The sequence below is a fragment of the Paenibacillus sp. HW567 genome (genome assembly GCF_000374185.1).
Taxonomy (GTDB): domain Bacteria; phylum Bacillota; class Bacilli; order Paenibacillales; family Paenibacillaceae; genus Paenibacillus_AQ.
In genome coordinates this window covers 3641645-3872330 of the sequence record NZ_KB910518.1, presented here as the reverse complement: position 1 = coordinate 3872330, position 230686 = coordinate 3641645, and the positions used below count along the sequence as shown (strand labels likewise).

General features: G+C 49.9%; 182 protein-coding genes and 1 pseudogene (2 of these 183 cut by a window edge). 145 read left to right on the top strand and 38 right to left on the bottom strand.

All coding sequences use genetic code 11. From position 1 onward, the window contains the following. The 8 genes from B212_RS0117640 to glnA form a co-directional block, all read left to right on the top strand. Nucleotides 1-764, top strand: the 3' portion of a protein-coding gene (locus tag B212_RS0117640; protein ID WP_051128179.1) for a HAMP domain-containing sensor histidine kinase. 292 nt of this gene lie to the left of the window's left edge; 764 of the gene's 1056 nt are visible here — the last part of the coding sequence; its start codon lies off the left edge, out of view; its stop codon occupies nucleotides 762-764. A 44-nt stretch (nucleotides 765-808) separates the two neighbouring features. Further along, nucleotides 809-1462 (top strand): response regulator, encoded by a 654-nt coding sequence (locus tag B212_RS0117635; RefSeq protein ID WP_028530902.1) that lies wholly within the window; start codon nucleotides 809-811, stop codon nucleotides 1460-1462. 696 nt (nucleotides 1463-2158) lie between these two features. Continuing rightward, complete coding sequence (locus B212_RS0117630; RefSeq protein WP_019912275.1) at nucleotides 2159-3832, top strand: S1C family serine protease; 1674 nt, start codon at nucleotides 2159-2161, stop codon at nucleotides 3830-3832. Nucleotides 3833-4053: 221 nt separating this feature from the next. Then, nucleotides 4054-4740, top strand: a complete 687-nt coding sequence (locus B212_RS0117625; RefSeq protein ID WP_019912274.1) for a response regulator transcription factor — start codon at nucleotides 4054-4056, stop codon at nucleotides 4738-4740. A gap of 2 nt (nucleotides 4741-4742) precedes the next feature. Beyond that, nucleotides 4743-6191: a sensor histidine kinase gene (locus B212_RS0117620; RefSeq protein WP_019912273.1), complete on the top strand. Its 1449-nt coding sequence runs from the start codon at nucleotides 4743-4745 to the stop codon at nucleotides 6189-6191. 59 nt (nucleotides 6192-6250) lie between these two features. Beyond that, entirely contained in the window at nucleotides 6251-7207 is a 957-nt protein-coding gene (locus B212_RS0117615; protein ID WP_019912272.1) for a 4-hydroxy-3-methylbut-2-enyl diphosphate reductase, read from the top strand. A gap of 221 nt (nucleotides 7208-7428) precedes the next feature. After that, nucleotides 7429-8475, top strand: a complete 1047-nt coding sequence (aroF, locus tag B212_RS0117610) for a 3-deoxy-7-phosphoheptulonate synthase (RefSeq protein WP_019912271.1) — start codon at nucleotides 7429-7431, stop codon at nucleotides 8473-8475. A 282-nt stretch (nucleotides 8476-8757) separates the two neighbouring features. Continuing rightward, nucleotides 8758-10182: a type I glutamate--ammonia ligase gene (gene glnA, locus B212_RS0117605; protein ID WP_019912270.1), complete on the top strand. Its 1425-nt coding sequence runs from the start codon at nucleotides 8758-8760 to the stop codon at nucleotides 10180-10182. Nucleotides 10183-10360: 178 nt separating this feature from the next. Here glnA and B212_RS0117600 read toward each other — a convergent pair whose 3' ends face one another. Further along, nucleotides 10361-11404 (bottom strand): LacI family DNA-binding transcriptional regulator, encoded by a 1044-nt coding sequence (locus B212_RS0117600; RefSeq protein ID WP_019912269.1) that lies wholly within the window; start codon nucleotides 11402-11404, stop codon nucleotides 10361-10363. Between the two features lie 345 nt (nucleotides 11405-11749). Between B212_RS0117600 and B212_RS0117595 the strand changes: the two genes are divergently transcribed. From B212_RS0117595 to B212_RS0117560, 8 genes are all read left to right on the top strand, one after another. After that, the gene (locus B212_RS0117595; RefSeq protein ID WP_019912268.1) at nucleotides 11750-13111 is read left to right on the top strand and encodes an ABC transporter substrate-binding protein; all 1362 of its coding nucleotides are present in this window, start codon (nucleotides 11750-11752) and stop codon (nucleotides 13109-13111) included. A 101-nt stretch (nucleotides 13112-13212) separates the two neighbouring features. Next, the gene (locus B212_RS0117590; RefSeq protein ID WP_019912267.1) at nucleotides 13213-14106 is read left to right on the top strand and encodes a carbohydrate ABC transporter permease; all 894 of its coding nucleotides are present in this window, start codon (nucleotides 13213-13215) and stop codon (nucleotides 14104-14106) included. After that, complete coding sequence (locus B212_RS0117585) at nucleotides 14106-14942, top strand: carbohydrate ABC transporter permease (protein WP_019912265.1); 837 nt, start codon at nucleotides 14106-14108, stop codon at nucleotides 14940-14942. Before B212_RS0117590 ends, B212_RS0117585 begins: the two co-directional genes overlap by 1 nt. 27 nt (nucleotides 14943-14969) lie before the next feature. Beyond that, nucleotides 14970-17708, top strand: coding sequence for a GH36-type glycosyl hydrolase domain-containing protein (locus B212_RS0117580; protein WP_019912263.1), 2739 nt, complete (start codon nucleotides 14970-14972; stop codon nucleotides 17706-17708). A gap of 89 nt (nucleotides 17709-17797) precedes the next feature. Further along, nucleotides 17798-18685 carry a hypothetical protein gene (locus tag B212_RS0117575; protein WP_019912262.1) on the top strand — a complete coding sequence of 296 codons (888 nt, stop codon included), beginning with the start codon at nucleotides 17798-17800 and terminating at the stop codon, nucleotides 18683-18685. A gap of 105 nt (nucleotides 18686-18790) precedes the next feature. Then, entirely contained in the window at nucleotides 18791-19879 is a 1089-nt protein-coding gene (serC, locus tag B212_RS0117570) for a 3-phosphoserine/phosphohydroxythreonine transaminase (protein ID WP_028530900.1), read from the top strand. A gap of 90 nt (nucleotides 19880-19969) precedes the next feature. After that, the gene (trmL, locus tag B212_RS0117565; RefSeq protein WP_019912260.1) at nucleotides 19970-20434 is read left to right on the top strand and encodes a tRNA (uridine(34)/cytosine(34)/5-carboxymethylaminomethyluridine(34)-2'-O)-methyltransferase TrmL; all 465 of its coding nucleotides are present in this window, start codon (nucleotides 19970-19972) and stop codon (nucleotides 20432-20434) included. 123 nt (nucleotides 20435-20557) lie between these two features. Next, nucleotides 20558-20812: an AbrB/MazE/SpoVT family DNA-binding domain-containing protein gene (locus tag B212_RS0117560; protein WP_019912259.1), complete on the top strand. Its 255-nt coding sequence runs from the start codon at nucleotides 20558-20560 to the stop codon at nucleotides 20810-20812. A 244-nt stretch (nucleotides 20813-21056) separates the two neighbouring features. On the opposite strand, the gene B212_RS0117555 is transcribed toward B212_RS0117560, so the two are convergent. Both B212_RS0117555 and B212_RS0117550 read right to left on the bottom strand, forming a co-directional pair. Beyond that, nucleotides 21057-22124 carry a phosphodiester glycosidase family protein gene (locus B212_RS0117555; protein ID WP_019912258.1) on the bottom strand — a complete coding sequence of 356 codons (1068 nt, stop codon included), beginning with the start codon at nucleotides 22122-22124 and terminating at the stop codon, nucleotides 21057-21059. Then, on the bottom strand, nucleotides 22121-22528 hold the full coding sequence (locus B212_RS0117550; protein WP_019912257.1) for a hypothetical protein: 408 nt from the start codon (nucleotides 22526-22528) through the stop codon (nucleotides 22121-22123). The genes B212_RS0117555 and B212_RS0117550 overlap by 4 nt, the downstream gene beginning before the upstream one ends. Nucleotides 22529-22807: 279 nt before the next feature. Between B212_RS0117550 and B212_RS0117545 the strand changes: the two genes are divergently transcribed. From B212_RS0117545 to B212_RS34580, 7 genes are all read left to right on the top strand, one after another. Next, nucleotides 22808-23464: a response regulator transcription factor gene (locus B212_RS0117545; RefSeq protein ID WP_019912256.1), complete on the top strand. Its 657-nt coding sequence runs from the start codon at nucleotides 22808-22810 to the stop codon at nucleotides 23462-23464. Nucleotides 23465-23531: 67 nt separating this feature from the next. Further along, nucleotides 23532-24749 carry an aminotransferase-like domain-containing protein gene (locus B212_RS0117540; protein ID WP_019912254.1) on the top strand — a complete coding sequence of 406 codons (1218 nt, stop codon included), beginning with the start codon at nucleotides 23532-23534 and terminating at the stop codon, nucleotides 24747-24749. A 232-nt stretch (nucleotides 24750-24981) separates the two neighbouring features. Beyond that, nucleotides 24982-26439 carry a glycoside hydrolase family 1 protein gene (locus B212_RS0117535; protein ID WP_019912252.1) on the top strand — a complete coding sequence of 486 codons (1458 nt, stop codon included), beginning with the start codon at nucleotides 24982-24984 and terminating at the stop codon, nucleotides 26437-26439. Between the two features lie 31 nt (nucleotides 26440-26470). Beyond that, nucleotides 26471-27883, top strand: coding sequence for a glycoside hydrolase family 1 protein (locus B212_RS0117530; protein ID WP_028530899.1), 1413 nt, complete (start codon nucleotides 26471-26473; stop codon nucleotides 27881-27883). A gap of 251 nt (nucleotides 27884-28134) precedes the next feature. Beyond that, nucleotides 28135-28986: a BglG family transcription antiterminator LicT gene (gene licT, locus B212_RS0117525; protein ID WP_019912250.1), complete on the top strand. Its 852-nt coding sequence runs from the start codon at nucleotides 28135-28137 to the stop codon at nucleotides 28984-28986. 133 nt (nucleotides 28987-29119) lie between these two features. Further along, on the top strand, nucleotides 29120-31015 hold the full coding sequence (locus B212_RS0117520) for a beta-glucoside-specific PTS transporter subunit IIABC (protein WP_019912249.1): 1896 nt from the start codon (nucleotides 29120-29122) through the stop codon (nucleotides 31013-31015). Between the two features lie 404 nt (nucleotides 31016-31419). Next, nucleotides 31420-31668 (top strand): hypothetical protein, encoded by a 249-nt coding sequence (locus B212_RS34580; protein ID WP_156830159.1) that lies wholly within the window; start codon nucleotides 31420-31422, stop codon nucleotides 31666-31668. Here B212_RS34580 and B212_RS0117510 read toward each other — a convergent pair. Continuing rightward, nucleotides 31590-32384 (bottom strand): DUF2161 family putative PD-(D/E)XK-type phosphodiesterase, encoded by a 795-nt coding sequence (locus B212_RS0117510; protein WP_019912247.1) that lies wholly within the window; start codon nucleotides 32382-32384, stop codon nucleotides 31590-31592. The two genes, B212_RS34580 and B212_RS0117510, sit on opposite strands and share 79 nt — an antisense overlap. 229 nt (nucleotides 32385-32613) lie before the next feature. Between B212_RS0117510 and B212_RS0117505 the strand changes: the two genes are divergently transcribed. Beyond that, nucleotides 32614-34509, top strand: coding sequence for a PrkA family serine protein kinase (locus B212_RS0117505; protein ID WP_019912246.1), 1896 nt, complete (start codon nucleotides 32614-32616; stop codon nucleotides 34507-34509). Between the two features lie 416 nt (nucleotides 34510-34925). Here the strand turns inward: B212_RS0117505 and B212_RS0117495 are convergent, their stop codons facing one another. Beyond that, nucleotides 34926-35765 (bottom strand): helix-turn-helix transcriptional regulator, encoded by an 840-nt coding sequence (locus tag B212_RS0117495; RefSeq protein WP_019912244.1) that lies wholly within the window; start codon nucleotides 35763-35765, stop codon nucleotides 34926-34928. 161 nt (nucleotides 35766-35926) lie between these two features. On the opposite strand from B212_RS0117495, the gene B212_RS0117490 reads away from it, so the two are divergent. Together B212_RS0117490 and B212_RS0117485 are read left to right on the top strand one after the other, a co-directional pair. Next, nucleotides 35927-36955, top strand: coding sequence for a dienelactone hydrolase family protein (locus B212_RS0117490; protein WP_019912243.1), 1029 nt, complete (start codon nucleotides 35927-35929; stop codon nucleotides 36953-36955). 42 nt (nucleotides 36956-36997) lie between these two features. Continuing rightward, on the top strand, nucleotides 36998-38122 hold the full coding sequence (locus B212_RS0117485) for a glycoside hydrolase family 88/105 protein (RefSeq protein WP_019912242.1): 1125 nt from the start codon (nucleotides 36998-37000) through the stop codon (nucleotides 38120-38122). A 137-nt stretch (nucleotides 38123-38259) separates the two neighbouring features. On the opposite strand, the gene B212_RS0117480 is transcribed toward B212_RS0117485, so the two are convergent. Beyond that, complete coding sequence (locus B212_RS0117480; RefSeq protein WP_019912241.1) at nucleotides 38260-38745, bottom strand: DinB family protein; 486 nt, start codon at nucleotides 38743-38745, stop codon at nucleotides 38260-38262. A 173-nt stretch (nucleotides 38746-38918) separates the two neighbouring features. Between B212_RS0117480 and B212_RS35735 the strand changes: the two genes are divergently transcribed. Next, nucleotides 38919-39620, top strand: coding sequence for a helix-turn-helix domain-containing protein (locus B212_RS35735; protein WP_198015869.1), 702 nt, complete (start codon nucleotides 38919-38921; stop codon nucleotides 39618-39620). A gap of 16 nt (nucleotides 39621-39636) precedes the next feature. Next, nucleotides 39637-39810 (top strand): GyrI-like domain-containing protein, encoded by a 174-nt coding sequence (locus B212_RS35730; RefSeq protein ID WP_198015868.1) that lies wholly within the window; start codon nucleotides 39637-39639, stop codon nucleotides 39808-39810. Nucleotides 39811-40117: 307 nt separating this feature from the next. On the opposite strand, the gene B212_RS0117470 is transcribed toward B212_RS35730, so the two are convergent. Both B212_RS0117470 and B212_RS0117460 read right to left on the bottom strand, forming a co-directional pair. After that, nucleotides 40118-41512, bottom strand: coding sequence for a SpoVR family protein (locus tag B212_RS0117470; protein WP_019912240.1), 1395 nt, complete (start codon nucleotides 41510-41512; stop codon nucleotides 40118-40120). Between the two features lie 756 nt (nucleotides 41513-42268). Continuing rightward, the gene (locus B212_RS0117460) at nucleotides 42269-44413 is read right to left on the bottom strand and encodes an alpha-amylase family glycosyl hydrolase (protein WP_019912238.1); all 2145 of its coding nucleotides are present in this window, start codon (nucleotides 44411-44413) and stop codon (nucleotides 42269-42271) included. Between the two features lie 338 nt (nucleotides 44414-44751). Here B212_RS0117460 and B212_RS35725 point away from each other — a divergent pair, with 338 nt between their 5' ends. The 11 genes from B212_RS35725 (at nucleotide 44752) to B212_RS0117410 (ending at nucleotide 55368) form a co-directional block, all read left to right on the top strand. Next, complete coding sequence (locus B212_RS35725; protein WP_269636942.1) at nucleotides 44752-44880, top strand: hypothetical protein; 129 nt, start codon at nucleotides 44752-44754, stop codon at nucleotides 44878-44880. A 177-nt stretch (nucleotides 44881-45057) separates the two neighbouring features. Beyond that, nucleotides 45058-45753 carry a response regulator transcription factor gene (locus tag B212_RS0117455; RefSeq protein WP_019912237.1) on the top strand — a complete coding sequence of 232 codons (696 nt, stop codon included), beginning with the start codon at nucleotides 45058-45060 and terminating at the stop codon, nucleotides 45751-45753. 1 nt (nucleotide 45754) lies between these two features. Then, nucleotides 45755-46810 carry a HAMP domain-containing sensor histidine kinase gene (locus B212_RS0117450; RefSeq protein ID WP_019912236.1) on the top strand — a complete coding sequence of 352 codons (1056 nt, stop codon included), beginning with the start codon at nucleotides 45755-45757 and terminating at the stop codon, nucleotides 46808-46810. A 133-nt stretch (nucleotides 46811-46943) separates the two neighbouring features. After that, nucleotides 46944-48101, top strand: a complete 1158-nt coding sequence (locus B212_RS0117445) for an alpha/beta hydrolase (protein WP_019912235.1) — start codon at nucleotides 46944-46946, stop codon at nucleotides 48099-48101. A 267-nt stretch (nucleotides 48102-48368) separates the two neighbouring features. Then, nucleotides 48369-49097: a response regulator transcription factor gene (locus tag B212_RS0117440; RefSeq protein WP_019912234.1), complete on the top strand. Its 729-nt coding sequence runs from the start codon at nucleotides 48369-48371 to the stop codon at nucleotides 49095-49097. Beyond that, nucleotides 49094-50029, top strand: a complete 936-nt coding sequence (locus B212_RS0117435) for a sensor histidine kinase (protein ID WP_019912233.1) — start codon at nucleotides 49094-49096, stop codon at nucleotides 50027-50029. The genes B212_RS0117440 and B212_RS0117435 overlap by 4 nt, the downstream gene beginning before the upstream one ends. Before the next feature lie 108 nt (nucleotides 50030-50137). Continuing rightward, complete coding sequence (locus tag B212_RS0117430) at nucleotides 50138-51055, top strand: ABC transporter ATP-binding protein (RefSeq protein ID WP_019912232.1); 918 nt, start codon at nucleotides 50138-50140, stop codon at nucleotides 51053-51055. Further along, nucleotides 51048-51740 (top strand): ABC transporter permease, encoded by a 693-nt coding sequence (locus B212_RS0117425; protein WP_019912231.1) that lies wholly within the window; start codon nucleotides 51048-51050, stop codon nucleotides 51738-51740. Before B212_RS0117430 ends, B212_RS0117425 begins: the two co-directional genes overlap by 8 nt. Before the next feature lie 15 nt (nucleotides 51741-51755). Beyond that, nucleotides 51756-52448 (top strand): ABC transporter permease, encoded by a 693-nt coding sequence (locus B212_RS0117420; RefSeq protein ID WP_019912230.1) that lies wholly within the window; start codon nucleotides 51756-51758, stop codon nucleotides 52446-52448. Between the two features lie 262 nt (nucleotides 52449-52710). Next, nucleotides 52711-54408, top strand: coding sequence for an ATP-binding protein (locus tag B212_RS31735; RefSeq protein WP_019912229.1), 1698 nt, complete (start codon nucleotides 52711-52713; stop codon nucleotides 54406-54408). A gap of 162 nt (nucleotides 54409-54570) precedes the next feature. Beyond that, nucleotides 54571-55368: a lipid II flippase Amj family protein gene (locus B212_RS0117410; RefSeq protein WP_019912228.1), complete on the top strand. Its 798-nt coding sequence runs from the start codon at nucleotides 54571-54573 to the stop codon at nucleotides 55366-55368. A 57-nt stretch (nucleotides 55369-55425) separates the two neighbouring features. Here B212_RS0117410 and B212_RS0117405 read toward each other — a convergent pair whose 3' ends face one another. The 6 genes from B212_RS0117405 to B212_RS0117380 all read right to left on the bottom strand — a co-directional run bounded on the left by B212_RS0117405 (nucleotide 55426) and on the right by B212_RS0117380 (nucleotide 63981). Continuing rightward, nucleotides 55426-56271 (bottom strand): DegV family protein, encoded by an 846-nt coding sequence (locus tag B212_RS0117405; RefSeq protein WP_019912227.1) that lies wholly within the window; start codon nucleotides 56269-56271, stop codon nucleotides 55426-55428. A 165-nt stretch (nucleotides 56272-56436) separates the two neighbouring features. After that, on the bottom strand, nucleotides 56437-57297 hold the full coding sequence (locus B212_RS0117400) for an effector binding domain-containing protein (RefSeq protein ID WP_019912226.1): 861 nt from the start codon (nucleotides 57295-57297) through the stop codon (nucleotides 56437-56439). Nucleotides 57298-57426: 129 nt separating this feature from the next. Further along, a complete protein-coding gene (locus B212_RS0117395) occupies nucleotides 57427-59115 on the bottom strand; it encodes a glycoside hydrolase family 13 protein (protein WP_019912225.1) in 1689 nt (562 codons plus the stop codon). 301 nt (nucleotides 59116-59416) lie between these two features. Beyond that, nucleotides 59417-61735, bottom strand: a complete 2319-nt coding sequence (locus tag B212_RS0117390) for a glycoside hydrolase family 65 protein (RefSeq protein WP_019912224.1) — start codon at nucleotides 61733-61735, stop codon at nucleotides 59417-59419. 309 nt (nucleotides 61736-62044) lie between these two features. Next, entirely contained in the window at nucleotides 62045-62707 is a 663-nt protein-coding gene (gene pgmB / locus B212_RS0117385) for a beta-phosphoglucomutase (RefSeq protein WP_019912223.1), read from the bottom strand. A 236-nt stretch (nucleotides 62708-62943) separates the two neighbouring features. Next, complete coding sequence (locus B212_RS0117380; protein WP_019912222.1) at nucleotides 62944-63981, bottom strand: LacI family DNA-binding transcriptional regulator; 1038 nt, start codon at nucleotides 63979-63981, stop codon at nucleotides 62944-62946. A 602-nt stretch (nucleotides 63982-64583) separates the two neighbouring features. Between B212_RS0117380 and B212_RS0117375 the strand changes: the two genes are divergently transcribed. Continuing rightward, on the top strand, nucleotides 64584-72254 hold the full coding sequence (locus B212_RS0117375) for a pullulanase (RefSeq protein ID WP_019912221.1): 7671 nt from the start codon (nucleotides 64584-64586) through the stop codon (nucleotides 72252-72254). Between the two features lie 116 nt (nucleotides 72255-72370). Here the strand turns inward: B212_RS0117375 and B212_RS0117370 are convergent, their stop codons facing one another. Next, nucleotides 72371-74116 carry an alpha-glycosidase gene (locus B212_RS0117370; protein WP_019912220.1) on the bottom strand — a complete coding sequence of 582 codons (1746 nt, stop codon included), beginning with the start codon at nucleotides 74114-74116 and terminating at the stop codon, nucleotides 72371-72373. Between the two features lie 763 nt (nucleotides 74117-74879). Between B212_RS0117370 and B212_RS0117365 the strand changes: the two genes are divergently transcribed. The 7 genes from B212_RS0117365 (at nucleotide 74880) to B212_RS0117335 (ending at nucleotide 84346) form a co-directional block, all read left to right on the top strand. Beyond that, nucleotides 74880-76223: a sugar ABC transporter substrate-binding protein gene (locus B212_RS0117365; protein ID WP_019912219.1), complete on the top strand. Its 1344-nt coding sequence runs from the start codon at nucleotides 74880-74882 to the stop codon at nucleotides 76221-76223. A gap of 110 nt (nucleotides 76224-76333) precedes the next feature. Continuing rightward, nucleotides 76334-77647 (top strand): sugar ABC transporter permease, encoded by a 1314-nt coding sequence (locus B212_RS0117360; protein ID WP_019912218.1) that lies wholly within the window; start codon nucleotides 76334-76336, stop codon nucleotides 77645-77647. Further along, nucleotides 77644-78492, top strand: a complete 849-nt coding sequence (locus B212_RS0117355; RefSeq protein ID WP_019912217.1) for a sugar ABC transporter permease — start codon at nucleotides 77644-77646, stop codon at nucleotides 78490-78492. Before B212_RS0117360 ends, B212_RS0117355 begins: the two co-directional genes overlap by 4 nt. 142 nt (nucleotides 78493-78634) lie before the next feature. Then, nucleotides 78635-80692, top strand: coding sequence for a methyl-accepting chemotaxis protein (locus B212_RS0117350; protein ID WP_019912216.1), 2058 nt, complete (start codon nucleotides 78635-78637; stop codon nucleotides 80690-80692). A gap of 94 nt (nucleotides 80693-80786) precedes the next feature. After that, nucleotides 80787-81728 carry a helix-turn-helix transcriptional regulator gene (locus B212_RS0117345; protein ID WP_028530898.1) on the top strand — a complete coding sequence of 314 codons (942 nt, stop codon included), beginning with the start codon at nucleotides 80787-80789 and terminating at the stop codon, nucleotides 81726-81728. Between the two features lie 107 nt (nucleotides 81729-81835). Next, nucleotides 81836-83341: an alpha-glucosidase/alpha-galactosidase gene (locus B212_RS0117340; RefSeq protein WP_019912214.1), complete on the top strand. Its 1506-nt coding sequence runs from the start codon at nucleotides 81836-81838 to the stop codon at nucleotides 83339-83341. A 78-nt stretch (nucleotides 83342-83419) separates the two neighbouring features. Then, nucleotides 83420-84346, top strand: coding sequence for a stalk domain-containing protein (locus tag B212_RS0117335; protein WP_019912213.1), 927 nt, complete (start codon nucleotides 83420-83422; stop codon nucleotides 84344-84346). 82 nt (nucleotides 84347-84428) lie between these two features. On the opposite strand, the gene yhbH is transcribed toward B212_RS0117335, so the two are convergent. Next, nucleotides 84429-85589 carry a sporulation protein YhbH gene (gene yhbH / locus B212_RS0117330; protein ID WP_028530897.1) on the bottom strand — a complete coding sequence of 387 codons (1161 nt, stop codon included), beginning with the start codon at nucleotides 85587-85589 and terminating at the stop codon, nucleotides 84429-84431. 347 nt (nucleotides 85590-85936) lie between these two features. Continuing rightward, a complete protein-coding gene (locus tag B212_RS0117325) occupies nucleotides 85937-86302 on the bottom strand; it encodes a hypothetical protein (RefSeq protein WP_019912211.1) in 366 nt (121 codons plus the stop codon). A gap of 172 nt (nucleotides 86303-86474) precedes the next feature. Between B212_RS0117325 and B212_RS0117320 the strand changes: the two genes are divergently transcribed. Beyond that, entirely contained in the window at nucleotides 86475-86852 is a 378-nt protein-coding gene (locus tag B212_RS0117320) for a DUF423 domain-containing protein (protein ID WP_019912210.1), read from the top strand. 90 nt (nucleotides 86853-86942) lie between these two features. Here B212_RS0117320 and B212_RS0117315 read toward each other — a convergent pair whose 3' ends face one another. Next, entirely contained in the window at nucleotides 86943-87467 is a 525-nt protein-coding gene (locus B212_RS0117315) for a hypothetical protein (protein WP_019912209.1), read from the bottom strand. 221 nt (nucleotides 87468-87688) lie between these two features. Here B212_RS0117315 and B212_RS0117310 point away from each other — a divergent pair, with 221 nt between their 5' ends. The 11 genes from B212_RS0117310 to B212_RS0117260 all read left to right on the top strand — a co-directional run bounded on the left by B212_RS0117310 (nucleotide 87689) and on the right by B212_RS0117260 (nucleotide 98766). Further along, on the top strand, nucleotides 87689-87991 hold the full coding sequence (locus tag B212_RS0117310) for a YunC family protein (RefSeq protein WP_019912208.1): 303 nt from the start codon (nucleotides 87689-87691) through the stop codon (nucleotides 87989-87991). Nucleotides 87992-88240: 249 nt separating this feature from the next. Next, nucleotides 88241-88702 carry a Dps family protein gene (locus B212_RS0117305; protein ID WP_019912207.1) on the top strand — a complete coding sequence of 154 codons (462 nt, stop codon included), beginning with the start codon at nucleotides 88241-88243 and terminating at the stop codon, nucleotides 88700-88702. Nucleotides 88703-88980: 278 nt separating this feature from the next. Then, on the top strand, nucleotides 88981-89763 hold the full coding sequence (gene sufC, locus B212_RS0117295; protein WP_019912205.1) for a Fe-S cluster assembly ATPase SufC: 783 nt from the start codon (nucleotides 88981-88983) through the stop codon (nucleotides 89761-89763). Nucleotides 89764-89790: 27 nt separating this feature from the next. Continuing rightward, nucleotides 89791-91092, top strand: coding sequence for a Fe-S cluster assembly protein SufD (gene sufD / locus B212_RS0117290; RefSeq protein WP_019912204.1), 1302 nt, complete (start codon nucleotides 89791-89793; stop codon nucleotides 91090-91092). Further along, nucleotides 91089-92315 carry a cysteine desulfurase gene (locus B212_RS0117285; RefSeq protein WP_019912203.1) on the top strand — a complete coding sequence of 409 codons (1227 nt, stop codon included), beginning with the start codon at nucleotides 91089-91091 and terminating at the stop codon, nucleotides 92313-92315. Before sufD ends, B212_RS0117285 begins: the two co-directional genes overlap by 4 nt. Beyond that, nucleotides 92302-92742, top strand: a complete 441-nt coding sequence (gene sufU, locus B212_RS0117280) for a Fe-S cluster assembly sulfur transfer protein SufU (RefSeq protein ID WP_019912202.1) — start codon at nucleotides 92302-92304, stop codon at nucleotides 92740-92742. The genes B212_RS0117285 and sufU overlap by 14 nt, the downstream gene beginning before the upstream one ends. A gap of 18 nt (nucleotides 92743-92760) precedes the next feature. Next, nucleotides 92761-94158 (top strand): Fe-S cluster assembly protein SufB, encoded by a 1398-nt coding sequence (gene sufB / locus B212_RS0117275; protein ID WP_019912201.1) that lies wholly within the window; start codon nucleotides 92761-92763, stop codon nucleotides 94156-94158. Nucleotides 94159-94382: 224 nt separating this feature from the next. Further along, nucleotides 94383-94757, top strand: a complete 375-nt coding sequence (locus B212_RS0117270) for a VOC family protein (protein WP_019912200.1) — start codon at nucleotides 94383-94385, stop codon at nucleotides 94755-94757. Between the two features lie 172 nt (nucleotides 94758-94929). Further along, nucleotides 94930-95268, top strand: coding sequence for a hypothetical protein (locus tag B212_RS35415; protein WP_019912199.1), 339 nt, complete (start codon nucleotides 94930-94932; stop codon nucleotides 95266-95268). Further along, entirely contained in the window at nucleotides 95189-96907 is a 1719-nt protein-coding gene (locus B212_RS0117265; protein ID WP_332258149.1) for an ABC transporter ATP-binding protein, read from the top strand. The genes B212_RS35415 and B212_RS0117265 overlap by 80 nt, the downstream gene beginning before the upstream one ends. 32 nt (nucleotides 96908-96939) lie before the next feature. Then, a complete protein-coding gene (locus tag B212_RS0117260) occupies nucleotides 96940-98766 on the top strand; it encodes an ABC transporter ATP-binding protein (RefSeq protein ID WP_028530895.1) in 1827 nt (608 codons plus the stop codon). A 343-nt stretch (nucleotides 98767-99109) separates the two neighbouring features. On the opposite strand, the gene B212_RS0117255 is transcribed toward B212_RS0117260, so the two are convergent. Continuing rightward, a complete protein-coding gene (locus B212_RS0117255) occupies nucleotides 99110-99358 on the bottom strand; it encodes a DUF7667 family protein (protein WP_019912196.1) in 249 nt (82 codons plus the stop codon). A gap of 554 nt (nucleotides 99359-99912) precedes the next feature. Between B212_RS0117255 and licT (B212_RS0117250) the strand changes: the two genes are divergently transcribed. From licT (B212_RS0117250) to B212_RS0117240, 3 genes are all read left to right on the top strand, one after another. Then, nucleotides 99913-100758, top strand: coding sequence for a BglG family transcription antiterminator LicT (licT, locus tag B212_RS0117250; RefSeq protein WP_019912195.1), 846 nt, complete (start codon nucleotides 99913-99915; stop codon nucleotides 100756-100758). Between the two features lie 210 nt (nucleotides 100759-100968). Then, nucleotides 100969-102825 carry a beta-glucoside-specific PTS transporter subunit IIABC gene (locus B212_RS0117245; protein WP_019912194.1) on the top strand — a complete coding sequence of 619 codons (1857 nt, stop codon included), beginning with the start codon at nucleotides 100969-100971 and terminating at the stop codon, nucleotides 102823-102825. Nucleotides 102826-102871: 46 nt separating this feature from the next. Next, entirely contained in the window at nucleotides 102872-104329 is a 1458-nt protein-coding gene (locus tag B212_RS0117240; protein WP_019912193.1) for a glycoside hydrolase family 1 protein, read from the top strand. A gap of 833 nt (nucleotides 104330-105162) precedes the next feature. On the opposite strand, the gene B212_RS0117230 is transcribed toward B212_RS0117240, so the two are convergent. Then, a complete protein-coding gene (locus B212_RS0117230; RefSeq protein ID WP_019912191.1) occupies nucleotides 105163-106203 on the bottom strand; it encodes an HD-GYP domain-containing protein in 1041 nt (346 codons plus the stop codon). 88 nt (nucleotides 106204-106291) lie between these two features. Next, nucleotides 106292-107005: a molybdenum cofactor biosynthesis protein gene (locus B212_RS0117225; protein ID WP_019912190.1), complete on the bottom strand. Its 714-nt coding sequence runs from the start codon at nucleotides 107003-107005 to the stop codon at nucleotides 106292-106294. 149 nt (nucleotides 107006-107154) lie between these two features. Here B212_RS0117225 and B212_RS0117220 point away from each other — a divergent pair, with 149 nt between their 5' ends. The 12 genes from B212_RS0117220 (at nucleotide 107155) to B212_RS31730 (ending at nucleotide 123418) form a co-directional block, all read left to right on the top strand. Beyond that, complete coding sequence (locus B212_RS0117220; protein ID WP_019912189.1) at nucleotides 107155-108594, top strand: bifunctional metallophosphatase/5'-nucleotidase; 1440 nt, start codon at nucleotides 107155-107157, stop codon at nucleotides 108592-108594. 78 nt (nucleotides 108595-108672) lie between these two features. Further along, nucleotides 108673-109500, top strand: coding sequence for an undecaprenyl-diphosphate phosphatase (locus B212_RS0117215; RefSeq protein WP_019912188.1), 828 nt, complete (start codon nucleotides 108673-108675; stop codon nucleotides 109498-109500). Between the two features lie 117 nt (nucleotides 109501-109617). Then, nucleotides 109618-110721 (top strand): HD-GYP domain-containing protein, encoded by a 1104-nt coding sequence (locus B212_RS0117210; protein WP_019912187.1) that lies wholly within the window; start codon nucleotides 109618-109620, stop codon nucleotides 110719-110721. Nucleotides 110722-110925: 204 nt separating this feature from the next. After that, the gene (gene yfkAB / locus B212_RS0117205; protein WP_028530894.1) at nucleotides 110926-112062 is read left to right on the top strand and encodes a radical SAM/CxCxxxxC motif protein YfkAB; all 1137 of its coding nucleotides are present in this window, start codon (nucleotides 110926-110928) and stop codon (nucleotides 112060-112062) included. A gap of 18 nt (nucleotides 112063-112080) precedes the next feature. Further along, nucleotides 112081-113439, top strand: coding sequence for a hemolysin family protein (locus tag B212_RS0117200; protein WP_019912185.1), 1359 nt, complete (start codon nucleotides 112081-112083; stop codon nucleotides 113437-113439). A 290-nt stretch (nucleotides 113440-113729) separates the two neighbouring features. Then, complete coding sequence (locus B212_RS0117195; protein WP_019912184.1) at nucleotides 113730-114614, top strand: carbohydrate ABC transporter permease; 885 nt, start codon at nucleotides 113730-113732, stop codon at nucleotides 114612-114614. Between the two features lie 19 nt (nucleotides 114615-114633). Then, a complete protein-coding gene (locus tag B212_RS0117190; RefSeq protein ID WP_019912183.1) occupies nucleotides 114634-115467 on the top strand; it encodes a carbohydrate ABC transporter permease in 834 nt (277 codons plus the stop codon). Nucleotides 115468-115473: 6 nt separating this feature from the next. Next, complete coding sequence (locus B212_RS0117185) at nucleotides 115474-117249, top strand: sensor histidine kinase (RefSeq protein ID WP_019912182.1); 1776 nt, start codon at nucleotides 115474-115476, stop codon at nucleotides 117247-117249. Next, complete coding sequence (locus B212_RS0117180) at nucleotides 117246-118874, top strand: response regulator (protein WP_019912181.1); 1629 nt, start codon at nucleotides 117246-117248, stop codon at nucleotides 118872-118874. Before B212_RS0117185 ends, B212_RS0117180 begins: the two co-directional genes overlap by 4 nt. Before the next feature lie 115 nt (nucleotides 118875-118989). Continuing rightward, entirely contained in the window at nucleotides 118990-120390 is a 1401-nt protein-coding gene (locus B212_RS0117175; RefSeq protein WP_019912180.1) for an ABC transporter substrate-binding protein, read from the top strand. Further along, complete coding sequence (locus B212_RS0117170; protein ID WP_019912179.1) at nucleotides 120390-122330, top strand: alginate lyase family protein; 1941 nt, start codon at nucleotides 120390-120392, stop codon at nucleotides 122328-122330. The genes B212_RS0117175 and B212_RS0117170 overlap by 1 nt, the downstream gene beginning before the upstream one ends. Nucleotides 122331-122581: 251 nt before the next feature. Further along, nucleotides 122582-123418 carry a class I SAM-dependent methyltransferase gene (locus B212_RS31730; protein WP_019912178.1) on the top strand — a complete coding sequence of 279 codons (837 nt, stop codon included), beginning with the start codon at nucleotides 122582-122584 and terminating at the stop codon, nucleotides 123416-123418. Nucleotides 123419-123420: 2 nt separating this feature from the next. On the opposite strand, the gene B212_RS0117160 is transcribed toward B212_RS31730, so the two are convergent. Then, nucleotides 123421-129279 carry a DUF7507 domain-containing protein gene (locus tag B212_RS0117160; RefSeq protein ID WP_019912177.1) on the bottom strand — a complete coding sequence of 1953 codons (5859 nt, stop codon included), beginning with the start codon at nucleotides 129277-129279 and terminating at the stop codon, nucleotides 123421-123423. A gap of 374 nt (nucleotides 129280-129653) precedes the next feature. Between B212_RS0117160 and B212_RS0117155 the strand changes: the two genes are divergently transcribed. Genes B212_RS0117155 through B212_RS0117145 form a run of 3 tightly spaced genes read left to right on the top strand, consistent with a single transcriptional unit; the run spans nucleotide 129654 to nucleotide 130764 of the window. After that, entirely contained in the window at nucleotides 129654-129869 is a 216-nt protein-coding gene (locus tag B212_RS0117155) for a spore coat associated protein CotJA (protein ID WP_019912176.1), read from the top strand. Between the two features lies 1 nt (nucleotide 129870). Further along, the gene (locus tag B212_RS0117150) at nucleotides 129871-130137 is read left to right on the top strand and encodes a spore coat protein CotJB (RefSeq protein ID WP_019912175.1); all 267 of its coding nucleotides are present in this window, start codon (nucleotides 129871-129873) and stop codon (nucleotides 130135-130137) included. 57 nt (nucleotides 130138-130194) lie between these two features. Beyond that, nucleotides 130195-130764 (top strand): manganese catalase family protein, encoded by a 570-nt coding sequence (locus B212_RS0117145; protein WP_019912174.1) that lies wholly within the window; start codon nucleotides 130195-130197, stop codon nucleotides 130762-130764. Nucleotides 130765-130835: 71 nt separating this feature from the next. Here the strand turns inward: B212_RS0117145 and B212_RS0117140 are convergent, their stop codons facing one another. Beyond that, nucleotides 130836-131864 (bottom strand): amidohydrolase family protein, encoded by a 1029-nt coding sequence (locus B212_RS0117140; RefSeq protein ID WP_019912173.1) that lies wholly within the window; start codon nucleotides 131862-131864, stop codon nucleotides 130836-130838. A gap of 139 nt (nucleotides 131865-132003) precedes the next feature. Further along, nucleotides 132004-132594: a TetR/AcrR family transcriptional regulator gene (locus B212_RS0117135; protein ID WP_019912172.1), complete on the bottom strand. Its 591-nt coding sequence runs from the start codon at nucleotides 132592-132594 to the stop codon at nucleotides 132004-132006. Nucleotides 132595-132808: 214 nt separating this feature from the next. On the opposite strand from B212_RS0117135, the gene B212_RS0117130 reads away from it, so the two are divergent. The 5 genes from B212_RS0117130 to B212_RS33890 all read left to right on the top strand — a co-directional run bounded on the left by B212_RS0117130 (nucleotide 132809) and on the right by B212_RS33890 (nucleotide 135948). After that, complete coding sequence (locus tag B212_RS0117130) at nucleotides 132809-133486, top strand: hypothetical protein (protein ID WP_019912171.1); 678 nt, start codon at nucleotides 132809-132811, stop codon at nucleotides 133484-133486. 69 nt (nucleotides 133487-133555) lie between these two features. Further along, nucleotides 133556-134374 (top strand): patatin-like phospholipase family protein, encoded by an 819-nt coding sequence (locus tag B212_RS0117125; protein ID WP_019912170.1) that lies wholly within the window; start codon nucleotides 133556-133558, stop codon nucleotides 134372-134374. Then, the gene (locus B212_RS0117120; protein ID WP_019912169.1) at nucleotides 134371-134673 is read left to right on the top strand and encodes a phasin family protein; all 303 of its coding nucleotides are present in this window, start codon (nucleotides 134371-134373) and stop codon (nucleotides 134671-134673) included. The genes B212_RS0117125 and B212_RS0117120 overlap by 4 nt, the downstream gene beginning before the upstream one ends. Before the next feature lie 13 nt (nucleotides 134674-134686). Further along, entirely contained in the window at nucleotides 134687-134896 is a 210-nt protein-coding gene (locus B212_RS0117115) for a hypothetical protein (protein ID WP_019912168.1), read from the top strand. Then, entirely contained in the window at nucleotides 134893-135948 is a 1056-nt protein-coding gene (locus B212_RS33890) for a putative ABC transporter permease (protein ID WP_019912166.1), read from the top strand. Before B212_RS0117115 ends, B212_RS33890 begins: the two co-directional genes overlap by 4 nt. A gap of 103 nt (nucleotides 135949-136051) precedes the next feature. Here B212_RS33890 and B212_RS0117100 read toward each other — a convergent pair whose 3' ends face one another. Next, nucleotides 136052-137392 (bottom strand): DUF6271 family protein, encoded by a 1341-nt coding sequence (locus B212_RS0117100; protein WP_019912165.1) that lies wholly within the window; start codon nucleotides 137390-137392, stop codon nucleotides 136052-136054. 156 nt (nucleotides 137393-137548) lie between these two features. On the opposite strand from B212_RS0117100, the gene B212_RS35410 reads away from it, so the two are divergent. From B212_RS35410 to B212_RS0116945, 30 genes are all read left to right on the top strand, one after another. Further along, nucleotides 137549-138004 carry a hypothetical protein gene (locus tag B212_RS35410; protein WP_019912163.1) on the top strand — a complete coding sequence of 152 codons (456 nt, stop codon included), beginning with the start codon at nucleotides 137549-137551 and terminating at the stop codon, nucleotides 138002-138004. 6 nt (nucleotides 138005-138010) lie between these two features. Next, a complete protein-coding gene (locus tag B212_RS35720; protein ID WP_019912161.1) occupies nucleotides 138011-138139 on the top strand; it encodes a hypothetical protein in 129 nt (42 codons plus the stop codon). Between the two features lie 74 nt (nucleotides 138140-138213). Next, the gene (locus tag B212_RS35040; protein ID WP_198015951.1) at nucleotides 138214-138393 is read left to right on the top strand and encodes a hypothetical protein; all 180 of its coding nucleotides are present in this window, start codon (nucleotides 138214-138216) and stop codon (nucleotides 138391-138393) included. Beyond that, nucleotides 138368-140443, top strand: coding sequence for an HNH endonuclease (locus B212_RS33240; protein ID WP_019912159.1), 2076 nt, complete (start codon nucleotides 138368-138370; stop codon nucleotides 140441-140443). Before B212_RS35040 ends, B212_RS33240 begins: the two co-directional genes overlap by 26 nt. 7 nt (nucleotides 140444-140450) lie before the next feature. Next, nucleotides 140451-140882 carry an SMI1/KNR4 family protein gene (locus B212_RS0117075; RefSeq protein ID WP_332258148.1) on the top strand — a complete coding sequence of 144 codons (432 nt, stop codon included), beginning with the start codon at nucleotides 140451-140453 and terminating at the stop codon, nucleotides 140880-140882. A gap of 890 nt (nucleotides 140883-141772) precedes the next feature. Continuing rightward, the gene (gene essC, locus B212_RS31715; RefSeq protein ID WP_084673305.1) at nucleotides 141773-145774 is read left to right on the top strand and encodes a type VII secretion protein EssC; all 4002 of its coding nucleotides are present in this window, start codon (nucleotides 141773-141775) and stop codon (nucleotides 145772-145774) included. A gap of 19 nt (nucleotides 145775-145793) precedes the next feature. After that, a complete protein-coding gene (locus B212_RS0117065; protein ID WP_019912155.1) occupies nucleotides 145794-146504 on the top strand; it encodes a hypothetical protein in 711 nt (236 codons plus the stop codon). A gap of 20 nt (nucleotides 146505-146524) precedes the next feature. Further along, the gene (locus B212_RS0117060) at nucleotides 146525-146776 is read left to right on the top strand and encodes a hypothetical protein (RefSeq protein WP_019912154.1); all 252 of its coding nucleotides are present in this window, start codon (nucleotides 146525-146527) and stop codon (nucleotides 146774-146776) included. A 27-nt stretch (nucleotides 146777-146803) separates the two neighbouring features. Then, entirely contained in the window at nucleotides 146804-148258 is a 1455-nt protein-coding gene (locus tag B212_RS0117055; RefSeq protein ID WP_019912153.1) for a hypothetical protein, read from the top strand. Nucleotides 148259-148279: 21 nt separating this feature from the next. Continuing rightward, nucleotides 148280-148618 carry a hypothetical protein gene (locus tag B212_RS0117050; RefSeq protein ID WP_019912152.1) on the top strand — a complete coding sequence of 113 codons (339 nt, stop codon included), beginning with the start codon at nucleotides 148280-148282 and terminating at the stop codon, nucleotides 148616-148618. Between the two features lie 21 nt (nucleotides 148619-148639). Next, complete coding sequence (locus tag B212_RS0117045; protein ID WP_019912150.1) at nucleotides 148640-149683, top strand: SAF domain-containing protein; 1044 nt, start codon at nucleotides 148640-148642, stop codon at nucleotides 149681-149683. Nucleotides 149684-149688: 5 nt separating this feature from the next. Further along, a complete protein-coding gene (locus B212_RS0117040) occupies nucleotides 149689-150258 on the top strand; it encodes a hypothetical protein (protein ID WP_019912149.1) in 570 nt (189 codons plus the stop codon). 6 nt (nucleotides 150259-150264) lie between these two features. Beyond that, complete coding sequence (locus B212_RS0117035; RefSeq protein ID WP_019912148.1) at nucleotides 150265-151098, top strand: hypothetical protein; 834 nt, start codon at nucleotides 150265-150267, stop codon at nucleotides 151096-151098. Further along, a complete protein-coding gene (locus B212_RS0117030; protein WP_019912147.1) occupies nucleotides 151091-152938 on the top strand; it encodes an ATPase, T2SS/T4P/T4SS family in 1848 nt (615 codons plus the stop codon). Before B212_RS0117035 ends, B212_RS0117030 begins: the two co-directional genes overlap by 8 nt. Next, nucleotides 152935-155016, top strand: coding sequence for a hypothetical protein (locus B212_RS0117025; RefSeq protein WP_019912146.1), 2082 nt, complete (start codon nucleotides 152935-152937; stop codon nucleotides 155014-155016). The genes B212_RS0117030 and B212_RS0117025 overlap by 4 nt, the downstream gene beginning before the upstream one ends. 13 nt (nucleotides 155017-155029) lie before the next feature. Further along, nucleotides 155030-155542, top strand: a complete 513-nt coding sequence (locus B212_RS0117020; RefSeq protein ID WP_019912145.1) for a hypothetical protein — start codon at nucleotides 155030-155032, stop codon at nucleotides 155540-155542. A 58-nt stretch (nucleotides 155543-155600) separates the two neighbouring features. After that, nucleotides 155601-156125, top strand: a complete 525-nt coding sequence (locus B212_RS0117015; RefSeq protein WP_019912144.1) for a hypothetical protein — start codon at nucleotides 155601-155603, stop codon at nucleotides 156123-156125. A 27-nt stretch (nucleotides 156126-156152) separates the two neighbouring features. Continuing rightward, entirely contained in the window at nucleotides 156153-156692 is a 540-nt protein-coding gene (locus tag B212_RS0117010) for a hypothetical protein (protein ID WP_019912143.1), read from the top strand. Further along, nucleotides 156689-157051: a hypothetical protein gene (locus B212_RS0117005; RefSeq protein WP_019912142.1), complete on the top strand. Its 363-nt coding sequence runs from the start codon at nucleotides 156689-156691 to the stop codon at nucleotides 157049-157051. The genes B212_RS0117010 and B212_RS0117005 overlap by 4 nt, the downstream gene beginning before the upstream one ends. A 15-nt stretch (nucleotides 157052-157066) precedes the next feature. Further along, nucleotides 157067-157618 carry a hypothetical protein gene (locus B212_RS0117000; RefSeq protein ID WP_019912140.1) on the top strand — a complete coding sequence of 184 codons (552 nt, stop codon included), beginning with the start codon at nucleotides 157067-157069 and terminating at the stop codon, nucleotides 157616-157618. Further along, nucleotides 157605-158585 (top strand): hypothetical protein, encoded by a 981-nt coding sequence (locus tag B212_RS0116995; protein ID WP_019912138.1) that lies wholly within the window; start codon nucleotides 157605-157607, stop codon nucleotides 158583-158585. Before B212_RS0117000 ends, B212_RS0116995 begins: the two co-directional genes overlap by 14 nt. 69 nt (nucleotides 158586-158654) lie before the next feature. After that, the gene (locus B212_RS33230; RefSeq protein WP_019912136.1) at nucleotides 158655-159869 is read left to right on the top strand and encodes an S-layer homology domain-containing protein; all 1215 of its coding nucleotides are present in this window, start codon (nucleotides 158655-158657) and stop codon (nucleotides 159867-159869) included. Between the two features lie 15 nt (nucleotides 159870-159884). After that, on the top strand, nucleotides 159885-163265 hold the full coding sequence (locus tag B212_RS31705; RefSeq protein ID WP_156830155.1) for a DUF5704 domain-containing protein: 3381 nt from the start codon (nucleotides 159885-159887) through the stop codon (nucleotides 163263-163265). Nucleotides 163266-163465: 200 nt separating this feature from the next. Then, on the top strand, nucleotides 163466-163765 hold the full coding sequence (locus tag B212_RS0116975; RefSeq protein WP_019912134.1) for a WXG100 family type VII secretion target: 300 nt from the start codon (nucleotides 163466-163468) through the stop codon (nucleotides 163763-163765). A 109-nt stretch (nucleotides 163766-163874) separates the two neighbouring features. Next, nucleotides 163875-165860, top strand: a complete 1986-nt coding sequence (locus B212_RS35405; RefSeq protein ID WP_019912133.1) for a hypothetical protein — start codon at nucleotides 163875-163877, stop codon at nucleotides 165858-165860. A 16-nt stretch (nucleotides 165861-165876) separates the two neighbouring features. Further along, nucleotides 165877-166494 (top strand): hypothetical protein, encoded by a 618-nt coding sequence (locus B212_RS0116965; protein ID WP_019912132.1) that lies wholly within the window; start codon nucleotides 165877-165879, stop codon nucleotides 166492-166494. Nucleotides 166495-166984: 490 nt separating this feature from the next. Then, nucleotides 166985-168463, top strand: a complete 1479-nt coding sequence (locus tag B212_RS35400; protein WP_232231486.1) for a hypothetical protein — start codon at nucleotides 166985-166987, stop codon at nucleotides 168461-168463. Between the two features lie 13 nt (nucleotides 168464-168476). Next, nucleotides 168477-168854 (top strand): hypothetical protein, encoded by a 378-nt coding sequence (locus B212_RS0116955; protein WP_019912130.1) that lies wholly within the window; start codon nucleotides 168477-168479, stop codon nucleotides 168852-168854. A gap of 50 nt (nucleotides 168855-168904) precedes the next feature. Then, on the top strand, nucleotides 168905-170581 hold the full coding sequence (locus B212_RS35395; protein ID WP_019912129.1) for a hypothetical protein: 1677 nt from the start codon (nucleotides 168905-168907) through the stop codon (nucleotides 170579-170581). Between the two features lie 14 nt (nucleotides 170582-170595). Further along, nucleotides 170596-170964 carry a DUF7674 family protein gene (locus tag B212_RS0116945; RefSeq protein ID WP_019912128.1) on the top strand — a complete coding sequence of 123 codons (369 nt, stop codon included), beginning with the start codon at nucleotides 170596-170598 and terminating at the stop codon, nucleotides 170962-170964. A 691-nt stretch (nucleotides 170965-171655) separates the two neighbouring features. Here B212_RS0116945 and B212_RS33870 read toward each other — a convergent pair. Beyond that, nucleotides 171656-171844: pseudogene (locus B212_RS33870) on the bottom strand (endonuclease V); the annotation flags it as partial. A 284-nt stretch (nucleotides 171845-172128) separates the two neighbouring features. Here B212_RS33870 and B212_RS0116940 point away from each other — a divergent pair. Beyond that, nucleotides 172129-172404 (top strand): HPr family phosphocarrier protein, encoded by a 276-nt coding sequence (locus tag B212_RS0116940; RefSeq protein ID WP_019912127.1) that lies wholly within the window; start codon nucleotides 172129-172131, stop codon nucleotides 172402-172404. Beyond that, entirely contained in the window at nucleotides 172397-174106 is a 1710-nt protein-coding gene (gene ptsP / locus B212_RS0116935; protein WP_019912126.1) for a phosphoenolpyruvate--protein phosphotransferase, read from the top strand. The genes B212_RS0116940 and ptsP overlap by 8 nt, the downstream gene beginning before the upstream one ends. A 349-nt stretch (nucleotides 174107-174455) precedes the next feature. On the opposite strand, the gene B212_RS0116930 is transcribed toward ptsP, so the two are convergent. Next, the gene (locus B212_RS0116930; RefSeq protein ID WP_019912125.1) at nucleotides 174456-176195 is read right to left on the bottom strand and encodes an SGNH/GDSL hydrolase family protein; all 1740 of its coding nucleotides are present in this window, start codon (nucleotides 176193-176195) and stop codon (nucleotides 174456-174458) included. A 222-nt stretch (nucleotides 176196-176417) separates the two neighbouring features. Between B212_RS0116930 and B212_RS0116925 the strand changes: the two genes are divergently transcribed. Further along, nucleotides 176418-179360: a glycosyl hydrolase 115 family protein gene (locus B212_RS0116925; protein ID WP_019912124.1), complete on the top strand. Its 2943-nt coding sequence runs from the start codon at nucleotides 176418-176420 to the stop codon at nucleotides 179358-179360. Between the two features lie 226 nt (nucleotides 179361-179586). Here B212_RS0116925 and B212_RS0116920 read toward each other — a convergent pair whose 3' ends face one another. Continuing rightward, nucleotides 179587-180366: an AraC family transcriptional regulator gene (locus B212_RS0116920; protein ID WP_019912123.1), complete on the bottom strand. Its 780-nt coding sequence runs from the start codon at nucleotides 180364-180366 to the stop codon at nucleotides 179587-179589. A gap of 134 nt (nucleotides 180367-180500) precedes the next feature. Here B212_RS0116920 and B212_RS0116915 point away from each other — a divergent pair, with 134 nt between their 5' ends. The 4 genes from B212_RS0116915 to B212_RS0116900 all read left to right on the top strand — a co-directional run bounded on the left by B212_RS0116915 (nucleotide 180501) and on the right by B212_RS0116900 (nucleotide 186628). Next, nucleotides 180501-183617 (top strand): hybrid sensor histidine kinase/response regulator, encoded by a 3117-nt coding sequence (locus B212_RS0116915; RefSeq protein WP_019912122.1) that lies wholly within the window; start codon nucleotides 180501-180503, stop codon nucleotides 183615-183617. 6 nt (nucleotides 183618-183623) lie between these two features. Further along, nucleotides 183624-184757, top strand: coding sequence for a response regulator (locus B212_RS0116910; protein ID WP_232231560.1), 1134 nt, complete (start codon nucleotides 183624-183626; stop codon nucleotides 184755-184757). Nucleotides 184758-184851: 94 nt separating this feature from the next. Next, a complete protein-coding gene (locus B212_RS0116905) occupies nucleotides 184852-185511 on the top strand; it encodes a class I SAM-dependent methyltransferase (RefSeq protein WP_019912120.1) in 660 nt (219 codons plus the stop codon). A gap of 88 nt (nucleotides 185512-185599) precedes the next feature. Further along, nucleotides 185600-186628 carry a CapA family protein gene (locus B212_RS0116900; protein WP_442950116.1) on the top strand — a complete coding sequence of 343 codons (1029 nt, stop codon included), beginning with the start codon at nucleotides 185600-185602 and terminating at the stop codon, nucleotides 186626-186628. Nucleotides 186629-186672: 44 nt separating this feature from the next. On the opposite strand, the gene B212_RS31690 is transcribed toward B212_RS0116900, so the two are convergent. Beyond that, nucleotides 186673-187569, bottom strand: a complete 897-nt coding sequence (locus tag B212_RS31690; RefSeq protein ID WP_019912117.1) for an AraC family transcriptional regulator — start codon at nucleotides 187567-187569, stop codon at nucleotides 186673-186675. A gap of 112 nt (nucleotides 187570-187681) precedes the next feature. Between B212_RS31690 and galA the strand changes: the two genes are divergently transcribed. The 7 genes from galA (at nucleotide 187682) to B212_RS0116860 (ending at nucleotide 199712) form a co-directional block, all read left to right on the top strand. Beyond that, complete coding sequence (gene galA, locus B212_RS0116890) at nucleotides 187682-190063, top strand: beta-galactosidase GalA (protein ID WP_019912116.1); 2382 nt, start codon at nucleotides 187682-187684, stop codon at nucleotides 190061-190063. Nucleotides 190064-190203: 140 nt separating this feature from the next. After that, complete coding sequence (locus B212_RS0116885) at nucleotides 190204-191928, top strand: sensor histidine kinase (RefSeq protein ID WP_019912115.1); 1725 nt, start codon at nucleotides 190204-190206, stop codon at nucleotides 191926-191928. 57 nt (nucleotides 191929-191985) lie between these two features. Beyond that, entirely contained in the window at nucleotides 191986-193554 is a 1569-nt protein-coding gene (locus tag B212_RS0116880; RefSeq protein ID WP_019912114.1) for a response regulator, read from the top strand. Between the two features lie 184 nt (nucleotides 193555-193738). Then, a complete protein-coding gene (locus tag B212_RS0116875; protein ID WP_019912113.1) occupies nucleotides 193739-194665 on the top strand; it encodes an ABC transporter permease in 927 nt (308 codons plus the stop codon). Between the two features lie 17 nt (nucleotides 194666-194682). Continuing rightward, nucleotides 194683-195603, top strand: coding sequence for a carbohydrate ABC transporter permease (locus tag B212_RS0116870; protein ID WP_019912112.1), 921 nt, complete (start codon nucleotides 194683-194685; stop codon nucleotides 195601-195603). A gap of 64 nt (nucleotides 195604-195667) precedes the next feature. Beyond that, nucleotides 195668-197251 carry a DUF3502 domain-containing protein gene (locus B212_RS0116865; protein WP_019912111.1) on the top strand — a complete coding sequence of 528 codons (1584 nt, stop codon included), beginning with the start codon at nucleotides 195668-195670 and terminating at the stop codon, nucleotides 197249-197251. 100 nt (nucleotides 197252-197351) lie between these two features. Then, nucleotides 197352-199712: a beta-galactosidase gene (locus B212_RS0116860; protein ID WP_019912110.1), complete on the top strand. Its 2361-nt coding sequence runs from the start codon at nucleotides 197352-197354 to the stop codon at nucleotides 199710-199712. A 95-nt stretch (nucleotides 199713-199807) separates the two neighbouring features. On the opposite strand, the gene B212_RS0116855 is transcribed toward B212_RS0116860, so the two are convergent. Both B212_RS0116855 and B212_RS0116850 read right to left on the bottom strand, forming a co-directional pair. Then, the gene (locus B212_RS0116855) at nucleotides 199808-200644 is read right to left on the bottom strand and encodes a carbohydrate ABC transporter permease (protein ID WP_019912107.1); all 837 of its coding nucleotides are present in this window, start codon (nucleotides 200642-200644) and stop codon (nucleotides 199808-199810) included. Beyond that, a complete protein-coding gene (locus tag B212_RS0116850) occupies nucleotides 200644-201534 on the bottom strand; it encodes a carbohydrate ABC transporter permease (RefSeq protein WP_019912106.1) in 891 nt (296 codons plus the stop codon). The genes B212_RS0116855 and B212_RS0116850 overlap by 1 nt, the downstream gene beginning before the upstream one ends. Before the next feature lie 158 nt (nucleotides 201535-201692). On the opposite strand from B212_RS0116850, the gene B212_RS0116845 reads away from it, so the two are divergent. The 12 genes from B212_RS0116845 to gtfA all read left to right on the top strand — a co-directional run bounded on the left by B212_RS0116845 (nucleotide 201693) and on the right by gtfA (nucleotide 218197). Next, nucleotides 201693-203603, top strand: a complete 1911-nt coding sequence (locus tag B212_RS0116845; protein ID WP_019912105.1) for a histidine kinase — start codon at nucleotides 201693-201695, stop codon at nucleotides 203601-203603. Then, nucleotides 203581-205227, top strand: coding sequence for a response regulator (locus tag B212_RS0116840; RefSeq protein ID WP_019912103.1), 1647 nt, complete (start codon nucleotides 203581-203583; stop codon nucleotides 205225-205227). The genes B212_RS0116845 and B212_RS0116840 overlap by 23 nt, the downstream gene beginning before the upstream one ends. Nucleotides 205228-205349: 122 nt before the next feature. After that, complete coding sequence (locus tag B212_RS0116835; RefSeq protein ID WP_019912102.1) at nucleotides 205350-206681, top strand: ABC transporter substrate-binding protein; 1332 nt, start codon at nucleotides 205350-205352, stop codon at nucleotides 206679-206681. A 344-nt stretch (nucleotides 206682-207025) separates the two neighbouring features. Continuing rightward, complete coding sequence (locus tag B212_RS0116830) at nucleotides 207026-209125, top strand: glycoside hydrolase family 36 protein (RefSeq protein ID WP_019912101.1); 2100 nt, start codon at nucleotides 207026-207028, stop codon at nucleotides 209123-209125. A 201-nt stretch (nucleotides 209126-209326) separates the two neighbouring features. Beyond that, nucleotides 209327-210682: an ABC transporter substrate-binding protein gene (locus tag B212_RS0116825; RefSeq protein WP_019912100.1), complete on the top strand. Its 1356-nt coding sequence runs from the start codon at nucleotides 209327-209329 to the stop codon at nucleotides 210680-210682. A gap of 89 nt (nucleotides 210683-210771) precedes the next feature. Further along, a complete protein-coding gene (locus B212_RS0116820) occupies nucleotides 210772-211653 on the top strand; it encodes a carbohydrate ABC transporter permease (RefSeq protein ID WP_019912098.1) in 882 nt (293 codons plus the stop codon). Beyond that, complete coding sequence (locus B212_RS0116815) at nucleotides 211653-212477, top strand: carbohydrate ABC transporter permease (protein WP_019912097.1); 825 nt, start codon at nucleotides 211653-211655, stop codon at nucleotides 212475-212477. Before B212_RS0116820 ends, B212_RS0116815 begins: the two co-directional genes overlap by 1 nt. Nucleotides 212478-212559: 82 nt before the next feature. After that, on the top strand, nucleotides 212560-213549 hold the full coding sequence (locus B212_RS0116810) for a LacI family DNA-binding transcriptional regulator (RefSeq protein WP_019912096.1): 990 nt from the start codon (nucleotides 212560-212562) through the stop codon (nucleotides 213547-213549). A gap of 151 nt (nucleotides 213550-213700) precedes the next feature. Further along, complete coding sequence (locus tag B212_RS0116805) at nucleotides 213701-214675, top strand: LacI family DNA-binding transcriptional regulator (RefSeq protein ID WP_019912095.1); 975 nt, start codon at nucleotides 213701-213703, stop codon at nucleotides 214673-214675. A 68-nt stretch (nucleotides 214676-214743) separates the two neighbouring features. Next, the gene (locus B212_RS0116800) at nucleotides 214744-215682 is read left to right on the top strand and encodes an alpha/beta hydrolase (protein WP_019912094.1); all 939 of its coding nucleotides are present in this window, start codon (nucleotides 214744-214746) and stop codon (nucleotides 215680-215682) included. 77 nt (nucleotides 215683-215759) lie between these two features. Beyond that, nucleotides 215760-216716 carry a carbohydrate kinase family protein gene (locus B212_RS0116795; RefSeq protein ID WP_019912093.1) on the top strand — a complete coding sequence of 319 codons (957 nt, stop codon included), beginning with the start codon at nucleotides 215760-215762 and terminating at the stop codon, nucleotides 216714-216716. Between the two features lie 11 nt (nucleotides 216717-216727). Beyond that, a complete protein-coding gene (gene gtfA / locus B212_RS0116790) occupies nucleotides 216728-218197 on the top strand; it encodes a sucrose phosphorylase (RefSeq protein WP_019912092.1) in 1470 nt (489 codons plus the stop codon). A gap of 376 nt (nucleotides 218198-218573) precedes the next feature. On the opposite strand, the gene B212_RS0116780 is transcribed toward gtfA, so the two are convergent. After that, on the bottom strand, nucleotides 218574-219212 hold the full coding sequence (locus B212_RS0116780) for a hypothetical protein (RefSeq protein WP_019912089.1): 639 nt from the start codon (nucleotides 219210-219212) through the stop codon (nucleotides 218574-218576). A gap of 139 nt (nucleotides 219213-219351) precedes the next feature. Beyond that, nucleotides 219352-219771, bottom strand: coding sequence for a MarR family winged helix-turn-helix transcriptional regulator (locus tag B212_RS0116775; protein ID WP_019912088.1), 420 nt, complete (start codon nucleotides 219769-219771; stop codon nucleotides 219352-219354). A gap of 300 nt (nucleotides 219772-220071) precedes the next feature. Between B212_RS0116775 and B212_RS0116770 the strand changes: the two genes are divergently transcribed. Continuing rightward, on the top strand, nucleotides 220072-220326 hold the full coding sequence (locus B212_RS0116770; RefSeq protein WP_019912087.1) for an AbrB/MazE/SpoVT family DNA-binding domain-containing protein: 255 nt from the start codon (nucleotides 220072-220074) through the stop codon (nucleotides 220324-220326). 128 nt (nucleotides 220327-220454) lie between these two features. Next, complete coding sequence (locus B212_RS0116765; protein ID WP_019912085.1) at nucleotides 220455-221129, top strand: HAD family hydrolase; 675 nt, start codon at nucleotides 220455-220457, stop codon at nucleotides 221127-221129. A gap of 15 nt (nucleotides 221130-221144) precedes the next feature. Here B212_RS0116765 and B212_RS31685 read toward each other — a convergent pair whose 3' ends face one another. From B212_RS31685 to B212_RS0116745, 4 genes are all read right to left on the bottom strand, one after another. Beyond that, nucleotides 221145-222626, bottom strand: coding sequence for an oligosaccharide flippase family protein (locus B212_RS31685; RefSeq protein ID WP_019912084.1), 1482 nt, complete (start codon nucleotides 222624-222626; stop codon nucleotides 221145-221147). Between the two features lie 81 nt (nucleotides 222627-222707). Further along, nucleotides 222708-223838 carry an amidase domain-containing protein gene (locus tag B212_RS0116755; protein WP_019912082.1) on the bottom strand — a complete coding sequence of 377 codons (1131 nt, stop codon included), beginning with the start codon at nucleotides 223836-223838 and terminating at the stop codon, nucleotides 222708-222710. Further along, nucleotides 223835-224320: a class F sortase gene (locus tag B212_RS0116750; RefSeq protein ID WP_198015866.1), complete on the bottom strand. Its 486-nt coding sequence runs from the start codon at nucleotides 224318-224320 to the stop codon at nucleotides 223835-223837. Before B212_RS0116750 ends, B212_RS0116755 begins: the two co-directional genes overlap by 4 nt. Before the next feature lie 207 nt (nucleotides 224321-224527). Then, complete coding sequence (locus tag B212_RS0116745) at nucleotides 224528-224866, bottom strand: hypothetical protein (RefSeq protein ID WP_019912080.1); 339 nt, start codon at nucleotides 224864-224866, stop codon at nucleotides 224528-224530. A gap of 188 nt (nucleotides 224867-225054) precedes the next feature. Here B212_RS0116745 and B212_RS0116740 point away from each other — a divergent pair, with 188 nt between their 5' ends. The 3 genes from B212_RS0116740 (at nucleotide 225055) to B212_RS0116730 (ending at nucleotide 228243) form a co-directional block, all read left to right on the top strand. Beyond that, nucleotides 225055-226083, top strand: coding sequence for a glycosyltransferase (locus B212_RS0116740; protein WP_019912079.1), 1029 nt, complete (start codon nucleotides 225055-225057; stop codon nucleotides 226081-226083). A gap of 97 nt (nucleotides 226084-226180) precedes the next feature. Then, entirely contained in the window at nucleotides 226181-226879 is a 699-nt protein-coding gene (locus B212_RS0116735; protein ID WP_028530887.1) for a response regulator transcription factor, read from the top strand. After that, complete coding sequence (locus tag B212_RS0116730) at nucleotides 226876-228243, top strand: sensor histidine kinase (protein WP_019912077.1); 1368 nt, start codon at nucleotides 226876-226878, stop codon at nucleotides 228241-228243. Before B212_RS0116735 ends, B212_RS0116730 begins: the two co-directional genes overlap by 4 nt. Nucleotides 228244-228311: 68 nt before the next feature. Here the strand turns inward: B212_RS0116730 and B212_RS0116725 are convergent, their stop codons facing one another. Further along, nucleotides 228312-228830, bottom strand: a complete 519-nt coding sequence (locus tag B212_RS0116725; RefSeq protein WP_019912075.1) for a C40 family peptidase — start codon at nucleotides 228828-228830, stop codon at nucleotides 228312-228314. 326 nt (nucleotides 228831-229156) lie between these two features. On the opposite strand from B212_RS0116725, the gene B212_RS0116720 reads away from it, so the two are divergent. Together B212_RS0116720 and B212_RS0116715 are read left to right on the top strand one after the other, a co-directional pair. Further along, entirely contained in the window at nucleotides 229157-230623 is a 1467-nt protein-coding gene (locus B212_RS0116720) for a sensor histidine kinase (RefSeq protein WP_019912073.1), read from the top strand. Beyond that, a protein-coding gene (locus B212_RS0116715) for a response regulator transcription factor (protein ID WP_019912071.1) crosses the window boundary here: on the top strand, nucleotides 230620-230686 show its 5' end (the start). 623 nt of this gene lie beyond the right edge of the window; 67 of the gene's 690 nt are visible here — the first part of the coding sequence; it begins with the start codon at nucleotides 230620-230622; its stop codon lies off the right edge, out of view. The genes B212_RS0116720 and B212_RS0116715 overlap by 4 nt, the downstream gene beginning before the upstream one ends.

Genomic DNA, 230686 nt, shown 5'->3' with positions numbered 1-230686 from the left:
CAAGAGTGTATCATGAGTTCAATATGATGATGGATACAGTCGAGAATAAGATGCAGCTTCTGCAGCGGTTGGGTGAGCAGGAAGTGATTGAGAAGGAAAAGGCAGCGGAGAGCGCGGTGCTTGAAGAGCGGAGGCGAATGGCCCGGGATTTGCATGATACGGTGAGCCAGCAGCTTTTTGCGATTCATATGTCCGCTTCTTCGCTGCCTAAAGTGCTGGAGCGGAATGCGGAGCATGGGCAGACGGTCATGAATCAACTGATCACCATGTCGCAAATGGCACAAAAGCAGATGAGGGCACTGATTGCCCAATTGCGTCCGGTGGAGCTGGAAGGCCGCAATCTATTCGAGGCGCTCGAAAAATGGTTCCCGGATTATTGCCGTCAGAACGGACTTAAAGGCGTCAAGGAGCTGGAGCTGCAAGGCGAGCTGTCCGAAGCGATTGAGCACCAGTTGTTCCTGATTATTCAAGAATCTATGGCGAATATTGTTAAGCATGCGGGCGCGCGTGTGGTCAGCTTGTCGCTGCGTGAAGTGCCGAGGCAGGTTGTACTGAGCATCAGCGATGACGGGCAGGGCTTCGAGCATGTGCAGCACAAGCAGGGCTCCTATGGACTGACTACCATGCGGGAGCGTGCAGAAAAGCTCGGCGGTCAAGTGGAGATTATCAGCCGCAAGGGAGCAGGAACTACAATCCGCGTACATATACCGAAATTTGTGCAGGGGAACCCGGAGCCGGACGATGCCGCTTCTGCGGAGGCCTGAGCATGGACAGAACCAGTGTATGATAAGAGTTGAGGGGAGAGAACATGAGTATGATAAAAGTGCTGCTTGTGGATGATCATGATATGGTTCGGATGGGCCTCAAAACATATTTGATGCTGGACCCGATGTTTGAGGTGATTGGCGAGGCGGCGGACGGGCAGACCGCACTAAGCATGCTGCGCGATTGGGGCCAGGATGCCCTGCCTGATCTGGTGCTGATGGATCTGATGATGCCGATGATGAACGGTGCAGAGACTACGCGGGCTGTGCTGGCAGAATTTCCGGGCCTCAAAATTGTCATTCTCACCAGCTTTCTGGAGGATGATCTCGTTGTGGATGCCATCGAAGCCGGGGCGGTCAGCTATGTGCTCAAAACCGTCTCTGCCGAGGAGCTGATCTACGCGCTGCAAGGGGCATTCCGCGGCATGCCGGTAATGACCGGCGATGTCTCCCAGGCCCTGACCCGTGGCATCCGCCAGCGTACCGTGCAGGGGGATTCCTCCGGCCTGACCGAGCGTGAGAAGGAAGTGCTGCTGCTTATTGCCGAAGGCAAAACCAACAAGGACATCGGCGAGGAGCTGCACATCAGCATCAAGACTGTGAAGACGCATGTCAGCAACCTGCTGATGAAATGCGAGCTGGATGACCGCACCCAACTGGCGATATACGCCCACCGCAAGGGCTGGGCTCAGGGTTAAGGAGCCGCTTGTGGTGAAATCAAGAAGTTTGCCAGAGGATTTATCCGAGCCTATAAACATCCAATTGTATTCCGTGCAGCTATTTCGCGTGAATCCAGCTATTATTTTGTTCTAACTGTATTCAGTACAATTAAATCTTGAGCATAAGCTCTTTACTGAACAATTTGGGGAAAATAAATGTACGGAGTACAATTATCCCGCCGGATGCGGCAAAATTCGCTGATTTAAATGTACGAAGTGCAATTAAGTTATGGAGGAAGCTTTCTATAGCTTTACTTTCGGTAGCGTAACTCTCATTTCTAAAATGTAATCGAGTATAATTTATAGTTTTTGTTTTCAGCCCGGCGCGTTTTGTGCGCTCGGGCTTTTTTTAGGGGGGAGCGGAGCGTTCCCCCTCTATCCATTCGCGATTACAATAGCGAATGTTCCATCCCTGCTTCCCTGCCCAGGGCCCTAGTGTCAGAGTGGAAAGTTTACGGCCGCCTTTGAACTCTTGTTCCACCCGCAAGGGTAAGTTCAGGGAACAAGAGTTCAACAGCGGTGGAACCTGACACTAGGGCCCCCCCACCCACTTTCATCTTTTATCTCCGTTTAAATTGTTTTTAATGTGACCTTAAGGTTCAAAGTACACAATAAGACCATGAAAACAAATTACTTCCTTGCCAGAGACGGCAGGGTGCGGGAGGAAAGAAAAACATGGACGACAACAAAAACAGCTTTGACCGTGAGAACAACTTTAATCGTGATAATGAACCGTCACCGGATCGGAATCGGGAATGGGATAACAATACAAACAGCAATAATAATGAAACGCCTGAAGCAGGATCCTCCTACTATTATTCCTATGGACCTTTTAAATCCTTGAACAATGATGACACGAATACAGACGATGCGCAGCACTACAACCGCCGGGAACCGGAGCGCGTAGAAGTTAATCCGCCGCAGCCGGTCAGACCGGTTCCTTACAGCACTTCACTCCGCACAACGGGCTTTGGCGGCAACGGCAGCGATGGAAGCGGAGGTAGCGGCGGCAACGGCTCAGAGGGTGGCAACGGCTGGCAATACAACCACAAGCCCAAGAAGCCTGTAAAAGCGGTTTTGATTTCTTTTCTGGCCGGGATGATCGTGCTTTCGGGTTCGATGTTCATGGCGGATCGCGGCAACTGGTTCACAGGAGATCCGGTGGCTGCACCGGCATTGTCAAATACAGCGGCAAAGACGGCTAACGGCAGCGCGAACGTTACACCTGCGGCATCAACGACAACGCTGCTCACCGGAACAACCGATGCTTCGAAAGTAGTAGATGCTGTTGGACCGGCGGTTGTCAAAATTGAGACACTGGTGAAAACGAATTCCAGCAGAAGCTCGAATAATCCGAATCTGAGCGATCCTTTCTCGCAGTTCTTCTTCGGTGATCAATTCGGCAGCGGCTCTTCCGGGTCCAACAATTCGGATTCACAATCCAATTCCGGCAACAGTTCTTCTCAGCTTACTCCTTACGGGATTGGAACAGGCTTCATCTATGATTCAGCCGGATATATTTTGACCAACCAGCACGTCATTGATAATGCCGATGTAATCCAAGTCACGGTGGACGGCAACACCAAGCCTTACGAAGCTAAACTGCTCGGCTCCAGCAAAGACCTGGATTTGGCCGTACTGAAGATCGAAGGCAGCAACTTCCCTACAGTGGCGCTTGGTGATTCGGACAGTATCAAGGTAGGCTCCGAAGTGGTGGCTATCGGTAATCCGCAGGGCTTCGACCATACGGTTACAGCCGGTGTGCTCAGCGCGAAAGACCGCAGCATTGATATCAATGAAGAAGACGGCAGCGGCACACGCAATTACAAAAATCTGCTGCAGACCGATGCGTCCATCAACCCCGGAAATTCCGGTGGTCCGCTGCTGAACCTGAACGGTCAGGTCATCGGAATGAACGTAGCTGTTAGCACGGATTCACAAGGTATTGGTTTTGCCATCGCTGTGAACACCATTAAACAAGTGGTTGACAAGCTGGAAGCCAATCAGGCAATTCCAAAACAACCCGTACCATTCATCGGCGCATCGCTTATGACCATTACGGATGAGGTAGCCAAACAAATGGGAACGAATATCAAAGAAGGTTCCGTGGTTGCCGAGGTTATCTTCAAATCGCCAGCTTACACCGCCGATCTCCGTCCTTACGATATCATCACAGGGGCGAACGGCAAGAAATATGCAACGAGCCAGGAATTGATCAACTATATTCAAACGCTGAAGGTAGGCGACAAAATAACCCTTAACGTTGTTCGCAACGGCAAAAATCTTGATCTTCCCGTTACCGTCGGCAACAAAAATGATTTCAACACAACGCAAACTCAGCGGCAGTAAACACACCGGACGGTGAAGTGAAGAGCGGAAGGGGAGACCCTTCCGCTTTTGCTGCAAATATAAGAATTTATATGTTTCACCCTATAAATTATCCTTCTATTTCTCGCTGAAACGGATACCGTCCTTTCAAGGACGGCGTAGCCGTTTCCACTTGACAGGCTGCTAATTCTTGTAATCATGATACAATAGAGATATACGATTAGAACAATGGGGGCTGCTGGATGCGACCGAATATTTTGATAATTGATGATGATGAAAAGATTATTTCCATGCTGCGCCGCGGTCTTGCCTTTGAGGGCTATGACGTAAAGACTGCGTCCAATGGAGCTGACGGCTTGCGCGCTGTATTAAACAGTGATCCGGATGTGGTTGTGCTGGATGTTATGATGCCGCAGGTGGACGGCTTCGAGGTATGCCGGCGTCTGCGCGAAGGCGGGAGCACAGTGCCTGTACTCATGCTAACGGCCAAGGATGAAATTGAGCACCGAGTAAAAGGGCTTGATCTAGGTGCAGACGATTATTTGGTGAAGCCGTTTGCACTGGAGGAGCTGCTGGCCCGGGTGCGCGCGCTGCTGCGCCGCAAAAGCGAGCAGGGAGGCGGCTCGGAGCAGGCAGTCGCCTACGAGGATATTACGCTTGATGTTGATTCGCGTGAGGTTGCCCGCGGCGGCAAACGTCTGGAGCTGACTGCGAAGGAGTTCGAGCTATTGCATCTGTTCATGCAGAATCCGAAGCGGGTGCTGTCCCGCGATTTGATCATGGATAAGATTTGGGGCTATGACTATAGCGGGGAATCCAACGTGCTTGAGGTGTACATTGCCATGCTCCGCCAGAAAACCGAGGAGCACGGCGGCAAAAGACTGATTCAGACGATCCGGGGAGCCGGTTACATCCTAAGAGGTGACTAAATATGTCAATACGATTGCGGCTGACTGCTTGGTATTCAGGGATTTTGGCCGTTATGCTGCTGGCCTTATCAGCCGCAATTTACGGATTTGTATATTTTAATACTTATGGTGATATAAAAGAGCGATTGAAAGATCAGTCGAATCAAGTTCAGCTCAAACCGTCATGGAACATTGATGGTACACTGAAACTCAATCTTGTGGGGATTCAGGCACAGAATCTGTATGCGCAGATATACGTTTACGATGCCAAGGCGCTGATTCCAAGCATTAATATGGAGAGCCTGGGTCTTAAGTTCAAAATTCCTGACCAGGATGTCGTCAAGCATCAGCAGGGATTTATACGGACGAGTTACGATGGCAATCCATTTCTGATGTACCAGATTGCTGTGGATGTACCTAACGGACAAGACACGTTGCCCGGAGTACTTCAGGTAGCAGCCTACGTGGGCGAGCAGGATCGGCTGATGGTGAATCTGAAGAACATCCTGATGGTCGGTTCCTTCGCTACCCTTATCGCGGCCTTTACCTTCGGTCTGTTCCTGGCCCGTAAAGCAATGAGCCCCATCGGCAAAGTCATTGAAGCGGCGAACGGGATTCAGACCGGAACCGATCTTAGCTCACGCATCGTATATGACGGACCGCAGGATGAGATCGGACGGCTGATTCAGACGGTCAACAGCATGCTTGGGCGGATGGAAGGCTTTTATTCAGAGCTTGAGGATTCCTATGCTACACAGCGCCGCTTTGTATCCGATGCTTCGCATGAGCTGCGGACACCGCTTACAACAATACGCGGGAATATTGATCTGCTGCAAAAGGTCTGGGAAATGGAACCGACCGAAAGCCGGATGACAGAAGCGGAGATCCGCCAACTGTCGATTGAATCGGTGAAGGATATCGCCGACGAATCCAAGCGCATGAGCCGCCTGGTTGCCGACATGCTGTCGCTTGCCCGGGCTGATACCGGCCGGACGTTTGACATTGAACCGGTGGCGCTGGAGCCGATGATGACCGAAGTAGCCCGCAGAGCGGCCTTCCTGCCGCGGCAGGCGGAATGGTCCGTAGGAGACCTCAGCCATTTGAACGGCAAATATATTGTCGGCAACAAGGATTATCTGCAGCAGATGATGTTTATTTTTATTGACAATGCCTTCAAATACACCCCATCCGGCGAGGTTACACTGGACGCTGTGTTTTACCAGAACCAGGTGGGCATCCGCATCTCGGACACTGGCATTGGAATGGATAAGGACGAGGTTCCGCATATTTTTGACCGTTTTTACCGCGCTGATGAATCGAGAGGAATTACGGAAGGAATCGGTCTGGGGCTGTCGATTGCCAAGTGGATTATTGATGAGCACGGCGGTTCCGTAGAGGTGGTTACACGCCAGGGCGAGGGGACTACCTTTGTGATCTGGCTCCCGCTTCTCTTTGCTCCGCCTCTGGAATAGGGTATAATTAGAAACGGTCCTATTACAGCAGTCAACGACAGCAGAAAGCCGGTGAATTCATGGAAGTCATAAAAATTTCTCCCCGGGGCTATTGCTATGGCGTCGTCGATGCCATGGTAATGGCAAGGCAGGCCGCGCAAAATCTTGATTTGCCCCGGCCGATTTATATACTGGGCATGATTGTGCATAACAGCCATGTCACCAATTCGTTCGAGGACGATGGAATTATTACGCTTGACGGACATAACCGTCTTGATATTCTGGATAAAGTGGACAGCGGCACAGTGATCTTTACCGCTCATGGCGTATCGCCGGAGGTGCGCCGGCTGGCCCGGGCGAAAGGGCTGACCACAGTGGATGCCACCTGCCCGGATGTGACCAAGACACACGATCTCATTAAGGAGAAGGCAGAAGAGGGTTACGAGATTATCTATATCGGCAAGAAAGGCCACCCGGAACCCGAAGGGGCTGTCGGCATTGCGCCGGGTCATGTTCATCTGATTGAAAAGGAAGAAGAAATTTCCGAATTGTCTGTATCCTCCTCGCGAATTGTGATCACGAACCAGACTACGATGAGCCAGTGGGACATTAAGCACATTATGAAGAAGCTGCTGGAGAAATTCCCCGGAGCGGAAGTGCACAATGAGATTTGCATGGCTACCCAGGTGCGTCAGGAGGCTGTAGCGGAGCAGGCCGGACAATGCGATCTTGTTATCGTTGTCGGCGATCCGCGCAGCAATAACTCCAACCGTCTGGCCCAGGTGTCTGAGGAAATTGCCGGTGTGCCTGCGCACCGTATTTCCGATGTGTCTGAGCTGAATACCGGTTGGCTGCAGGGAATCTCCACAGTGGGAGTTACCTCAGGCGCTTCTACGCCTACACCAATTACGAAAGAAGTAATCAACTACCTGGAGCAGTACGATCCTGCCCTCCCTGAGACTTGGGAAATCAAGCGTACCGTGAACATGTCCAAGCTGCTGCCGCCGGTGAAGAACAAGAGCGCAAGCGCTACCTGATTATGATGTAGCTGCAGAATTAATAGAAGAGCACATAATTCCCATTCAGGGAATGTGTGCTTTTTTTTCGTACAACTAGAGCTGGGAATACAGATTGACTAATACAGCTTAATGAGTTAAAATTGCTTTAGTGCTTAAAAGCGTACACGCGTCGTAGCGAAATAGTATTTGTGATTTTCAGTGCCATTTTAACAATTTTTGTCCAGAAGGGGAGCTAGAATATGATCGTAATAACATCTAATCAGACACCGCAGGAGCAGGTTAATGAGATAATTGCTGTAATTGAAAAAGAAGGGCTGCAGGTTCATCTCTCACGGGGTGCGGATCATACCGTAATCGGTCTTGTCGGCGGAGTTACTCCTAAGCTGGCCGAGCATCTCCGGCAGATGAAGGGTGTGGAGAACGTGGTAAAGATCTCCAAGTCCTACAAGCTGGCGAGCCGGGACTTCCATCCTGAGGATACCATTATTGATATCCGCGGCGTGAAGATCGGCGGCGAGCATCTTGTCATTATGGGCGGGCCTTGCGCCGTGGAATCACCGGAGCAGATTGATGAAATCGCGCGTTTGGTCAAAGCCTCCGGCGGTCAGGTGCTGCGCGGCGGAGCCTTCAAGCCGCGGACCGGTCCATACAGCTTCCAAGGGGTAGGTGTGGAAGGTCTTACGATGATGGCGGAAGCCGGAAAACGTCATGGCCTGCTGACCATCACAGAGGTTATGACACCGGAGTATGTTGATATTTGTGCGGAGCATGCGGATATTCTGCAGGTGGGCACACGGAATATGCAGAACTTTGACCTGCTGCGCAAGCTGGGAACCTGCGGACGGCCTGTGCTGCTCAAACGCGGCTTCAGTGCCACTTACGATGAGCTGCTGAATGCGGCGGAATACATTCTCGCCGGCGGCAACCGCGATGTTATGCTGTGCGAGCGCGGTATCCGTACCTTTGAAACCTACACACGCAATACGCTGGATCTGTCTGCCATCCCTGCACTCCAGAGCTTGAGCCATCTTCCGGTTATTTCTGATCCGAGCCATGGTACAGGACGGCGTGAGCTGGTTGAGCCGATGGCCAAGGCATCGGTTGCGGCAGGTGCCAACGGGCTGATTATCGAAATGCATACCGATCCGGATAATTCCATGACAGGCGATGGTGTTCAATCTCTGTTCCCTGAGCAGTTTGACAACCTGCTGAGAGACCTCGAGAAGCTGGCTCCGCTTGTGGGCCGCAAGTTCTCCGCTTCGCTTGAAGCGGCTCCGGTGCTCTAAACTGCGGATCATAAAAGGCGTTCTACCAGTCCTCCATCCCGCTTTCGGGCGGGGAAAGAGGACTGTTTTTGTACATAGCAGGGCAAATATGACACTTGTTTGGCCTAAATAATCATTTTTCACGAAAGCGTTAGAATATCTTACATTGTTGAAAGAAATACCTGACATAAGCATTGACGATGTTAGGTTCGGGATTTATAATGACAACAGCAAAAAATTAAAAACAAGAACATTTGATACTGTGAGCGGCCTAATGTTCGGAATTTGGGGAGGAATTTATTCATGTCGGTTGAAAAAGTGTTGCAGACGATCAAAGAGAACAATATCGAGTGGGTGGATTTTCGTTTTGTAGATTTGGGTGGACGTGCCCACCATATTACGCTTCCTGCATCGGCAGTTGAAGAAGAAACATTTGTGAATGGTGTTGCATTCGACGGTTCTTCCATTAAGGGATTCCGTGGTATTGAAGAATCTGACATGGTAATGATGCCTGATCCGAACGCTTCATACATTGATCCTTTTACAGCTCATCCGACGCTTAACATTATGTGCGATATTTTCACACCTGATGGCGAACGTTACGAGCGCGATCCACGCGGTATCGCCGTAAAAGCTGAAGAATTCCTGCAAGCAAGCGGTGTAGGTACCGCAGCATTCTTCGCACCTGAATCCGAGTTCTTTATCTTTGACGATGTTCGCTATGAGAGCGGCATGAATAGTTCTTCTTTCTTTGTAGATTCCGAAGAAGCGGCTTGGAACACTGGCCGTAAAGACGAAGGCGGCAACCTTGCATTCAAAGTAGCTGTAAAAGGCGGCTATGTGCCGGTAGCACCAGTGGACTCCCAGCAGGATATCCGCAGTGAAATGTGCCGTCTGCTTGGTGAAGCAGGCCTTGAAATCGAACGTCATCACCATGAAGTGGCAACTGCAGGCCAAGCGGAGATCAACTTCCGTTTTGACACCCTGAAGAAAACGGCTGACAACCTCCTTACTTACAAATATATTGTGCAGAACACTGCTCGCCAGTACGGTAAAGTAGCAACGTTCATGCCAAAACCGCTGTTCGGCGACAATGGTAGCGGTATGCACGTTCACCAATCCATTTTCAACGGCGATTCTCCTTTGTTCTACGAAAAGGGCGGATATGCCAACCTGAGTGAGATGGCTCTGAACTACATCGGCGGTATCCTGTATCATGCTCCGGCATTGATCGCGCTGACCAACCCAAGCACCAACTCGTTCAAACGTCTGGTTCCTGGTTACGAGGCACCGGTTAACCTGGTGTTCTCCAAAGGTAACCGTTCCGCTGCAGTCCGTATCCCGGTAGCGGCTGTGACACCTAAGGGCTGTCGTATTGAATTCCGTACTCCTGACTCCACAGCCAACCCTTACCTGGCATTCTCGGCAATGCTGATGGCTGGTCTGGACGGAATCAAGAAGAAGATTAACCCGATCGAATTGGGATATGGTCCTCTGGACAAGAACATCTACGAATTGTCTGACCAAGACAAGGAGAAGATCCGCAGCGTTCCAGGTACACTGGACGAAGCCCTCGATGCTTTGGAAGCTGACTTTGAATTCCTTACAGAAGGCGGCGTATTCACTAAGGACTTCATTGATAACTACATCGCTCTGAAACGTTCCGAAGCTCAAGCGGTTGCCATTCGTGTTCATCCGCATGAATACTCCCTGTACTTCGATGTATAAGATTGCAGCGATATAAGAGATTCACATTGAATGATAAGAAAAGACAGCGAACTTCGCTGTCTTTTTTTTTTGCATATATGCCCCAGTATGGGCGTCATCTCCAGGCTGAGGATAGCAGGGCATGAGAAGGAGGGCCTCAGAGCCCTCTCATGCCTTCACAGCGGCGCAGTGGTGCATTTCAGAAGTGAGAGTCCAGACCCGGCTTAGCAGCCCCGCAGGACTCCCGTACAATCAATTCCGGCTCGACAATGAAGGAGCTTGCGCCGGATTGGCTGTTAATGAGGTCATACAGCATGAGCGCGGCTAGCCGCCCGATTTTCTCTTTGTTTTGCCTGATCGTGCTCAGCGGCGGCGTTGTATAATGGCATGCTTCGATATCATCGCAGCCGATCAGCGCAAGCGTCCCGGGAACCGGAATAGCGGCTTCTTTAAGCGCACGGAGCGCTCCGATGGCAAGCTGATCGGAGGCTGCGAAGATCGCCCGGGGCAATGGCCCGGCGGCAATCATCCGGCGCATCGTTTCATAACCGCTGGCCTCAAAGAAATTTTCCCCGTTCAGGAACCAACTCTCATTGATCTGCAGCCCCAGATCCTCGATGGCTTTGCGGTAACCGCTCTCGCGCATATTGGAGATATCCGATTCCAGGGTGCTGCCGATATAGCCCAGTTCACGATACCCCAGCAAATAGAAATGCTCGACGACCTTGGAGGACATCTTGTAGTTATCCGACATGATATAACCGGAGTTGCGGCCGGACAGCTTCATATCCACACCTATGCAAGGAATTGAACTGTTATCAAGCTGGCTGATTGAGGCTTCCAGCTCCTGCCCGGAGATAAGCACACAGCCGTCTACATTGTAATGCTGGCAGCGGGCCAGGTAATCGTTATTGTCCCCGCTTGGGAACTTTTCGTTAGAGAAGAAGAGGAGGTCGTAGCCAAGCAGCCCCATTTGCTTCTTGAAGGAATTCAGGACTTCGATAAAAAAAGGGTGGGTGAAATCAACATTCAGCATGCCTGCAAAGATGACACCAATTAGGCTTGAGGATTTGGTTGCCAGCGTTTTAGCCGAGTTGGAAGGGTTGTATCCGGTCTCCTTAATGATCTGGAGCACTCTGGTTCGGGTATCTTCCGAAATATCACTGTAGTTATTGATGATTTTGGATACTGTCGATACCGAAACCCCGGCTATTTTCGCTATATCTTTAATATTGTAAGTCATGACAAGTCCCCCTTTGTATAAAAATTGCTCTTAAAAGGTAATGAGAGAGGTATGTAAGCTGGTCAAAAATGATCGGAATGAATAATTACGAAATAGTTTCGTTATTCATTTTATAGATTTAGCAGAAAGTAGTCAATGAGAGATGTCAGAGATTTCAATACTTATAATAGGTGATTGCGTAAAAAAGCCGGAAAATCAAGGAATAAAAAATACTTTACAAAGATAATTAACGATGTAATAATAAAAACAACGAAACCGCTTTCGGTTTAATTGCTGAGAATATGCGTAATTTTACGAAACTGTTTCGTAAAGAAGCTATATCAATTTATTTTGGGGGGTAACAAAATGGTAAAGAAGCTTTCTGCGGTCTTGCTGAGTTCTGTGCTTCTGCTCTCATTATCCGCATGCGGAGGCAAAAATAACGCGAACAGTGAGGCTACTAATGCTCCGAAGAATGCGGCATCCGGTGAGAAGACAGTGATCAAGATTCTGCACTGGAAACAAGAGAACATTAACAAAGCTATCGAAGAAATTAATAAGAAGTTCGAGGAAAAGTATCCGGAATATAAAGTTGAGTACACAACAACAGGACCGGATGATGAGTTCAAACAAGCTCAAAGAGCAAGAATTACGGCAGGCGATGTAGACATTCTCGCCGACTTGTCCGGCATGAGACTGTCACCGAAGGATTGGACGCCGGGAGCGAAGGTGCCGGATTGGCAGCAATGGATTGACTCCGGCCTGATCGCTGATTTGTCCGGCGAAGCTTTCGTGAAGAATTACAACGTAAATGATATCGCCAAGGCAGGCACTTACAAGGACAAAGTGTATGCGATTCCAACCGGTAAAGTGGCTATGTCGGGATTTTTCTACAATAAGGAAATCTTTGAGCAGAACGCTCTGACGGTTCCAACTACGTGGACAGAGTTCACTAAAGTTCTCGACACTCTGAAATCGAAGAGTATTGTGCCAATCGTAGTTGCAGGTAAAGACGTATGGCCGCTGAAGCTGCCGGTGTTCGGTCTGCAAGCGAAGATTCTCGGCGGCGGCGACCAGCAGAAATGGATCGAAGGCGTCTGGAAAGGTCAAACCGCTTACAATGATGCCGAAGCAGTCGAAGTACTGGACAAAATGAAAACGCTTCAGGACAAATATATTATTGATGGATTTATGGGGATCGACTATGCAACAGCCCCGTCCTACTTTGCTACAGGAAAAGCGGCTCTGATCGCTGACGGAACTTGGGATGCTCCAACTATTGCTGCGGCGAATCCGAATCTGAAATTTGGTTACTTCCCTATTCCGGCTACTGAAGATGCTGCAAAAAACAAATCACTTGTCGGCAAATACGATGTGACCTGGTATGCAGCAGAGAAAGGCCCGAACAAAGCGGGCGCTCTGAAATGGCTGGAGTTCTTCTCCGAACCGGAGAACTATACAGCTTATGTTAAAGCTGCGGGTTTCCTGCCAACCCAAGACAATGTTAAGACGGACAGCGAGTTCATAGATAAAGAGCTGTCGCCATACCTGGCCGGCGATTTCGAGCTTGCTTATGAAATCCTGATGATTAACCGCAATAATGTCGGCGAGCACCTTGCTGCTGAAGGCGTTCATACCGAGTATCTGGCTCCGGGCGGAGAATTCAAGACTGCTAAAGAGCTGGCCGATGTGCAGCAAAAAGAATGGGAAGCCGCAGCCCCTAAATAAGCTATAAGCTACCAATATACTGTACATTTTCGGGGTCTGATCTGTTCAGGCCCCGATCATTTATGATCATTTATTGAATGAGGATTGGGTAGGTGAGAGAGATGTATCCATTCGGGAAAGGTTTCAGACGTTATGTGCCCTTCTTGCTGCTCATGGTGCCACTGGCGCTGTATATTATTTTTTACTTCGGCCCCTCGGTGCTGACGGTCATTTATTCTTTTACAGATATAACGAATGTGCCCGGAAGTCATATGAAATTTGTGGGTCTTGAGAATTATCGCAATGTATTTTACTCGGGAAATTCAGGCGAGCGCGTGGACTCCATTATTAGAACGGTTTATTTCATGTTCATTGTAACGGTTGTGCAGAACGGTGTTGCTCTTCTGGTCGCTGTGGTCATCAATCAGAAGCTGAAGGGTGACTACTTCTACCGCGCGGTATTTTTCCTGCCGGTTGTGCTCGGTGTCGCTGTAGTTGCACTGATGTGGAGCATGATGTTCGATCCGCTCAGCGGCCCTGTCAATGAGCTCTATCATTCTTTGTTTGGTTATAAGGACATGTTCTTCGGAAGCTTCACCCATGCGTTCAGCTATATTATATTTGTGCAAATCTGGATGTATATGGGCTATTCCATGCTGATCTTCCTGGCAGGACTCCAATCGGTGCCAAAGGATCTGTATGAAGCGGGATATATCGACGGTACAAGTAAATGGCAATCCTTTAAAAATATTACGTTCCCGCTGATCGCTCCTTCCTTTACGGTCAATATGCTCCTGTCGATCATTGGTGCCATGTCCACCTTTGATATTATTCTGGCGACCACGGACGGACGTTTTAATACAAGAACTATGGCCTATGACGTATACAAAGAAACCTTCCGCGGCAGTCTGGCGATGGGGCTTCCTTCGGCGTTGTCGGTGGTGCAGTTCCTGATGATTCTGGTCTTCGTCGTGGTTGCGGTCAGACAGATGCGTAAGAGAGAGGTGGAATATTAATGAAAGAATCCAAATCCGCCACAATCCTCTCCTACGCTCTGGTCGCTGTACTGGTTGTACTATACGTTGTACCGATGCTGTTCGTCTTCAATGTGTCGTTCAAATCCTTCAACGATTACCTGCTGGACCCGATCGGACTGGTTAAAAATATTCAATGGGGCAACTACAAAGATGCCTGGGTGCAGGGCAATTTCTCGAACTATTTCCTGAACAGTCTGCTTTACACCGGTGTTGCTACGATATTGACTTTAATTGTCTCGCTTTTTGGCGCTTTTCCGGTGGCGAGAGGGTATGTGAAGTGGAGCGGCTTTATTTATCTCTTCTTCCTGATGTCGCAGTTTTTGCCGAATCCGATGGTGGCTCAGTTCAAATTGATGCTGGCGCTGAAACAGGATCTCGGGTTCGTGGGCTATGATACGAAGCTGGGTTATATTTTGCTGAAAACAAGCGGAACCGGCATCGTGTTCATGATGTTCACCGGATATATCAAGTCGATCAGCCGCGAGCTGGACGAAGCGGCAGGCATGGACGGCAGCGGCTACAGCCGTTATTTGTTCCAGATTATCCTTCCGCTGATGAAGCCGGTTATTGCGACAGGTGTTATCCTGACGGCGATTGGCATCTGGAATGACTTTGTCGGTCCGGTGATGTATTTGCCGAGCCCAACCCATTATCCGATAACCTTTGGTCTGAAGGAATTCCGCGGGCAATACGGCAATAACTGGCCGATGCTGGCCTGCGGCATCATGATTGTATCGGCTCCGCTGATCGTGCTGTACACCTTCATTCAAAAGTACATTGTAGACGGTGCGCTTGCAGGCGCAGTTAAAGCGTAAGCTGCAAAAAAAGAGAGGATGAACACAGTGGACCGTAATCAAATCAACGGCTGGTACTTCACCGGCCAAGATGGGGAGTTCAGGCTGCAACAGCCGGATCGCAGCAGCTTTTTATATTTTCCGCTGGTGAATGAAGCTGGCATGATGTCATCGGTGACTCCAAAGCTGCATGGACAGGCGGCTTCCGGCCATAATACGTTTCTGACCCCTCCGTTATCGGTGGAGGATTTGCATAATTCCCGCGCCTCCCGCAATTTCTGGGTATACGCCGAGGGAAAGGGAGCGTGGTCGGCCTCCGGAAATTCAGCCAGGCAGAATGCGGCTGTCTATACCAACCATGCTGACGAGGCGGTTCTGGAGGCAGGATTTCTCTGGCACCGGGTAACCCGCAGCAACAGAGAGATGGGGATCACAGCCGAAATTACCAGCTTCGTGCCATGTGGCAATGATAAGGCAGAACTAATGAAGGTTGTTCTTACGAATACAGGAGATGAGACGCTTGTCCTAACGCCGACAGCCGCAGTTCCGCTTTATGCCCGGTCGGCGGACGATGTGCGGGATCACCGGCATGTTACCTCCCTGCTGAACCGGACCTATACGTCAGCGTATGGTGTGGAGGTTCAGCCGGCTTTGTCGTTTGATGAGCGCGGCCATCGCGTGAACCACGTCTCTTATGGTGTATTCGGGGCGGAAGGTGACGGTAGCAGGCCGGTAGGCTTTTTCCCGGTGCAGGAGGAGTTTATCGGAGAAGGCGGAAGCCTGGACTGGCCTGAAGCTGTCGTGCTGAATGCCGCCCCCGCTGTCCCGGCAGGCGGAGGCGTGCATAGCGAGGGGTATGAGGCGCTGGGCGGAATCCGGTTTGCGCCTGTTTCCCTAGAGCCCGGAACCAGTCATGCTTATGTCCTGGTGATGGCTATCGGGGATGAAAGGTTAGATGTGCCTGCACTGATGGGAGCATACGGATCAGCAGCGGCATTTGACTGCTGTCTGGAGGAGAATAAAGCATTTTGGTCCGCTAAGGTGAACACGGTGCAATTTCATACCGGTGATCTGCAGGCAGATCAATGGATGAAATGGGTGACCCTGCAGCCTGTGCTTAGAAGACTCTACGGCAACTCCTTCCTGCCATATCATGACTATGGCAGAGGCGGGCGAGGCTGGCGGGATCTGTGGCAGGATTGTCTGGCACTGCTTATTATGGAACCGGCGGAAGTGCGGGGGCTGCTCCTGAACAATTACGCCGGTGTGAGAATTGACGGCAGCAATGCAACCATTATCGGCCAGCAGCCGGGCGAGTTCATTGCCGACCGCAACAATATCCCGCGTGTGTGGATGGACCACGGCGCCTGGCCGTTCCTGACGACCCGGTTGTATCTGGACCAGAGCGGCGATCTGGATTTCCTGCTGCAGGAGCAGAGCTATTTCCGCGACACCTTTATGAGCCGTTGCCGGGAACGCGACACTTCCTGGGAGGAGTCTTCAGGCCATTATCTTAGAAACGCTGCCGGAGAGGTCTATAAAGGTACCATACTGGAACATATCCTGCTGCAAAATGTGGTGCCGTTCTTCAATGTCGGAGAGCATAACAATATTTTGCTGGAAGGCGCCGACTGGAATGACGGGCTGGACATGGCGGCAGAGAAGGGCGAAAGTGTAGCTTTCACAGCTTTCTACGCCAGCAATCTGCTGGATATCTCCCGTATGCTGCGCACTCTTAAGGAGCGCAAAAATCAAGTGACCGTGGAGCTGGCGGAGGAAATGACGCTGCTGCTGGATTCACTTGGCGAGCGTGTGGATTACGGGTCCGCGGCCGGTAAGCTGGAGCGGCTGAACAGCTTCTATGCCGCTGCGCCGAACAAGGTAAGCGGAATCCGGGTTGCTCTGGACACGGAGCGGGTGGCAGAGGATCTGGCGCAAAAGGCGGAATGGATATTTAACCATTTGCGCCGCAATGAGTGGGTGCAAAGCGAGCACGGCGACGGGTGGTTTAACGGTTACTACAACAATGACGGGGAGCGGGTAGAGGGAGAATTTGCCGAAGGCATCCGTATGACGCTAACGGGTCAGGTATTCCCGATGATGGGCCATGCCGCAGCGCCGGAGCAGATTCCCCATATCATTGCTGCGGTGGAGCGCAATCTGCTGGACGCCAACATTGGCTACAGGCTGAATTCCCGGTTCGGCGGCATTCAGCAGAATCTGGGCCGAGCTTTCGGCTTCGCCTTTGGCCATAAAGAAAACGGGGCGATGTTCAGCCATATGACCGTTATGTATGGGAATGCGCTGTACAAACGCGGATATGTGAACGAAGGGCGCAAAGTGCTGGAATCCTTGTATACGCTCAGCACCGACTTTGCAAGCAGCCGCATCTACCCCGGGATTCCCGAGTACATCAACGAGCAGGGCAGAGGACTATATACGTATTTAACAGGCTCGGCAAGCTGGCTGCTGTTAACGATGGTGACTGAGGTGTTTGGGGTGAAGGGCCGCCTTGGGGATCTGCTGCTGGAACCGAAGCTGGTCCGGGAGCAGTTTGATCAAGCGGGTAAAGCCGCGATTAAGACGATCTTTGCGGAACGTGAGCTGGAAGTGGTCTATACGTCCACAGGAAGCTCCGATTATGGTAAGTACCAAATACACTTCGCCACCCTGAACGGCAGCGTGGTGACGCTTCAGCGCGTCTCAGGGGGCGTTATTATCCCCCGGCAAGAGCTGGAGGCACTGAAGACAGGAGAATGCCATTTGATTGAAGTAACATTGGCATAACCACGGGAAGACCCAATCAGAGCGCCTGCACCGCTGCATACGGCGGGTGCAGGTGTTTTTTTGAAAGATAGAGAAAGGATGCGGCATTTATGGGCTACAAGCTGTCAAATGGTATTCTGACCGTCGATATTGCCGATGTTGGAGCGTATAACGGCTCCAGGTTCGATTGGACGGGGTTTATTACACAGGTAACACTAGAGCAGGGAAAACATACATTTTGCGTGCCGGAAAGTCAGGTTCCGGGAGAGGGCAGCGGGGGAATAGGCCTATGCAACGAGTTCGGCATTTCCCGGGCAATTGGATATGACGAGGCACCGGTAGGCGGATGGTTTCCGAAGCCCGGTGTAGGACTCCTGCAGAAGCAGACCCGCAGTCTATACTCTTTTACACATGATTACAAGGTGCAGCCATTTACTACCCAAGTAGAGGGAAATACCCATACAGTCACATATACCGTACAGGCCATGAAGTGCGGCGGTTATGGCATGCATTTGACCAAATCGCTTTCCTTGTGCCAAGATCAATTGAAGATCGCCTATAATATGGAAAATACTGGAGATAGGCCTTTCCAAACGGAGGAGTACATTCACAACTTCATCGGAATTGACGGTAATATGACAGGAAAGGAATATGAGCTGCGGGTTCCGGGCGTTCTTGCAGTAGAAGCAGCGGAATCGGATTACACCACTGACTTATTGCAGGTATCCGGGGATAGACTAGGCTGGAGGGAAGAGCCGGATCGGCCATTCTACTGCAAGCTGGGGGGCTGGGAGCCGGCGGAAGCCGGGTTCAATTGGGAGCTGGTTCATAAGCCGAGCGGAACGGGAGTTCGTGAAAGCGGGGATTTCCGTGTAGCCCGAATGGCTCTATGGGGAGAGCGGCATGTAATTTCTCCTGAAGTTTTTGTGAACATCAGCCTTTTACCGCGTCAAAGCGAGTGCTGGTGCCGGATCTATCAATTTTTCACCTCTTCATAAGCCCTGATCTTACCTCCCATGTGAATAATTATACTTGCTGGTGAGTAAGATTATTGCTATCATAGCGATATCCATATTCGTAGGAGAGAAAGGGTGGGGAGCAAGTTGAGCAAGAGAGCATACAATTTTAACGCTGGTCCGGCGGCATTGCCGCTTACAGTACTAGAGCGTGCGCAAGCGGAGTTTGTTGATTTCCGGGAAAATGGAATGTCCATTATGGAGATGTCGCATCGCGGGGCGGTGTACGAATCCGTGCATAATGAAGCTCAGGAACGTCTGCTTAAGCTCCTCGGTAATCCTGAAGGCTACAAGGTTCTGTTCGTTCAAGGCGGAGCAAGCACCCAGTTCGCCATGATCCCCATGAACTTCATCTCGGAAGGCCAAGTAGGCAGCTATGTAATGACAGGAAGCTGGGCAGACAAAGCGCTCAAGGAAGCCAAGCTTCTGGGAGGCGCACATGTTGCCGCATCGTCCGAGGATAAGAAGTTCCTGGCGATTCCTGAGCTAAGCAGCATTAAGCCTGCGGACAATGCAGCTTATCTGCATATTACTTCGAATGAGACTATCGAAGGCACCCAATATGCGGAGTATCCGGATGCCGGTTCCATTCCGCTGATTGCCGACATGTCCAGCGACATTCTAAGCCGTTCCTTTGACGTGAATCAGTTCGGACTGATCTATGCCGGCGCGCAGAAGAATCTCGGTCCTTCCGGTGTAACTGTGGTGATCGCCAAGGAAGAACTGCTGGCAAAGTCGCCTTCGACGATTCCGACCATTTTGCGGTACGACACGCATTACAAGAACAACTCTCTGTATAATACACCGCCATCCTTCTCTGTATATATGGTCAATGAAGTGTTAAAATGGGTTGAGGAGCAGGGCGGACTGGCTGGAATTGAAGCCAAGAACCGTGATAAAGCCGGGCTTCTGTATGATCACATTGATGGCAGCGACGGATTCTACCGCGGGGTTGCAGAACTTGGCAGCCGCTCGATTATGAATGTTACATTCCGTATGCAATCGGAAGAGCTGGAGAAGAAATTCGTCAAAGCAGCCGAGCAGGAAGGTTTTGTTGGGCTGAAGGGTCACCGCAGCGTAGGAGGCTTGAGAGCTTCCATCTACAATGCCGTTCCTTACGAGAGTGTAAAGGCGCTGTCTGATTTCATGAAGCATTTCCGGCAAACTCAAGGTTAATGAATGCAAATTTCTAGACCTTCCGCCTGTTGGCGGAAGGTTTTCTGCTTTGTACGCAGCTCAATCCGAAAGAGAGGAAGTTAACTTACTATGGCACTACACATTGTGCTGGTAGAACCGGAGATTCCGGCGAACACCGGCAATATTGCCCGTACCTGCGCGGCTACAGGCACTCATTTGCATCTGGTGCGTCCGCTTGGCTTCCGTACGGACGATGCCACACTGAAGCGGGCGGGCCTTGATTATTGGCATGCCGTTCATATTGAATATCATGACTCCTTTGGGGAAGTGCTGGAGAAATATGCGGATGGCCGCTTCTTCTATGCAACGACCAAGGCTGAGAAACGTTATACTGATTTTGCGTTCCGGGACGGAGATTTCTTTGTATTTGGCAAAGAGACCAAGGGGTTGTCTGCGGAAATTCTCGAAGCCGGCAAAGAAACGGCCATGCGGATGCCGATGAGCGAGGCGGTTAGATCGCTTAATTTATCCAACTCTGCGGCGATTATTGTCTATGAAGCGCTGCGTCAGATGGATTTCCCACAACTTTTCTAAAAGAAATCACGAATTTTTGATTTTTTCAGCAGGATTCGACATTTTGGTAACGAAATAGTAGAATAGTGCCGAAATAAGTAGTAGATACTAATTTTTAGTTGAACAGGAGAGTGTAAGTTAGATATGAAACCTGCTGGCGTAGTTAGAAAAGTAGATCAGCTAGGTAGAATTGTTCTGCCTAAGTCCTTGCGTAAAAGGTACCAAATGAATGAAGGAGATCCTGTGGAAATTTTGGTACAGGGCGATCACATCATTCTGGAGCGTTACCGTCCGAAATGTGTCTTTTGTGGATCAATGGAGGGCGTAAGCGAATATAAAGACCGTTATATTTGTGCCGAATGCCTGACCGAAATGACTCAATTGCCAAGACACGCCTAAGTAACAGCAGTGCATTCCCCGAGAATGTGCGCAAGAGGCAACATGTACATATGAAAGGCAGCAGTCGGCGTCCTCTTGGGGAATGCCCATAATGGCAGGCTTTTCTGTAAAAAGTGGGCTATAGCCAAAAAAGGGAGCGCCGCACATCAGTGCGGCGCTCCCTTTCATTAGAATTATTTTACTATAGTGATGATTCAAAAAGTCAAAGAGAACGACCTGCTGGCACCTCCAGGAGTAGCTGTGTTCACTTGAAAAAGAGAAAACTGGTAGGAACCCGGCGCAAATTTCCATCTGACGGATCGTTAATGACTCTGCCCTTGAAGATGAGGGAAGAAGAGCCGCCGCCATCCAGATTATAGGCGTCAATGACCCCCATGTTATACAGCTTGTTCTGAAGCTCCTCCAGCGTAGCGCCTGAATTGCCGCTCTCATTATAGCCGTCCGCTACCATAATCAGCAGTTGATCATCCTTGTACTTGCCGATAACTGTGCGCGGTGCACGCTTGGGAGATAGCTGCCATTTGACAGGGATAGCCACTTTATTGCTGTTCTTCAGCAGGACTGGCACAAAGGTTGCACCGAATACCGGCTGGAGCTGATCAAGCTGGGATTGGCTGTAGAATTTGCCGCCGATGAGCTGACCCGATTGGTTCAGGCCGACAAAGCTAAGGTCCTTATAGCTGGATTCAAAACCGTATACATACGCTCCGCCGACTATTGTCGTGGAAAGCGGGTAACGCTTGCTGCCCTTATCGGCAAATCCGCCAGCGTTGATCCCGGCGGTTGCGCCATAGCGGCTTACGGCCTGCAGTGTAGTCTCGGCTCCGCCGGTGCCATCGCCGGCCAGACTCATCTTCATGGCCGCAGGGTCTTTCAGCTTGATCTTTAAGGCGTAGGCTGTATAACTTCCCGGATTAAGCCGGTAGAGTTCGATGGTAATCCGGTCAGAGTTCACAATATCGGCGGGTATTCCCAGTCTCCCGGAAATCCGGCGGTTGTAGATTCGCTCAGGGCGCGAGGCCTCCGTCTTGGCCGCATTGACCAGTGCGTTCATGGTATTTGTGGTTTGCTTGTACAGCTTGGCGCTGGCGCTGATGGAATGAATCGTTGTAGAGGCTGCGGCTTGGGCAGCAGTCAAATCCTGCTTAAGTGCGGCCGTCTCCTTGACTGGGCCGGGAACGGCAGCGAATTGGCCAATATTCATATTCAGTTCAAGCGGCGGCTGATACCACCACAAGCAGAGCAGCAAGCCGAAGAACGGCGCGGTCAGAAGCATGAAGAAACGGTTGACTCTTTTGACCGGCGTCATCATTTCAGTAGATCCATTTCTTTTTGCAGGGCGGCTAGCTGCTTGCGGACTTCGCTCAGTTGTGTATACAGCTTGTTGCTGTTGTCTGTTTTGTTGCTGGCATTATCTTTGGTGAAGGTGAGCAGTTCGTTAAAGGTCTGCACAGTGTTCTGCAGCTCCTTCACCTGGTCGGAGAGAACGGCGATGCGCGATTCATAATCGGTCTTCAAAACGGTAAGCTGCTGCTGGCTTTGAGTGCCAAGCTCGTTTAGCACTTGTTCTTTAAGATGGTTGGTGTAGCTGTACACGGCATAAAAGCCGAGCCCGATCATCAAAATCCAGAACAGTAAAAACCATTTTACGGAAGATCGGCTTCTCGCCGCAGTACGGCGTGAGTGTACCGGTGTCGATTCCGCTAGCGGTTGCATTTGATCACCTCAGGCATATTTTATCAAGCTCCCATTCTATCAGACTTTTACAATTTTCGCAAAAGTGAAAGTACCTATGAAAACATGAAAAAGTGATTGCATACTATCAAACTACTGCGATACAATTTCTATAGATTGGAATATCTGATGGACGTATTCAAGGTAAAAGAAGGAAATACGAACAAGACATCATACATCCTTGCTTGCGTGTTGAACGGAAACGCTATAGCGTTCTCCATTCTGGGTATATTATATAGACAGCAGGAGGTCTGGGCATTAATGAGGAAGGTTTGGCGGGTGGTTATCGTGGGCTGTTACCCCACAAGCATGCTGGGTACGAAATTGATTTTGGAGGAAGGAGGGGAGCTTGAGGTTGTCGGGATGTTATCCACTTGGAACGAAGGGGTTGGCGGTATTCGGGAGACGCAGCCGGATTTGGTGCTGACGGATTATCAGATGCCCGAGGGAAATGTGGAAAGTGTGCTGCAGGAGATGAAAAAAAGCTCGCAAGGCTCCCATTTCATCGTTATGACGGAGGAGGAGGACAGAGACTTATTCCAGCCGCTGATTGAGCTGGGTGCCAGTGGTGTATTATCCAAGGGAGCCTCTTCCGATCAACTGCTGCAAATGATTAACGGTTTGCGTCAAGGGTTCCTCTCAATCCCCCTGGATTGGATAGAAAAAGGCTTTCGTCCGATTGCGTCCTCACGGGGAATGGACGGGCTGCTGCAACTGACCCAGACCGAAATGTTCATAATGGAACGGATTGTTCAGGGAATTACATATGATAAAATCGCTCTTGAGATTGAGGTTAGCCGCCGTTCCATCGACAACTATCTGCGCAAGATTTATGTGAAGCTGGAGGTGTCCACACGGGCGCAGGCGATTGAGAAATTCGCTCTTTTCTCCAGACAAAACAAGCAATTGTACGCATAGCCCCTGTTCAGCGACATATTGCCGGCCGGCAAGGAATATTCTTGGTACCAGGGAAAGGGGGAAGCGTATGAAATATGAGTTTTCTGCCCGCGCACATACATTGAACTCTTCACCGCTTCTGAGCATTCGTAAAGAGACGCGCAGAGGGATGCTGATTTCACTTGCGGAGGAGCTGCCGGCAGAAGAATTGTTTCCGTTGTCGCTGCTTGCAGAGACGGCCTCCACAGTCATCTCGGCAGATGCCGGGGCGCTGCAATACGGTGATCCTGAAGGGTATGGTCCGCTGCGGGAATGGTTAACCGGAGATTGGCTGAAGGCCAAGGGGGTAGCTGTTGCCGAAGGCGGAGTTCTGCTGACAACGGGAAGTCAACAAGCGATTGATTTGCTGTCCAGGGTATATGTCGATCCGGGAGACCGTATATTGGTGGAAAATCCGACCTCTCCGGGTATTCTGCAAGCGCTGCGGATGCAAGGGGCAGTGATTATCCCGGTTCAAGGAGACCGCGACGGGCTGCTGCCGGATCATCTGCGGACGCAGATTCGCCAGCACCGGCCCAAGATGCTGTTTGCCGCGCCGAGCTTTACCAACCCGAGCGGTATTCTCTGGAGCCTTGCAAGACGCAAGGAAGTGCTGGAGCTGTGCACCAGTCATGATGTGCTGATTGTCGAAGACGACTCCTATGGCGATCTGCATTTTCAGCGATATACCGAACGTCCGTCGGTGAAATATCCTTCGCTGTATGCGCTGGAGAATGTCAGCGAGGGCGGACATGTGCTCTACATCGGCTCTTTCAGCAAAACGGTCGCGCCTGCGCTGCGGACGGGCTGGGCAGCGGGCAGCCGCGAGCTGATCGGCATGATGGCTGCTGCGAAGCAGATGGCCGACTGGCAGTCCAGCTCCCTGAACCAGCGGCTGCTGCACCATCTGCTGGATGTGACGGCCTTCGATCTGCGCGAGCACATTGCGCTGCTGAACCGCGAATACAACACCCGGCTGAAGCTTATGGCTGAGCTGCTCAAGCGTCCCGCCTGGAAGAGCAGCAGCTATGATCTGCCGGCAGGCGGCATGTTCCTGTGGGTCTCGCTGCCGGCAGGGCTGGATGCGATGGCGCTGCTGAAAGCCTCGCTGGCTAAGGGCGTAGCCTTCCTGCCCGGACCGCTGTGCAGCGTGAGCGGAGGCTCTGGCCGCATCCGCCTCAACTTCAGCCATCCGGGCAGGGATGAGCTGCTGCTGGGCATGAATCTGATGAGCGAGGCAGTCACAGAGTTCACGGCGCGAAGCTGAGCCGGGCAGATTAATGATTTGAAATTTCTCAAAAGCTGTGTTAGGCTGATGTTAATTAAATCATCCTTAAACACATCGTTTCTGGATTGTTACTGGCCGTGCCAGGCAAAACCTAAACTGATGGTGAACATTTTGAGCCTTTGTAAGAAGGGTCAAATGATTTTGCCATATGTTTAGGTTTTTCTTGTTTTTGGCTATCATTTGAAATGTATAAGGAAGAGAGGGAATTGGAATGGCTAAAGTACAAAATGGATTTCCTGAACACTTTTTGTGGGGCGGCGCAACCGCTGCCAATCAGCTTGAGGGTGCTTATGATCAGGGTGGCAAAGGTCTGTCTACCGCAGATATGATCGCTTATGTGCCGAAGGAGAAGCGGCAGGGAGATCACGCGATGGAAATTTCCACGGAGCGGATCAGCGGGATTCTTGCCGGAGAAGTAAACGACAGATTTCCTAAACGGGAAGGTGTAGATTTCTATCACCGCTACAAGGAGGACATCGCTTTATTCGCCGAAATGGGCTTTAAGGTGTTCCGGATGTCCATCAACTGGTCACGGATTTTTCCGAATGGCGATGATGCGGAGCCGAACGAGCAGGGCCTTCAGTTCTATGATCAGGTTTTCGATGAATTGAATAAATACGGCATCGAGCCTTTGGTGACCTTGTCGCATTATGAAACGCCGCTCGGACTTACACAGAAATACAACGGCTGGGCCAGCCGCGAAGTGATTCAGCACTACGTGAAGTATGCCGAAACCGTATTCAACCGCTATAAGAACAAAGTGAAATACTGGCTGACCTTCAATGAGATCAACGTTATGGTGTTCAGTCCCTATACCGGAGGCGGGATTCTTTCAGACCGTCTGGAAAATAAGCTGCAAACGGTGTATCAGGCGCTGCATCACCAGTTCGTGGCCAGTGCGCTGGTGACAAAGCTTGGTCATGAGATTATTCCCGGCTCGCAAATCGGCTGTATGCTGGCCCGGATGGAGTCCTATCCGCATACCTGCAACCCGGCAGATGTGCGCAAGAGCCAGCAGGAGAACCAGATGAATCTGTTCTTCACCGATGTGCATGCCCGCGGGAAGTATCCGCGTTATATGGACCGGTATTTTGCAGAGAACAACATTGAAATTTCACGCGAGCCTGGGGATGACGAGATTCTTGCCGCCCACACGGTTGATTTTATCTCGTTCAGCTATTATATGACGCTAACTGTGTCGGCTGGTCCGGAAGGAGAAGCTACGGCGGGGAATTTGCTGGGCGGGATCAAGAATCCGTATTTGCAGGCCTCCGATTGGGGCTGGCAGATTGATCCGGTGGGCCTGCGCATTACGCTGAACCACTTGTATGACCGCTATCAAAAGCCTTTGTTCATCGTCGAGAACGGACTTGGTGCGTATGACCAGGTAGAAGCCGACGGCTCCGTCCATGATCAGTATCGGATTGATTATTTGCGGCAGCATATTGCGGAGATGAAAGAGGCCATTAAAGACGGCGTTGAATTGCTCGGTTATACGAGCTGGGGTCCGATTGATTTGGTGAGTATGTCCACCTCGGAAATGTCCAAACGGTATGGTTTCATTTACGTGGATCTGGATGATGAGGGAGCTGGCACACTGAACCGCAGCAAGAAGGATTCTTTTGAATGGTACAAGAAGGTCATTGCGTCGAACGGCGAAATTTTGTAAATAACAAAGTACAAGAAGGGTGGAAAAGATGATGCAGACACCATTTCCCGAAGGATTCTTATGGGGAGGAGCGGTTGCCGCCAATCAATGCGAAGGCGCTTATAACAGCTACGGCAAAGGACTGTCCACACAGGATGTAATGCCGCAGGGGATTGCCGGACCGCTTACGGAGGAGCCGACAGAGAACAATCTGAAGCTGATCGGGATTGATTTTTATCACCGCTATAAAGAGGATGTGAAGCTGTTCGCCGAAATGGGCTTCAAGGTATTCCGCACGTCCATTGCCTGGTCCCGCATTTATCCAAACGGCGACGATCTGACCCCAAATGAGCAAGGCCTGCAGTTCTACGATGATTTGTTCGATGAATGCCTGAAATACGGGATTGAGCCGCTGGTGACGCTGTCCCACTATGAAACGCCGCTGCATCTCGCCAAGGAATATGACGGCTGGGTGAACCGCAAGCTGATCGGGTTCTACGAGCGTTACGTGACTACTGTGTTCAACCGGTATAAGGATAAAGTGAAATACTGGCTGACCTTTAATGAAATCAACTCTATTCTGGAAGCGCCGTTCATGAGCGGAGGCATCTATACGCCAAAAGAAAAGCTGTCCAAGCAGGATTTGTACCAGGCGGTTCATCATGAGCTGGTGGCAAGTGCGCTTGCCGTTAAGCTGGGCCATGAAATCATGCCGGGAGCCCAAATTGGCTGCATGGTGCTCAGTATGCCGACCTATCCGCTGACGCCGAACCCGGACGATGTGATTGCATGTATGGAGTCCGAGCATAAAAATGATTTCTTTGCCGATGTTCATGCCCGCGGCGAGTATCCGAATTATATGAAGCGCTACTTCAGAGATCACGGCATTGAGATTCATTTTGAGCCTGGAGACGCGGAATTGCTTAAGAATACGGTTGATTTTATCTCCTTCAGCTATTATGTGAGCATCTGTGAGACGGGAGATCCCGAGAAGCGAATCGCCGGTAAAGGGAATTTGCTCGGTGGTGTGCCCAATCCGCATCTGGAAGCCAGTGAATGGGGCTGGCAGATTGACCCGCAGGGCCTGCGCTATGTGCTCAATCGTTTCTATGACCGCTACCAGAAGCCGCTGTTTATCGTGGAGAATGGTCTTGGGGCAGTGGATCAACTGACAGATGACGGCAATGGCGGCAAGACGGTGCAAGACGACTACAGAATTAAATATCTTAACGATCATTTGGTGCAGGTGGGAGAAGCCATTCTGGACGGTGTTGAAGTAATGGGCTACACCACCTGGGGCTGTATCGACATTGTCAGCGCATCTACGGCCGAAATGAAGAAACGTTACGGCTTCATCTATGTAGACCGCAACAACGACGGTACAGGCACACTTGCACGATATAAGAAAAAATCTTTTGACTGGTACAAGGAAGTTATTGGAACAAATGGGGCAACATTAGAGTAGGCGCAGCGGCCGGAAGTCCAAACCTTCCCCGCAGCTACGACTAATGCCGACTTGGCAATCTAAAATTCAGCTCCTATAAAAAACCGTTTTCATAAAAACGTTGTCAACCTCAGGTTGATGTGCTAAGATGCTGGTACAGGTAAAATAACTGGATTGTTACTGTTAGTTCAGGCAAAACCAGAAACTGGCGTTCTTATAATGCCCGTTTTGGTTTTGCCTATTTTACTACTCTGACGGTGTAAGGTGATGGAATGAAAATTGCGAAGGTACTCAACAATAATGTCGTCACCGTGCTGGACGCCAGCCAGAAGGAACAGGTCGTTATGGGACGCGGGATTGCCTTCAAGAAACAGGCCGGCGACGAGATTGATGAGGACAAAATTGAGAAGGTATTCTCACTGGACAACAAAGAAGTATCACAAAAGCTTATGGCGCTTCTCTCGGACATTCCGATGGAATATGTGGAGTGCTCCGATGAAGTGATCCGCTACGCCGAGACGGTGCTGGGAGAGAAGCTGCACGACAGCATCTATATCTCGTTGACGGACCATATCCATTTTGCCATCGACCGCCACCGTCAGGGGCTTCAAATCAAGAATGCACTTCTGTGGGAGATTAAACGGATGTACCGCAGGGAGTTCTCGATCGGGCTAAAAGCGCTGCAAATCATCGAGGAGAGGCTTGGTGTTCTGCTGCCGGAGGACGAGTGCGCTTTCATTACCATGCATTTGGTCAATGCCCAGATGAACGGTGAAATGCGGGAAACGGTGAGTATAACCAACATTGTAAAGGACATACTGAACATTGTACGGCGAAGCTTTCTTATCGAGCTGGACGAGGAGTCTCTGGGGTACTTCCGCTTCCTTACGCATCTGAAATTCTTTGCGCAGCGGGTCGTTCAGGGAACACCTATTGAAGACAGGGACAAGGATCATGCGCTGCATGAGCTGGTCAGCAAGCAATACCCGGAGGCCCATGCCTGTGCGATCAAGATTTCGGATTACACACGCAAAATTTACAAGCGGGTCTTGTCCAAGGAAGAAATCCTGTATATGACCATTCATATTGAACGGATTATACGAAACGATGATTCAACTGAATAATGGTGGACGGGATTGTTACTCTAAGCAGGCAAAACCTAAACACGAACGGTGATGAGGGCAAGAGGCATCGCTGGTCGGTGTTTAGGTTTTTATTTTTGTCAAAATACACTCAGAAGCGAAGGTGCACAACATCATGGATAAAAAAGCATTGTCCAAAGAAATACTGAAGCTGGTAGGCGGAGAAGAAAATATTGATCAGGTTACCCATTGTATGACACGTCTGCGTTTCAATCTTAATGACAATGACCGGGCAGACAAGGCGGCTCTGCAGAAAACAGACGGCGTCATGGGCGTTATGATTAACGGAGGGCAATTCCAGGTTATCATCGGCAACGATGTGCCTGTGGTATACAATGAGCTGGTTGGTAATATGAAGGTTTCTCCTGATCAGAAGGTGTCCTCCGGGGCGGTAGAGAAGAAGCAGGGGAACCCGCTCAGCAAGCTGTTTGACTTTATCTCGGGGATCTTCACCCCGATTCTGCCGGCGATCACCGGCGCGGGGATGATTAAAGGGATTGTGGCGCTTCTGGTAGCTATGGGCTGGATGGGAACAAGCAATTCAACCTATGTGATTCTCTCGGCTATCGGCGACGGAGCCTTCTATTTCCTGCCTATCGTCCTGGCGGTCAGCGCCGCCCGCAAGCTGGGAAGCAATATGTATATAGCCGCCGCCATTGGGGCTGCGATTCTTCACCCGACGATTACAACCTTGCTGGCATCCGGTGAAAAGGTTACCTTTGCTTCGCTGCCGGTTGTTGCAGCAACCTATTCGTCTTCCGTAATTCCGATTGTAATTGCCGTATGGCTCGCTTCCTATGTGGAAAAAGCGGTAGATAAAGTAACGCACGCTTCGCTTAAGCTGATCATTGTTCCAACCGTCACACTGCTTGTAATTGTGCCGCTTACACTGGTTGCCGTTGGTCCGCTCGGCGTAATTATCGGGAACGGCCTTACCGGAGGTATTAGCTGGCTGTTCGAAAATACGGGTCTCTTCGCGGGTCTCCTGCTTGGCGGAACCATGTCGCTGCTCATCATTACAGGGATGCACTACGCCTTGATTCCGATTATGATTGCTTCGATTGCGCAGCTCGGCTATGACTACATGATTCCAATCATGATGGTGGCTAACTTTGCACAGGCAGGCAGTGCCCTGGGTGTCTCCCTGAGAACAAAAAATTCCAAGCTGAAGTCTCTTTCGATGTCCACAAGTATTACCGCATTTATGGGGATTACAGAGCCGGCTATGTATGGTGTGAACATGCGCCTGAAGAAGCCGTTCATCGCCGCACTGGTCGGCGGAGCGGTGGGTGGAGCCTTCCTTAGTCTGTTCAAAGTAAAAGCGTATGTAATCGGCGGTCTTGCCGGTCTCTCCGGTATTCCGATGGTTCTGGGTGCGACCTTTGTCTATTCGGTTATCGGCTTTCTGATTGGTTCCGCTGTTGCGGCTATCGTTACTTATATTCTGGGCTTTGAAGATGAAGCTGAGGTAAAAGCTGAGCCGGTGGCGGTATCGGGTTCCGCTGCTGCGGCAAGTGTGTCTGCAGCATCCGCTCCAGCGTCCGAGCTGGTAAGAGTTAGTGAGGAAATTTTCAGTCCAATTACCGGTGAAGTCAAACCGCTGAGCGAAGTGAACGATCCGGCGTTCTCGGAAGAAATTATGGGTAAAGGCTTTGCCATTCAGCCATCTGCAGGCCGTGTGGTGTCACCGATTAACGGGACGGTGTTCTCCTTGTCCAAGAGCGGCCATGCCATTGGCCTCGTCAGTGACAACGGAGCTGAAATGCTGATTCACATCGGGATTGACACTGTGAAGCTGAAGGGCCTGCATTTCTCGCCGAAGGTTGCCGCAGGCACCAAAGTCGCAATCGGCGACCTGCTGATGGAATTCGATCTCGCCGAGATTGAAAAAGCAGGCTTCAGCACCATCACGCCGGTCATCATTACGAATATTCAGGAGTATGACTCCATCGAGTCCGCAGGCCGCTCTTCAGTGAGGGAGAAGGAATTGCTGTATACGGTTCGGGCGTAAACGGATTTAACAGGCGGACAAGCCGTTAAATCTTCAAAAAAGGTGATAACCGGCTAGGGCTGTGCAGCGTCCCTACCGTTGTCACTTGTACGGCAGGAAGAGGAGCTGTCCCCAAGCAGATATTTTGCGGAAGGGACAGCTCCTCTTTGGCGTGCTGCGAAGGATTATTATGCCGTGCAGGAATCCGTAGGGCAGCGCATATTGCGGGATTTAGCGATCCGGGCAAGTATAAAGCTGAGTTGCTTCTGGATAACTGTATTTCCTGCAATTATTCAGGTGGAAAATACCTGATGTGGGCATTTAATTGTAGCTGGTACAGTTAAATGTTGCAGTTAGCGCCTTAATCAGCCAAAAACGTAAATTTATATGTACGGAGTGCAGTTAAACTCCCTTGAGATGCTAAAATGCTTTATTTAACTGTAGAGCGTGCAGCTAAAGTGTCTGAAGGGGCTGGAGCGTCAGCGGGGCGAGATTCCAGACCGGCGGACGATAGGCGGGACCACGCGCGGCGGTCAGCGGACCTTACGGTGACGGTGCCGCAAGGGCGTGCGGTCCGCCGTGCGGAGCGGCAGGCCTACAGCTTGCCCGCGCTGATCTCCGCGATTGCGGCGTATTCGATCAGCGCTGCGGTTCCGGCGGCCGTGAGCGTGTAGCGGCCGCGCTCCACCCGGAAGAACCACCCATAGTAGTTCTTCTGCAGGAACGCGGCGGCGCCCGGCACGCCGCTTCTCTTGCGCAGCTCGGCGGGAGTCACGCCGCGCCGCGCCTCTGCCCCGGGCGCGCCGCGAAGCTGGGCGCGCGAGCCGGCGAGGCCGGCCGCGTGAGCGGCTTCGGCCTCGGCCGCCTGCAGCGCGAGTGCCACGCGCAGCGCCTTCTCGCGGTAGGCCGTCACGAGCTTGACGCGCGTGCTGCCGCCGGTGTTGTAGTCCCCGCTGCGCTCGCGGAACTCATAGAGCAGCCGCTCGCGCCGCCGCGCGCCGCTGCGGACCTGAGGCGGCGTGTCGCCCGGCTCCGCGAGCACCTCGACGAGCGGGGCCTTGGTCTTGTAGAAGACCACGGTGATCAGCCCGAGGCCGAGCCGGCGGCACAGCCCGGTAAGTTCGCCCCAGCGCTGGTTCACCGCGCCTTTTTTGTCCCGCACCCGTTCTACCGCAAGGTAGACGCTCGGACTAAGCTTCAGTCGTTCAACCCCCTGCAGCAGCAGAGCGAGGTTGAACGATTTTTTCATCTCCACGATCAGCGGCAGCTCCTCGTCCGCCCGTATGCCCACCAAATCGCAGGTCCGCACCTCGCCTTTGATCTCATAGCCTTGTCCTTCAAAAAATTTTTTCAAAGGAGCATATAGCTCCGTTTCATGCTTGACGGCCATAGTTGTCACTCCTGCGCCTTAGATTAAAGTTATATGCAAGCTTTCGCTCCCCCCCTTGAAGAACGTGAAAACAGCTTCGCTGCAGGAGAGCTGCGGGATAGAGAAATTAACGATTCTCTATTATAGCACAGCAAAAAAGAGGTCAACTATTCCGGGCTCGCCGCATAGTTATGTAATACACTTTTAAAGCTGGTGGAGCAAGTAGGAGCGCAAGAGGAGGCAGCGAGCAATGGATATATTTGAGCGTATAGCTTCGTATCGGGCTGAGAACGACCGTTTGGCGTGGAGCGGCACCTTCAAGGACTATATAGAACTATTGAAAAAAGACCCCTCTCCCGCCAAAACGGCTCATTCCCGCGTATACGACATGATCAAGTCACACGGCGTTGAAGAGATCAACGGACGCAAAAGGTATAAGTTTTTTGAGCAGGAGATTTTTGGACTCGACCGTGCCGTCGAGAAGCTGGTGGAGGAGTATTTTCATTCCGCGGCCCGGCGGCTTGATGTGCGCAAACGGATATTGCTGCTGATGGGACCGGTCAGCGGGGGCAAATCGACAATCGTTACGCTGCTGAAGCGCGGCCTTGAGCTGTATTCGCGCACCGATGCGGGTGCGGTATATGCGATTGAAGGCTGCCCGATGCATGAGGACCCGCTGCATTTGATCCCCCTGGAGCTGCGTCCTGAGATTGAGCGGGAGCTTGGGGTACGCATTGAGGGCAACCTGTGCCCCTCCTGCCAGATGCGGCTGAGGAATGAATACCGCGGCGACATTGAGCAGGTGAAGGTAGTGCGTGTGCTGCTGTCGGAGGAGGAGCGTGTCGGTATCGGGACCTTCAGTCCTTCCGATCCGAAGTCGCAGGATATTGCCGACCTGACAGGCAGCATCGACTTTTCCACCATTACCGAATTCGGATCAGAATCCGACCCGCGCGCCTACCGGTTCGACGGGGAGCTGAACAAGGCCAACCGCGGGCTGATGGAGTTCCAGGAAATGCTCAAGTGCGATGAGAAATTTCTCTGGAACCTGCTGTCGCTGACCCAGGAGGGGAATTTCAAGGCAGGCCGGTTCGCGCTCATTTCGGCGGATGAAATGATCATTGCCCATACGAATGAAACGGAGTATAAATCCTTCATCTCCAATAAAAAGAACGAAGCGCTCCAGTCGCGTATGATCGTTATGCCGGTTCCATATAACCTCAGAGTGTCTGAGGAGGAGAAAATCTACGCCAAGCTGATCGCCCAGAGCGACATGAAGCATGTGCATATTGCCCCGCATGCGCTGCGGGCAGCGGCGATTTTCTCCATCCTGACCCGCCTTAAGGAGAGCAAGAAGCAGGGCATGGATCTGATCAAAAAGCTGCGCATGTACGACGGTGAAGAGGTCGAGGGCTACAAGGAAGCCGATCTCAAGGAGATGCAGACCGAGTATCTGGACGAAGGGATGTCCGGTATCGACCCGCGTTATGTCATCAACCGGATTTCCAGTGCGCTGATCAAGGGCGATTTGCAGTGCATGAATGCGCTGGATGTGCTGCGGGCAATCAAGGACGGTCTGGACCAGCATCCTTCAATTACGAAGGAGGAGCGGGAGCGTTATCTGAACTTTATTTCCATTGCCCGCAAGGAATACGACATTCTGGCCAAGAGCGAGGTGCAGAAGGCTTTTGTCTACTCTTTTGAGGAATCGGCCAAAACACTGTTCGAGAACTATCTCGACAACATCGAAGCGTTCTGCAACTGGGCCAAAATCCGTGACCCGCTCACGGATGAGGAGATGGAGCCGGATGAGCGCCTGATGCGCTCCATTGAAGAGCAGATCGGCATTTCCGAAAATGCCAAGAAGGCGTTCCGCGAAGAGATTCTGATCCGCATTTCCGCCTATTCCCGCAAAGGCAAAAAGTTCGAATACAATAATCATGACCGGCTCCGCGAAGCCATTGAGAAAAAGCTGTTTGCTGACCTGAAGGATATCGTCAAAATCACCACCTCCTCCAAAACACCGGATGAAAGCCAGCTTAAGCGCATTAACGAGGTGTCCAGACGTCTGATCGACGATCACGGCTACTGCCCGATCTGCGCCAATGAGCTGCTCAAATATGTCGGAAGCCTGCTGAACCGGTAGGTCCCTGCCGGCTGCGGCTGCCGGTTGCCTGAATAATCTCCTCGGCAAGCGGCAGCGCAATGAAGAAGCGTGTCCCCGGAACGGCGGGACACGCTTCTTGTGGCTTATTTTTCGGACATGCAGTGCCTTGTTAGTGCTGCGGCTTGGCGGACCATTCCGAAAATTGCTTCTGGTATTCGGTCAAGGCGGTGTCAGCTATAAAAAAGGGGGTGTATAGCTTCTTTCTCTTTCCGAGGACGCTCTCCCCCTTTAAAAACATCGTATTACACCCATTTTAGAGGGACAAGTGACTCCGTTACAAGCAGTGAAAGGGTATAACTGAACAAGGAAGTGTAAAAATGAAGAAATAAAGCATGGAAAATGCAAGAAAATTACACTTATACGAACTATAATTGGTTGTGCTTACATTCTGCTCGTTAGCTGCCCTTCCGGTATTGGAGAGGCGTCAGACCGGTAGATTTTTTGAATGTCTTGTTGAAATGGGACAGATGCTCGAATCCGACCAGAGAAGCGATCTCCTGAATTTTGACTGAAGTGCCTGCCAAGAGACGTTCGGCTTCCCTGACGCGTACATGAACGATGTATTCCCGGAAATGAAAGCCTGTCAGCCGGTGGAAAACCCGGCTCAGGTAAGAGGGGCTGATGAAAAAGTGCCCCGCTGTCTTTTCCAGAGTTAATGTCTCCCGGTAGTGATCGCGGATAAAGGTCGCAACATCCGTCACCAGATGATGGAGCGGATGTTTCGTCTCCCCGGTCTGCGAGGTGTTCTCTGAACGCTGAAGCAGGAGCATTAGCTCGGTAAACAGTGTAACTATAGCCGTCTCATAATACGGGCGCTGGAGCCGGCATTCTTCCAGCATCCGGTGCAGCAGGCCTTCCGCCTCGTTCTGCTCGCGCAGGGTCAGTCTGAACAGGCGGTACCTGGGGTGCTGGAACCATTGGGCCTCGGTCTGGAGCGGAGCAGGCAGCAGGCCCGGATCATAATTAATCAGAATCCGTTCGAATTCAGCGATTTCGGAGCTTGAGGTAGCATGAAGCTCCCGGCCGGGGATGAGGATCAGCTCGCCTTTATGAACCGTAACCACCCGGTCGTCTACGAAGTATACGCGCTCACCTTCTGTGAGGTAGTACAGCTCGGTCAGCTCATGGCTGTGGGGCCGGGGCATGGCGGTAACCCCCTTGCGTTTCATGTGCTGGATGCTGAACCGTTCTTCTTCTATATAATATTTGGGACTTACGCTGCTCACGCTATTCATGAATCTCCCCATCTCTTCCGAAGCGTTAAGGTTATTATAGAATAGTTACTGGCTGATATGAAAGAAGCCGCCATGTTAATTGTTGTCTGTGATGGCTGGCGGGTATCCTGAAGGCTATTAAGCATCTGCATATTGCGGATTGGAGAAGGAGGCGGCTTCAGATGGAACCACTTGAGCATTACATGAAGCAATTGACAGATTCTGCACCGCACAGCTCTGCGTACCGCAAGGACATTCCTTACGGGGAATGGCGGGCCGGGCTGGCAGCAGCTTTTGCTGAACGGCTGGGCGGCTTCCCGGAGAGACATGCAGAGCTGCAGCCTGATCTTCTGGAGGAGACAGCTTGTCCCGGGTATACCCGGAGGCGTGTTGAGATCACTACCTGCGAGGGGCTGCGCATGCCGCTCTATCTCCTAATCCCGGACCGTCCGCTCTCTTCTCCCGCACCTGCGGTTCTAGCAATTCACGGACACGGCTACGGCAGCCGGGAGATCATCGGTCTGGAGCCGGACGGCTCGGACCGGGAAGGCGACCCGGGGCTGCATAAGGATTTTGCCGTGTCCCTGGTGAGACAAGGCTTCATCGTCGCCGCGCCGGAGCTGCTCGGCTTCGGGGACAGACGTCTGCAGGAGGACCTCGCCAGCGGAGAGCCCGGTCGTAATTCCTGCTTCCGCCTGTCTTCGGCACTGCTGCTGGCCGGCCGGACGATGGCCGGCTGCCGCATCTACGAAACCATGCGGGCGCTGGATTATCTGCAGAGTCTGGTTGAGGTCAGCCCGGAACGCGTAGGCATTATGGGGATTTCCGGCGGAGGACTGGTGGCCGGCTTCACGGCGGCACTTGACGAACGGATTGCCTGCGCCGTGGTCAGCGGGTACGCCAATACATTTGCAGACAGCATTCTGACCAGAAGCCACTGTCTGGATAACTATATTCCCGGCATTCTGCTGGAGGCGGAAATGCCGGATCTGCTGGGGCTGATTGCACCGCGCGGTTTGTTCCTGGAATCGGGAGACGCGGATCAACTGTTCGGACCGGACCCGGCAAGGCAAGCCTTAGCCAGGCTACAGCAGATTTATGAAGCTGCGGGCCAAGGGCGCGGGGTCGAGGCGGATTTTTTTGCAGGGGGGCATGAAATTCATGGTGAACCGGCGTTTAGCTGGCTGCGGAGGCAGCTTGCCGGTATATAAGATCGAACTTAGCTTGTCAGACAAGCGACAGGAGGAATAGCGATGCGTCTAGCTCAAGCAACGGATGTACGGTGGTCCCGCAAAATCGCGGATACAATTCTCGGCGGGCGCAATGCGGAGGGGGAGCACGAATTTGTACTGGAACGCTGGGCATATGTCCCCGGCATGCTGCTGATGGCGGTGGCCCGGGCCGGAGTTCAGCTCGCAGAGCCGGAGTATCTGACATTTATGGAGCGGCATATGAACACCTTCATTGGAGAGGACGGCTCCATCCGTACCTATTCGCTGGAGGAATACAACCTGGACCAGATCAACCAGGGGAAAAATCTGTTCTGGCTGTACCAGAATACCGGAGAGACCCGCTACGCCGAAGCGGCCCATCTGCTGGTAGCTCAGCTCATCGGTCATCCCCGCACCTCGGAAGGCGGGTTCTGGCACAAGAAGATTTATCCCTTCCAGATGTGGCTGGACGGATCGTATATGGCGTCGCCGTTTCTTGCTGAATATGGAGCAGTATTTCAGCGCCCGGAGCTGATCCACGAAGCCGCCCACCAACTGCTGCTGATTGAGCGCAGAACCCGCGACCCGCGCACCGGCCTGCTCTATCACGGTTGGGATGAATCCCGGGAGCAGGAATGGGCCGACTCCTCCACCGGCTTGTCGTCCCATTTCTGGAGCCGGGCGATGGGCTGGTATGCGATGGCTGTAGTGGATTGTCTAGAGCATTTTCCTGTTACACATCCCCAGCGGGGAACCATCATCGGGATTTTCCAGCGCATGTGCGGAGCGCTTGTGGACGTTCAGGACAAGGAGACTGGTCCTTGGTACCAGGTGCTGGATCAAGCGGGACGCAAAGGCAACTATCTCGAAGCCACCGGCTCCTGCATGTTTGTATATGCGATGGCCAAAGGGCTGCGGCTGCGGTATCTGGAGCCTTCCTTCAAAGATTCGATGCTGAACGGCTATGAAGGGATACTGGCGCATTTGACCAGTGAGGATGAACAGGGCGTTCATTTGCATCGGATTTGCCACGGGGCGGGTCTCAGCAAGGACCGGAACGGCTCCTATGACTATTATATTTCCGAGGCCGTAGTGTCTGATGCGCCGATGGGGGTGGCCCCATTCTTACTGGCGTCGCTTGAAGTGGAGCGGTATGGCGATGATTAGCCTGGAAGTTTGATTACTGTACTTGAGTAACCTACAGTGAACCGCAAAGAAGCGTACCTCCTGCAACAAGCGGTACGCTTCTTTTTTGCGGAAGAGCTTGTCCTCTGGTATGAACACCTTGCCTATGATTGGCGGGTTTACTTGCCGGTGATGGACTGTATGTATTGCTCCATTTGCTTCTTATGGTGTTTGTCATGCGGAATAAAGTCTCTCAGATACCCCCGGAAGCTGAATTTCTTGCGGTCCCCGTCCAAATGGATTTTCGCAAATTCTTCCTCACCCGATAGCATAATGACATCTAAAATCTTCTTCCGGTACAGCACAAATTGCTGGATAGCCGTCTGTTTGTTCAGGGGCTTCGCGTATTCAACGGCCCGGGCGTTGAACTCGTTGAAGTTCTGATGTGTTACTGTCAGCGGCTGATCCTCCTTCACTTTAGCGATAGCTTCCTCATAAAAGTATTTGTCCCACAGCATGATGTGGCAGAGCATCTCCTTTAATGACCATTTGCCAGCCTCGATGGGTGCTTCCCAGTCTGCCTCTGCAAGGGCATCCAGCGATTCAATATAAGGGATGAAGGACTGGTATTCCAATTCTAATTGTTCTTTTGTTTTTGCTGCCATAAACTCTCCTCCAGTTCAATAATTAATCCAGAATATAGTGCTTACTATACCTGAATTAACTTGACTACACCCTGTCAGGTTACATTTGTAGCGGCTTAGCAAAACAGGAACAGCTCCGGGCGCGGGCAGTTGCTATAATGAAATCACCGATCGGGGAAAGGCTGGGTGGCTGCTTGAATTACAGTAAAGATATTGAACGCTGCATTGAATATATTGAGAACAATATTAAAAAAAATCTGACAGCCGAGGACATTGCGGCGGAGGCTGGATATTCGCTCTATCATTTCAGCCGGGTGTTCAGTCTGTGCAAGGACATGCCGGTGATGGAGTATGTGCGGAGCCGGAAGCTGTCCCTGGCAGCGGTCGAGCTATTCAGCGGCAGACGGATTATGGATATTGCGCTGGATTATGGCTTCGAGACGCAGAGCGGGTTCGCGAAGGCGTTCCGCAAGACTTACGGCTATACGCCCTCGCAATATGCGGCGCGGATGGAAGGGTTTCTGCTGAATCAGGACAGAACTATTTTAGAAATCGGAGGTTATTTGATGGAACCTGTATTTGTAAAAAAACATGGCTTCCGCGTGGCGGGCTACGGCATCCACACCAATGTGGCGGAAGGTCAGTATACGAAGGATATCGCTTCGTTCTGGAGCAATTATGAAGGCGAGAATCTGGAATCGAAAATGTACGGCATTCTGAATCCGCCGAAGCACGGAGAGGTTGGCTTATGTGTGCCAGGCACTGAGAGCGGCAATGCCACTTATCTGCTGGGTGTGGTTGTGGAGGACTTCAGCCGGGTCACCGGGGACATGCTCACGGCGGAGGTACCGGAGGCGGAATACGCCGTGTTCACCACACCGCCCGTGGATACCTAAAGATCAGGAGGCGTTTGTGCAGGTGATTAAGAGCACCTGGAGGTATATTTTTGAGGAATGGTTCCCGGCCAGCGGCTACGAGTATGCTGAAGGCAAGCTGGATTTCGAGTATTACGACGAACGCTGCCACGGGAGAGTGGATACAGTGATGGAGATTTACGTTCCGGTGAGGGTACGGGCGGGAAAATAGTTGTGTGGGGCAAAGGCTGTGCGGTGGATGCCGTAACTGCGGGAATGTTGGGACTTCCGGCCGCTGTGGTCTCCGGATTTATTTTATAATATCCCCTTGCGGATTAAATCCGGAGACAGCTTATCTTACGATGCTAGCTTTCCTACGGAAAACTCTCAGGCGGACGCTTTCGCTCCTACAGTTCCAAAATTCCCTCCGTTACTCTCACCATCACAGCCTTTACGTGTGCTATTTTCCCGGTCACTGGGGGTAGCGACCAGAAAAAGGCCCGCAGCGCACAATCGTGTGCTGGCGGGCCAACTCCCTACTACATAAACTTCCGCTGCACCTTTTTGCCGTCATAGGTAAAAAGGGCTTTTTTGTCTTCGACCACGGTTTGCAGGTGCACGGTGCGGCCCCACAGGGTATAGATATGCGGGAGCGTGCGCTCCAGGTATTTCAGGTCCAGCTCAATGCTCTCGTAGCGGTGCACGATCAGCAGCTCGCCGTTGCGCTCGTAGTCGGCGTCCTGAATGACAAGATACGGCGAGCCGCCGTTGACCCGGGCGAGTACGAGCTGGTCGCGGACATTTTCCCAGGCCTTGTCGGTGATTTTCCATTCCGGGCCTTTCTTCTCGAAGACGTACAAGTCCAGATCATTGACCAACTGCTTCGACAGATAGCTGCGGATAAAAGAGATGTCAGAGTCCAGCTCCCGCACCTCGAACATTTTATCGCGGTCCCAGCGGCGTTCGATGTCCTCAAAGATTTTCAGCCCCAAATAATACGGATTCAGGCTCTGGCGGGAGGGCTGCACAACCGCGGAATTCAGCTTGGCGTATTCGACTGTCTCTTCCGGCGTCAGATCCAGCTCGCGCATGATCCGCTGATGCCAGAAGGAGGCCCAGCCTTCGTTCATGATCTTGGTCTCCATCTGCGGCCAGAAGTAGAGCATTTCGTCACGCAGCATGGTCATGATGTCGCGCTGCCAGCTCTCAAGCGACGTGGAATATTGCTGGATGAACCAGACGATATCCTTCTCCGGCTCGGGCGGGAAGGCGCGTTTGCCTGCGGAATCCGCCTCCGGGGTACCCGCATTGCCCTTATCCAGATTCCACAGCTCATCATAAGGATTTGCCGGTCCGGCGCCGCCGGATGAGGCGTCCTTGCGCTCCTGCATCTTGGCTTCCAGCAGGTGGGTTTTGCCCAGCTTGCGCGGCTGGATCAGGCTGGGGTCGATGTGCTCCTGAACGGCCAGCACGGAGTCGATGAAGCTCTCCACCGCATCTGTACCATAGGTGACGGAATAGCCGGCGATCCGGTCCGCCGTAGCCGACATGCTCTCGACCATGTCGCGGTTGGACATCGAGAAGCGCATATTGTTCTTGAAAAAATCGCAGTGAGCCAGCACATGCGCCACGATCAGCTTGTTCTGGACAAGCGAGTTGCCGTCCAGCAGAAAGGCATAGCAGGGATTGGAGTTAATGACAAGCTCGTAGATTTTGCTGAGTCCAAAATCATATTGCGACTTCATCTTGTGAAACGTCTTGCCGAAGCTCCAATGCCCGAACCGCGTAGGCATCCCGTAGGCCCCGAAGGTATAAATAATATCGGCAGGGCATATTTCATAACGCATCGGGTAAAAATCCAGCCCGAACCCGGAAGCAATCTCCGTAATCTCGGCAATCGCCCGCTCCAGCGCCCTAATCTCATCTCCGGGCATGATCCCATCTCCCCCTCCAGCTTGGCTGTATGCTGCAACCTATTCTGACAAGGCCGCAAAGGTTCCGCGACAACGCCCGGAACTGTTCTTTTTATGTATATGGGGAGGAGGAGAGGGGTATGACGTTCTGAATAATCTCTGGGGCGGCAGGATTTTGCTGAGGAATTTAAAACCAATCTATTGCACTATCTGCAGCAGTTTAGCTTCAAATCAACCGGAAAACAGAAACTATTGCACTCTCTACATTAGATTTGCGTGAAAAGTTCATTCAGGGCCGAAATACCAGAAATCAATTGTACCAAATACAATAGAATGCCATTGACCGCCCTACAATGAGTATTCTATCCTGAAATAACGATGTCCGAACAGAGGACATTGTTATGGAAGCCTCGAATTTGGCGAAGCCAAATTGAGGGTCTTCTATGAAATTTCATCGTCTGAAGTGCCGCGAAAGAGCGGCATGGATGTCTAGTGCACAAAGTGCAATCACGTTGAGAATGGCTCAGATCAATGAGGAAGCAGCGGCTGTACTATTTAGCATTATCTCTAGGCTCAGTAAGCAACTGTGCAAACTCCTCTTCGTCGTCGCATTTCATTTTTTCGATACATATTGGCTTCCGGCATATACATTTCGACTGATAGCGCTCTTCCCAGATAAAAAAGCACGGCGTCTCCACCTAGCCCGAGAATGGGCGGCGAAGATTCCGTGCTAGCGGCTCCTGCTTAACTATATCTGGTCAAGTCAGCATTTATCGTTTAATTCTGCCAGTCGACCGTCACTGTGCTTACGCCGCTGGTTGGTGACGTATACGTATGGTTGCTGCCGCCTTCCCAGGTGACGGTGGTGCCGTTCGACTTGATGAACTTGAACTGCAGTGCTGTCCCTGCCGGTACGCTGACGTCGAAATACCATGTTGGATAGGAGGCTTCAACTACGTTGTACATTGGGCCAATAGCACCAGAGGTATTCCAGGCACCAAGCTCAGCTACATTGCCGACCAGGTATACACTTGTTCCAAGGGTTGTGGTGGCGTTGTTGACTTTAAAGCGCACGGTGACCTGATCGGCCGTCAGCACGTTGAAATTGCTGAAAGCATTGCTCTTCGTACTGGAAGCAGTGGCTACCGATACAGCCGTCTTGCCTGCAGAGACACTTGGAATCTTCACTTTAATCTGGGAGTCTTCCCAGCTCACAATGTTTGAACCGGTGACAGCCGTAGTGCCAAAATAGACTGTGCCCGCCGTGCTGCCAAAGCCGCGGCCGTCAATCGTCACAGTGTTGCCCGGTTTGCCCATGGTTGGTCCTACATTGGCGATGGCCGGCGAAGTCTCTGCCGCAACATATTGCCAAACCGCCGTTCCTCCGGCTGCAAGCGTGAAATTCGAGACGGAGCCGGTGCTGCTGGCGGTAATTGAATTGCCGTTTAACAGGCCACCCAGCACATCCGAATAGGTGCCCGCAGGCAGCGACGATAACAGGTTCGAAATCGGATAAGGCGTGGACGTGTTGCGGTTGATGGCAACGAGGGCGACGCTTTTGCCGAATTTCCGTTCATAAATGAAGACGTCGTCATTGACCCAGCGCTGTGTGGTCGTTCCGTAAGCAATAGCCGGATTGGACTTGCGCAGGGGGGCCAAGGCTTTAATCAGCTTGTAAGCTGTTGTGTTGGTGTTGAACCCTGTCATCATGGCCCGGTTATTCGGATCACCAACGCCGGTCATGTACTGCTCGGTGCCATAGTAGATGGCGGGTACTCCGCGGGATGTCAGGGTGAGCGCCAGTGCTTGTTCGGTTGGCCGCGTGCTGGAGCCTGCCACCTGGAAGCGGTCCATATCATGATTGTCGATAAAGGTTACCATATTATTAATATAATTATAGCTGGATGCAGTAGAGGCTAACACTGAGTTGAGATCGTTCATAGTTTCCGATTTGTCCTTGAATACTTCCCGAACCTCCTGAGCGTATGCGAAGTCAAGCAGGTTCATACCGCTGTTGTTGGCAAAATTGACGTTGTCCGAGCTGGTTTCGTCAGTGCCAAGGAACCATTCGCCGAAGGTGAACACCGGATGACTGCTGCTATAGATGGAGGAGACGTAGCTTTTTTGCCAGCCGAATGGCATATGTTTCACTGCGTCAAACCGGATGCCGTCCACACCGAGGCCAAGCCAGAGGTCTATGGCTTCCTTGAAATAGCTGTCGATTGTGCTGTTATTTTGATTGATGTCCGCCAGATCATAGAGGTTTCTGTAAATACCGTCTTCAATGGTGGAAAAATCCGTGCCGCCGTTGTGATGGAACAAACCCGCGGAGTCGCTTCCATAAGCTCCGAGCAACGTGCCGTTATTATACAGCTTACCGTTCTCGGCAAAGCTTGCGTTCGTGGATGAAGCCGGGCTGGTATGGTTTGGAGCGAAGTCGATAATGACCTTGATGTTATTCGCATGCGCCGTGGAGATCAGGTTCTGAAAATCGGTGAAGCTGCCGAAGGCGGCATTGGTTTTTTTGAAATCCCGGGGCCAATATCCGTGGTAAGCTGTGTTGTTAACGCCGGAATAGTTGATGACAGAGGTGATGTTCTCCACAGGCTGAGAAATCCAAATTGCCGTAACGCCCATACCCGTCAGGTAGCCGTCATTGATTTTGTTGATGATTCCCTGCCAGTCTCCCCCAAAATACAGCTTTAAATTGGAATGATCGCTGCTGAATGCAGAGCCTGTCGGATTGTTAGACGAATTGCCGTCTGCGAACCGGTCGGTCACAATTTGATAAACAACGTCCGTGCTGTAATCAAGTTTGTTATTCACGCTTGTATCCGGGGAAGCCCATGCGGGTAATGCGGCACCGAGTACCATGCTCATTGAAAGCGATAGAGTGGTCAAAAGCTTTGAATACGATTTCATAATTGAACTCTCCTTTCAAATGTTATGCCTTTAATCTTCGGATCGGTCCTGCTTACTTCTTCTTCAGCATCTGCCTGTTTCACGGTGAACCGTATGCAATTAAACGATAGGAAACCGGTTTCCTCACCAAAATACCACTCTATCAGGATCAAGTCAATGACTAAAATGGTATATTTTATAAAAAATACATTTTTATATGTTGGGGAAAAGTGGCGGATAGTTGCTTCTGTCTGAGATTTTTTAAAAGACTCCTAAAAATGCTATTATAGATTTAGAAAAATATTCCTATGCATCATTTTACAATTTCCGAGTAATTTATCAACTTAGGAGGAATTATCGTGGCTATTACTTTGCGGAGATCCATTGCTGGAGTTGCAGGGTGGACGAATTGGAAAAGACAATTGAATCATGTTAAATGCAATGTTGTGGGTAGCTCGTTCTGGCGTGCCTTGGCGGGATTTGCCTGACCACTATCCATCCTTTTGATGTTAATGCGAGCCTTGCCCAGGTCGTTGCTCAAGCTCTTCTTCCAGCTTATCCGGGACTGGAGAGGCGCTTTGAGCGCGACTTTTTTTAATGCGAGAATTCTATGCGGCTCTTGGTTTATAAATGCAGTCCATTTAAAGCGGCCGGGAGGTATAAATATGCTAAAAACGATATTAGTCGTAGACGACGATGAAGAAATCGTACAACTGATCACAAAGAGTTTAAGGTTCGAGCAATTTACAATAGTTTCGGCATACTCCGGGAAAGAAGCCTTATCCGCATTGGAGGAAAATCACATTGATTTCATCGTTCTTGATATAGTAATGCCTGATATGGATGGACTTGATGTCTGCAGAAGTATCCGAGGTTCTTATAATGTTCCCATTCTGTTTTTAAGTGCGCGTGATAAGGACATTGATAAAATTGTCGGGCTTGAAATAGGAGCAGACGATTACATGACCAAACCTTTCAGTATTCAGGAGCTTGCCTCCAGGATAAAGGCTCACTTCAGAAAAATGGACAGGCTGTTTAAAGAGTGGGATGAGCTTAATCCCAGTAACGAAAAGGCTGATTCTCCGCTCATTTTGAACGATAAGACGTTTGAAGCCTTCCTGAATAGCAGGAGGCTCGACTTATCAACGAAAGAATTTCAGATTCTGTCTTTCCTCATGCGCCACCCCAATAATGTATTGACTCGTGAGCAGATATATGAAAACGTCTGGGGAGACGAATTCGGAGAATTAAATACCGTAACGGTTCATATCAAAAATATCCGTAAGAAGCTTGGTCCTGAATATGACTTTATTAAAACAATTTGGGGCATAGGATATAAATATACGGAAAGAGAGCAATAGTATGAAACTGAAAATCAAGCTTCCTCTTTTGTTCCTGCTGATGTTTATAGTGTTCATGTTTTCGATTGGAATGTACCTGAAGCTTGTCTTTGCATTATATTCCCCTATACAGAGTTCATTGCTGGACTCGCGATATATAGCATTGCTTCTGCCCATATTTGCAATTGCCTGTTTCATATTTGCTGTTCTGATCATCTATATTCATAGATGCATAGAGAAGCCCATTCAGCTTCTGAATACCAGGCTCGAAGAAGTGAATATTGTACATCCGCTGCCTCCGCTGGCTCTGAGAAGCAATGACGAGATCGGAGAACTTTATAAGCACTTCAACAAGATGGAGCATCGGCTTCAACTCGCGCACAAAGAGCAGACCGATATGATTGCGGCAATTGCCCACGACTTGAAAACACCCTTGACCTCTATTCATGGGTTCACTGAACTGCTGGCTACGCATAGGGATTTACCGGAATCTGAAAAGCAGGAATATTATGACTTGATTCAAAAGAAGTCGGAATTTATGGTTGAACTCATCAATGATTTCTCCAGCTTCACCAAAGAAAAACTGGAGCTGGAATCTATGGTAGCTACACCTGTAATAGCCTCAAAATTATTTGAGAATATTGCCCTTGAATATGAGCATGAGTTGGCGGGATATGACAACGAGCTTACTTGCCGCCATTCATTCACGGATAATCTATTGCTGATGGTCAATGAACCGATGGTACGCCGGGTTTTCGGCAACCTGTTTAGCAATGCTGTAAGATATGGAGGCAAAAAGAAGCTGAAAGTGTATATGACCGGATACCCGCTGGGACAGTATGCCTTTTTTCAAATCGAGGATAATGGAATTGGAGTGCCGGATAAGGATATTTCCTCTCTGTTCCTCAAATTTTTTACTGTGGATCAATCGCGGCAAATTCAAAAGGGCGGGCTGGGGCTGGGTCTTGCAAGCTGTAAATCCATTATTGAACACCATAGGGGCGAAATTGGCGCCTACCCTTCCGAATATGGCGGTTTGGGGATACGATTCAGCCTTCCCTTGGCCGCACTACACTGATTTTCTTTATAATTTTTAATTTGCTCTTTACAAACGTTCATTTTTCTTTTAGAGAAGCTTTATCTTCGTATTGTAAAAATTACTTGTAGTAAAAAAACTACAATAATCAGAACTGGAAAAGGAGGAGGCTGCAATGTCAATTGAGTTCAGCCGTTGGCCTGATCACTACATGATGTCATACCAGGTCACCAAAGCTTTAGGTATGGCAAGCCTGGGTGCTACGGACGTCACCGAGATTTACGAGGCCTGCAAAAAAATCGACCCCGATGACAAGGACACATGGCACAGGGAATGGCTCCTAACGGCTCAGGCATTGGAAAAACACGGCAAAGAGGCTGAAACGGCCGGAAACTGGTATACAGCACGAAACTGCTACATTCGGGCCTGCAATTACTACAGAATTGCGGAATATGCGGTAATGGACGATGACACCGAGAAAATCCGTATATTTAACAAGGTAAATGAACTCTTCGAAGCCGCCGGAAAGTACTTCGATGTTCAACCGGAGAAGATCCAGGTCAATTACGAAGATGTCGAGCTGGAGGGTTACTTTTTCTCCCCTTCCTGGATAAAAGGTCCGAAACCAACGCTTTTTGCTCTTAACGGGGGAGACGAGTGGTCTATTGAGAACTATTTCTGGCTAGGTCCCGCTTTTATTTCCTGTGGGTATAACTTTCTGGTCTATGACCAGCCTGGCACCGGCCTCTCGCTGTACGAAAAGGGAAAGGGAAGACGAGCGGACAGTGAGGCTTTCCATTCCCGGGCAATCGACTTTCTTCTAACCCGGCCGGAGGTCGATCCCGATAAGATTATCGTGCACGGTGAGAGTTTTGCAGCTTACGACTCTTTGCGATTCGCTTCGTTCGATCACAGGATTGCTGCCGTCATCTCCGACGGCGGCACGCATGCCTTCGACTGGGATGCAATGCTTAAATGGATGCCGCCGAGTCTGGCCGCACACGGCATGAGAATTCTGGGGGCAAACAGCTTGGATGATTTTGCGGATAATCCGCGTTTTGCCTATGATCTTGAGGGCGTGCTCCACCAGATAGAATGTCCGCTTCTTGTAATGCACGGAGCGGAAGAGATACTGGTTCAGCCAAATCCGCTGACACAGGCCTTGAAAAATTATGAGCAGGCAGGTTCGAAAAACAAGACATTCTTCCCGGTAGAGGATAGACGGCTTGGCGGATTAGAACACTGTCAGGTAGACAACATCAACGTGCTGCATGAGGTCGCGCTGAATTGGCTCTGCTCCATTGGGCTAGGGCCAGCCGCACCCCGCCAATGAGGCGGTGTTTGAATCTGCGGTAAAGCCGAGTTAAAGGCTCTCCATAAACGATATCCTATCGTTCGTGGAGAGCTTATTTTGTATGGGCAACTTGGCGCACAGGACGAATACCTAAGGGCTCGGTGCAATTAGACCAATCGCGGTGGGGGTGATCTTGCCGTCCTGTATCAGAACCGGTCCGAAGAAAAGCTTTTAACGCTGCACAGCCGGGACAAAGCTTGGTATACTTTAACAAGTGCATTTTTTTGAGTCCAGGGAGGTTATTTCATGCCACAGCGTGTGCTGCTGATAGAAGATGATGAAGCGATAAGTGAGATGGTGCGTTCTTATTTGGTAAAAGAGGGGTATGAGGTTGAGACAGCATTTGATGGAGAGGCTGCGGAAAAGCTGTTTCATCGCGGCGCTGCCTACGACCTGGTTCTGCTGGACCTGATGCTCCCGAAACGGAGCGGAACGGATGTGCTGCAGACGATACGTAGCGCGAGCCTGGTGCCTGTACTGATTATGTCGGCCAAGGACAGTGATGTGGATAAGGCGCTGGGCCTCGGCTTCGGTGCGGATGATTATATAACGAAGCCGTTCTCGATGATCGAGCTGGCGGCACGCGTGAAGGCGGCGATCCGCCGGGCCGGATATGCCTCAGCGGGCAGCAAAGAGCAGGAAGCGGCTTCTGCCCGGGGCGGCGCAAATGTTATTTCGCTGCGCGGTCTTACGGTGGATCTCGATAATTTCTCGGTGCTCAAGAACGGGGAGGAGGTCAAGCTGACCGCCAAGGAATTCCATATCCTAAGGCTGTTCGCGGGCAGCCCCGGCCGTGTGTACACCAAAGCGCAGATTTACAGCATCGTCTGGGAAGACGAATATTACGGGGACGAGAATGTCATTAATGTACATATGCGCAGATTGCGCGAAAAAATTGAGGATGACCCGTCAAAGCCGGAGTTCATCAAAACATTATGGGGCATCGGCTATAAGCTGGGGGATGTACTGGAATGACCGCTATTCTCATTGCAGTGGTTGCTCTGCTCCTGCTTGTAATTCTGTGGCAATACCTGCGTTTGCGGGAGCACTCGCGCTCGCTCAATTATGCTCATACCAAGCTGGAGAGCATTATGGACCGGGGCTCGCATGAAAGGCTGCTCTTGTTCAATAGCGACCCGTATCTGCAACAGCTTCTTACCGATTTGAACCGGCTGCTGGATGTTAACCACAAGGGAGCGGTGGAGCTGGCCCGGCTGGAAAAGTCGATGCGGAGCATGCTGGCGAATATCTCCCATGATCTCAAGACCCCCCTGACGGTGGTGCTCGGCTATATTGAAACAATTCTCCATGATGAGTCAATGACGGAGGAGGAGCGGGAACGCATTCTGTGGACGATTCACGGGAAGGCGGGAGAAGTGATCGGAATGATGAACCGCTTTTTTGATCTGGCCAAGCTGGAGTCGGGGGACAAGGAAATCACGCTCTCACGGGTGGAGCTGGGCGAGGTCTGCCGGAGGAATATATTATCCTTTTACGATATCCTGAGCGCCAAGGGCAGCGAGGTGGAGATTGAGGTCCCGGATGAGGCGATGTACATTATGGGCAATGAGGAGGCGCTGGACCGGGTGCTGTCCAATCTTTTGTCCAACGCGATCAAGTACGGGGATGCCGGCAAGGTGCTTGGACTTAAGCTGTACAGCAAAGGGGGACAAGTGTGCATAGAGGTGTGGGACCGGGGCAAGGGGATTACCGAAGGCCATCAGGACAAGGTTTTTGAGCGGCTGTATACGCTGGAGGATTCGCGCAACCGGGACTATCAGGGCAGCGGCCTGGGTCTGACCATCACCAAAAGACTGACCGAGCAGATGAACGGCAGCATCACCCTGACCAGCAAACCGTATGTCAAAACGGCGTTTACGCTGTCTTTTCGCAGGCTGACCTTCTAAACTTCACAGCTTAAGATTTTCGTAAGATTCAGGTAATAAAAAAGAAAATTCCGCTGTGTACAATAAGAACCAGGAAGACAAACGAAGAAGCCAAAGGGGATAACGGAAATGACCACTATACTGCGGACGCGGGATTTAACGAAAGTATATCAGGGCAAAGAAGCTGTGAAGCATGTAAATATGAATATCAAGCAGGGTGAAATATACGGGTTCCTGGGACCGAACGGCGCGGGCAAAACCACGGTAATGAAAATGATCACCAATCTGGTGAAGCCGACAGCGGGCGAGATTGAATTTTTCGGGGAGAAAATGACAGACCAGTCCTACGAAATGCTGAAGCGCATGGGCTGCATTATTGAATACCCGGTGTTCTATGACAAGCTGACGGCCAGAGAGAATCTGAAGCTGCACGGAGAGTATATGGGCTACTATGATACCAAGGCGATGGAAGAAGCGCTGGAGCTGGTGAAGCTGACAGGCGTGGATAAAAAAGCAGTCAAGCAGTTCTCCCTGGGGATGAAGCAGCGGCTGGGCATTGCGCGGGCGGTGATGACGAAGCCGGAGCTGCTCATTCTGGATGAGCCGATCAACGGGCTGGACCCGCTTGGGATTAAGGAGCTGCGCGAGGTGTTCCGCATGCTGAGCCGGGAATACGGAATGACGCTGCTGGTCTCCAGCCACATTCTGGGCGAGGTCGAGCAGATCGCCGATACGATCGGCGTCATCCGTGAAGGAGTACTTGTTGAGGAAGTGACGATGGATACCATCCGCAGCCAGAACACGCAATATATCGAGCTGATTACGGGCGAGTGCAGCAAGGCGGTCTATATCCTGGAGCATAAGCTGGGCTTATCCAACTTCAAAGTGCTGGACTCCCGCACGATCCGGATTTACGATGGTATTCAGCAGTTGGAATTGAACAAAGCGCTGGCGGAAGCGGATGTGGAGTTGGAAAGTCTGAGCAAGAAGCATCACTCGCTGGAGGATCATTTTATGGAACTGATGGGGGGTGAAGGCATTGCTTAAGCTGATTCAACTGGAAATCCGTAAAAACAAGCTGACAGGCATACTCAAAGGCTGGACCATTGTCAACCTAGCCATTCTTGCCTTTATGATCCTGGTTATTTTCATTGACCGTGGTGACGGCGGGGGAGAATTTGGCACCTATCCTGAAATGTTTGAAGGGGTATATGTGTTTACCAAAGCCGCATTTATTATCTTCGCCTCTGTTCTGTTAGGCAAGCTGGTTATTGAGGAGTACAAGAACAACACGATCACCGTACTCTTCATGTATCCTATCCCGCGCAAGAAGCTGATGATCGCCAAAATTCTCATCGTATTCGTGTTCACATTGATCAGTGTTCTCCTGTCGGATATCGTAATTAGCGCTATTCTGGTAAGTATTAATTCCTTCGTCCATGTGGTTCCGGGACAATTGCAGATGTCGATGCTTCCGTCTCAGTTGATTCGGATCGGTACGGATGCGATCTACGCGGCCGGAATTGCCTTGATTCCTTTGTACTTCGGGATGCGCAAAAAATCCGTGCCCGCTACCATTGTTTCCGCAGTGCTGGTCACCAGTCTGATCTCTTCCGGCTTCGGCAATTTCCGGATGGGCAGCCTGTTCGGAGTCTCCATCTTCCTCAGTCTGCTTGGCGCAGGCATTGCCTACCTGGCGATTCACAATATTGATCATAAGGATATTGCATGATAGGGGATGGAGACATTGCTCAAGCTGATTCAACTGGAAATCCACAAAAACAAGCTGACAGGCATACTCAAAGCCTTTGCTATTGTTATCCTTTGCATTCTTGGCATAATGCTCCTGATTATTTACGATGACCGGTCTGCAAACGGGGGGGAATTCAACACCTTTCCCAAGATATTCGGAATACTGTATGCTCTTGTCAAAGCTGCATTTATTATATTCGCCTCTGTTCTGTTAGGCAGGCTGGTGATTAACGAGTACAAGAACAACACGATCACCGTACTCTTCATGTATCCCATCCCGCGCAAGAAGCTGATGATGGCCAAAATTCTCATTGTGTTTCTGTTCACATTAATCAGCATTATCCTATCGGATGTCGTAATTATCGCTGCTCTGGCAGGTATGAATTCCTTTGTCCATTTCATCCCGGAGCAACTGGAGATGTCCATGCTTTTGTCTCAGTTGACCCGGATAGGTACAGATGCGGTGTGTGCGGCCGGAATTGCCTTAATCCCTTTGTATTTCGGAATGCGCAATAAATCCGTGTCCGCTACGATTGTCGCCTCAGTGCTGGTTACATGCTTTGTCTCTGCCGGCACCGGTGATTTCCAGATAGGCAACCTGCTTGGGGTTTCCATTGTTCTCGGCCTGCTTGGTGCATGCATCGTCTATCTGGCGATCCGTAATATTGAGACCGAAGATATCGCATAATCTGTAATGTGAATCTCCGCTTCAGCTAACAAGAACCTTTTGCGAGGACGGGGCAAGGATGCAAACAGCATTCGTACCCCTTTTGCAGGAGGTTTTTTTGCGATCAAAAACCGCATTGCGGCAATGTTTTTTGACGACCAGCCGTGTTTTTTTTGCTATAATAGTTAATATTCATGAGTTTCTGAGACTTAAGATACATATGATATAGATTATGCTTGAGGCTTTGGATAGAGCGCAGGGCTGATGCAGTAGGAGGAGGGCTATGCAAAAAGAACGGGATTCCATTCTGGGCCGGGTGCTTTCTGAGGAGAGTGCTTACAAAGTGTTATTTGATCATCATCCCGACCTGATCATTGTTCTGGACCGGCAGGGGCGCTACGTGGACAGCAACCGTGCTTTTGGGGCTGCGCCTGACACTGACATCACGATGAAGCTCTCGAAGGAACCACCGGCTGGAATCCGGCTGCGTATGCCTGGAGAGGATTATTTTGCTGCCGCACTCGGAGGCATAACCTCCGGATTTGAACTGGAGCCGGAAGCGGGCGGGGGAAGCAGCAGTGTTGTTATTACGTATGTGCCGGTAAAAGCCACGGAAGGGATCTTCGGTGTATTTGCCATCATCCGGTATGATGCGGGCCGCTTGTTGCCTGTTCCGCTGCAAGATTGGTTCGGCAGACTGCTGGCATGTGGAGACCGTGAGGATACAATTACGGAATGGATAGAAGCCGGCGCAGCGGGAGGGGAGCAAGAGCCGGTCAACGCTGAAGCGCAGGAGCTGCAGACAGCGGAGCTTGTGCTGGAAATGGCGGAGGACAGGTATCTCAGCCTGATTCTGAATTCTGTCTCCACCGGGATTTTCGGGCTGGATACGGAGGGCCGGACGATCTTTATCAACCGCGAGGGAGCGGACATGCTGGGTTACATGCCTTCTGAGCTGGCAGGCATAAATCTCATTGATCAGATTCATCATGTCCGTGCAGACGGATCAAGGTATAAAAAGTTTGAATGCCCAATCTGGCTGACCCTGAAAGACGGTGTTACCCGCATTAAAAGTGAGGAAATTTTCTGGCGGAAGGACGGCACCAGCTTTTTTGTCAGCTACCGGATTGCTCCGCTTCTGGATAAAAGAATCATCTGCGGTGTGGTGGTCTCCTTCAGTGATGTTACGAATGAACGGGAGATTCTTCAGGCCAAGGAAACAGCCGAGCAGGCGGCTCAGGCCAAGGCAGACTTCCTGGCAATGATGAGTCATGAGATCCGCACACCTATGAACGGAATGATCGGGATGGCCGATCTGCTGCTGGAGACCGAGCTTGAGGAGGAGCAGCGCACCTACGCCGAAATTCTGCGCAGCAGCAGCTACAACCTGCTGAAGATTCTGAATGACATTCTGGATTTCAGCAAAATGGAAGCCGGCAAAATGCAACTGGAATCGGAGAGATTTGATCTGCGGGAGATGCTGGAGAACATCATTGATTTATTCACCCCCAAGGCGGAAGAGAAGAAGCTGGCCTTGCGGTGGTGGGCGGATACCAGCGTTCCGGCCATTGTTACCACCGATCCTAGCCGCTTGCGGCAGATTATAGTCAATCTAGTCGGCAACGCGCTGAAATTTACGGAGCAGGGCAGTGTCACCCTGTCGGTGAAGAATATTCTGCTTCCGGCTTCCACGGAATATTTGCTGGAATTTTCGGTTCGGGATACGGGTGTGGGAATCGCTGACAGCAAGCTGAATCTGCTGTTCCAATCCTTCTCCCAGCTTCATCCGCTGATCAACCGCAAATACGGCGGCACGGGACTGGGCCTTGCGATCTGCAAGCAGCTTGTTGAACTGATGGGCGGAACGATTTTTGTAGAGAGCGAAGAAGGCCGGGGCTCCACCTTCCGCTTCATGCTGCCTTTTCTCAAGGAAGAGGAGAAGCAAGAGGAAGAGACCGGGGCAGAGATTCATTCGAATTGAACTGTAGACAGCAGCAGCAGCAAGACTCCTGTGATGGAGGCTTGCTGTTTTTTTGTGCTGCCGAAAACAGGAAATAAAAACAGAATAGCTTCTCTTTTTCTGGGATTTTTTTACCTTTATTATATTACTAATCTATCATCATAAATGTTATGAGGTGTTCAAATGTTAGAGCAAGTATTATTTGCAGCTTTATTTACTTTTATAATTCACCTTTCCGAGACGCTTACATATTCACTTCGCTTGGCAGGTGTACGTTTAGGAAAATTAGCGGTTGCTATGTCCTTATCAGGGATTATACTGCTCATTTCAAGAACAGCTAACATGGTTCAGGGCCCACTTACGGGTAAAATCATAGACTTCGCAAAACATAATGGAGATTACAATTTAATTGATCAGTTTAGGATTATAATCGGTGCAGCTACAGTAGGGACATTTACAGCATTGTTACTGTTTCCATCCGCTGTGTTGCTTGCTTCGAGGATCATATCCCATTTAGAAGTGGCAGGGTCTGTGCCCCAAATGATCCGTTCTTCGGTTTCCTTTCAAAAGATAAATAATACACGATATCATTTGCGTTCGCCTAAGTTGTCAATGCTGTCGCAATTGCGGATCGGTGGCATACCCAAGAGGCTAGTTATTCTCAATTGCCTGGTGACCGCAATTTACACAATCGGTGTGTTAGCAGCTCTACTTGCTTCTACATTAACACAACAATACTCGATTTCCGCGTCACAATCTTCTGGTATGATCAATGGATTGGCGACTATTTTACTTACTATACTTATTGATCCACAAGTGGGTTTAATTACGGATAAAGTTCTTAGGGGAGAAAAAGAGGTTGCTGCACTTAACAAGATTTTCGGGTTATTAATGATTTCGCGGCTATTTGGAACCATTCTTGCTCAGATATTGCTAGTGCCAGCGGCATATTGGATTACATGGATTGTATCGGTTCTATAGATATGGAATGAACGACCCCGTCCTCCAACAATGCTGGGAGTACGGGGGCGCAATCTTTTAGTGAATATACATGAGGCCTACTGTAGCGGGACCGCAATGGCTTCCGATGACGCAGCCGGCATGGATGACGGCAATCTCATCGACAGTGGTTTGTTCGCGCAGGGCTTTCTCCAGAAACTTGGCATCCTCTTCCGCGAGGGTGTGGACAACAATGAGAAGCTCCTTGTCCATGTGGCCGGCATTGACCAGGGCATGCTGCAGCATTTGCTCGACGGCCTTTTCCTTCTTGCCGCGAATTTTGCTGACCGGCACAATGGCACCGTCAATCAACCGCAGGACAGGCCGGATCTTAAGCAGGCTGCCGATAAAGTTCGTCATGCCGGAGCAGCGTCCGCCCATGTACAGGTAGTCGAGCGTATCCACAACAAATTCCGTTGACACCCGGTCACGGCACTGCTCCAGCATGGCGGCAATGTCCTTGGCACTCTGGCCTTGTGCTGCCGCCCTGGCGGCCTTCATCACCAGGAGAGCAATGCCGCCGCACAACGTTTTGGAGTCAACGACCTGCACGCGTCCTTCAGGGAACTCTCCCGCAGCCAGCAGGGCATTCTGATATGTAGAGGAAAGGTCAGAGGAGAGGCTGATATAGACGATATCTCCTCCACTGCTGATCACTGGTTCAAAAGCAGCGATGAAATCCGCCGGCGATGGTGCTGCCGTCTTGGGCAGAACTCCCTTCGCGGCTACCCGGCGGTACACTTCTTCTGGCGTAATGTCCACGCCATCCTTGTAGGTAGCGTCTTCGAACACGACGTAGAGCGGCACGACGCCGATATCATATGTTTCCTTCCAGCCTTGCGGCAAATCGGAAGTGCTGTCTGAAAAGATTTTTACGATAGACATGGGTTTCTCCTTCACCGGTTCTCGGATGACAATAGTCTGTAATGTAAGTCCTATAATCTGTATATTATATCAAGCCTGCCCGGATTCTCAAAACAAAAATAATATAAAACAAGACCAACCGCCCTGGCAGTTGATCTTGAGAACAAAACTATTAATCTGTTAAGATTACTTCTTCACTACCGGAATCCACACCTCGCAGACATAATTCTCCGCATGGGTATCGCCCAGAGGATACAGCTCGAACTCGGGACCGCCCGCATGCTCATAACCTGTGGACGGGAACCATTCCTGGAAGATCCGCTGCCAGACCTTCTGAATCGCATGCGGCATCGGGCCAACGGAGGTGAAGACAGCCCAGCTTGCTGCCGGAACGACTGCCGTCTCATAGCCCTGCGGGTCAGTCTCGGGCGTTCCTTCCACACCGATCCAGTAGGACAGCAGCTCCTTCTCCATGTCCATGCTCATGCAAATGCCAAGCAGATCCTTGTCGACGCCAATCTCCAGCAGCTTATCGTAAGTGCCGTCCACATTGGTTTCCTTCCAGAACTCAGGAATTCTGCGTAAATTTTCTCCGTCTCGGGTCGTAACCTCCATTGATTTGCCGATTACGGTAAAAGCCTCTTTCTCCACGATCTTGTATTCCATTTCCTGATCTCCCTTCAATGATAGATGGAAGGAGAGGCGGGGGAACGCTTTGAGCTGCACCCCGGGCTCACGCGCGGCGGAGGGGGTAAGCCCATGCGCCTTGCGGAAGGCTTTGGCGAATGCCTCGGGGGAGTCATATCCGTATTTCAGCGCCACATCCAGCACCCTGAGTTTCGAAATAGCCAGCTCTTGAGCCGCCAAGGTCAATCTGCGCTTGCGGATATAGTCAGCTACCGTAACTCCGGTTAGCATGCCGAACATACGCTGAAAATGGTAAGGAGAGACATGAGCCACCTTGGCAACATCCTCGATGTGCAGCGGTTCCGTCATCTTGCTTTCCATATAATCCAGTGCATTTTTCATGCGGATCAGCCATTCCAAATTTGCCATCTCCCTTTGAACCCATACTATCATGCCAGTGAGGAGCGGTCCTGTTATTCTCTGCTCATTGAAGACAGGTTTGTGTGTATGCTCCTAATCCCCTAAGTATAGCTCAAGAGGAAAAGGGAGTCAGCCCCCCAGACGGCAGACTCTGGCTTCATAGGGGCGCAGCGTTCCCCGGTCCGTTGCCGCCGGCGGTTCCGGATAATTGCTGATGATGGTTTCGGTCACGGCACTCAATTCTTCCGGCAGCTCCACCGTTTGGGGCACATTGCTGAAATTAAGCAGCACCAGCCACTGCTCATTCTCCAGAGTCCGGGTATAAGCATAAATATCTTCATGCTCCGGCAGGAGCAGCTTGTATTCCCCGTATACCATAATGAGATGCTCTTTGCGCAGACGGATCAGCTTCTGATAGTAATAAAAGACTGAATCCGGGTCGGCCAGCGCCTGCTCCACATTGATAGTCTCATAGCTCGGATTGAGCTTCAGCCAAGGGGTTCCGCCAGTGAAGCCGGCATTCGGAGAGGCATCCCACTGCATCGGCGTGCGGGCATTGTCGCGGCCTTTGGCATGGATCGCCTGTAGAACGGTCTGATGATCCGCGCCGCCTTCGGTTACCTTTTCCCGGTACATATTGTGTATTTCGATATCCTGATAGTCTTCCAGCGCAGGAAATTGCACGTTAATCATGCCGATTTCTTCGCCTTGGTAAATGTATGGCGTGCCTTTGAGCGTATGCAGCAGGGTGGCGAGCATTTTGGCGGAAATTACGCGGTATTCCTGGTCATTGCCGAACCGCGAGACCATCCGGGGCTGATCATGGTTGTTCAGGTACAGGCTGTTCCAGCCGCGGTCTGCCAGGCCAACCTGCCATTTATGTAAAATATCGCGCAGCTTGGTCAGATTCCAGGGGGTGACATCCCATTTGCCCCCGGGACCTGCGTCGATATCCATATGCTCGAATTGGAAAACCATCTGCAGCTCATGCCGCGCCTCATCCGTGTACAGAATGGCATCCTCTACACTAGCTCCCGGAGTTTCGCCGACCGTCATAATATCATATTTGGAGAGCACCTTGCGGTTCATCTCCTGGAGGTATTCATGGACGCGCGGGCCGTTCATAAAATACTCGCCGCCGCCGGCCAGCTCCCCGGGAGCAAGTCCCTCAACTTGGGCGGAAGGCAACCCTTCGACCTTGGAAATCATGTTGATTACGTCCATCCGCAGCCCGTCCACACCTTTATCCAGCCAAAAGGCAATCATCTTGTACAGCGCATCGCGCAGCTTCGGGTTCTCCCAGTTGAGATCCGGCTGCTTGCGCGAGAACAGATGCAGGTAGTATTCCCCGGTACTCGCATCCAGCTCCCAGGCGGGCCCGCTGAAGATGGAGCTCCAGTTGTTCGGGGCTTCGCCGTTCGGACCGCCGGGGCGCCAGATATAGTAATCGCGGTACGGATTATCCTTGGAGGAACGCGACTCGGCGAACCAGGCATGCTCATCCGAGGAATGGTTGATAACAAGGTCCATCATCAGCTTAATCCCGCGTGCATGCAGTCCCTCCAGCAGCTCCTCCCAGTCTTTCAGCGTGCCAAATTCATCCATAATATCTTCATAATTGCTGATATCATACCCGTTGTCGTCATTCGGCGATTTGTAGACCGGTGACAGCCAGATCACATCGACCCCAAGCTTCTGCAAATAGTCGAGGCGCGAGAGGATTCCCTGCAAATCTCCAATTCCGTCTCCATTGCTGTCCTGAAAGCTGCGCGGATAGATTTGATAGACTACGGCTTCTTTCCAAAAGGTTCTGTTCATATGAAACTAGCTCCTTTGAATGAGGGGTAAAATTGAATCAGCAACAAGGTCGGCTCCGGGGAAAGTGTGGAGTTTCGGCCGCTGTTATGTTTGGATTTCCTGATTAATACCGCAAATTGCGGTAGAAATCCAAACATAGCCTAATCATACGGCCAGCTTTCCTGCGGAAAGCTCTCAGGCGGACGCTACCGCTCCTACACTTCCAAATTTCCCCTATACCTTTCTTGCTGATTCAATTTTCCAGTGAAATATATATAAAAAGCCCCAAAGTAGCTTATAGCCTTTGGGGCGATAGCAGAAATTACACCGCAACGGAGCTGCCTTCAGCAGTGATGCTGCTCAGGCCGTTCACGGTATACTCCTTGCCATGAATCGTGATGGACGCCGGAATATTGGTTTCGTTGACAACGGTAACCTGTGCATCGGTAACGTTAACCTGCAGCCGGGAGCCGCGGAACATGATTTTGAACGAATAGGAGGTCCAGTGTCCCGGATTGGAAGGCTTCAGGATCAGCCGGTCTGCCTGCACGCGGAGTCCGCCGAAGCCGTGAACAATCGACATCCAGGTTCCCGCCATGCTTGTGGAGTGGCAGCCGTCCTCCGTATCGTTGTTGTAGTTGTCGAGATCGAGTCTCGAAGTACGCAGGTACATTTCATAAGCCTTGTCCTTGTAGCCCAGCTCGCAGGCAAGAATCGCATGAATACAAGGGGAGAGCGAGGACTCATGTACGGTAATCGGCTCATAGAAGTCGAAGTTGCGTTTTTTGGTATCCAGATCATAGCGGTCGCCGAGGAAATATAATCCCTGCAGCACATCGGCCTGTTTGATGAAGCAGGAGCGCAGGATGCGGTCCCAGGACCATTTTTGATTAAGCGGGAGGTTCTCCGGCTGCAGATCCTTGACCTGAATGAGCTCTTTGTCGAGGAAGCCGTCCTGCTGCAGGAAGATGCCGCGCTCTTCATCGGCCGGATAGTACATTTTGGCGATAATCTCATTCCACTGCGCCGTTTCGTTCTTCAGCAGCCCCAGCTTGTCAACAAGCTCCGCGTAACGGGCGGACTCATTCTCCTGCAAATATGCCAAAGCTTCCAGCGTATATTCCATCGTCCAGGCGGCAATCCGGTTCGTATACCAGTTATTGTTGACGTTGTTCTCGTATTCGTTCGGACCGGTCACGCCCAGCATGACATATTTGTCCTTATGGGGCACATAGTGTACGCGCTCCTCCCAGAAGCGGGAGATTTCCACCAGCACCTCAAGGCCGTATTGGCCGAGATAAGCTTTGTCTCCGGTGTAGTTCACATAGTTGTAGATCGCATAAGCGATTGCGCCGTTGCGGTGGATCTCTTCAAAAGTAATCTCCCACTCATTGTGGCACTCCTCGCCGTTCATCGTGACCATTGGATAGAGCGCGCCTTTTTTGAAGCCAAGCTTGCGGGCGTTTTCCTTGGCTTTCTCCAGATGCTTGTAGCGGTAGATCAGCAGGTTGCGGGCAATTGTGGAATCGGCGGTGCTCAAGTAGAACGGCACACAATACGCTTCAGTATCCCAGTAGGTGCTGCCGCCGTATTTTTCCCCCGTAAAACCCTTCGGTCCAATATTCAGCCGGTCGTCTTCACCCGTATAGGTCTGATTCAACTGAAAAATATTAAAACGGATCGCCTGCTGCGCCGACACATCGCCTTCAATGATAATGTCGCTTTCCTTCCATTTCTCTTTCCAAGCCTCAGCCTGTTCAGTCAACAGCTCCACAAATCCGGCTTCGCGGGCGCTCTGCAGCAGGGTATGCGCAGCATCCACCAATTGCCCCAGACCGTAATTGCGGGAGGTGACATTCGCGGCATATTTATAAATAACGACCTGATCACCGGCCTGCACCGTAAGGTTAGCCTTGCTGCCCACGTATTTCTCCTGCTGGATGGCTTCGGCTTCGCCTGCGAATGTTTCACCATTAACCAGAATGTCGAAGAGATAGGCCGAGGTTACGTGAAAATCGAGCTTTTTCGTCTTGAGCGTGAGATGCCCGCCGTCCGGGTTCGCTTGCTTCTCTACCTCGTTCCAGAATTTCTCGTCATAGTTGGAGTCTTTGTTCTTGATATCGCCGTCAAGATAAGGGGTAACGGTAAGTACTCCGGCAAAATTCACCGGGATGATGGAATAGCGGATTGCGCCGATCTCGCGGCGGGCCATGCTGACCATACGGATGCTCTCAACCTGGACCTCTTTGCCTTCAGCGGTTGTGGCTGTGAAGCTGCGGAAGAGCGTGCCGCCCTTCATGTTCAGCACCCTGCGGAATTTGCTTACCGTGCAAGCCGCCAAGTCGAGCGGAACACCGTCGATATCAATGTTGATGCCGATCCAGTTGGTGCTGTTCAGCACTTTGGCAAAATACTCGGGATAGCCGTTTTTCCACCAGCCGACCCGCGTTTTGTCCGGGTAGTAGACACCGGCCATGTAGCTGCCTTGCAGGCTCGGGCCGCTATACTTTTCTTCAAAGTTGGCGCGGCCGCCCATATATCCGTTCCCGAGGCTAAAGACGCTTTCGGAAATTTCCTGAGTCTGAGGATCAAAGGATTCTTCAATAATGGACCACTCGTCGATTTTTAAATATTGTTTCATGGTTACCGGCTCCTTTTAAATGGGGGATGAGGATATATAATGAATCAAAACAGTTGAATTAGAATTCCGGTGACAGCGGCGCCACTGCGCAGAATGTTTGGACTTCCGGCCGCTGTTATAATCAGATTTCTCTATTTGAGGCCGATTGCAGCGGAAGAAATCTGATTATAAAGGCGGACGCTACCGCTCCTCCAGTTCCAAACTTCTGCTCCGTGGCTTCGTCACCGAAACCCTAATAACGCATTTTTAATTCATTTTATAAAGAGTAGAGCAGCAGGGACTCACATTACCTTTAACTGTTAATGTTCGTCAAAGTCCTGCAAATGATTCCCGCAGGGCTGCAACGCTGATCTGCTCAAGGGAAGGGACGACAAGATTCGCTTTCGCCAGCGTCGCTGGCGAACCGATGCCGACGCTGCTCATGCCGGCGCGGATCGCGGCGATGATGCCCGCTTCGGCATCCTCGAAGACGACGCAGTCCCCGGGAGCAACGGAGAGGGCCTTAGCTCCAAGAAGGAAGACCTCAGGATCAGGCTTCGCGGCGCTGGTGTGTGTACCGTCAATGATGGCATCGAAATAGGGAGTCAGGCCGGTGTTGTTCAGGATGGTCATTGCGTTTTTGCTGGCGGAGCCGAGAGCGACCTTGATGCCCTGGTTGCGGCATTCCTTAAGGAATGCCAGCGCACCCGGCAGAATCTCCGAGCTGTCCATCTTGGAGATATACTCGACATAGCGGTTGTTTTTCTGTTCGGCTAGCTGCGTTTTTCTCTCTTCATCCAATACAAGTCCGCCGATTTCCAGCAGAATATTCAGCGAAGCGGCACGGCTGACGCCCTTGAGGCGTTCATTGTCCTGCTCGGTGAAGACAAAGCCGAGCTGCTCGGCCAGCTCTCTCCAGGCGATATAATGATATTTGGCGGTATCGACGAGCACACCGTCCAAGTCGAACAGGCAGGCTTTAATTTCTGGCATGTTAAACCTCCTAAAAGTTTTATATTCAGCGCAAACGTTTGTACAAAGTTCGAAAAAATAAATGAAGCGTTGATAGCTTCATTTATTTTGCTCAAATATAAGAAAGTATAAGCTTCACACTATACTTTATCCTTATATTTCCCGCTGAAACGGATACCTGAGAGCGATACGGAGTATCGCTGCTTCGGAAGCTTAGGCTTCCTTCTAAGGACGGGTAGCCGTTTCTGCTTGTGTGATCATTTCTTCACTGGAGAAAACATGGAAGACTCTCTTACGATTAAGCGGTGGGGAATCACGAACCGGTTCGTATATCCGTCATGGTTATCCGGCTTCTGAATGCTCTGGATGAGCACCTGGGAGGCCGTATAGCCAAGATGATAAATTCCGATGTCGATACTGCTGATCGGCGGGCTGGACAATTCCGAGAGCGGAATGTTGTTAAAGCTGACAATTGCCAGATCATTAGGAACCTTGTACTTCAGTTCATTCAGTCCACGCAGTACACCGAAAGAGACCATATCATCAACTGCGACCAGTGCTGTAGGACGGTTCGGGAGATTCATGAAAAAAGACATCGCCCGGTATCCGCTGTCCTGCAGAAATTCGCCTTCGACAATCCATTCCTCCCGCATTTCGAGTCCGCTGTCCTGCATCGCCCTGCGGTAGCCTTCAAGCCGGTCCCGCGAAACGATAAGATTCGGCGGCCCGCTGACAAAGCCAATACGTTCGTGACCCATAGCAATCAAGTGGTTCGTAGCGTCGAATGCAGCCATGATATTATCATTATCCACCGATAAAATATTCTCATAGCGGTCGCTTCGCCCTACCAGAACAAAAGGGTAGCCACCTGATTCCAGAAAATCAATTACCGCATCGTCCTTGCGTGAATAGAGCAGAATAACGCCGTCAACACGGCGGCCCTTCAGCAGGCGGGACACGGCTTCAAGCTCTTCCTTTTCGTTGGCTCCGGAGCTGAGCAGCACATCATAGCCGGAACGGCTGGATTGTGTGACAATCCCACGGATCAATTCCATAAAAAACAAATTGGAGAACAGCTCTTCAGCCGGCTTCGGAAGAATGATGCAAATGCTGTTCGTAGTCTTCGAGACCAGACTCTTGGCCATCATATTCGGAGTGTAGCCCATTTCCTCCATAATCACTTTGACCTTACGGGAAGTTTCTAGGCTAATTCTTGGATGGCCTGACAACACCCGGGATACTGTGGAGGGAGAAACTCCCGCTTTCTTAGCCACGTCCTTGATGGTAACTGTCATAGAAACCTCCTCATGGAACCGTTTGCTTTACACAGTAATATTAATCGAAGTGTTCATAATTGTAAATAGTGAAAGTCTTTCGGAAGGCCAGCTTGCGGCAGGATGGAGCGGAGGCGGGGATTACGCAGGGCTATTCATCTCACTACCCCCAATAAACTTAATTTCAATATCAACGCAGAAAATATGGAAAAGGTGCAAAAGTGTGCAATTATATGCGCCATATTTGTGCAACACTTCATGGAGTGTAGCTTCATTTGCTTTGGATTTGATCAGGATATGGATTGTAAATTGCTAGTTGACAACAACAGAAGTCCAGCATTAGTATGGTGAACATAATATAAAGCGCTTACAGTATAGAGTTTTGGCAGGCCCCTATTTCAGTCCCAATAGATGGGTTGTTGAATTGTGCCTGTCGCTTATTTTTGCAAACGTTTGCGCATTGAATGGGAGTGTTGCACATGGCTTTATTTATTTTTTGGACAGGAGGGGGCGGATCTTCACGGGCCTGAGAAGCCGCAAATAGCCGGAGAAGGCGATTCCTTAATCATCTGCGGCTAATGCAGTTGTAAGGAAAAATCTATATTTGGGAGGGATTTAGGCAAATGAGACTGGCATTATGGGGCAAAAAAATATTCGCCGTCAGCATGATCGTTATTCTGGTGTTCTCCTCTTTTTCTTATGGTCCGGTTCATGTGAATGCGGCGGCGGCCAAGGTGGTGCTGGTAGGCAATCTTCAATCGGAATTATCGACGGAGGCTGAGCCGACAGGGGACTGGAACCCTGCTGCCACTGTGACGCAAATGACCTACATGGACAATGGATTGTACCAGTTCACAGGCAGATTGCCTGCAGGAGTCTATGAATACAAGGTTGCGCTTAACGGCACCTGGGATGAGAGCTACGGATACGGCAGCTACACCAATCCGGGCGGAACGGATAAAGACGGCAACATCCAGCTCACTCTCACAGCCGAAACCAATGTCACCTTTTACTATAACGACATCACCAAGAAAATTGCGGATTCTACGTATTACACACCGATTGCGGCGGGACAATTGCCGAGACTGACCGGAACGCTGCAAACGGAGCTGGGAGATGCGAAGGATTCCTCTCCGGCTGATGCAGGGACCCTTTTGTCAGATGCTGATTTGGATGGAATCTATGAGCGGACAGCCCAGCTTCCCAAGGGTGAATATGCCTATCAGGTATTTGTTCCCGGGGATGTTTCAGGTGCGGATATGTTCTATCCCGACAAGGAATTGACCTTGAAGCTTCCTGCTGATCTGAAAGTGACTTTTAAGTATAGCGCGAAGGATCACGGGGTCAGCGCAGCTTTTACAGCACCGTCCGATCCGGGAAAGGCTGTTCCCGTACCACAGAATCATATGCGGATTCACTATAACCGGACTGCGGGTGACTACGCCGATCAGGGCTTGTGGCTGTGGGACGATGTGGCCTCTCCCTCCGCGAACTGGCCAACCGGCGCAGCCCCATTTCCCGAAGGACAAACCGATACTTATGGCGCTTATGTCGATGTTCCGCTGAAGGCCGGCGCGAAGAAAATCTCGTTCCTCGTCGTCAACCGCAGCACACAGGACAAGGATGGAGGCGACAAGCTATTTACGATCAATACACCGCAGACCAATGAGATATGGATTAAGCAGGGTTCGGATACCGTAACGCCTTATGAACCTGTAGCGCTTCCTGCGGATACCGTGCGTATTCATTACATGAGAACGGACAGCAATCATAGCCAGTACGGCTTGTGGCTGTGGGACGATGTGGCTTCGCTGCCGGTAGCCTGGCCGGGAGATGCTGTTCCTTTTCAAGCTGAGCATACCGACTCCTATGGTGCTTATGTAGATATTCCGCTCAAGGCGAATGCCAAGAAGATGGGCTTCGTCGTTGTGAACCGTGCGAGCGGCGACAAAGATGGAAGCGACAAAACCTTCAGCCTGCTGGACCGTTATAATCAGCTCTGGATCAAGCAGGGGGATAATCAGGTATATGTGTCTCCTTTTGGCGAGCAGCCGATCAGTCTGGCAGCAGCGGAAGTGCTGTCCACCAGCAAAATCCTGCTTACCTTCACCTTGACGGACGGGCTGGACGCGGCAGGGTTAAAGTCGGCGATTACAGTACAGGACAAGGAAGGCGCTCCAATTGCCGTTACTGCCGTGACTATTAAAAGCCAATCTTCGGCAGAAGTGGATACGGCGGCCTTCGAGCTGGATAAAGCGCCGCTGACGGTAACCTATTCGGGGAAAAGTGTATCCGCTTCCGCTGGCTGGAGAATGCTTGATGAAATGTACAATTACACAAGTGATGATCTGGGAGCTACCTATCATCCGGCGGCTAAGTCTGCGACACTGAAGCTGTGGGCTCCGATGGCCAGCAGTGTGGTTGCAAATGTGTACAGCAAGACAGATGCAGCCAAGCAGGTAGGCCAGATCAGCTTAACCCAAGGCGCTAAAGGGGTCTGGTCGGCAGAGCTGAAGCCGTCTGATCTGGACGCTCCCGGCGGAGCCGGGGATGTGCGCGGCTACTACTACCAGTACGAGGTGACCAATAACGGAGTAAGCAAGCCGGTGCTTGATCCTTATGCCAAATCAATGGCTGTGTTCACTGTGGACACCACGGGTGCGGCAGGGCCGGATGGCGATACAGTCGGCAAAGCGGCTATTGTTGACTTGAGCGGAACGAATCCGCCGGCCTTCCGGGCAGGGGAGATTCCCGGCTATGAGAAGCGTGAGGACGCCGTCATTTATGAAGTCCACGTGCGAGATTTCACCTCCGATGTTTCGATTGAAAGTGGGCTGGGCGGCGAACGCTGGGGCTCGTATGCGGCTTTTGAGAAGAAGCTGGAGTATATTAAATCCCTGGGTGTGACCCATATTCAGCTCATGCCGGTCATGGCCTGGTATTATGGGGACGAAACGAAGATGGGCAACAGGGAATTGACCTATTCGACCCAGAACAATGAATACAACTGGGGTTATGATCCGCAGAGCTATTTCTCGCCGGATGGCGCCTATTCGCAGAATCCTGCCGATCCCGAAGAACGGATCAAGGAGCTGAAGGGCCTTATTGATGCCGTGCATCAAGCGGGGATGGGGGTCATTCTCGATGTTGTGTATACCCATATGGCGAAAAAGGATTTCCTGAATGATATCGTGCCGAATTATTACGCCTTCCAGGATGCGAACGGCAATTTCATTGGCGGCTTCGGCAACAATCTGGCGACCAGCCATAAGATGGCCGAGAAGCTGATGGTGGATTCAGTCAAATACTGGTTCAGCGAATATAAAATCGACGGCATGCGCTGGGACATGATGGGCGACGCGACAGCAGACGCGGTTCAAGCGGCCTATGATGCCGCTGAAGTCATTAACCCGAAGGCGCTGTTCATCGGTGAAGGCTGGAAAACCTTCGGCGGGGACGCCTCCGATCCGGCACTGGCCGGCAAGGGCGCAGATCAGGCGTGGATGGATAAGACGGACAGCGTCGGCGTATTCTCCGATGAATTCCGCAACGAGCTGAAGTCCGGCTATGGATCGGAAGGCGAGCCGAGATTCATTACGGGCGGTGCGCGCTCCATCGCTACAATCCTGAACAATATCAAGGGTCAGCCCTCCAACATTCCGGCGGATGATCCGGGCGATGTCGTGCCTTACATCGAAGCCCACGACAATCTGACGCTGCATGATGTCATTGCGCAGTCCATTAAGAAGGACCCGGCGGTTGCAGAGAACGAGCTGGAAATTCAGAAGCGGATCAGGCTCGGCAATCTGCTGGAGCTGACGTCTCAAGGGACCGCCTTCCTGCAGGCAGGCCAGGAGTATGGGCGCACGAAGCAGTGGAAGGCAGCAGGAGTGCCCGAACAGAAGTATACGGAGATGAAGGATGCGGACGGGAAATCATTTGGTTATTTTATTCACGATTCCTATGATTCTTCGGATGCGGTCAACATGTTCGATTGGGCGAAAGCGACGGACAAAGACAAATATCCTGTGCAAAATACAACCAGAGTCTACACCTCGGGACTCATTAAGCTGAGACAATCGACCGATGCCTTCCGGCTTGGCGACAAAGGTCTGGTGGACTCAAATGTCAGCCTGATCACCGCACCGGAGATCAAGGCAACCGATCTGGTGATCGGCTACAAGAATAAAGCAACTGACGGAACCGGGCTTTATTATGTCTTCGTGAACGGGGACAATACCGCAAGAACCCTGACTCTTTCCGAGGATTTGACCGGAGGGCAGGTGCTTGTGGACAACGATGAAGCCGGGAATGCGGCAATTCCTGCTGCGGGCCGGAGCGGCTTCACGTTAACGGCGAATTCCATTACCCTTGAACCTTTGACCGCTGTGGTTATCCGCAAGGATGCCGCCGCTGCTGTCCTGACTTCCCTGTCAGCGGACAGTTCGGGCTACAAGCTGCAAATTGGCAGCACCCGTCAAACGGCTATAACGGCCAAATATGATGACGGCAGCTCCAGAACGGTGACGAATACGGCAGCCTATGTCTCGGATAAGCCAGAGATCGCCACTGTGACCAGCAAGGGCCTGATCCAAGGAATGAAGGCGGGAACCGCCACAATTACCGTTACCTACGGCGGACTCTCCAGCAAAATCACTGTTGAAGTCACCAAGGATGCCGTAGACAACAAGCGTTATGTTCAGCTCACTTACGTCCGTGAAGACAAGGACTATAAGGATTGGAACCTCTGGGTGTGGAATACGGGGGTTAAGAACGATCAGATCGACTTCACTACCTTCAAGGACGGCAAGGCAAGCGTGCTGATTGAGGTGGCTCCGAATGCCACAAGTGTAGGCTTTGTGCTGCGCAAGGGCACGGACTGGAATACCGGGAAGCAGGATTATCCGGACGACCGGAACATCCCGCTGAGTGCCGGCGAAGCTTTTACCAAAGTGATTGTAACCAGTATGGTGAAGGAGCTTGACATCAAGCCGGTCATTAACGGACCTGTGATGAAAGACGGAACCATTACCTTCCGGTATCGGGACGATGCCCTGTTCCGCAGTGACAATATGGCTGCAATCAGCGAAGCGAAGGTGAAAATAAACGGCACAGCATATCCAATGGAGTACGATGCAGCCAAGGAATGGTTCAGCTATCAGCTTAAAAATGTGCAGGAAGGCACGTACAAGTACACTTTCCTGATTACCAGGGATGGCGTGACCGAAGAGCTGACGGACCAGAAAAACACGGTGAATGGCGAATCGGCCGCCGTCTATCACATTCCGCAGGTCACCATCGAGGCAGCGGTTCAGCCGAAAGCCGTCACCTCGAATGAAAATGCAGTGATTACAGTGAAGGCTTCCTCTTCGGAAGACGTGTCTTATGTGGACGGCTATATGGATCTGACCGCCCTTGGCGGACCAGGCGCGGTGAAGCTTGATACCACGCTGATGAAACAGGCGATTGCGGTCAAGGACAGCGTGGCGGCGGGAATCAAGACTATCCCGGTTACCCTGCTTGATCAATACGGGAATACGCATAAAGGCTCTGCCGCAGTTGAAGTGAAAGCAAGAACGTATACGGATGATAAGCTGGATTTTGACTGGGATGAAGCGCGGATTTATTTTGCGCTGACTGACCGGTTCAAGGATGGGGATGCTTCGAATAACGCCGATGTTGATAAAACACATCTGGAAGCCTACCACGGCGGAGATTTCCGGGGAATGATCGACAATCTGGATTATTTGCAGAAGCTGGGCATCAACACGCTCTGGATTACGCCGATTGTGGACAATATTGATTTTAACAAGGGCATTGATTTCGGCGGCAAGCAGTATGCCTATCATGGCTACTGGGCCAAGGATTTCACGCAGCTTGACGAGCATCTTGGCGATATGGCGACCTTCAAGGAGCTGATTGAGAAGGCCCATGACAAGGGCATTAAGATTATGGTGGATGTCGTGCTCAACCACGCCGGTTATGGTCTGAAGGCAGGGGACAATTATGCAGGCGTAACGGCTGAGGACAAAGCGCGGTTTGACGGCATGCTGCGCACGGACGGCATATCGGCGGATACCGATCCGGTCAAAGGCGAGTTAGCCGGACTGCCGGACTTCAAGACCGAAGACCCGGCGGTGCGCGAGAAGCTGATTAACTGGCAGACCGCTTGGCTGGACAATGCACGGACGAAGCGTGGCGATACGATTGATTATTTCCGTGTGGATACGGTTAAGCATGTGGAGGATACCACCTGGAAAGCCTTCAAAAATGCGTTGACCGCCATAGATCCAAAGTTCAAGCTGGTCGGTGAATTTTACGGCGGCACTCTGGACAATGACGGGGGCAATCTGCAGTCCGGCCAGATGGACAGTCTGCTGGATTTCGGCTTCAAGAATGCTGCCAGAGATTTTGCGAATGGCAAAATCGGAGATGTAGACGCATATCTGCAGAACCGGGAAACACAAATGGACAATACGAAGATGATGGCCCAATTTCTGAGCAGCCATGATGAGAACGGCTTCCTGTCCAATTACGTGGACGGAGACAAGGGCAAGCTGAAGATTGCAGCGGCTCTGCAGATCACGGCCAAAGGCCAGCCGGTTATTTACTACGGGGAAGAGCTGGGACGGTCCGGGGCAAATGCCGGGGATATGTCCAAAGGAGAGTTCAGCGAGAACCGGGGAGATATGCCGTGGGATCAGCTTACAGCGGAGCAGGGACTTCACGATCACTACCAGAAGCTGCTGAATATCCGCGCCAAGTACTCTAAGCTATATTCCAAAGGCGTGCGCACGAAGCTGGCCGGCTCCGATGAGCTGGGCTACCTGGCTTTTGCGAAGCAATACGGCAACGAGAGCATCGTTACTGTCATTAACACGAAGACGGCGGCTGTAGCTGCCAGCATTCCGGTTCCTTTTGCTGCACAGACGGTGGTTGTTGATGAGTACAGCGGCACAATCTATACGGTACCGCAGGATCAAAAGATAGCGGTTGAGCTGCCGGGCAGGGATGCCGGAGGAACGGTTATTTTGGCGGAAGTGCCTAAGGTGACACCGACGCCAACACCTACACCGACGGTGAAACCAACGCCAACGCCTACAGCTACGGTGACACCGACACCAACAGCTACGCCAACGCCTGCGCCTGTTTCGACTTCGGCTGTTACACCAACACCGGCTCCTGCTGAGGGTACACAGCTTGTGAGTGCGGACAGTCTGAAGAACGCTAAGGATGGCAAGGTGGAAGTGGAGATTGCAGCAGGCAAACAGGCCGTTCTGCTCCCGCTTCAGGCTGCGCAGTTGCTGGGAACCAATGATTTGCTGCTCAAAACCGCGGAGCTTTCTGTAACCCTGCCTGCCAAGGTTCTCGGCAATCTGCAAGGGACAGTGACCGGAGCGGATGCGGACGGTGCCCATATTGAGCTGCGCATAATTCCGCTTCAAGGCAGTGTATCAAGCGCTCTGCTCGATGCATTGAACAAGGATAATACGGCGGTGACGGCTGCTTCTGGTGTGTATGAGCTTGCCCTCAGCGTTGTCCGCAAAGACGGTACGGTTATTCCGGTAACCTCGTTTGCAGAGCCGGTTACACTTGCCTTCAAGCTGAAGGGAAGTCCAGACAAGGCATTGCTTGGTGTCTACTTCCTGGGCGATAACGGTAAATTGGACTATGCGGGAGGTGCACTGCAAGATGATGTGCTTACAGCTCAGGTTACGCATTTCAGCAAGTATGCGGCGCTTGAGGTCAGCAAATCCTTTAAGGATGTTCCCGCAGCCTACTGGGCGGCTCCGGCGATCAAATCGCTCAGTGCGAAGCAGATCGTGACCGGGGTTACCGCTGCCGAGTTCAAGCCGAAGAACAACGTCACCCGTGCGGAATTTACCGCGCTGCTCGTGCGCGCGCTCAGACTAAAGGCGGAAGGGCAATCCACATTTACTGATGTGAAGCCGGGTGCCTGGTATTCATCCTATGTGGCGGCAGCGGTCAGCCAGGGCATTGCTGCCGGACGCAGCCAAGACCTGTTCGCCCCGGATGCTGCAATCAGCCGTGAGGAAATGGCTGTCATGGCCATCCGCGCGCTGGAGGTCAAACAGGGCACGAAGCTTGAGCTGGCGAATGGCAGCGTGCGGTTTACTGATTCTTCCGGGATCAGCGGCTGGGCGGCTTCTTATGTGAGTGCCGCTGCGGAGCTTGGACTCTTGCAGGGCAGAACGGACAACCAGTTTGCCCCTAAAGCATGGATGACCCGGGCCGAAAGCGCCCAGGTAATTTACAAGCTGCTCGGCAATTAGGCATGGCTCAGCGAGCCTGCTTGCTTCACAGCAGTACGCATTAACTATCTAATCACACAAAAGGCACTCTTCATCGCGAAGAGTGCCTTTTGTGTGTACTGTGAAATTTTTAACACCTACACCAGTGCTTTAAGCACTGCGAATCCGTAAGCGGGCAGCTTGAGCGACAGCTTGCCGCGCTCAGCGAGCAGTGAATCGCCGGTGAGCAGGTTCTCCCAGTTGCGGTCCTCCACGTCGATGCGGAAGGTCTGGGCGGTTTCTTCTGTGTTGATGAGCACCACAATAATGTCATCGCCCAGCCGGCGCTCATAGGCCAGCTTGCTGCCCTGCCGTCCGGCTTCCAGGAAGGTGAAGGCACCGGTGCGGAGCGCAGGATGATTGCCGCGGATCTCGATCAGCTTGCGGTAGTAGCTGAACAGCTCACGGTCCTGCTTCTCGGGATTCCACTCCATGCATTTGCGGCAGCCCGGATCGCCTTCGCCGTCCATGCCGATTTCATCGCCGTAATAAATACAAGGCGTGCCCATGAAGGTGAACTGGAACAAGGCAGCGAGCTTCATCTTGTTCTTGTCCCCTTCGGCCACAGTTAACAGTCGCGCTGTGTCGTGGCTGTCCAGCAGATTGAAGGCAACCTCGCTGGCCTGCAGCGGGTAACGTGACAACTGCTTGCCGATCGCGTTGGCGAAGCCTTCGGCATCAAGTGCGCAGTAGACGAAGAAATCGAGCACAGCATCGGTGAACGGATAGTTCATCACCGCGTCGAATTTATCGCCCTCCAGCCAAGGGGCTGATTCATGCCAGATTTCACCCAGAATATAGGCCTCGGGATTCGCACGTTTTACAACTTTGCGGAAATCGCGCCAGAATTCATGATCCACCTCGTTCGCCACATCCAGCCGCCAGCCGTCGATACCCACCTCGGTGATCCAATACTCGGCTACCTTAAGCAAATATTCCTTCACCTTGGGATGCTCGGTATTCAGCTTCGGCATCAGCGGCTCGAAGGCAAAAGCATCGTAGGTTGGAATGCTGTCCACCACCTGCAGCGGAAACTCGCGGATATGGAACCAGTCCTTGTACTGGGACGCTTCGCCTTTCTCCAGCACATCTACAAACGGGGCGAAGGTGCGGCCGGAATGGTTGAATACAGCGTCCAGCAGCACGCGGATACCGCGTTCATGGCAGGCGGCGACCAGCTTTTTCAGCGTCTGTACATCACCGAAATGCGGATCAACCGTCATGTAGTCTTCCGTATCATATTTGTGGTTGGTCGTGGCGGTGAAGATCGGTGTGAAATAGATGCCGGTAATGCCAAGCTCGCTTAAATGATCCAGATGGTCCATGACCCCTTGCAGGTCGCCGCCGAAGAAATTCACCGGTGTAGGCGTATCGCCCCAGGGCTGTACATTTGCCGGATTCAGACTGGCGTCGCCATTCGCGAACCGTTCAGGGAAAATTTGATAAAAAACAGCGTCCTTCACCCAGGCTGGCGGAGTAAATACGTCCCCGCGGTTTATGTACGGGAATTCAAACAGCCGGTTCGGATTCGCCGGGCGCTCTGTCTGGAAATCACTTTCGGTCATCCAGATCCGTTCATGCCCTTTTTGCAGCAGAAAACCATATTTCAGCCGCCGGTACAGAGGCACCGAGGAGCATTCCCAATAATCGAACATCGCGTCAGAGGTGAACAGCGTCATCGGGATCAGCTCTTTGGTGGCATCCCAGGCATATTTATCGCCGGCCCAGGCGAAGACCTCGGTTAAATCCCCTTTTTTGGCGCGCAGGCGCAGATGAATCGTGTCATGATCATAGGCATAAGACCAGTTCAAACGCGGGCGGTGGTAGACAGCTTCCAATAACATTGATGATTCCTCCTAAAAGTTTTGTTAGCGACACTTCCTGGTATTACACCCGGCAAAACTTGCTTCGGAAGCATTCACTTAGTTTTGTGAGCATAAGCAACCTGAACAACATCAAGCAAAACCGGTTCGGAGGCATTGCAGGGCGAGTCCTTGGGCTGGATCAGCAGGCTTGCTCTGTGTCCATAACAAATAGGCACAACCGCCGCCGGGTAGCTTGTCCGAGGTTGTACCTTTTTTTGAAGTAACAGTGCCTTTTAGTTGTTTGTTAATGAAGCAGGCAGGCCGCTTATAATGTTTTGGATTATAGCACGGAATAATTTAGCGTTCAATACTTTAGTTCAAACAATTGCACAAAATGCCGCATGACGGAAAACCGGTTTTCTCTTGCGGAAAAGGAGTGAAATGTTATGAAAATCAATCTTTTATGAAATAATAAATGAAAATAAATGGAAAATCGAGGACAAATTAATGAAAACTAAAGAAAGTAAGAGATTTCCTGCGAAATAGGGAGATAATGGTTTGTTTTTTTTCTTAATTAACGTAATTTGATCAAATACACTATGTGCAAACGTTTTTACAATCCGTTTTACTGTTGTATTATGAATTTAGGAATGAAGCGCTTTCCATAACTTGTTGAAGCGTATACAGGAAGGGTTATTCAGAAAAACATACATTTTTTTTGACTCTCCTGAAATCGTTTGCGCAACTTTTGGGACAGCCGCAGCAACAAAGCGAGATACAATAATTGGGAGGGGTTTATGCAATGAATTTGAAAAAGCTTATGGTTCTCACCGCAGCGTTCTCCATGGTAGCATCCATTACGGCGTGCAGCTCGGGCAACAACAATGGAGGGAATGCTGCGGCAACGAACGCGCCAAAGGATAATGCGACAGCCACAGATAATTCGGCAGCCACAAACGCACCGGCGGGCAATGCTACAGCAGCCGCTGAAATCACACCGGAAGAAGGCGCTTCCCTGCTCGTATGGGAGAGTAAAGAGGAAAGACCTTTTGCCGAAGAAATCGCGAAACAATTCACAGCCAAATATAATGTTCCAGTGAAAATTGAAGAGGTTGCACCGCCGGATCAGGTAGGCAAGCTGACTCAGGATGGTCCTTCCGGCCTGGCAGCGGACGTAGTCCTGATTCCGCATGACAATCTCGGTAAAGCTGTAAGTGCAAGCTTGCTGCTGCCAAATGATATCTTCGCAGAACAGACCAAAGCCGACAACACCGAAGCTTCCATTGTGGGCTCCTCCTTCGGCGGCGAGCTGTACGGCTACCCAAGAGCGGCAGAAACCTATGCGCTCTATTACAACAAATCCTTGGTTAAAGAAGCTCCGAAAACATTCGATGACGTTATTGCCTTCAGCAAAACGTTCACGAACAAAGCCAAGAACAAATACGGCATTATGTGGGAAGTTGGCAACATGTACTTTGGTTATCCCTTCATTGCCACTACGGGCGGCTACCTGTTCGGCAAAGACGGCACTGACAAAGACGACATCGGCTTGAACAACGAAGGTGCCATTGAAGGTCTGAAGACTTTCGTCAAATTGAAGGAAGCATTGCCAATCAAGAGCGGTGATATCAGCGCCGACATTAAACGCAGCTTGTTCAGTTCCGGCGATGTTGCAATGGATATGACCGGTCCTTGGGAGCTTGCAGCCTACAAAGAAGCGCTCGGGGATAAACTGGGTGTTGCTCCAATTCCAACGATTGACGGCAAAACGGCAATCTCTTTCTCGGGGATCAAAATCTTCGGTGTCAATGCCTATTCCCAATATCCGAATGCAGCTAAGCTGTATGCGCACTTTGCTTCGACCAAGGATGCACAGCTTCTGCTCAACAAATTAATCGGCTCGATTCCAACCAACAACGAAGCGCTGAAGGATGCGCAGATTACAGGCGATCCGTTCATCTCCGCTTTTGCAGAGCAGGCCAAGAACTCCCAGCCAATGCCGTCCATTCCTGAGATGGGCAATGTATGGAGCCCTGTGAATGCGGCCCTTCCGGAAATTTGGGATAACAATGCTGATCCTAAAGCGGCTATGGACAAAGCTGTACAGCAGATCAAAGACCTCAATAACGGTGCAACTGCTAAATAACAGCTATCTTCAAGCAGCAAACCACTAGCACACAGTGGAGTCAATTCGCCCGCCGCTGGAAGCGGCGGGCGGTTTCCTGAATTCCACGCGGAGAGGAGAATGGAAGGGAAATGCAGCGACACCGCAGCAGGGCCGCAATACTGTCGACTATTTTCATGGGATTGGGACAAATATATAATCGCCAATTCATTAAGGGACTTATTTTTATTGCCTTAGAGGCTACGGCCTTGTCCTATTTTATTGCTAATTTGGGAAGAGCTTTTTGGGGCATCACTTCACTCGGAGACACTCCAAGCCATTTGGAAAAGGTAAAGGGAATCGCGAAAATGGTTCCCGGGGACCATTCCATCGTTATTCTGATTCAAAGCTTGATTACACTGCTGTTCTTCGTGTTGTTCCTGATTGCCTGGTATATGAATATTAGGGATGCTTATAAGACCGGAGAAGAACGCGAAGCCGGTTGTCCGTCGAATACATTCAAACAATCCGTGCGATATATTCTGGATTACAAGTTTGCCCAGAGCTTCTTGCTCCTCCCGGGTCTCGGTATTTTGTTCTTCACCATCATGCCGATTATTTTTATGATCATGCTGGCTTTTACCAACTACGCCGCACCGGATCATATCCCGCCGGCGAGGCTGGTGGATTGGGTCGGTTTTGAAACCTTCCGTAATTTGCTTGTTCTTAAATCCTGGAGCCACACCTTTTATGGGGTACTTACCTGGACGATTATCTGGGCGGTTCTGTCAACCGTAACGACTTATTTTGGCGGGATGCTTGTCGCTCTGCTGATTAATCAAAAAGGCATCCGTTTCAAGGGTCTATGGAGACTGATTCTTATTTTGCCTTATGCAATTCCGCAGATGATATCACTGCTGCTGATGCGCAATTTGTTCAACGGGCAGTTCGGTCCGATCAACCAATATCTGGGCTACTTCGGACTGGGCGATCTGCCGTGGTTAACTGATCCGATCTGGGCCAAGGCAACGGTTATTGTCGTTAATATGTGGGTAGGGATTCCAGTCTCCATGCTGCTGATTATGGGTGTGCTGACTACAATTCCGCGTGATATGTATGAGGCGGCCGAAGTGGATGGGGCCACCAATTATCAAAAGTTCCGCATTGTTACACTTCCAATGATCCTGTTCTCCACTGCACCTACGCTGATTATGCAATTTGCCGGCAATATCAACAACTTTAATGCAATCTACCTGCTGACGGGAGGCAATCCGGTCAACGGAAATTACCAGTACGCCGGATCAACGGACTTGCTGGTAACCTGGCTGTATAAGCTGACACTGGATCAGAACAAAAATAATATGGCTTCCGCAATAGGCATTATACTCTTCATCATTGTAGCCGGGTTCTCCCTGTACAATTACCGCCGGACCAAGTCATTCCAAGAGGAGGACATGATTCAATGATCACTCAACGCAAGCTTGCGAGCATTGTTCGCTTGAGCCTCAGTTACATCGTTCTGGTTGCGCTGGCGATTGCTGCAATCTATCCGGCACTTTGGATTCTGTTGGCATCCTTCCGGCCGGGCAAATCTCTATACAGCAAAACGCTGATTCCCGAACACTTCACGTTAGCGCACTACAAGGAACTGTTCACTTCACCGATTTATATGTTCGGGACCTGGTATGCGAATACACTTAAGATCGCCGTATTCTCTATGCTGATCGGTGTGGTGCTGACCCTCCTGACCAGTTATGCGCTATCCAGATTTCGCTTCAAAACCCGCAAGACTACCATGTCGGTACTGCTCATTCTCGGGATGTTCCCTGGCTTCATGAGTATGATTGCGATCTATCTGCTGCTCAATCAGTTCAATCTGCTGGATAAGCATCTGGCGCTGATTATCGTCTATGCGGCAGGAGCGCCGCTCGGCGGTACGCTGATTGCCAAAGGTTTTCTCGACACGATTCCGCGTTCACTGGATGAAGCGGCGCGTATTGACGGAGCGAGCAATTTCGGGATTTTTGCCCGGATTATTCTTCCGCTGTCCCGCCCGATGATCACCTATATGGCGTTGACCCAATTCGTCGGCCCTTGGGTGGATTTCATCTTTGCCAAGCTGATTCTGCGTTCCAAGGAGAACTGGACCGTCGCTGTCGGGATGTGGGATATGGTGAATACGATGCAGAATTCCAATTTCACACTATTCGCAGCGGGGGCTGTGCTGATCTCCGTACCGATTATGATTCTGTTTGGCTTCCTGCAGCGGCTGCTCGTTGACGGCTTAACCGCGGGCGCAAGCAAGGGATAAAATTTCGTTCCTGCATCAATGAAAAACAGGGTACAGCCTTTTGTGGTCTACTGAGGGCTGTACCTTTCTATTTCTAGCTGAAACGGTACCGTTCCCTTAAAGGACGGCTAAGCCGTTTCTGCTTAGGTGAGGAGAGAGAACAATGAAAAGGCCGCTACATATTAGCTTTAGATCGGTAGGCGTCAAATTGTTCGTCATATTATTCTGTACCACTGTCCTGCTGTCCTCCGTCCTGGGCTTGACCTCGTATTCTGTCGCCAAAGGAATCATCACGGATAAGGTTGCGGCGGCGTCCTCCCAGTCGATTGTGCAGGCGGCGGACAAGCTGGATTTCCTCTTTGCAGAATATGAAGCACTCTCAAGGCAATTTGCTGTGGATTCTGCATTAAAAGCGGATATGGAAACGGTAAAGGGTTCAGGAACCGGGACAGTGGCAAAGGTGGCGGCGGAAGACCGGATTCGCCGCAAGCTGGACTCGGTTAAGGGCTCCGATGAGCGGCTGCTCGGCATCCGGCTGGTCTCGAGGAGCCTGGTGGACGCCGAGTCTTACAAATCGACAGGCATCAGCGCCGTCCGCAGCGATGAGGGAATCCTCGCAAGAGTGAAGCAGATTGACGCAGTCAAGGGACAGCCGGTCTGGTTTCCGGTGCGGGCCAAAGGCTTCTTCGATGTGTATGACCAATCCTCCCTGACGATGGGCCGGCTGCTGCGGAATATCGAGCATCCCGAAGCGGAGTATTATATGCTGATTGAGATTAAAGGCAAAGCGCTCACAGATGTCCTGTCCAATCTGCATATCGGGCAATCCGGCGAAATCCGTATACTCGATCCTGCGGGAAGTATTGTATATGGCGCAGACAATGCCCTGCTTGGACAAGCTTCGTACATAAAGCCTGCAGAAGAAAAACCGGCAGCAGCGAAGAAGATGTCCTTTACTGCCGGGAACGAGCAGGGGACGCCGCAGCTAGTAGTCTATCAGCACCTTGCTACAGCGAAGTGGACGCTGATGGGGTATGCACCGGTAAGCGATTTTACCAAATCTGCGGACAGGCTGCTGTACATTACTTTACTGGTGGTGCTGGCGGCGGTTGTGATTGCGTTCTTAATCGGCTACATTCTGGTGCGTCTGATCGGCCGGCCGCTCGGCAAGCTGGTTCGGCTTATGGAAGAGGGCGAGCAGGGCAATCTTCAGGTGCGTACAAATTTCAAGGGGCAGGATGAGATTGGACGGCTCGGGCACAGCTTCAACAAAATGATGGAGCAGATTTCCCGGCTGGCCGGCCAGAGCGGGCGCTCGGCGTCAGAGGTTCTGGTCACCTCGGAGCAGCTAGTGAGCGCGTCCAGTGCCATTTCTGCCCATGCCAGAGAGGTGGCGGCGGCGACCGGCGAGATTGCCGGGGGAGCGGCCAGCCTGGCGGCAGAGGCCGAGAGCAGCAACCGCAGCGTGGAAATGATGAGCCTCCGGATTGGCGAAGTGGCAGAGATCAATACAGTAATGAACACCTCGGCAGAACAGGTGATTGCTGTCAGCGACCAGGGAGCTGACAGGATGAAGACACTGGTCGCCCAGAGCGAATCCACGGTGAAGATGATGGATTTGATCCAGGAGAATTCGATAAGGCTCAGAGAAAGCACGCAACTGATCCGCAGCATTCTCGCGCCGATGATCGCCGTCAACAAGCAGACGAATATCCTGGCGCTTAATGCTTCAATAGAAGCGGTGAGAGCCGGGGCTGCCGGGAGAGGGTTTATTGTTATCGCCGACGAAATCCGCGGGCTGGCGAACGAGTCCAATGAATCTATTGCGTCGGTATCGCGGATTACGGAAGAGATCAGCAGCCATATCGAAAAAACGGTTCAGGCCGTAGGCGAGACAGCTCCGCTGTTCCGTAATCAGATTTCCTCCGTCCGGGAATCTTCTATTATATTTGAGAGCGTCCGGGCGGAAATGGAGCATTTCATCGGCAATCTGAGGCAGTCGCTGACTTCCATCACGGAGCTGACGGAGTGCCAGCAACTGCTCGGAGAATCCATGTCCAGTGTCCAAGCGGTTGTGCAGCAGACCAGCGCTTCCACGCAGGAAGTGGCTTCAATGTCCTCGCAGCAGTTCCTTGTGAGCGAGGAACTCGTGGCTTTGTCCGGCAAGCTGGAGGCGCTGGCTGAGGAGCTGAAGCAGTCGATGGTTTCATTTCAGGGGTAAACTTGTCCCGGAAAGGCTCAAGGGATACACTTGTCGTATACTGATTGGACATGAATATCTTGCTGACAGAGAGGAGGGGACTTCCTTGCCGGAAATGAACGGAAGCCTGTTCCAGCAGGCTTTGCTGGACGGAGAGTATGGTCCGCATTTTTTTGCCTACTATTATAAGCAGTGGAATCCGTATACGATGGCCTACCATCAGCATAACTCAACGGAAATTATGTACCTGATCTCAGGGAGCTGTGTGGTCGATGTGCGGCAGAGTGCGGATGCGGAGGAGCGCTTCCGCCTGAAGCGGGGGGAGCTGATTATGCTTGATGCCAATGTCCCCCACCGGCTGATTGTGGAGGAGGGAGCAGCCTGCCGGATGCTGAATGTCGAATTCGGCTTCACGGCATATGCGGGCGCGGCCCCCTCCATCCGCAGTCTCGCTAGCGAGGAAGCCGACCTTGAAACACTGCTGCAGGAGCCCTTTTCGAGTCTGGTGTTATCGGACCCGGAAGAGGTGTTTCATGTGCTGAAGTCGCTGGTGCTGGAGCTGGACCGGCACGGCATCGACGGAGACGGACAAGGCGGCGGACATGGCGGAATGATGATTCCGCTGTTGTTCTCCGAGCTGCTGCTGCGCCTGTCCAGGCTGCGGCGCGAACAACTGCAGGCGAGCCAGCAGCCGTCTCAGCTCTACGTGCGGCGGGCAATTGAATTTCTGCATCAGAACTATGACCGAAGTATCCAGGTCAAGGAGGTTGCGGCCGAGGTGAACCTTCATCCCGGCTACCTGCACCGGATCTTTCGCGGGCATACCGGACGGACGCTGACGGATTATCTGAACATGCTGCGCATGGAGAAGGCCCGGATGCTGCTGGGGCAAAGCGAAATTCCCGTGGCGGAAATCGCCGATTATGTCGGCATCAGCAGCCGGCAGTATTTTCACCTCCTGTTCAAGAAGTATGCCCGCTGCACTCCGGTGGAGTACCGGAATTCGGTGGAGCGCTTTTCTTGGGCGGATAATCAGCCGGAACCCGAAGAAAGGTGAGGATTGTTGACAGCTTGCTGCTGAATTGGTCATGATATTGGCTACGCTTACTTCAGCCTCCTTGCTACAATGGACAGGAACAATTCATTCATTGGGAGGCAGATGGTATGTCATTTAAAGTAGCTTTTATCGGGGCGGGCAGTATTGGATTCACCAGAGGTTTGCTGCGCGATCTCTTGACTGTAACGGAATTCAAGGAAATTGAAGTCTCGTTCATGGATATTAATGCTCATAATCTGCAAATGGTCACCGAGCTGTGCCAGCGTGATATTAAGGAGAATGGCCTGAAGATTGAGATTCAGCCGACAACGGACCGCAGAGCAGCACTTAAGGATGCCAAGTACGTATTTTGCACTATCCGTATGGGAGGGCTGGAGGCGTTTGCAACCGATGTGGACATTCCGCTGAAGTACGGTGTGGACCAGTGTGTAGGCGATACCTTATGCGCTGGAGGCATTATGTACGGACAGCGCGGGATCGCGGAAATGCTGGACATTTGCCGGGATATCCGCGAGATGGCTGCGCCGGATGTGCTGCTGCTCAATTACTCGAATCCGATGGCGATGCTGACGTGGGCTTGCAACAAATACGGCGGAGTGCACACGATTGGCTTATGTCACGGGGTGCAGCATGGGCATCAGCAGATTGCCGAGGTCTACGGGCTGGAGAAATCCGGGGTGGATATTATTTGTGCCGGGATCAATCACCAGACCTGGTATATTTCCGCGAAGATTAACGGAAAGGATCTGACGGCCGGCCTGCTCGAAGCCTTTGAGAAGCACCCGGAATTCAGCCGGACGGAAAAGGTTAGGATTGATATGCTGCGCCGTTTCGGCTATTACAGCACCGAGTCGAACGGCCATCTCAGCGAGTATGTGCCGTGGTACCGCAAGCGCAGCGGCGAGATCATGGACTGGATTGACCTGGGAAGCTGGATCAACGGCGAAACGGGCGGCTACCTGCGGGTCTGCACGGAGGGCCGCAACTGGTTCGAGACGGATTTTCCCAATTGGATGAAGGACCCCGCGCTGGAATATACATCTGAGAACCGGGGAGAGGAGCATGGCTCGTACATTATTGAAGGACTGGAGACAGGACGGGTGTACAGAGGGCATTTCAATGTAATCAACAACGGGGTTATTGCCAATCTGCCGGAGGATGCCGTCATTGAAGCGCCGGGTTATGCCGATCATAACGGTATTTCGATGCCGCTCGTCGGTGAGCTGCCGCTTGGTCCCGCTGCCGTGTGCAATGCCAGTATCTCGGTTCAGCGACTGGCTGTTGAGGCTGCGGTGCATGGCGATGACAAGCTGCTGCGTCAGGCCTTTATGATGGACCCGCTCGTCGGTGCAGTCTGCAATCCGAAGGAGATCTGGCAGATGGTCGATGAGATGCTGGTAGCCGGAGAGCAGTGGCTGCCGCAATACGGCGAAGCGATTGCAGAAGCCAAGACGCGCCTTGCTTCCGGTAACCTTGTGCCGACACAGGCGGGTAATGCCGGGGCAGCGCGGCTGAAGGTGAAGACAGTGGACGAGATGATGCTGGACCGTGAAGCGGCGAACAAAAACGCCGGTGAATCCGACAAGGGCAAGGACCGCGAGAAGGTTAATTAGGACTTCAAATTAATTAATGGAAGCTGCCGATAAAGTAGAAAGGGGGATTTTAATTATAATGGGGGTATAAGGTATTTAATGAAGAAATTAAAGATGAAGAAATTAAATACGAATAAGATTGCAGTATTCTTTCTGACCTTCATTCTGACGGTTATGTCTTTAGGTCCGGCAGCAGCCTCCGCAGCGGCATCAAACGTGAAGAAGATCCGTGTCTTCGTCCAGAGCGAGGAAATCCATCCGAAGGCGGCTCCTATCGTGCAAGGGGGCAGAGTGTACATCGAGTTCCGCAGTGTTGTGCTGGCTTTGGGATTCAAGTTCAATTACGATGCGGCCAAAAAGGTGATCACAGCAGATTCGGGGGATACTTCCTACAAGATTGACCTTAAATCGGGGAAGACCTTTCTTAACGGACGTGAATTTACCTACAGTAAAGCTGCTCCAATGATACTGGGTTCAGGAGCCGATGTAATGGTTATAAATCATTTGTTCAATGCTGCCTCCAATATCAGAATGAATTATGATGCCGTTCATAAAAATCTGGATGTCTACCGGATTGAAGCAGAGTCTCCCGATGATCTCTCCCTTGCCAATAAGGGAGCGGCTGTTCCGGATGCCGGCAAGGCAGCCATTTATACATTGCTTGATAAATATTTACAAGCAATGAACGAGGAGGATGCACTGGCACTGATGGCGGTGGATCGCTCTCCTGAAGCGCATTATACCAATCTGAATCTGAGCAAAGATCAGGTCAAGCGGCTGCTGGAATACAACTTTCTCAAACACGAGCTGGAGTATACCAAGAAGCAGGCGACCCTTGTCTCATATGGACCGAATAAGGCCACAGTCTATTTTGTTTATACTGTCCGTGACAAGGATGATACGAGTTCAGTGCTAGAACTATTTTATTATCTTAAATCGGTTGTCAAGGCCTCCGATGGCAAATGGTATCTGGATAACAAGGGGGATACTGTGCTGCATGGTGAGCTTTTATTAAGTGACGAATAACTGTCATACGAATAACTGTCCATATTGTTCAAAAGAATACCCGCAGCAAAAGACCTCCACCTTTCCGGGTAGAGGTCTTTTCTTACTGCACAGTGTGCTTTTTGCCAAAAAAGGTCTTCAGCGCCTGATAGACTTCCTTCTTATCCTTGATCACATAATGCATGAACTGCTCCTGCTTGAGGTGGCGGTAGGCGGACATTAAGGTGCTGCTGCGGTTGTATTGATTGACTTCGCCATAGCCGAACATGTTGCTCCGCTTCAGCAGCTCGCCGATCAGCTTCACACAGCGCTCGTTGTCTGAGGTGAGGTTGTCGCCGTCGGAGAAATGGAACGGATAAATATTGTATTTGGATGGCGGGTAACGGCTGTCGATAATCTCCAGTGCCTTCTGGTAGGCTGAGGAGCAGATGGTTCCCCCGCTCTCGCCGCGGGTGAAGAAATCATGCTCGCTGACCTCCTTCGCCTCCGTATGGTGAGCCAGGAACACAATCTCGACCTTCTCGTACTGGCGGCGCAGAAAGCGGGTCATCCAGAAGAAGAAGCTGCGGGCGCAATATTTTTCAAAAGTGCCCATAGAGCCTGAGGTGTCCATCATCGCAATAATGACCGCATTGGAATGAGGTACCATGATATCATCCCAGGTTTTGTAGCGCAGATCGTCCGGGCTGATGCTGTGGATGCCGGGCTTGCCATTGCTGGCGTTCCGCCGCAGGTTCTCAAGCAGGGTCCGCTTCTTGTCGATGTTGGACATCATGCCTTTCTTGCGGATATCGTTGAAGACGATGGACTTGACCTCAATTTCTTCTTGTTCCCTGGGGACCAGATTCGGCAGCTCCATATCCTCGAACAGAATATCCTCCAGATCCTCCAGATCCACCTCCGCTTCTACTGTATCCTGGCCCGGCTGATCACCGGCTTTGTCGCCTTTGCCCGGCTGGGCTGACTGGGAATCACGCCCGAGCACGTCTCCCACCTGGCTGTCGCCGTCTCCTTGACCGACATGCTTTTGCTTGCGGAAGTTGTAGATAATCCGGTACTCATCCAGACTGCGGATCGGCACCTTCACGATTTGCTTGCCGTCAGACATAATAATGTTCTCTTCGGTAACGAGGTCGGGCAGATTATCCTTAATGGCTTCTCTGACTTTCTGCTGATGGCGCTCCTGATCCTGATGGCCTTTGCGGTGAAGGGACCAGTCTTCTTTCGATACAACAAATGCATAATGACCGGATGATTGCGGCAGGGTGACCACCTCCCAAGGAATATAAATCGGTACAGGCACAAGCGGTAACTGAAGAGGCAGGTTGTAACTAAAGTATATTCATGGGGATGGGGGATATGTGAACTGACTTATTCACTGATTTCTTCTTTAATGAGTGTATAGTTGTTCGAACAGATCTTATCGTTCCCTCGGCGGGATTTTCGCTATTGGCAACAACGATGCCGAACCTGGCAATGTCGCCGGTCTTGATGACGGATGACTCTTTGACACGCCCGCAGCCAGTAAAACTATGAAATACAAAGGACCGCTTCCAAATGTTATCGGGAACGGTCCTTGTGTCGCAGCCGTGATATCCGCAACGTTATGAATTATGCGGAGCCTGCATTTACCAGAACAGTCGCAATCATCAGCATGAACAGCAGGAGGATGACACCATTAATAATGGTGCCGATGATTGCGAATACCTTGCGGCGGCTGCGCAGGGTAAGTCCGATAATGCCGATGACGCCCCCGATTACGTTGACCGCTGCAAGGATAAGCACGGATAGTCCAAGGTACATAATTGTCTTAGCGGAGTCGGAGAGGAACTGGTTGTTCTCATTCAGAATTGAAGAAGCCTGAACGCCTACGGATACAAAGGTGATAATGTAACCGATAATTGTAACCAGGGCAATTACGAATGAAGCAATGCCGGGTCCCGAATGTTTGAGAGCATATTTGTTAGGTTCTTCCATTGGCGGCGCTCCTTAATAGATTAGATGAATAATTTTACATTATCCACTTTTCCATAAGACAGAGGCAAATGCAAGCCTTGTCTGCAAAAAGTTCCCTAATGCTCTGCGCTGGAAATAAGCGGTGCCTATAAGTTAAGATAAGGAAAGTCCAATACTAAGGAGCTGCATATCCATGCAACGAAGATTTATAGCCTGGGGAGCCTTGCTGGCCATGCTGTCTGTGGCGATAGGCGCGTTCGGAGCGCATTTGCTCAAAACGGTGATTAGTGAGGATTACCTTCAGGTGTACGAGACCGGTGTGCATTATCATATGATTCATGCGCTAGGCTTGATTCTTATCGGCCTTGCTGCCGGACAATGGGGCGAAAGCCCACGGCTGCTCTGGGCGGGACGGCTGCTTGCTCTGGGGATCATTTTGTTCTCCGGCAGCCTGTATGTACTGAGTATCACGGGGATCAAGGTTCTTGGTGCAATTACCCCTCTCGGCGGTGTGTCCTTTATTGCCGGCTGGATTTGCCTGGCCATCGAAGCCTTTTCCCGTAAAAATTGAAGACTGTATGCTCACCAAATAAGACAAGCACCTACCAAGGGAAATAGTCCTGGGCAGGTGCTTGTCTGTTTGTGTATTCTAGCTGTCCTTTTACAAAAATTCATCAATTTCATTGAGCTTAAAGGTGTACACGTGCTTCTCGTCAACATGGTAGACGCTTATCGAATTGGCCGCTTCATCGAAATTCAGGATCCGGCAGGGCATGGATAACTGCTTGCCTTGGCGGTTGGTCCGTAGCCTGACCAGTTGGTTGTTCTGGATGTATAGTCTGATTTTTCCGTATGCATCCGCAGGGGATTCCCCTGGGGTGTCTTTAGGGGGGCTTTTAGGTGCAGGCAGTTCTGTCTGCTTGTCCGCCTGCTTCACTGGCAATTTAAGTGGAACTTGAGCTGCAGGTGCCGGCTCTTGATTCAGAGCAAGCTTTGCAGAACGGAGGAGGGTGTCAATCGTTCTTCCTAGCTCAAGTCCTGAGTTAATGTTGAAATCGGTGATTTTGTCGCTGCTGTTCAACATTTCAAGAAGATATTGCAGTGCAAGCGGGTTAGTACGGGCATTAATCAAGATGTCGACGTTAAATAAATAATTGCCGTCCGTGTATTGTAGTTTCTTGTCCATATATCCCCCAGCTTTGTCGTTAGACACAATTCAAAACAAATTATTAAAGTATATAAACTATACCATTAATTAACCAATAAGCATATACCTCGACAATTGAAAAAGGGACTATAGTCCTCATTTTATTTGGAATGAGGCCCATCCTTCACACCCTGACCAGCTCTGGAGCATACAAATAAATCGTGCAGGGCGGGGAATGAGAAAATAGGAGGTATTGCAAAATGGTTACAATCGAGCCTATTACTGTAGGCGATCATACATTTGTTGGCGTTGAAGTAAAACTTCCCAAAACAACGCTGCTGTCAATCAACACAAGCCGGGGCTATATCATGTGCGGGGCGCTTGATGTGGGCCTGCTTAACCAGAAGCTTAGCGACCGGCAGATTATTGCCGCCCGTGCGGTGGGTGTGCGTACCTTGCCTGAGCTGCTTGCCGCTCCGCTGGAGTCTGTGACCCATGAAGCAGAGAAGCTTGGGATTGTACCGGGAATGACCGGGGCCGAGGCCCTTCTCTTCATGGCGTAAGGACCGGTCTTACGCTTATTCCGATGAAGGTAAAAGGGGCCGTTCCGGGCCTCTTTTTACTTTGTCTTTCATTAAATATATATATCTAAGTAAGCATAAGGAATTCTGTCTTGGATCATCCTATGTAAATAACCCCTGCATAAGGATATTTGTTTCGACTTGTATGCAAAAGGGTAATTCCAATATAGACAACTGCTGCCGGACCATGACTAGCAGCCGGCTAAATTATGGATAAGGAAGGGATTATTTATGTCTAAAACAACTAAAAAAGTTAGTGCCACTTCACTGGAGCAAGTCCTTAACCGTGAGGTTGCCAATTTGAATGTGCTGTACGTTAAGCTTCATAATTTTCACTGGTATGTAAAAGGGGAGCAATTTTTCACCCTGCATGTGAAATTTGAAGAGCTGTATGATGATATTACACTCAAAATGGACGAGGTGGCTGAACGCCTGCTGAGCATCAAGGGCAGTCCGGCAGCTACTCTAAAAGAATATTTGGAGCTTGCCTCCATTCAGGAAGCTACCGGTAAAGAGGACGCCCGCGGTATGGTCCAGTCGCTGATCGAAGACTTCGCTACCGTAGTTGAAGAGCTTACAGATGGCATTGAACTGGCGGAGCAGACCAGCGATCACCCAACCGCCGATCTATTCATCAAAATCCGCAGCGATCTGGAGAAAAGTCAGTGGATGCTGCGTACATTCCTGGCCTGACCGTCCTTTAGCCAACAGTCGCAAGTACGATAACAGATGAGCCTCCCGCGCGGAGGCTTTATTTTTGTCTTGCTGGAAACATATGGGCAAATGCAAAGAGATGTTTGTAAAAAAATATTCTTTGTAATAAAATTAATGAGAATCATTGATAATCACTATGATTCAATTTATAATTATTTTAATGTGATAAAAAATCTAATTGTGCTGGCAATCAGGGACACCCTGTTACAATACAACTTTCTGATTTCGCAAATTGATGAGTGGAGGGAATATTAATTATGGCAGCAGAATTTGTCATTGAAGGACTGAAGGCGTCGATTGAAGGAAAGGAAATCTTGAAGGGGATTAACCTTCAAATGAAAGGCGGCGAAATCCACGCCATCATGGGACCGAACGGTACTGGTAAAAGTACGCTGGCTTCGGCTCTGATGGGCCATCCCAAGTATGAGGTTACGGAAGGTACTGCCGTGCTGGAAGGCGAAGACCTGCTGGAGATGGCGGTGGATGAACGGGCGCGCGCCGGTTTGTTCCTGGCTATGCAGTATCCGAGCGAAATCAGCGGTGTTACGAATTCTGACTTCCTGCGCAGTGCAATTAACGCTCGCCGTGAAGAGGGAAGCGAAATCTCCTTGATCCGCTTCATCCGTCTGATGGAAGCCAAGATGAAGGAACTGGATATGAACCCTGAGTTCCTGCACCGCTACTTGAATGAAGGTTTCTCCGGCGGTGAGAAGAAACGCAATGAAATTCTTCAAATGATGATGCTGGACCCCAAAATCGTCATCCTTGACGAAATTGACTCCGGTCTTGATATTGACGCGCTTAAGATTGTTGCCGAAGGCGTCAACACTATGCGCAGTCCGGAACGCGGCTTCCTGGTAATTACACACTACCAGCGCCTGCTTAATTACATCAAGCCTGATTTCGTTCATGTGATGATGCAGGGCCGGATCGTGAAATCCGGTGGCCCTGAACTCGCAGAACGCTTGGAAGCAGAAGGTTATGAATGGGTGAAGGAAGAGCTTGGCATTGAAGACGAGACGGTAGGACAAGAAGCTTAAGAGACGCCAGGAAGGAGGAAATCACTTATGACGACGCAAACCATTCTTCCGGTGGATGCACAACTGCTCAGTGAGTTGTCGCAGAGTAGCGGCGAACCGGAATGGCTGAAGATCAGCCGATTGAAGGCACTGGAGCTGGCCGTAGGGCTTGCACTGCCGAAACTGGAAAAAACGCGGATTGACCGCTGGAATGTAAATAACTATGGAAGCTACAAGGCAGGCCAAGCCATTACGGCCCTTAGCGAAGCACCTGTTTCCATTGCCGCCTTGATTAAGGATCAGGAGGAAGGCAGCCTGATTATTCAACGGAATTCGAGTGCTGCCTATGTCCGTCTCGCGCCTGAGCTTGCTGCACAAGGCGTTATCTTCACCGATTTGCAGACTGCAGCCAAAGAGCATAGCGATTTGGTGCAGCGTTACCTGCATACTGCTGTGTTGCCTGACGAGCATTCTATAGCGGCGCTGCATGCGGCACTCTGGAACGGTGGAGTATTCCTGTATGTTCCGAAGAATGTTGTTATTGAGACTCCGTTGCAGGCGGTTCTGCTCACCGATGATGCCGGAGCCGCTTTTGTACCGCATATTCTGATTGTAGCCGAAGCCAACAGCTCGGTTACTTATGTCGACAACTATGTGTCGGACAAAACCGAAGCCGGACTGCATAACGGTGCAGTTGAAGTATTCGTGGGTTCGGGAGCCAAGGTCCGTTATGCAACAGTGCACCAGCTTGGCGAGGACACCACAGACGTAACTTACCGGCGTGCCGTGGTTGATAAAGACGGAACCATTGAATGGATTGTCGGCGAGATGAACTATGGCGATACAGCCAGCGACACCAAGTCGGTGCTGAAAGGCAACGGAGCAAGCTCCGATGCCAAAGTGATTGCAGTGGGATCAGGCTCGCAGAAGCTCAGCTACACGACACAGGCCCAGCATTTTGGCAAAAGCACACCAAGTGACATGATCACCCGTGCGGTTATGCGGGATTCGGCGACTTCCATTATTAACGGAATTACGAAGATCGAGAAGGGGGCGACCCGGGCCGACGGCCAGCAGACGGAAAAGGTTCTGATGCTGAGTCCGAAAGCGCGCGGCGATGCCAATCCGATTCTGCTTATTGACGAAGATGATGTAACAGCAGGCCATGCCGCTTCCGTAGGACAGGTCAATTACGAGCAGGTATACTACCTGATGTCCCGTGGAATTTCACGGCATGATGCAGAAACTCTGATCATATACGGCTTCCTGGCTCCTGTTGTGTCGCAAATTCCACTGGAGGGACTGCGCAATCAGCTCCAATCTCTTGTGGAAAGGAAGTTAGGCCAATGATTAACAGTGCCATCCGGGAGCAATTCCCTATACTGAACCAGAATATCAACGGGCATCCTTTGGTGTATCTGGACAGCGCGGCAACTTCGCAGAAGCCGCTCTCGGTCATTGAGGCAGTCAAATCCTATTATGAATGGGATAACGCCAACGTGCACCGTGGGGTTCACACTCTGGGCAGCCGGGCAACGGACGCTTATGAAGGAGCCCGCGAGAAGCTGGCCAAATTCCTTCATGCCCGCAGCACGATGGAGATTATTTTTACACGGGGTACAACGACGGCTTTGAATCTTGTGGCCGCCTCCTACGGCCCGGCTCATGTGGGCGAAGGCGATGAGATCGTGATTACCCAGATGGAACATCACAGCAACTTCATTCCTTGGCAGCAGCTTGCGAAGAAGACAGGGGCAACTCTGAAATTCATTCCGCTGCAGCAGGATGGAACCATAACGCTTGAGGACGCTGAGCAGACGATTACGGATAAGACCAAGATTGTTGCTATCGCATATGTCTCCAATGTTATGGGCGTTACCCACCCTGTTAAAGAGCTGGCTGCCATTGCGCACCGCCACGGCGCTGTAATCGTCGTTGACGGAGCGCAGAGCACACCGCATATGAAGGTGGATGTTCAGGATCTGGATTGCGATTTCTATGCGCTCTCGGGACACAAGATGCTTGCACCTACAGGCATTGGCGCCTTGTACGGCAAGAAGGCTTTGCTGGAAGCGATGGAGCCGGTTGAATTCGGCGGCGAGATGATTGATGATGTCGGTCTGTATGAGTCCACCTGGAAAGAGCTTCCCTGGAAGTTCGAAGGCGGCACACCGATTATTGCCGGTGCTGTGGGCCTTGGTGCAGCGATTGATTTCCTGCAAGAGATCGGGTTGGACGAAATTCACCGTCATGAGATGAAGCTTGCCGCCTATGCGGAGGAGCGTCTCTCGGAGGTCGAGGGTCTTACGATTTATGGCCCGCGCAGCCGTCAGGTCGGTGTGGTCACCTTCAATCTGGGGGATGTCCACCCGCATGATGTGGCAACTGTGCTGGATGCGGAGGGGATCGCTGTCCGGGCCGGACATCACTGCTGCCAGCCGCTGATGCGCTGGCTGCAGGTCAGCTCAACAGCCCGGGCCAGCTTCTACCTGTACAATTCCGAACAGGATGTAGATGCGCTGGTCCAAGCTTTAATCAAGGCAAAGGAGTATTTCGCCTATGAACTTGGATGACTTGTATAGACGGGTAATTATGGATCATTATAAAAATCCCCGGAATCGCGGTTCATTCGCAGATGACGCGCTAAAAATCGAGCTGAACAACCCTACCTGCGGCGACCGAATTACGCTTCAGCTTAAGGTGGAGGACGGCATCGTCAAGGACGCGCGCTACAGCGGCGAAGGCTGTTCAATCAGCATGTCGTCGGCGTCCATGATGACGGAAGCGGTCAAAGGCCAAACCCTCGGGCATGCGCTTGAGCTGGCGGACCGCTTCTCCTCCCTGATGAAGGGTGAAACCGTAGATTTTGAAGAATATGAAGATATTGAAGCCCTTTCCGGTGTTAATAAATTTCCGGCGCGGATTAAATGTGCCACACTCGCATGGAACGCGTTGCGCAAAGGCATAGATGCCCAAGAGAAGCACCACCAAGAACATTAAAACAAGGAGGCTGACACCATGGCTAAGAAAGCGCCTGATATGGAGGAATACCAGTACGGATTCCGTGACGAGCACAAGTCGATATTTCAGTCTGGTAAAGGACTTACGGCCGAAATTGTGAAGGAAATTTCCGCAATCAAAAATGAACCGGAGTGGATGCTCAATTTCCGCCTGAAATCATTGGAGCAATTCCGCAAAATGCCTATGCCTACGTGGGGAGGCAACCTGGACGATCTGGATTTCGAAGATATCCAGTATTATGTCCGCCCTTCCGAAAAGCAGGGCAAGACCTGGGAGGAAGTGCCTTCAGAGATCAAGGAAACCTTCGACAAGCTGGGGATTCCGGAAGCGGAGCAGAAGTTCCTCGCCGGTGTCTCGGCACAGTATGAATCCGAGGTTGTCTATCACAGCATGCAGAAGACGCTGGAGGATCAAGGCGTAATCTTCACTGACACGGATACTGCGCTGCGCGAGCACCCGGAGCTGTTCAAGAAATATTTCGGCACAATTATTCCTCCGGCAGATAACAAGTTCGCTGCGCTGAACAGTGCAGTCTGGTCGGGCGGCAGCTTCATTTATGTGCCGAAGGGCGTGAAGTGCGAGGTGCCTTTGCAGGCGTACTTCCGCATCAACTCCGAGAATATGGGACAGTTCGAGCGTACGCTGATCCTGGCCGACGAAGACAGCTTCGTGCATTATGTAGAAGGCTGTACGGCCCCAATCTACAGCACGAACTCGCTGCATAGCGCAGTTGTTGAGATTCTGTGCATGAAGAACGCCCGCGTTCGTTATACGACTATTCAGAACTGGGCACCGAACATTTACAATCTCGTCACCAAACGTGCAGTAGCTGAAGAGAATGCCACGATGGAATGGGTGGACGGCAACATCGGCTCCAAGCTGACGATGAAATATCCTGCGGTTGTGCTTAAGGGACGCGGAGCCAAAGGTTCGGTGCTGTCCATTGCCGTAGCCGGCAAAGACCAGCACCAGGATGCTGGCGCGAAGATGATCCATCTGGCACCGGACACGACTTCCACCATCGTCTCCAAGTCAATCAGCAAACACGGCGGTAAAGTAACCTACCGCGGTCTGGCTTCCTTCGGCCGTCAGGCCGAGGGGGCGAAGTCGAACATCAAATGCGATACGCTTATTTTGGATAACCAGTCCACCTCGGATACGATTCCTTTCAATGAGATCATGAATGACAATATCGTGCTTGAGCATGAGGCCACAGTCTCCAAGGTATCCGAAGAGCAGCTCTTCTATCTGATGAGCCGTGGTCTCACGGAGGCCGATGCAACGCAAATGATCATTATGGGCTTCATCGAGCCATTCACCAAAGAGCTGCCGATGGAATACGCGGTAGAAATGAACCGTCTCATCAAGTTCGAGATGGAAGGCAGTATAGGTTAACTCGGGGGAAGTGCTGATAGATCAGGACTTTCGAGTGTTTTTTCTGAAGGATTAGAAGAGTCGTGCCGCTTTTGTGCCGATTGTAATTCTCTTGTAGTGTAGGAGGCGAACTTGTGAAGTTCGTCTCCTTCTATTTTTGTGGACCCTCACCTACGTAACAGTTATGTTTGAACAATGGGTATTCGGGTATACTAAATCATCTCTTATAAGGAGTGTGTAAAATAATGATTAATAAAATTGGCCAGGTTATGTTATATGTGAACAATCAAGACGAGTCCAGAGATTTCTGGATAGAAAAGCTAGGTTTCGAGGTCATTTCGGATGAAACCAATGGGCCGATGAGATTTATCGAGGTTGCTCCTAAAGGTGCAGCGACCAGCATTGTTCTTCATAATAAAGAGTTCGTTGCCAAAATGAATCCTGAAATGAATCTGGGGACACCTTCTTTAATGTACTTTACAGAGGATCTTGATCAATTATATCAAGATTTGACGAGCAAAAATGTCACAGTTGGAGAAATTGTAGAACTGCCCTTTGGCAGAGTTTTCAACTTCGCAGATACTGAAAATAATTACTTTGCTGTAATGGAGAAAAGATAATAAACCGCAATGCTAACGAAATATAGCGGGCTGTTCCCTCGGCAGATAATTAATCTGCGGGTGGATCAGCCCGTTTTCTTTTGATAAGCGAAAAAGTATAAATATACAAAAAATACATAAAAAGTGTATCCTCTGTGGGCACGAAAATGCCCCGAATCTTGGAGAATCTTAATTGTGCAGTATTTCTGAGGAAATGGAAGCAATTAAAGCTGTAGCCGCCCCTTTACCGCTGATTAAGCCTGCTTTTTTCGGAAAAAACCGGAAAAATGGTGATTTCTCCCCTTTGCTGCATGGAAACAGGTTTGATAAACTGCATAAAGTCCCTAAAATGGAAGCGCTAAAAAAGATGGCTCAAAATGTAAGCATTGAGGAGGAGAGATATGGATGTTCTCAGGCAACTGCGGGGCTTTTATCGGGAGAAGCTGCATTATTTGATTCTTTCGATAGTCTGCTTGGCTGCCGCAACTGCAGTGGGGCTTATAACCCCGAATTTGTTAAGGCGTTTGATTGATGATGTTATTGTTCCCCTAAAGTTTACTGAGGTGCCCGTACTCGCTCTCAGCGTGCTGGCAGTAGTACTTGTTAAGGCGTGCCTGCAGTTTGCCCATGGTTTTTATGGAGGGAGACTGGGGAATTTTCTCGCCTACCGGCTGCGCAACGCCTGTTATGAGAAGCTGCAATTTTTGTCCTTCCGCTATTACGATACGGCGAAGACAGGTGACCTGATGTCCCGGCTGACCGGGGATCTTGAGGCCATCCGGCTGTTTATCGGCTTTGGATTTGCCCAATTGCTGAATGTATTTTTTATGGTGCTGTTCGGCTCTATTATGATGTTCACGATCAATTGGCAGCTTACGCTGGTCACTTTGATCACCATGCCGTTCCTGGCTGCGGTGGCCTTCCGGTTTGAATCGAAGATTCACCCGGCTTTTCAGGAGATGCGGCTTGCGCTCAGCTCTCTTACTACGGCCGTTCAGGAGAATGTTACCGGTGTGCGGACTGTCAAATCTTTTGCCAGAGAGGGTTTTGAGGTAGAGAAATTCTCGCACCGGAATGAACGCTATAAGGATAATCAGATTTTTGCCGCTGAATTGTGGAGCAAGTTTTTTCCCGCCATGGAGTTTTTGGCCTCAGTGAGTGTAGCGATATTGCTGGGGGTTGGGGGAACGCTGGTCATCAAGGAGTATATGTCGCTTGGTGAGCTTGTAGCCTTTTTCAGCTTAATTTGGTATATTATCGGCCCTGTATGGGGTCTTGGCTTCCATATCAATAACTATACGCAATCCAAGGCTTCGGGAGAACGTGTACTAGAAGTGCTTAACCAGCAGATTGACGTGAAGGATAAGGACAACGCCCGCGAGCTTGTGCCTGCGGAAGTGAAGGGCGAGGTAGCCTTTAACCATGTGACCTTTGCTTACGGAAACAAAATGCCTGCCGTCAAGGATATTCATTTCGAGGCGAAGCCCGGGGCAGTAATCGGGTTCCTGGGGGGAACCGGGTCCGGCAAATCGACGGTGATTCAACTGATGATGCGGGCTTATGATGTGAATGAAGGCAGCATTACGCTGGATGGTGTGGATATCCGTGAGTACCAGGTACGCAGCTTACGGTCGCAGATTGCCACGGTGTTCCAGGAGACATTCCTGTTCTCCTCCTCTATCCGCAATAATATTGCGTATGGTCTTAAGAACGTCAGCATGGAGGAGATTATCCGTGCCGCCGAGCTTGCGAAGGCGCATGATTTCATCATGGAGATGCCTGAAGGCTATGATACGGTAGTCGGAGAACGGGGAATGGGACTCTCCGGCGGACAAAAGCAGCGGATTGCAATTGCCAGAGCCCTGCTCAAAAATCCGCGAATCCTTATCCTCGATGATGCAACCAGCGCCGTTGATATGGAGACGGAGCATGAGATACAGGCCGGCTTCCAGGAGGTTATGCGCGGACGGACTACCCTGATTATCGCCCACCGGATTTCCTCCTTGCGGCATGCCGATCAGATCATTGTAATGAATGAAGGGACAATGGTCCAGCAGGGTACGCACCATGAGCTGATTAAGGTTCCCGGTCCTTACCAGGATGTCTACCGGATTCAATACGCCGATTATTTGGCCAGGGACAACGGAAGAGGGGCAGGTGATCCGGTATGAAGCTTGAAGCAAACCAAGGAAAGCATGCAGCCATGAAGCCAGGCGCAGCAGATGAGGCACAGACTCTGGAAGAACGGTTCGTGTACAAGGACGACGACGTTATTGACAAGGCTTTTGACTGGAAGCAATTCACAAGGCTGTTCAGCTATATGAAGCCTTATGCCAAGCAGATGCTGCCCTTCATCTCGGCAATGATGATTCTTGGCACGATTACGAAGCTGACGGTTCCTTACCTGACGAGTATGGCTATTGATAAGGCGATTGCACCCAAGGACGGCCATCCCAGTCTGTCGCTGCTGTACACATTGACGGCCACCGTAGTTGTTCTGTATCTGATCCAATGGATCGCCGGCGTGTACCGGATCAAATATACAAACGTAATTGGACAAAGGGTAATTTACGACCTGCGTTCAGACCTGTTCCGGCATATTCAAAAGCTGTCGTTCAACTTTTTTGACAAACGCCCGGCGGGATCTGTACTGGTGCGGGTAACCAATGATATTAATTCCCTGCAGGATCTCTTCACAAACGGGGTCGTCAATCTGATGATCGACAGCGTGCAGCTAATCGGGATTATGGTAATTCTGCTGCTCATCAACTGGAAGCTGGGGCTTGCGGTAATGATCACCGTCCCGATTATGTTCTTCGTATCCACCAAGCTGCGCCAGAAGATTCGGATTGCCTGGCAGGATGTGCGGATGAAGAACTCCCGGATCAATTCCCATCTGAACGAGTCCATTCAGGGGATTAGAGTGACTCAGGCCTACACCCAGGAGCAGGAAAATATGAATTATTTCGACGCTATGAACATGGATAACCGGAAATCGTGGAACAAGGCTTCGGCGATGAACCAGGCGTTTGGTCCGATTATCGAAATTACCGGCGGCTTCGGAACGATGATTCTGTTCTGGTTCGGAGCTTACCTGATTCAATCGGGGGAGCTTACAGTCGGGTTTCTGGTTGCATTCAGCACCTATGTCAGCAACTTCTGGGACCCGATCAACCGTCTGGGCCAGATGTACAATCAATTGCTGGTGGCGATGGCTTCCTCCGAGCGGATTTTTGAATATCTGGATGAACAGCCTACGGTGCAAGACAAATCGGATGCGGCCGCGCTGCCTAAGATTGTGGGCGACATCAAGTTTGATAAGGTCGTCTTTGAATATGAAAAAGGCCGTGCGGCGCTGAAAGGCATTGACCTCGACGTCAAGGCTGGCCAATCCATCGCGCTTGTCGGGCACACCGGCTCAGGGAAAAGCACGATCATCAACCTCATTAGCCGGTTCTACGATGTTAAGAGCGGACACATCACCATTGACGGCAGGGATGTCCGTGATGTTACCCTGCAAAGCCTGCGGGAGCAGATCGGTATCGTGCTCCAGGATACGTTTATTTTCTCGGGAACGATCCGTGATAATATCCGGTTCGGGCGGCTGGACGCTACGGATCAGGAAGTCGAGGCTGCTGCGAGGGCAGTAGATGCCCACGATTTCATCAGCAAGCTGCCCGGCGGTTATGAGACGGAGGTAGAGGAGCGCGGGAGCGCGCTTTCTATGGGACAGCGCCAACTGCTATCCTTCGCCCGGGCGCTGCTGGCCAATCCCCGCATCCTGATTCTGGATGAGGCGACGGCAAGTATTGATACGGAGACGGAGGTCAAGATTCAGGAGGCGCTGAAGATTCTGCTTCAGGGCCGGACATCCTTCATCGTAGCCCATCGGCTGTCAACTATCCGCCATGCGGATAAGATTGTGGTCCTCGACCATGGCGAGATCAAGGAAGAAGGGACCCACGCCGAGCTTACGGCGCATGAGGGGATCTACAACGGCTTGATCGAAGCGCAATTCCGCTTCTTGTAAACAGAAACAGCCCTTTCCGGCACATTCATGTGCGGTTAGGGCTGTTTTAGTGTCAGCGAGCAGTGTGGTGCGCTATGGAGAAACTAACTGTATTTGCTGCAATTAAAATAGCGGGAATACCGTGTTTATCGGGGATAGCTGCATTTGCTGCAATTAAAAATGGCGGGCCGCCCCCTTTTTTCTAAAATGGTGTGTTTTTAAATGTATGAAGTGCAATTAAAGCCGGGACAGCGGCGAAATATTACTTTTTAATTGCATGAAATGCAGCTAGCGCTCAACGGGGTGTCTCAGCACAAACCTAAAGTCGGAGATACCGCCGAATTTGCTACAGGACGTGTCTGACTTACTTACTCCGTTTCCCCGTTTTTCCGGTCATCCGCACTTCGAACATCTGCGCGCTGATGTCTTGCTGCCACTGCACGTCTGCGGTCTGTGCTGCAAGATTAGCTTCATTGTTCAGCCGCGCCATTTCCCAGCAGTACCCCGCATTGGCCTGCAGACAGTGCTGCTGCTCCATTTTCTCATCTGCCGTAAGCGCCCGCTTCCGGCTTATCGTATACAGCTCCGCCAGTCGCTCATGAATGGTGAGCATATTTTACCTCCTTAAAAGTTTTGCTAGCGTTTCTTCCGTAAATAACATCGAGTAAAACTCACTTCGTAAGCATCCGCTTAATTTTGCGTACAAACTAAATAAGCTGAACTTGAAAAATAAAAAGGACAGAAGTGACGGAGGCGAAGTTTGGAACTGTAGGAGCGGTAGCGACCGCCTGAAAGCTTTCCACAGGAAAGCTCGCATCGTAAGCACACCGCTGCCAGCGGAATAAAATCAGGAAATCCAAACATAACAGCGGCCGGAAGTCTAAACATTCAGCTTTGAAAGCTTCCGCTTAATTTTACATGTTAATAGCCTAACCACAGCACAGGCACTGCAAACAAGGGGCGAATGGCAGAGCTCAGGAATTTTCCTGAAATAAAAAATAAAAAAATCTTGAAATCGCTTTTATTTATGCTACAATATCAGTAATACAGGATTGTGACCGGTCATGCGGGCAATGCCTAAGCTGATACGAGTATCATTTTACTAAATGATATTGGGATCAACTTAGGCTTTTTTTGTACAAACTATGTGATGGGGGGTGACTACAGATGATTATTGAAAAGGTGCTGAACAACAACGTGCTGTTAACCAAAAACCAGAAGGGCAAGGAAGTTATCGTAATGGGCAGAGGCATTTCCTTCAATAAGGTGGCGGGTGATTATGTTGATCCGGCCAAGGTGGACAAAATTTTTCTGCTGAACGAAAACGAATTCACAGCGCGCTTAACGGAGCTGCTCAATGATATACCTGTGGCTCATCTGGAATTGGCCAACGAAATCGTAACGTATGCGAACGGGGTTCTGGGCAAGGAGCTTAACGATAATCTGTACCTGACCCTTACGGATCATATTCATTTTGCTGTCCAGCGTTATGAGAAAGGGATTGTACTCAAAAATGCGATGCTGTTCGAGATCAAACGTTTCTATAAGAAGGAATTTTCGATTGGGATGGACGCCCTGAAGATTATTGAGCAGTCTACCGGGCTTGCGCTTGGCGAGGATGAGGCAGGGTTCATCGCCTTGCATTTGGTGAACGCGAGAATGGACGGGAATGAAATGAAGTCCACCCTGAAGATGACAGAAATTGTCCAGAATATTCTGAACATCGTTACCTACCATTACAAGGTGGTGCTGGACGAAAGCTCGCTCAACTATTCGCGGTTTCTGACGCATTTGCAGTATTTTTCCATGCGGGTACTGAAGAAGGAGACGAGCAACAGCGGGGAGGACTTCCTGTTCAATCAAGTGAAGCTGACCTACGTCAAAGCGTTTGAATGCGCAAGCAAAATCAATGATTACATCGAGAAAACCTATGGTCAGAGCTTGAGCAAAGACGAATATGTCTACCTCACTATTCACATCCATCGTGTGACTGAACGCAACAGCCTGGAGTAGAGTTAGAGCAGAATAATGATCATCTGGCAGGGTGTTACTGGTAATGCAGGCAAAACCTGAACTGATGGCAAAATGGGCGCGCGCTGACGTTTCCTTTTTGCTGTGAGTTCAGGTTTTTCTTGTTTGCGGTGGATATGAGGATAACTGCTGGCACATCCTAATCCTAACGCAACGTCCACAATTATAACGATCCACAAAGGAGCAAACCATATGAGCAACAAAGACTTATCCAAACAGATCATTACGCTCGTTGGCGGTGAAGACAATGTGAATTCAGTATTTCACTGCGCAACCCGCTTGAGATTCAAGCTTAAGGATTCCGGTAAAGCGGATAAAGCCACGCTGGAAAAAACTCCGGGAGTCATTACAGTTGTCGAGAACAGCGGACAGTTCCAGGTCGTCATCGGCAATAATGTCGGTCAGGTCTTCGATCAGATCATGAAGGAAACCTCCTTGCAGGATGCAGACAAAAACGGGAAAGATGAAGAGTCCGAGAGCACAGGTATCCTGGGCAAAGCGGTGGATATCATTTCCAGTATCTTCTCCCCGATTCTGGGGGCATTGGCCGGAGCCGGGGTGCTCAAAGGGCTGCTGGCATTGATCCTGTCCCTGGAGTGGATCAGCAATACCAGCGGGACCTACCTGATTCTCAATGCGGCATCCGATAGTGTGTTCTACTTCCTTCCTGTGTTTCTGGCGGTTACGGCGGCACGCAAGTTCAAGGCGAATCAATTTGTATCGGTTGCCATCGCCGGAGCACTAATCTACCCGGCGGTGATCGCTGCTGTCGGCGCACCTGATAAGCTGAGCTTTTTGGGGATACCGATTGTGCTGGTTAACTATTCCTCCAGCGTCATTCCGATTATTTTGGCGGTGTGGGTGCAGTCTTATGTAGAAAAATGGTTCCGTTCCATCATCCATGAATCGGTCCGCAATATCCTGGTGCCGATGTTCGCATTGCTGATTGTAATTCCGCTTACCTTCCTGGCCTTCGGCCCTGTGGGCTCGCTGATCAGTGATGGACTCGCTTCCGGATATACCTGGCTGTATAATCTCAGTCCGCTCGTAGCAGGCGCTATCGCCGGCGCGTTCTGGCAGGTGTTCGTCATCTTTGGCGTACACTGGGGTTTTGTTCCCATTATGCTCAGCAACATTGCAACACTTGGCTCCGACACAATGCTTCCGATTCTGGCCGCCGCTGTTCTCTCGCAAGCCGGTGCAGTATTCGGAGTGTTCCTGAAGTCAAAGAATACGCAGCTAAAAGCATTGGCCGGCTCTTCTACACTGTCCGCTGTATTCGGCATCACTGAACCAACGATTTACGGTGTAACGCTGAAGCTCAAAAAGCCGTTCATTTACGCTTGTATTTCCGGTGCGGTTGGCGGTGCGATTATCGCTGCGGGCGGTGCCAGAGCTATCGCCTTCTCGTTGCCGGGGCTGCTTGCTCTGCCGACCTATTTCGGCAGCGGGTTTGCCTGGGCGGCTATCGGTATCGCGGTGGCTTTTGTATTAGCAATGGTTCTGGTGTTTGTGCTTGGATTTGACGACCCGGAAGCAGAGGCTGCAGAGAAGCCGTCCGAACCGGTTGTGAAGCAGGAAGGTACACGGATTGACAAAGAAGCGATTGCCAGCCCGTTATCCGGGAAGCTGCTGCCGCTGGACAGTACACCGGATGAAGCTTTTGCCTCGGGAGCAATGGGAAAAGGGATTGTCATTGAACCGTCTTCCGGTGTGCTGACCTCTCCGGTAAACGGAGTAGTGACAACCGTATTTCCGACAGGACATGCCATTGGCATCACTTCTGAGGGTGGCGCGGAGCTGCTGATCCATGTGGGTGTCAACACGGTGAAGCTGAAGGGCCAGCATTTTAATAAGAAGGTAAAAGAAGGAGAAAGAGTGGAGCAGGGACAGCTTCTGCTGGAGTTTGACGTGGAAGCGATTCGTGCAGCCGGGTTCGTCACAGCAACACCGGTCATTGTCACGAACTCTGCCAGCTATCTGGATGTGCTTATGAACACGGGTACGGATGTCAAGAATGGTGAGCTTTTGTTAACATTAATCAATTAGACATTACTTGCTGTACCAGCAGAACCTTAAGGAGAGGAGTAACATAATGACCGCAATACAAAAAGGATTTCCAGATAACTTCTTATGGGGCGGAGCCACGGCTGCGAACCAATTGGAAGGCGCATTCGATGCCGATGGCAAAGGCTTGTCCAGTGCAGATATGGTTGCTTATGTACCCAAGGCGCAGCGGAGCAACGACCATGCCATTGAAATTACATCGGAGCGGATTGAGCAAATTCTGTCCGGAGAATTCACCGCCCGGTTCCCGAAACGCGAAGGGGTAGATTTCTATCACCGCTATAAGGAGGATATCGCTTTATTTGCCGAGATGGGCTTCAAGGTCTTCCGCCTGTCGATCAACTGGGCGCGTATCTTCCCGAATGGCGATGAAGCGGAGCCGAATGAAGCGGGTTTGCAGTTCTATGACAATGTGTTTGATGAGCTGCATAAATACGGCATCGAGCCGCTTGTCACCCTGGCCCATTACGAGACACCGCTCGGTCTGACGCAGAAATACAACGGCTGGGCTTCGCGGGAAGTCATTTCCTGCTTTACGCGTTATGCGGAGACGGTATTCCGGCGCTACAAAGACAAAGTGAAGTACTGGATTACCTTCAATGAGATCAATATGATGACGCTAAGTCCGTTTACCGGGGGCGGCGTAGTTATAGACCGTGCGGAGAACAAGCAGCAGACGATCTATCAGGCGCTTCATCATCAATTTCTGGCGAGCGCGCTTGCGACCAAGCTGGTGCATGAGATTATCCCCGGATCGCAGATGGGCTGCATGCTGGCCCGGATGGAGAGCTATGCCAATACCTGCAACCCTGAGGATGTGCGGCTCAACCAGCATGAGAACCAGATGAATCTGTACTTCACAGATGTGCATGCCCGTGGAGAATATCCTAAGTACATGGACCGCTTTTTTGCCGAAAATAATGTCGTTCTCCGAAAGGAACCCGGCGACGATGAGATTCTGAAGCTGCACACTGTTGATTATGTGGCGTTTAGCTACTACATGACGCTTACCGTATCCAATAGCCCTGAAGGAGAGCGTGCGCAGGGCAACCTATTCGGCGGTGTGAAGAACCCGTATCTGAAGGCTTCGGAGTGGGGCTGGCAGATTGACCCGATCGGGCTGCGGATTATGCTGAATACGATGTACGACCGCTATCAGAAGCCTTTGTTCATCGTGGAAAATGGCCTCGGCGCTTATGATAAGGTCGAAGCCGACGGCTCGATCCATGACAGCTACCGGATGGACTACCTGCGACAGCATATCGCCCAGATGAAGGAAGCGGTTCTGGACGGTGTAGAGCTGATTGGCTACACAAGCTGGGGACCGATTGACCTGGTGAGCATGTCTACCTCCGAGATGTCGAAGCGTTACGGATTCATCTATGTAGACCTGGACGACGACGGCAACGGAACGCTGAACCGTTCGAAGAAGGATTCTTTCCACTGGTACAAAAAAGTCATCGCCAGCAACGGCGAGGAGCTGTAAGAATAGCCTGTAGACTAGGCTAGGCTGTTGTGCTCAGACAGGTGATTGGGCAGGCTCTTGTTATTACAATTATGTCGCTGAGCTTGAAATTTGCAGCGTATATGTCAGCCCTGCTGTAGGGCTCTGTTGGGGTGATTGCACTTTCTGCAACAGAATGCTCAGCGTTCTTCGGTAAGCTGCAATCTGCTGTATTTCATGCAGTAGATTTCTGGATTCTCTGATCAGAAGCACGCTTCCGCTGAATTCTGCTGCACAGAGTGCAATAGAGTGCGTTTTCCGGAGGATTTAGGGGGCATCTGATGTATAAAGTGCAATAGACAGCCATGCCGCTCGTTCGCGGCACTTCAGACGATGAAGTGTCATAGCAGGTCCCTCAATTTGGCTTCGCCAAATTCGAGGCTTCCATAACAATGTCCTCTGTTCGGACATCGTTATTTCAGGATAGAATGCGTCATGACCTACAAATAGGCGCAGAAACATTGCGCGAAAAGAACAGGAGGTTCCCAATGCCGTCTCCGGCGAGGGAACCTCCTGTTTGCTTGCGGGTAATACTGAGGTTGAAAGATTGGATACACGTTCGCGACTCATGCCTACAAGTAGGCGATCCCGCAAACGCTTAGCCCCGTGGAGGAACTCCCGGGGCCAACTGCGCAGTAAAGCTTTGAAGCTCCCGCCCTTTGCGAAGCAAAGCAGGGAGCTTCAAGGCGGGCATCACACTCAGCCTTCCTTCCGTCCACCACAGCCGCAGATTTCCGCCAAGCTTCCGGGTGTCCAGAGGGTGGAACCCTTGGGGCCCTCCCTTGGCTAAGGGAGGGTTTGGGAGGGATCGAAAATCACTCCATATAAATCTCCACAATCGTAACTTTACGCTCCTTGGCCAGGTCAAGGAATTTGCCTCCGGCCTGCACAAGCGGACGGAAGACGTCAAGCGGATTGTTCATGATAATGACGCCCATGTCGCCAGTGCTCAGCAGCACATGTTTGCCGATAAAATTAGGCATTAAATGCTGGATGAAGGCCTGCACCGGCTTGCCGTTCAGCTTGCCGAAGCTGAGGGTGTTGATCTCATGCAGCACAGAGATCAGCTCCTGCTTCGACTGATAGATCCGGTGGGAGGTCATTGCACTGTAAATGTCCGCTACAGCGGCAATCTGGGCATACGGGTGAATATCATCTTTGGTAAGTTGATGGGGATATCCGGAACCATCCTCGCGTTCATGATGCTGAAGCGCGACCAGGGCGGTATAGGGGTCGTCCATAGAGTTGCGGATAATTTCATAGCCGTAAATCGTATGTAGTTTGACTTCGTCGAATTCTTCCGGGGTCAGCTTGCCCGGCTTGCTCAGGATGTCAGGAGAAATCCGGCATTTGCCGATGTCAATTAGATACCCGGCCCGGCCGATCTCGTAGCACTCCTTCTTGGAATATCCAAGCCATGATGCTATGTAGTAAGAGAGCATGCCCACCTGCAGGGAATGGTTATAGGTGTAATTGTCCTCCCGGTCAAGCAGCAGCAGTAACGAAACCACATCCTTATGCTTGTCAAAGGACTGAAGCGAAGGCTGGAGAATATCATCCACAACCGACTGGTTGAAGCTTCCCTTAGTTAACGCTTCCATATATACCGATTCAAAGCCCTCGATCATGGTATCGAAACTGCCGGCAGCCTCCCCGATAATGGAAGGTCTGCTGGATGAAGCAGGCTCTTCCTGGACAGCTTCGATATCAACATAATCCACTCCGTGCTGCATGAGCTTGGCAATCTCTTCGTATTGGAGCAATGATCCTTTGGGTAATACATGCAGCCCTGAGGAGCTAAAGGTATCCATTCGCAGATAATTACCCGGTTTAAGATCTGAAACGTGTACTCTCAATGAATATGCCACCTTATCTTAACGATTTTTTCCAGCATAGCAACAAAATCGGAAATATTCAATGATTAAAAATGTTAAGCGGCATACTCTAAAGAAGGCGGAATTCTTTCGCTTTAGGATCAGCGCCAAGCCACTGTTCACCGGACGCTCCGATGTCCTTTTTCCATACGGGTACTGAGGCTTTCAGCTTCTCGATGGCATAGCGGCTGGCCTCATAGCAGGTGTCGCGGTGCGCGGCGGATACGGCTATAATGACGCTTGCTTCCTTCAAGCCAACAAGTCCTGTACGGTGGGCAATTGCACAGCGGGCATTCCACCGCTCACCGACTTCACTGCCGATCTCCTGCAGCTTGGCCAGCGCCATGGGAACGTAAGCTTCGTAATGCAGCGCCGTCGTACGCTGAGTGCCGGTCATCTCTCTTGTCGTGCCGACAAAGAGGAGTGTCGCCCCATGATTAGCATCCAGCACTTTATCCAGAAGGGATTCTCCGTTCAAGGGCTGCCCGGTGATACAGAACATGCCGTCCGCAGTTTCTTCGGTTAAGGAGACCGATTCTCCCCCGGATACGGGAGGAATAAGCGCCACCTCGGCGGCTTCGGAGATAACGGAGTCATCCGGCGCATACTCATGGTCAATAGCTACTAATGATACATTGATCTGCGGGGCGGCGTCCGGGTAGGATGCGCAGAGCAGCTCCTTTAATCTTCCCGCAGTCAGCGGGGTCTCAGGGGACTGGAATGCCAGGGAGGAGGAGCCGAGAGCTTCGGCCAGACCGGCGAACAGACGGATTATTATAGGCATGCTTGATTCACCTCGGAATATGCTTAGTTAATAGACTCAAGAATGATTCCAATATACCATAATGGTCCTGAAAATGTTATGCTAGGCACTGTAAGATTACAAGCCTGCCGCTTATAAAAACGGATTTTCAGGCGGGAGGGGAATAGCTCATGGAGTCTGCTGCACAAAAAATCACCATACTTCATACCAATGATATACACAGCCACTTTGAAATGATGAGTCCCATTGCCGCAGAAATGGCCAAGCTGAAGACCGCCGCCGGAGAAGGACCTGTGCTGCTGATGGATATAGGTGATCATATGGACCGGGCCGCCGTAGAGACTGAAGGCACGATGGGACAGGCGAATATTGATATGATCAACCTGACCGGATATGATGCCGTCACCATCGGCAACAATGAAGGGCTGACCTTCCCCCATGAGATTCTATCTGCACTATATTCGGGCATTCAGTGCCCGGTAGTATGCTGCAACATCCTGGAGAGCTCTACCGGGGAACCTCCCGGCTGGATGAAGCGCCATGCGATACTCGACAGGGACGGCATCCGGATCGGCGTTACCGGAGCAACAGCGGCGTTTACTGCCTTTTACGCGTTGCTCGGCTGGGAAACGCTGGACCCGGAAGCTGCGCTTCGTGAGCAATGCGAGCTTCTGGCTCCGCAGGTGGATTTGCTGATTGTGCTTTCCCATCTGGGACTTCCGGCGGATCAGCAACTGGCAGAGCGGCTGGAAGGGGTACACGCCATTCTGGGCGGACATACGCATCATATGCTGGAGACGCCGCAGATGATTAACGGAACTGCCGTCTGCGGCGCGGGCAAATTCGGACGGTATGTCGGAGTGCTGAGATTTGAGCGCGCTGGTGCAGGCGAAGCCTTCAGGCTGGCTCAAGGTGAATGCCTCGCAGTTGATCCCGGGCTTAGCGAACACGTTATTGCACCTGCAGCAGCGCTGCATTTGGTTCATGGGCGTGAAGTTCTCCAAGAGACCGTTGCAATGACGGGCCGTGAGCTTGCGCTTGATACGGCTGGGGAGTCCCCCTTTGGCAATCTGCTGGCCCAGGCCGTCCGGCGGTTCACAGGCACAAGGCTGTCGCTGGTCAACAGCGGGCAACTGCTTGGACCTCTGCCGGAGGGCAACATTACCTCAGGCATGCTCCATGCGCTGTGTCCGTCGCCGGTCAACGCTTGCATTCTCAATCTGAGGGGCAAGGATATCCGCACGGCCCTTGCGCAGAGCCTGACTGAAGAATTCTACGACAAAGCGATATTCGGCTATGGATTCCGGGGGAAGGTGCTCGGCAGCCTTGCTGTGGATGGATTAAAAATCCTGTACGATCCAAGGGTCATGCCGTATGATAACGGTATTGCCGTTTTTGCCGATGGAGAACCCCTGGATGACAATGCCATTTATCAAGTCGGGACGTTGGACATGTTCACTTTTCGGGCCGGGTATGAGAGTATTGCTAATGGAAGTGAAGCTGTTTTTTTGCTGCCTAACTTTCTGCGGGATCTGCTGCGGATGGAGCTGCAGCGGCCGGGAAGTCTCGATGAATGTAGGGTTGCCCGCTGGGAGAGCAGGGTTACCTGATCGTTAGGGTCACACTTTATATGCAAGGTAGAGCAATAGCTGCACCAGGTTTCATTTTTTCAAGATCAGGAGGATAAAATGGATACAATTACAGCAATTATACTGGCAATCGTAGAAGGCATAACTGAATTTATCCCGGTATCATCCACGGGACACATGATTTTAACGACCAAGCTTTTGGGTTTCGATGAGCAGACGCCGATCATGAAGACCTATGAAATTGTCATCCAGCTCGGAGCAATTCTCGCTATCGCTCTGGTGTACCGCCAGCGGGTGCTTAATTTGCTGGGTATCGGCCGCAGCCGCACAGCTAGAGGCGGAGTAATGCCTGCCAATAGACTGAATCTGATCCATGTGATTCTCGGGATTGTGCCGGCGCTTGCGGTGGCTTTTTTCGCCCGTGATTTCATTAAGAGTCTCTTCGGGGCGACTACCGTACTCTGGGCGCTTGTCGCCGGCGGGATTCTGATGATCGTAGCGGAGTGGGTGAACAAACGCAAAATTCGCATCACTGCCCATGAGCTTGATGATTTATCTTACGGGCAGGCGCTTGCCATCGGGATCTATCAGATCATTTCCGTGCTGTGGCCAGGGTTCTCCCGTTCCGGCTCCACGATTTCAGGGGGGATGCTGAGCGGGGTCAGCTATAAGGCTTCGGCGGACTTTTCGTTCCTCATTGCGATTCCGATCATGTGCGCGGCTTCAGGCTATGAGCTGCTTGATTCCTTTCAATATTTTACAAAAGATACGATTTGGGATTTCGCTATTGGCTTCGTGATTTCGTTTGTTGTTGCCTATGTTGTCGTGGTGGCGTTCATTAAGCTGATTCAGAAGATCAGACCGACCCATTTCGCGATTTACCGTTTTATCTTGGCTGCTGTGTTCTGGCTGTTCATTATGCGTTAATAATATCTCCCCCTCAGCTCTTGACTGAACGCTCATGGTAACGGTATATACACTGAGTAACACCCGGGGATCAATAGCAGAGTAGCATTTTACCGTTAAAGGCAGGAGTGAGCCAAGTTGCGTCTAGTATCCGTGAACCGGCTTCAGGCGGGTATGAAGCTGGGTAAAAAAATATATAATGATGAAGGTCTGGTTCTGCTCGCAGATGGAGTGGAGCTTACTGATGCCCTGATTAGGCGGCTGGCTAACATCGGCATCGGTTATATCTATATAGAGGATTCGATCACGGAGGATGTCGTTATTGCCGGTATACTGCAGGATGAGACGCGCAATCAGGCGCTGAAGGTCATCAGGAATGAGTTCCAGCAGATGTCCGGGGCTTCGGGCATTACCAAGGGCTTCTATCATCTGGACAAGAAGTTCTCCAAGGTGATGGAATCCATTCTGGATGATTTGGCGAATCAGGAAGATCCGATGATCATGCTGATGGACATGCACACGGCGGACAACTATCTGTATGCTCACTCTCTGAATGTATGCCTGTACACACTGGTGCTTGGAATAGCCTACGGTTACAGCAGAGAGGAGCTTCAGGTTATCGGCCTGGGGGCGCTGCTGCATGACATCGGCAAAACGCAGATTCCCCTCAAAATCATCCAAAAGCCCGGCATGCTCAGCGATGAGGAATTCCGTCATATGCAGGCCCATACCGAAATCGGCTACCGTATTCTCAAAGAGGAGCCTAATGTTCCACTGCTTGCGGCGCATTGCGCCTTGCAGCATCACGAACGCATCGACGGCTCAGGGTATCCGCGCGGGCTGACCGGTCCGCAAATCCATGAGTACGCCAAATGGCTGGGAGTAGCGGATTCGTATGATGCCATGACATCGAACCGGGTCTACAAAAAAGCCATGCTTCCGCATCAGGCGGTAGAAGCGCTCTATGTAGGTTCAGGGACGCTATATGAGCAGAAGCAGCTTGAGCTGTTCAGAGACCGTGTGGCAATCTATCCGCTCGGCCTGAGTGTAAAGCTCAGCACGGGGGAGAGCGGCGTGGTGGTCAAAATTCACCCTACTACGCCCCACAGACCCGTTGTCCGCGTATTGACTGGCCCCGAGGGAGAGCCTGTGGTTCCCTTTGAGCGTGATCTTGCCAGTGTGCTTTCTGTGGTGATTGTGGATGTGAATGATGAGGATGGGGCTGTGGCACAATCCACCTGACTCATCCTCAGGCAGCGAGGAAAGGAAACGGGAAACCGCATGGCTGCGGGGGCCCCGTTTTCAGCCCCGCTTTTTTTTGCGTTAAAACCGGTTGCTGAAATGGGGTTTTTTGCCCAATCGTGGTATGATAAAGGGTAAGTTACCGTTCTTTTTACATTATTTTGGGTTAATAATAAGGAATATGCATCGAAGGAGCATCAGGAAATGAGTCTATTAGAACCATCATCAACACCAATGAAGGAGCTGTCGCCGAGCTTTGATCCTTGGGACCCGATCACTTCACTACGCAAGCATGGACGGCATGTGCTGACCAGTGTGGAGATGACGGTTACCAATCTGTGCAATATGCGCTGTGAGCACTGCGCAGTTGGCGACAGCCTGACGGCCAAAGAAGGAGAGATGCTGCCGCTTAAGCAGATGCTGGACCGGCTGGAAGAAGTCCAACATCTGCAAACAATCAGCATTACGGGCGGTGAGCCGATGTTCCGTGCCTCCACGGTGGAGAATATTATTGTGCCGCTGCTGAAATATGCCCGGGAGCGCGGAGTACGATCGCAGATCAACTCCAATCTCACCATGCCTTATGCGCGTTACGAACAATTGCTTCCGTATCTGGACGTTATGCATATCTCTTTCAATTATGTGAATGGGGATGACTTCCATGAGGTTGGCTTTGCGAACAGCGGCCATCCGGTATCTAAGGAAGCCGCATACCGGCTTTATGACACGATGCTTGACAATTCCCGGCGTCTCAGCAGCGACGGCATGCTGATCTCTGCGGAGTCGATGATCAATTACCGGACGCATAGGAAGCTGCCGGAAATCCATAAGCTCATCGGGGATATGGGGGCCAGACGGCATGAGGTGCATCCGATGTATGCTTCGAGCTTTGCTTCCTCGCTGCCGATACTGTCACTGAAGGAAATGAGAGAGGCGATTGACGCTCTGCTTGACGAGCGTGATCCTGAGATGTGGATGCTGTTCGGCACCCTTCCTTTCTTCGCCTGCAGCTTTCTGGAGGAGGATCAGCAGCTTCTGCGCAGACTGCGCGGCGAGAAGAATGTTACCCTGCGCAATGATCCGGACGGCAGAAACCGGGTGAATGTCAATCTGTTCACAGGCGATGTGTTTGTGACGGATTTTGCCGACATCTCCGCCTTCGGCAACATTGGCAGCGCCAAGCTGGATGATATCTTTGCCGAATGGCAGATGAAGCATCCGCTGAACCAGAAGGTGAATTGCCACTGTGATGAAGCAAGCTGCTGCGGACCGAATCTTCTCGTAGCCGATATGTATTATCCTAAGGTCGATTTCAAATCCAGAAAAGCGATCACTTTGTAGAAATGGGGCGTTGTTATTGTGCATACGGAATTTGAAGTAGGGAGATTGCTGCTCAATCTTTTGCTGGTTCTGGTGCTCGTATTAATGAACGGCATTTTTGTTGCAGCGGAATTCTCGCTTGTGAAGGTGAGGCAGTCGCGCCTGACGCAGCTCGTCTCCGAAGGCAACAAGATGGCCGGATATGCGCTGAAGGTCAACAAGAAGCTGGATGCGTATCTGTCAGCTACCCAGTTCGGGATTACACTAGCCTCGCTGGGGCTCGGATGGGTCGGGGAACCGGCCATCTCCGAGCTGCTGGTGGAACCGCTGATGTCCCAGCTTGGTGTTACCGATCACACGCTGATTTCCACCGTATCCGTAGTTGTAGGCTTTTCAATCATAACCTTTTTACATATTGTGCTGGGTGAGCTTGCGCCAAAGTCCCTGGCCATTCAAAAAACTGAAGGCTCCGCGCTGCTGCTGTCAGCGCCGCTGATGTTCTTCTATAATCTGTTCCTGCCTTTTATCTGGGTGCTGAATGCATCGGCCAATGCGCTGCTGCGGATGGTGGGCGTGCAGCCGGCAAGTGAAGCTGAAGCCGCCCACTCGGAAGAAGAAATCCGTATCCTTATGAACCAGAGCGCCAAGAGCGGAGTGATTGACAAGGATGAGATGAAGCTGATGGACAACATCTTTGAATTCTCTGATCTGCTGGCCCGTGAAGTGATGCTTCCGCGTACAGATATGGATGTGTTGTACAGCAATCTTTCACTGGAAGAGAATATGCGGATTATTACAGAGACGAAGCATTCCCGCTATCCGGTGGCTTTTGAGGATAAGGACCGGATTATCGGCTTCATTCATATTACGGATTTGCTGTTCGCGCCGCCGGAGCAGCAGAATGACCTGGCCTCGCTGGTCCGTCCGATCCTGAATGTACCGGAATCCATTGAGATCAGCCACGCGCTGCGGCTCATGCAGAAGAATAAAGCGCAGCTTACCTTAGTGGTGGATGAATACGGCGGGACCGCCGGTCTCCTGACCGCCGAGGAAATCCTTGAGGAAATTGTCGGCGATCTGCATGATGAGTTCGAGGATGAACGTCCGAGCGTGGAACGCAATGGCGAATACATCTCAGTAGAAGGCCGCATGTTGATTGAGGATGTGAACGATCTGACCGGCGTAGTCATCGAAGATGAAGAAGTCGATTCTATCGGCGGCTGGCTGTTCAAGGAGCTGGAGGGCAATCCGTCCAAAGGCAAACGGGTGGTGCTGGACAATGTTGTATTTGAAGTAGAAGAAGCTACCCGCCTGCGGATCACAAGAATCAATATTCACCGGGAACCGCCTCCAGAACCTGTAGAGGAAGAGTCTGAGGCGGATCAGGACGGCAACTAACGTCGAACGGCTGAGTGAAGCCTGAATGAAGCCGGCTCGCCGGAGATAGAATTCCCTATAGCCCCACCTGGCGCAAGAGCTGAATGCACTTGCGCGGGTGGGGCTTTTTTTGCCTGAGCAGCATTCAATGTTAGGTTTCATTACGTATTTTACAAAACCCTCAATTTTAAAAGCGCTTACTCCAAAAATCAAAGTAATATTACCCTACATGATAAAGTTGATACGCCTATCTCGCCACCTTTCCTCTCTCTTATATACTTTTCTCAAGTGAAAAAGAGGGGGTTTGAAGGATGAGCAAAAGGACAGCGTATATGTTTATTTTTCCAAGCTTGTTACTGACGCTGGTGTTGGGCGTCTATCCACTTCTCTGGGCTCTCCGGTATATGTTCTACAACTATCAAGGGTATGGGGAACCTGTGTTTAACGGGTTGGACAATTTCTCCCGTCTGATGCGGGATGATGAATTCTGGAATTCGGTGCTGAACACGGGGATTTATGCGGTGGGAAAACTGGTGATTACGATTCCGCTGTCGCTGATTTTCGCATTTATCCTGAACCGGAAGATCAGAGGACGCACGCTGCTGCGGGGGATTTACTATCTGCCTACGGTTTTCAGCGCATCGGTAATGTCCATTGTATTCTTCATTATCTTTAATTCGTATAACGGTGTACTGAACCAGTTCCTGATGAAATATCACCTGGTAAGCGAGCCTGTGAGCTGGCTGGGGCCCAAGTATGCGATGCTGACTACCATCATGATTGCCATCTGGGGAGCTGTCGGGAACTACATGCTGCTTTTCCTCGCCGGACTGCAGGGCATACCGGAGGACCTGTATGAAGCAGCATCCATAGACGGGGCGACCGAAGCCAGAAAGCTGTGGAGCATTACGATTCCGCTGCTGGGGCCGGTTATGCAGATGATCATAATGCTGGCGATTACGATTTCCCTGAAGGGCTACGAGAGTATCATGGTCTTGACCCAAGGGGGACCGTACAACAAGACTGAGGTTATGTATCTGTATCTGTTCAAGCTGCTGTTCCCCATCTCGCCGGAAGTGCAGACTCAGCAGCAACTGGGCTACGGCAGTGCGGTCGGCTTTGCAACAGCGCTTATTGTGGGCGTGGTAACGATGATCTACTTCTATTTTTCCAAAAAGATGAGCAATATATATTAAGCCGGGGGAGGATTAATCTATGATACAGAAATTGCTGGGAAAAACCTTTCTGTGGATTTTCCTTCTTGTCAGTGCCGCTATCACCTTGTTTCCCATTATTGTCGTGATCTTTGGCTCGCTGAAGACAAATCTGGAGCTGACCACAGGCGCGAAGATTCTGCCAACCACCTGGGAGTTCGGCAACTACGCAACAGCCTGGAAGACAGCGAACTTCTCGCGGTTCACCTGGAACAGCATGTTTGTCAGCACAATGACAACTATAGGCTCGCTGCTCGTGTCGGCCATGGCGGCGTATGCCGTGGACCGGGCTTCTTTTCCGGGGAAAAAAATATTTACGGGCCTCCTGGCGAGCACGCTGTTCATTTCAATCGGTGCGGTGGTGCTGCGTCCGCAATTTGACCTAATGATTCTGATTGGGTTGCAAAAATCGCTCTGGGGCGTCATTCTTATTCTAATAAGTGCCCATGCGGCTACTTATTTTATGATGATCGGCTTCCTGAAGAATATTCCGCGTGAACTGGATGAGGCGGCATGGATTGACGGCTGCAAGCCTTCGGCAGTTTTTTGGAGAATTATACTGCCCTTGCTCCGCCCGGCGCTGGCGGTGGCGGGTCTCAGCGTATTCCAGAATTCATGGAATGAATATATATTGCCGCTGGTGTTCACACTGAGCAATCCGGCGCTGCAGACATTGCCTGTAGGGCTGGCGAACCTGAGATACGGCATTGGCGCGGCCTCCGAATCCCAACTGATGCTTGCAGGTGCCTGCATTTCCATTCTGCCGCTGCTGGCCGTCTATCTTTTTGCCAACAAATCTTTCATGCAGGTTACACTCGGTGCCGTAAAAGGATGATGAAGGATGAAGTGGAGCTTCTACAAGCTGTCGCTCAAGAACCGCATACAAATCCTGTACATTCTGCTAACTTTTCTGTGCATCAGCGCGACCGGATTATTCTCGTATAATTTCGCTGCGGATGTCATCCAGGAGAATTCGCTGAAGCTGAAGCAGACGATGCTGAACAAATCGGTACAGGCTCTGGATGAAAGCATGCGGCATATGATTGTGTCCCCTTATTCAATGATGATGAGTGAAAGCTACAGCAAGGTGATGTCCGATGTGCGAAGCGACAGCTTCGAGCACTTTTATCAGAATCTCTCCCTGCTTCAGACGCCCTTCGCGCAACTGAGGCAGGTGGAGCCGTCGGTGGAGTCTGCCCTGCTTGTTACGCCTGTCGGGGAATTCTATGCGACGAAGGACACGGTTCTCAGCCGGGGGAGATTTAATTTGCTGTATCAGCAGGAGCTGAAGGACGAATCCTGGAATGTGCATTGGGTGCCCGGGCACGAGGATACGTTGTTTCAGGGGAAGAAGCGCGTGATCTCTCTTATTCTGCGCCCGCTGCGCAATACGCTCAATAACTATAATCTGCCCGGTGTGTTCCTGATAGTAAATTATAAAGAAGACTATATCCGCAATGTGATTGAGCAGAATTTGATCGACGATCAGATTAGGCTTTTTTTGCTAAAAAGAGATGGTTCACCTGTCATTGGGGCGTCCTTTCCCGCACTCAACGAATTCACGGATGCAGCCTTTCTGGAGAATATCGGCGACAAGGAGCAGGGGGCCTTCACCTATACGAACAGCGAGGACGAGCAATTGATCAACTTCTCCGCGCTTAGCACGAATAAGGATTGGGTGCTGGTCAGTGTCCAGACGAAGGGAAATCTGCTGGGACCTATGCGGCAAATCCGCTGGCTGATCCTCATCATTATGATTGTGTGTATGGCCGTGGCGCTGATGTTCTCCAGATTCTTGTCGAAGCTGCTCTTGAAACCGCTGCACAAGCTGTACAATCTGATGCTCCGGGTCGAGAATAATGATCTGGAGGTGCGGTTCGAGAGCAGATATGAGGACGAGGTGGGCGTAATCGGGCACCGCTTCAACCGGATGCTGGCGCAGATTGAGAATCTGATCGAGGAGATCAAGATTTCCGAGGAGGAGAAGCTGAAGTTCGAGATTAAGGCGCTGCAGGCACAGATCAATCCGCATTTTCTGTATAATACGCTTAACACGATTCTGTGGAAAAGTGAGAGCGGACGGAGTGAGCAGGTTGGCGAAATGATTGTCTCGCTGTCCATGCTGTTCCGGCTTGGGCTGAACAATGGGCATGATATGACAACTCTTCAGCAAGAGCTGGATCATGTGGAGCAGTATATGCTGCTGCAGCAGCAGTGTTATGATAATCTGTTCACCTATTCCCTCCAGGTGCCGGAAGACCCCGCGCTGCTTCAGGCCCCTATTCTGAAGATTCTGCTGCAGCCGCTCGTCGAGAATTCGATTCTGCACGGCTTCAAGGACATGGATGAGCCGGGACATATCATTATTAAAGTTTGGCGTAACGGGGATTATCTTGAGCTGCAGGTTAAGGACAACGGCCACGGCTTCGACGCAGGCAAGCTGAATCTGCAGGCCAAGCAGCGGTTCGAAGGACATTCCAGCTATGCCTTGTATAACATTTACAGCAGATTGCAGCTAAATTATGGTGACCGCGCTTCGCTCCGTTTTGCGAGTGTTCCCCATGTGGAGACTATGGTTGCAATTACGATTCCATTCCCCAAGGAGGCGTTATCATGAATGTTCTGACTATGTGTGTGATGGATGATATCCAGATGGTTGTGAGCGGTGTAGCATATCAGATCCCCTGGGCGGAGCATGGGATTGAAGTTATAGGAACGGCAGGAGACGGTGAGAAGGGGCTCAGAATGATCAGGGAGCTTAGGCCCGATATCGTCCTTACCGACATTTGCATGCCCAAATTGGGCGGCTGTGACATGATCCGCGAGATTGTCAAGGAGGAGCTGCCGACCAAGGTGATCTTTATGAGCGGTTTCAATAATTTTGAGTATGCGCAGGAGGCGGTGCGTCTTGGCGCCACCGATTATTTGCTTAAGCCCTTTACGCGGAATCAGGTGGTGCAGAGCGTGCTGAAGGTCCGCAAGTCCATAGAGCAGGAGCGGGAGAAGGCGGACAAGCTGCTTCGTCTGGAGCAGGAGGTGCTGAGAAGCAAACATCATCTTCGTGATGAGTATCTGCGCGGGCTGTTGCACCAGGGTGCTGGCGTAAAGACGCATGAGCACTGGCGTGAGCATGGCTTAAGCGAGCTGCTGCCTTCCTACCAGGTACTGGTGCTGGAAGCGGAGTTCCGCTCAAGCAGCGGGCATGCGGAAGCGGAGGCTTCTCCGAACAAGCCGGGCTGGAAAGAAGCTGACAGGACACAGATGGAGAGTCTGCTCACAGCGAAGGCGCCGTCGATTCTGCTTCAGGAGAGCGGGCATCGCCTGGTAGCGCTGGTGCGGAGCAAATCTGACAGTGACGGGGAACGGCTGCTTAAGCAGTGCGAGGTTTCCTTAAAAAGCATGGGGCTGTACCCCTTCTCTGTGGGTATCAGTCTGGTCAAGAATGAGCCTACCGGTATGCAAGCGGCATATTTGGAAGCGCAAAAAGCGCTGGAGTACAGCTTCTACAGCACTGGCGCAAGCGTGCACAGCTATGCCAATCTCGATCTGGAGTGCCCTGTGCCGCGTTACTCTCCCGAGAAGGAGCGGGATCTGCTGTATGCGCTCCGCAGCGGCAGCAAGGAGCAGATGCGCGAGCGGCTGGATGAAATCTTCCTGACGTGGGTTCTGCAGTCCGGATCGCCGGACCCCGCAGCAATTATTCAGCTATTCCAGACTTTGATCTCGGCGGTATACAGAACGATGCTCGGGCTGATCAAAGAGGAGCAGCAAGCGGAACTGGAAGCGAAGCTGGCGCTGATGCAGGGCCAACACTGGCAGAATTACTCCGGCTGGATGCAGGCCCTGGCGGATTTCTGCGAGTTCTCCTGCGATTTGATGCAGAACCGGCAGCTTAAGGACCATTCACAGCTCATTAGTCAAGTGAAGCTGTATATTGATCAGCATTTGAATACGAATCTGACGGTGAATAGCTGTGCCAAGGCGGTGCATATCAGCCCAAGCTATCTGGCGAACCTGTTCAAAAAGGAGACGTCAATGACGCTTGCCAGCTATATCGCCAATGTGCGGATTGAGAAGGCGAAGGAATGGCTGATGGAGGGCATTCAGGTGCAGTTGATCTCCGCGCAGCTCGGCTATGAGGACCGTCCCTATTTCAGCGAAATGTTCAAAAAACACTGCGGAGTCACGCCTTCAACCTTCCGCCAGCAGTATTTTGAGCAGATGAACCTGAAGAAAAGATGAATTCCCCACTCTACCGCAGTTGAAATACCATACTCACATGTCATATAACACCTTGTATCCTATTAGCAAGGGATAGCCGGCAGGCATCCCAAACTAATAACCCGGGGGAATGAAAATGCAAAAGAAATGGTTCGCAATAGCAGGAAATGCCTTTCTTACATTGGCCTTGGTTGCCTGTTCATCGACGAATAGTGCAAATAAGAGTGATGATTCCGCAGGCGCATCTGCAGGCGCGTCCGGTTCAGCAAAGACGAAAATCGTCTACTGGACGCCTGACCGTCATGACGCAGAATTCATGCAAGCGAAGGTGGATGAGTTCAACAAGACGAATAAAGATAATATTGAAGTTGAAATGAGCGTTATGGGCGATAACTATCCGCAGGCTGTCGACATTGCTTTTGCCAGCAAGCAGGCCCCTGATGTGCTGCAAATTGATGATTTTCAGACCTATGTCAAGAAAGGCTATTTGACTCCGATCAATGATTATATGAGCGACGAGATGAAGAAGACCTTTGAATCCATTTTGATTGACCATAAGAATGAAATTGACGGAAAGATATATACACTGCCTAATACCGGACAGACCTGGCGGCTGATTTACAATAAGGATCTGTTCAAGGAAGCCGGGATTGCGAATCCGCCGGCAACGCTGGACGAACTGGTGGCCGATGCAAAGAAGATTACTGAAATGGGTAAAAGCAAGGGCGTCTATGGTTTTGCAAGCCCGTTCAAAGGCTCCAGCGGCTTCTTCCGGCCAGCCAACACCATTGCGCCTGCAAGCACAACAGTAGGTGTAGACGGCTTCAATTATGTTACAGGTGAATATGACTTCGGTATGTATAAGGGAGCGGCTGTTGCGCTGCGCCAGATGATGGAGGACGGCAGCATGCTTCCGGGTGTGGAGAGCCTCGACATTGACCCGCTGCGTGCGCAGTTCGCCCAGGGCAAAATCGGCATGTACTTCAATCATTCCGGCGAGCCTGGTGTGTACAAGGAGCAATTCCCGACAGAGGTCGACTGGGCAGCAGCACAGCCGCCGACGGAAGACGGCACGATCAAAGGTGCTGTACAAATCGTCGGCGGGTCTTACATCGGCATCAGCAATGACTCTGCCAATAAGGACGCAGCCTGGAAATTCATGGAGTATGTCTACAGCCTGGATCTTCAGACCGCATACTACGAGAACGGTTATGGCGTATCGTTGATTCCGGCAGTGCTGGAGAAGGGCAAGAAACCGGAAATCAAAGGCATTGAAGGCTTCCTTCCTAAGAAATACGATGCGCTCTACCCTGCAAATCCTACGGTAGCTACTGAGAGTCAGGTGGAAGGCTCCAAATGGGCCGAGGAATTCTCCAAATTCGTCCTTGCCGGCGGAGATGTGGACAAGGTGATCGCAGACCTGAATACGCGCTACAACGACGCGCTCAAGAAAGCCCGTGATTCCGGGTTGACGACTATCCAGGCAGACCCAAGCTTCAGCTCAGTCAATCTGCAAGGGAAGCTGTCGAACGAATAATGAGCACTTATTATCTAACCCATAAAGAGCTGGAGCAGGCGGCCCGGCTATACCGCGAGGAATATCCGGCGCTTGCTGACGCTTCGCTGCTCATTGCAGACCGGGCCTGCGGCAATGAGCTGATGATCCCCTACACCAATGATCTTACTACCTGGATATATATGGGCGATGAAATTGACTGGCTGTATAATCCGTCGAATGATCCTGAGTTCATCTGGGGCATCAACCGGCATTGGCATATGCTTGACCTGGGCAAAGCCTACTTGCTCACGAAGGACGAGAAATACGTCCAGACCTATATCCGGCATTTCCGTGGATGGTGCGCCCAGAATCCGCCTCCGGTGCTCCCATACGAAGAAGCGGTGTACTTTCAGCAGCCCGGACCGTGGCGGCTACTGGAAACCGGTCTTCGGGTACAATCGTGGATTTCAGCTTATGCCTATATGGAAGCAAGTGAACTGCTGGATGCTGCCTTCACCTCAGAGCTGCATGCTGCTCTTGAGCAGCATGCCGATTATTTGACCCGCTATCTCGGCGGGACAGAGATCAATCATGCCATTATGCACATGCAAGGCTTATCCATGATCGCCGGGTTCCATGATCTTCATGAACGGGCGCCGTATTGGCGCCAGCTCGCCGTAGAACGTCTGGAGCTGTGCCAGCATTATCAGATTGGTCCTGAAGGGGTACAATCGGAGCTGACCACCCACTATCATGATGCCAGCATCGAAATGTTCGGCACCCCATATCTGCTGGGGAAGCTCTCCGGACATCCCTTTCCTGAAACATATGGCCGTCAACTGCGGCGGATGGCATCCTTCTCGCTGGCGATGATCCGCCCGGATCAACGCTCCACAGCGATTGGCGACTCGGACTGGGTCAGCAACGGAAGGGAGCGGGTGGCTTTTCTCGGAGCGATTCTGGCGGACGAAGATTTAATCGCCCAGGGGGCAGTCAGTTCCGAGTTTCTGTGGCTGTTCGGCGCTGAGCAATACAGACGGGCTGCCGAATTGCAGAAGTCAGTAGAGGTGCAAGCGGTCAGCCAGGCTTTTCCGCAGACTGGGTATTATATGTTGAGGGATAACAATCAGTATCTCTTCTTCGATGCGGCGCCGATGGGAGGGGCACATGGCCATGCGGACGCGCTGAATCTGGAGTGGTACTGGAAGCGTCAGCTTATCTTCCTCGATCCCGGTAGATACACTTATGAAGAAGGCGAATGGAGACATTATTTCAAAAGCACGTCCGCGCATAATACAATTGTGGTGGACGGGCTGGATCAGACACCGTATGTATCTACCCAGCAATGGGGCTTACCCCTAGCTGAATGCCAGACCCACCGCCGGGAAATCGCAGAAGACTATGAGTTCATCGGCGCTTCGCACAATGGCTATATGCGGCTGGAGCAGCCGGTGATGCATTACCGGTGGGTACTGCTAGGCAAAGCTGTGCCGCTGCTGCTGATTATAGACTGGCTGGACGGCGAGGGAAGTCATGAGGTGCAGCAGCGCTTTCAGCTTCATCCCGGTGCGGTAATCTGCAGCGTTGCTAATGTAACGCCACATTCGGCGGCGACAATCTATTATCCGGAAAGCCTGGTGGGTCTGCGGATGTACTGGACGGCGGGCGGAGGGCAGCAACCGCTGCCGGAGGGTCCGCAGATCGAATCCGGGCGGAGCTGGGTATCGGAGATTTACGGCTCCAAGCAAGAGAGCACTGCGATTGCCGCCAAGCTTACGACTGAAGGAAGCTTAGGAATTGCCACGGTTGTTCTTCCGCAGGATATGAACCTTGCGGCTGATGAAGAGGGCTGGCTGGTGGAGGGCTTTGCGCTGAACCATACGGATCAGGCAGTGAACCTCTCGTTAAGCTGCGGAAGCCGCAGACTGGATATCAGGGTGGATGGAGAAGAGATTCTCTGGAATATGCAGCAAGGCTAAGACAAAGCCGGATCAAAGTCCAATGATATTGTGGATTTGGAAGTCGCTTCTCCAAGGGGGGGGCGACTTTTTTGCGTCGTCTATACTCCTGAGCGACATGGTGCGCATGTTCTTCTATCCCATTTTAAAATTAAAGATGTATTATTTTGGCTCATCTCTTTAGGCTATTAGACAAGGGATGAATGCATATACAAGGCTACTATGGAGTGAATAGGATGTAAAAAGAGAACTTCGGGAAAGAAGTGAGCCTTATGAGAATTGACCTGGGAAGTGGAAAGAACAAGTATCGTGACTGTATCGGTATTGACCGCATTAACTTTAAGGAAACGGATATGATCCATGACTTCAACAGGCGGATTCCACTTGAGCGTGATAGTGTTACATTTGTTATGTGCTCTCACAGTCTGCAATATGTAGATAATCTTCAATCCGTGATGCAGGACATCTACAGAATATGCCGTCACGGAGCGATTGTTTGCATCGTGGCTCCTTATGCCCACGCTACCGTTAACATGATAAACCCTGAATTTAAGCAGCTTTTTAATGAACATTCACCCGGATATTGGACTGCCCATGAGAATCCGGCTTATCAGGATGAATATCCTTTATCCGGATTTAATACTGTGTTGCCACAGACGCCGAACAATCTTGCACCAGTGGATTTCCGCCTGCTCCGCATGGAATTTTTTTATTACCCTGCTTATCATGGTTTTTATGATGAGGTTGAACTGGCCTACCTTCGTCAGTCACAGCTCAATGTGGCTTTTCAAGTTATGTATCATCTTATTGTGGTGAAGAAGCCCGTTACCTCAGCGGATCTGTTGAATATCAATCCAAATGAATTAGAGGAACCCGACTATGTAAAGGAGCAAAGAGCGTTTACACTCTCTGACGAAGAGCAGGAGCAGCCTCTCTATCTGGATCTGCTGCAGCCTGCTGCTGTTCCGAAAGAACAGATTTCCGGTAAACAAAGAAAGCCCCCTGTAGCCCGGAAAAAGGGTACAGGAAGCAAGTCAAAGACTCGGAGTCATCAGAAATCGAGACATCTGAAATCCGGAGGCAGGAAGAAGCCGGTTCTGACCCGTTAGTTTTACTCTTCGCCTTCAGATACAGAAACAACGCATATGTTGGATGTAAATACGCTTGGAGCCACGCTTCCTTCCGCAAGCAAAAATTGCAGAGATATAACGGCCTGATTGGATATTTTTCCACTTGGGGGCTGTCTCTTGATCAAAGCGCTGTAGCTAATGTTCAATGTTCCTCCAGGGAGCAAGCTGCTTAGAACCACGCCGCTAGGGAGATTAGCCGCAGGTTGTGGAATACCTTGAATGGTAATGCTCCCCGGGATAACAGAAAGCTCCTTCTGAAGCTTATCCTTAAGCAGGAGGTTCTGTGCAGGAATCGAGCTGATATTTGTAATTAGTATGGTGAAAGTAAGGGTTTCTCCAACCTCTGAGAAGCTGCTGCCGGCTGATTTCAAGACAGTCAACGTTGGTGCAGCCTGAGAAGCTGCTGAACTAGAAGCAGCAGGTAATAAGGAGCCAGACTCCATAGAAGATGGCGGTATAGCTGCAGGAGGCTGTGAAGTCGCAGGCAAATTCACAGGCGAATTTACTGGCAGACCTACAGGCGGACCCGCAAGGAAAACTGGAACTGCAATCCGGTTGGAGAACACCTGAAATGCCATTTTGCCCAGTCTATACGAACTGCTTGCCTGATTCACAATTTCGCTTAGAGTAATATTATTATTAACAAAAACCTTGAAGCTGACAGAAATCGTTGATTCTGGTGCGATATTCTCAATAACGAAGCCGGCAGCGGGGTCGGCCCCTGGAATAACGGCATCTCTCACGACAACACTGCCGGCTACAAAAGTAGTTCCTTCAGGAATAAGGTCCTTGAATATAATATCACTTAAGGCTGAATTGTTGCCATTAACAACCCGGAAAGAGAATGTTAGAGACCCTCCTGGAGTTGCTTGAGCGGGAGAGAACGTCTTAATAATCTCCATTAATGGATCTGAAATAATAGTGATAACGGGGTTGGAATCCACTGTACCGCTGATTATTCGGCCATCCGGCAGAGCAAGACTGTAGTCGGCCTGTGCTGAATTCATAACCTGGTTGGTTGCAGGAATCGACTGAACAGTCACATCGAAGGTAATGAGGACCGAGGTACCCGGAGTAACAATTCCAAGCGGAATTCCATTGGCTGGATTACTGTTCACAACTATACCGTCAACCCTCAAGCTACCCGGCGTAAATTGAGTTCCAGCCGGAATAGAGTCCACAACAATGAGGCTTGCGGAAAGTCCCCCTAAATTAGACAACTTGAGTGTGTAATGGATCGTACCCCCGAGAGTTGTTTGTGCCGGTTCCCCCGATTTTTCGATGATGATATTGGGCTCATAGACTGGAATGTTTACGATATTGGAGGCTGCGCTGCCGCTAATGCCGGCGATCGTATAGTTTACGATCCCCTGATTGCTCAATTGCGCAGCAGTCCCCGGATTAGTGACCTGTACTTGAAATGCAACAACAGCGGATAACCCCGCATCCAGGTTGCCGATTGGAATTCCTGCAGCCGGATCTGCTCCTGGCAACGGTATACCTTGCAGGGTGACGCTGCCGGATATGAAGCTTGTGCCCTCAGGGACAAGATCGGTCAGAATGACATTGGTGGCCAAAGTTTGCGTGTTATTGACCACCGTCAAGGTGAACGTAATCAGATCGCCATTAACGACTGCAGCGCTGCTGGCAGCTTTGGTAACTGACAGAAGGGCTCCTTCAGCAACAGGGGTGATGATGATATTAGACACGGTTGTCTCCGTTAGAATCCGTCCGTCGGGTAGGGTATACGTGTAATTACCGATTGCCTGATTAGCCAGTTGCGGCGGGGAAGGAAGCGCAATGACGGAAGCCTGGAATGAGACAGTCAAGGCAGTCCGGGGCTGAACGGTACCAAGCATAATTCCCGTAGCAGGATCGGCTTCGGGTATTGCCGTACCATTAACCGTCACACTACCAGGGACAAAGCGCTCTTCCGCAGGCAAGGGGTCCAGCAAGGTTGTGTCTGCTCCGAAATTTCCGCTGTTCGTCACTATTATCGTATACGTAAGGACATCACCGATGCTTGTTGTAGCGGGTGAAGCGGATTTGACAAGATTGATTATGGGCTCCAGCACCTGGACATTGACAAGGTTTGAGGCAGCCGTTCCGGCAAATTCACCTGAGGTAAAGCTGGCTGTAGCCTGGTCGGTCAACAAATAAGGATTAGCAACAGGAGGCATGGTTTCTGATACAAGTGTTTGAAAAGTAATGTTCGCCTGTGCATTAGCCGCCAGTGTTTCGATGGCAATTCCTGTAGCGGGATTGGCTGCGGGTACGGATATGCCGTCAACCGTGACACTTTCAGGGACAAACGACGAACCCGGGGGAATGGGGTCGGTCACAACCAGATGGGCAATGGGAGATGGAGTGTTATTGATAACAGTAAGCGTATAGGTAATTAAATCTCCTGGCACCGCGTATAGCCGGTCTGCAGCTTTGGTAACAGTAATTAGGTCTGTCGCAGTTACAGGGATGGTAACCTCATTGGACGAGGAGCTATCGGTAAGCACACGTCCATCCGGTAAAGTGTACGTATAATTCCCGGTTGCCTGATTTGTCAGTTCTGGAGGAACGGGCAGAGAAGTAACTACTGCCAGAAAGGTAACGGTCAATGGAAATGCCGGCTGGACGGTACCTAGATTAATGGAAGAATTGGGGTCCGCACTGCTCCAGCGGTTCCCGTTGATCAAGACGCTGTTCTGCACAAAGGTCAAGCCCGGTGGCAGCGGGTCTGTCAAAAACACATCTGCGTTGAAGTTCCCTTCGTTCGTAACCTGAACGGTATAGGTAATGATATCTCCCACCGATGCAGTTGCAGGTGTTGCTGACTTCAGAAGAGTGATTACCGGTTCAAAGACTCTGATATTGACGATATTAGATAAAGCGGTTCCGGTGAAATCACCGGTACTGAAGACGACACTAGCCTGATCCGTCAAGATTAATGGGAGCGGCACAGGCGGCGGAGTACCAGTGACAAGCACCTGAAACGTAACGGTCGCAATTTCGCTGGCGGCGATGGAGCCGATAGGAATGCCTGTAACGGGGGATGCTCCGGTTACAGGTGCTCCATTGAGGGTAACGCTATTGGGGACTAATACTGATCCTGGAGGAATGGCATCGGTTAGGGTAACGTCAGTTACAGCAACAGGATCATTGTTTTTTATGACAAAGCTATAGGTTATAATGTCCCCGTCAACAGCCTCAAGTTCACTCGCAGATTTGACAACTGTAATATTGTCTGGCGAAATCGGTACGATAATCGGGTTAGAATCAGAGCTGCCTGGTATGACCCGACCATCTGGCGGAGTAAAGGTAAAGTCGGCTGTGGCCAGATTAAGTAGCTGCTGCGATGCAGGCAGGCTATTCACGACGATCTGGAATGTGACGAAGACAGAGCCGCCGGCTGGAATGACTCCAAGCGGAATGCCCGTGTTGGGATTTGTGCCCGGCTGAGGAATATTATTGACCAGTACGGTTCCGGGGACAAACGCCGCTTCCGCCTGAATCATATCGGTTAATGTCGTTGTTGCGGCGATGTTCCCCGTATTAAAGACAGTAATCCGGAAAGTGAGGATTTCACCAACAACGGCGAAAGCAGGTACAGAAGATTTGGACAAGGTTATTATGGGCTGGTAGACCGGCACAGTAATACTATTAGAGAAGGAGGAGCCAGTAAAGGTTCCACTGCTAAAGGTGACTTGAGCCTGGTCATTCAATTCTGGAGGATTCGGAAGGGCAACTACCATTACGTTAAAGGTAGCAGTGGCCGAGGCGCCCGGCAGAAGCAGCGGAATGGAAATACCGGTAACGGGACTTGCAGCAGGCAGTGTTACACCATTCAGCGTAACACTGCCTGGAACAAATACCGATCCATCCGGGATGGAGTCGGTAAGCAGGACACCCGTGACGATTTCTCCATCCTGGTTCGTAACTTTAATGGAATAGGTAATGATATCGCCTACAACTGCATCTGTTGCTGCGGTAGATTTTAATACGCTAACCATCGGGATAGAAACGGGAATGGAAACAGTGTTAGAGACGGCGGAGCCTGGAATAACGCGTCCATCTGGCGGCTGGAAGGTATACCGGGAAGAGCCTTGGTCCACCAGTTGCAGGCTGGAAGGCTGGCTGACGACATTCACCTGAAAAGTAACGGTAGCAGAAGTATTAGGTGGAATGATTCCAACCGGAATTCCGCTTACCGGATTTGCAGCAGGCTGTACTACACCGTTTACAGCCACGCTTCCCGGAACAAAGACTGAGCCATCCGGAATATTATCAAAAACAATGTTGGTCGCACCGATATTGCCTGTATTCGAGACAAGCAAAGTGTAGGTGACGGTATCTCCGACAAGGGCATTGGCAGTATTTGCGCTTTTTACAATGCTGATTACAGGCTGAAAGATAGGGACTTCTACTGCATTAGAGGGAACAGAAGTATTAATAACAGGCCCACCGGGCACAGTGGGAGCCGTATAGCCAATCTTTGCCTGGTTGAGCAGTCTGGCGGGGGAGGGCACGGATGTCACCGTGACCTGAAAGGTTACCGTCGCCGTCGCACCTGAAACCAGCGTTCCTATGAGTACTCCGGTTCCTGGGTTCGTTCCTGGCTGAATTACGCCATTTACTGTAATGCTGTTGGTTACAAATGTACTGCCCGCAGGAATGTTGTCAAAGAACATGACACTGGTTGCATCCACCAGGGAATTATTGGAGATCTTAATGGTGTAAGTGACAATGTCGCCAAGAACAGCATCAGGGACATTTGTGCTTTTGACGGCTGAAAGAGCGGGAATATTAATATCAATCTGCAGCGCGTTTCCATCCAGTAGGTAGCCGTCGCCATTTGTAGTTAATTGGATCACCGCCTGGGTCTGCGCATTTTGCAGCGTAAAGCCGATGTCTACATTCGTAATATCCCAACCCTGTCTGCCGCCCACAATGTTGGTACCAGGTGTTCCATTGATCTGGTTGCGTGTACCGAAGGTGCCGGAGGTATCTAAATTTCCTGTGTCATTATTAATCTGGGAAGCAAAGAAATTGTTGGGAAAATTATTAGGTCCTGATAAGGCGGTTAACGTTGGAATTGTAGGACCGAATCGGGCCTGATCCCCTGTTTTGTTAGCATCTCCTTCCTGTGAGCTGAACAGCGCCCTTCCGGCCAATGGGCCCATAAACGGTGTGGCGAAACCGTCGATGATCATGTTAACCGGACCTTGTGTGGATAAAATAACATCGGCTGTAACGCGCAAGGACATGTTCCTCAAGGGCAGGGCTGGATTCCGATAAACGACGCCCAATGTCCAGCCAGCATGGTTGGAGGTAGGGTCAGGGATTGAGAGCGTTCCGACAATGTTACCCGCAGTGTATGTTCCGGCTCCGGCAGCAGAGACGAGAGTGGTCACATCTGCTGACCGCACATATGCATAGGTAGTAGGAAATCCGGTGGCCGTTGATAACACGACTTCAAACCGGGTGGCAGGGTCAGAAAGTACAGACGTTTGCCCAAGCGGAGTCGTAAATAGAACAGGATTGTTGATCAGTGCGGTATTATTCTCCGTTCCGTCAATAAAGGTTCCTCCCCAGATTAATTCCGAATAGAGGATTGTACTGCCCGCCGGGATCTGCAGTATAGCGGCAGAGCTGTTGTTCAGAATTACGTTGGTTGTACCCGGTGGATACGTACCAAACTGCTGTGCGGTATTCGTCGTAATGTAAGCCCCGATGCTGTCTACCGTTCCTGGGACACCTGTAGTCTCAGAACGGCTAAGCCCCAAGGTATTGCCCGTAAATGTAACTGCTCCGTTCTCATTGATGCTGTACCTTTCCACAAAAGCCATTTTATCAGTCCCTCCAAAAATTCCTTAATAATAATCCTCTTTATTTGTATGCTGTTTTGTTTGCACAAATCATGTATTTCTGAAGGTTTTTCAAGGATTTCTTGGGTAGCCTGAATCATGTGTGTGGATGATGAAAGGAGAGTCCGGAACAGTGAGGAAGAGACACTGTAAGGGTCCTGTGGGGGTTCGAATCACCAGTTGGGAGACCCTTTTACCCGGGGGCCGTTGCTTTAGCAGACAGTGATCTTACCCGTTGTACTGATAAGGGAGAAGGGCTTCCATTGGTCTACGGATTGGGCGCAGATCATAGACTTAGTTACAGAGTACTGTCTTCATTCCGTCGTGAATCTAAAAGGATATAAGGAGGAAAAAACATGAATACTGAGGAACGTGTATGGATACCGTTCAGGGGACCGTTCGATCCATGCCCGCCGGTGCCGTGCAAAACTTTTGTTGTGCCGCCGAATCAGTTCATTACTTTTCAGCCGCCGAATCTGCCGCAGTTTACGTTGCCCGAAGCCTTAAGAGCGGGGACGCTCTGGCCTGCGCTGTTCAGCCCGTATGAATCGAAGAGCAAAGGAGGCAAGTAGTATGGAAGCAAAAGCTTGCGATCCCCGTTACTATGAAATGCTGGAGCAACTGCAAACCCTTGACTTTGCCCTGGTGGAGCTGAATCTGTATCTGGATACCCATCTTGAGGATCTAAAGGCCATTGAGCAGTTCAACCAGCTCACACAAGAGCGCACCCGGCTGGCGAACCAGTTCCAGGAGCTGTATGGTCCACTGCAGAACTTCGGCCGCGCTTACTCCAAATGCCCCTGGGAGTGGAACCAGACGCCGTGGCCTTGGCAGGTGTAGACCGCCGGGTTATACAGGGAGAGTATGCTCACAAACTTTTGGAAGGGGTGTGCCCGAATGTGGATCTATGAGAAAAAGCTGCAGTATCCGGTACGTGTCGGCAAATGCGACGTGCGGATGGCGCGCTATCTAATGGAGCAGTACGGCGGCGCGGACGGGGAGCTGGCGGCGGCGCTGCGGTATATGAACCAGCGGTACGCAATACCGGATAAAGTAATCGGGGTGTTAACGGATATTTCAACGGAGGAATTCGCCCACTTGGAAATGATCGCCACAATGATCTATAAATTAACCAAAGATGCCTCAATCAGCGAGCTCGAAGCCGCCGGACTCGGCCCGAACTACGCGACGCGGGATCATGCTCTTTTCTACAACAACGCAGCCGGTGTGCCCTTCACCACGACTTATATCGCCGCCAAAGGCGATCCGCTCGCGGATCTGTACGAAGACATTGCCGCCGAAGAGAAGGCCCGGGCTACATACCAATGGCTGATCGACATGACAGATGACGTGGATTTGCAGGACAGCCTTAAGTTCCTGCGGGAGCGGGAGATTATTCATGCCCTGCGGTTTAAGGAGTCGGTGCAGATTATTATTGAGGATAGAGATCAGAAGAAGGTGTTCTGAGGGAATATTATTTAACAAAGCAGCCTTCTGTGAGGCTGCTTTGTTAATGTTGCTTAGAAGCCCCCCTATGTTCATCCCCGTACCTGCACTCCTCCTGCCCAAACCCTTTTAATAGCACGTGTTGCGCTTATATCAATTGTCGGATTGCCATCTACTAGTATAAGATCTGCACGGGTTCCCGTTTGTATGCTCCCCCGGTCTTGAAGGCCAAATAATTTGGCGGGAAGGCTCGTAGCGCTTTGGAGAGCCTGAACAGGCGACATTCCCGCTTTTACCATCAATTCCAGCTCTTCATGCAGGGATTCCCCCTGATTTAGCATCAAAGGTGATTTGGGATCTGTGTTGGCATCTGTCCCCGCAATGACAGGAATTCCTGATTGGATGAAGGCCCGGACGGTTTCCTCTACATTATGATAGTTCAGCGATTCGGATTTGAACATATTGATTAGCTTGCGGAATATCCCCTTTGACATTACCAATGATAAAAGGACAGGGTTGATTTTCCCGAATTTCTTGGCTATTTGCTTCATCATAACCATAGTGGGCACGCTTATTACTCCCTTGTTAACCATGGTGGTTACCAGGTCCTGCGGTAGCGGTTTTCCAAGCGGCGCATGAGTGAGCACGTCAATACCAGCATCTATGCCAATACTAAATGCATCGGGCGTAGTTACATGAGCGAATACCTTTTTATTATACCGGTGGGCAGCCTCAACTAATGCTGCTACAGTCTCGCTGGAAAGGGCGGCAGAGCCTCTGACAGCGGGATCTTCAATGATGAGCTTAATATAATCTGCCCCAAATCCGAGCTGCTGAGCTACGAACCGTTCAGCATCTTGGGGTCCATTGACGATGGATGAGGCTGGGAACCCCATTCGGGCTTGAGTGCTGCCGGGAGCCGAAGCAGGGTAGTAGCAGCTTAGGATATCTGGCAGCCCTGGACGATTTCGCAGGCTGTCAACCAGCTCGGGAACCCGGGAAGCCATGTCAAGCATGGTGGTCACGCCCCAGTGGACGGCTGATTCAAGATCTTCTGCACCCGTTAAGTGAGTATGAGAGTCGATCAGACCTGGAAGAAGTGTTCCCCCATGGCCGTCCACCACAAGTTCTCCCGCGGTTAGCGAAGAAATCTTCCCGTTCTCAATGACAACAGTCCTTAATCCGGTAAGTTTAGTACCATCAAAGACATGGACGTTGGTAATAGCGGTAGCGGTAATTTTAATTTCCTCCCTTTACATGCTATGGTTTGAGTATCCTCAACACGGTATCAATATCAGGAAAGTGTTCTATGGTGTCATTTCCAAAGAAATGTAAGCCTACCGTCAACCCCTGAATAGTGCAAAGGTATAATACAACTAATTGATGGGGATCTCCTTGTACAACCTCACCGGATGCCTGTCCATCAAGAATCAGTTGGTGCAGAGTGCTTTTCATCAAGCTGCCCATTTCTTGAACCAAAATTCCGGCTTTTCCCGGGACAGCTACCGATTGAAGTAATAGTTGCTGGCCCGCAGGGTTGATTCGTATACCGTGCAGCATTACCTCGGTCAAACGATACAATTTCATGTAAGCTGATTCTGGAATGTGGAGTACCTCCTGCATTTGCTGAATGATAGCTTGAGTAGCTTGTTCAACCAAAGTGGCAAGGATTTCTTCTTTATTTGAAAAATACCTGTAGAGCAATCCTTGGCTCATTCCAGCGGCTGCTGCGAGTTCACTTATTTTGAGATTGCTTACCCCCTTTTGTAAAAACATTTCTGCAGCGGCTTGCAGAATTTGTTCCCTCCGATCATCACGAATTTGTTGATTTACTTCCTCTGTTCTTGGCATATAATCAACCCTTTATTCTTTATTTAATGAATGAACTTTATTCATTGAATAATAGCGGAGTTTTTTTGTTATGTCAAGACAAAGGGGCAGTCTCAAGCCCGTTCATGACTTTTGAACTGCCCCGTTTTCCGCAACGCTTACATGCTGTTGACGGGCGGATATGCTAATGATATTATATACACAAAAAACCCAAAAACACTTGAGGTGAACATCAATGCCGCTTACAAAGCGAAGGCTGCAATTGTTGGGACAACTGGTAGAGCTGTATCAGCGTACCCGCTTGCCTATTCATTATGAGACATTGGCCCGTTCATTGGGAGTCAGCAAATGGACTGCTTATGACATGCTGAAGGAAATCGAAAAGCTCGGCTTTGTAACACGGAGCTATGAAGTGAATTCCAAGGAAACCGGCCGTTCGCAGGTAGTCTTCTCGCCTACGGTTAAGGCGTCCGAGCTGTTCAAGCAGAACCGGAGCGATTTCTTTAATCCCGCGGACTGGGAGCAGACAGTGGCCCATATCCACAAGCTGCTGCAGGGCGTAAAGAGCGGCAGTGTGAACGATCTGATCCGAAGAATGATGAACGAAATTCCTTCCAAGGCATCCAGCATTGAGTTTTGCGGCTATATTCTTGGCCTGCTGCTTGTTTATGTGAGGAAGCTTGGCGGAAAAACAGAAACGCTGATCCGTCTGGTAGTAAGCAAAACACCGGCTAGTGAGAATAGAACCCTGATGTTTGTGGGGACGGTTCTCGGCACGATCATTCAAACAATCAATGACGAGCTTGGCAACGAATTCACTGAGCTTGTATCCGAATTTCTCCGCATCATGGACCAGTTGTCCAATCAGGAACAACAATTGTTGTCAACTATGCTGCACGAAGCTTTAGCTTGAGAAAGCTTTTGCTTTTCCTTAGTTTTTGGGTCTTTTATGTTTTTTGACGGAAGTGGAGTGGAGTGTATTATGGGAAAAACAGGACTTGTTCTGGGCGGTGGAGCCGTCAGGGGGCTGGCGCATATTGGCGTATTGAAAGCTTTTGAACGGCATGGAATCCGGATAGACCGCATTGTGGGCACAAGCATGGGCGGGGCTATCGGGGGCCTGTACGCGGCAGGTGTTGCCGCTGGAGATATTGAGCAATTACTGCTCAGTACACCTAAATACAGGCTGCTCGATGTTGGTATCCGCCACCGCGGTCTGCTTGCCGGAAATGCAGTCCATCATACGATCAACGAATTGCTGCGAAGGCACGGCAAATACGACCTGCCGATTGAACAATTTCCAATTGAGTTCAGAGCCATTGCGGTTGATCTGATGACAGGAAAGCAGGTGGTGCTGGATCAAGGGGATCTCGGCACTGTCCTGAGAGCGACCACTGCATTCCCGGGAGTTTTTGCGCCGCTGATGGAGGGAGACAAGATGCTGGTAGACGGCGGAGTGTTGAATAATTTGCCGGTGGAGGAAGCGCTCGCCGGGGATACCTGCTTTGTTATTGCCGTGGATGTGGCGAGAGAACATGAGAACAAGCCGCCGCGCAATATGGTCGAAGTGGTGTATCGCTCATACAGCCTGATGACGGCAGAACGCAAGCATGCCAGTCTGAAGCTGGCGGACTTTGTGATTCGGCCCGATGTTGGAACCTTCGCGGCTTTTGACTTTACCAAAGCACAGGAATGCATCAAGGCGGGAGAGGAAGCTGCGGAACAGAGTATTGAAGAGCTTCAGCAGCTAATCCGTATAGCAAAAGAAAATCATCTGATCAGAGGAGCTGGAAACGAATGAAAACAACGCTGGAAAAAGCGGTGATGCTGGGGATTGGCCTGGCGGCTGCAGGTAAGGAGCAAATTGAACTAACCGTAGGTGAATTAGTCAAAAAAGGGGATATGGGACGTCTCGAAGCCCGTGCACTTGCAGAGAAGCTCATCAATCGCAAGGAAGAAGAGGAGCAGCGGATGGAGGAGCGAATTACCGAACGGGTTCAGGCGATTTTGTCGAAACAAAACCTGGCAGTCTTGGAGGAGCTTGAGCAGCTAAAGCTTCGTGTGCATGCGCTTGAGCAAAATGAAGGGGCAAACAACTAACGGGGGTGCCGGATTGGGGGCGCAAGCGATCCTCTGGAAGCTGCCGATGCTGGAGATCGGCACTGTAGTCTCTCTGCTGATCTTCGCTTGGCGTTATATGCTGTTTTTCGTTCCGGCCGCTTCTAAGCCGTACATGCGGGGTGGCACATGTTTTGTTTTATGGAGTCTTTTTGGGTCTTTTGTGGATTTTGAACACAATTTCAAATGGGAGTGGGGCAGATGAGCATGAGTTTCTCCACGGAGCTTTTATTTTTTGCTGTCTACGCTTTGGGCGGCTGGCTGCTGGAGACGGGGTATGCCAGTGTTAGGCAGCGGCGTTTTGTGAATAGGGGGTTTATGTTTGGTTGCTTTTGCCCGATTTATGGATTTGGTGCTTTGCTGATTATTCATGCCGCGGAATGGACGGAGGGAAGAATCAGTGATCCGTCTGTGCGGGGAGTCGTTCTGATTTGTGTATCAGCCGTACTCGTTACATGGCTGGAGTATATTACGGGCCTGATAATGGATAAGGTCTTTCAGCGGAGATGGTGGGATTACAGCGGGAATCAATGGAACCTCGGCGGATATGTGTGCGTGGAATATTCCTTGCTGTGGGGAGGGATTGCGTATCTGCTGACGGCATTCCTGCATCCGGCTGTATCGGGGGTACTTGCATCAGCTCCGGCCGGAATCATCACGGCAGCGGCTTGGTGCGTGCTGGTGTATTTCATTACCGATGCGGCAATTTCCATATGCGTGGAATGGTTCCGCTGCCAGTCAGCGGTGCGGTCTCCGTTCCGGTACACCGATGCCGAGGAATATTCCGCTTGTGTCGCAGACCTGCTTGCACATGAGCAGGTGCAGCGTATGGATAGGTTCATTCAGCATGGCCGGACGACCTGCCTGAAGCATTCCCAGGCGGTTTCTTTGCTGAGCTATCGGATCTGCCGGACGTGCAGGCTCGATTATCGTTCGGCGGCCAGAGGCGGACTGCTCCATGATCTGTTCTTATATGATTGGCATGATTCGGCTGCGGGAGGAAGATGGCATGGCTTCACTCACCCTAAAGTCGCATTGCGCAATGCTGAAGACATCTTGTCCCTCAACAGAATCGAGCGGGATATCATCGTCAAGCATATGTGGCCTTTAACACCGGCTGTCCCCCGCTTTAGGGAATCCTGGGTGGTGTGCTTGGCCGACAAGATTATAGCCTGCCATGAAATTATAGAAGGTATAGGAGGACAAGAACACGATTGTAATCTGAAAAAAGGCGATGCGCCTCCCTTTCATCGGTAAGCAGATAAAGGCAGCAGCAGGCAGAGTTTTTTGGCCTTTTGGGATCAAAGGGGGGAGCGTGGTCTAGCGGTTGGCTATGAATGTGATTGGGCCGGTATCTTATTCAATATACTTTGCATCTGGATTCGTTTCCCATCCGCTCAGAAAGCAGGATTAACGCTCTCCAGATCTTTTGCAGCTTAATGCTTCTTCTATAATCATCATCCAGCTCGTCAATCAGGCGGCTTGCGCCGCGTTCCAGTTCCTCTGCAACCAAGCGGTATTCGGCCAGGCCGGAGGGCAGTAGGATTTTGTAGGCGAGGTCGTGAACCAAACCTAATCTTGTTGTTCTGTCCAGGCTCATGAAGCATTCAGATAGCAAATTCACTAATGCGGAGGGTCCGGTATCCCTGAGGAGATGAAAACCGTTCGCTCCAGGCGGGGCTAACCGATGGAGATAATTGTTGCGGAATTCCGTTATGAACAAATTGTAATCGGCCAGCTTCGCGATGCCTCTGAAGTAGTTCAAGGTTGCATCCTTCTGCTTACGGCTGTAATCGTGGGCATGAATAATACGCTTGGTATGATAGACTGCGGGTACTTTTAACAGGGCGCCCAGTATATAAGTGTGGTAATCGAATCCGATACAGCGGGAGCCGATAAAATTGGGAATCCATTTGAAAATCTCCATCATCGCTATATTTCCGCATTCAGGATAATGGGGGACAATCTCAGGGATATCCGGAAGCTGCCCGCAGGTTATCAGTAACGGGCGTGTACGGAGGTTCAGTTCGTTATCCCTGTATTTAGCGTCAATGTAGGCGGGAATTCGTGTAGGGGGAATGCTTAAAAGGGTCAGAAATTCATTTAATGTTTGTGAGTTATGCTGCTGAAGCAGCTCAAGATTTACGTTCCAATCCCCGGTATAATCGCTGCCTGCGATCCAAATTTCTTCGGTTAGCAATTCATCGGTGAGGCACTCGCAGGTATCCGCCATATGAAGCACCTCTGATACTTTTTTGCCGATAAACTGGTTTTCCCCCCAGACCGGATACAAGCTCTCATCGCCCAGCGGAGTATAGCAATCCGAATCTCTGCGATGAATGACCTTCCGCCCATACCTGGCAGCAGCGAGATACAGCATATTAAAAACCTTGCCGTAATCGACTTCCTCCGGGTGAGGATAGAGCAAGCGGATTAATTCAGCGACATCCCATTGCCCATGCTCAGCGAGGTCCCGAATCCACTCGAATTGGTCGTTGAGATCATGGTGAATGATGCGAATCGGGGTAGTTTTCTGAAGCGCTTCAAGGTCTCTTTTGTTTCTCTCCACTACCTGAGAGGGTCCATTATCAAGAATAATTAACTCTTCCGGATCAATTCCCCGTTTCCGCATGGATGTCATTTCAATGGGCACAGATTGGACGGCAGGCAATACCAGGCGATTGGTTGGAATGGCAAACATTAAATGGATCAGCTCCTATTTAATAGATAGGTTAGAAACAGGAAGATTATAGCATATATGAAAAAAATACTAAATTGATGGATTGCCCTGTAGTCTAGTATCCATTGTGAAAAGGGGAATCTAATAGGCCAAGCCAACAACTGGGGCGGCATTCCATTGGGACAAAACCTGGTTCAGGCCCAGGTGCTGATCAATGAACTGACGGTGGAGGCAGAAAAGCTTGAGGATATCATTTGTCAAGCCGTTCAAGGTGTTCAAGGCCTCCAGGAGGAGAACAAACGGCAGGCAAGCCAACTCAATCAGCAGTTCAGCCTGTTTACAGGCATGCTTGGAAGTTTTGGGGGAAACGGTAGCCAAGGGAGGTTTTCGATTTCAGCCTTTGGGCAGAAGGCGGCGACGAAACTGATCTCCTCCATTGCTGCCCTAACGGGCTGGGATCAGTTGGATAGCGATCCGATGGTTAGGAATCTCCGGGAAATCCTCCAAAAGTCCGGTTTGGGGACCATAGAGGGGATAGCCGCGCAAAGTAAACTAAACGATATCTACGAAGCACGGAATCTGATCGCGAAGGCGCAGACGGCCTACGAGGTCTATCAGGTATTTGGAAATTAACCGCAAATGGATGAGATGCACAAGCGGGCGGAAGAGGCCCGCAAGAAGCTGGAATCCCTGAGTGTTGATAAGGTTCAATATGAGGCCGGGAAAGCTATGTGCTTACTTCAAGCAACCAGCGGTCAAGGGGTGTGACTATGATCCGTCAATTACGTCTGCTAATGTACCGCTAGTGCAATGAGGCATACCAACTGCTGCTGAGGATGGCGATGGAGAAAGGGAACAAGGAAGCAGCGCCCATCCTTTGTCTAGCCGACAACATAGGCGAGCAAGCTTTTTGGATATCTATTAACCTATTGGAAAATAAAACCGATACTGATAAGGATCACATCAACAAAATGATGAAAAAGATTGGGGAAGCACATGGCGTCAACGAAGCTAATATTTAATGTAGATGAGGTCGAACGCCTGCGAACGAAGATAGGCCAGGTGAGCCAGGACACAAATCTGCTGTACATGCAACTAAAAGGCCAAGCTAACAACTGGGGCGGTATTCCATTAGGACAAGACCTGGTGCAGGCCCAGGTGCTCATCAATGAATTGACGGTGGAGGCCGAAAAGCTTGAAGATATCATCCGTCAGGCTATAAAGGGCGTCCAAGGCCTTCAGGAGGAGAATAAACGGCAGGCAAGCCAGCTCACTCAGCAGTTTAGCCTCTTTACAGGTATGTTCGGAAGTTTCGGGGGGAACGGAAGCCAAGGGAGGTTTTCGGTTCCATCCTTTGCGCAGAAGGCAGCGACGAAACTGATCTCTACGATTGCTACCCTGATGGGACGGGATGAGCTGGATAAAGATCCAGCAGTAGAGAAACTCAGGGACATCCTCCAAAAGTCTGGATTCGGAACTATAGAGGGGATAGCCGCGCAAAGCAAACTAAACGATATCTATGAAGCACGGAATCTGATCGCGAAGGCGCAGACGGCCTACGAGGTCTACCAGGCATTTGGAAATCAAACGCAAATGGATGCGATGCACAAGCTGGCGGAAGATGCACGCAAGAGGCTGGAATCCCTGGGCGTTAGTAAGGTTCAATATGAGGGGGGAAAAGATCTAAGCGCGCACTTCAAGCAGCCGGCGGTGAAGGCGTGTGACTATGATCCGTCGATTAGGACCAGTAGCGTACCGCTAGTACAGAATGAAGCGTATCAACTCCTGCTGCGGACAGCGATGGAGAAAGGGGACAAAGGCAATTGGGCGAAAGAGCAACTGGAAGGTATCCATGCTACAATGAAACAAATGATCGCCACCGGGGTCAATTTGGGTGTGCATGTGATGGCGAACCAAGGTGCAGAAGCTTGGGGAGACGTTGCTAAATTAACTTCTTCAATCGCCCAATTAGGAAGATATAATCTGTTTGTAAACAAAGAGTCAGACGAAAACAAGAACGATCCCGAGAAGTCAAAAAATGCCTTCTTTAAATCGCTGGACAGCTTCAAAGAGATTGGGACAGGTTTTGTGGATAGGTTAAGAGCCCGTGCGGATCAGGCGACAGATTCCCCGTATGACTTTTTCAATTGGCTGACGTTAGGGATAACAGGCGATCTTCCCACTGCGGTGTATGAGGGAGCAAAAGACCGGTCCGACCATATGTTTGATTCGACAGAGAAGTTTGCGGATTGGTTGACACTGGGGACCGTGGAGATGGCAAAGGGAGCATTNAATCCGGAAGAAGCCTGGTCAGCCGACCATTGGTTAAACAGTCTGGGAATGGTGACATTGTTGTATGGTCCTGTAGAAGAGTCCTTGCTGTCTACAGGTGGTGGAATACTGAAGCCAAAGCTTCCAAAAGGTCCAGTACAAGAGTTTAAGTTTCCTGGTCAATCGCCACAATTCAGTACAAATGAAGGATTACAATTCAGGATTGACGATATTCAGACGGATACAAAGTCACTACCAAAGACACCTGTGCAAATCAATTTCGATAATGAGATGGAAATACTCCGTAAAGAAAAGGGAGGGGGGATTTTTGAGGGGACGGGTAAAAAGATAGGGAAGTTAGAACTATCAGATTTCACAGAAGAGATCATGGCGACAAAGCCTAAGTACGCTAGAATACCAGAAAAATGGTACGCTAAAGGTGGGCATATTTCTATTGATGAAAAAGGAGTCTGGACATACACTAATAAAAGTGGGATATCGATAAGTTATCCTGATGGATTCCCGGATTTTTCTAAATATTATCATCCTAATGTAGAACCAGTAAAAATTGAATACACACAACCTAAAAATTATCCAAAAGACTATGAGGCGGCAAACACAGAGGCAGGGCTTAGTAAATCATCTAATCCATCTGTGCCAGAAAAAAATAAGCCTCCAGAAGGATACACTTGGCATCATTATCAGGATGGAAAGACAATGGTGCTAGTTGAAAAAGATATACACGATGAATTTAAACACATGGGCGGACAGTCTATTGTAAATGGAACTGGAGGAGATTAAATTGGAGATGCAAGGAAATAATGAAGTTTTAACAGAATCTAGACTTCAAGACTTTGAAAGAATAATCGGAGTTCAACTTCCCCAACAATATCGAGAGTTTTTATTGAAGTACAATGGGGGTTATCCTAGACCATATTACTTTACTATTTCTGAAGAACAAGGCATTGGTATGGTAAATATTTTCTATGGTGTTGGTGAAATGTATGACAATTTAGATAAAAAAATTGATATATTTGACGATATAATGGATATAGGCTTTATTCCAATTGCAGATGATTCGGGTGGAAATCAAATTTGTTTAGGTCTTACTGAAAAGCATTTTGGAAATGTTTGTTTTTGGATTCATGATGAAGATCCAGAAGATATGAGTAATATGTACTTCCTTGCTAAGGATTTTGAAGAATTTCTAGAGAAACTATACGATGTGACGGAAAAATAATTGGATTATTGTTCTTCGATGCATTGTAATAAAAGTAATTTCTTGTGTAATTTACCCAGGTGCCGAATGAAATCTTTATTCAACCAATAACTCATCTAACCCATGTAATATCTGTATAAAGATTCCTCCATTTCTGTTGTACGCACATCAAATACTTTAATTTTAAATCTAAAAATTACTATTCCGTTACAAAAAACAGGTTGATTATGGTCAGTTACTACCATGATTGACCTGTTTTTTGTTATGTTGCTCTCTCACAGTTTTTTTATGTTGCTAAGCCTGTTACGCCGCCCTTATGGATAAGCTGTCTAAACCATCGTGCCTTCTAAGATGGATAAATCGACTATTAATATTGTCAGGACTTTTCTGCATAATGTCCGCAACGAATGGGCTACTTGCCGCGATGGTTATCGTGAACGAATAATCTGGTGACGACCAGTTGACATAGAACAGGTAAGGATACGTGTCAGGCTAGTGAAGGTTTTTTGATACATAGGATCTATAAAATGAATATAAAATTGAAATGAGGGTCTGAGTTCTGCTTAAAAATTGCAGAAATCAGATCTTTTTTTGCGGATGAGAAATAAAGTAATTGAATGAAAAAGGAAATGTAAATAAGTCAAACATCCTTACATCTCACTTGATTAAACTACCGAATAGTGACTAATGGACCATAACTTTATACTCTGTTAATTTTAATTTAATAAAGCGAATGATAACTAATAAGGGATCAATGAACTATATTAACAATAAATTCTATGGAAAATATAAACTATTGAGGCGAAGTGCCGATAATGCATAATGTATATTCCAATTTAATGAAGTTTTAATATTTTTATTTAAAATTTTAAATAATAGTATTGTTAATCCAAAATTCCTATTCAGTGGTGATGAAAAAGATGAGCTCTCAAGAAATGCTAACCAATCAGGTACAAAGAACCCCCCGAATTAGACCGAACTACCCGGAAGGCGAATTAGCTTTGGAGGATCCTGCCAGGCCCTCGGGAAAACCAACATTCTCGTGGTTGACAATTATTGTTCCACCCATAGGGATGTTGGTTATATCAATATTTATGTCAACATTAACCAGGTCCTTTACTATGCTGATATCAACCATGAGTATGACTATCCTTACGGTCATGGTTTCAATCCTGAATTATAAATCCAGTGTTAACAAACATCATGAGCAGAACAAAAAGCTGGAAAAGAAATATCTCAACTACTTATTCCAGGTGCGCAATGATTTACAAAGCGCCGCAAGTACGCAGCGCGAAGCTTATACATACATACACCCGAGTATCCAGTCCTGTGCAGAAATCGTACGCAGCAGAGGCAAGCAGCTCTGGGAAAGAACCGCCATTGAAGATGATTTTCTAAATACCCGGGTTGGAATTGGAATACAGCCGATTTCCCTGGTGCCGACCTACAGCACAAAGGCGAAAGCAATTGATGATGAGAATCCTCTCGAAGAAATCGCCGCTAAGATATGCGAAGAAATGTATTTTGTAAGAGATATTCCGGTCTACATACCGCTAAGAAATATTAATACGCTTGGGATATACGGCAAACGGCAGGAGGTTCGCGATTTTCTGAATGCCACCATAGTCCATCTCACAACACACCAAGGTTACGACGATGTGAGAGTAGTATGTGTGATGCAGCCAGAGGATTTGGAGCACTGGGAATGGCTGAAATGGCTGCCTCATACGTGGGATAAAGCTCGGAGTCAGAGAAGTTTGGCTACGACCTCCTACGAAGCCTCCAATCTTGCTGATGAACTGCTTCCGGAGCTTAGAAAGAGAGAAGAGGGAAGTAATAACAGTTACGGCTTGCAGACTTTGCTGACCCCGCACTATGTCTTTCTGATCTTTGCTCCTGAACTGTGGGACAGCACGGATATGATGAAATATTTGCTATCAGGCAATTCGTCTCTTGGACTGACCAGCATTTTTATTTCAGAGAAGATCGACGTTGCACTACCCCTGAATTGCCAGGCCATTCTGGAAATTAAGGACAGCAAGGGAATGGTCCGCAAAGATACAAATCAACTGTTAAGCCATTTGGCAGATCATTTTTCAGCCGATTCGCTGGATAAGGAGCACTCAGAGTTTTTTGCCCGTTCCTTATCGCCGCTCAGAATCAAAGAGGGACAGAATAACAGCTATATCCCGCCAATGGTCACCTTTTTGGGGAGCTTTGAGGTTGAACAGGTTGAGGAGCTAAATGTACTGCAGCGCTGGTCTAGAAATCAGGCGAACCGCACATTGTCCATTCCTCTGGGGCTCGGGGCAGGCGGAAAGTCGCTGTTGTTCGATATGCATGAAAAAAACTATGGTCCTCACGGTCTCGTTGCCGGTACAACGGGTTCAGGGAAAAGTGAGCTGCTCCAATCCCTGCTTCTGGGTCTCGCGGTGAATTATCATCCTCATGAGGTTGCCTTTGTGCTGATTGACTATAAAGGTGGCGGGATGGCCAATGCCTTCCTGGGGATTCCCCACCTGGTGGGAACAATCACCAATCTTGGCGGCAATCAGATCAACCGGGCTCTTGCTTCCATCAAAAGTGAGCTTATGCGGAGACAACGCCTGTTCAGTGAAGCTGGGGTAACGAGCATTGATAATTACATCGTTCTTTACCGCAACAAGGAAGTAAGCCTTCCTCTGCCTCATTTAATCATCGTGGTGGACGAGTTCGCGGAACTTAAATCTGATCAGCCGGAATTTATGAAAGAGCTGGTCAGTGCGGCACGGGTAGGAAGAAGCTTGGGGATTCACTTAATACTGGCAACTCAAAAGCCTTCCGGTGTCGTCGATGACCAGATATGGAGTAACTCCAGATTTAAGCTGTGCCTGAAGGTACAGACGCCTTCGGATAGCCAGGAAATGCTGAAGCGGCCAGAGGCAGCGGAAATCAAGGAAAAAGGCCGGGGGTTTTTACAGGTCGGCAATAATGAAGTGTTCACCTTATTCCAGTCCTCCTGGAGTGGAGCGCCATATCAAGCTGGAGAGACGGATAAGGCTGGAAGCCCCAAGATGGATATTGTTTCACTGAGCGGTGAGCGCAGAGCCCTGATTCCGAAGGAGAAACACAGTGATAATTCCTCCCAACTAAGTGAATTACAGGCTGTAGTTAATCATCTTGCTGCTATTTCCGCTGAAGAATCAATCGGAGAGGCTTTTCAGCTATGGCTTCCTCCGCTACCGGAGACTCTGGCTTTGGCAGAAGTGCTGGATCAGGAACAAATCTGGAACGGGGAGCATTGGCCAGAACCAAATGACCACCTGACTGCTACCGTGGGACGAGTAGACAATCCTTCCGATCAGGAACAATACAATTTGGACATCAATTTTAACCAGAATGGACACCTGCTGATTTATGGAGCGCCGGCCAGCGGCAAAACGACTCTGTTAAAAACAATGATCATGTCGCTTGCCATGAAATATGATCCTGAGTACGTGCATTTTTACATACTGGATTTCGGGACACGCACGTTGGGCGTGTTTCATGAGCTTCCGCATTTGGGAGATGTTATTTTTCCAGAGGATGAGCAAAAGCTTGGGAAACTGATTAGCTGGCTGCTCTCACAATTGGATGAACGCAAACGTAAATTTTCTCAGCTTGGCATCAGCAATCTGGTTTCTTACTGTGCAGCAACAGGTGAAAAGGTCCCTTACATAGTCATTCTGCTCGATAATTACACAGGCTTTGCAGAAGCCTACGATGACCATGTTCTGGATCTCGCGAAGCTTGTACGGGAAGGTGGCAATTACGGCATCTACTTTGTGTTTGCAGCCAACGCTGTCAACTCTTATCCTTACCGGATCAGTCAGAATGTTAAGCAGGCTCTTGTGTACCAAATGTCTGACAGAATGGATTACTCTAGCATTCTGGGAAGAACAGAGGGGATGGAGCCAACGAATACCGTAGGCCGCGGGCTGCTCAAAGATAACCGGATTCTGGAATTCCATACTGCGCTTCCGGTGGAGGGCAGCTCGGATGATCAGATTGCCGTGGGCATTCGCCGGATCAGCTCGGAGATGAAGGTAGTGGCGGGAGACACTAATACTGCCGGAATTTCTGTGATCCCGGACAAGCTTTCTCTTACAGAGCTTCTGGAGCGCGCCAACAAGAACCGACCTGAAGGAGCCGGGGATGCTCTGGTGCCGATTGGACTAGACTGGACAACTACACTTCCGGCAGAAATAAATGTGAAGCAAATCAGTAATTTCGTGGTGTCTTATACCAACCCAATGCAAGTAGATTTTACGTTCATATCAATCCTGCAAGCTCTTTTTGAATCAGCGGGTTCAATAACTAAGGAGTTTCATTTGTTTGATAGCGGCGTTGTGAAATTACCAGTGCTGAAGGCCAGTCCAATACTAACCCGATATATGAGCACAGCAGAAGAGTTTCTGCAGCTCACAGAGTCATTGATTGAACAGCTTCAACTCAGAAAAAATGATGCTCGCGAAGCCTTGGCGGCGGCTTCCGTGCCGGGAGAATTTGATGAAATCAGTTATATTTTGTCTAAGTATCCGCTTCACGTAATTGTAATGCCTCATTTTAAATCAGCTTTCGATTTGATGGAGAATGATTCGCTGGAACATTTGGAGCGGATAGCGAGATTTGGAGGCGGGCTTGGGGTTATGCTGCTTTTTGGCAGCAATACGCTTGAACTGAACCAGATGCAGCTTACCACTGAACTTGCGGGAGAGATGATCAATAGCGGAAATGCTCTGCTGATTGGTGGCACACCAAGCGATCATATGTCTTATGGCTTTATGCTGGAAGGTATGGAATACCATGAGCTTAACCAAGCGATGGATGCAAGTGAAGCAATATTACTTACTGAGGGCTCCGTTACACGCCTCAAAATGATTACAGATTTATAGATAGCAGGTGAATGATGTGATGAAGCCAACGCGCGAGGTGTTTGAATTACAAGCTTTAGAGATCATATATTTGACTGCACTAACGGGGGGGCAGGGTGTTCCGGGACTGACAGTGAATCTGGAAGGCGAATCGGAGATCAGGCAGCGTTCCCTAATGGACGCACAAATGCGAGCTCTTGAAGCGAAGGGATATTTAGAGATAGATTTTATGGGCCTCGCCAAAGTAAATGAAGTGCTTCATAAATTTATAGTGACAGCCTCCAACTGTAAATCATATTTCTGTCAGCTTGTACAGAGAAATCAAGAGACATCTAAGATCTGCTATTTTATCCAGGATGAAACCCGGTTCGAACTTGAGCATCAGTTGGGGAGCAACACGTACAAGCTTCAGGAAATATATGCACGGCACGAGCTGATGTTTCAAGTCATCGACAGAATACCACTGGTTCAGAGCGTAGTGGAGAATGAACAATTACAACAAGTGATGAATGAAGAATTGGATATAGAAACGTGGGCAGGACAGCTTCTTCAAGCAGGTGCGTTCGTAACCTCTCTGGCAGAAATCCAGTGTATTCATGAGGAAGCAGAGGTTATTCGAGAACTTGATTTCTTGATTTATGAAGAGCAAATGTGGCTGCTACGGCGTGGAGATGAAGGGCAACCCAGCCGATCCGGTGCGACACTGGCAACAGGAATAGAAGAAGTATGTTTGTGGCTGCAAGAAGCGTAGCTATCTGGGGGGATCAAAGAATGTCAACGGCATTAACAACTTTTTTATTTAAAGGCAAGGGAGAGCAGGCTATGGATTTGGATCTCTCCCTCTCTCTTTCTGCGGGGCAATGTCTTGAGCTTCTGAAACAAGCGCGCTGGCTTCCCGATCATTGGGAATTCAAATGCGAAATCAGCAGTACCGGAGAGGAATGGAAGGAGCTTAATTTGCAGGTTATTTTGGCTACCGTTATTCAGGGAGACGGGGCTATTATTCGGATTTTACCTTATTGAGTGAGGGCATTGTAAAGGGGGATATCTATGAAAAACGTACATTTAGTCTGTTCGCCTGAGCTCATAATGCTTTTATCACGGTCACTTGAGCATGAGGGTTATGTGATTTCGGGAAAACATTCTACACTACATAGTTTTATAAGTGGCTTCAGCAGCAAAGAGGTAGACCCTTCTTCTATCGTAATACTGGAGGGCGGAGCAGGCCTGGGTACACCGGTAAAGGCTGCTGACATTATCAGCTTCATGACGCTGATCCGCAAATATCTCAAACACACACGTTTGATCGTTCAATTAGATCCTGCGCTGCAGACAGATGTTGAATTTATACGGACTATGGTCAACATGAACATTCACGATCTTCAGTTTACCACGGAATTCCGGGGCGACGACCTTCTGAACTGGATTAAGGAGAAGAAAACTACAAGAGATTATTATCATATTCTGGGTAAAAAGAAAGGCATTTTTTCATTTAAAGGTTCATCGTCTCCTCCTGCTGCAGCTCCTGTAGCGGAAGAACCGCCGCCTGCTCCCGCGAGACCGGTAGAATCGCTTACCCGTCCACAGCCGACCGCCAGTTCCAGATCAGGTACGAGTGCCGCCAGCGGGAGACCATTAAGTACACCCCGCTCTTCCGCAGGGGCCGCACCACTCAGACCGAAGCCCCCGGCCAGAACAGAGGCTCCGGCTCTAACTGAAGCGGGAACGCTGGAGAGTCTGGAGCAATCCATTCCCGTGGAAGAGGAGTCCAAACCCGTCATTGGTCCGAGAATTCTGGGCAGTAATGTACCGCTTGTCATTGGCGTTTGCGGTGCAGGAGGAGAAGAGGATGTAGGTGCGGCGGCTTTTCTGGTTGCTGCAGGTCTGGCGGAGCTAGGCTGGAAACCGCTGGTCTGCGGAGATGACAGGCCGGAAATCAGTTCTCTTGAACAGATTGTATTTAAAGGTGAGAAAGAAGATTCAGTATCTACCATGTTCGAATATGAAGGGGTAACCTTCTATCGCAGGGGGTATTCGTGGGATATCTCTGAGCTTCTGGCTAGCGAGTTCTCACATATCATTCTCTGGGTGGATATCCACCGTGAACGGAAGGGAACCAGCGCGCTGGAGCTGTGGTGGAACTCGCAAATTCCTATTTTGGTTGGCAACGGAGCCATGTGGAAATATGAACTGCTTAAAGAGAAGCTAAATACCCTTAACCCGTTTGAACGCAAACGGTGCAGGCTGCTGCTGGAAAATGGGCATCAGGAAGTGCTGCAAATGCTGAAAAAGGATTTTGCCGAAATTCAAGCAACTCTGATGCCTGCGCATCAAGATCCGCTCTATCCGGATAAAGCGGCTGTCGAATGGGTTATGAAGCTGCTGACCGTTCAGAAGAAAATTTTTCGTAAACAAACACTGCTCTGGGGAATCGTGGGGGCGGTTTTGTTTGTGACTTTGCTATTAATAGGTTTTGGATTATCTTTTGTTCCGGAGAGCCGGTAATTCACAGTCAGGAGGCTGGATATGGATTCAGGTATGGTTAGAGGTATTGCTTTTAATTGCCACCAGTTGCAGCCCCGTGCCCAGGAGTGCAGCGATAAGATGAGCGGGGCAATTGCTGGAGTATCTGATTATTGGGTAGATTTAGGCGGGGAAGAGTTTAAACAGCACTGCATGGATTGGATTGTAAAAATGAATAAATTCAAAGAAGCTTTAGCGAAGATTGAAACAGGGATGCTCCATTATGCAACTCAATTGCAGGGAGAGGAAGAGAAGGCGGAAGCAGCCAGGAAAGAAGCTGAAAAGCAAGCTGCCGAACGGGCCGCCGCAGCCGCATCTAAAATGACAGGCAAAACTAAATAGGGATGGAAATGAGGTTATGAAGTGGCAGTACGTAAGAGGAAAAAAATATTAAGATACACGATTATTTCAGGCTGTCTTGTTGCCGTCATTACATCCGGGGTATGGTTTGCAACCTACCGCCACTATAATGCCAAATTGATCGACGAGCGGGCAGCTTACGAAGAGCAGTTGAAGGATAAAGATGAAGTCTTGCAGCGTTATATGGATCAATCCCAGACAGCTTATGTTCTGGTAACGTCCAAGCTTGCCGGTGAGGCGATTACTGCAGAGGATGTAACGGTAGAGAAGCTTCCCAAGTTCTCTTCGCCGGATAACCTAATCAGTGAGTCTAAAGCGATTGTAGGGAAATATCTGAAAATTGATGCCATGCCAGGCACGGCGGTAACTACCGAAATGGTGCGTGATAAAGCAAGACTGGATGCTTCGGAGCGTAAGGAAGAGACCGAATATATCAAGCTGCCGCTTCGGTTAACGAAAAAGGACGTTGTCGATATTCGGATTGTATTTCCTAATGGTGAAGATTACATAGTCGTTGGCAAAAAGTCGCTGGAGGATGTAGATCTGGCGAATCAATATACATTCTTTAATGACAATGAAGAAGAGGCACAACTGCTGCAGGCAGCCTTGGTGGATGCATATATAAACAATGCGGAGCTGTACATGAAGCAGTACGTGGAACCGGAGCTTCAGCCTGAACCTGTAGTGAATTATGTGCCTAACCTGGATGTACTCGGAGTGATCAAGGATGACCCGTTCATTATTGATCAGGCCAAATGGAGTCTTGCGGAGAAGCTTCGCAAGGAGCTTGAGAAACGGCTTAAAGCCATTCAGGATGAGAATAAAATCCGTGTCGGAGCACAGGCTCCCAGCGGCAGCGGTGTGATTCAAAGAAAAGCTGAGCAAGGAGCGGCGGCTGAAGCTGCGAAAGTAGATGACAGTCAGAGTGTAAACGGAATTATAGATAAGACCAATCAGGCACCCGTCGATTCAAGTGCAGACCGGACTTCAACAGGTGTAACGAATAATGAAGCCGCAACCGATGACAGTCTGCTGAAAGGAGAGTGACCGATTTGAACATTGTTGTCGCAGGGGATTGCGAGAAGCACGATTTCATACTTGCAGCAGCTCTTTTGTTAAAAAGTTATTTTAACAATGAGGTCATGATCGTATCGGATAACAGCAGGCATTATCAGTATTTTGAAGGGGAAGTCTCCGGAGTAAAGATTGCTGATTCAGTCGAAGCCGACAAACCGGATATTGTCCTATACGACTGGCATCATGGGTATCCGGAAGGTCTTGAGGGAGAGAAGATTGTCTATGCAACCAGCTATGAACGCCAGGCTATGGAGCATGTAGACAAGCTGCTTGATCAGAAACGGATGCCTGCTTTATTGCTTGTCATAGAAGAAGAATGCGGACTTGGACTGAAGTATGTAGATAACTACTATCCGGTGATCACCTCGAAAATCAGTTACATCAGCAGTCCTGAGAGAAGAATAGACTGGATTCATGATGGAAGAGTGAATCTTAAGGTAGACAAGGATTTTGCTGAAGCTGTAAATGACTTTTTAATTGAAATTTGCAACATCCCAAAGCATGACATCAAGAAGTTGTGGCAGTATGCAAGGAAACGGGGGTAACTAATTGTGCTTGTAGCTTTCTGGGGGCCTGCCCAAGGGCAGGGAAGAACAACTTCGAATATGGCAGCTATTGCGGCAACCATAGCGCTGGATCATCATATCCGGGTGTTAATGACACATACGCACGTAGAGCAAGGAGGGCTTGAATACGTATTTTCGCAGACAAGGGCAATGCCTCAATCTGCACGGACCTCGGGCGGGATGGATGCGATTGAGAGATTGGTGCAGTGCGGGATGCTCACTCCCGAGGGAATAAGAGATCATGCGGAGTCTATACTAAAAGACCGCTTGGAGCTTTTGGGCGGATCTACCAATGCCGAGAAACATGAGACAGAGCTTTTGCTTCCGCATATTTTTAAAGACTATCGAAGATTTTATGATTTGCTGTTAGTGGATATCTCCTCTGAAGACAACCCGGATGTGGTGTCTCTGGTTATGGAGCAGGCCGATTTGATTGTGGTTAACCTGAATCAGAATCAGGTAAGTCTGAATTCATACTTTTTGAAAAACAACAAGGCTCCTGTGCCGAAACACAAGCCGGTCCTGTATTGTTTGGGCGCCTATGAGCGTACCTCCAGATTGAATAGAGAAAGAATCATTAAGCAGTACGGACTGAAGAAAAAAGAAGTAGGCTTTGTCCCGCGTCACATCGGTTATATGGATGCTCAGAACGAGCGGCGCATTATTCAGTTCTTGTTGAAGGCAAGAGAGGCCAGATCCCGTTTTCTTGAGTTCAGCGAGGACGGATATTTCACTGGTGCGGTACGCCAGATGGGGCAGTTGATTCTCAGAACGCTGGATATCTCCCCTGTATCAGAATTGGAAGTTGCAAATGATTAATTTGATACTGATATTTGTTGTCCTGATAGCTATTGGAGTGTTCTTGTATCTGTGGCTGGGCAGACGTAAGAATTCGGCTCCGCCGTCCGTTCAACTGAAATACGATATGAACGAAATCGTCCTGTTTCTGAGAAGGGCTTTTGAGGAGATTATTGCCTCATCCCTCTATGAAGGAAGCCCGAGCGAGGAAGAATTCAACCGCAGGAAGGCGCGGCGGAGAGAATTGCAGAAGGCGCTTAGAAGCTGTATGCACGGTGATTTATCCGCCAAGAAATACGTAAAGCTGTACATGAAAGACCTGCTGGTTCAGACTTATGGCCTGAATGAAGGGAATGTGGACAAGATTATAAGCTTCGGCCATACGAACCGGCTGACCTCACAGGATTGCTTCGACATTTTGCTTCATGTCTTTAAGAAGGAGCATGGGCAGGATGCATTTAATGCAATGGTAAGCAAATACAATTTGGACACATTGCAAAGATTGCCTGACGGGTCTAAAGGGTACAAGATCACCGAAGAGCAAATTCGCAGCATCTATAGTTCCGAGCAGCCGAGATTGTCCGTCCAGGACAAGATTGAGATTATTGTTCAGCGGGCTTATCAGATTTACAAGGGCCTCGGGGTTATTGATGAGCTTCGGGATCAGAATATCGACGGTGTCAATGGCGGAACAAGCGGAATGCCTCCGGATGTCGTGCAGACTACGGACTTTCTGGAATATACAAAGCAGCAGCATTTTATTCCACAATCCTATGATGCGGTATGGACATTCTACCGGGGCAAGTCGCTTCACCTGGAGTTTCTGAGTTTTGGCTCGGAGAAGGAGCTTAAGCGGGTCTGCCAAAATATTTACGGGTTCGGTAATCCCGGGCAATTGAATGAATCCAAGGGTTATATCATCAACGATATGGCTGATGGCAGCCGGGTCGTGGTCGTGCGGCCCAAAATGGCCGAAAGCTGGGCTTTTTTTGTCCGCAAATTTAACGATTCGCTTGTGGAGCTTGACCAGCAAATCAAAGACGAAGGTGCACCGCTTGCTATTAATATGCTTGAATTCCTCATTCTGGGCCATCAGGTTACAGCCATTACTGGCAGACAGGGATCAGGGAAAACAACGCTGCTTAAGGCGCTAATCAAATATATTGATGCGAAGAATATCCGGATTCAGGAAACGTCCTTCGAGATTTGGGCGAGAAAAATGTATCCGGGCAAAAATATTTTATCCTTCAGAGAAACACCTTCTGTTAATGGGCAGGACGGGCTGGATGTGCAAAAGAAAACGGACGGTGCAGTGAACATCGTCGGTGAAGCTGCCACTCACAGTGTGGTCAGTTATGTAATTCAAGCAGCCCAGGTAGCTTCTGAATATACATTATTTACGCACCACGGCAAAACGCTCGCCAATCTGGTCAGTGCATTGCGCAACAGTCTTATCGCATCAGGAGCCTTCAGTAACGAGAAGATTGCCGAGGTCCAGGTCGTTGAAGCGCTTGGCTTTAACGTCCATCTGGTGCTGCGTGCAGGCAAAAGATACATCGAACGGATAACAGAGATTATTCCGGCTGACCCTCAGTTCGAATATCCTCAGAGATACAAAGAGCCGGAGAATATGAACGACAAGCTGGATGCTTTTATGGATACCATGACCGAATATTTCGGCCGGATGACGGACCGCCGTTCTTATGATTATAAGGATGTCATCGTATGGGAAGCGGGAGAATACGTGGCCAAGCATCCAATCAGCAGCCGTAAAATTGATGAAATGCGCAAAAATATGGATGAGGAGGATGCATCGGAATTCAACGCATTTCTTGAAAAGTATTGGGGGCAATCTGCATGAATCTGCAAACCGCTTTGTTGATTGTTCTGGGCTCATCGGGCGTGCTGCTGGTTATCCTGCTTGTCCTGCTCAGCATTGTGCAGCGTAAATTGAAAGGCACTCAATATCAAGAGCAAAGACGCCTAAAGGCACTGCTTCCAACGCGTACGAAGGAGAAGAGATGGTTGGAGCAGGCACACAAAGCCTATCCGGTACTTGATGAGCTACCAATAGTGAAGAAACTCCTTCACCGGATGCGCTCGCGCCTAACCTTGATCCATGCCGGCAACGAAATTATGATCAGAAGCCGCGCGGCTGCACTGACAATGATGATCGTTGCTTGTATCCTGCTCATCTCGCTGCTTTCGTTCCTCTGGACTTCTTCCTGGGTAAGCCGTGCGACCATTATGCTGGTCTCTATTTACTTGGGAGGTATACTTAGCGATCTCTTCATAGGCCGTTTAGTGAAGCAGATGCTGTATGACCAATCTTCCATGATTCTGGATATCCGGCATGAATATCATCAGACGCACATGGTACAAGTCAGCCTGGAGAATTCTGCGGAACGTTCGAAACCCATGGTAGCCGTGCATGCCCGGCAGATTGCCGGAATTCTGGCGGCGGTGGACCCGGAAGATGAGCTGCAGAGATATTATGAGATTGCACCTAACCGGTATATGAAGCAATTGGCCGGAGTGAGCTACAAGATCGGTGAATATGGTGACGCGGATATACATAAAGGGGAGCGTTCCATTTATCTATCCATGCTCGGCAATATCAGAGAAGAGATTCACATGGATATCAATCGGCGTGAACGTATCGACCGTTTGTTATACGGGATTGTTTTTGTGGCTATTTCACCGGTATTCATGCTGGATCCGATCCGCAATTGGGCGGAGGGCATGTTTCCGATTGTCTCTAATTACTACAATTCCGCATGGGGATTGTATTCTCTAATCTTGTTATACATCACGTTCATGGTTTCGTTTATTGCCCTGCGAATTCTAAAAGGTGTAGATGAAGACACACAGGCCATCAAAGATGAGGGCAAGTGGTTAAACCGGCTATTGAAGAAAAAGTGGATCTTCAAGCTGGTAGACAGGATTACTCCTGAAGAACATGAGCCCATCCATTTCAAGGTGGCCGGCAAATTGAAGGATGCCAACTCCGGGCTTTCACACCATGCCTATTATCTGCAGAAAACATTGGCGGCAGTAGTTATCTTTTTGCTGATCGTGGTTGTTCAATTCTCTATCCATGCCAATATCAAGCACAACATTCTGTATCCCAATAAGCAGATTACTACGGGCGGCAATCAGACGGAATCCCAGAAGATGCTGAGCGAGGAACGGTATGCCTTTGAGCAGTCGCTGATTGGAGAACTGATCGCGAAGGATATTACACCGGATCAGATGCTCTCCTATATTCAGGAGAAGGCCGAGAACAAACCGTTTCTTCAGAACAGCCTGGACCAGAACGCCTATGCTGCGCAGCTCGCAAATAGAGTGGAGCAATATCAACAGGAGTATTTCAAATGGTATGAGCTTCTGTTGGCATTTGGGCTGGCGGTGGCAGGCTTCTATATTCCAGATGCCTATCTGATCATTCGTACCCAACTGCGGAAGTGGGAAATGCAGAATGAGGTAGATGGCTTCAATACACTTTCTATGATGTTGTCCCAATTTCCAAATATAAGCGTGTATGAAATGATAGAGTGGCTGCATCGGTACAGTTACATTTTCGAGCGGCAGCTGCTGCGCTGCATGCTGGATTATGAGGCGGGAGGCTGGAGCGCTATTGAGAAGCTGAAGGAAGATGCACGTTTCGTACCGCTTGAACGGCTGGCAGACCGCTTGCAGGTTGCAGCCGATCTCATCCCTGTGAAGAAGGCTTTTGATGATATGGATGCCGAAAGAGCATTCGCAATGGATCAGCGCAAGGAACACTACGAGAAGGTAATCAGCAGGAAAAGCACACTGGGTAAAATGTTCGGGTTCTTGCCGATGCAGGCGACGTTCACCTTATATTTACTGCTTCCCTTCGTTTATATGGCCTTCCAGCAGCTCGGTGACCTGACTGTTGTAACTGGCAAAATGTGAAGGAGACACAGGCATGGAGAATATAGCAAGCTTTCTTAAGACAACCATATCCATTCTAATTACGCTTGCCATCATTTCAGCAGGACTGTTCCTGTGGGGCAAAACACAGCCTGTAGTCGAACTGGCGAATAGCCAAGCGGCGGCACAGGCCAGGGAACTATCGGAGCAGCAATACTCCGCCTTTGATAATCAGATCGTCAGCGGCTCCCAGATTCTAACCGCTTATCGGCGTTATGAATCACAGGAAGGGTTTTATCTTTATGTTCAAAGACCTTATGTCTACGGGCAAGATGAGTCGAATAGAAAATTCGGAATGAACCCGAACGGGAAAGGCAGTGTACGGGCATTTGATTATTCCGGCGGAAAGTTCAAAGACGGTACTGATACTGAATCCAATGTTCGAAACGATGAGGATATCTCGGACGCTTCAGGCCATTATTACATCAGTCCGCAAGCCAGATATAGGGCGAAGCTGATAAAAGACAATAATGATCGGATTGCCGCCATATATTTCGATGCAGAGTAACGGCCATTATGGTCAGAAGAAAATGAGTAAGCTTCAAATAAAGTGAGGAGAAAACATCATGGAGAATATTTCGACCGGACTTAAATGGGTTATCGGGATCATCGTTACCATCCTGATTATCGCCGCAGGCGTCAGTATTTACTTGGTTATCAACAACTACTTCATCCGTGCACAGGAACAGACTCTGGCTCAGACCCAGATGATTAATCAAGCGGAGTTCAACAGCTATGATAACAAGGATGTATCCGGGCAGGATGTGATTAACGCAGCGATGCGATATAAGGGGCGTCCGCAGTTCGCGATTAAGATTAAGACCGGGGAAAATGCAACTGGGTTCTATGCGGAGAATACTTATGGAAAAAACTATACTCAACCTACAGATACGACTAAGCCGGTCGTTGATTTAAGTAAGACTGAGAGCGGAAGCAGTACTGGTGTCAAAGTTTCAGTGATGTTAGATCAAACACAGACCCAATCCTACAACACTACTAATTATTTCGTGAATACTCTCTCAACCTTTACAGCTGTAGTTTATAGGGACAGTAATGAGGAAGTCCGTTTAATTGTTTTTACACAGAAATAAAATTATTACCAGAAAGGATGGGTATGCATGGAGAATATTTCTACTGGACTGAAATGGGTCATTGGAATTATCGTCACTATTCTGATCATCGCTGCGGGTGTCAGTATTTATCTGGTGATCAACAATTATTTCATTCGAGCACAGGAACAGACCCTTGCCCAGACTCAGATGATTAATCAGGCTGAGTTCAACAGCTACGATAATAAGGATGTATCCGGCCAGGATGTGATTAATGCGGCGATGAGATATAGAGGACGTCCGCAATTCTCCATTCTAATCAAGACGGGGGTAAATCCGACGGGGTTCTACGCAACCAATACATATAAAACATATTACTCTCTTCCAAGTAAGAAAGATAATGAGACCGAAGAGCAATTCCATCTTGATGACCTTTCCAGCCTTGAGGATTACAGTGTGTCTCAGATGTTGGACCAAAGCAAAAAGCAAGATGATAATAAGGAAAATAGCAATGTGAATACACAGTCGATTTTCAGGGCTAATGTATTTAGAGACAAGAATGGTGAAGTTCGATTAATTGAATTTGATCAAAACAAGGCTGGCAAATGAAAACCGCCACCCAGTTCCTACTAACCCTTTTTGCCTGGATATTATTCACTATCGGCGGTTTTACATTTCTACACCTGGAAGGGGAAAACACCGTCCAGGCCCGGCAGCCAGAGCAGCCAACGGTTGCAACGGCGCCTTACAAAGGGACAGGCGATCTAAAAAAAGTCAGCGGAGAGCAAGTCATCGGCATGATCCCTGCGGCACTGGAGGGGGACTATATTTTACATATTGATGGCATTGTGATTAATGAGGAAACAGACCTTACAGCAGTGGATTTGCGCGGAGTTCCTGGTGCTGCTTATCAGTTAACAGTCACGCGAACCAATGAGATGATTACTGAAATCTCTGCCACCCGCTGAGAAAGGAGGAGCTGCATGGCAGATGCGCTGAAAGGTGTAATTATCGTTATTCTGCTTGCCTTCGTGTTTGGAGTATATCCGGCTTTTCGCCAATCCGAGGTTGTAGAGAGGAATACAAAGCTCGCGGCCAATGCGGCTGTGGTGGAATTCGTGGATACGGTTCGTGCCAAGGGATACGTGGATGTAGGTGATTATGAGCTTTTTCTCCATTCGCTCGATGCCTCATATGGTGTATTCGATGTCCAAATGGAGTATTACAAAAAGAATTTACAGCCTTTGTATACGAATCCTGACGATTATTCCACATTCCAGAACAGCTTCAGTGTACGTTACGATGGCTATTTTAATAAAGATATTTTGAAAGTCTTATATCCGGATTCAGGTACTTCACTGGCAGCAGATGATCCCGGCAGAAGATTCACCATGCATGTAGGAGATCTGTTTAATGTCCGGCTGGAATCCGAAGGAACGACGCTTGCCTCTCGAATGCGATCGCTGCTTTTTCATAGTGAACTGATTCCGGTCAATTTGAAATACGGGGGGATGGTGCGAAGTGAAGCCCCTTAGTGTAGTGCTTGTTTTTCTGATTCTGGTTATTCCGCTTGTTCTTATGGGTGATACCAGAGAAGATCTTCGGGTCTTTAATCAAGAGATGTATAAACGCTATTCCGATGATTTTCAGGCCGCAGTGGATGATGCTGGCGACTATCTGTCGCGACTGGAAATGCAGCCGACAACAACAGCGGTACACTACGGGCGGGAACGCCAACTGCAGCTAGATCAGGATGTGCTGAGTGTGTTCTACAGTAATCTGGCTATGAAATTTGGACTGGAGAACAATCAGACTGAAATGAACAATTTGAAGCTGCATATGCCGGCGCTTGTTATGTTTGGTTATAGCGGCTATAGGCTGGTTACCCTGGACGACACGGCCACGGATAGCGGTCAGGAAGAGCTTAAGCCTGTGAGTTGGCCGGAACGTCCCTATTACTACAAGCTTAAGAACGGTAATCTGCTCTATTTCACTTTGGATGACAACGCACGGGTATATGATACAGGCTTTAATGAATTCTATGAGGGAGAATATGCATCGCTGGCGGCAGAGACCAATCTCTCGCCGTTAACCTCGCTTGAAATCTTCCGTGAGGTACGGCAGAGTACAATAACTTCACTGGTAGAAAAAGATTTGGCAACCGCAATTAACAGGCACCTGGAGCTGGTGAAACGGATGGGCTTGTCGATTCAGTTCACACTGCCCCGCGGGCTGCATGAGCAGTCCATACAAGATGTGGGGATTATGGCTTTTATTCAAGGCTACCCGCTTCCTGGCGGAGAACTGCTGGATGCCTATTCCCTCGGCAGCGGTGCAGTGATGCGGCGCAAGGCACTTATCGGCACCCGGAATTCTGCTGGAAGACGTATCGCTTACGGGGAAAGCTGTGTACCGGCTGGCGCGGCTGTGATTGAGACCCTGTTCGATCCCGAGGAGGCTGCGCGGAAAGGGTATTTTATTGAGGATTGTGCGGTGCGTTAGGAACTTAATCTGTAAATGAGTTGTACTGCCCAATACTTATCTATATTAATAATGAGAGGAAGTATTTCTATGAATGCCCTAATGAAAATAAGTAAAAAAGCAGTCCCGTTCGTCTTGCTGCTTACTGTCTGTATGGTCTCGTCATCTAAATCTGAAGTCAAAGCAGCCTCTGTTAAGTTCAGTGACATTCCCACTAATCATTGGGCGAAGTCAGGAATTGATACGGCGGTAAACAAAGGTTATGTAGTGGGGTATCCCGGGGGGCTATTTATGCCTAATGCCAATGTAACCCGCGCAGAATTTATCAAAATGGTTGTGACAGCGACCGGACAACCCGTGGAGGAGACTACAGGTAAATGGTATGAAAGTTATGTAACAGCAGCAGAACAAGCAGCCTTGTACATCAAAAGTGATTTTGCCAATTCGGATACTGAATGGAATAAAAAGATTACCCGTCAAGAAATGGCGCGTATCGCTGCCCGAGCGACTGGATTAAAGACAACGGAAGACGATAAGTGGATGTATCTGGCTACTAAGTCGGGACTAATATCGGGATTGGGAAAAGGAAGGCTGGGGGAAACGGAGAGTACAACAAGGGCACAATCGGTTGTAATTATTGAACGGATTTTAAGCACAAATGGAGGAAGCACTCTTAAACCGGATAAGTATGCTGTGTCAAATGCAGAATTGCTCTGGCATGGGACAAATATATTTACTGTTATGCCGGATATATTCACTACAGGTGATCCTGTTAAAGATGTTAATGCAGCAGACCTTTGGAAAGAAGAGAAGATGAAAATCACTTCTAAAGATGGTCTTTATAGTGCGCAATTAGATGCGCTGATTGCAATAGATTTAGCTGACAAAAATGATCCCAATTTAGATCTTATCCCTGATGTATCAACGCTGAAATGGAAAAACACGGCTGATAATACCACAAATGGAATTAGGATAACTGAGAAATACATGAATAGTTACTTGCTCTATTCGAAAGCCCATATAAATTTCAATAAAGATACCACAAGATACTCAAAAACTACTTTTTTTACAGCCGAAGTTCTAGGTACTACCAATCTGGATAGAAAATCCTTCGTGAATGGAAATCTGAATTCTCAAGCTTTGGTCTTTCAGAAGGTCCCTTTTGATTTACCTATGACTATACTGCCGAAAAGTGGTTGGGTACAAGATGGAAAAATAATTGTTTGGATTAAGGTTCCATCACTTTCAGCTTTCTATCTCTTACGAAATGAAATCTTAAGTATTGCAGGTCCATATAAGAAATAGGGGAGGTCAGGAATTTTGAAATTAAAATGGTCAAAAAGCATAGCATTGGTAAATATATTGTTTTTTATCACAGTTATTTTTTTGATCTTATTTCTGCAATTTAAGCCAGTTGAAACAAACGCCGCAGGTACAGAAGAAGTATTGTTCAAAACAGATGGTATACAATACCAGGCTAATGATGAAAATCTAAAGCGTGCCTATCAATCGGTTTTTAATAATACTAAGGAATTAAAAACGGTACCTTTCGAGCTTAACGCAGGTACTGGGAAAATTATTACTAAAATCATACTGAAAAAAGATAATCAAGTTTTGCAGACGATTAATGTGAATGCTCAGTCATATAATCAATATATAACATTACAAGGAGAACCGGTTGCTGTAAAATCTGTCGGTAATGTGGCTAACGGAAGCTGGTTTGCTTGGAATCGAAGTATTGAAGGAACGACTTGGGTTCCAGGTTTAGGCGGAAGTTGGCACTATGACGTTCCACCAAATAGCACCACAGGAAGTGAAACAATTGGAGGTATTCTACGACATAAATGGCCAGGCAAAAGAATAATTAAAGATGATACCCCGTTTCAGAGAAATATGCCCTTTTACAGTGTAGGTGGAGTGGACTATGGAGATTTCGCCACCACATTAATAGATAGTGATCCTACAAGACTAATAGCGGCTAATCCAATGCAGATTGGAAGTAATGTTAGTATTATTACTAACACAATGATAGCTACGCCTGACGGCGTATCTGGATACACAGATCCAACTACAGTAATCATAGGTTATAAAGTAATGGATTTAGAACATGGCCTCGTGACTTACAGTCAAGATTTTGGTCATGAAGGTTACAGGGTGAATATTGCACCCAATGGTTCTTCAGCAATGATGTATTACTTTGCAAATTACAAATTTGATATCAAATCCTACACCTACCGTTATCCAAATGTCTATGAGGTTTACGTTAAAAATGGGACTGCAACACCACCTCCTCCTACACCCACACCAACACCGGAGGCCCCGACAGTAGTATGTACCGATCCTGCTCCGGGTCAAGTCGTTTCCGATGAGTTCCTGGATCCTGGAGTGGCTGCTGAGATCAGAGCGGATCAGCGTGGAAATGAGCAATTCGATGTTCTGCAGGGTATCCCAAGCTCAGAAAGCTTATATGGTCATGCCTCTACTAAGGGTTATCTTTATCAAAATAAATTTGTTGAGATGAAGGGTACCTGCACATATGATATTAAGATTCAAAAAGTATATACCTTAAACTGGGATCCTACAAAACCGGCGCCCTCTGGACCAGGGACTGTTCCTGCTCCAACAAGCGAACCGAAGCAGGTAGTGTACTCTTACCCCATCAATCGTCCTTATTCGTATTGGACTATAGATACTTTGGATGTTTACGCTCTTACCAAGGCGGTGCTGAGGAATGATGCTCTTTCTGGGGGAGCAGTGACCCTGGAACCGAATGGATATACTCCACCTGAATTTTCTACGGAAATCACGGGCAAATATATTCCTCCTGAGGCTCCAGCTCCAATCACGGTTCCTCCTAGTGATGTACAGGGAGGTACGACTCGTCCGGAACCGAATAATGAAAAAGAAGTTTTTCGATCGAAAGCCGAGGAGGCTGCCAAGAAAATCAAAGTTCAAAATGACACCTTTGCCTTTAATGGACAGACGATCATGGACGGAAGTGAAGTTACAGAGGCGGGACAATCTCCAGGTACCATCCCGAACCCGCAGCCCATAGGTGACGACGTGCTGTACAGCCCGGGAAACATCATTGAGCCAACACACGTAAATGCGCCTAATCTTCCCAGCTCTGGTGAGATTACCTATACTCCTATGAATGGGAATATCAACGGCGGGACAGAGGATAAGATGTATCTGATTGGTGGCATCAACTCGATAACTGTGCACACACCGGTCGTCAACTACTCGCTACTCCCTGACGATAATCGCCCGTTCGACCAGCGGATGGTGCCGGATATGACACGGACGGTGCTGATCCTGGACCGGCCCTTCACCGTGAACTTTACGGAGAGCGGCCAGCATCTTAATATCCCCGGTTATGGCAACCGGGATTATGCCAAATACACGAAGAATAAACGCATCCAATTTCCGTTTGGCGTATTTCAAGAGGGCCAGTATTACCCGGAGAATACCTGGATTTACATCCCTGTCGGGACACCGTCCATGACTTTTACGATGCCGACCTGGGTCAATGAAGGCGATTATACTATCAATACGCAGTCGTGGGCGATTAATGCCCCATCAGATGGTACGGATCTTTGCCAGGTGAACCTGAACGGTGACTTAACGAATTACTGCGCATCGGAGAGTTTCAATGTCGGTGTGGTCGGCCGGCTGTTCGATTTTCGGATCTGGGATATCGGAGATTTCCGGTTTGAAAAGGTATTCCGCACCGGGATTGGGACACTTGAGCATAGCACTGCGATGTATTATACAGGCGGTAATGATGAGAATGGCAATCTGACGGCCATAAGCGGGCAACCACAGTGGTACCTGCCGATCCGCAAGGGCTCTCATCCTACCGAACAATTGACGGTTCCTCATAACGGGTACTCTTTCCTGTTTGATTTCCGGACCATTGGGAACCTGTGGCAGCCGGGTGAGGGTATCCGGATTGAACCGAGCTTCTATTTTATCCCGAAAACAGGGGGATTACCGACACCCGTTGATCTGTACTATGATATCTCCGGTTCGAACAACAAAATGATTGGCGTTGGTTCCTCCAAGGACAAGTTGAGTTATATCCGAACCTATCGCTTGGCGGATGGCCTGCGGAATATATCGAGCGGTGAATTATCGACGGCGGCCAGCTATGAGTACAATTATATACTGACTGAGCAGGAGCGGGAGAAGACCCCTTGGCTGAAGTTCTACAAGCAGTATGTAAAGCGCAAAACTAAACTTGCCACAGGTTATGACCTGGAGGTTCTACCTTATAAATCGCGGACCTTAGTCGGTCCTACTGACATTCCGAACGGAGTAGACCCAATTGCGGCTGTTAGGAGTGTTCAGCACTGGTACGGAGAATACAATCTGCCAATTTCTCCTTACATCCTACCGAAGGGAACCAGCATAGTCACCCTGGCGAATCAGTATGGAGGTGCACTGGATGGGCATGAGAAGGAGTTCATTACCGGTGGATATATTCTGGTGAAGTTCGGAATCTATACGGTCAAAAATGGAGATGCAGACACGCGTATTCTAGGCTACAAAGCTCCCATTGCCAACATGTGGGCGATTGAAGGCCAGATGACGGGGGACACGGATGAACGGGGTCAGACATTTTCTTTTTCCTCCGGGGACATCATCCTGTTCGAAGCGGATTACTCGGTGCGAAATGATTATCTGGGGCAGGGAAGATAATTGTTTTGAAAAAAGTTCCTTAGTAGTTTAATTTATCTTTAAAAGGATTAATATATAAACTTATTAGTGCTTTAGGCCGATAAATATATAGTGGGCAACTGGATTTATAATAATGAACTTGAAAAACCTTATAGGTCTAAAAGAGTATTTTTCAAGTTCATTTTTATATAAAAATCAATTACTTAAAGGAGAGGTAAATAATGGCACAAACCACCAAAGTTGCATTGAACTATGATGGATTAGCTGGACAGGGAAAGATACTTAAACAGTATGGAGATGAAGTGGATAGATTAATCAAAAAAATAAAGAATACAATGACTAATCTCAACAGTGTATGGGATGACGCGGCAGCGCAGGACTTTACGCAGAAGGTTGCAAAATTGGAACCGACGTTTCGACAATTCCAAGAATCACTTGAATTGCTAGGAACGCACATGGAAAAGGTTTCTCAAAGTTATAAGACACTTTCAGATGAAGTTAAAAATTCGCAAAGATTCTAGCATGTGTATAAGTCAAACAAACTTCATGAGCTCCATTACATAAGAATGCCATTAGCTATGCAGAAAGCTGCATAGCTAATTTTAATTAGGAGCAAGCAGGGGGAAGCACATGGCGTCAACGAAGCTAATATTTAACGTAGATGAGGTCGAACGCCTGCGAACAAAGATCGGACAGGTAAGCCAGGACACGAATCTATTGTACTTGCAACTGAACGGCCAGGCCAACAACTGGGGCGGCATTCCATTGGGACAAGATCTGGTACAGGCCCAGGTTCTCATCAATGAACTGACGGTGGAGGCCGAAAAGCTTGAAGATATTATTCGTCAAGCCGTAAAAGGTGTTCAAAGCCTCCAGGAAGAGAACAAGCGGCAGGCCAGCCAGCTCACCCAGCAGTTCAGCCTCTTTGCAGGCATGTTCGGAAATTTTGGGGGAAATGGAAGCCAAGGAAGGTTTTCGATCCCACCCTTCGCGCAGAAGGCAGCGACGAAACTGATCTCCTCCATTGCTGCCCTAACGGGCCGGGATGGGCTGGATAGCGATCCGGTGGTGAAGAATCTTCGGGACCTCCTCCAAAAGTTTGGTCCGGGGACCATAGAAGGTATCTCAGCGCAAAGCAAACTAAACGACATTTACGAAGCGCGGAATCTGATCGAGAAGACGCAGACGGCCTACGATGTCTATCAGGCATTTGGGAATAAAACGCAAATGAATGCGATGCACAAGCTGGCGGAAGAGGCCCGCAAGAAGCTGGAGTCTCTGGGTGTAGATAAGGTTCAATACGAGGCGGGGAAAGATTTAAGCGCGTATTTCAAGCAACCGGCAGTAAAAGCGTGTGACTACGATCCGTCGATCACGACCAGTAGTGTGCCACTGGTGCGGGATGAATCGTATCTTCTGCTTCTGCGAATGGCGATGGAACCGGGGAAACAAGGTGCCTGGGCAAAAGGTCAACTGGACGGAAAACGAGTGGAGATTAAGTTAGCGGAGGCTGCAAAGATCGTTGCGGCACAGATGGAGGCCGAGAAGCGGCTGAATGGTCCGCCAATGAACCTGCCGGATGGGACACCGATTACAGCGAATAACAAAGTGAATGAGACTACCATGGCCTATTTCCAGGACAAGGTCTACGATCCGAATGCTCAGCTCACGCCGATGTATACTATGTATCTAGGGTGGTTGGAGGACACCTATGGCATGACCGAATGGCGGAAGAGAGTGGTACAGGCGGATGCGGTAACGAGCGCATTTGTAGGGGCTTTGATCGAAGAGACGGTCATGGGTGTGGTGGATACGGTCAAACTAGCATTCAATTTTGTGGTGGACCCGCAGAAAACGACGCAGGAGATGGTGGATAAAGCCAACTATGTGATAGAGCATCCGGAGGTGCTGGTCGAAGCAGTCCGGACGGTATATCAAAACTTTGACGAGGGGACCCCGGAGGAAAAGGCCGCGATGCTGGGTTCGGTCGCCTCTATATTAGTACCAGGACTCTCGATTACGAAGAGCGAAAAGATAGGCAAAGTGGTCGACGGGGTGCAAGAGCTTACCACCAAAGCAATGGATGGAGTGAAGGATCTCAATAAGGTTATCCAAAACTCCGAACACTTCACCGGATTTTCGAATCCATTCTTAAGTACGCCGGAAGGGGGAACTTTCAAAATAGGGAAGATCATCCCTGAACAGAATCCGCTGCCCAAGACATCGGTGCAGGAGCATTATCTCAATGAGATGGACGGGCTAGGGGATGTGAAAGCGGGTAAGATTGAGGGGACGGGTGAAATTCCGAAAAGAAACTATGAGCCTAGCCCTAAACATGACCCTCAGAGTGGATGGGGAAGTCCCAATCCAATACCGGATGCGCAAACTGGACAACAGTTACTAGACAGCGCTTATTTATCTTCAAAGAACAAGCAACTTTACAACATCTATGAAGGCAAGCTAGTTAAGTTTCAACCTGATGGTGAATCCGGATGGCATCCATATGAAGTTGTTAATCCTGCCAAAGAAGTACCTGCTGACGTATTAAGGCAAATGGTTAACGATGGTAAAATTTCTAAAGCGGACTATAATAAGATGATAAAAAATAACAAGTGAGGTGACCAAGTTGAGGGTGTTTGGTGACAGTCATGTTTTCTCAGTGAAATATGAATTTACAACGAATCCTTTTAATGAAAAGGGATTGCTTGCTGAATCTTGGGGGGTGTTTGAACTTTGGGTAAACGGCAAAGAACTTTGTAATTCTTCAAAAAACAATCATGAACATACTGCCTATGAATGGAATTTATATCATTTAGTAGAATGGTTAGGTGAGAACCTTCCTATCATTTTACTTGATGAAGAGTTTCCTTTACCTGTTCAGGGCAAAACTGCGTTAGAATTATTGACTAAAAGTTTGGAATTTGATTCAGATAACGATGATGAATTTGATGAATGGTTTAGCACAAAGCAAGACTGGGAGTTCAAACATTCATGGTTTTCTAGCAGGGGTGGGTCTTATCTACCTGAGGTCTATTTTAGAAGGATTGGTAATCAAATAGAGATATCTTGGAATAACGAAGATTTGTATGCAGAGGGGATTTCGTTTCCCTTTATAACTGGCGTAGAATATGTTCCAATTGAAATCTTCGACACAGTTCTTAAGAATTATATTCATGATTTTTTGAAGATGTTAAGATTGAAAACCGAATGTATTGATGAATTTGAGAAGTTTTCGGAAAAGGTGCTATAGAAACGGAAAGAATAATGCATTCCTTAACTTGATAAGCTTCGTCTTTTCAAGGTTACTTGAGTGGGGGCTACCCAGTACCGAATGAACCCATCATTCAACCAGTAACGCATCTAACGTATGAAGATTTCTTCATATTGTTTGTACGCACATCAAATGCTTTAATTTTATAACCTAAATATCGCTACTCCCTTACGTTGAACAGGTCGATTATGGTCAGTTACCACCATGATTGACCTGTTTTTTGTTATCTTTGTTTTCTTGCGTTTTTTCAAATTTACTCACAACTGTAGAATACGCCGCCCCGATAGGGAGGATGAAATAGCAATAATCGCATCACAAGCTGGCGGAAGATGCGCGTAAGAAGCTGGAATCCCTGGGCGTAGACAAGGTTCAATATGAGGCGGGGAAAGACCTAAGTGCCCACTTCAAGCAGCCGGCAGTTAAAGCGTGTGACTACGATCCGTCGATTACGACCAGTAGTGTGCCTCTGTTGGAGACGGAAGAATATGCGTTACTACTGCGGTTGTCGATGGTGAAGGGGACGAAGGGAGACTGGGCGAGGCAGCAATTAGCACTGATGAAGCCGCAGGCCACAATCGGGCCGTCTGACCCGTATAACGCGGTGTCGGAAGTAGATATATTAAACCGGGATGATCCTGAAGTGATCAAGCGGCTGAAAGAGACGTATTGGTTCACCCTGTCAACAGAGGAGCAGGACCGAAGATATGAAGAGGTCAAAGCCTTTTACGAAAAGCAGGGAAAGGAAGCGGCAGACAAAAACCGTCTGCTGCGAAGTGGTGTCGGAAACCAGACGCTTGCCAATATTCTGGAAGGCGGAAGCAATATCCTGGTGAATGCGATCGATACAGCATCGTATGGGACGGCAGGGACAATTACGGATTGGATCATGGGTCCGAAACCGGAAGGCTATGTCGATCCGATGGATAATCCGTACGGAAAGAACGCAGGACAATTTGCGGGTAACTTCGTTAGCATAGGCCTACCCTTGAAGTTTCTGAACAGTGTGAAAACCGGGGGTGTCGTGGGGAAATTCTCCCCCACGTTATTGAAGTCGATGGTAGCGGGAGCCATCAGTGGAACCGTGGGTGAAGCGATTGACGCGTTCAATGATTACCGGGATGATGGAAAGCAAAGCCTGATTGAGCGCATAGCGGCTGTTGGAATCAATACCGGTTTTGCCGGTGCAGGAGATTTATTAATTACTGCGGGCAGTAAAATGGCTGCCAGTGCGATGAGATTTGTGAGTGTGAAGCTGCCAGGCAAGGCAACTCAAATAGAGATAGGTGTTAAAGAGACAGGTTTATTTAACAAAAGGAATTTACAAAACAGTTCTGGTTTTACCAATGAAGTCAATTCACTTTTATCTAAATATAAAATTTCTACTGAAGAGTTTAACACCTTGCGCCTTAAAGATGTTAGCTTATTGACCGATAGTGAAAAAATTATGATGAAATCCATACGAGAGAGTATACCCATGCCCGATAACACGACAATAATGCAAAAGGTTATACCTAATGAAGACATAGCAAAATATCTTGATGGAACATATAGTCAAGTAGGAGGTTACATAACTAGAGCATCAGATGTAACTCAATTAGAAGATTATATGAACATCTATAAGAGTCTAAGGTTAGATTACTCTGGCACAAAATTCAATGCTGCAACTGATGAAACATTAGGAGTTATAAAATTTAAAACACCGGAGTCTTCAAATATAAAAATTCCATATAGCAATGAAATGGGAGGGATTGTTTCAGAGCCACAGCCGTTCACTGGTAATGGTTTTACTAAAGCAACAAATGGCCAGTCTATCCCAGAGTATAAATGTGATGGGTATCTATCACTGTTTGATGGAGCAGAATTATACGCAGTTAGCAAAGAGGGTTCAGAAGTTCTATTAGCGACTTATGACGTGATTTTGGGACAGTTTATAAAAGTTAATCCCTAGGAGGATAGTAATTATGAAAGAGAATATATATGCCCTATACAACGGAACCGAGTATGAAGCGGGTATCGCTAATGATCAGGAAGTCGTTTTGCGTTCGGATGACCCTGCAGTTCTAAATCAAGGATTTATTTTGTATAAAGGAATAAAATACATCAAAAAAGTTAGGAGAACCGAGTTAACAGATTTATATAAGAAATATTACCAGGCGAAATATAAGAACTACCCATTTGTTGTTACAGGGGATTCAGATGATAAGGTGTTAATTATTGCAACCAACATAGATTATAAAATTTGTGAACAGTTGGGTATGGAAATGGTAGATAGAGGTGTGTATCAAAAGTGGGTTCAAAAAAATGAAGTTGAATTAAGCATCACTCGAAAACCAATATAGATCTTTTTGAGAAATAATCTGTACGATTATTTCGGTTGAGGGGGAAGCGTATGGTATCAACGAAGCTAGTATTCAATGCGGACGAAGTCCAGCGTCTGCAAACGAAAATAAGCCAGGTGAGCCAGGACACAAATCTGCTGTACATGCAACTAAAAGGCCAAGTCAACAACTGGGGCGGCATTCCATTGGGACAAGACCTGGTACAGGCCCAGGTGCTGATCAATGAGCTAACGGTGGAGGCCGAAAAGCTCGAAGATATCATTCGTCAAGCCGTAAAGGGTGTTGAAGGTCTTCAGGAAGAGAACAAGCGGCAAGCAGGCCAACTCACCCAGCAGTTCAGCCTCTTTGCAGGCATGTTTGGAAGTTTTGGGGGAAGTGGAGGCCAAGGAAGGTTTTCGATCCCAACCGTTGCTCAGAAGGCAGTGACGAAACTGATCTCCTCTATTGCCGCTCTAACGGGCCGGGATGAGCTAAATAGCGATCCGGTAGTGAGGAATCTTCGAGACATCCTCCAGAAGTCTGGTCTGGGGACCATAGAGGGGATCGCTGCCCAAAGCAAACTAAACGATATCTACGAAGCGCGAAATCTGATTGCGAAGACGCAAACGGCCTACGAGGTCTATCAGGCATTTGGAAATCAAACGCAAATGAATGCGATACATAAGCTGGCGGAAGAGGCCCGCAAGAAGCTGGAGTCTCTGGGTGTAGATAGGGTTCAATATGAAGCGGAAAAAGATCTAAGCATATATTTCAAGCAGCCGGCGGTGAAGGCGTGTGACTACGATCCGTCGATCACGACCAGTAGTGTGCCGCTGGTACAGAATGAAGCGTATCTTCTACTGTTGCGAATGGCGATGGAACCGGGGGATCAAGGCGATTTGGCGAAGAGCCAGCTAGCTGGGAAACGGCTGGAGGTCAAAGAAGCGAGTGCCCACCTAGACGATAAAGGAGCCTTTGATTTTAGTGAATATGATAAAAAATTAATAGGAAACACATGGGTTCTAAGTAAAAATGGAGTCACAGACCAGAGAGCAGCCCAAGCGAGCATTGCCTATCAGAAAGCGGTTCAAAATGGAGAAATCAAAATAAAGCAAGAATCGCCGGGTGTGGATGTCATACAGGAACAGACGAAAGCGGCTATAGCGGGTTATAATTATTGGACCGGAGAAAAACTATCGAAAATACAAGCGTATGGGATAATCATAAGTGGTATCATGTATAATTTTCAAGGGATCAGTGGTTACCGTGGCAAAATAAATAAAAATTTAAAGCTACCTTTCGGAACGGTTAGAATTCCAAAGCCTAGTGTAAAAGAGCCGGTTACGGGAATACCCGAAATTGCTCCTCCAAAACCAATCAAGCCACTAGCGCAGGTGGTTAAGGGGACGGGTAAAGATGTAAATGGAGTTACTAATCTTTTAGACAAAATGCCCGAATTTACTGGTTCTACTAGAGAAAAATTGTTATCTGCAGTTCAAAGTGTAGATCTCAGAGGATTTATAAATGAACTTTATAGACCTGGTGCAAAAGTTGGAGATGGCGGAACTGCTGCTATACTTACAAAGGAGTTTCTCGATAGTGCTTTTCCAACGCATCTACAAAAAGCTCAGGACCAGTTAAGGGGGTTAAATAAGCTAGCGAAATCCGGGAAACTTAGCCTTAATGACTTAGATGTACTTGATGCTTTAACAGATGATTTAGAAAAGGCAATAAGACTGTTTAAATAGAGGAGTTGGTGGATATGAGTAAAAAATCGGAAGAATTCTTTAGAATAATGTTAGATTTCTTACCGTCGGCTGAAAATGAGTATAGAGAATCAATCGAGTATTACGGTGAGGTGCTAGAAACTATCATAATTGAGAGAGTATTCATGCCGAAAATAATTAAATTATTAAGCGAGGAAAGAAACATCAATTTGCTAGAAAGTATCTTTAAATATTTTGAAGAAGTATCTACTGATAAAGATGTTCACTTAAAGAGCATTTTTTCAACTACGGTGTTGGAAGTACTCGGAAATGACAGATCGATTTTAGGGACTGCACAGAAGTACATGGGAACCAAAACGATACAACTTCAAATAGAAGCTGATAGAGCATTAGGTAGAATATAGTCAGTACAGACTCATAAGATATTGACGGTTATCCATAATGCATAACCGTTTTGCTTTATTCCGAGGCAGAGGGGGGCCAGTACCGAATGAATCCATCATTCAACCAATAACACAAATAACCCATGTAATACCGTATAAAGATTACTCGAATTTCTTGTACGCACGTCAGCGCTTGAATTTGTAACCTAATTAACGCTATGCCGATATATCAAACAGGTCAATTATGGTCAGATACTACCATGTTTGACCTGTTTTTTGTTACCTTTGTTTTCTTACGGTTTTTTCGAATCCATTAGCAACTGTAGATTATTATGCAACGATTGGGACGGTGAGTAGGACATGAATCGCAACTTTCAAGATGGATAGTGCGACAACTACTTTAGTAAGGGCGGTATACAAAGAATTGCACTTTATCCGCAACATAACTGACTATTGCAACGATGATTACTGTGTCAATAACAAATTGGTAACGTGCCAGTTGACATATACAGGTAAGGCAACGTGAAGGCTAGCCACCTTGCCCTCTAATATAGTCCGAAATTCGTTGAAAAATTTGGGTCGGGGGATGAACGTGGAAGGAGTGAAAGTTTCGATTGACCGTATTGTTATAGACTTTACCAATGTCTATTGGAGTTTCTTCAATTCCCTTAGGGAACGGGAATGTCATTACTTGGATGCTTCATTTTACGTCCTAGATAAAGGATTTAAGTATCACATCCAAGTCAACGAATGAGTCTTTTTTCACAAATCGATCTGCTTGGCGAGTACTTTCTGGCAATTTATACTTGGGTGTTAGTTTTAAAGTCCATTCACTAGCTGTAGAAATTGAAATTCTATGACCAACAGAAACAAAAACAGGCTTAACATTATTCTGTGTTCTTGAACTTGTCCAGCAGCGGCTAACTTTAAAGGAGGGGGGGCCTATAGCCTCTCCCACTTGATTTGCTAAATCCCAAGAGTTATGCTATAAAATATAAGTGAATATTTTCGGGTTGTTACTGTTAAATCAGGCAAAACCACTACCTTTATTCTTGGGTATGGTTTTGCCTTTTTTGCATTATAACAGAACCGGAAATGGCTGCCCGGAATAGGGAAACCGCTTGTTTCCCGTGGCAGTATTCTTATACCATTTCATACCGAACAGAAAGAGAGTGAGAAATTATTATGCAAAAAACTTTCAGAATTATTGACGAAGACGGAATTCATGCACGTCCAGCCACAGCGCTGGTTAATACAGCAACCAAATTCAAGGACACTGAGGCTTTTGCAGAAGCCAAAGGCAAGAAGGTTACACTGAAGTCCATTCTTGGCGTATTGTCTCTGGGACTGGAAACAGGGGATACCCTGACCCTGATTACTGCAGGCGCTCAGGAAGCCGAGGCTCTTGGCGCACTTGAGGATGTAATGATTAAGGAAGGGCTGGGAGAGCTTCATGAGTAAGATTTCAGGAATCGCGGCTTCCGCAGGCATTGCCGTAGCCCGAGCGTTCATCCTGAAGCATCCGGATTATACGATCACGAAATCTTCCGTGAGCGATGTGGAAGCTGAGGTTGCCAAGCTGGAGCATGCTCTTCAGGTCTCCAAAGGCGAGCTTCAGCGGATTAAAGAACGTACGCTGGCAGAATTGGGCGAGAAGAAAGCGGAGATTTTTGAGTCTCATCTGCTGATTCTGGAAGATCCCGAGCTGATCAGTCCGGTAATGGATAAAATCCGTGAGGAAGCAGTAAATGCGGATTATGCCCTGCAGGAGGTTGCCAATCAGTTCATCGAAATGTTCCAGAACATGAAAAACGCTTATCTGCAGGAACGTGCAGCCGACATGCGTGATGTGACCAAACGATTGCTGAACCATCTGCTGGGGATTTCCTACGTAAGCCCGGCAGAGATCAGCGAAGAGGTCATTGTGATTGCCGAGGATTTGACTCCGTCGGATACAGCACAGCTCAACCGCAAATATGTAAAGGGCTTCACGACCAACATTGGCGGACGTACCTCACACTCGGCGATTATGGCCCGTTCCCTGGAAATTCCGGCGGTAGTCGGCACCAAAAATGTGCTGTCTGAGGTCAAAGCCGGAGATCTTGTAATTGTGGACGGACTGAGTGGAGACGTTCTCATAAATCCGGGTGAAGACGAGGTTGCCGAATACACCCGCAAGCAGGAAGCTTACAATCTGCAAATCTCCGAATGGCGGAAGCTGCGCGAGGAGCCAACGGTATCTGCTGACGGCAAGCATGTTGAGCTTGCGGCCAATATCGGAACGCCGAATGATGTAGCCGGCGTCATCGAGAATGGCGGCGAAGGCGTAGGCCTCTACCGTACCGAGTTCCTCTACATGGGCCGCGATAAGCTGCCGTCTGAGGAAATCCAATACAATGCCTACCGCACAGTGCTGGAGAACATGAATGGTAAACCGGTGGTTGTTCGCACCCTGGATATCGGCGGCGACAAGGAGCTGCCTTATCTGGAGCTTCCGAAGGAAATGAATCCATTCCTCGGCTTCCGTGCCATCCGTCTGTGCCTGGATCGCCAGGATATCTTCCGTACACAGCTTCGCGCTTTGCTGAGAGCCAGTGTTCATGGCGATCTTCGCATTATGTTCCCGATGATTGCCACCCTTGGTGAGTTCCGTGCAGCCCGCGATTTGCTGCTGGAAGAGAAGGCGAAGCTGCGTGAAGAAGGCAAGGAAGTATCGGATCACATTCAGCTCGGGATCATGGTAGAGATTCCTTCTACTGCCGTGCTGGCAGACCAATTTGCGAAGGAAGTAGATTTCTTCAGTATTGGCACGAACGATCTGATTCAATATACAATGGCTGCCGACCGTATGAACGAACAGGTATCGTACCTGTACCAGCCATACAATCCGGCAATCCTGCGTCTAATTAAAAACGTAATTGACGCTGCGCACGCAGAGGGCAAATGGGCCGGAATGTGCGGCGAGATGGCCGGTGACGCCACCGCGATTCCGCTGCTGCTGGGACTTGGTCTCGACGAATTCAGCATGAGCGCAACCTCCATTCTGCCGGCGCGCAGTCAGATTTCCAAGCTGTCGGCTGCCGATATGAAAGAGCTTGCGGCCAAAGCGCTGCAGCTCGGCACTGCTGAGGAAGTAGCGGCGCTGGTGCAAGCGATCCAGTAGTCATCGGGTTATCCGTTTTTTTCGTTTGAACTCACTTTTTCCAAATTACTTTATATAAGCTGAACTTAAGATTATCATATTAGGTTTGGACGTAACTGCGGGGAATGTTTGGACTTCCGGCCGCTGCCCGTCTGCAGATTTCTTGATTTATACCGCTCTTCGCGGTGGAAATCCGCAGACAGCTTATGCTTACGATGCCAGCTTTCCTACGGAAAGCTCTTAGGCGGTCGCTACCGCTCCTCCAGTTCCAAACTTCCCCTCCGCACTTCTACCTTTTATAAATTTTTAAGCCCAGCTTATATAGCCGGCATTCTCCTGGGAGGATGTCGGCTTTTTTTGTACTCTTGCGTTACTCGTTATAGCCAAAGCCCAGAATCGTAAAGCATTTGTCCTGATCTTCAGCCGCCATTCTGATTTCTATCTCATGCTCCTGGCTATGCTCATATTGATACAGAATGACCGGATTGCAGTGGGTCCAGTTGTTCACATGCGGATCAGCAGTGAGCGTAAGCTTGCCATCCACGAAAATATCCGCTTTCCCAAACTCGGGGCTGCCGGAATCCTTGTAGACGAGGATGAGATTTTTGCTGGTTATCTTCAGCTTGAAGCTGGTCTGGCCGGACGAAGCCGTATGCATCCAGTTATGTGGAAATTCTGGAGTCCCGGAGGGGTGGGCATCCATTTCAACCATCTGCAATTCCGTATCGCTCTCCGAGAAGCCGCCTGCTTCCAAGCTGACAGTGTCAATTAGGCATTTGCGGTCCAGCAAACGGGTGCCGGCAAAATCATTCCCGAGAACCGGAGGCTGATCCAGCGTGATATCTTCGTCGTCCGTAGGCGACTTATAGGTTTCGGAGAACAAGCAGGCGAGACAATCCGCCATTACCCTGTGGCCGTCATTTGTCGGATGATAGATATCATAGAAAAATTGCCGTTTCGAAATCAGGTTGCCTTCAGCTTTGCTCAGCCGGAACTGCTCCGTCACCGCGTCCTTTACGCTGACCATAGGCAGATTGTAGTGCCTGCCCACGGGGGAAAGGCGCTCCTGCAGATTCCAGTCATTCACAAATACGCTGAACAGGAGAATAACGGCGGGGCGGTTCTCCGCAGCAAGGATTTTCAGAATGAGGCTTTCAAAGCAATTGCCCTTCGTTTCATCGCCCTCATCGTTGACCGCGAATTCCACCACCACAATGTCCGGTGCTACAGTACCGTCCCTGAGAACATCTCTGTCATAGCGGATAACTCCAAGCTCCGACGGTGTTCCGCCTACTCCAGCCTTTACGTAATGAACGTTCTCTCCGCCGTCCTTGCCGAACCGCTCCTTGAATTTTAAATAGGACTGATAGGCATAACATTCGGTATGTATCGGCTTGGCTCCCGCGCCCTGCGTGATGGAACCGCCGATATAGGCGACGGTGACGTCCTCGCCCTTTACTGCCTTTTCAATGGCGGCTTTCAATCTTTTATTGTTGCCGGAATGCAGCAGAGACTTCGCGATCATATCACGGTATTCCTGCGAGTCAAACGGGACAGGAGGTTCAATTGTCAGCTCAGGCACGGCAAAGCCGTCATTCAGATAGAAAATAATGCTCGCCGTTGCCAGCTCGCCCTCGCGGCTGAATTCAAAGGCAAATTTGCCGGGAGCTTCATCCTCCTCGGACCATGCGGTATCCTCCAGCTTAAGGATGACCTCCGTTCCGTCGCCAGGACAGGGTAACAGCAGCCGGGTTCCCGTTTCATACTTGCTCGTTCTACCCCAGTTCTGGAGAAGAAAAGAGACCTCTGATTCTCTATTCGCCGTCTTCACCGACACACCGATGCTGTGCACCAATCTGCGGAATCCGCTCCAGCTTGAGAGTAGAGCCAGCATCTGCTCATCCGTGACTCCGCCGATATATCTGGCTTTATCTATCAGATAGCTGCCTTCCAGATAGATTTCCTGTGACGGCCTGCTCCCGGCCCGGGCAGTGGCCTCAATCGCTGTTTCGAACAGCACGAAAAATCCGCTTCTTCTCTCCACCGGGTCTTTGGGTGCTTTGGGGCCTTCCACTTTGCCGGTGGCAATGAAGCTGTTATTGTTTTCCACTTCAAATATCCTCGCTTTCTGACGGTTGTGAATGCGCTATCAACTTTTTTATTATAGACATGGTTGCATGTACAGCTCAACGATCAAAACGGAATTCCTTTAGTTATTACAAAAAGTTTCTAGTTTTCACATGGTGATTGAAACCGCTTTACTTATATAATGTGCCTAAGAATAAATGCACCTAAATATTTGAAATAAAGGATGCCAAGGAGAGAGAGTTCAATGACAACGAAACGCGCTGTGAATGCCGGAGAAGCAGAAGGATCAGGCAGCTTGGCGGAGCAGCCGGAGTACCCGGCAGTCAAGGATTTGACGCTGGTGAAGCAGGGGAAGGCAGCCAAGCTTTACCTGGACTCCAAGGGGGAGGATTATACCGGATTGCGCCGGGTGGCGGGGTCGTTCGCTGCCGATATGCAGCTAGTGGCCGGGGCTGCGCCTGAACTTTTCACACAAATTGAAGCGCTGGATGGAACGGTAATCATCGCCGGGTCTATTGGCAGCAATGAGGTTATTGATTCCCTAATCGCGGAGGGCGTCCTGGACGTATCCTCCATACAAGGCAGGAGAGAATGCTACCGTATCCAATTGATTGAGCGTCCGGTTGCCGGAGTCGATCAGGCGCTTGTTATAGCGGGAAGCGATAAGCGGGGGACGATCTACGGCATCTATTCGATTTCCGAAATGATCGGAGTCAGCCCGTGGGTGTATTGGGGGGACGTTGTACCGGAGAAGAAGCCGCTCCTGACCCTTTCCGCAAGCCAGCTCAACATTACCTCCAAAGAACCATCCGTAAAATACAGAGGGATCTTCCTGAACGACGATTGGCCGTCCTTAGGCTCTTGGGTGACCCGGGCGTTCGGCGATTTCAACGAAGCGTTCTACGACAAGGTGTTTGAGCTGATCCTCAGACTTAAGGGGAACTATTTATGGCCGGCCATGTGGAGCGCCGAATTCAGCCTGAACGGTACAACCAGCCCGATTGCCAATGCCCGGCACGCTGAAGAATACGGCATCGTCATGGGAACCTCCCACCATGAGCCTTTGTTCCGGGCCGGCAGCGAATGGCAGAAGGTATACCGGCAGTACGGCAGCAGCAACCTGTGGAATTTTGCCCGGAATAAAGAGGCCATCACCACTTTCTGGGAAGACGGCATCAGACGCAACAAAGAATTTCACAACCTGATTACACTAGGCATGCGGGGGGAGGAGGATTCTGCGCTGGAGGGCTCAGACCGGGAAAATATTGAGCTGCTAAAGGACATCATCCTCACGCAGAAAGCGCTGCTGAAGAAGTACAATCTGGATCAGGCGCCGCAAATCTTAGCCGTCTATAAGGAGGTTGAGAAATATTGGTACGGCACAGCCGAGGTGGAGGGACTCAAGGACTGGGATGTCCTGGATGATGTTACGATTCTGCTGGCAGACGACAACTTCGGCAATCTCCGCAAAATTCCGGCGGGGCGCGAGCAGCAGCGTTGCGCGGGCTGGGGGATGTACTACCATTTTGACTATCACGGCGGTCCTCATTCCTATGAGTGGGTGAATACGATTCCGCTTGAGAAGATTTGGGAGCAGATGTCCATGGCATTTGATTACGGTATCCGTGATGTGTGGATCGTCAATGTCGGAGACCTGAAGCCGATGGAGCTGCCGATAGCTTACTTTCTGGATTTGGCATATGATTTTGACGCATGGGGAACTGAAGCCATCAACCGGACTGCGGAATATACCAAGCGTTGGGTGGCACAGCAGTTTGGATCAGGCCTGGAAGCTGAGACGGTAGAAGGAATCGCGCAGTTGTTATCGGATTACACCCGCATGAACGGCCGGCGCAAACCGGAAATTATCACTCCATCTACCTTCAGCCTGGTCCATGACCATGAGGCGCAGAGAGTTCTGCAGCAAGCGCTGGAAATTGAAAATGCAGCCGATAAATACTATACATTGATTCCTGAAGCACATAAGGATGCCTACTTTCAGCTCGTTTATTACCCTGCTGTAGCATCTGCAAATGTGGTTAAAATGCAAATCTATGCAGGGCTGAGCAGCCTTTACGCGAAGCGCGGCAGTGTGCTTGCGAACACCTATGCCAAGCTGGCAGCCGAAGCCATCGAGCGGGATAAGGAGCTGGAGCGGGTCTACAACACGGAAATTTCGGGTGGAAAATGGCAAGGCATGATGAGCTCAGCTCATGTCGGGTATGTCAACTGGGATGCGGAAGGATGGAGTTATCCGAAGGTGAGCACAATCATCCCGGACCAGGGCGCTCAGATGATTATTGCTGTGGAGGGAACGGAACAAGCGTATGTGTCGGGTACGGCCAGTCTTCCGGTGTTCACCAATCTGCAGCGGGAGACGTATGACATTACGATCAGCAATGGCGGAGCAGCGGGATTTGAGTATCTTGCGGAGTGCAGCTCGGACTGGATCAGGCTCGATAAGACCCAGGGGCGGATTGACACAGGAGAGACGATTCAGGTTACTGTGGATTGGGAAAAAGCAGCAGGGACAACGTCGGGCGACATTACGTTCTCCGGCGCCGGAGGAACGGTGAAGGTGACGGCAGCCGTGGAATGGACGGACATTCAGGAGGTGCCGCCGATGACATTTATTGAAGCCCACCATGTCGTGTCGATTGAGGCGGAGCATGCCTTATGCCGTGTATCCAATTCCGGGGTGGAGTGGAAAATTATCGGGGGCTATGGACGTTCGTTATCCTCGGTCAAAATGTATCCGCACGGTGCCTCTTTTGTGCAACCGGAGCATGCGCCGTATCTGGAGTACCGGATTCTTGTACATCAGGACGGGGATTACCGCTTGACCGCTTATATTGCGCCAACAAATCATCTATCGCCGGTCAGCGGCTTGAAATATGCGGCAGGCTTTGACGGCGAAACGCCGGTCATTGTTGACGCCCTGCCGGCAGATTATGAGGGAGGCAATCATGACAATGAACCGTGGTGCCGCGCTGTAATGGATAATATTCATACCGTGACCACCCGGCATCCGTTGGCAAAAGGCATGCACACCCTCCGCTTTTATGGCCTCGATGCCGGACTTGTGCTGCAAAAGCTTGTGCTGTCCGCACGTCCGCGCCCCTACTCATACCTTGGACCACAGGAGAGCTTCTGTACCGGACAGTCCGGGGGAAGTTTGGAACTGTAGGAGCGGTAGCGACCGCCTAAGAGCTTTCCGTAGGAAAGCTGGCCGTATGATTAAGCTGTCTGCGGATTTCCACCGCGAACAGCGGTAATAATCAAGAATTCTGCAGACGGGCAGCGGCCGGAAGTCCAAACATTCCCCGCAGTTACGGCCAGACCTAATATGATAATCTAAAGTTCAACTCGTCTAGCCGGGTCAAAGAGAGGCCCTGCTAGACTAAGACCCTCCGTTATTTCAAAGCAGATGACGGAGGGTATCCTTTTATATGCTTGAAGACATTGCTGAAATAGGCAACATCATGATAACCGCAGTGCTCCGCTACCTCCGAAACATTGAACCCGCCTGCCGAGAGAATCATTTCCGCATTGTTCACCCGCACCCTGTTCATGAATTCCTTGCAGGTTGACCCGGTGTTCTGCTTGAACAGCTTGCCCAGATAGACCGGATTCAGGCCGACCAGATCGGCCAGGCTGCCAATCGTGACGTCTTCCGAATAGTGATCCATGATATAGGTCATCGCTTTATGGACCCGCGGATCAATGAGAGGTGCCTCCTGATGGTGGGCGATGCTCAGCAGACGATACACAAGCAGTTGGAATATAGCCCGTGCTTTCATCCTGTAGAAGGGCTGCTTGCCCATCCAGACATGCGAGAAATCTCTGATATCCTCCATAATCTCTTTGGTCATCCAGTTCCTGGTTACTGCTGCAAAAGGGAGCTGCACATGATTATCCGCCCCCTCCCAGAAGAAATTGAATGCGAAGGAATGCATCGGCGCTTCTTTGGAGGTTACGGCTTCCCGGATGCTGCCCGAAGGAACATAGAGCATGTCGCCGGCAGTGACTGTAAATTTCTCCCCGTTAATAGAATAGGTCGATTCTCCTTCGACGATGAACGTAAGATCATGGAAATCAATCTTGCTGCTGACGATCTGCCAGTCCGGAAATGACTTGCGGTCAACGAAAAGGCAAACATTCGGAATAAGGTTCTCATATTTACTAATGTGCATTACCCTCACTTCCTCCTTCCAATAAATCATAGCATCCCGGATTCGAATGTTAAATAGACGTGCGGATTTTGCGAGATTTTTGTGAGCGCTCTGCGTTAAAATAGATAGAGCTATACATAGTGAGAGGGGCCAGCATGTTGAGAATTGTGAATGTCCGCAGAACTGTGGGGATCAGTTTGTTTTTTGTTTTTACCTTTTCACTGTTATTGATGCTCTATTCCCAGACCGCAGTAAACCCTAAACAATTGCAAGCAAAGCAAGGCGTGCTGGATCTGACCTCTTGGGATTTGGAGAAGCAGGGCTGGGTAAATCTGGATGGAGAATGGGAATTTTATGAGAATAAACTGCTGAGCCCGGCTGATTTTCAGCAAGGGAAGCTTGCAAAGGCTGCCTATTTATCTGTTCCTGGCGTATGGCAGGGTAAAAGTAAAGACGGCGGGATGGACCGTAAAGGGTACGGGACCTATCGTCTCCAGGTGAAAATTAAGCAGGCGAATGAGGTGCTCGGCCTAAAAGTAAAAAGTATCCGAATGTCCCATAAGCTGTTCATCAACGGCAAGCAGGTTGGAGGAAGCGGACTGCCAGCGGAGGATAGCAGCTCAATTAAGCCGGGGAACACACCGCATACGGTATTTTTTTATACGGATTCCCGAACGGTAGATATTGTGATTCAAGTATCCAACTTCAACTTTGTCACCGGGGGGATTGTGAAATCCATTCCTTTCGGCACACAAGAGGACATCAGCAGGGTAAATACCATCCAGTTTGGTGTCGATATCGGGATTATTCTGATCTTGGGCATGTTTGGCGCATATCATTTAAGCTTCTACTTTCTAGGACGCAGAGAGAAGGAATATCTGCTCAGCGGCTTTTATCTGCTGCTGCTGGCCTTAAACATCTCACTATACGGAGATAAGGTATTTCAGCGGCTGCTTCCTTGGGTTCCATTTGATATCGCCTATAAGCTGCTGGAAATCAGCCAGTTCCTCGAAGTCTCCGTCATTATTATGTTCTTCTGTACGGTGGAGCCGGCTCTGATGTCGCCGAAGCGGCTCCGACTGGTCCTCTGTCCATTTGTTCTGTATCTGATAGGGGTTCTAATTCTGCCCTATGCTGTGCATATAAGTGTGAAATTTTATTTCATGTATTATCTCGCAATCGTTGTGATCGGCATCATTCTGAGAATGGTGTATTTATATTTCCGCAGGCAGAGTCATGCGGCAGACCGGGCAGAGCTGCTGCTGTTTATTGGCGGGGCTATCGTGCTGATGATCTCTCTGGTGGACGGCAGCCTGAATTCGGAAAATATTGTGCAGACCGATTTGGCCGGAAGATTCGGGATTATTGCTTTTATTATTATTATCAACACCTTGCTCGCCGTAAGGTTCTCCAATGCTTATGACAAAACGGAGGTGTTATCCCGTCAACTGCTGATCTCCAACGAGCTTAAGGATGAGTTCCTGATGAATACCTCGCATGAGCTTAAAACGCCGCTGCATGGCATTATGAATATGACTTCATTTTTGCTGGAGGATGGGGAAGAGAACCTGCAGGACAGTCAAAAGCAGAACCTCTGGCTGATTAAGGATACGTCAATGAAGCTGTCGATGCTGATCCAGGATTTGATCGACGTCAGCCGTCTGAAGCATGGGGAGCTGCGCTTGCAGAGAACGGTGGTGGACCTGCATGTAGCCTCGCAAATCGTCTTTGACCTGCTGCAATTCGAGCTTGCGGGCAAGGAGGTGGAGCTGGATAACAGGGTCGAGCCGGACATCTGGGTCCTGGCCGATGATAGCCGGCTGCGGCAGGTGATGTACAATCTGGTACATAATGCTATCAAGCATACCGATCGGGGGACGATTGCCATTGCTGCAAAAGTGCTGGGCAATCAGGTCTCAATTACAGTTGAGGACACTGGAACAGGGATACCGGAGGATAAATTTAATGCGATATTTGAATATTTTGATCAGGTGGATCAACTGCTGCCGCAGGACGGGTATACGGGGATGGGGGTTGGCCTGTACATCAGCAGGAAGCTGGTCGAACAGATGGGCGGAGAAATTTGCGTGGACTGGTCAGAGATTGGCAAGGGGACGCGGATGATTTTTACACTGCCGTATGTGGAGCAAATTCCGGGCTATCGTGAAGCCGCCGCCGCCGGAGTGAGGGAAAAACACGCTTCATTTGAGCATACCTCGCTTGATATAATTGACCGGAGCGGGTACACGATTCTTATTGTCGATGATGAGGCCTCGAACATTCATATCCTGCTCAACATTCTCGGGCGGCATCATTACAATGTGATCACCGCCTTCTCAGCCAAAGAGGCAGTGCTCAAAATGCAGCAGTACCCGAATGTGGATCTGGTTATTCTGGATGTGATGATGCCCGGCACCTCCGGGATTGAGCTATGCCGGACGCTGCGCAGACATCATTCCATTCTTGACCTGCCAATCCTCTTCGCTACCGTCAAGGATTCACCGGGGGATATTGCCCTCGGCTTCCGGGCAGGAGCGAATGATTATGTGACCAAGCCCTTTGACGGTGAAACCCTGATCGCCCGAATTCAGACCCTGATTGCCATGAAAACGTCGATACGGGATGCTATACGCCATGAGCAGGCTTTTCATCAGGCCCAGATCAAGCCGCATTTTCTGTATAATGCGATGAGCAGCATCATTTCATTCTGCTATACCGATGGGGAGAAGGCAGCCTATCTGCTGTCCATGCTCAGCCAGTATATCCGTTTTATTCTTGATATGGACCGCTCTACTCTAGTAGTTCCTCTGCACCGCGAGCTGGAGCTGATTCAGGCTTACGTGGAGATTGAACAGGCCCGTTTCGGGGAACGTTTCGATTTTGTGTGCCAGGTGGACGAGGGGCTGGGCTCTGTTGAAGTTCCTTCATTATGCATCCAGCCGTTTGTGGAGAACGCGATCCGGCACGGGCTGTTTGAGAAAGAGGGGCAGGGCCTGGTATCGCTCAAGATTCAAGCGGGCGAAGGGTATATGAAGGTTACGATTGAAGATAACGGCGTGGGCATTCCCAATGACCTGCTGTATCAATTAACCGGGAACGGCCAGCTCGGCGGGAGCATCGGTATTCATAATATCCGCAAGCGGCTGGATGCCATCCCCGGTGCCAGCTTAACGATTCACTCCGAGCCGGGAGACGGGACCAAAGTAATGATGTATCTGCCATCTAACCGCAGTACTGCCGGAGGGGGCGGTGAGAAGGAGATATACCGGTAATTGCTGATGAGAAAGAAGGGGGATACGATGTTTCGAGCCGTTATCGTTGAAGACGAATATCCGATTCTCGATTTAATGAAGGTACTGATTGGACGTAATTCGGATTACACCATTGTCGGAGCCTTCACTAGTCCGCTGGAGGCGCTTGCCAGTCTGCCGGAGCTGAAGCCGGACGTGATCTTCATTGATGTGGAGATGCCGAAGATGAACGGGCTTGAACTGGCAGGCAGGGTTCACAAGCTCATGGAGTCTACGGAAATCGTGTTCACTACAGCCTACAAAAATTACGCGCTGGAGGCCTTCGAGGTGTCCGCTCTCGATTATATCCTTAAGCCTGTGACGATGGGCGCGATCAAAAGGGTTACGGAACGCCTGGTCAAGCGGCTGGGAACAGCGGCCCCCCTTGAACGGCAGGTTACGGGGCCAACGATCTGCTGCTTCGGCGGCTTCGACGTCCGCAATGCAGCGGGCCAGCCTATTCATTTCCGCACACGCCGGGCAGAGGAGCTGTTTGCTTATTTCCTGTGCCACCCGGGGCGGTATATCAGCAAATGGAAATTGACAGATTTGCTATGGCCGGAGATGGAGGAGGAGAGAGGGGCTTCAAATTTACATAATACACTCTACCTGCTGAAAAAAGTGCTGAAGGAAAATGATTTTGGCATGAGCATTCAGAAGGTGAACGACGGGTACGTGCTGGAGGCCGGAAGCAAGGAATATGATGTCCTGATCTTTCAGCGGCTGCAGAATCTGTCTGCCGAAGGGAGAATAGAAGGTGATCAGGCGGAACAACTCTGCGCCCTGTATCGGGGACCTCTGTTCGAGGGCAAACCCTATTTATGGAAGATATCGCTGGAAGAGGCCTATTTCAAGCAGTATACGGCACTGATTCGCTGGCTGGCTGCAAGAGATCTGGCGTCCCGGAACTCTGGCAAAGCTGAAGAACGGCTGGAAGCGTACCTGGCGCACTATCCGCTGCAGGAGGAGATGCTTCAGCTTCTATTCGACATTTACAGCAAGCACGGGAAGAAGGAGAAAATCATCAGACTCTATGAAAACTTCGAAGCGGCATACCGCAAGGAGCTTGGACTGGAGCCCTCCGGGGAAATGAAAAACAGGGCCGCAGCTTACTTAGGTTAAGCGTATCCCGGCGGCAGATGTAAGGTTATGGCATGAAACGGGGATTCCTGAATATACTCTCACTACCGAATTACCTCTAAAAGGAGTCCTGGCCATGCCGACACATCCGTATGTTTCCCGTTTCTTTGTGTATGACGATGTCCGCCGCGGGCAGCTCATTTATGAGCTGCCGGAATCCTGGTGGAGCCGCCCTTATGAATACGAATGGTGTACGAATTTCATTTCGCCTCATGATGTGGTGCTTGATGCAGCAAGCGGGATTTCAGAGCCGCTCAAGTTCTACCTCGCAGGCCGCAGTGCGGAGGTTCACGCCTGTGATATTGATGCGCGGATTCTATCCTGGGATGCAATGATGCAGGAGATTGCCGATGAGATCGGGGAAGAGGCGGCGCAGCTCGCTCAGGCCAGCCGGACGCCCAGGCTCCGTTTGGCCCAGGCTGATCTTACTGCGCTTCCGTATGCGGATGAGAGCTTTGATACGATCTTCTGCATCTCCGTCCTGGAGCATTTATCACTGGAGGATTCTGAACGAGCCATACAGGAGTTTCACCGCACGCTGAACGGAGAGGGGCTGCTCGTGTTAACCTTTGAGTATCCGGCCGTTGATCTGCAGCAGATGGACGGCCTGCTGCGGCAGGCTGGGTTCCAGTATTGGGGCGAGACGGATTTCATGCTTCCCCCGGCTGCCGTGCGTTCGGAGGCACGGGACGGGCTGAGCTGTTTCCGGGCGGTGCTTAAGAAAGGGCAGGCCTAATCTCTTAATCTACCATTTATTTGGATTTTCTCTCTCTATTGTAGTAGAATAGTTGCAGATTTTACAAATAGAGAGGGGTCACACCATGTTGCGCAGATTTGCATTCATTTCGATCATTCTACTTCTGCTGATTCCGGCACCGGCTGTGTTAAGTAGGGGGGCTTCAACTCAGGAGAACATCACTCTTGCTTTTGCCGGTGACATTCTGCTGGATGGATTTGTCGGCGGCCAGATTGAAAGATACGGCGTCAACTTTCCTTTTGTCAAGGTAGCACCCGTTCTGAAGCAGGCGGATATGGCCTTTGCCAATCTGGAGACACCGGTATCCGTAAGAGGGAAGGCAGCGGAGAAAACCTTTGCCTTCCGCACCAAGCCGGCGGCGCTTGCGGGACTGAACTATGCGGGGATTGACGGCGTAACCGTGGCCAATAATCATATTCTGGATTATGGGCAGGACGCTATGCTGGATACGCTGATTCATCTCGACAAATACAAGGTTGGGCATACGGGAGCGGGCAAGGACAGCGATGAAGCGTTCAAGCCTTACACCAAGTCGGTCAAAGGCAAAAAGATCGCCGTACTAGGCACGAGCCGCGTGCTCTCCAGCCCTTCCTGGTATGCCGGTAAAAGCCACCCCGGTGCTGCCTCCGCCTACACGCCCGAGCCGCTGCTGGGCGCGATTAAGAAATCGGCGAAGGAGAACGACTACACCATTGTGTACATCCACTGGAATACAGAATTTAAGGACTATCCTGAGAAATATGCCCGGACACTGGCGAAGCAGATGATCGACAGCGGCGCGGATATGATTATTGGTGCACACAGCCATTGTCTGATGGGAATTGAATATTACAAGCACAAACCTATCTATTATTCGCTGGGCAACTTTGTATTCAACCGTTCCACGCGCGGCGGCGACAAAACATTGCATTCGATGCTGGTCCAATTTAACATCGGCAATGCCGGTGTAACCAGCAGGGTTACTCCGGTCAAGATTATCGGCGGGCAGCCTAATTTTATGGGCGATGCCTATAATAAGGACACCATCAAGCGGCTGAATCAGCTCTCGTTCAATGCGAGAATTGCTGCGAATGGAGAGGTAAGCGAGAAGCTTTGAGATGAAATGAAGATGTACCGCACAAGCCCGGGCGATTAGCTGTTCTAATCGCCCGGGCTTGTGTCTATTGGAGGGGAAGAGCTACTGCGGCTGCCGTTGCCGGATTTCCACAGCTCCTCCCGGTAGGCCCCCGGCGCTGTTCCATAAGCCTTCTTGAAGGCGCGGATGAAATAATTAGGCTCCAGGCCCAGGCGGCCGGCGATTTCCTTGATGGGCATATCGGGCTGCGTTTCCATCCACTTTACAGCCTGGTTCAGCCGCAAGCCCTGTAAATAAGCATGTGGAGTAATGCCATAGGCTTCGCGGAAGATCCGCATGAAATGCTGCACCGAATAGCCCACAACATGGGCAATATTGGACATCTGCAGAGTTTCGGTGAAATGCTCCTGCATGTAGCCGGCGGCCCGCCGCAGCGCCTCCTCCGCAGGGCGGCTTCCCGGAAGAGAGCCAGGGGCGGAGGGCAGCGCTACCAGATCCGAGAGCTGCAGGATAAAGGAATAGAGCAGGCTGGAAATATGCGAGACCCGGGACGATTCCGCTTGGTCCGCAAGCTCCCAGAGCAGCTTCAGAGGAGCCATCAGCGTATTTGCATCGTTGAGCGGAATCGCTGTGCTGAACGGCAAACCGCAGCCGCGGATGAGTTCTTCGGCAATTCTGCCCTTGAAGCCGATGTAGCCAACCATCCAAGGGGCTCCAGGCAGCGGAAAGTACTCATGCGGCTGACCGGTAGGCAGAATCAGTGCTTGTCCGGCTTCCAGAGTCAGTGTCTTGCCATCCTTGAACCGGACACGGCCTCTGCCTGCGAAAGCAATGAAGCATTGCGGAACAAGATAACCGGATGGCCGGGAGATGGGATGCTGTGCATGGAACCCGATATTGTACAGGGCCAGCGGCAATCTCGGATTCTGGTCATCGGAGGACAGGCGGAACGGAAGCAGCATGGAATTATCCCTCACATTCAAATTGTGCTATATCGTACTAGCATTGTGCTAACCCTCTATTGATAATCTAATCTACTATATGAATATAGTCCAGTAAGGAGGCGGTAGCAAGGTGAGCTTGGAAACAGGGAGAAGCAGAAGCTTATTTGATGAGAATTGGAGCTTTTACAAAGGGGATATTCATATTCCGCTTGCCGTTAAGGCGGGCATGACAGGCGGGATTACCGACTGTGGTTCCCACCAGGAGGGCGAATGGCTGGATATTGCTTTTAATGATAAAGGGATGGGTCAGCGGCAATTGGAATGGCAGAACGTGGGCCTGCCGCATGACTGGTGTGTGGAGCAGCAATATGTGCAGGATGAGTCGCTGGGTTCAAGAGACGGCAGCCACGGATATTTGCCGGGGGGGATCGGCTTTTACCGCACAACCTTCGAGCTTCCGGCAGAGGGAGCCGGACGCAAGTGGACGGTACGCTTCGATGGAGTATCGGGCTTAAGCACGGTATGGGTCAATGGGCATTTGATCGGTGAGCATAGAGGAGGGTATATCGGATTTGCCTATGATTTGTCGGATGTGCTCCGTTATGGGGAAGAAGGCCGGAACGTCATTCTTGTTAAAGTGGATGCGACGGAATGCGAGGGCTGGTGGTATGAGGGCTGCGGCATTTACCGCCATGTCTGGCTGGAACAGACGGACCGCCTGCATGTAGCGGAGTATGGAACGTACATTACAACACCGGAGGTCACGCAGCGGCAGGCCGTGGTGCATGTGAGCACCCGCATCTGCAATGAATATGCCGGGGAACGGTCAGTCTCGCTGCATACGGAAATATACGATGCTGCCGGGAAGCAGGTCTGCGGCGGAGCGGTGCAAGGTGATGTGGACTGGTATGGCGAGACGGAGCTGGAGCAGATTTTCAAGGTAGAGCAGCCAGCGCTTTGGTCTCCAGAGACACCTAATTTATATAAGGCTGTATCTATTGTAAAAGCTGACGGGATCGAGGCTGACCGCTATGAGACGGTGTTCGGCATCCGCAGCATCCGCTTTGATGCGGAGGAGGGCTTTTTCCTGAACGGAGAGCCTATGCTCATTAAGGGAACCTGCAACCATCAGGATTTCGCCGGAATGGGGGTTGCGCTTCCGGACAGCCTGATTGAATACAAGCTGCGGCTGCTGAAGGAAATGGGATCAAACGCATACCGCAGTGCGCATCATCCTCCGACCCCTGAGCTGCTGGATATGTGCGACCGGATCGGCATGCTCGTGATGGACGAGAACCGCAAGCTCGACAGCAGCCCAAATGGACTGTCCCAATTAAAGCGGATGCTCTACCGGGACCGCAATCATCCTTCTGTGATCATCTGGAATCTGGAGAATGAGGAGGTGCTCGAAGGAACTGTAACGGGCATGCGCATTCTGAAGACCCTGGCGGAAACGGCGAGAAGAGTAGACCCGACGCGTCCGACCTCCGCGGCCATGAATCATGGCTGGAACGAGAATGGCTACAATGATGTGGTTGACATTACAGGCTACAATTATGGACACCGGGACCATCTCGATGTCCGGGACCATGAGCGGTATCCGCAGCGTGTGATCATCGGCAGCGAATGTGCCAGCTATACCGCAACCCGGGGAATCTACGAGGATGATCCGGTACGGGGCTACTGCTCCGAATATGGCACGAACATTCCGTCGTGGGGCTGCAGTCCGCAGCAGGCCTGGACGGATATGGTGAACCACCGTTTTCTCACCGGGGTTTTCATGTGGACCGGATTTGATTACCGGGGCGAGCCGACGCCTTATCTATGGCCGTGTGTGAACTCGCATTTCGGTCTGATGGACACCTGCGGGTTCCCGAAAGACAGCTACTATTACATGCAGGCGGTCTGGAGGGACGAGCCGATGGTACACTTGCTTCCCCATTGGAATTGGCCGGGGTCAGAAGGCAAGCCGGTGGAGGTGCGGGTATTCTCCAATACTGACACTGTAGAGCTGTTCCTGAATGGTGCAAGTCTGGGCGAGCAGCAGGTGAACCGGACCGGGTATTTGTCGTGGGAAGTTAAGTACGAGCCGGGGGAATTAAAAGCAATAGGGAAACGCGGCGGCCAGCCGGTGGCCGAGAAAGCGGCCGTTACCGCAGGCCAGCCCTATCAAATCGGCTTGTTCCCGGACCGGTTGGCGGGAGCGGCGGACGGGGCGGATACCATACCGGTCCGCGTGGCTGTTCTGGACAGGCAGGGCCATGTTGTTCCGACGGCTGACAATGAGATCCGGTTTGAAGTGGAGGGAGCAGGGCAACTGCTTGGCGTAGGCAATGGAAATCCCAGCAGTCATGAGCCGGATAAGGCGGCGGTCCGGCGGGCTTTTAACGGCTGGTGCCTGGCTCTGATTCAGACTTCACCGGAAGCGGGAACCATTAAGGTCCGTGCGGTCTCTACCGGATTAGCGGCCGCAGAGGCGGATCTGCATACAACCTCCGAAGCTTCCATTTAATTGAAAATAAACCGAGCGCCGGGAGGAATTCCGGCGTCTTTTTGACGATCCTCAATACATCTTCTTGCCGCAGCCTATTTATTTCTGGGCAGGGGAACGATAATATAGACATACCGAATTCATACAGAGGATGTTCGCTAATGATGCCTAAGCTCAAGAAATACATGCCTTTCACCTACAAAATGATGATTCCCTATCTTCTGCTTGTGCTGCTGACCGATGTGGTCATCGGATACATCTCCTACTCCATGCTGACCGATTCCCGGACGGAGATGGCGGAGTCGAACATAAGAACAGGGATGGAGCAGGCAAGGACCAATATCCGCTACCAGATGGATGAGATTCAGAGAATGTCGGACAACCTGTTCGGGAGCCAGCCCTTCCAACGCGCGCTAGAACTGAAGGGGACGCCGTTTGAAATCTATCTGGCGATGCTCGATGAGATTGTTCCCCAGATAACTGCGCCGCTGCAGCTATTCGGGAATAAGATCCGCTTCATGCTCTATACACCGAACAGCAAGCTCAACATTGTATCGGGGGACAATCTGGATGAGCCGATTATTGACAGCGATTATTATATTCTGCCGCTTCAGGACATCGCCGGAAGCGATTGGTACCGCTCCCTCAAGGATTCGAAAAGGGATAATCTGTGGCTGCAGATTGATACTGACCAGAAGCTGGATAACATTTCGCATGTCCGCAGACTGGTCAACTTCAGCGATTACAAAACCGTGATCGGTTATGTGCGTATCACCGTTTCTTTGGAGGATTTGTTCGGCGGATTTGACACCTTCCCACTGGAGGAGGGGATTACCCTCCGGCTTGTGGATGAGCCCACGGGCGGCATCCTGTTCCAGCGCGGCAAGGCTAATTATGACGATGGAAGCGAGAATTTTCTCAGCCTGCATGAGCAGATTCCCGGCAGCAGCTTTGTTATCGAATCTTTGGTGCCGAATTCATATCTGACGAAGGATGCCGGCAGGCTGCGCCGGGTAATTGTTGCGGTGTGCGCGCTCAGCTTCCTGGTGATGACGGTTATCGGATATACGGTTGCCCGTCTTTCCGGGCGCAAGATGAGCCGTATCGTGGGGCTGGTGCGTGCTTTTCAGGAAGGGAACTTCCAGAAACGTATCCGCTTCTCCGGTAATGACGAATTTGTGCAGATCGCGGATTCATTCAATGTCATGGCCACCAATATTCAGGAGCTGATCAACAGCGTCTATGTGCAGGGGATCCAGAAGAAACAGGCGGAGCTGGAAGCTCTACAGGCACAGATTAATCCGCATTTCCTGTATAATACACTTTCGACCATAAGCAGCCTGGCGAATCTCGGGGAAATCGGCAAGGTCACGGAGATGGTGCAGGGACTCTCGCGGTTTTACCGCCTGACGCTGAACCAGGGCAATGTGTACATTGAACTGGAAAAAGAGCTGGAGCAGGTTGCCACGTATCTTGAAATCCAGCAGGTCAAATATGCGGATGCCTTCTCCGTCTATGTGGATGTGGATGAGGAGATTCTGCAGATGCGGGTGATCAAGCTGGTGCTGCAGCCGTTCGTAGAGAATGTGTTCAAGCATGCATGGTTCGGAGAGACGATTGCCATCCGCTTGACCGGCAGGCGGGTTGGCGGCAATATTGAGCTGAAGGTTATCGACAACGGAATTGGCATGCGTCCCGAAACCCTCAGCCAAATGATGAAGGGGTCCAGTCAGGCCGGAGGCTACGGGGTGAAGAATGTGGATCAGCGGATCAAGCTCAGATACGGGGACGCTTACGGCGTCACTATTGCAAGTATTTTTGGAGGCGGCACAACCGTCCGGCTGCTAATGCCCGCAGGGCTTATGGATAACGAGGAGCTCTTATGAAAAGAAAAGAGTCCCGCAAGCAACATCTTGCATAATTACAGGAGGAAAGTTTCTATTATGAGCATCAATGTATTGCTGGTTGACGATGAAGCGATAGATCTGGAGTGGCTGCGGCGCAGGGTGCTTGCCAGTGGACTTAATATTACGGTAGTGGGTACCGCGAGCAGCGGCTTCAATGCGCTTAAGATTATGGAAGAGGAACGGATTGATATTATTTTGTCGGACATACGGATGCCGATCATGACCGGAACCGAATTTGCGCGCAGGGCAAAGGTGCTGAGCCCGAAGACCAAGATTGTGTTCATCAGCGGGCATGAGGATTTCAGCTATGCCAAGGAAGCGATTGAAATCAATGCCTCCGGTTATTTGCTGAAGCCTGTGCAGGATAAGGATCTGTACGAAATGCTGGGTTCATTATGTGCCCAAATGGAGCAGGAACGGGAGCAGGACCGCTCCTTCAGCGAGGCCCTGTCCCTTGTGAACAAGGAGCTGCTTCTGCGCTGGTTAGATGAGTCTTCTCCTGATCCCGCAGAGCCGCATCTGCGCAGCATCCTGACTCCGCTGCTGCAGAAGGGCGCTGCGGCGGCAATCGTGGAAATTGATGATTTGGAATGGAAATTGCGTGATCTGTCCGAGGAGGATACCCGGAGCATCATGCGGCAAATAGCCGAGCTAATCAAATCCTTTGCCGAAGACGCAAAGCTGGGTACCTTGATCGCCGTTCATCATACCCGCTTTGTTATTCTGGCGGCACTAGCACAGGAGAGCTTCCTGCCTTTGCTTGAGGAGCTTATCCGCAAGGTGGCGGCGGCGTCGCCCTGCACGGTGACTGTCGGCGTCGGACGGTACGCAACGAAAGAAGCTGAGCTGCATGAATCCTACCAGCAGGCGCAGGCTGCGCTGAGTGCCAAATGGCTGCTGGGCAAGAATCGTCTGATCCGCGACACGACAGAATCGTCGTTAAGGGGAACGCCCGGGGCGAAGATTGAAAAGACGGTGGACCTTCTTCTGGAGGCGATTATCCAATATGATCTGGTGGCGATAGACGATCATCTGATGGAGCTGTTCACGAAAGATCTGCCGGCGGGCAAAAAGGATGTCTACGAGCTGATTATCCGCATTACCTCGAAGCTCCATGCCGATCTGCAGCAGCAGAACGAGAATCTGTATGAGCTGCTGCAGTGGGAATTACACCAGCCGGATATTCTGTTCCAGTTCGAGACGATTCACGATATTCTGTCCTGGATGCGGCGCAGATTCTTTGAGCTGTCGGAGCTGCTGTATGTGAAGCGCCAGCGGCAGAAGCGCAAGCTGATTGATGAGATTATGCGTTACGTGGAGGAGAATCTGGAGAAGAAGATCACCCTGAAGGAGGTTGCCGCCCACTTCGACTTCACACCGAATTATTTGGGGTATCTGTTCAAGGAAGAATACGGGCTGCCGTTCAGCGAATACCTTAATGAGCGCAAGACCAGCCGCGTATCTGAGCTGCTGAGCGATCCGACGCTCAAAATCTATGAAATCGCCGAGCGTATGGGCTACAAGAATATCATTTATTTCAACCGGCAGTTCAAGCAGACGACAGGCATGACGCCGGGGGAATACCGGAAGAAGAATAAAATATAGCGCTCCAATCGTTGCCCCGGCTGCTTGTCATTTGGCCGAGGCAACTTTTGCGAGAGCGGCAACCTATATGTTTTCACCGATCGTTGAAAAAGTATTAGTTTTAGTTGATAGGCTTAATCCCCGTCTCTTAAACGACTCTTTATAATTAAGCCATAGAGAAATAGTGAAAGGAAGGGGATTCGAGATGAAACAGAAACAACATGGATTCTGGGATGATGTGAAGAAGTATAAATCGTTGCTCCTGATGCTGACTCCGGCGGTATTATTTTTCCTGTTGTTCGCCTACGTTCCAATGGGGGGGATTATACTGGCGTTTAAGCAGTATAACTACACAGGCGGTGTCTTTGGCAGCCCATGGAATGGATTTGACAACTTCAGATTTTTCTTTGGTTCCGGTGACGCTTGGCGCGTAACACGAAACACGGCGCTGTACAATATAGCTTTTATCGTTGTAAACAACGTGATTCAGATCTTTGCAGCGATCCTGCTGTTCGAGGTAGCTGGAAAATGGTTCCGGAAGCTGGCACAAACGATGCTGTTCCTGCCTTACTTCATTTCCTGGGTTGTGGTTGGAGCGATTACCTATAACCTGTTCAACTTCGATGTTGGTACCATTAACGTATTGCTGAAAGGTCTCGGCATGCAGCCGATTGACATTTACAATACACCTGCTTATTGGCCATTTATACTCGTGATTGTGTCCGCCTGGAAGACGCTGGGCTACGGAACAGTTATGTACCTGGCCGCAATCACCGGCATTGATACGGAAATGTATGAAGCAGCCGAAATAGACGGTGCGAATATTTTCCAGCGGATTATGAAAATTACGATTCCAAACTTATTCCCTACAGTAATCATTCTGGTTCTGCTGGCGATCGGCAATATCTTCCGTGGAGATTTCGGGATGTTCTACAACATGGTCGGTAATAATGGACTGCTGTTCTCATCCACCGACGTTATTGACACCTTCGTATTCCGGTCGCTCACAACTTCAAATGAGATTGGTATGTCCGCTGCGGCCGGCTTCTATCAATCATTGCTTGGTTTTGTAACGATCCTGCTGGCTAACTATGCTGTGCGTAAATACGATAAAGACCGTGCCCTATTCTAAGAAAAGGAGGAAATGCCATGAGTACAATAGCAGATATCCAAACTAAAAAGGTACGCAAGCCCAACAGAGACCGGCTGGTGCTGTCCATTATCGGATACACGACACTAACGGTGCTTGCCCTATTCTGTATCTTTCCTTTCATTCTGGTGGTGTCCTCCTCTCTGAGCGAGGAGAGCACAATTATTGAGAAAGGATTCCAGCTCATCCCTTCGAAATTTTCGACGGAAGCCTACGGCCTGCTGTTCAAATATCCGGCTGAAATGCTCAGAGCCTACGGTGTGACGATCAGCGTTACGGTAATCGGCACTGTGCTCGGCCTGTTTCTAACTTCCATGACGGCTTACGTGCTGTCCCGGAGTGATTTTAAATGGCGTGGAAAATTCTCGTTTTTCTTCTTCTTCACTACATTGTTCAGCGGTGGTCTGGTTCCTTCGTATCTGTTGATCATCAACTTTCTTCATCTAAAAGACACACTGATGGTGTTGATTCTGCCGATGATGCTCAATGTCTTCTACATTATCGTCATGAAGTCGTTCATGAGCAGCATCCCGGATGCAATTACGGAGTCCGCCAAGATTGATGGGGCTGGCGACTTCCGGATTTTCCTGCAGTTGATTGTGCCTTTGTCCAAGCCGGCATTGGCGACCATTGGCCTGTTCATCGCCCTTGCCTACTGGAACGACTGGTACAACGCGCTGCTCTATATTTCGAAGTCCGAATTGATGCCGCTTCAATACTATCTTTACAAAATGCTGGGCAATATGGATGGCATGCGCAAGGCAATGATGGCCTCCGGAGCGGTAGTGAATTCCGATCTGCCAACCGAAAGCTTGAAGATGGCGATGACCATTGTAGCCACAGGCCCTATCCTGCTTGCTTATCCCTTCATTCAAAAATACTTTGTGCAAGGGCTCACTGTAGGTGCTGTCAAAGGATAATCTCAGGGCAACCTGGTTATCAATATATAACCAACCAACTATTCGATAGGGGGAAACATCGGTCATGACAAACAAGAAAAAGAAACTAACAGCTACGCTGGCGACAGTGTTGATGCTTGGCACAGTTCTAAGTGCATGCGGAGGCGGCAACAGCAACAATACATCTGCGGAAGCAACCAACGCAGGAGCAACGGCTACGGAGGGAGCAGCCACGAATTCCGGCGCTCCTGATACTTCCAAGGAAGTCAAACTCAAAATGCTGCTGATTGGCGGTCAGCCTGGCGATTACGATAAAGTATTCGGTGAGCTGAACAAAAAACTGAAAGAAAAAATCAATGCTACTGTGGATGTGGAATTCCTTGATTGGTCCGATTGGACACAGAAGTACCCGCTGAAATTTGCCGCCAACGAGGATTTCGACCTTGTGTACACTGCGAACTGGGCACTGTATAACGATCAGGCGCTCAAAGGCGGATTCCTGGAGCTGACAGATGACATGCTGTCCAAGTACATGCCGAAAACTTGGGAAGCCATGCCTAAGGTTTCCTGGGAGCAGGCGAAAGTGGATGGCAAGCTCTACATGGTTCCGAACAACAATGTTGAGGTAACCGACAAAGTAGTGCTCTACCGTGAAGACCTGCGCAAGAAATACAATTTGCCGGAAATCAACAGTCCTGAAACCTATGCCAATTACTTGAAAACGGTTGCTAAGAACGAAAAAGGCATTACGGCTTACGGTGCTAAACCTGCCGATGGCTGGAAATGGCATGAGCTTGACCAGACGTTGCTTGAGCAGAACAACAACTTCAACCTGGTAGATCCGAACCTGCTGCCGCTGGCCTACAAGCTGGACGATGCATCCGGTAAAGTATTTGACATCTACGACACTCCTGAGTTCAAACAATTGCTTACCTATTACAAAGATCTTGCCGACAACGGCGCATGGTCCAAAAACGTAGTCAGCAATAAAAACGATGTATGGCAGGATATCAAAGCAGGCAAAGTCTCCTCCTATGCCCACAACCTCGGAACTGTAGCGGCTAACCTTGCTGAAATGCGCCGCGACAAACCGGATGTAGAGCTGGGAATCGCCGACCTTACTCCGGACAAGAAGAAGATTGCCGCTATCTCAACCCAGAACGGTATGGCGATCCATGCCACTTCCAAGAATGCAGAGCGTTCTTTGATGCTGATTGATCTTCTGCAGAATGACAAGGAAATTCATGATTTGACGATGTACGGCATTGCCGGAACCAACTACATTCCTGAAGGCGATGACAAGTACACTGCTGGTCCTGCAGCTACCAACTACACCGGCTTCTCGAACTGGGGCTGGAACTCTTCGCTGAACCGTCAAGATGCTTCTTATCCTGTAGAAGCTGACAATATGTTCAAGAGCTGGCAGTCCAGCATCTACCACTTCCCGCTGGAAACCTTTGTTTTCGACTCCGCGAAAGTGAAGAACGAAGTGGCGAACATTGGCAACGTAATGCTGCGTTATGCTATTCCGCTCGAATACGGTTTGATTGCTGATATTGACAAAGGTCAAGCCGACCTGATTCAGCAGTTGAAATCCGCTGGCATTGACAAGGTTCAAGCTGAAATGCAAACCCAAATCGACGCCTTCCTTGCTGCTCAAAAAAAATAACCAATTGAAAGTGAAGCTTATGTAACGGCTTCCGGGCTGCTCCAAGGCATAGCTTTGGGGCAGCCCGTTTTTTGTCTTTCAGAAGAAAGGAGATTTGATCATGGAATATAAAATAATGGCCGGAATTTCCCCGAAAGACATCTATCCGTCAACGCTGAAGCTGGGTGGAAGCAATCCCCAGGGCGATCAAATCCGCTTCACCAATTATTATATGGAGCTGAACGGCAAGCCTTATTTTGCCGTTTGCGGCGAGTTTCATTATTCCCGTTATCCAGAAGCTGACTGGGAGAAGGAAATCCGCAAAATGAAGATGTCCGGCATTAATATTGTAGCTACCTATATCTTCTGGAACCATCATGAGGAGCTTGAAGGAGCCTTCCAATGGGAGGACAACCGGAATCTGCGGGCATTCATCCGGCTCTGCGCGCGTAACGGGCTGTATGTGATTCTCCGTGTTGGCCCGTTCTGCCACGGGGAGGTCCGCAACGGCGGTCTGCCGGATTGGCTGTTCGGACGCGCGTTTGATGTCCGCTCCAATGATGAAGGCTACTTGCATTATGTCCGCCGGCTGTTCCATGAGATCGGGGCTCAGTCCGCAGGGCTGATGTTCAAGGACGGCGGACCTGTGATCGGCATCCAGCTTGAGAATGAGTTCAACGCCGCCGCTGCCCTGTGGGAGCTGACCGCGAAGCAGGGTGATGAATACTTAAGCGGCGGAATCGGCGGCGAAGCCGGATCTGAGCATATGCGCATTCTGAAGCAATATGCCATCGAAGCTGGAATGGATGCACCGATCTATACCAGCACAGGCTGGGGGGATGCGCCATTTCTGGAGGATGAGGTGCTTCCGCTGTATGGCGGCTATGCCTATACCCCCTGGAGCATCAGCGAGCAGAATCCTGACCAGAAGCCGACAGCGGAGTATGTGTTCATGAATTATCATGACGATCAGGGCGAGACCGGGGAGTACAACCCGCCGTACCGCAGAACGAAATATCCTTTTGCCTGCTGTGAGATGGGTGGAGGCATGCAGACCTGGTACCTGTCGCGTTTCCAGGTGGAGCCGGAGAGTGTAATGGCGATGAGCCTGATGAAAATTGCCGGGGGCTGCAACTTTATCGGTTATTACATGTTTCACGGAGGCACGAATCCGGTAGGGAAGACAGGATATTTGAATGAGAGCACCACACCGCGAATCACCTATGACTTTCAGGCTCCCATCGGTGAATTCGGACAGATTCGGGACTCTAATCATTTGCTGCGTCCGCTGCATTATTTTCTCCGCCAGTTCGCAGAGCGCCTAATGCCTATGGCAACAGTGATTCCGCAAGGTGCGGTATCCATTCCCCCTGAGGATTCGCATACGCTGCGGTACGCGGTCCGCACAGACGGTAAGGCCGGGTTCCTGTTCGTCAATAACTATCAGGATCATGTAGAGATGGATACGCATGAGGATGTCCGGTTTGAGGTGGAGCTGGCAGAAGAGACGCTTAGCTTCCCGAGAAAAAGCTCGCTTACTGTGCGGAGGAACGCTTCCTTCATCTTCCCGTTCAACTTCGCGCTGGCTGGGCTGAATCTCCGCTATGCTACAGCCCAGCCGGTAACTATGGTGGAGACTGCCGAAGCAGCCACCTATTTCTTCTCCATGCCGGAGGGCGTGGACGGGGAGTTTCTTCTTAGTGGGCAGGGAATCACCGGCCTGACAGCCGGCAGCGGAGCCGTGGAGAAGGAAGCGGACGGGAGCTACTCCGTTCTGATCCCGCATGACGGCTCTGCGATGATCCGTATTGCCCGGGCCGGGGCCAAGGAGCTTCGCATTTACGTGATGAATGCGAAGGAAGCTTCGGCCCTGTGGGAAATAAAGGACGGCCAGTCTACAAGGATTATATTCTCAGAAATCCCTCTGGTCCAAACGGCGGAAGGCATTGAATTCTTCAGCACCGGCCAGAGCAGCTTCTCCTTCCGGGAGTACGCGGGTACGGGCGCTGTGTCTGTGCCCGAATGGAAGACGGCGCAGGCTGCCTGCTCCATCGCGCAGCGGAGAGACGAGTGGTTTTTGAGCTATGATCTGGAGGTGCCCGTGAAGGAAATCGGGCTTAAGACGCAGCGAATTCATGAGCATAAGCTGGCTCTGCACATCGCTCCGGATGCGCTGGCGGGTGTCGAGGATGTGCTTCTCAGCATCGACTATACGGGCAATGTAGGCTATGCCTTCGCTGAAGGCCAATTATTCCATGACCATTTCTACAACGGCCTCCCTTGGGAGCTCGGCTTGTCCCGCTTCCGGGATACGATTCAGAACGGGGAAATCGTTCTGGAGACCACACCGCTGCGCAAAGGGGTGATGACTGTTGTCGCCGGCGCTGCTATGGCGGGTGAGAAACGGTTCACCGGTGAAGCAACGGCGGTCTTCCACAGCGTTACGGCAATTCCGGTCTACCGGGTGACGTTGACTGGGTAGGCAACGTCTGACGCTTTTTCTACGATGAACCGAAAACGGCTGCGCTGTCCAGTTAAGGACGGCGCAGCCGTTTTAATGTTTTTCTACAAATAAGATCAGCCCTTCACCGCTCCGGCGACAACACCCTTCACGATGTACTTTTGCAGGAAGATGAACACGATGATGGAAGGCAGCACAGCCATAACCATAGCGGTCATTGCATATTGCCAGTCTGAGGTATACTGCCCTACGAACGTGTAAGCGGCCAGTGTCAGAGTCTTCGTATCCGGCGAGCCGTTAACCATCAGCAGCGGGAGCAGGAAGTCATTCCAGATCCACATCACGTCGATGATGACGATGGTTGTCGTTACCGATTTGAGCAGCGGGAAGATGACACTGAAGAACAGCCGGAAGCTGGAAGCCCCGTCAATCGTGGCGCTTTCATCAATTTCTGTCGGAATCCCCTTAACAAAACCATGATAGATGAATACCGCCAGTGGAGCGCCGAAGCCCCAATACAGCAGTCCCAGACCCCAGGTGCTTTCCGAGAGATTCAGGTTCTTAGCAGTCTGGAGCACGGTCAGCATGATGGATTGGAACGGAATCAGCATCGGCATAATGCACAGGAAGTAAATGACGCCGCTCAGTTTGGATTTTGTCCGTGCCAGCTTATAGGCTGCGATGGAGGAGATGAACACGATACCCAGCAGGCCAAGGCCGGTAATGACAAAGTTATTCAGGAACAATCTTGGATAGTTAATGAACTTCCATACGTATGAGTAGTTGCTGAAGGTTAGATGCTTCGGCAGAGCGATTACGTCGGTCATGACCTCGCTGAAGCTTTTTAACGAGTTGATAATCGTCAGGAACAGCGGATATAGGAACACAAGGGAGAGGAGCACCAGAACAACTTCGAGAATGATCCGGCCCGCTTTGCTGTTGTTTGTTTTCATTATGCCTCAACCTCTCTCCGTTTGAAGACTGTAAGCTGGATCACTGTCACGACCAGGACGGCCACGAACAGAATCAGCGCTTTTGCTGTACCATATCCGTACAGATTGTTCTGGAAGGTATCCCGGTAAATATCGTAAGCGATACTGTAGGTAGTTCCCCCCGGACCGCCGCCGGTCAGCGACAGAATGACGTCGAACACCTTGATGGAGTTGGTCAGCGCCATGAAGACCGAGATCGTGATGGATGGAGCAAGCAGCGGCAGCGTGATGCTGAAGAATCTCCGCACAGGACCGGCGCCGTCAACGGTGGCCGCTTCCTTGAGATCGTCCGGCACGGACTGCAGGCCTGCAATATAGATCACCAGATAGAAGCCGATGGACTGCCAGATCGAAACCCCTAATATGGAGATAAAAGCAAGCCCCGGCGTCCCCAGCCAGCTTAGGCCGAAGATCGACCAGCCTGTGCTGTCGCCCAGCGAGTTGAAGCCCTGCATGAAGATGAATTTCCAGATGAAGCCGACAATCACAAGACTGAGGATATAAGGGATAAAGAAGGCCGCTCTCAGCCAGGAGGTGGACTTCAGCTTCATATCGAGCAGTACTGCCAGCAGAATCGCCAGCACATTCACAATCACGATGTAGAGCAGCGCGTATTTGATCGTGAACCACGCCGAATTGGCAAAGTTGCTGTCCCCCGTAAAAATCTGCTGGAAATTATCCAGGCCGACAAATTTGGGATGCTTGGAGATCCCGTTCCACTTCGTCATGGAGTAGCGGATGGTCATCACAAACGGAATGTAGAACGCAATCGCGATACAGATCAGAACGGGGAGTGTGAACAGCCCGAAGTCCAGTTTTTCGCGCCATTTTCTGCCGAGTGTTTTTAACATGGTTGCACCTCTTCTTTGTTAATAGGGTGGTGGGAGTATTGTGCTAGCTTGCCACACATAACCATTCCGGTTAGTCTATATTGTGTATTATAGAGCAGACCCCTATACTCAAAAATGGATTTAAGAGTACACTTAGGGGTAAAAAGGTGAACTGAACCTTGTCCCTCAAAGTTCATGCGAGAAGGAGGCCATGCATCATCAAAACAACTCTGTACAAGCTGTTCGAGCCTTTGCTGGAGCGGATTTCACGCCGTCTGGCGAATAAGCTCATACTCCTGTTCACGATCATTATCATCCTGGTCGTGACCTCGCTCACGTTCATTTCCTATGGAATGCTGCGCAAGGAATCGGTGAACAACAGCATCTCCAGCACGAGCAACAACCTGCTTCTGGTCGGCCGCAATCTGGAGAGCTACCTGGACGGCATTGGGCAATTGTCCCTGCCGCAAATTTCCTATGACGAGTTCAACTATGCGCTCCTGCATGAATCGGAGGACTACGCGTCCAAGATGTATGTGGAGGATTATTTGAAGAATCTGTATTTTTCCCGCAATGATCTGGAGGCCATCTACCTGTATGTGATCAAGGAGCATAAATACTATTATGTCACGAAGGAGAACTATAATATTACCGTGCGGGAGGCCGAGCATCCGTCCATTGAGAATCTTTCGTGGTACAAGCGTGCGCTGGCAAGCCCCTTTAACCGTTCGTACCAGTCTTTTGTCAAAGACAGATCGGAGCTGGAAAAAAGTGCGGATTATCCCGTGAATTCCGATAAAAGCTTCATGGGCTATCACCGGCTGCTGCGTTCGATTGTCTCCCGGGAGCCGCAGGCGGTCCTGTCGCTGTATTTCAATTCCAGTGTGACGGATGAGATCATGAAGGATATTCCGTTCAGCACGGGGGAGCATCTGATGTATGTCAGCCCGGACAATGAGCCGTTCGTGGTGGATAATCCGGAGTTTTACCGGAACAGTGAAGCTGCGGGGCTGCTTAAGCTGCTTACGCCGGCCCTCGGCGGGCGGGTGACATGGTCCTACAACAAGGAGAAATACCTGGTGATCTATGACATCAGCAAAAAAGAAGGCTGGAAGCTCATCAAGCCGATTCCGTACAAACAAATCTATGAAGCGGCGACCACCACGCGCCTATTAAGCTATTCCATTGGTCTATTGTTCCTGATTGTGTCCGTTATTCTGGTCAGCTTCACCTCCAACAAAATCACCAGTCCGCTGAAGCATCTGTCCCTGCAGATGAAACGCTTCAGCACCGGCAGCTTCGATGCCGAAGCCGTGGTGGAGGGGAATGACGAGATTGCGTATCTGTCCCGCCATTTCAACAAGATGGTGGAGCGGACAAACGAGCTGATCAACGAGCGCTATAAAATGAAAATTGTCGAGAAAAACGCTGTTCTCAAGGCGCTGGAGGCCGAGATCAATCCGCATTTTCTGTACAATGCACTGCAAGCGATTTCCACTAAGGCGCTCAAGAATAACAATGATGATATCGTTGAAATGGTCGATAATCTGGCGCTCACCCTGAGGTATTGCATCAGCGGCAAGGATGTGGTGCAGGCCAGTGAGGAGCTGAAGCATATTGAACGTTATCTGGCACTGCAGAAGGCCCGTTTCGGGAGCCGCATGCAGGTGGCTTATGACTGGAATGACAGCTTGCGTGCGCTGAGAATTCCCAAGCTGTCGATTCAGACGCTGGTAGAGAACTGCATCAAGCATGCGCTGGAGAAGGTGTCCAGTACGGTTACAATTCGGATTGAGGCTCATATTACACCTACTCACAGCGTAATCTCTGTGCTGGATGACGGGCCGGGCATCCGCCCGGAGCGGCTTGAAGAGGTGCTCAGCTCACTGCAGATCCAGTGGGAAGACCGCGGCGGGGAACCCGAAGAGAAGGACGAGAGCATCGGTCTTAAAAATTTGAATACACGCCTGAAGCTCTTATATGGAGAAGAGGCGGGACTTACGATTGCCAGCGATGAGCAGGGCACACGAATGGATATGCGGTTACCGCGGGGAGGGCTGGGACAACATGTACAAGGTACTGATTATTGATGATGAAGAGCCACTACGCGAGGCCATTCATATTCTTGGAGATTGGAAGGGACTGGGTGTTGATCAGGTGCTGGAGGCGACGGACGGCAAGATGGGGCTGGAGCTTCTGCGGCAGCACAAGGTTGACCTGGCGCTGGTGGATATGAAGATGCCGGAGCTCAGCGGAAGCCAGCTCCTGCAAATTGCCGAGCGCGAATTCCCTGATCTGCTGCTGATTGTGATCAGCGGCTACAACGATTTCGAATATACCCGGCAGGCCATCCGCTCCAAGGTGGTGGATTACCTGCTGAAGCCGGTGAACCGGAATGATCTGAATGCCGCGCTGCGCAAGGCGGTCGATGTGCTGGAAGCCAAACGCAAGAAGGAGAGCGAGTTCATCAGCCGCAACATTACCTTGAACATGTCCCTTCCCAAGCTGAAGGAGAAGATGTATCTCTCTATCATTGAGCGCAGCTTCAAGAATCAGTCCAATGAAGCTTTTCTGCCGCTGATCGGTGCGGACACACCGGGCAATTATTTTACCGTAGGCATGCTGCGGATGCTGAATCTGGAGCAGGTGCGCCATGACCGGTTCCATGAGGACCGGGATTTGCTGCATTTTGCCGTAACCAATGTCATCAACGAGAACAGCGACGGTCATTTCGAGGCCTTCAGCTTCGCCAGCCCCAGAAGCGAGCGGGAGTTCATTGCGATTTTCACCTTGAAGGGGAGCTACGGGGAAGACGCGGCGTTTCTATCGCTCCATCATATGAAGAAGTCAGTTTCTACCTTGAAGGAGCTGTTCGGCATGGTCTGTGCGGGAGGTATCGGGCAGTCCTACAGCGATGTGATGGAGATTGCCCCGTCCTACGAGCATGCCAAAGCCGCGCTGGATGGGATTGATCTGCTGAATCTGAAGGAGAATACGGTCTCAGGAGACAGAAATACGAAGCCGGTTGTCAAGGACAGCCCTTCCCTGACAGGGAGGATGCCGATGATTCTGAATGCTCTGGAGAGCGGGAATGTCAACCACGCCAAGAGCATTCTCAGCGAATTCACACGGAAGTGGAAGGCCGCGGAGTATTTCAGCCTGGGCGAAGCCGACCGGCGGATTCAGGAATTCATCATTTTGCTGGGGGATATCGCCACTCAGCTTGAGGCGGTTCCAGAGCGGCTGCGCAGCGGCAAAAGCAAGGGGCTGCGCGGGCTTGGTATTCTCAGTGATTTTGCCGCCTTCGGCCAATTCGAGGGAGTGCTGAGCCACATTCTGGATGTGTACGCCGGAGAAATCAGCAGATCGCTGGCCGGAGACCGCAGCAGTGTGCTGGAAAATATTAAAGCATACATTGATAACCACTATTTCGAGAATATTAAGATATCGCTGTTCACGGATAAATATTTCCTGAGCAGAGAATACTTGATGAAGCTGTTCAAGGGACAATACGGGTATGGAATTCATGAGTATGTGCAGAAGGTCAGAATGGACAAGGCCAAGGATTTGCTGTCCGATCCGGCGCTCAAGATTCAGGATATTTCCGAGATGCTGGGGTACAAGGACAAGAACTATTTCAGCAAGGCGTTCCGCAATTACTATGAATGCTCACCTTCTGAATTTCGGCTGCTGCACTTGGAGGGAGAAAAGTGAAACGGTTACATCAGCACACTTTTTTACCCTTATAAGATCACTTATGTACATTCTTATCCTTTTTCTTTTTATTTAAAATAGCACCAAGACCACAAGAAACATGAGGAAAAGGGGGCAACATCATGAAGGGTAAAAGATTTATGGCATTATCCGCAAGTCTGCTGCTTGCAGGCGGACTACTGGCTGGCTGCGGTGGCAACAACACCAATAATGCCGCTAACAACGCAGGGGGAACAAATGCAGCGGCAAATACAGCTACGGATACCTCCAAGCCTGTCACGATTAATATGTTCACTGCGTCTCCAGAGTACACCGATGCCTTCAACGCTTACATTGCCGAATACAAAAAAGTGAAGCCGAATGTAACCATCAATCTGGAAATTATGCAGGCGGACTACAATACGGTGCTCAAATCCAAAATTGCCGCAGGCAGCACACCTGACGTATTCCAGACTACAGCCGGCGGAGATATTGACACCTTTGCCGAATACAGTGCCGATCTGACGAATGAACCGCTGGCAGCAGCAATGACCGATGCGGTCCGCTCCAATATGACCTCCTCGGACGGCAAAGTGCTGGGACTTCCGGTCAAAGGCAACCTGTTCGTCCTGATGTATAACAAAAAGCTGCTGGCCGATGCAGGAATCACTGAGGTTCCAAAGACTACCGCACAAATGGACGATGCCATCACCAAGCTGGAAGCCAAGGGCATCACCCCGTTCGCCAACGCTTATAAGGAATGGTGGGTCTGGAAGCACATCTTCCAGCACTTCGTGGATGCGGCTGCTACGGATGCCGGAATTGACGCCAAGACGCTTGTAGGCAACTTTATCGCCGGCAAAACCACGTTCAAGGATCATCCGGTGCTGTACAACAACTTCTTCAACTTCATTGACACTACTGTGAAGCACGGAACAGACAAGCCTCTGGAACGCGACAGCAATGCTGAAGTCAGTGACTTTGCCCTTGGCAAAGCAGCGTTTATGACCGGGAAAGGCGCATGGGATGAGGAAGCGATCAAGAAAATCACCCCTGACTTTGACCTTGGCATCGCAGGTTATCCGGTAAGTGACAAACCAGAGCAATCCCAGATTATCACCGGTGCGGACCAGGCGCTGCGCATCAACAAGGATTCCCCTGTAGTCAAGGAAACAATTGATTTCTTCAACTGGCTGTACACGTCCGACTACGGCAAGAGCTGGTTCTCCACAGTGGCTAAGGTTATCCCGCCGATCAAGGATGCCCCAATGCCTGACCTGCAGATGCCTAAGGAAATGAACGAAATCCTCAAAACCGAGAAATCCGGCGACCTGTCGGTCAACTATTCGCTGGATACGTTCCACCAGAAATTCGGTGAATTGATGCAGGCTTATATCGGCGGCAGCAAAACCAAAGACCAAGCCATCGACGAAATTCAAAAAGCCTGGATTCAATTCGGCTCGGCTCAGCAGTAAAGTCTAGTCATTTATCTTGGGACGGCCTTGAAGGTAAGATTCATTACCGGGGGGCCGTCCTTTGTTGTGTAACTATAATTTTAAAGCAGAGGGTAAGTGAATTGTCGTAACTGCGGGGAATGTTTGGATTTCCGGCCGCTGTTATGTTTGGATTTCCTGATTTAAACTGCTGGCCGCAGTAGAAATCCAAACATAAAGGCGGACGCTACGCTCCTCCAATTCCAAACTTCCCCTCCGCTACTTCTTCACTTGTACAACAGCTATAAAAATCTTCAGTTACGAATACAAAGGAAGACCTTATAATCAGGGGAGACACCAACATTTGTCAGGAGGCCGAATTATTTATGGACAGCAAGCTCATTGAGATTGCCGAGAACGGACTTTATCTTACAATTGAAATTACGGAAGAGCAGGATGTGCGCCTGCTGCATTTCGGTGCAGCGCCGTTGGAGGCGGGCGTAATTGCGGACAAGATTAAGCCGGGATTCCGCCTGCTGGAGCTGCAGCTCTCGGGGGAGGACCGGGCTGAATATCACGGGCGTACGCACCGGGCGTCGTATCCGGGGCTGCGGATGGTATATGGCGGCCATCATGACAAAGTGAATACGCTTGGTCGCAAGCTTGAGATCACGTTGGTTGATCCGGTAACCGCTATTCAAGCGGTACAGCATTTGCAGTTCTATAACGGCGTGCAGACGGTACGCTGCTGGACGGTACTGAAGAACGAAGGGACCGCTGAAGCTGCCGTAGAATACCTCTCGACCTTTGCGCTTACGGGAGTGGATAAAGAGGGCAGCGGTGACCGCAATGACAAAATTGAGGTTACGCTTGCCCACAGCGGCTGGCAGAGCGAGCTGCAGTGGCGGACCTACCGGCTGCCGGAGCTGGGGATGTCCCATCTGGCTGACCGGGGTTCGAAGCGTTTGGCCGCCAGCAGCACAGGCTCCTGGTCGGCGGCAGAGCTGCTGCCGATGGCAATTCTGCACAACAAGGAAAGCGGAAGCAGCCTGTTCTGGCAGATCGAGCATAATGGCTCCTGGCACTGGGAGCTGACCGACCAATACGACCAGCTTACGCTGCTGGTCAGCGGGCCGACCGAGCATGACAACCACTGGTGGCTGAAGCTCGCGCCGGGAGAAGAATTCATCTCCGTCCCGGTAGCCGTCGGAGCTGTCCAGGGAGGCATCCAGGGCGCGGCGGAGCAGCTTACCGCCTACCGCCGGATTATCCGCCGTCCGAATGAGGATAACGAGCTGCTGCGGATTATTTTTAATGATTATATGAATTGTCTGTGGGGAAGTCCGACAACAGAAAAGCTTCTGCCCCTGATTGATGCCGCCGCCGATGTCGGGTGCGAATATTTCTGCATCGACGCGGGCTGGTATGCGCCCGGAGAGTGGTGGGATGGAGTGGGCCAGTGGGAGCCTTCCATTGAGCGGTTCCCGGAAGGGATTAAGGTTGTGCTGGATTACATCCGCAGCAAAGGGCTGATTCCCGGCTTGTGGCTGGAGCTGGAGGTTATGGGAATCAACAGTCCGAAGCTGGCAGAGACGGATGATAGCTGGTTCTTCATGCGCCACGGCAAGCGGGTCAAGGACCGCAGCCGCTATCAGCTCGATTACCGGAACCCCAAGGTCATTCAGCATGCTGACAGTATAATTGCAAGGCTGGTGGAGGAGTACGGGGTCGGCTACATCAAGATGGACTACAATATCAATGCCGGTATCGGTACAGAGACGGACGCAGACAGCTTCGGCGATGGGCTGCTGCAGCATAACCGTGCTTATCTGGCCTGGCTGGACAGCATCTTTGCCCGTTATCCGAATCTGGTCATTGAGAACTGCTCCAGCGGCGGCATGCGCATGGATTATGCCATGCTCAGCCTCCACAGCATCCAGTCCACCAGTGATCAGGAGGACTACGTGCAGTACGCGGCGATTGCCGCAGGCTCGCCGATGGCCCTCACACCGGAACAATCCGCGGTGTGGTCCTATCCGCTGCGCGAGGGGGATGATGAAGAGGTCATCTTCAACATGGTCAACGCACTGCTGCTTCGTGTACACCAGAGCGGCCACCTAGCCGAGCTTTCGCCACGGCGGCGGGGGCTGGTGAAGGAAGCGCTGGATTATTACAAATCCATCCGCGCGCATATCCGAGAGGCGACTCCGTTCTGGCCGCTGGGCCTGCCGGACAGTGAAGGCCAGTGGGTCAGCTTTGGCCTGCGCCACCGCGATCTGCGCTACCTCGCAGTCTGGCGGATTGCCGGAGAGGAAGCTGAGGTGAAGCTGCCAATCGACGAGCTGAAGGGGCAGGAGGCGGCTGTAAGGTGCGCCTATCCGCAGCAGCACCGCTCGGAATGGAGCTGGGACAAGACGGAAGGCATTCTAACCGTCTCCCTTCCACCAGGGCAAACGGCCAGATTATTTGAAGTTCATTTTTCTTAAGACAAGCACGGTTGTAACGGCCGGGTAAGCAATCACCCTTCATGCATGGGCAGCAGCCCCTGTAGTGAGGGGTGATTTATTTAGACCCTGATTTTTTATTATGATAACCCGTTGACACAAACATGTTAACCGGTTAATATAAAGGTGCATCGCAAATGAATGCGCATTCAAAACAGAATGTAAGGGGAGAGTGATTTGAAAATGAGAAAGGGAGCAAGCTTCACAATCTGTTTGGCTTTGGTGTTCAGTTTGTTGGCCGGATGTTCCAAGAGCAATTCTACCAGCAACTCTGCGGCAGCAACCGGGGAGCCGGCGAAGGGAGAAACGCAGACAGCCAAGGATGTCAAGCTTACGTTCTTTAATACCTCTGCCGAGGCCAACACTGTGTTCGAGGAGCTATTTAAGACGTATCATGAGCTGAATCCTAATGTGACCATTGAACTCATTCCGACACCGATTGGAGGAGCGCAGCTTGAGAAGTTCCAATCGCTGCTGGCCTCGGGAAATCCTGCTACTATTGCCAACCTCGATCCGGGAACCATTCTGCAATATAAGGACAAATTCCTCGACTTGGAGTCGGACAAGGCCAAATATGAAGGGCTGACCAAACCGGGTGCTATTGAAGGCGCTTTGCTCGACGGGAAGTTCCTTGGTATTCCGTGGACGGCCCAAGGGTACGGCTTGCTGTACAACAAGCGGGCGGTGGAGGAAGCCATTGGGGGGGCCTTTGATCCCGCAACGGTAAAGACGCGCGACGATTTGGAAGCGCTTTTCAAAAAGATCGAAGCCGGAGGTACGGCGCCTGTGATGATTCACGGAGCGGACTGGTCTTTAGGAGCCCATTATCTGGGACTGACCTATTCTTTACAGTCGCAAAAGGTAGATGACAATCGCAAATTTGTGGAAGAACTGAAGAATGGGAAAATCAGTCTTGCAGACAATCCGCAATTTACCGGCCTCATGGACACCTTTGATCTGCTGAAGAAGTACAATGCCCGGAAAAGCGATCCGCTAGTCGCAGATTACAATAAAGACAGCGCAGATTTTGCAAAGGGAGCTTCCGCATTTTACTTCATGGGAGACTGGACCTGGGCTGTAATTGGAACACTGGAAGGCCGCGATAAAGAATTCGGTATCATTCCGTTGCCAATCAGTAATAATCCGGACGATTTCGGCAACTCTCAAGTGGCTTACAGCGAACCTAAGCTGTTCGCTATTGACAACTCCGGATCAACGCCTGAGCAGCAGGAAGCGGCAAAAGCCTTTATCGAATGGACATTGACAAGCCAGCAGGGACAGGACGCCATCATTACTAAAATGGGGCTATCCATGCCTTACAAGGATCTTAAGGCCAAAAGCAGCAACGTTATCTCAGATGCCGTAAGCAGCTATGTAGACCAAGGAAAGACTGTCAACATCGGTGTAATCAACTATTTGCCACAGGATTACTGGGCTAAGACCGGGGCTTCCATGCAAAAGTACCTGGTTGGAAAGATTGACCGTCAAGGGCTTGCGCAGGAGGTTCAGGATTACTGGAAATCATATGCGGGTAAATAACGATTCATTTACTTCGTTGTTTTGACATGAAAAGATGGGACTGAGACGCCATCTCAGCCCGTCTTTTCGTCAAGAAAGGGGGAAGCACTATGAAGAACAAGTTATCCGTAAAAAACGTAGGAACATTCCTGATATTCGGCGGTCCCTCCGTATTTGCGTTTGCCGCTGTTGTTGTTATCCCGTTCGTGGTCGGCTTATATTTGACTTTTACGAATTGGGATGTTCGAACTGCCGACAGCAGCTTCATCGGATTTGCCAACTACTCTGAGGTGTTCCACGATAAAATTTTCCTTGGCCAATTAGGGTTCACCCTTAAGTTTGTCTTCTTTACCGTGCTTATCGCCAATTTATTTGCATTTTTCATCGCCCTGGCCCTAACCAGAGGGGGAAGAGGGGAACAATGGCTCCGCACAGGCTTCTTCACGCCCAACCTGGTTGGGGGCATCGTGCTGGGGTACTTGTGGCAGACCTTGTTCTCGCAGGTGTTGCCTTACTTGGGCAATAAATATGGATGGGAGATATTTTCAACCTCCTGGCTGACGGATACACAGACTGCGTTCTGGGCACTCATCATCGCGACGGCCTGGCAGTTGGTCGGTTATCTAATGATTATTTATATTGCCGGATTCACAGGTGTCCCCACTGACGTTCTGGAAGCAGCCAGCATTGACGGGGCCAGCCGTTCCTCGGTTATCCGTAGAATCATACTTCCGCTTACGGTTCCGGCCATCGTGATCTGCATATTCATTTCGCTGTCCCGTTCATTCCTGACTTACGATATCAACCTCTCCTTAACCAAAGGCGGCCCCTTCAATTCGACTGAACTCGCCACTTACCATATCGTTCAAAAAGCCTTCCTGTCCAATCAATATGGCATCGGTCAGGCGGAAGCCGTCGTCCTGTTCGCTGTCGTAGCGCTCATAGCGCTGACTCAATCTTATCTGCTCAAGAAATTGGAGGTGGAATCGTAATGAATGCTCAGCGGCTCAGCTCCCGGGTGAAATCGGTGCTTTTGTATCTGTTGTTGCTTGCATTTTTGACTCCCTTCCTGTTAATTGTGATGAACTCTTTCAAAACAACGCAGCAATTCTTCGAAAACCCTTTGTCGTTACCAGCAACGATAAAATTTGATAATTATGCAAGCGCATTTAAGGACATGGACTTTTTGCAGGGCTTTGTGAATTCGTTGATCATCACGGCCATAGCCGTATTTATCATCATTATTTTTTCAGCGATGACAGGGTATTTGTTTGTACGCTATAAATGGAAGCTGAACGCGTTCCTGTTTTTCCTTATGCTGGCCTCAATGGCGCTTCCGTTTCAGGTGCTTATGATTCCTCTGGTGATGTTATATGGCAATATGGACCTGCTGAACAATAAAATGACCTTGTTGTTTATGTATTTGGGATTCGGGGTTCCCTTTGGCGTATTTACCTTTCACGGGTTTATCAAGGGAATTCCATATGAGCTGGAGGAATCTGCTTTTATTGAAGGCAGTTCAAGGCTGAGAACGTTCTTTAGTGTTGTGCTGCCTTTGCTAAAGCCGGTTTTCGTAACGCTGCTTGTTCTGGACGTGCTCTGGATTTGGAACGATTATTTGCTGCCGAGTCTCGTGCTGCTGTCTTCAGACCAGAAGACACTGCCATTGTCGACCTATGCCTTCTTTTCTTCCTATTCGGTTGATTATGCGCCTTTAATGGCAGGGCTCATTATGACGATCATTCCTGTGCTGGTCATCTATCTGTTTTTACAAAAGCAAATCATACAAGGCATTACGGAAGGAGCTTTGAAATAAGCGGATAAGCATAACCCGCGTTTTCTTGCTGAAATAAACCCGGGTTTAATTTATAATTGGATAAAAAAGCAAGGTGGTCTTTATGCCAAAAATTAAAGACGTTGCAAAACAGGCCGGTCTCTCAGTTAACACGGTTTCCCGCGTGCTCAACAACCGGGGGTATATCAGTCAGGAGACTAGGGAGAAAGTGCATCAGGTTATGAAGGAGCTTAATTATCAGCCGAACGAAATGGCCCGGGCATTATTTAAAAAAAAGTCAAATATGATCGGACTGATTATACCTACGGTTGCTCATCCTTTTTTTGCCGAGCTGACCTATCATCTTGAGTATTTCGCGGATCAAAAGGGCTATAAGCTGCTGCTGTGCAATTCAAACCGCAATGTTTCAAAGGAAGGCGATTATATCGACATGCTGAAGAAGAATCAAGTCGACGCAATCATCATGGGCAGTGCGGTGCTGGATGTTCAGCATTATCTTCATCTGAATCTGCCAATGGTCTCATTCGACCGCTTCTTATCGGAGGATATACCTGTGGTCACCTCAGACAATTTGGAAGGCGGCAGGCTCGCCACAAAAATATTGATTGATAAAGGCTGCCGCAAGCCGGTTTTCATGTATCGTGGGATAGACGGTCCTTATCACCGGGCTATGCTGGCTAGTGAGAGAGAGCGTGGATATGATGCAGAGCTGAAGAACGCGGGAATAGAACCCCTTCACTTTCAATTAGAGGAGGAAGGAAAGGATGACAGCGGGGATGACTGTGCAATTGTCCGTTTTTTACAAGAGCATCCCGAAATAGACGGTGTATTCGCCAGCAGCGATGTGATTGCCGCCAGGGTCATTCAAGCTTGCCGTCAGCTTAAGAAAGACATTCCTTCAGAGATCAGAATTGTCGGGTACGATGATGTGCAGCTCGCATCCCTGATTACGCCGCGGCTTAGCACGGTAAGACAACCGATTCGGGAAATGAGCGAATACATGATCCAGTTAGTTGTTAAGCAAATCGAGGGTGAAGACATTGACATGCAGAGCACGTTTCCGGTTGCTCTTATTGAGCGGGGGACGACATAAAGCAAGAGCAATAACGGTTTTACTGCCAGAGGGAACTTCACAGGGGTGGCGCAGAAGAGGCCGGATTCTTCCTGTGAGGCCGTGCCTCTTCTTGTATATTAACCGGTTAACATGAGGGGTAAAGAGAACTTATTCTGGAAGGAGGTTATGGATGGTTGTAACAATTAAAGATATTGCAGAGAAGGTTGGAGTTTCCGTCACAACCATTTCCCGTGTTCTCAACAATCGGGGTTATTTAAGCGATGGTCTGAAGCAGAGAGTAAATGAAGCCATGGAGGAGATGAATTACCAGCCGAATGAGCTGGCACGGTCTTTGCTGCGGAAAAAATCCAATGTCATAGGTCTAATCATACCTGATATATCCCATCCATTCTTCGGAGAAGTAACCAAGCACATTGAATCCTATGCCTACGAGCAGGGGTATAAGCTGATGCTGTGCAATTCCTTGCTCCACAAGAAAAAAGAGAAGGAATATATAGATTTGCTGAGAGCCAGTCAGGTTGACGGAATTATAATGGGCAGCCATACGATGAGAGTGGAGGATTATACGTCGATCAATCTTCCGCTGGTAACCTTGGATCGGCAAATCTCAAAATCCATTCCTTTTATTTCTTCCGATAATTATCATGGAGGGGAATTGGCGACCAAGCTTTTATTGAAGAAAAATTGTAAAAAGATAGCATATATAAGTGGTAATCTACAGCTCAACCTCTTGGCTAAGCAGAGGCATGACGCTTTCCTGGAACAAGTGAGGGGGAAAGACGTTGAGTTCATCGTAAAACAAACGGATCTGAACGGCTTTAAATACAAGGAATACGAGGAGCTGGTCCGCCGCTTATTTCAGGAGAATCCTGATATTGACGGTGTATTTGCCAGCAGCGACATGCTGGCCTTGCAAGTGTTGAAGAATTGCAGAAAGATTGGCAAAGGCGTTCCTGATGAAGTAAAGGTGGTCGGGTATGACGGGATTTCTTTTGGCAACGTGGAAGATTTGACTACCATTGAGCAGCCAATCAAGAAAATGGGGGAACTGGCGATCACTTACCTGCTTCAGCAGATTGCGGGGGAACAGGTGCCGCTTGCGACCATTCTTCCGGTCAAATTGCTCGAGAAGGGAACGACTTGAGCGTGACGGAACGAAAGCGGGTTTACGGAAAGCGAAACATAATGCAAAGCATAATGGAGGAAATATAGATGGATTTGAAGAACCGAGTAGCCCCGGAGCTAAAAGACGGATTAGTACAATTGCCGCCGCTGTATTTGCCTGGTGATCTGGCTTCCGCTCGCCAGCTTGTTCAACCGCCTGCCGAAAAGTCGGAGCTTGTTCGAATTACGGAACGGGAATTGCCGGTTGCCGGTTCCAGTCTGATATCGGTCAGAATCTACGAGCCGGTTCAGCGGAATGGTACTGCGTTGCCAGCGCTTCTCTGGACGCACGGCGGCGGGTATGTGCTTGGACATCCAAGCGGAGAAGATGCGCTATGTCAAAGCTTTGTAAAGGCTGCGGGCTGTGTTGTTGTATCGCCTGATTACCGGCTTGCGCCTGAACATCCGTATCCGGCAGCTATAGAGGACTGCTACGCCGCTCTGATCTGGCTGGCTGGATTCGATAATGAGCTCAATATAGATTTGACCCGGATTGCAGTCGGCGGGGCGAGCGCCGGAGGAGGGCTGGCTGCAGCCTTGGCGCTGATGGCCCGGGATAAGGGCGGTCCTTCCCTCTGCTTCCAGATGCCGCTGTACCCGATGCTTGACGAGCGGAATGTTACGCCTTCCAGCCATGAAATTACCGATCCGGCGGTTTGGAACCGGGCCAACAATCTGGCAGCGTGGGAGATGTATCTTGGCGGACCTGCCGGCGACCATGTGTCTCCTTACGCAGCGCCTAGCCGCTCGAACAATTTGACCGGCCTGCCTCCCGCCTATACATGCATCGGACAGCTTGATCCATTCCGGGATGAGACGATTGAATATGTCGCCCGCTTGGCACAGGCCGGGGTCGATGTGGAATTTCACCTGTATCCCGGCGGCTATCATGGCTTTGAGCACGTCGTTCCGAACGCTGAGGTTAGCAAGCGTGCCAGAACGGATTATGTTAACGCATTGGCAAGAGCCTTTAGCTTGAATAATTAGCAGGTTTTTGTGAAGTATTACGCATGCAGCAATAAGGTTAAGGACGAAAGGATTTCGGTGTAAGAGGTGGTGATCAAGTGTTTGATCTTAATATGGCAATACCCCTTGAAGAAAAACCAAATGATCTGTTAACTGTTGGAGAACTGCTCGTTGACATGATTTCCGACGATTATGGCGATGCGCTCGGTTGCGACGGATATACTAGATATTTTGGAGGGGCTCCCTCCAATATTGCCATCAATGTCAATAAGCTTGGCATACGGTCTCATATCGTTTCGGCGGTTGGAAAGGACAATTTCGGAACCTTCCTCTTAGAGAGATTGCAGACAGCGGGAATGGATATCAGCGGGGTCCAGCGGGTGGACGAATCCACCAGTATGGTGGTCATCACAAAAAGCCAGGGAACGCCTATTCCAATCTTTTATCGCGGAGCGGACAATGAATTGGCGTACAATGATGCTTTAGAGCAGGCCTTGCTCAGCTCCAAAGTCGTCCACTTTTCTTGCTGGCCGATCTCAAAGGCTCCGTCGCGCCATACTGTTGAACAGGTGATCGAAAAAGCAAGGGAGCATAAGCTGCTGATTGGCTTTGATCCTAACTACCATCCTCTGATTTGGCAGAAGGGTGAGGATGGCGTATCGTATGTCAAATCTATGATCTCCAAGGTCGATATTATCAAACCCTCGGAGGATGATGCTGAGCGTCTGTTTGGACCAAGCCCGCCTGCGGATCAAGTCGAGAGGTTCTTGGAATTGGGCGCGAAACTGGTAGTTATGACCTTGGGCAAGGAAGGCGCGATTGTATCTACCGGAAAAGAAACGGTCACTTTGGAAACTATGGCTACCGAAATCGAAGATACGACTGGGGCCGGAGACGCTTTTTGGTCGGGGTTCTATGCCGCTGTGGTCAAAGGATACACCATTCAGAAAGCGCTGGAACTCGGCTTTGCGGTTAGCGCCTACAAATTGAAATATATGGGTGCAGTAGTCAATCTTCCGACGCTTGAAGCACTAAAAAAACAATTTGGCTTATAGGAGGCGTACGGATGACGCTTAGGAATCAAGTACAGTTAATTACGTATCCTGATTCGATGGGGGGAGACCTGGCAACACTGTCTCACGTTCTTCGCAAATATTTCACTGATATTTTCGAAGGGGGAATCCACATCCTCCCGCCGTTTCCGTCGTCAGGGGACCGGGGGTTCGCACCGCTCACTTACCTGGAGATTGATCCGGACTTCGGTTCATGGGAAGACATGCAGGCGATTGGGGAGCAATTCGATCTATTGGTTGATCTGATGGTCAATCACATCTCAAGGCAGTCCCCTTACTTTCAGGACTTCCTTGCCAAGGGGGAAGCCTCGGCACATAGCGATTTGTTTTTGACGCTCGATAAAGTGTGGAAAGATGGAGAGCCGGTACAAGCGGATATGGAGAAAATGTTTCTGCGCCGTTCTGTTCCTTACTCCACGTTCGAGATTCAAGAAACCGGAGCAGAAATGAAGGTCTGGACGACCTTCGGCAAAACGAATCCCTCCGAACAAATTGATCTGGATGTCCATTCCCCGCTGACGAAGATGCTCTTGACTGAATTCTTCACGCATTTCAAAAAGAATAACGTAAAAATTGTGCGGCTGGATGCGGTTGGCTATGTGATCAAAAAACTCGGAACGAGCTGCTTTTTCGTGGAGCCGGATATATATTTGTTTCTCGATTGGGTGAAGGAGATGGCCGATTCGCTGGATATTGAACTGCTGCCGGAAGTCCATGCGCATTACAGCACTCAATACAGATTGGCGGAGCATGGAAGCTGGATATACGACTTTATTCTCCCCTACAGGGTGCTGGAAACGCTTGTGAATCGCTCCAGCCAGGAATTGTGCCGCTATCTAAAGAATCGTCCACATAAACAGTTCACCATGCTCGATTGCCATGACGGCATTCCCGTCAAGCCGGACCTGGATGATCTCATTGATGACGGTGAAGCTAGACAACTGGTAGACCTTTGTGTGGAAAGAGGGGCGAACCTAAGCCTGATTTTGTCGGAAGAGCATAAAGGGGAGGACGGCTTTGACGTCCATCAAATTCGCTGCACCTATTACAGTGCGCTCAATTGCGATGATGATGCATATATGGCGGCCAGAGCCATTCAATTTTTCGCGCCGGGAATTCCTCAGGTCTACTATGTTGGCTTACTCGCCGGCGAGAACGATTATGCACGTGTCCAAGAGACCGGAGAAGGAAGAGAAATCAACCGCCACAATTACTCCGTGGAAGAGATTGATCAGGCGCTGGAAAAAACAGTCGTTCAGCGGCTGATGAAGCTGATTCGATTCCGCAATACGTGTGAGACCTTTAACGGAGCATTTACCGTCATTCCATCACCCGGAGAGGAGGTCCGGCTCGCCTGGCATAAAGAGGGTGCAAGCTGCGAGCTTTACATTGACCTGCAAACCTATCGCACGAACATTCATTGCGTTGATGCTGAAGGAGCCGAGACTGATTACATGGTATAAAAAAACTGTAGAGGTTTATGAAAACCCTCCGTGAGCGGGAAGAATTTCTCCCAATTCACGGAGGGTTTCTAGCTAGCTTTGTATAAACTTCAGGCAGATCCGCAGCAAGCGTCTAGTGTAATAAAACGATATAGCAAGCACTAAGGCTAGCACCAGGCCAAATGGAATGCTGAACATAACCGGCAAGGAGTAACCGGGGGATATCCTCATTCCTTGCCGCTAACCCCCAAGGTTCGCAGCACGCCGGCAATCGGAGCAATAACAGCACACATTGCACTCCCCGCCAACCAAGTACTGAGAATGGGCACCAAAAATAAGAGGACACAGCTTTTGGCGATGAATTGTAGTATATAAGGCCTTGAATTAGAGTGGTGTCTCATACAATCCCTCCGGGACCATTGATCTGAATGGTTTTGTCAACCCGTGATTTGGAATCAACAACAAGTGTTCGGCTATAACGGACTTCTTGAATAATGCATCCGGGTCCAATGATGATATCCTCCCCGCTGACGAGGCTGGCTGTCGTCCGGTACAACGTAACTGCCGCGCCTTCAATGGTCTCACAGCTTAATCTCCGAAAAGGGCTCATCAAAAGATTAATCAGCCTGGAAGAAGGCGATATGGCAATCTTCTCTCCGGCTGTCATGTGTGTAATCATGCATCTTGAACCCAGGCGAATATAAATCGTTCCGGCGCAGGACAAGCTGTTGATCCGCACACTGCCGTCTGCCTGGAAATCGTCTGCAACAGCTTCTTGTGCAACGGACAAGTATCCGGCCGAATGAACCCTGTCTGCCCGGAGGGACCCGGCACGAAGACTTCCGAGGATAGCTACTTCATCCGCCTGGCAGGAATGTCCGATGGAGCATTCTCCTTTGATCTTCAGCTCCGCTGCTTTCAAATCACCTTCAACATGCAAATGTCCAACAATGTTCACCAGAGAAGCCTCCATATCTCCCCGCCGAATCAGGGAACCGCGTACTTTTACCGGAGGTGCCTGGGCTGGATTCGGCATTTTAGATTCATCACCATTTTCATTTATTTTAGTAACTAAAATATATAATAATTAAAATATATAATCAATATAAAATAAAAAAAGCACACAAAAAAACTGCATCTCATGTGGAGAGTGCAGTGTGCAATAGTCCATTTGCTTATTTTACAATGTCGCTCATCAGGTCATTGATCTTCTGCAGTGTCTTGGATATCTTGTCCAGCTCCGCCGCCTCAAATGTATCGAATAGGGAGTGTATGCGCTGTGTTCCTTGTTCTGTGAGAACGATTTTGACCACTCTGCGGTCTTCCTTCGTGCGGATTCTTTCGACATATCCCTGATCCTCCAGCTTATCGCACATGAATGAAGCGGCTCCAGGCGTAATCATGAATCTTTCAGCAATATCTGTTATATTCAAGCTGCCTGTGAGCTGAAGCTGAAACATTAACATGATTTGGTTCTGGGATAGCGATTCCCGCTTAGAGATCAGGTCTACGAAAGCCTGCGATTTCTGCTGCACACTGGCCATGTTGTCCATGACTCTATAAATGGCTTGTTCTTTCTCTGCTTTTGCGCTCATGGAAACACTCCAATTTAGTATAGTGATTAAAATATATAGAAGGTATAACTTTACTGTCAAGTGGAGAGGTCTATATAATGGCCGCCAGATCAGGCCTGAAATCAATATTTTGTCGAATGGCCTCAGAAATTTGTCGAATTATTTGTCGATTAATATCAAAAGATGTAGAAATAAAATTGACAGGAAAGAAATAGCACCTTACAATGCAAATATAAAGTAATCATTTCAACTTTTTAGAAGCATTAAAAGCTTTTAACACCAATGATTATATAAGTGTTATTTCAAGGGAGGATACTAAAGATGAAAGCAACAGGTATTGTAAGAAAAGTAGATGAACTGGGACGTATCGTGATTCCGATTGAACTGCGCAGAACAATGGGAATTGACATAAAAGACCCACTTGAAATTTTTGTCGATGGTGAAAAGATTATTCTCAGAAAATACGAGCCTACCTGCATCTTCTCCGGAAGTGCGGAAAATCTGATCAACTTCAAAGGCAAGATGGTCAGCAAGGATGTGCTTGACGAATTGATCGCGAGCTTCGACCGCATATAATCTGATTACCCAACATTACAAATCGTATAACAGCAGGGACCGGAGCAGTGCCGTATGGCGCTTGCTTCCGGTCCCTTTTGTCCTATATCATAGGCCTATGCATACATAATGAAAGGGATGGGTCATTCTTGAAACTGAAGAAGCCGGAAGCGATAATCTTTGATATGGATGGAACGCTGTTTCAGACAGAGAGCCTGCTGTTGCCTGCGTATCATAAAATGTTCGATGCGCTGCGCGGGGAGGGGCTGTATCACGGGCCGACTCCGCCTGAAGAGCTGATTCTGAGCAGCCTGGGCATGCTGCTGGCGGATATCTGGAAGAGAGTGATGCCGGATGCCGGTGAAGCCGTTCACCGCCGTGCCGATGAGCTGCTGCTGCAACTGGAGATTGAAGGCCTGGAAGCCGGAGGCACATTACTGTATCCGAAGGTAACCGGAACGCTTGCTGCGCTGCATGAGCGTGGTGTGAAGCTGTTCGTTGCCAGCAACGGGCTGAAGGACTATATTGACAGCATTGTTGTGGTGCATGAGCTGAGAGAGCTGTTCGATGGCCTCTACAGTGCAGGCGGACAAGGCACTGCGACCAAAACCGAGCTGCTGCGCATTCTGCTGGACGATAACGGCATCAAGGATGCCTGGATGGTAGGTGACCGCTCATCTGATGTGGAGGCCGGCAAAGGCAACGGTCAGACGGTCATCGGCTGCGCCTACGCGGGTTTTGGACGGCAGGATGAGCTGAAAGGCTCTGACGTGATTATTTCCGCCTTCGATGAACTGATCGCCCTTTACGACAACGCGGAATAAGGCTTCAGCCCGCAGCTATAGCAGCTTTCGTATGGAACGGAAATACATGTACACCCCTGAGAGCGTAAAATAGCTGCAGCTCATCAACAGAAAACGCCACAAGCTTAAGATTTCAGCGGAGTGGTGGAACAATCGTGACAGTGCCGACAAAGTGACGAATACAAAGGCAAGATCGTACAGCAGCGGGAGCAGGATTTGCCTTAGGCTTGCCATACTGAGGTGCAGTACTCTGAAATTCCAGCAGGCGGCAACCAGCTCTAGCATGAGTATTCCTGCGGCAGCCCCCTTGTAGCTGAACCCCGGGAGCGCCACCAGAAAATACTGGATACCGACAGCACAAATAATTCCTGATAAAAGCCCGAAAAAGGGATTTTTGCGGATATCCTGTGCCCATAAAATGCTGGTTGAGATCTCCCGAAAGCCGACGATAAGCGGAATGAACGCCAGATACCGGATCACCTGATTAACGCGCGCGGTATTGAAGATATAGAAGGACAGCTCATCCGCATACACGAACAAAAACAATCCGCACACCAGTCCCCATAACCAGCAGGCATACAGCGCCAGGCTTGAAAGGCTGGCCGCTCTTTGCTGATTTCCCTGCTGCCAGGCGGCGGCAATATGCATGGATACGGTATGGCTGAGGGCTCCGGTCAGAAGCGTGGGGGAATACACGATGATGACCGCCATTCCGTAGATTACTCCGTATATTGCAGTTGCTTCGGAGGTGCTGTATCCTGCCGCCAGCAGCCGGTTTGAAATAAGCAGAGCATCAATGAATTCCGAGGCCGGGATAAGCATACGTGTAGCTGAAATAACAAGTGAGGTTTTGACGAACCATATCAGGTGCAGCGGCCGGTGAAATGGCTCGATAAAGGTGAACCTCTTGTTGTTTATTGAAATATAAACGGTCACCAGAGTGAATGAGAGTACAGCCCCAATCACTGTGCCGTATAGTCCATAGCCTACTGCCCGCTCAATTCCAAGCCACCCCAGTTGCCAGATAATGAGCAGCATGAACAGAAATCTGGTTAACTGCTCGGCGATCTCGGAGCATGCGATAATTCCGATTTGCTTCATTCCTTGCAGATATCCTCTTGCCAGGCTGAGCAGCGGAACTGCGAAGATGGAAGGGGCCAGACTGCGCACCGCGTATTCCAGGGAAGGATTGCCAAGCCAACCGGAGATCACAGATGAATTGCTGTAAATCAACAGACTGAGTATTCCTCCTGAAAGAATCATGCCCAGCGAGATGATCTTCAGGAATTTCCAGCCTTGTGAGGGGGCTTTTGCAGTTGCAATGGCAAGTGTCGTGGGTATGCCGCCCGTAAGCATAAGCACGAAGCCATAGAATGAATAAGCAATTTGGTAAAGTCCAATTCCTTCTGCGCCAACCAGCCGGGTCAGGAGCACACGGCCGGCCAGTCCAATCAATTTCACTAGCAGCATGGCGCCGGCCCTAATTGCAGACTGCTTCAAAAGCCGGGGTATTCTCATATTTCCTCCAGCACAACAGCATAGGTTTATATATCTACTGTATTACGATAAACCTGTGTTATGCTGACAAGCATCAATTTACTAATCCCTGATGTGAAACAACTGATATTTGGTATTCCGGTCCCAGCCCAGATCAAAGGGCACACGGTAACGGTCTGCTGTGTGGGAGTCGACCAGAGGATAGCCGCGATCATCGAAGCCGACAACGATGGAGAAGTGGTCTGTATCGTCATGGCGGAGAATATAACCGATAAGATCGCCGGGCTGCAGCTCGGCAATTGCACCCTCCGGGTGTTTTGGCGAAGGAGTTGCAATATGCTGATAGTCGCCCTTGGCAATAAGCTTGCCGTACCCGGATCTAATTAGGAAATTACTGAAAGCATCGGTCTGCACCCAGGTTTGGGTGCCGCCTGAATTGGCAAAATACCGCCACCCTCCCGCGATAGGCAACCCTCCGCCTTCCTCCTGATCGCCGATGACCTGTGAAGCGAAATTTGTGCAGTCGCCGCCTTTACTTGTGTAATCCAAATATTTTTGGTTATAGTGATGCTGGTTTCCCGCACCCCATGCGGCACCGGCATATTTATGGGCATATTGCACGGCACGCTTGCGCTTATATTTTTTTCCGTCCCCCGGCTCTAATTTTGCTTTGGGTGATGAAGCTGCTCTCTCCGGTCCCTCCGCAATTTTACGCGGGTCCTCGTCCAGCGGATCGAGATACCATTCCCTCGCAATCTTCCAAGCGCCGTTATCTTTCTTTAATGTGAGAGAATGCCTCGTTCCAACACCGAAAACCTGTTCCGGCATCGTTACTTTATTGATGTATACATAACCTACCTTATGTGATTGAACCAGGGAAATCCGGGCCATATCGCCAATGATGCTCTGACGGATGATCCGGATACCGGACTCAGAGCTTGTCAATTTAATGGTTCTTTTGTCTGCCCAGCTTGTTACATACTCAGCCCGGAAACGCTCATGCTCCAGCGCCATTTGGCTTGATTTATCCGGAAGATAATAATTGTTGACGGCCTCCGACTGCGGGTGCAGCAACATTTCCGCCCTCTCCTGGAAAATATGGTTCAGCGTTGATTCAATCTCATGCTTCTCTGAATCTGCTGCCGCCCTCGGGAGCGGAAAATATAAAGCAGCCGTAACTATGATGACAATGGCTGCTGCACGCAGACACCTGTTTTTTCTGAACTGCTTCATGATTTATCACCTATCTTCGCAAAGATGACCAACCTGTGCTCATGTTCCTTTTTCTTTCTGCTGTACCTTCCCGTACAGGTGATAAGATTCAGGCGGTATTCCTCGGTTTTGCCGAATATCCGCTCCACTGGCGCTTCTGCCGGAGGATAGACCTCTGCCGACTCGACAGTATAGGCCAGCTTGTGGTTTTTGTTGTCGGAGACAATAATTTGGTCTCCCGGCTTCAGCCTCTTCAATTTGTAGAACACCGCCGGACCTGTGTAGCTGTCCACATGACCGTCAATAATAACGTTTCCCTTTTCCCCGGGTACAATTCCCGGATACAGAATACCCGCCACATCGGTGTCCTTGGGCACATCCATTTGACCATTGGCCAGGATCGAAACAGGCTTAATGGCTGCCTTCACAGAGATCGAAGGAATCTCCATCCGGTCCGGCAGAAATTTCACCGGAACAATCCCGGGTTTTTCGAGTTTTGTCATTTTTGGTTTTTCCGCCGGCGACGGCGGGGTTGGCGAAGACAACGCGGATTCGGGAGTCAAGTCCTCCGGTTGTTCCTTATGACCGGTCGGGGATTCGAAGCAGCCGGCAAGACTGAGACAAATGAACATCAATAAAAATACGGACAGCCTTTTTTTCATGTGTAGAAAAGAAAGAGGGAGAAGTGAGCTTCACCCTCTTTCATCCTCCTATTCCATTTGTTCGCTGGCACCGCCGAAGCCGGATTTTGGCATTTTGGTGGCTTTCGCTTTAATGCTCTTAGCATTCAGGCTTTTGGCCTTCAGGGTTTTATCCTTTATCATTTTCCCTTCCATGCTTTTGGCCTTGATTCCTTTGACTGCATGCTGTTTCATGTGCATTTTCTTAGCATGCTCTTTGTGCATTTTTGCTTTGTGGACGCTTTCGGCATGTAATTTCTTCTCATGATGCATTTGCTCATGCTTTGTTTCAACAGGAGCAGCTTGTACCACAGAAGCGGCGCTCATCATCAAACATACGGACAAGATCGCTACAGACAACTTTTTCATTAAATAAATTCCTCCTCGAAGAGTTTTTCCCCGAAATTAATATTGCCTAAAGCCCGGTTTTTAGTTAGTCAAATAATGCCACCGGTCAATGTCGTCCGGTGCCCGGTCAAGATTTGTTTAATTGCATAGCTTAATGTATCCCTGAACCTGCAGGATAACAACGAAGAGCTGAAGGGAGCTCGGCTATAATGAAAAAGACCGTTAAGCTTCCAGAAAATAATAAATTAACAATTGTACAAGTGATCTCAAATTATCCGCAAGCCCAGCCTCTGCCTTCTGTTAAGGGAGGGACTGAGAAAATTGTATATGAGCTGACGGAGGAACTGGTTAGACGGGGACATGAGGTCTATTTATTTGCGGCTTCGGGGAGCCGGAGCAAGGCAAAGCTTATCCCTTATCCAAAGGGGCTTAGGCATGAAGGCCTCGCGAGATTTGTACTGGGCAGAATTCCTGAGGGGACGGATATTATCCATGACCATTCGTTCCGTTCTGCGCTTGGCACAGTGAATCCAAGGATTCCTACAGTGTGCACTGTCCATATCCCGGTCAAGCGGCGGGTCAGGTATCCCGTATACGTAAGTCAGCGTGCCCGCAGGCTACTCGGAAACAACAAAGGCTTATACGTTTATAATGGGATAAACCCTAGTGAATATGAATTTAGCACAGAAAAACATGAATACATGTTGTTTCTGGGCAGGATTATTCGTAATAAGGGGGTATTGCAGGCCATACAAGTTGCTGAGAAGACGGGGAAGAGGCTGATTATCGCCGGCCCGGTAAAGGCCCCTGATTTTTTTCGGAGAGAGGTTATCCCGCGCATACGGAACAATCCGAAGATCCAATATGTTGGGCCTGTGGGTGGAAAAGTGAAGCAAAAGCTGATCAAGCATGCGGAATGTGTGCTGTTCACGTCATTATGGGAAGAACCCTTTGGTCTTGTAATGGTGGAAAGTATGGCTTGCGGTACTCCGGTGCTGGCACTCAGAAGAGGCTCGGTGCCGGAAGTATTGTCCGGATTTCCTGCTCTGATCTGTAGTACTGTGAATGAAATGGCAGTAAAGGTCCGTCAGAAAAAATATCCTTCTCCGCACCTTTTGAGAGGGTATGTTCATACACGGTTCACCAATAAAAAAATGACAGACAGTTATTTGAGGATATATCACGAAGTTCTTAAGAGGAAATCCGGCAATCAAAATGTCAATCCAGTGCAGGATTAACATGAATAAGAAATGAAACTGGACAGGATACTACTCCCAAACGGGTGGTTCCTGTCTATTTTTCAGCTTAAGCACGGTAGCGAAGGGGGATATGAATGTGGAGCAGTCCATATTGGTTATAGACGATGAAGCAAAAATCTCCCGGCTTCTGGAGCTGGAGCTGACTCATGAGGGGTATCGTGTTGAAATTGCTGAAACCGGCAGAGAGGGATTAGAGAAGGCACTCAGTCAGGAATGGGAGCTCATTATTCTTGATATTATGCTTCCTGAGCTTAACGGAGTGGAGGTCTTAAGAAGATTAAGGAAAGTGGATGCTTATACTCCTGTGATTCTGGTAACTGCCCGCAATACCACCTCTGAAAAAGTAGCAGGGTTAGATCAGGGAGCTAATGATTACATCACGAAGCCGTTTGAAATTGAGGAGCTGCTGGCCAGAATCAGAGCCAATATCAGACTTCGCGGAACCCTCCCTTCTCCGGTGGAGTCACCCGCCCATATTCAAATTGAAAATTTAATCATTAATAAAAATACGAGAGATGTGGTTCGTGAAGGCCGGAAGATTGAGCTTACCCCCAAAGAATTCGATCTATTGGTTTATCTTACAGAGAACAAAAATCACGTGCTTAACCGCGGGCAAATTATTAATCATGTTTGGGGGTTTGATTTTGTCGGTGATACGAATATAGTCGATGTCTATATCCTTTATGTGAGAAAAAAGATTGACTCCGGTTTCAAGAACAAGCTGATCAAAACTATCCGCGGGGTTGGTTATTGCATCAAGGAGGGGGAGGAGTGAAGCTTGGAACAAAAATCACTTTACTGACTACTCTTTTGCTTATTGGCATTTTATTATGTGTAGATCTCGCAGTGTATTCATTATTTATTAATAATGCGGCTCAAAATGCAGGTGAATTGCTGCTGGGCAAATGGGAGCCTATTGTGGAACAAGCAAGATTGTTGAATGTGAAAGCCCGGGATTCACTACTCTACGATTCATTAACGGAAGATAACGTTATTCGGATTACTGCGGCCGGTTCAACTGCCAAACGCAATATCTCCAAGGGTGCTGATTTTAATCTGGATGGGATATCGGTTAATTATAGCGCTACTAAAGGCATCAGGCTTCTGCAGAAGGAGGACAAACGAATACTTGTGGTCTGTATTCCTGTGTTCAGTTCTAACGGGAGCTTGACCAGGTTTGAATTCGCGGAGAAACTGGATGATTTGGAGACCAACATCCGTATTCTGGTTACGACGCTGACATTCACTACCTTCGGAGCAGTACTTCTGAGTATGCTGGGTGGAAGCCTGCTGTCCCGTACAGTCGTGAAGCCCATCGCAAGCAGCATCCGGACAATGAAGGAGATCGAACGAAGTCTGACTTTCAAGAGGATTCCCGTTAAGGGGCAAAGTGCTGATGAACTTTTTGAAATGACAGAAACGTTTAACCGGATGATGGACAGGCTGGAGGAGAGCTTCTGGAGCCAGCAGCAGTTTGTTTCCGATGCCTCCCATGAGCTCAATACAACTCTAATGATTATAGAAGGGTACTCGAATATGCTCAGACGCTGGGGAACTCATGATACAAAGGTGCAGGAGGAGGCGGTGACCTCCATTTATGAGGAAACTAAACGCATGAGGGTGATGACACAACAGTTGCTCAATCTGGCCTCCTCCCAGCAAGGCGGACAATTGATGCTCCAAGCTGTGGATCTGATACACACCTGTGAACAAGTGATTACCCACTTCAAGCAGTTAAGCACGAGAAGAATCATCCTGCATGCAGAGGAAAAGGATATGGTGATTCAAGCGGATCACAGTAAAATGAAGCAGCTATTAATTATTTTACTGGACAACGCCTTGAAATACAGCACAGCCCCGGTAGAAATACATATAGCTAGACAAGCGGAAACCGTTCAATTTATCGTTAAGGATTACGGAATCGGAATCCCCCCGGGAGAAGTAAAGCATGTATTTGAACGGTTTTACCGTATCGACAGCTCGCGTCACAGAAAGACAGGGGGAACAGGCCTGGGCCTGCCCATTGCCAAGTCGATTGTGGAGGAGCATCACGGATGGATTCAAATTGAGAGTAATAAGGGGGCAGGGACGGAGGTTATTGTGAAGCTCCCGGCAGTGCTTCCCATCCAGAATGCTTGACCGTTATATAGGTCCAGATAGACAAACAAGCCGTCTCTGTGTATGCACAGAAACGGCTTGTCCCTTCTTTATGGCAAGACTCTGCGCGCTGTTGCGTAGTGCGAGTTCCACCAGCCTGTGTTCAGAGGAGTGACGGTGACGCCCCCTTTTCCAAACGTGTGCAGCAATTTTCCATCGCCCATATAGATGGCAACGTGATGAATAGGGGAATAGAAGAATACAAGGTCTCCCGGCTGAAGCTGATCCCTCGGTACGAATGTGCCGACAGTGGACTGCTGTTTGGAAGAGCGGGGAAGAGTTATTCCACTCTGTTTAAATACAAACTGTGTAAAAGAGGAGCAGTCGAAAACATCGGTTCTTCCGGATTTAGCTCCGAATTGATAGGGAACTCCTTGATAGGTTAGGCCCGTCGAGATGATTTGATCCGCAATAGTTGTAGCTGAAGCTGAAGTTGAAGCTGTAGCTGTAGCTGCATAGGCCCTATTGGTGTTGTCCAAAAAACCTGTCCCGGCTGAAAGCAAGGCTACCCCTAAGCTGACTCCAATACTCAAATTGCGGAGACGTCTTTTTTTGTTAGCTGTATTCATATGTTACCTCCCATTTCCTGTGTTTGGGTGATCACCTGAACAAACTCTATCACACATAAATGAAGCAACATTTACCAAGTGCTGAGGAACCGCTGAGTACGTATGGCTTTTTTCCCTTTTATTAGAGTACGATTAGAATTTTCACATCTGCTTCTTATTGACAGGGTATAATGCATCGGGATGATTAAATTAATAAACGCTTAAGAAAAGCTTCATGACCAGTTTATACTTGCGGAGTACATTAGACTTACCATTGCGGCATGACTTACGGATGCTGTGTGAAATGTCGTATGATAGGAACTAAAAAGGCAGGGGGATTACCGGATATGTCGATTCGCTTGAAATTTCTCCTGTCCTATGCGGCGATGCTGGTGGTACCGCTGATTTTGCTGTTTCTGACAGCCATGCTGCTGACCATTGTCTATCATGGAGATGTACAGAACCTGAAAAGCACGTATGAGAATAGATTTGAAGGCATGGAAGAGAGCGACACCCGAAATCTCATTAAGATTACCTTCATGCAAAATTCGAATTTGCTGACAGATACCTCTTTTCTGGATGATTTATCGGCGGATATGCTCAAGAAGAATACTTCAATATTTATCCGCTCCGGGAGCAAGACGCTGTATGCTTCAGCGGATCTCCTGCAGAAGCAAGGGTTAACCGGGAAATTGCCGGACTTCAAGGAAGCCGGCTCTCATAACGAACCTTTTCGGCTGAAATATAACAATGACTGGTATCAAATCGCCCAATTTGATATGTTAGCCAATCATTCAGAGCCGGTCAGCATTTTTCTGGTGAGCACCATTGATCCTTTGGTTCACTTTGTGAGAACCTTTTTCCCGATTCTGTTTCTGAGCACGGTAGTCGTCCTCCTGCTGACCCATACGCTGCTGACGACCTATATGTCGAGAAAAATTATCCGTCCCTTGCTGGAGCTGCGCAGAGCGGCCCGCCGGGTGAGCGAAGGGGACCTGGATTTCAAGGTAGAGGTTGGCGGCAAAGACGAGCTGGGGCAGCTTGGGATGGCTTTTGAGGAGATGAGGTCCAGACTTCAGCAGTCGCTTGTTGTGCAGCAGCAATATGAGACGAACCGCAAAGAGCTGGTTACGAATATTTCCCATGATCTGAAGACACCGATTACTGCCATTAAAGGGTATGTCGACGGGATACTCGAAGGCGTGGCGGATTCACCGGAGAAAAATGAAAAATACATGCGGACCATTGCCGCCAAGGCCGGTGAGATGGACCATTTGATTGATGAGCTGTTCCTGTATTCGAAGCTGGACATGCAGAAGCTGCCCTTCTCCTTCGAGTCTCTGTTTATTCTGCCTTACCTGAACGACTGGGCTGAGGAGCTGAAGGTGGAACTGGAGAAACGCGAGGTGGAGCTGCACATTGCCATGAACGGCGGGGAAACGGCACGGGTGTCGGTAGACCGCGATTCGTTCAAGCGTGTGCTGGGCAACGTCATTCAGAACAGTCTGAAGTATATGGATAAGCCCGAGAAAAGAATCACGGTTCAGACCTGGGTAGAGGGCGATCGCTTTACACTGGCTATTGGGGATAACGGGCCGGGGATTCCGCCGGAAGCCGCCGCGCATATCTTTGAACGCTTTTACCGGGCCGAGCAGTCCAGAAATACCAATACCGGCGGCAGCGGCCTGGGCCTTGCCATCGCCAAGCAGATTCTTACGGAGCATGGGGGAGCGATTTATGCGGACAGCCGGGAAGGCGGGGGCACAGTGATCCGCATTGTTTTACCGATTGAAGAGGGGGGCGCAGGACAGTGAAGCGAACGATACTGATAGTGGAAGATGAGCCTTCGATTGCCGAGCTTCAGCGGGACTATCTGG

Bases quoted from the DNA above. Each gene is read 5' to 3' on its own strand.
- B212_RS0117635 (WP_028530902.1), top strand. From the start codon at position 809: ATGAGTATGATAAAAGTGCTGCTTGTGGATGATCATGATATGGTTCGG.
- B212_RS0117630 (WP_019912275.1), top strand. From the start codon at position 2,159: ATGGACGACAACAAAAACAGCTTTGACCGTGAGAACAACTTTAATCGT.
- B212_RS0117625 (WP_019912274.1), top strand. From the start codon at position 4,054: ATGCGACCGAATATTTTGATAATTGATGATGATGAAAAGATTATTTCC.
- B212_RS0117620 (WP_019912273.1), top strand. From the start codon at position 4,743: ATGTCAATACGATTGCGGCTGACTGCTTGGTATTCAGGGATTTTGGCC.
- B212_RS0117615 (WP_019912272.1), top strand. From the start codon at position 6,251: ATGGAAGTCATAAAAATTTCTCCCCGGGGCTATTGCTATGGCGTCGTC.
- aroF (WP_019912271.1), top strand. From the start codon at position 7,429: ATGATCGTAATAACATCTAATCAGACACCGCAGGAGCAGGTTAATGAG.
- glnA (WP_019912270.1), top strand. From the start codon at position 8,758: ATGTCGGTTGAAAAAGTGTTGCAGACGATCAAAGAGAACAATATCGAG.
- B212_RS0117600 (WP_019912269.1), bottom strand. From the start codon at position 11,404: ATGACTTACAATATTAAAGATATAGCGAAAATAGCCGGGGTTTCGGTA.
- B212_RS0117595 (WP_019912268.1), top strand. From the start codon at position 11,750: ATGGTAAAGAAGCTTTCTGCGGTCTTGCTGAGTTCTGTGCTTCTGCTC.
- B212_RS0117590 (WP_019912267.1), top strand. From the start codon at position 13,213: ATGTATCCATTCGGGAAAGGTTTCAGACGTTATGTGCCCTTCTTGCTG.
- B212_RS0117585 (WP_019912265.1), top strand. From the start codon at position 14,106: ATGAAAGAATCCAAATCCGCCACAATCCTCTCCTACGCTCTGGTCGCT.
- B212_RS0117575 (WP_019912262.1), top strand. From the start codon at position 17,798: ATGGGCTACAAGCTGTCAAATGGTATTCTGACCGTCGATATTGCCGAT.
- trmL (WP_019912260.1), top strand. From the start codon at position 19,970: ATGGCACTACACATTGTGCTGGTAGAACCGGAGATTCCGGCGAACACC.
- B212_RS0117560 (WP_019912259.1), top strand. From the start codon at position 20,558: ATGAAACCTGCTGGCGTAGTTAGAAAAGTAGATCAGCTAGGTAGAATT.
- B212_RS0117555 (WP_019912258.1), bottom strand. From the start codon at position 22,124: ATGATGACGCCGGTCAAAAGAGTCAACCGTTTCTTCATGCTTCTGACC.
- B212_RS0117550 (WP_019912257.1), bottom strand. From the start codon at position 22,528: ATGCAACCGCTAGCGGAATCGACACCGGTACACTCACGCCGTACTGCG.
- B212_RS0117545 (WP_019912256.1), top strand. From the start codon at position 22,808: ATGAGGAAGGTTTGGCGGGTGGTTATCGTGGGCTGTTACCCCACAAGC.
- B212_RS0117540 (WP_019912254.1), top strand. From the start codon at position 23,532: ATGAAATATGAGTTTTCTGCCCGCGCACATACATTGAACTCTTCACCG.
- B212_RS0117535 (WP_019912252.1), top strand. From the start codon at position 24,982: ATGGCTAAAGTACAAAATGGATTTCCTGAACACTTTTTGTGGGGCGGC.
- B212_RS0117530 (WP_028530899.1), top strand. From the start codon at position 26,471: ATGCAGACACCATTTCCCGAAGGATTCTTATGGGGAGGAGCGGTTGCC.
- licT (WP_019912250.1), top strand. From the start codon at position 28,135: ATGAAAATTGCGAAGGTACTCAACAATAATGTCGTCACCGTGCTGGAC.
- B212_RS0117520 (WP_019912249.1), top strand. From the start codon at position 29,120: ATGGATAAAAAAGCATTGTCCAAAGAAATACTGAAGCTGGTAGGCGGA.
- B212_RS34580 (WP_156830159.1), top strand. From the start codon at position 31,420: ATGCTTTATTTAACTGTAGAGCGTGCAGCTAAAGTGTCTGAAGGGGCT.
- B212_RS0117510 (WP_019912247.1), bottom strand. From the start codon at position 32,384: ATGGCCGTCAAGCATGAAACGGAGCTATATGCTCCTTTGAAAAAATTT.
- B212_RS0117505 (WP_019912246.1), top strand. From the start codon at position 32,614: ATGGATATATTTGAGCGTATAGCTTCGTATCGGGCTGAGAACGACCGT.
- B212_RS0117495 (WP_019912244.1), bottom strand. From the start codon at position 35,765: ATGAATAGCGTGAGCAGCGTAAGTCCCAAATATTATATAGAAGAAGAA.
- B212_RS0117490 (WP_019912243.1), top strand. From the start codon at position 35,927: ATGGAACCACTTGAGCATTACATGAAGCAATTGACAGATTCTGCACCG.
- B212_RS0117485 (WP_019912242.1), top strand. From the start codon at position 36,998: ATGCGTCTAGCTCAAGCAACGGATGTACGGTGGTCCCGCAAAATCGCG.
- B212_RS0117480 (WP_019912241.1), bottom strand. From the start codon at position 38,745: ATGGCAGCAAAAACAAAAGAACAATTAGAATTGGAATACCAGTCCTTC.
- B212_RS0117470 (WP_019912240.1), bottom strand. From the start codon at position 41,512: ATGCCCGGAGATGAGATTAGGGCGCTGGAGCGGGCGATTGCCGAGATT.
- B212_RS0117460 (WP_019912238.1), bottom strand. From the start codon at position 44,413: ATGAAATCGTATTCAAAGCTTTTGACCACTCTATCGCTTTCAATGAGC.
- B212_RS0117455 (WP_019912237.1), top strand. From the start codon at position 45,058: ATGCTAAAAACGATATTAGTCGTAGACGACGATGAAGAAATCGTACAA.
- B212_RS0117450 (WP_019912236.1), top strand. From the start codon at position 45,755: ATGAAACTGAAAATCAAGCTTCCTCTTTTGTTCCTGCTGATGTTTATA.
- B212_RS0117445 (WP_019912235.1), top strand. From the start codon at position 46,944: ATGTCAATTGAGTTCAGCCGTTGGCCTGATCACTACATGATGTCATAC.
- B212_RS0117440 (WP_019912234.1), top strand. From the start codon at position 48,369: ATGCCACAGCGTGTGCTGCTGATAGAAGATGATGAAGCGATAAGTGAG.
- B212_RS0117435 (WP_019912233.1), top strand. From the start codon at position 49,094: ATGACCGCTATTCTCATTGCAGTGGTTGCTCTGCTCCTGCTTGTAATT.
- B212_RS0117430 (WP_019912232.1), top strand. From the start codon at position 50,138: ATGACCACTATACTGCGGACGCGGGATTTAACGAAAGTATATCAGGGC.
- B212_RS31735 (WP_019912229.1), top strand. From the start codon at position 52,711: ATGCAAAAAGAACGGGATTCCATTCTGGGCCGGGTGCTTTCTGAGGAG.
- B212_RS0117410 (WP_019912228.1), top strand. From the start codon at position 54,571: ATGTTAGAGCAAGTATTATTTGCAGCTTTATTTACTTTTATAATTCAC.
- B212_RS0117405 (WP_019912227.1), bottom strand. From the start codon at position 56,271: ATGTCTATCGTAAAAATCTTTTCAGACAGCACTTCCGATTTGCCGCAA.
- B212_RS0117395 (WP_019912225.1), bottom strand. From the start codon at position 59,115: ATGAACAGAACCTTTTGGAAAGAAGCCGTAGTCTATCAAATCTATCCG.
- B212_RS0117390 (WP_019912224.1), bottom strand. From the start codon at position 61,735: ATGAAACAATATTTAAAAATCGACGAGTGGTCCATTATTGAAGAATCC.
- pgmB (WP_019912223.1), bottom strand. From the start codon at position 62,707: ATGCCAGAAATTAAAGCCTGCCTGTTCGACTTGGACGGTGTGCTCGTC.
- B212_RS0117380 (WP_019912222.1), bottom strand. From the start codon at position 63,981: ATGACAGTTACCATCAAGGACGTGGCTAAGAAAGCGGGAGTTTCTCCC.
- B212_RS0117375 (WP_019912221.1), top strand. From the start codon at position 64,584: ATGAGACTGGCATTATGGGGCAAAAAAATATTCGCCGTCAGCATGATC.
- B212_RS0117370 (WP_019912220.1), bottom strand. From the start codon at position 74,116: ATGTTATTGGAAGCTGTCTACCACCGCCCGCGTTTGAACTGGTCTTAT.
- B212_RS0117365 (WP_019912219.1), top strand. From the start codon at position 74,880: ATGAATTTGAAAAAGCTTATGGTTCTCACCGCAGCGTTCTCCATGGTA.
- B212_RS0117360 (WP_019912218.1), top strand. From the start codon at position 76,334: ATGCAGCGACACCGCAGCAGGGCCGCAATACTGTCGACTATTTTCATG.
- B212_RS0117355 (WP_019912217.1), top strand. From the start codon at position 77,644: ATGATCACTCAACGCAAGCTTGCGAGCATTGTTCGCTTGAGCCTCAGT.
- B212_RS0117350 (WP_019912216.1), top strand. From the start codon at position 78,635: ATGAAAAGGCCGCTACATATTAGCTTTAGATCGGTAGGCGTCAAATTG.
- B212_RS0117345 (WP_028530898.1), top strand. From the start codon at position 80,787: ATGAACGGAAGCCTGTTCCAGCAGGCTTTGCTGGACGGAGAGTATGGT.
- B212_RS0117340 (WP_019912214.1), top strand. From the start codon at position 81,836: ATGTCATTTAAAGTAGCTTTTATCGGGGCGGGCAGTATTGGATTCACC.
- B212_RS0117335 (WP_019912213.1), top strand. From the start codon at position 83,420: ATGAAGAAATTAAAGATGAAGAAATTAAATACGAATAAGATTGCAGTA.
- B212_RS0117325 (WP_019912211.1), bottom strand. From the start codon at position 86,302: ATGGAAGAACCTAACAAATATGCTCTCAAACATTCGGGACCCGGCATT.
- B212_RS0117320 (WP_019912210.1), top strand. From the start codon at position 86,475: ATGCAACGAAGATTTATAGCCTGGGGAGCCTTGCTGGCCATGCTGTCT.
- B212_RS0117315 (WP_019912209.1), bottom strand. From the start codon at position 87,467: ATGGACAAGAAACTACAATACACGGACGGCAATTATTTATTTAACGTC.
- B212_RS0117310 (WP_019912208.1), top strand. From the start codon at position 87,689: ATGGTTACAATCGAGCCTATTACTGTAGGCGATCATACATTTGTTGGC.
- B212_RS0117305 (WP_019912207.1), top strand. From the start codon at position 88,241: ATGTCTAAAACAACTAAAAAAGTTAGTGCCACTTCACTGGAGCAAGTC.
- sufC (WP_019912205.1), top strand. From the start codon at position 88,981: ATGGCAGCAGAATTTGTCATTGAAGGACTGAAGGCGTCGATTGAAGGA.
- sufD (WP_019912204.1), top strand. From the start codon at position 89,791: ATGACGACGCAAACCATTCTTCCGGTGGATGCACAACTGCTCAGTGAG.
- B212_RS0117285 (WP_019912203.1), top strand. From the start codon at position 91,089: ATGATTAACAGTGCCATCCGGGAGCAATTCCCTATACTGAACCAGAAT.
- sufU (WP_019912202.1), top strand. From the start codon at position 92,302: ATGAACTTGGATGACTTGTATAGACGGGTAATTATGGATCATTATAAA.
- sufB (WP_019912201.1), top strand. From the start codon at position 92,761: ATGGCTAAGAAAGCGCCTGATATGGAGGAATACCAGTACGGATTCCGT.
- B212_RS0117270 (WP_019912200.1), top strand. From the start codon at position 94,383: ATGATTAATAAAATTGGCCAGGTTATGTTATATGTGAACAATCAAGAC.
- B212_RS0117260 (WP_028530895.1), top strand. From the start codon at position 96,940: ATGAAGCCAGGCGCAGCAGATGAGGCACAGACTCTGGAAGAACGGTTC.
- B212_RS0117255 (WP_019912196.1), bottom strand. From the start codon at position 99,358: ATGCTCACCATTCATGAGCGACTGGCGGAGCTGTATACGATAAGCCGG.
- licT (WP_019912195.1), top strand. From the start codon at position 99,913: ATGATTATTGAAAAGGTGCTGAACAACAACGTGCTGTTAACCAAAAAC.
- B212_RS0117245 (WP_019912194.1), top strand. From the start codon at position 100,969: ATGAGCAACAAAGACTTATCCAAACAGATCATTACGCTCGTTGGCGGT.
- B212_RS0117240 (WP_019912193.1), top strand. From the start codon at position 102,872: ATGACCGCAATACAAAAAGGATTTCCAGATAACTTCTTATGGGGCGGA.
- B212_RS0117225 (WP_019912190.1), bottom strand. From the start codon at position 107,005: ATGCCTATAATAATCCGTCTGTTCGCCGGTCTGGCCGAAGCTCTCGGC.
- B212_RS0117220 (WP_019912189.1), top strand. From the start codon at position 107,155: ATGGAGTCTGCTGCACAAAAAATCACCATACTTCATACCAATGATATA.
- B212_RS0117215 (WP_019912188.1), top strand. From the start codon at position 108,673: ATGGATACAATTACAGCAATTATACTGGCAATCGTAGAAGGCATAACT.
- yfkAB (WP_028530894.1), top strand. From the start codon at position 110,926: ATGAGTCTATTAGAACCATCATCAACACCAATGAAGGAGCTGTCGCCG.
- B212_RS0117195 (WP_019912184.1), top strand. From the start codon at position 113,730: ATGAGCAAAAGGACAGCGTATATGTTTATTTTTCCAAGCTTGTTACTG.
- B212_RS0117190 (WP_019912183.1), top strand. From the start codon at position 114,634: ATGATACAGAAATTGCTGGGAAAAACCTTTCTGTGGATTTTCCTTCTT.
- B212_RS0117185 (WP_019912182.1), top strand. From the start codon at position 115,474: ATGAAGTGGAGCTTCTACAAGCTGTCGCTCAAGAACCGCATACAAATC.
- B212_RS0117180 (WP_019912181.1), top strand. From the start codon at position 117,246: ATGAATGTTCTGACTATGTGTGTGATGGATGATATCCAGATGGTTGTG.
- B212_RS0117175 (WP_019912180.1), top strand. From the start codon at position 118,990: ATGCAAAAGAAATGGTTCGCAATAGCAGGAAATGCCTTTCTTACATTG.
- B212_RS0117170 (WP_019912179.1), top strand. From the start codon at position 120,390: ATGAGCACTTATTATCTAACCCATAAAGAGCTGGAGCAGGCGGCCCGG.
- B212_RS31730 (WP_019912178.1), top strand. From the start codon at position 122,582: ATGAGAATTGACCTGGGAAGTGGAAAGAACAAGTATCGTGACTGTATC.
- B212_RS0117160 (WP_019912177.1), bottom strand. From the start codon at position 129,279: ATGGCTTTTGTGGAAAGGTACAGCATCAATGAGAACGGAGCAGTTACA.
- B212_RS0117155 (WP_019912176.1), top strand. From the start codon at position 129,654: ATGAATACTGAGGAACGTGTATGGATACCGTTCAGGGGACCGTTCGAT.
- B212_RS0117150 (WP_019912175.1), top strand. From the start codon at position 129,871: ATGGAAGCAAAAGCTTGCGATCCCCGTTACTATGAAATGCTGGAGCAA.
- B212_RS0117145 (WP_019912174.1), top strand. From the start codon at position 130,195: ATGTGGATCTATGAGAAAAAGCTGCAGTATCCGGTACGTGTCGGCAAA.
- B212_RS0117135 (WP_019912172.1), bottom strand. From the start codon at position 132,594: ATGCCAAGAACAGAGGAAGTAAATCAACAAATTCGTGATGATCGGAGG.
- B212_RS0117130 (WP_019912171.1), top strand. From the start codon at position 132,809: ATGCCGCTTACAAAGCGAAGGCTGCAATTGTTGGGACAACTGGTAGAG.
- B212_RS0117125 (WP_019912170.1), top strand. From the start codon at position 133,556: ATGGGAAAAACAGGACTTGTTCTGGGCGGTGGAGCCGTCAGGGGGCTG.
- B212_RS0117120 (WP_019912169.1), top strand. From the start codon at position 134,371: ATGAAAACAACGCTGGAAAAAGCGGTGATGCTGGGGATTGGCCTGGCG.
- B212_RS33890 (WP_019912166.1), top strand. From the start codon at position 134,893: ATGAGCATGAGTTTCTCCACGGAGCTTTTATTTTTTGCTGTCTACGCT.
- B212_RS0117100 (WP_019912165.1), bottom strand. From the start codon at position 137,392: ATGTTTGCCATTCCAACCAATCGCCTGGTATTGCCTGCCGTCCAATCT.
- B212_RS35720 (WP_019912161.1), top strand. From the start codon at position 138,011: ATGGATGAGATGCACAAGCGGGCGGAAGAGGCCCGCAAGAAGCTGGAA.
- B212_RS35040 (WP_198015951.1), top strand. From the start codon at position 138,214: ATGGAGAAAGGGAACAAGGAAGCAGCGCCCATCCTTTGTCTAGCCGAC.
- B212_RS0117075 (WP_332258148.1), top strand. From the start codon at position 140,451: ATGCAAGGAAATAATGAAGTTTTAACAGAATCTAGACTTCAAGACTTT.
- essC (WP_084673305.1), top strand. From the start codon at position 141,773: ATGAAAAAGATGAGCTCTCAAGAAATGCTAACCAATCAGGTACAAAGA.
- B212_RS0117065 (WP_019912155.1), top strand. From the start codon at position 145,794: ATGAAGCCAACGCGCGAGGTGTTTGAATTACAAGCTTTAGAGATCATA.
- B212_RS0117060 (WP_019912154.1), top strand. From the start codon at position 146,525: ATGTCAACGGCATTAACAACTTTTTTATTTAAAGGCAAGGGAGAGCAG.
- B212_RS0117055 (WP_019912153.1), top strand. From the start codon at position 146,804: ATGAAAAACGTACATTTAGTCTGTTCGCCTGAGCTCATAATGCTTTTA.
- B212_RS0117050 (WP_019912152.1), top strand. From the start codon at position 148,280: ATGGATTCAGGTATGGTTAGAGGTATTGCTTTTAATTGCCACCAGTTG.
- B212_RS0117030 (WP_019912147.1), top strand. From the start codon at position 151,091: ATGATTAATTTGATACTGATATTTGTTGTCCTGATAGCTATTGGAGTG.
- B212_RS0117025 (WP_019912146.1), top strand. From the start codon at position 152,935: ATGAATCTGCAAACCGCTTTGTTGATTGTTCTGGGCTCATCGGGCGTG.
- B212_RS0117020 (WP_019912145.1), top strand. From the start codon at position 155,030: ATGGAGAATATAGCAAGCTTTCTTAAGACAACCATATCCATTCTAATT.
- B212_RS0117015 (WP_019912144.1), top strand. From the start codon at position 155,601: ATGGAGAATATTTCGACCGGACTTAAATGGGTTATCGGGATCATCGTT.
- B212_RS0117010 (WP_019912143.1), top strand. From the start codon at position 156,153: ATGGAGAATATTTCTACTGGACTGAAATGGGTCATTGGAATTATCGTC.
- B212_RS0117005 (WP_019912142.1), top strand. From the start codon at position 156,689: ATGAAAACCGCCACCCAGTTCCTACTAACCCTTTTTGCCTGGATATTA.
- B212_RS0117000 (WP_019912140.1), top strand. From the start codon at position 157,067: ATGGCAGATGCGCTGAAAGGTGTAATTATCGTTATTCTGCTTGCCTTC.
- B212_RS33230 (WP_019912136.1), top strand. From the start codon at position 158,655: ATGAATGCCCTAATGAAAATAAGTAAAAAAGCAGTCCCGTTCGTCTTG.
- B212_RS0116975 (WP_019912134.1), top strand. From the start codon at position 163,466: ATGGCACAAACCACCAAAGTTGCATTGAACTATGATGGATTAGCTGGA.
- B212_RS35405 (WP_019912133.1), top strand. From the start codon at position 163,875: ATGGCGTCAACGAAGCTAATATTTAACGTAGATGAGGTCGAACGCCTG.
- B212_RS0116955 (WP_019912130.1), top strand. From the start codon at position 168,477: ATGAAAGAGAATATATATGCCCTATACAACGGAACCGAGTATGAAGCG.
- B212_RS35395 (WP_019912129.1), top strand. From the start codon at position 168,905: ATGGTATCAACGAAGCTAGTATTCAATGCGGACGAAGTCCAGCGTCTG.
- B212_RS0116945 (WP_019912128.1), top strand. From the start codon at position 170,596: ATGAGTAAAAAATCGGAAGAATTCTTTAGAATAATGTTAGATTTCTTA.
- B212_RS0116940 (WP_019912127.1), top strand. From the start codon at position 172,129: ATGCAAAAAACTTTCAGAATTATTGACGAAGACGGAATTCATGCACGT.
- ptsP (WP_019912126.1), top strand. From the start codon at position 172,397: ATGAGTAAGATTTCAGGAATCGCGGCTTCCGCAGGCATTGCCGTAGCC.
- B212_RS0116925 (WP_019912124.1), top strand. From the start codon at position 176,418: ATGACAACGAAACGCGCTGTGAATGCCGGAGAAGCAGAAGGATCAGGC.
- B212_RS0116920 (WP_019912123.1), bottom strand. From the start codon at position 180,366: ATGCACATTAGTAAATATGAGAACCTTATTCCGAATGTTTGCCTTTTC.
- B212_RS0116915 (WP_019912122.1), top strand. From the start codon at position 180,501: ATGTTGAGAATTGTGAATGTCCGCAGAACTGTGGGGATCAGTTTGTTT.
- B212_RS0116910 (WP_232231560.1), top strand. From the start codon at position 183,624: ATGAGAAAGAAGGGGGATACGATGTTTCGAGCCGTTATCGTTGAAGAC.
- B212_RS0116905 (WP_019912120.1), top strand. From the start codon at position 184,852: ATGCCGACACATCCGTATGTTTCCCGTTTCTTTGTGTATGACGATGTC.
- B212_RS31690 (WP_019912117.1), bottom strand. From the start codon at position 187,569: ATGCTGCTTCCGTTCCGCCTGTCCTCCGATGACCAGAATCCGAGATTG.
- B212_RS0116885 (WP_019912115.1), top strand. From the start codon at position 190,204: ATGATGCCTAAGCTCAAGAAATACATGCCTTTCACCTACAAAATGATG.
- B212_RS0116880 (WP_019912114.1), top strand. From the start codon at position 191,986: ATGAGCATCAATGTATTGCTGGTTGACGATGAAGCGATAGATCTGGAG.
- B212_RS0116875 (WP_019912113.1), top strand. From the start codon at position 193,739: ATGAAACAGAAACAACATGGATTCTGGGATGATGTGAAGAAGTATAAA.
- B212_RS0116870 (WP_019912112.1), top strand. From the start codon at position 194,683: ATGAGTACAATAGCAGATATCCAAACTAAAAAGGTACGCAAGCCCAAC.
- B212_RS0116865 (WP_019912111.1), top strand. From the start codon at position 195,668: ATGACAAACAAGAAAAAGAAACTAACAGCTACGCTGGCGACAGTGTTG.
- B212_RS0116860 (WP_019912110.1), top strand. From the start codon at position 197,352: ATGGAATATAAAATAATGGCCGGAATTTCCCCGAAAGACATCTATCCG.
- B212_RS0116855 (WP_019912107.1), bottom strand. From the start codon at position 200,644: ATGAAAACAAACAACAGCAAAGCGGGCCGGATCATTCTCGAAGTTGTT.
- B212_RS0116850 (WP_019912106.1), bottom strand. From the start codon at position 201,534: ATGTTAAAAACACTCGGCAGAAAATGGCGCGAAAAACTGGACTTCGGG.
- B212_RS0116840 (WP_019912103.1), top strand. From the start codon at position 203,581: ATGTACAAGGTACTGATTATTGATGATGAAGAGCCACTACGCGAGGCC.
- B212_RS0116835 (WP_019912102.1), top strand. From the start codon at position 205,350: ATGAAGGGTAAAAGATTTATGGCATTATCCGCAAGTCTGCTGCTTGCA.
- B212_RS0116830 (WP_019912101.1), top strand. From the start codon at position 207,026: ATGGACAGCAAGCTCATTGAGATTGCCGAGAACGGACTTTATCTTACA.
- B212_RS0116825 (WP_019912100.1), top strand. From the start codon at position 209,327: ATGAGAAAGGGAGCAAGCTTCACAATCTGTTTGGCTTTGGTGTTCAGT.
- B212_RS0116820 (WP_019912098.1), top strand. From the start codon at position 210,772: ATGAAGAACAAGTTATCCGTAAAAAACGTAGGAACATTCCTGATATTC.
- B212_RS0116815 (WP_019912097.1), top strand. From the start codon at position 211,653: ATGAATGCTCAGCGGCTCAGCTCCCGGGTGAAATCGGTGCTTTTGTAT.
- B212_RS0116810 (WP_019912096.1), top strand. From the start codon at position 212,560: ATGCCAAAAATTAAAGACGTTGCAAAACAGGCCGGTCTCTCAGTTAAC.
- B212_RS0116805 (WP_019912095.1), top strand. From the start codon at position 213,701: ATGGTTGTAACAATTAAAGATATTGCAGAGAAGGTTGGAGTTTCCGTC.
- B212_RS0116800 (WP_019912094.1), top strand. From the start codon at position 214,744: ATGGATTTGAAGAACCGAGTAGCCCCGGAGCTAAAAGACGGATTAGTA.
- gtfA (WP_019912092.1), top strand. From the start codon at position 216,728: ATGACGCTTAGGAATCAAGTACAGTTAATTACGTATCCTGATTCGATG.
- B212_RS0116780 (WP_019912089.1), bottom strand. From the start codon at position 219,212: ATGCCGAATCCAGCCCAGGCACCTCCGGTAAAAGTACGCGGTTCCCTG.
- B212_RS0116775 (WP_019912088.1), bottom strand. From the start codon at position 219,771: ATGAGCGCAAAAGCAGAGAAAGAACAAGCCATTTATAGAGTCATGGAC.
- B212_RS0116770 (WP_019912087.1), top strand. From the start codon at position 220,072: ATGAAAGCAACAGGTATTGTAAGAAAAGTAGATGAACTGGGACGTATC.
- B212_RS31685 (WP_019912084.1), bottom strand. From the start codon at position 222,626: ATGAGAATACCCCGGCTTTTGAAGCAGTCTGCAATTAGGGCCGGCGCC.
- B212_RS0116755 (WP_019912082.1), bottom strand. From the start codon at position 223,838: ATGAAGCAGTTCAGAAAAAACAGGTGTCTGCGTGCAGCAGCCATTGTC.
- B212_RS0116750 (WP_198015866.1), bottom strand. From the start codon at position 224,320: ATGACAAAACTCGAAAAACCCGGGATTGTTCCGGTGAAATTTCTGCCG.
- B212_RS0116745 (WP_019912080.1), bottom strand. From the start codon at position 224,866: ATGAAAAAGTTGTCTGTAGCGATCTTGTCCGTATGTTTGATGATGAGC.
- B212_RS0116740 (WP_019912079.1), top strand. From the start codon at position 225,055: ATGAAAAAGACCGTTAAGCTTCCAGAAAATAATAAATTAACAATTGTA.
- B212_RS0116725 (WP_019912075.1), bottom strand. From the start codon at position 228,830: ATGAATACAGCTAACAAAAAAAGACGTCTCCGCAATTTGAGTATTGGA.
- B212_RS0116720 (WP_019912073.1), top strand. From the start codon at position 229,157: ATGTCGATTCGCTTGAAATTTCTCCTGTCCTATGCGGCGATGCTGGTG.